This is a genomic window from Lysobacter stagni (assembly GCF_030053425.1).
Lineage (GTDB): Bacteria > Pseudomonadota > Gammaproteobacteria > Xanthomonadales > Xanthomonadaceae > Lysobacter_J > Lysobacter_J stagni.
Map to the genome: position 1 here is coordinate 2,501,761 of NZ_JASGBI010000001.1, position 230,686 is coordinate 2,732,446.

General features: G+C 67.8%; 191 protein-coding genes, 1 tRNA gene, 1 other RNA gene and 3 pseudogenes (2 of these 196 running past the window's edge). 105 read left to right on the forward strand and 91 right to left on the reverse strand.

Annotation, left to right across the window (positions count from 1 at the left end; genetic code table 11):
* The 9 genes from QLQ15_RS11670 to QLQ15_RS11710 form a co-directional block, all read left to right on the forward strand.
* Positions 1-493, forward strand: the 3' portion of a protein-coding gene (locus QLQ15_RS11670) for a M14 family metallopeptidase (protein WP_283212942.1). Its footprint begins 434 nt before the window's first position; the window shows 493 of its 927 coding nt (coding positions 435-927); its start codon lies beyond the left edge, outside the window; the stop codon is at positions 491-493.
* 104 nt (positions 494-597) lie between these two features.
* Positions 598-993, forward strand: a complete 396-nt coding sequence (locus tag QLQ15_RS11675; protein WP_283212943.1) for a GFA family protein — start codon at positions 598-600, stop codon at positions 991-993.
* Between the two features lie 22 nt (positions 994-1,015).
* Complete coding sequence (locus QLQ15_RS11680; RefSeq protein ID WP_283212944.1) at positions 1,016-2,179, forward strand: glycoside hydrolase family 18 protein; 1,164 nt, start codon at positions 1,016-1,018, stop codon at positions 2,177-2,179.
* A gap of 56 nt (positions 2,180-2,235) precedes the next feature.
* Positions 2,236-3,783 carry a tetratricopeptide repeat protein gene (locus tag QLQ15_RS11685; RefSeq protein WP_283212945.1) on the forward strand — a complete coding sequence of 516 codons (1,548 nt, stop codon included), beginning with the start codon at positions 2,236-2,238 and terminating at the stop codon, positions 3,781-3,783.
* Positions 3,784-3,907: 124 nt separating this feature from the next.
* A complete protein-coding gene (locus QLQ15_RS11690) occupies positions 3,908-4,606 on the forward strand; it encodes a hypothetical protein (protein WP_283212946.1) in 699 nt (232 codons plus the stop codon).
* A 101-nt stretch (positions 4,607-4,707) separates the two neighbouring features.
* Positions 4,708-6,228, forward strand: coding sequence for a DUF4034 domain-containing protein (locus QLQ15_RS11695; RefSeq protein ID WP_283212947.1), 1,521 nt, complete (start codon positions 4,708-4,710; stop codon positions 6,226-6,228).
* A gap of 131 nt (positions 6,229-6,359) precedes the next feature.
* The gene (locus tag QLQ15_RS11700) at positions 6,360-7,913 is read left to right on the forward strand and encodes a DUF4034 domain-containing protein (protein WP_283212948.1); all 1,554 of its coding nucleotides are present in this window, start codon (positions 6,360-6,362) and stop codon (positions 7,911-7,913) included.
* A 6-nt stretch (positions 7,914-7,919) separates the two neighbouring features.
* On the forward strand, positions 7,920-8,630 hold the full coding sequence (locus QLQ15_RS11705; protein WP_283212949.1) for a hypothetical protein: 711 nt from the start codon (positions 7,920-7,922) through the stop codon (positions 8,628-8,630).
* Positions 8,631-8,716: 86 nt separating this feature from the next.
* Positions 8,717-8,995 carry a hypothetical protein gene (locus QLQ15_RS11710; protein WP_283212950.1) on the forward strand — a complete coding sequence of 93 codons (279 nt, stop codon included), beginning with the start codon at positions 8,717-8,719 and terminating at the stop codon, positions 8,993-8,995.
* A 10-nt stretch (positions 8,996-9,005) separates the two neighbouring features.
* Here the strand turns inward: QLQ15_RS11710 and QLQ15_RS11715 are convergent, their stop codons facing one another.
* Together QLQ15_RS11715 and QLQ15_RS11720 are read right to left on the reverse strand one after the other, a co-directional pair.
* Positions 9,006-10,040 (reverse strand): sensor domain-containing diguanylate cyclase, encoded by a 1,035-nt coding sequence (locus tag QLQ15_RS11715; RefSeq protein ID WP_283212951.1) that lies wholly within the window; start codon positions 10,038-10,040, stop codon positions 9,006-9,008.
* Positions 10,041-10,159: 119 nt separating this feature from the next.
* Positions 10,160-10,789 carry a DUF4136 domain-containing protein gene (locus tag QLQ15_RS11720; RefSeq protein ID WP_283212952.1) on the reverse strand — a complete coding sequence of 210 codons (630 nt, stop codon included), beginning with the start codon at positions 10,787-10,789 and terminating at the stop codon, positions 10,160-10,162.
* 147 nt (positions 10,790-10,936) lie between these two features.
* On the opposite strand from QLQ15_RS11720, the gene QLQ15_RS11725 reads away from it, so the two are divergent.
* Positions 10,937-11,842: a dienelactone hydrolase family protein gene (locus tag QLQ15_RS11725; RefSeq protein WP_283212953.1), complete on the forward strand. Its 906-nt coding sequence runs from the start codon at positions 10,937-10,939 to the stop codon at positions 11,840-11,842.
* Positions 11,843-12,056: 214 nt separating this feature from the next.
* Here the strand turns inward: QLQ15_RS11725 and QLQ15_RS11730 are convergent, their stop codons facing one another.
* Entirely contained in the window at positions 12,057-12,605 is a 549-nt protein-coding gene (locus QLQ15_RS11730) for a peroxiredoxin (protein WP_283212954.1), read from the reverse strand.
* Between the two features lie 77 nt (positions 12,606-12,682).
* Positions 12,683-15,406 carry an N-acetylmuramidase domain-containing protein gene (locus QLQ15_RS11735; RefSeq protein ID WP_283212955.1) on the reverse strand — a complete coding sequence of 908 codons (2,724 nt, stop codon included), beginning with the start codon at positions 15,404-15,406 and terminating at the stop codon, positions 12,683-12,685.
* 276 nt (positions 15,407-15,682) lie between these two features.
* Here QLQ15_RS11735 and QLQ15_RS11740 point away from each other — a divergent pair, with 276 nt between their 5' ends.
* Both QLQ15_RS11740 and QLQ15_RS11745 read left to right on the forward strand, forming a co-directional pair.
* Complete coding sequence (locus QLQ15_RS11740) at positions 15,683-16,216, forward strand: BON domain-containing protein (RefSeq protein ID WP_283212956.1); 534 nt, start codon at positions 15,683-15,685, stop codon at positions 16,214-16,216.
* 82 nt (positions 16,217-16,298) lie between these two features.
* Positions 16,299-16,727 carry a VOC family protein gene (locus tag QLQ15_RS11745; RefSeq protein ID WP_283212957.1) on the forward strand — a complete coding sequence of 143 codons (429 nt, stop codon included), beginning with the start codon at positions 16,299-16,301 and terminating at the stop codon, positions 16,725-16,727.
* Between the two features lie 24 nt (positions 16,728-16,751).
* Here QLQ15_RS11745 and QLQ15_RS11750 read toward each other — a convergent pair whose 3' ends face one another.
* Entirely contained in the window at positions 16,752-17,954 is a 1,203-nt protein-coding gene (locus tag QLQ15_RS11750; RefSeq protein WP_283212958.1) for a serine hydrolase domain-containing protein, read from the reverse strand.
* 177 nt (positions 17,955-18,131) lie between these two features.
* Between QLQ15_RS11750 and QLQ15_RS11755 the strand changes: the two genes are divergently transcribed.
* A complete protein-coding gene (locus QLQ15_RS11755; RefSeq protein ID WP_283212959.1) occupies positions 18,132-18,485 on the forward strand; it encodes a YciI family protein in 354 nt (117 codons plus the stop codon).
* A 29-nt stretch (positions 18,486-18,514) separates the two neighbouring features.
* Here the strand turns inward: QLQ15_RS11755 and QLQ15_RS11760 are convergent, their stop codons facing one another.
* Positions 18,515-19,882 (reverse strand): cation:proton antiporter domain-containing protein, encoded by a 1,368-nt coding sequence (locus QLQ15_RS11760; RefSeq protein WP_283212960.1) that lies wholly within the window; start codon positions 19,880-19,882, stop codon positions 18,515-18,517.
* A 44-nt stretch (positions 19,883-19,926) separates the two neighbouring features.
* Positions 19,927-20,340 carry a hypothetical protein gene (locus tag QLQ15_RS11765; RefSeq protein WP_283212961.1) on the reverse strand — a complete coding sequence of 138 codons (414 nt, stop codon included), beginning with the start codon at positions 20,338-20,340 and terminating at the stop codon, positions 19,927-19,929.
* Positions 20,341-20,452: 112 nt separating this feature from the next.
* Between QLQ15_RS11765 and QLQ15_RS11770 the strand changes: the two genes are divergently transcribed.
* Positions 20,453-21,862, forward strand: a complete 1,410-nt coding sequence (locus QLQ15_RS11770; protein WP_283212962.1) for a pyridoxal phosphate-dependent decarboxylase family protein — start codon at positions 20,453-20,455, stop codon at positions 21,860-21,862.
* Positions 21,863-21,866: 4 nt separating this feature from the next.
* On the opposite strand, the gene QLQ15_RS11775 is transcribed toward QLQ15_RS11770, so the two are convergent.
* Positions 21,867-23,264 (reverse strand): GntP family permease, encoded by a 1,398-nt coding sequence (locus tag QLQ15_RS11775; RefSeq protein WP_283212963.1) that lies wholly within the window; start codon positions 23,262-23,264, stop codon positions 21,867-21,869.
* Between the two features lie 320 nt (positions 23,265-23,584).
* Between QLQ15_RS11775 and QLQ15_RS11780 the strand changes: the two genes are divergently transcribed.
* Both QLQ15_RS11780 and QLQ15_RS11785 read left to right on the forward strand, forming a co-directional pair.
* Positions 23,585-25,813 carry a TonB-dependent receptor gene (locus QLQ15_RS11780; protein WP_283212964.1) on the forward strand — a complete coding sequence of 743 codons (2,229 nt, stop codon included), beginning with the start codon at positions 23,585-23,587 and terminating at the stop codon, positions 25,811-25,813.
* Positions 25,814-26,030: 217 nt separating this feature from the next.
* A complete protein-coding gene (locus QLQ15_RS11785; protein ID WP_283214006.1) occupies positions 26,031-29,384 on the forward strand; it encodes a hybrid sensor histidine kinase/response regulator in 3,354 nt (1,117 codons plus the stop codon).
* Between the two features lie 33 nt (positions 29,385-29,417).
* Here the strand turns inward: QLQ15_RS11785 and QLQ15_RS11790 are convergent, their stop codons facing one another.
* Positions 29,418-30,083, reverse strand: coding sequence for a response regulator (locus QLQ15_RS11790; protein ID WP_283212965.1), 666 nt, complete (start codon positions 30,081-30,083; stop codon positions 29,418-29,420).
* A 95-nt stretch (positions 30,084-30,178) separates the two neighbouring features.
* Here QLQ15_RS11790 and QLQ15_RS11795 point away from each other — a divergent pair, with 95 nt between their 5' ends.
* The 8 genes from QLQ15_RS11795 to QLQ15_RS11830 all read left to right on the forward strand — a co-directional run bounded on the left by QLQ15_RS11795 (position 30,179) and on the right by QLQ15_RS11830 (position 36,921).
* Positions 30,179-31,990, forward strand: coding sequence for a 3-hydroxybutyrate oligomer hydrolase family protein (locus QLQ15_RS11795; RefSeq protein WP_283212966.1), 1,812 nt, complete (start codon positions 30,179-30,181; stop codon positions 31,988-31,990).
* Positions 31,991-32,151: 161 nt separating this feature from the next.
* Entirely contained in the window at positions 32,152-32,766 is a 615-nt protein-coding gene (locus QLQ15_RS11800; protein WP_283212967.1) for a CDP-alcohol phosphatidyltransferase family protein, read from the forward strand.
* Positions 32,767-32,828: 62 nt separating this feature from the next.
* Positions 32,829-33,902: a class III poly(R)-hydroxyalkanoic acid synthase subunit PhaE gene (gene phaE, locus QLQ15_RS11805; RefSeq protein WP_283212968.1), complete on the forward strand. Its 1,074-nt coding sequence runs from the start codon at positions 32,829-32,831 to the stop codon at positions 33,900-33,902.
* Complete coding sequence (locus QLQ15_RS11810; RefSeq protein ID WP_283212969.1) at positions 33,902-34,978, forward strand: class III poly(R)-hydroxyalkanoic acid synthase subunit PhaC; 1,077 nt, start codon at positions 33,902-33,904, stop codon at positions 34,976-34,978. The genes phaE and QLQ15_RS11810 overlap by 1 nt, the downstream gene beginning before the upstream one ends.
* 118 nt (positions 34,979-35,096) lie before the next feature.
* Positions 35,097-35,786: an SGNH/GDSL hydrolase family protein gene (locus QLQ15_RS11815; RefSeq protein ID WP_283212970.1), complete on the forward strand. Its 690-nt coding sequence runs from the start codon at positions 35,097-35,099 to the stop codon at positions 35,784-35,786.
* Between the two features lie 7 nt (positions 35,787-35,793).
* A complete protein-coding gene (locus QLQ15_RS11820) occupies positions 35,794-36,183 on the forward strand; it encodes a YfeK family protein (RefSeq protein WP_432277804.1) in 390 nt (129 codons plus the stop codon).
* A 44-nt stretch (positions 36,184-36,227) separates the two neighbouring features.
* On the forward strand, positions 36,228-36,425 hold the full coding sequence (locus QLQ15_RS11825; RefSeq protein ID WP_283212971.1) for a PspC domain-containing protein: 198 nt from the start codon (positions 36,228-36,230) through the stop codon (positions 36,423-36,425).
* A 37-nt stretch (positions 36,426-36,462) separates the two neighbouring features.
* Entirely contained in the window at positions 36,463-36,921 is a 459-nt protein-coding gene (locus tag QLQ15_RS11830; protein ID WP_283212972.1) for a hypothetical protein, read from the forward strand.
* Positions 36,922-36,928: 7 nt separating this feature from the next.
* Here QLQ15_RS11830 and QLQ15_RS11835 read toward each other — a convergent pair whose 3' ends face one another.
* Positions 36,929-37,846: a rhodanese-like domain-containing protein gene (locus tag QLQ15_RS11835; protein ID WP_283212973.1), complete on the reverse strand. Its 918-nt coding sequence runs from the start codon at positions 37,844-37,846 to the stop codon at positions 36,929-36,931.
* A gap of 194 nt (positions 37,847-38,040) precedes the next feature.
* Between QLQ15_RS11835 and QLQ15_RS11840 the strand changes: the two genes are divergently transcribed.
* Genes QLQ15_RS11840 through QLQ15_RS11850 form a run of 3 tightly spaced genes read left to right on the forward strand, consistent with a single transcriptional unit; the run spans position 38,041 to position 41,488 of the window.
* Positions 38,041-40,134: a TonB-dependent siderophore receptor gene (locus QLQ15_RS11840; RefSeq protein ID WP_283212974.1), complete on the forward strand. Its 2,094-nt coding sequence runs from the start codon at positions 38,041-38,043 to the stop codon at positions 40,132-40,134.
* Positions 40,135-40,142: 8 nt separating this feature from the next.
* A complete protein-coding gene (locus tag QLQ15_RS11845; RefSeq protein ID WP_283212975.1) occupies positions 40,143-41,297 on the forward strand; it encodes a PepSY-associated TM helix domain-containing protein in 1,155 nt (384 codons plus the stop codon).
* Positions 41,294-41,488 carry a hypothetical protein gene (locus QLQ15_RS11850; RefSeq protein ID WP_283212976.1) on the forward strand — a complete coding sequence of 65 codons (195 nt, stop codon included), beginning with the start codon at positions 41,294-41,296 and terminating at the stop codon, positions 41,486-41,488. The genes QLQ15_RS11845 and QLQ15_RS11850 overlap by 4 nt, the downstream gene beginning before the upstream one ends.
* Here QLQ15_RS11850 and QLQ15_RS11855 read toward each other — a convergent pair.
* Complete coding sequence (locus tag QLQ15_RS11855) at positions 41,479-42,273, reverse strand: NRDE family protein (RefSeq protein WP_283212977.1); 795 nt, start codon at positions 42,271-42,273, stop codon at positions 41,479-41,481. The two genes, QLQ15_RS11850 and QLQ15_RS11855, sit on opposite strands and share 10 nt — an antisense overlap.
* Positions 42,274-42,452: 179 nt before the next feature.
* Here QLQ15_RS11855 and QLQ15_RS11860 point away from each other — a divergent pair, with 179 nt between their 5' ends.
* Together QLQ15_RS11860 and QLQ15_RS11865 are read left to right on the forward strand one after the other, a co-directional pair.
* A complete protein-coding gene (locus QLQ15_RS11860) occupies positions 42,453-42,659 on the forward strand; it encodes a hypothetical protein (RefSeq protein ID WP_283212978.1) in 207 nt (68 codons plus the stop codon).
* Positions 42,660-42,713: 54 nt separating this feature from the next.
* Entirely contained in the window at positions 42,714-43,220 is a 507-nt protein-coding gene (locus QLQ15_RS11865; RefSeq protein WP_283212979.1) for a DUF1579 family protein, read from the forward strand.
* A gap of 27 nt (positions 43,221-43,247) precedes the next feature.
* Here QLQ15_RS11865 and QLQ15_RS11870 read toward each other — a convergent pair whose 3' ends face one another.
* The 15 genes from QLQ15_RS11870 to QLQ15_RS11940 form a co-directional block, all read right to left on the reverse strand.
* On the reverse strand, positions 43,248-43,475 hold the full coding sequence (locus QLQ15_RS11870) for a hypothetical protein (RefSeq protein ID WP_283212980.1): 228 nt from the start codon (positions 43,473-43,475) through the stop codon (positions 43,248-43,250).
* A 229-nt stretch (positions 43,476-43,704) separates the two neighbouring features.
* Positions 43,705-43,791, reverse strand: a tRNA-Leu gene (locus tag QLQ15_RS11875).
* A 44-nt stretch (positions 43,792-43,835) separates the two neighbouring features.
* On the reverse strand, positions 43,836-44,294 hold the full coding sequence (locus QLQ15_RS11880; RefSeq protein WP_283212981.1) for a DUF2214 family protein: 459 nt from the start codon (positions 44,292-44,294) through the stop codon (positions 43,836-43,838).
* A gap of 91 nt (positions 44,295-44,385) precedes the next feature.
* Positions 44,386-44,982, reverse strand: coding sequence for a cysteine dioxygenase family protein (locus QLQ15_RS11885; RefSeq protein ID WP_283212982.1), 597 nt, complete (start codon positions 44,980-44,982; stop codon positions 44,386-44,388).
* A gap of 90 nt (positions 44,983-45,072) precedes the next feature.
* Positions 45,073-46,212 carry a homoserine O-acetyltransferase MetX gene (gene metX, locus QLQ15_RS11890; protein ID WP_283212983.1) on the reverse strand — a complete coding sequence of 380 codons (1,140 nt, stop codon included), beginning with the start codon at positions 46,210-46,212 and terminating at the stop codon, positions 45,073-45,075.
* 168 nt (positions 46,213-46,380) lie between these two features.
* A complete protein-coding gene (locus tag QLQ15_RS11895; RefSeq protein ID WP_283212984.1) occupies positions 46,381-47,388 on the reverse strand; it encodes a tetratricopeptide repeat protein in 1,008 nt (335 codons plus the stop codon).
* Positions 47,388-47,837 (reverse strand): cytochrome c-type biogenesis protein, encoded by a 450-nt coding sequence (locus QLQ15_RS11900; protein WP_432277805.1) that lies wholly within the window; start codon positions 47,835-47,837, stop codon positions 47,388-47,390. The genes QLQ15_RS11895 and QLQ15_RS11900 overlap by 1 nt, the downstream gene beginning before the upstream one ends.
* Positions 47,834-48,406 (reverse strand): DsbE family thiol:disulfide interchange protein, encoded by a 573-nt coding sequence (locus QLQ15_RS11905; RefSeq protein ID WP_283212986.1) that lies wholly within the window; start codon positions 48,404-48,406, stop codon positions 47,834-47,836. The genes QLQ15_RS11900 and QLQ15_RS11905 overlap by 4 nt, the downstream gene beginning before the upstream one ends.
* Entirely contained in the window at positions 48,403-50,394 is a 1,992-nt protein-coding gene (locus tag QLQ15_RS11910; RefSeq protein ID WP_283212987.1) for a heme lyase CcmF/NrfE family subunit, read from the reverse strand. Before QLQ15_RS11910 ends, QLQ15_RS11905 begins: the two co-directional genes overlap by 4 nt.
* Positions 50,395-50,868 carry a cytochrome c maturation protein CcmE gene (ccmE, locus tag QLQ15_RS11915; protein ID WP_283212988.1) on the reverse strand — a complete coding sequence of 158 codons (474 nt, stop codon included), beginning with the start codon at positions 50,866-50,868 and terminating at the stop codon, positions 50,395-50,397. It lies immediately after the preceding gene.
* A gap of 21 nt (positions 50,869-50,889) precedes the next feature.
* Positions 50,890-51,063, reverse strand: a complete 174-nt coding sequence (gene ccmD, locus QLQ15_RS11920; RefSeq protein WP_283212989.1) for a heme exporter protein CcmD — start codon at positions 51,061-51,063, stop codon at positions 50,890-50,892.
* Positions 51,060-51,812 carry a heme ABC transporter permease CcmC gene (ccmC, locus tag QLQ15_RS11925; RefSeq protein ID WP_283212990.1) on the reverse strand — a complete coding sequence of 251 codons (753 nt, stop codon included), beginning with the start codon at positions 51,810-51,812 and terminating at the stop codon, positions 51,060-51,062. Before ccmC ends, ccmD begins: the two co-directional genes overlap by 4 nt.
* A gap of 111 nt (positions 51,813-51,923) precedes the next feature.
* Positions 51,924-52,616, reverse strand: a complete 693-nt coding sequence (gene ccmB / locus QLQ15_RS11930; RefSeq protein WP_283212991.1) for a heme exporter protein CcmB — start codon at positions 52,614-52,616, stop codon at positions 51,924-51,926.
* Positions 52,613-53,263 carry a heme ABC exporter ATP-binding protein CcmA gene (ccmA, locus tag QLQ15_RS11935; protein WP_283214008.1) on the reverse strand — a complete coding sequence of 217 codons (651 nt, stop codon included), beginning with the start codon at positions 53,261-53,263 and terminating at the stop codon, positions 52,613-52,615. The genes ccmB and ccmA overlap by 4 nt, the downstream gene beginning before the upstream one ends.
* Positions 53,264-53,348: 85 nt before the next feature.
* Positions 53,349-53,822, reverse strand: coding sequence for a DUF3293 domain-containing protein (locus tag QLQ15_RS11940; RefSeq protein WP_283212992.1), 474 nt, complete (start codon positions 53,820-53,822; stop codon positions 53,349-53,351).
* A 126-nt stretch (positions 53,823-53,948) separates the two neighbouring features.
* Between QLQ15_RS11940 and QLQ15_RS11945 the strand changes: the two genes are divergently transcribed.
* The 6 genes from QLQ15_RS11945 (at position 53,949) to QLQ15_RS11970 (ending at position 61,284) form a co-directional block, all read left to right on the forward strand.
* The gene (locus tag QLQ15_RS11945) at positions 53,949-55,097 is read left to right on the forward strand and encodes a pyridoxal phosphate-dependent aminotransferase (protein ID WP_283212993.1); all 1,149 of its coding nucleotides are present in this window, start codon (positions 53,949-53,951) and stop codon (positions 55,095-55,097) included.
* Positions 55,098-55,242: 145 nt separating this feature from the next.
* Positions 55,243-56,040, forward strand: a complete 798-nt coding sequence (locus QLQ15_RS11950) for an amidohydrolase (protein ID WP_283212994.1) — start codon at positions 55,243-55,245, stop codon at positions 56,038-56,040.
* Positions 56,041-56,259: 219 nt separating this feature from the next.
* Positions 56,260-56,724 (forward strand): aminoacyl-tRNA deacylase, encoded by a 465-nt coding sequence (locus QLQ15_RS11955; protein WP_283212995.1) that lies wholly within the window; start codon positions 56,260-56,262, stop codon positions 56,722-56,724.
* Positions 56,725-56,832: 108 nt separating this feature from the next.
* Positions 56,833-59,034, forward strand: coding sequence for an AsmA family protein (locus QLQ15_RS11960; protein WP_283212996.1), 2,202 nt, complete (start codon positions 56,833-56,835; stop codon positions 59,032-59,034).
* 72 nt (positions 59,035-59,106) lie between these two features.
* Positions 59,107-60,510: an NfeD family protein gene (locus tag QLQ15_RS11965; RefSeq protein ID WP_283212997.1), complete on the forward strand. Its 1,404-nt coding sequence runs from the start codon at positions 59,107-59,109 to the stop codon at positions 60,508-60,510.
* A gap of 15 nt (positions 60,511-60,525) precedes the next feature.
* On the forward strand, positions 60,526-61,284 hold the full coding sequence (locus tag QLQ15_RS11970) for a slipin family protein (protein WP_283212998.1): 759 nt from the start codon (positions 60,526-60,528) through the stop codon (positions 61,282-61,284).
* A gap of 66 nt (positions 61,285-61,350) precedes the next feature.
* Here the strand turns inward: QLQ15_RS11970 and QLQ15_RS11975 are convergent, their stop codons facing one another.
* From QLQ15_RS11975 to QLQ15_RS11985, 3 genes are all read right to left on the reverse strand, one after another.
* A complete protein-coding gene (locus QLQ15_RS11975) occupies positions 61,351-63,042 on the reverse strand; it encodes a pseudouridine synthase (protein ID WP_283212999.1) in 1,692 nt (563 codons plus the stop codon).
* The gene (gene scpB / locus QLQ15_RS11980; RefSeq protein ID WP_283213000.1) at positions 63,035-63,958 is read right to left on the reverse strand and encodes an SMC-Scp complex subunit ScpB; all 924 of its coding nucleotides are present in this window, start codon (positions 63,956-63,958) and stop codon (positions 63,035-63,037) included. The genes QLQ15_RS11975 and scpB overlap by 8 nt, the downstream gene beginning before the upstream one ends.
* Positions 63,959-64,029: 71 nt before the next feature.
* Entirely contained in the window at positions 64,030-64,944 is a 915-nt protein-coding gene (locus tag QLQ15_RS11985; RefSeq protein ID WP_283213001.1) for a segregation and condensation protein A, read from the reverse strand.
* Between the two features lie 357 nt (positions 64,945-65,301).
* Between QLQ15_RS11985 and QLQ15_RS11990 the strand changes: the two genes are divergently transcribed.
* The 10 genes from QLQ15_RS11990 (at position 65,302) to QLQ15_RS12035 (ending at position 78,869) form a co-directional block, all read left to right on the forward strand.
* Complete coding sequence (locus QLQ15_RS11990; RefSeq protein WP_283214009.1) at positions 65,302-65,601, forward strand: YciI family protein; 300 nt, start codon at positions 65,302-65,304, stop codon at positions 65,599-65,601.
* Positions 65,598-65,900 carry a BolA family protein gene (locus QLQ15_RS11995; protein WP_432277806.1) on the forward strand — a complete coding sequence of 101 codons (303 nt, stop codon included), beginning with the start codon at positions 65,598-65,600 and terminating at the stop codon, positions 65,898-65,900. The genes QLQ15_RS11990 and QLQ15_RS11995 overlap by 4 nt, the downstream gene beginning before the upstream one ends.
* Before the next feature lie 171 nt (positions 65,901-66,071).
* Positions 66,072-67,097, forward strand: a complete 1,026-nt coding sequence (locus QLQ15_RS12000) for a LacI family DNA-binding transcriptional regulator (protein ID WP_432277807.1) — start codon at positions 66,072-66,074, stop codon at positions 67,095-67,097.
* Between the two features lie 89 nt (positions 67,098-67,186).
* On the forward strand, positions 67,187-70,159 hold the full coding sequence (locus QLQ15_RS12005; protein WP_283213003.1) for a TonB-dependent receptor: 2,973 nt from the start codon (positions 67,187-67,189) through the stop codon (positions 70,157-70,159).
* A gap of 80 nt (positions 70,160-70,239) precedes the next feature.
* On the forward strand, positions 70,240-71,886 hold the full coding sequence (locus tag QLQ15_RS12010; RefSeq protein ID WP_432277808.1) for a glucoamylase family protein: 1,647 nt from the start codon (positions 70,240-70,242) through the stop codon (positions 71,884-71,886).
* A 39-nt stretch (positions 71,887-71,925) separates the two neighbouring features.
* Entirely contained in the window at positions 71,926-73,221 is a 1,296-nt protein-coding gene (locus QLQ15_RS12015) for a sugar ABC transporter substrate-binding protein (RefSeq protein ID WP_432277809.1), read from the forward strand.
* Positions 73,218-74,099, forward strand: coding sequence for a carbohydrate ABC transporter permease (locus tag QLQ15_RS12020; RefSeq protein ID WP_283213004.1), 882 nt, complete (start codon positions 73,218-73,220; stop codon positions 74,097-74,099). Before QLQ15_RS12015 ends, QLQ15_RS12020 begins: the two co-directional genes overlap by 4 nt.
* Positions 74,096-74,917: a carbohydrate ABC transporter permease gene (locus QLQ15_RS12025; protein ID WP_283213005.1), complete on the forward strand. Its 822-nt coding sequence runs from the start codon at positions 74,096-74,098 to the stop codon at positions 74,915-74,917. The genes QLQ15_RS12020 and QLQ15_RS12025 overlap by 4 nt, the downstream gene beginning before the upstream one ends.
* Positions 74,918-74,955: 38 nt before the next feature.
* Complete coding sequence (locus QLQ15_RS12030) at positions 74,956-78,084, forward strand: discoidin domain-containing protein (RefSeq protein WP_283214012.1); 3,129 nt, start codon at positions 74,956-74,958, stop codon at positions 78,082-78,084.
* Between the two features lie 113 nt (positions 78,085-78,197).
* The gene (locus QLQ15_RS12035; protein ID WP_283213006.1) at positions 78,198-78,869 is read left to right on the forward strand and encodes a MarC family protein; all 672 of its coding nucleotides are present in this window, start codon (positions 78,198-78,200) and stop codon (positions 78,867-78,869) included.
* A gap of 76 nt (positions 78,870-78,945) precedes the next feature.
* Here the strand turns inward: QLQ15_RS12035 and QLQ15_RS12040 are convergent, their stop codons facing one another.
* Complete coding sequence (locus QLQ15_RS12040; protein ID WP_283213007.1) at positions 78,946-80,076, reverse strand: efflux RND transporter periplasmic adaptor subunit; 1,131 nt, start codon at positions 80,074-80,076, stop codon at positions 78,946-78,948.
* A complete protein-coding gene (locus tag QLQ15_RS12045) occupies positions 80,073-83,282 on the reverse strand; it encodes an efflux RND transporter permease subunit (RefSeq protein ID WP_283213008.1) in 3,210 nt (1,069 codons plus the stop codon). Before QLQ15_RS12045 ends, QLQ15_RS12040 begins: the two co-directional genes overlap by 4 nt.
* Before the next feature lie 331 nt (positions 83,283-83,613).
* On the opposite strand from QLQ15_RS12045, the gene QLQ15_RS12050 reads away from it, so the two are divergent.
* Positions 83,614-84,462, forward strand: coding sequence for an AraC family transcriptional regulator (locus QLQ15_RS12050; protein WP_283213009.1), 849 nt, complete (start codon positions 83,614-83,616; stop codon positions 84,460-84,462).
* Between the two features lie 3 nt (positions 84,463-84,465).
* Here the strand turns inward: QLQ15_RS12050 and QLQ15_RS12055 are convergent, their stop codons facing one another.
* From QLQ15_RS12055 to QLQ15_RS12070, 4 genes are all read right to left on the reverse strand, one after another.
* Positions 84,466-85,230 carry a hypothetical protein gene (locus QLQ15_RS12055; RefSeq protein WP_283213010.1) on the reverse strand — a complete coding sequence of 255 codons (765 nt, stop codon included), beginning with the start codon at positions 85,228-85,230 and terminating at the stop codon, positions 84,466-84,468.
* A 108-nt stretch (positions 85,231-85,338) separates the two neighbouring features.
* Positions 85,339-86,088: a 6-phosphogluconolactonase gene (gene pgl, locus QLQ15_RS12060; protein ID WP_283213011.1), complete on the reverse strand. Its 750-nt coding sequence runs from the start codon at positions 86,086-86,088 to the stop codon at positions 85,339-85,341.
* 25 nt (positions 86,089-86,113) lie between these two features.
* Positions 86,114-87,127: a glucokinase gene (glk, locus tag QLQ15_RS12065; protein WP_283213012.1), complete on the reverse strand. Its 1,014-nt coding sequence runs from the start codon at positions 87,125-87,127 to the stop codon at positions 86,114-86,116.
* Between the two features lie 251 nt (positions 87,128-87,378).
* Positions 87,379-88,770, reverse strand: a complete 1,392-nt coding sequence (locus tag QLQ15_RS12070) for a GH1 family beta-glucosidase (protein ID WP_283213013.1) — start codon at positions 88,768-88,770, stop codon at positions 87,379-87,381.
* 178 nt (positions 88,771-88,948) lie between these two features.
* Here QLQ15_RS12070 and QLQ15_RS12075 point away from each other — a divergent pair, with 178 nt between their 5' ends.
* The 10 genes and pseudogenes from QLQ15_RS12075 (at position 88,949) to gyrA (ending at position 103,909) form a co-directional block, all read left to right on the forward strand.
* Positions 88,949-90,046, forward strand: coding sequence for an ABC transporter ATP-binding protein (locus QLQ15_RS12075; protein ID WP_283213014.1), 1,098 nt, complete (start codon positions 88,949-88,951; stop codon positions 90,044-90,046).
* Between the two features lie 192 nt (positions 90,047-90,238).
* Positions 90,239-93,742 (forward strand): chromosome segregation protein SMC, encoded by a 3,504-nt coding sequence (gene smc, locus QLQ15_RS12080; protein ID WP_283213015.1) that lies wholly within the window; start codon positions 90,239-90,241, stop codon positions 93,740-93,742.
* Between the two features lie 105 nt (positions 93,743-93,847).
* Positions 93,848-94,585 carry a cell division protein ZipA gene (gene zipA, locus QLQ15_RS12085; RefSeq protein ID WP_283213016.1) on the forward strand — a complete coding sequence of 246 codons (738 nt, stop codon included), beginning with the start codon at positions 93,848-93,850 and terminating at the stop codon, positions 94,583-94,585.
* Between the two features lie 205 nt (positions 94,586-94,790).
* Positions 94,791-96,717 (forward strand): annotated as a pseudogene (gene ligA, locus QLQ15_RS12090) (NAD-dependent DNA ligase LigA); the annotation flags it as partial.
* A 197-nt stretch (positions 96,718-96,914) separates the two neighbouring features.
* Positions 96,915-97,142 (forward strand): annotated as a pseudogene (locus QLQ15_RS18370) (BRCT domain-containing protein); the annotation flags it as partial.
* 16 nt (positions 97,143-97,158) lie between these two features.
* Positions 97,159-98,130, forward strand: coding sequence for an EF-P lysine aminoacylase EpmA (gene epmA, locus QLQ15_RS12095; protein ID WP_283213018.1), 972 nt, complete (start codon positions 97,159-97,161; stop codon positions 98,128-98,130).
* Positions 98,131-98,218: 88 nt separating this feature from the next.
* Positions 98,219-98,956, forward strand: a complete 738-nt coding sequence (locus QLQ15_RS12100) for a DUF3011 domain-containing protein (RefSeq protein WP_283213019.1) — start codon at positions 98,219-98,221, stop codon at positions 98,954-98,956.
* A 123-nt stretch (positions 98,957-99,079) separates the two neighbouring features.
* Complete coding sequence (locus tag QLQ15_RS12105; protein ID WP_283213020.1) at positions 99,080-99,820, forward strand: DUF3011 domain-containing protein; 741 nt, start codon at positions 99,080-99,082, stop codon at positions 99,818-99,820.
* Positions 99,821-99,863: 43 nt separating this feature from the next.
* Positions 99,864-100,919, forward strand: a complete 1,056-nt coding sequence (gene mtnA, locus QLQ15_RS12110; RefSeq protein ID WP_283213021.1) for an S-methyl-5-thioribose-1-phosphate isomerase — start codon at positions 99,864-99,866, stop codon at positions 100,917-100,919.
* A 326-nt stretch (positions 100,920-101,245) separates the two neighbouring features.
* A complete protein-coding gene (gyrA, locus tag QLQ15_RS12115; RefSeq protein ID WP_283213022.1) occupies positions 101,246-103,909 on the forward strand; it encodes a DNA gyrase subunit A in 2,664 nt (887 codons plus the stop codon).
* A 103-nt stretch (positions 103,910-104,012) separates the two neighbouring features.
* Here the strand turns inward: gyrA and QLQ15_RS12120 are convergent, their stop codons facing one another.
* On the reverse strand, positions 104,013-104,852 hold the full coding sequence (locus QLQ15_RS12120; protein ID WP_283213023.1) for an MOSC domain-containing protein: 840 nt from the start codon (positions 104,850-104,852) through the stop codon (positions 104,013-104,015).
* Between the two features lie 95 nt (positions 104,853-104,947).
* On the opposite strand from QLQ15_RS12120, the gene QLQ15_RS12125 reads away from it, so the two are divergent.
* Positions 104,948-109,897 (forward strand): alpha-2-macroglobulin family protein, encoded by a 4,950-nt coding sequence (locus QLQ15_RS12125; RefSeq protein ID WP_283213024.1) that lies wholly within the window; start codon positions 104,948-104,950, stop codon positions 109,895-109,897.
* A 102-nt stretch (positions 109,898-109,999) separates the two neighbouring features.
* Positions 110,000-112,393 (forward strand): penicillin-binding protein 1C, encoded by a 2,394-nt coding sequence (gene pbpC, locus QLQ15_RS12130; protein WP_283213025.1) that lies wholly within the window; start codon positions 110,000-110,002, stop codon positions 112,391-112,393.
* A gap of 12 nt (positions 112,394-112,405) precedes the next feature.
* On the opposite strand, the gene QLQ15_RS12135 is transcribed toward pbpC, so the two are convergent.
* Positions 112,406-112,891, reverse strand: coding sequence for a peroxiredoxin (locus QLQ15_RS12135; RefSeq protein ID WP_283213026.1), 486 nt, complete (start codon positions 112,889-112,891; stop codon positions 112,406-112,408).
* A gap of 149 nt (positions 112,892-113,040) precedes the next feature.
* Between QLQ15_RS12135 and QLQ15_RS12140 the strand changes: the two genes are divergently transcribed.
* Entirely contained in the window at positions 113,041-113,943 is a 903-nt protein-coding gene (locus QLQ15_RS12140) for a DnaJ C-terminal domain-containing protein (protein ID WP_283213027.1), read from the forward strand.
* 132 nt (positions 113,944-114,075) lie between these two features.
* Here the strand turns inward: QLQ15_RS12140 and pilH are convergent, their stop codons facing one another.
* The 4 genes from pilH to QLQ15_RS12160 form a co-directional block, all read right to left on the reverse strand.
* The gene (gene pilH / locus QLQ15_RS12145) at positions 114,076-114,441 is read right to left on the reverse strand and encodes a twitching motility response regulator PilH (protein WP_283213028.1); all 366 of its coding nucleotides are present in this window, start codon (positions 114,439-114,441) and stop codon (positions 114,076-114,078) included.
* A gap of 97 nt (positions 114,442-114,538) precedes the next feature.
* Positions 114,539-115,531 carry an acrylyl-CoA reductase family protein gene (locus tag QLQ15_RS12150; RefSeq protein ID WP_283213029.1) on the reverse strand — a complete coding sequence of 331 codons (993 nt, stop codon included), beginning with the start codon at positions 115,529-115,531 and terminating at the stop codon, positions 114,539-114,541.
* An 87-nt stretch (positions 115,532-115,618) separates the two neighbouring features.
* The gene (locus QLQ15_RS12155) at positions 115,619-116,428 is read right to left on the reverse strand and encodes an isocitrate lyase/PEP mutase family protein (protein ID WP_283213030.1); all 810 of its coding nucleotides are present in this window, start codon (positions 116,426-116,428) and stop codon (positions 115,619-115,621) included.
* A gap of 51 nt (positions 116,429-116,479) precedes the next feature.
* Positions 116,480-117,283: a M28 family metallopeptidase gene (locus tag QLQ15_RS12160; RefSeq protein ID WP_283213031.1), complete on the reverse strand. Its 804-nt coding sequence runs from the start codon at positions 117,281-117,283 to the stop codon at positions 116,480-116,482.
* Positions 117,284-117,515: 232 nt separating this feature from the next.
* Between QLQ15_RS12160 and QLQ15_RS12165 the strand changes: the two genes are divergently transcribed.
* Positions 117,516-118,163, forward strand: a complete 648-nt coding sequence (locus QLQ15_RS12165; RefSeq protein ID WP_283213032.1) for a response regulator — start codon at positions 117,516-117,518, stop codon at positions 118,161-118,163.
* A 132-nt stretch (positions 118,164-118,295) separates the two neighbouring features.
* Here QLQ15_RS12165 and rne read toward each other — a convergent pair whose 3' ends face one another.
* Positions 118,296-121,430, reverse strand: a complete 3,135-nt coding sequence (gene rne / locus QLQ15_RS12170) for a ribonuclease E (protein ID WP_283213033.1) — start codon at positions 121,428-121,430, stop codon at positions 118,296-118,298.
* Between the two features lie 433 nt (positions 121,431-121,863).
* On the opposite strand from rne, the gene QLQ15_RS12175 reads away from it, so the two are divergent.
* Positions 121,864-122,850 (forward strand): RluA family pseudouridine synthase, encoded by a 987-nt coding sequence (locus QLQ15_RS12175; RefSeq protein WP_283213034.1) that lies wholly within the window; start codon positions 121,864-121,866, stop codon positions 122,848-122,850.
* A 6-nt stretch (positions 122,851-122,856) separates the two neighbouring features.
* Here QLQ15_RS12175 and QLQ15_RS12180 read toward each other — a convergent pair whose 3' ends face one another.
* Both QLQ15_RS12180 and QLQ15_RS12185 read right to left on the reverse strand, forming a co-directional pair.
* Complete coding sequence (locus tag QLQ15_RS12180) at positions 122,857-123,276, reverse strand: energy transducer TonB (protein ID WP_283213035.1); 420 nt, start codon at positions 123,274-123,276, stop codon at positions 122,857-122,859.
* 31 nt (positions 123,277-123,307) lie between these two features.
* Entirely contained in the window at positions 123,308-123,649 is a 342-nt protein-coding gene (locus QLQ15_RS12185; protein ID WP_283213036.1) for a 4a-hydroxytetrahydrobiopterin dehydratase, read from the reverse strand.
* A gap of 119 nt (positions 123,650-123,768) precedes the next feature.
* Between QLQ15_RS12185 and QLQ15_RS12190 the strand changes: the two genes are divergently transcribed.
* Together QLQ15_RS12190 and QLQ15_RS12195 are read left to right on the forward strand one after the other, a co-directional pair.
* On the forward strand, positions 123,769-124,365 hold the full coding sequence (locus QLQ15_RS12190) for an NfuA family Fe-S biogenesis protein (RefSeq protein ID WP_283213037.1): 597 nt from the start codon (positions 123,769-123,771) through the stop codon (positions 124,363-124,365).
* Positions 124,366-124,384: 19 nt separating this feature from the next.
* Positions 124,385-126,130: a hypothetical protein gene (locus tag QLQ15_RS12195; RefSeq protein ID WP_283213038.1), complete on the forward strand. Its 1,746-nt coding sequence runs from the start codon at positions 124,385-124,387 to the stop codon at positions 126,128-126,130.
* Positions 126,131-126,248: 118 nt separating this feature from the next.
* On the opposite strand, the gene QLQ15_RS12200 is transcribed toward QLQ15_RS12195, so the two are convergent.
* Together QLQ15_RS12200 and QLQ15_RS12205 are read right to left on the reverse strand one after the other, a co-directional pair.
* Entirely contained in the window at positions 126,249-126,470 is a 222-nt protein-coding gene (locus tag QLQ15_RS12200; RefSeq protein WP_283213039.1) for a hypothetical protein, read from the reverse strand.
* A complete protein-coding gene (locus QLQ15_RS12205; protein ID WP_283213040.1) occupies positions 126,467-127,786 on the reverse strand; it encodes a sigma-54-dependent transcriptional regulator in 1,320 nt (439 codons plus the stop codon). Before QLQ15_RS12205 ends, QLQ15_RS12200 begins: the two co-directional genes overlap by 4 nt.
* A gap of 329 nt (positions 127,787-128,115) precedes the next feature.
* Here QLQ15_RS12205 and QLQ15_RS12210 point away from each other — a divergent pair, with 329 nt between their 5' ends.
* Positions 128,116-128,469: a hypothetical protein gene (locus QLQ15_RS12210; protein WP_283213041.1), complete on the forward strand. Its 354-nt coding sequence runs from the start codon at positions 128,116-128,118 to the stop codon at positions 128,467-128,469.
* A gap of 55 nt (positions 128,470-128,524) precedes the next feature.
* On the opposite strand, the gene QLQ15_RS12215 is transcribed toward QLQ15_RS12210, so the two are convergent.
* Positions 128,525-128,920, reverse strand: coding sequence for a CBS domain-containing protein (locus QLQ15_RS12215; RefSeq protein WP_283213042.1), 396 nt, complete (start codon positions 128,918-128,920; stop codon positions 128,525-128,527).
* Positions 128,921-129,109: 189 nt separating this feature from the next.
* Here QLQ15_RS12215 and QLQ15_RS12220 point away from each other — a divergent pair, with 189 nt between their 5' ends.
* Entirely contained in the window at positions 129,110-129,382 is a 273-nt protein-coding gene (locus tag QLQ15_RS12220) for a GlsB/YeaQ/YmgE family stress response membrane protein (RefSeq protein ID WP_283213043.1), read from the forward strand.
* Positions 129,383-129,558: 176 nt separating this feature from the next.
* Here QLQ15_RS12220 and QLQ15_RS12225 read toward each other — a convergent pair whose 3' ends face one another.
* Entirely contained in the window at positions 129,559-130,179 is a 621-nt protein-coding gene (locus QLQ15_RS12225) for a GIY-YIG nuclease family protein (RefSeq protein ID WP_283213044.1), read from the reverse strand.
* Between the two features lie 65 nt (positions 130,180-130,244).
* Here QLQ15_RS12225 and QLQ15_RS12230 point away from each other — a divergent pair, with 65 nt between their 5' ends.
* Positions 130,245-131,327 carry a DNA topoisomerase IB gene (locus tag QLQ15_RS12230; protein ID WP_283213045.1) on the forward strand — a complete coding sequence of 361 codons (1,083 nt, stop codon included), beginning with the start codon at positions 130,245-130,247 and terminating at the stop codon, positions 131,325-131,327.
* Between the two features lie 311 nt (positions 131,328-131,638).
* Positions 131,639-135,457 carry an autotransporter domain-containing protein gene (locus tag QLQ15_RS12235; RefSeq protein WP_283213046.1) on the forward strand — a complete coding sequence of 1,273 codons (3,819 nt, stop codon included), beginning with the start codon at positions 131,639-131,641 and terminating at the stop codon, positions 135,455-135,457.
* 84 nt (positions 135,458-135,541) lie between these two features.
* On the opposite strand, the gene QLQ15_RS12240 is transcribed toward QLQ15_RS12235, so the two are convergent.
* The 7 genes from QLQ15_RS12240 to QLQ15_RS12270 form a co-directional block, all read right to left on the reverse strand.
* A complete protein-coding gene (locus tag QLQ15_RS12240; RefSeq protein ID WP_283213047.1) occupies positions 135,542-135,853 on the reverse strand; it encodes a hypothetical protein in 312 nt (103 codons plus the stop codon).
* A gap of 233 nt (positions 135,854-136,086) precedes the next feature.
* Positions 136,087-138,003: a COG3014 family protein gene (locus tag QLQ15_RS12245; RefSeq protein ID WP_283213048.1), complete on the reverse strand. Its 1,917-nt coding sequence runs from the start codon at positions 138,001-138,003 to the stop codon at positions 136,087-136,089.
* 58 nt (positions 138,004-138,061) lie between these two features.
* Positions 138,062-138,904: a hypothetical protein gene (locus QLQ15_RS12250; RefSeq protein WP_283213049.1), complete on the reverse strand. Its 843-nt coding sequence runs from the start codon at positions 138,902-138,904 to the stop codon at positions 138,062-138,064.
* Entirely contained in the window at positions 138,904-139,383 is a 480-nt protein-coding gene (locus tag QLQ15_RS12255) for a putative periplasmic lipoprotein (protein ID WP_283213050.1), read from the reverse strand. The genes QLQ15_RS12250 and QLQ15_RS12255 overlap by 1 nt, the downstream gene beginning before the upstream one ends.
* 201 nt (positions 139,384-139,584) lie before the next feature.
* Positions 139,585-140,214, reverse strand: coding sequence for a penicillin-binding protein activator LpoB (locus QLQ15_RS12260; RefSeq protein WP_283213051.1), 630 nt, complete (start codon positions 140,212-140,214; stop codon positions 139,585-139,587).
* A 249-nt stretch (positions 140,215-140,463) separates the two neighbouring features.
* Positions 140,464-140,818: a transfer-messenger RNA gene (gene ssrA, locus QLQ15_RS12265) on the reverse strand.
* A gap of 100 nt (positions 140,819-140,918) precedes the next feature.
* Positions 140,919-141,287: a DNA-binding protein gene (locus QLQ15_RS12270; protein ID WP_283213052.1), complete on the reverse strand. Its 369-nt coding sequence runs from the start codon at positions 141,285-141,287 to the stop codon at positions 140,919-140,921.
* Here QLQ15_RS12270 and QLQ15_RS12275 point away from each other — a divergent pair.
* Complete coding sequence (locus tag QLQ15_RS12275) at positions 141,255-141,671, forward strand: hypothetical protein (protein WP_283213053.1); 417 nt, start codon at positions 141,255-141,257, stop codon at positions 141,669-141,671. The two genes, QLQ15_RS12270 and QLQ15_RS12275, sit on opposite strands and share 33 nt — an antisense overlap.
* 73 nt (positions 141,672-141,744) lie before the next feature.
* Positions 141,745-143,949 carry a CHASE domain-containing protein gene (locus QLQ15_RS12280; protein ID WP_283213054.1) on the forward strand — a complete coding sequence of 735 codons (2,205 nt, stop codon included), beginning with the start codon at positions 141,745-141,747 and terminating at the stop codon, positions 143,947-143,949.
* Positions 143,950-143,986: 37 nt separating this feature from the next.
* Here the strand turns inward: QLQ15_RS12280 and QLQ15_RS12285 are convergent, their stop codons facing one another.
* The 9 genes and pseudogenes from QLQ15_RS12285 to purB form a co-directional block, all read right to left on the reverse strand.
* Positions 143,987-144,580, reverse strand: a complete 594-nt coding sequence (locus QLQ15_RS12285; protein WP_283213055.1) for an LOG family protein — start codon at positions 144,578-144,580, stop codon at positions 143,987-143,989.
* Between the two features lie 30 nt (positions 144,581-144,610).
* Positions 144,611-145,465: a class I SAM-dependent methyltransferase gene (locus tag QLQ15_RS12290; protein WP_283213056.1), complete on the reverse strand. Its 855-nt coding sequence runs from the start codon at positions 145,463-145,465 to the stop codon at positions 144,611-144,613.
* A 76-nt stretch (positions 145,466-145,541) separates the two neighbouring features.
* On the reverse strand, positions 145,542-146,984 hold the full coding sequence (gene lpdA / locus QLQ15_RS12295) for a dihydrolipoyl dehydrogenase (protein WP_283213057.1): 1,443 nt from the start codon (positions 146,982-146,984) through the stop codon (positions 145,542-145,544).
* A 166-nt stretch (positions 146,985-147,150) separates the two neighbouring features.
* The gene (gene sucB, locus QLQ15_RS12300) at positions 147,151-148,365 is read right to left on the reverse strand and encodes a dihydrolipoyllysine-residue succinyltransferase (protein WP_283213058.1); all 1,215 of its coding nucleotides are present in this window, start codon (positions 148,363-148,365) and stop codon (positions 147,151-147,153) included.
* Positions 148,366-148,447: 82 nt separating this feature from the next.
* The gene (locus QLQ15_RS12305; protein WP_283213059.1) at positions 148,448-151,279 is read right to left on the reverse strand and encodes a 2-oxoglutarate dehydrogenase E1 component; all 2,832 of its coding nucleotides are present in this window, start codon (positions 151,277-151,279) and stop codon (positions 148,448-148,450) included.
* Between the two features lie 256 nt (positions 151,280-151,535).
* Positions 151,536-152,453 carry a GNAT family N-acetyltransferase gene (locus QLQ15_RS12310; protein ID WP_283213060.1) on the reverse strand — a complete coding sequence of 306 codons (918 nt, stop codon included), beginning with the start codon at positions 152,451-152,453 and terminating at the stop codon, positions 151,536-151,538.
* Positions 152,453-153,709, reverse strand: a pseudogene (locus QLQ15_RS12315) (JmjC domain-containing protein); the annotation flags it as partial. The gene QLQ15_RS12310 and the pseudogene QLQ15_RS12315, both read right to left, overlap by 1 nt.
* A 2-nt stretch (positions 153,710-153,711) precedes the next feature.
* Positions 153,712-154,110, reverse strand: a complete 399-nt coding sequence (locus QLQ15_RS12320) for a VOC family protein (RefSeq protein ID WP_283213061.1) — start codon at positions 154,108-154,110, stop codon at positions 153,712-153,714.
* 101 nt (positions 154,111-154,211) lie between these two features.
* On the reverse strand, positions 154,212-155,582 hold the full coding sequence (gene purB, locus QLQ15_RS12325; RefSeq protein ID WP_283213062.1) for an adenylosuccinate lyase: 1,371 nt from the start codon (positions 155,580-155,582) through the stop codon (positions 154,212-154,214).
* 147 nt (positions 155,583-155,729) lie between these two features.
* Here purB and QLQ15_RS12330 point away from each other — a divergent pair, with 147 nt between their 5' ends.
* A complete protein-coding gene (locus QLQ15_RS12330) occupies positions 155,730-157,163 on the forward strand; it encodes a class II fumarate hydratase (protein WP_283213063.1) in 1,434 nt (477 codons plus the stop codon).
* A 170-nt stretch (positions 157,164-157,333) separates the two neighbouring features.
* On the opposite strand, the gene QLQ15_RS12335 is transcribed toward QLQ15_RS12330, so the two are convergent.
* The 7 genes from QLQ15_RS12335 to QLQ15_RS12365 form a co-directional block, all read right to left on the reverse strand.
* On the reverse strand, positions 157,334-158,020 hold the full coding sequence (locus tag QLQ15_RS12335) for a YggN family protein (protein ID WP_283213064.1): 687 nt from the start codon (positions 158,018-158,020) through the stop codon (positions 157,334-157,336).
* A 38-nt stretch (positions 158,021-158,058) separates the two neighbouring features.
* A complete protein-coding gene (locus QLQ15_RS12340) occupies positions 158,059-158,835 on the reverse strand; it encodes a DUF4097 family beta strand repeat-containing protein (RefSeq protein ID WP_283213065.1) in 777 nt (258 codons plus the stop codon).
* A 22-nt stretch (positions 158,836-158,857) separates the two neighbouring features.
* On the reverse strand, positions 158,858-159,535 hold the full coding sequence (locus QLQ15_RS12345) for a GDSL-type esterase/lipase family protein (protein WP_283213066.1): 678 nt from the start codon (positions 159,533-159,535) through the stop codon (positions 158,858-158,860).
* 331 nt (positions 159,536-159,866) lie between these two features.
* Positions 159,867-160,925: a hypothetical protein gene (locus tag QLQ15_RS12350; protein ID WP_432277810.1), complete on the reverse strand. Its 1,059-nt coding sequence runs from the start codon at positions 160,923-160,925 to the stop codon at positions 159,867-159,869.
* Positions 160,922-161,806: an ABC transporter ATP-binding protein gene (locus QLQ15_RS12355; protein ID WP_283213067.1), complete on the reverse strand. Its 885-nt coding sequence runs from the start codon at positions 161,804-161,806 to the stop codon at positions 160,922-160,924. The genes QLQ15_RS12350 and QLQ15_RS12355 overlap by 4 nt, the downstream gene beginning before the upstream one ends.
* Positions 161,803-162,171 (reverse strand): GntR family transcriptional regulator, encoded by a 369-nt coding sequence (locus QLQ15_RS12360; protein ID WP_283213068.1) that lies wholly within the window; start codon positions 162,169-162,171, stop codon positions 161,803-161,805. The genes QLQ15_RS12355 and QLQ15_RS12360 overlap by 4 nt, the downstream gene beginning before the upstream one ends.
* Before the next feature lie 3 nt (positions 162,172-162,174).
* A complete protein-coding gene (locus tag QLQ15_RS12365; protein WP_283213069.1) occupies positions 162,175-162,591 on the reverse strand; it encodes a hypothetical protein in 417 nt (138 codons plus the stop codon).
* A 155-nt stretch (positions 162,592-162,746) separates the two neighbouring features.
* On the opposite strand from QLQ15_RS12365, the gene QLQ15_RS12370 reads away from it, so the two are divergent.
* The 7 genes from QLQ15_RS12370 (at position 162,747) to QLQ15_RS12400 (ending at position 168,679) form a co-directional block, all read left to right on the forward strand.
* Entirely contained in the window at positions 162,747-163,346 is a 600-nt protein-coding gene (locus QLQ15_RS12370) for a glutathione peroxidase (protein ID WP_283213070.1), read from the forward strand.
* Between the two features lie 131 nt (positions 163,347-163,477).
* Positions 163,478-164,413 (forward strand): FKBP-type peptidyl-prolyl cis-trans isomerase, encoded by a 936-nt coding sequence (locus QLQ15_RS12375; protein WP_283213071.1) that lies wholly within the window; start codon positions 163,478-163,480, stop codon positions 164,411-164,413.
* Between the two features lie 79 nt (positions 164,414-164,492).
* Positions 164,493-165,482 (forward strand): FKBP-type peptidyl-prolyl cis-trans isomerase, encoded by a 990-nt coding sequence (locus QLQ15_RS12380; RefSeq protein WP_283213072.1) that lies wholly within the window; start codon positions 164,493-164,495, stop codon positions 165,480-165,482.
* Between the two features lie 105 nt (positions 165,483-165,587).
* Positions 165,588-166,370: a BamJ family beta-barrel-assembly machinery protein gene (gene bamJ / locus QLQ15_RS12385; protein WP_283213073.1), complete on the forward strand. Its 783-nt coding sequence runs from the start codon at positions 165,588-165,590 to the stop codon at positions 166,368-166,370.
* A gap of 65 nt (positions 166,371-166,435) precedes the next feature.
* Positions 166,436-167,776, forward strand: coding sequence for a UDP-glucose dehydrogenase family protein (locus QLQ15_RS12390; RefSeq protein ID WP_283213074.1), 1,341 nt, complete (start codon positions 166,436-166,438; stop codon positions 167,774-167,776).
* A 1-nt stretch (position 167,777) separates the two neighbouring features.
* Positions 167,778-168,017 (forward strand): SlyX family protein, encoded by a 240-nt coding sequence (locus tag QLQ15_RS12395; protein ID WP_283213075.1) that lies wholly within the window; start codon positions 167,778-167,780, stop codon positions 168,015-168,017.
* Between the two features lie 8 nt (positions 168,018-168,025).
* Positions 168,026-168,679 (forward strand): DUF2058 domain-containing protein, encoded by a 654-nt coding sequence (locus tag QLQ15_RS12400; protein WP_283213076.1) that lies wholly within the window; start codon positions 168,026-168,028, stop codon positions 168,677-168,679.
* 77 nt (positions 168,680-168,756) lie between these two features.
* On the opposite strand, the gene QLQ15_RS12405 is transcribed toward QLQ15_RS12400, so the two are convergent.
* From QLQ15_RS12405 to QLQ15_RS12425, 5 genes are read right to left on the reverse strand one after another with little or no spacing between them, the layout of a single operon-like run.
* A complete protein-coding gene (locus tag QLQ15_RS12405) occupies positions 168,757-169,467 on the reverse strand; it encodes a hypothetical protein (protein ID WP_283213077.1) in 711 nt (236 codons plus the stop codon).
* A gap of 60 nt (positions 169,468-169,527) precedes the next feature.
* On the reverse strand, positions 169,528-170,682 hold the full coding sequence (locus tag QLQ15_RS12410; protein ID WP_283213078.1) for a prephenate dehydrogenase: 1,155 nt from the start codon (positions 170,680-170,682) through the stop codon (positions 169,528-169,530).
* On the reverse strand, positions 170,679-173,366 hold the full coding sequence (gene metH / locus QLQ15_RS12415) for a methionine synthase (RefSeq protein WP_283213079.1): 2,688 nt from the start codon (positions 173,364-173,366) through the stop codon (positions 170,679-170,681). Before metH ends, QLQ15_RS12410 begins: the two co-directional genes overlap by 4 nt.
* Positions 173,363-174,475, reverse strand: a complete 1,113-nt coding sequence (locus QLQ15_RS12420; RefSeq protein ID WP_283213080.1) for a homocysteine S-methyltransferase family protein — start codon at positions 174,473-174,475, stop codon at positions 173,363-173,365. The genes metH and QLQ15_RS12420 overlap by 4 nt, the downstream gene beginning before the upstream one ends.
* Positions 174,472-175,437 (reverse strand): ArsR/SmtB family transcription factor, encoded by a 966-nt coding sequence (locus QLQ15_RS12425; RefSeq protein ID WP_432277811.1) that lies wholly within the window; start codon positions 175,435-175,437, stop codon positions 174,472-174,474. The genes QLQ15_RS12420 and QLQ15_RS12425 overlap by 4 nt, the downstream gene beginning before the upstream one ends.
* Positions 175,438-175,653: 216 nt before the next feature.
* Between QLQ15_RS12425 and QLQ15_RS12430 the strand changes: the two genes are divergently transcribed.
* The 3 genes from QLQ15_RS12430 (at position 175,654) to QLQ15_RS12440 (ending at position 183,037) form a co-directional block, all read left to right on the forward strand.
* A complete protein-coding gene (locus QLQ15_RS12430; RefSeq protein ID WP_432277859.1) occupies positions 175,654-176,835 on the forward strand; it encodes an acyl-CoA dehydrogenase family protein in 1,182 nt (393 codons plus the stop codon).
* Positions 176,836-177,038: 203 nt separating this feature from the next.
* Positions 177,039-182,060, forward strand: coding sequence for an NAD-glutamate dehydrogenase (locus QLQ15_RS12435; RefSeq protein WP_283213082.1), 5,022 nt, complete (start codon positions 177,039-177,041; stop codon positions 182,058-182,060).
* A gap of 203 nt (positions 182,061-182,263) precedes the next feature.
* Positions 182,264-183,037: an NAD kinase gene (locus QLQ15_RS12440; RefSeq protein WP_283213083.1), complete on the forward strand. Its 774-nt coding sequence runs from the start codon at positions 182,264-182,266 to the stop codon at positions 183,035-183,037.
* 344 nt (positions 183,038-183,381) lie between these two features.
* On the opposite strand, the gene QLQ15_RS12445 is transcribed toward QLQ15_RS12440, so the two are convergent.
* A complete protein-coding gene (locus QLQ15_RS12445) occupies positions 183,382-184,827 on the reverse strand; it encodes a DUF1254 domain-containing protein (RefSeq protein WP_283213084.1) in 1,446 nt (481 codons plus the stop codon).
* Positions 184,828-184,988: 161 nt separating this feature from the next.
* Here QLQ15_RS12445 and QLQ15_RS12450 point away from each other — a divergent pair, with 161 nt between their 5' ends.
* Positions 184,989-185,903, forward strand: a complete 915-nt coding sequence (locus tag QLQ15_RS12450) for a 5'-nucleotidase (RefSeq protein WP_283213085.1) — start codon at positions 184,989-184,991, stop codon at positions 185,901-185,903.
* Positions 185,904-185,960: 57 nt separating this feature from the next.
* On the opposite strand, the gene QLQ15_RS12455 is transcribed toward QLQ15_RS12450, so the two are convergent.
* The 3 genes from QLQ15_RS12455 to QLQ15_RS12465 form a co-directional block, all read right to left on the reverse strand.
* Entirely contained in the window at positions 185,961-186,482 is a 522-nt protein-coding gene (locus tag QLQ15_RS12455) for a CHRD domain-containing protein (protein ID WP_283213086.1), read from the reverse strand.
* Positions 186,483-186,591: 109 nt separating this feature from the next.
* A complete protein-coding gene (locus tag QLQ15_RS12460; RefSeq protein ID WP_283213087.1) occupies positions 186,592-187,155 on the reverse strand; it encodes a DUF2939 domain-containing protein in 564 nt (187 codons plus the stop codon).
* 70 nt (positions 187,156-187,225) lie between these two features.
* Positions 187,226-188,395: an MFS transporter gene (locus QLQ15_RS12465; RefSeq protein WP_283213088.1), complete on the reverse strand. Its 1,170-nt coding sequence runs from the start codon at positions 188,393-188,395 to the stop codon at positions 187,226-187,228.
* A 210-nt stretch (positions 188,396-188,605) separates the two neighbouring features.
* Between QLQ15_RS12465 and QLQ15_RS12470 the strand changes: the two genes are divergently transcribed.
* Positions 188,606-190,045 (forward strand): amino acid permease, encoded by a 1,440-nt coding sequence (locus QLQ15_RS12470; protein ID WP_283213089.1) that lies wholly within the window; start codon positions 188,606-188,608, stop codon positions 190,043-190,045.
* A gap of 69 nt (positions 190,046-190,114) precedes the next feature.
* Here QLQ15_RS12470 and QLQ15_RS12475 read toward each other — a convergent pair whose 3' ends face one another.
* Positions 190,115-190,951, reverse strand: coding sequence for an NAD-dependent protein deacetylase (locus QLQ15_RS12475; protein WP_283213090.1), 837 nt, complete (start codon positions 190,949-190,951; stop codon positions 190,115-190,117).
* Between the two features lie 110 nt (positions 190,952-191,061).
* Between QLQ15_RS12475 and QLQ15_RS12480 the strand changes: the two genes are divergently transcribed.
* Complete coding sequence (locus QLQ15_RS12480; protein ID WP_283213091.1) at positions 191,062-195,597, forward strand: DEAD/DEAH box helicase; 4,536 nt, start codon at positions 191,062-191,064, stop codon at positions 195,595-195,597.
* Between the two features lie 28 nt (positions 195,598-195,625).
* On the opposite strand, the gene QLQ15_RS12485 is transcribed toward QLQ15_RS12480, so the two are convergent.
* Complete coding sequence (locus tag QLQ15_RS12485) at positions 195,626-197,464, reverse strand: DUF885 domain-containing protein (RefSeq protein ID WP_283213092.1); 1,839 nt, start codon at positions 197,462-197,464, stop codon at positions 195,626-195,628.
* Between the two features lie 163 nt (positions 197,465-197,627).
* Here QLQ15_RS12485 and QLQ15_RS12490 point away from each other — a divergent pair, with 163 nt between their 5' ends.
* The 3 genes from QLQ15_RS12490 to QLQ15_RS12500 all read left to right on the forward strand — a co-directional run bounded on the left by QLQ15_RS12490 (position 197,628) and on the right by QLQ15_RS12500 (position 200,215).
* The gene (locus QLQ15_RS12490) at positions 197,628-198,137 is read left to right on the forward strand and encodes a hypothetical protein (RefSeq protein ID WP_283213093.1); all 510 of its coding nucleotides are present in this window, start codon (positions 197,628-197,630) and stop codon (positions 198,135-198,137) included.
* 174 nt (positions 198,138-198,311) lie between these two features.
* Entirely contained in the window at positions 198,312-199,619 is a 1,308-nt protein-coding gene (locus QLQ15_RS12495) for a glycerophosphodiester phosphodiesterase family protein (protein WP_283213094.1), read from the forward strand.
* A 101-nt stretch (positions 199,620-199,720) separates the two neighbouring features.
* Positions 199,721-200,215 carry a GNAT family N-acetyltransferase gene (locus QLQ15_RS12500; protein WP_283213095.1) on the forward strand — a complete coding sequence of 165 codons (495 nt, stop codon included), beginning with the start codon at positions 199,721-199,723 and terminating at the stop codon, positions 200,213-200,215.
* A 60-nt stretch (positions 200,216-200,275) separates the two neighbouring features.
* On the opposite strand, the gene QLQ15_RS12505 is transcribed toward QLQ15_RS12500, so the two are convergent.
* A complete protein-coding gene (locus QLQ15_RS12505; protein ID WP_283213096.1) occupies positions 200,276-202,471 on the reverse strand; it encodes a M3 family metallopeptidase in 2,196 nt (731 codons plus the stop codon).
* A gap of 162 nt (positions 202,472-202,633) precedes the next feature.
* Between QLQ15_RS12505 and QLQ15_RS12510 the strand changes: the two genes are divergently transcribed.
* The 4 genes from QLQ15_RS12510 (at position 202,634) to QLQ15_RS12525 (ending at position 208,285) form a co-directional block, all read left to right on the forward strand.
* Positions 202,634-204,688, forward strand: coding sequence for an amidohydrolase family protein (locus QLQ15_RS12510; protein ID WP_283213097.1), 2,055 nt, complete (start codon positions 202,634-202,636; stop codon positions 204,686-204,688).
* 259 nt (positions 204,689-204,947) lie between these two features.
* Positions 204,948-207,248 carry a TonB-dependent receptor gene (locus tag QLQ15_RS12515; protein ID WP_283213098.1) on the forward strand — a complete coding sequence of 767 codons (2,301 nt, stop codon included), beginning with the start codon at positions 204,948-204,950 and terminating at the stop codon, positions 207,246-207,248.
* Between the two features lie 161 nt (positions 207,249-207,409).
* Positions 207,410-207,892, forward strand: a complete 483-nt coding sequence (locus QLQ15_RS12520; RefSeq protein WP_283213099.1) for a glutathione peroxidase — start codon at positions 207,410-207,412, stop codon at positions 207,890-207,892.
* 9 nt (positions 207,893-207,901) lie between these two features.
* Entirely contained in the window at positions 207,902-208,285 is a 384-nt protein-coding gene (locus QLQ15_RS12525; RefSeq protein WP_283213100.1) for a hypothetical protein, read from the forward strand.
* Positions 208,286-208,330: 45 nt separating this feature from the next.
* Here the strand turns inward: QLQ15_RS12525 and QLQ15_RS12530 are convergent, their stop codons facing one another.
* Complete coding sequence (locus QLQ15_RS12530) at positions 208,331-208,753, reverse strand: universal stress protein (protein ID WP_283213101.1); 423 nt, start codon at positions 208,751-208,753, stop codon at positions 208,331-208,333.
* A gap of 306 nt (positions 208,754-209,059) precedes the next feature.
* Here QLQ15_RS12530 and QLQ15_RS12535 point away from each other — a divergent pair, with 306 nt between their 5' ends.
* On the forward strand, positions 209,060-212,395 hold the full coding sequence (locus QLQ15_RS12535; protein ID WP_283213102.1) for a hypothetical protein: 3,336 nt from the start codon (positions 209,060-209,062) through the stop codon (positions 212,393-212,395).
* Between the two features lie 11 nt (positions 212,396-212,406).
* Here the strand turns inward: QLQ15_RS12535 and QLQ15_RS12540 are convergent, their stop codons facing one another.
* Positions 212,407-213,216: a ferredoxin--NADP reductase gene (locus QLQ15_RS12540; protein ID WP_283213103.1), complete on the reverse strand. Its 810-nt coding sequence runs from the start codon at positions 213,214-213,216 to the stop codon at positions 212,407-212,409.
* A 101-nt stretch (positions 213,217-213,317) separates the two neighbouring features.
* Between QLQ15_RS12540 and QLQ15_RS12545 the strand changes: the two genes are divergently transcribed.
* Positions 213,318-213,866 carry a DUF488 domain-containing protein gene (locus QLQ15_RS12545; RefSeq protein WP_283213104.1) on the forward strand — a complete coding sequence of 183 codons (549 nt, stop codon included), beginning with the start codon at positions 213,318-213,320 and terminating at the stop codon, positions 213,864-213,866.
* 3 nt (positions 213,867-213,869) lie between these two features.
* Here QLQ15_RS12545 and QLQ15_RS12550 read toward each other — a convergent pair whose 3' ends face one another.
* The 4 genes from QLQ15_RS12550 to xth form a co-directional block, all read right to left on the reverse strand.
* Positions 213,870-214,304 carry a nuclear transport factor 2 family protein gene (locus QLQ15_RS12550; RefSeq protein ID WP_283213105.1) on the reverse strand — a complete coding sequence of 145 codons (435 nt, stop codon included), beginning with the start codon at positions 214,302-214,304 and terminating at the stop codon, positions 213,870-213,872.
* Between the two features lie 153 nt (positions 214,305-214,457).
* On the reverse strand, positions 214,458-215,660 hold the full coding sequence (locus QLQ15_RS12555) for a PQQ-dependent sugar dehydrogenase (protein ID WP_283213106.1): 1,203 nt from the start codon (positions 215,658-215,660) through the stop codon (positions 214,458-214,460).
* Between the two features lie 40 nt (positions 215,661-215,700).
* Positions 215,701-217,569 (reverse strand): ABC transporter ATP-binding protein, encoded by a 1,869-nt coding sequence (locus QLQ15_RS12560; RefSeq protein WP_283213107.1) that lies wholly within the window; start codon positions 217,567-217,569, stop codon positions 215,701-215,703.
* Positions 217,570-217,625: 56 nt separating this feature from the next.
* Entirely contained in the window at positions 217,626-218,480 is an 855-nt protein-coding gene (xth, locus tag QLQ15_RS12565; RefSeq protein ID WP_283213108.1) for an exodeoxyribonuclease III, read from the reverse strand.
* Positions 218,481-218,770: 290 nt separating this feature from the next.
* On the opposite strand from xth, the gene rpsF reads away from it, so the two are divergent.
* The 12 genes from rpsF to QLQ15_RS12625 all read left to right on the forward strand — a co-directional run bounded on the left by rpsF (position 218,771) and on the right by QLQ15_RS12625 (position 228,490).
* Positions 218,771-219,199 (forward strand): 30S ribosomal protein S6, encoded by a 429-nt coding sequence (gene rpsF / locus QLQ15_RS12570; RefSeq protein ID WP_283213109.1) that lies wholly within the window; start codon positions 218,771-218,773, stop codon positions 219,197-219,199.
* A gap of 29 nt (positions 219,200-219,228) precedes the next feature.
* Positions 219,229-219,459 carry a 30S ribosomal protein S18 gene (gene rpsR / locus QLQ15_RS12575; protein WP_031372470.1) on the forward strand — a complete coding sequence of 77 codons (231 nt, stop codon included), beginning with the start codon at positions 219,229-219,231 and terminating at the stop codon, positions 219,457-219,459.
* A 118-nt stretch (positions 219,460-219,577) separates the two neighbouring features.
* Positions 219,578-220,030, forward strand: coding sequence for a 50S ribosomal protein L9 (rplI, locus tag QLQ15_RS12580; protein WP_283213110.1), 453 nt, complete (start codon positions 219,578-219,580; stop codon positions 220,028-220,030).
* A 179-nt stretch (positions 220,031-220,209) separates the two neighbouring features.
* On the forward strand, positions 220,210-220,524 hold the full coding sequence (locus QLQ15_RS12585; RefSeq protein ID WP_283213111.1) for a hypothetical protein: 315 nt from the start codon (positions 220,210-220,212) through the stop codon (positions 220,522-220,524).
* A gap of 237 nt (positions 220,525-220,761) precedes the next feature.
* A complete protein-coding gene (locus tag QLQ15_RS12590; protein ID WP_283213112.1) occupies positions 220,762-222,177 on the forward strand; it encodes a replicative DNA helicase in 1,416 nt (471 codons plus the stop codon).
* A gap of 57 nt (positions 222,178-222,234) precedes the next feature.
* A complete protein-coding gene (locus QLQ15_RS12595) occupies positions 222,235-222,468 on the forward strand; it encodes a KTSC domain-containing protein (RefSeq protein ID WP_283213113.1) in 234 nt (77 codons plus the stop codon).
* A 60-nt stretch (positions 222,469-222,528) separates the two neighbouring features.
* Positions 222,529-222,858: a glycine zipper 2TM domain-containing protein gene (locus QLQ15_RS12600; RefSeq protein ID WP_283213114.1), complete on the forward strand. Its 330-nt coding sequence runs from the start codon at positions 222,529-222,531 to the stop codon at positions 222,856-222,858.
* Positions 222,859-222,953: 95 nt separating this feature from the next.
* Positions 222,954-224,108 (forward strand): alanine racemase, encoded by a 1,155-nt coding sequence (gene alr, locus QLQ15_RS12605; protein WP_283213115.1) that lies wholly within the window; start codon positions 222,954-222,956, stop codon positions 224,106-224,108.
* A 58-nt stretch (positions 224,109-224,166) separates the two neighbouring features.
* Positions 224,167-225,609, forward strand: coding sequence for a cryptochrome/photolyase family protein (locus QLQ15_RS12610; protein WP_283213116.1), 1,443 nt, complete (start codon positions 224,167-224,169; stop codon positions 225,607-225,609).
* Between the two features lie 113 nt (positions 225,610-225,722).
* Positions 225,723-227,135: a WS/DGAT/MGAT family O-acyltransferase gene (locus QLQ15_RS12615; RefSeq protein WP_283213117.1), complete on the forward strand. Its 1,413-nt coding sequence runs from the start codon at positions 225,723-225,725 to the stop codon at positions 227,133-227,135.
* Between the two features lie 93 nt (positions 227,136-227,228).
* Positions 227,229-227,951 (forward strand): YiaD family glycine zipper/OmpA-like lipoprotein, encoded by a 723-nt coding sequence (locus QLQ15_RS12620; protein WP_283213118.1) that lies wholly within the window; start codon positions 227,229-227,231, stop codon positions 227,949-227,951.
* A 131-nt stretch (positions 227,952-228,082) separates the two neighbouring features.
* A complete protein-coding gene (locus tag QLQ15_RS12625; RefSeq protein ID WP_283213119.1) occupies positions 228,083-228,490 on the forward strand; it encodes a hypothetical protein in 408 nt (135 codons plus the stop codon).
* Between the two features lie 48 nt (positions 228,491-228,538).
* Here the strand turns inward: QLQ15_RS12625 and QLQ15_RS12630 are convergent, their stop codons facing one another.
* Entirely contained in the window at positions 228,539-228,973 is a 435-nt protein-coding gene (locus QLQ15_RS12630) for a c-type cytochrome (RefSeq protein ID WP_283213120.1), read from the reverse strand.
* A 14-nt stretch (positions 228,974-228,987) separates the two neighbouring features.
* Positions 228,988-229,368, reverse strand: a complete 381-nt coding sequence (locus tag QLQ15_RS12635; RefSeq protein WP_283214015.1) for a c-type cytochrome — start codon at positions 229,366-229,368, stop codon at positions 228,988-228,990.
* Positions 229,369-229,680: 312 nt separating this feature from the next.
* On the opposite strand from QLQ15_RS12635, the gene QLQ15_RS12640 reads away from it, so the two are divergent.
* A protein-coding gene (locus tag QLQ15_RS12640) for an efflux RND transporter periplasmic adaptor subunit (protein ID WP_283213121.1) crosses the window boundary here: on the forward strand, positions 229,681-230,686 show its 5' portion. It continues 131 nt past the right edge of the window; the window shows 1,006 of its 1,137 coding nt (coding positions 1-1,006); it begins with the start codon at positions 229,681-229,683; its stop codon lies beyond the right edge, outside the window.

Genomic DNA, 230,686 nt, shown 5'->3' on the forward strand with positions numbered 1-230,686 from the left:
CCGCGCCAACAGCCCGGCGGCGGAGTCGGCGGCGCTGATGCAGCTGGTCGAGCCCCTGGGCGCGCGCGTGGCGGTGCACGTGGACCTGCACGAAACCACCGACACCGACGAGACCGAGTTCCGTCCCGCGCTGGCCGCGCGCGACGGCAAGCCCTTCGAACCCGACGGCGTGCCCGACGGCTTCTACGTGGTGGACGACAGCGAGCACCCGCAGCCGGCGTTCCAGGAGGCGGTGATCAACGCGGTCGCACAGGTCACGCACATCGCGCCCTCGGATGCGAACGGACAGATCATCGGTTCGCCGGTGGTCGCGCCGGGTGTCATCCGTTATCCGCTGCGCAAGCTGGGCCTGTGCGCCGGCCTGACCGACGCGCGCTACAAGACCACCACCGAGGTCTACCCCGACAGCCCGCGCGCCACGCCGGAACAGTGCAACGCCGCGCAGGCCGCGGCGGTGTGCGCAGCGCTGGACTTCGTGCTGGATCGGCCCTGATTCCGGCGACACCCGGAAGGATGTAGCGCCTGCAGACGCAGGCGCAGCGCCCTACAATCGAATCAAGCCGAAGCGGCCCCACGGCTCCGCTCGAGTCAGGCGCGATGACCGACCGAACCGCCTCATGCAGTTGTGGGCAACTCGTCGTCCGCACACAGGGCGAGCCCACCCGCATTTCCATCTGCCATTGCCTGGAATGCCAGAAGCGCAGCGGCAGTGTGTTCGCCGCGCAGGCGCGGTTCGCGGAAGCGGACGTGATCATCGAGGGCGCGAGCCATGAGTACGCGCGCACGGGCGACGAAGGCACCACGGCGCGTTTCCATTTCTGCCCGACCTGCGCCTGCACGGTGTTCTACCGCATGGATGCCGTTGCGGGCATGATCGCCATTCCGGTCGGCGCCTTCGCCGATCCTGGATTTCCGCCGCCGCGTGTATCGGTCTATGAATCGCGCAAGCACCCCTGGGTGCATGTGCCCGATGGCGTCGAACATTTCGAATGAAGACTCGAAGGACACGGGAACCATGCTCCGACACGCAGCGACTGCAGTGCTCATCCTGTTCGGCCTGGCATCGCCGGCCGATGCCGCTGACGGGAGCCGCGTCATCGGCGCCTACTACCCCGGCGGTTCCGCCGAACGGTATCCGGTGTCGACGATTCCCGCCGATCGCTTGACGCACCTGTTCTACGCGTTCGCACGCATCGAGGACGGGCGCTGTGTTGTCGCTGCGGATGCACCGGCGCATTTCGATGCACTGGCCGAACTCAAGCGGGCCCACCCGAAGCTGCGCACGTTGATCTCCATCGGCGGCTGGGAAGCGGGCGGCTTCTCCGATGCAGCGCTCAATGTGGCGAGCCGCGAACGGCTGGTGACCTCGTGCCTGGCTCTGTTCTTCGAACGGCATCGCGGTGCGTTCGACGGCGTCGACATCGACTGGGAGTTCCCCGTATACGGCGGTCCGAAGGAGATCGCCGCGCGCCCGCAGGACCGCGCGAACATGACGAAGCTGGCGCGGGAATTCCGCCGTCAGCTGGACGCGCTGGGCCAGCAGCGCGGGCAGGCTTTTCTGCTGACGGCCGCGTTGCCGGCCGGACGCATGCAGTCGGCCGGCCCGTACGATCCCGCGCGCAGCTTCGACCTGAAGGCATTGGGCGAGACGCTCGATTTCATCAACCTGATGACCTACGACATGGGCACCGCGTTCTCCGGCGTGTCCACCTTCAACGCACCGTTGCGCGAAGTGGCGGACGATCCGCTACCGCCGGCGCTGCGCCGCACCAACAACGTCGAAGGCGCCGTGGACTTCTACCGCCAGCACGGCGTGCCCGCCAGCAAGCTGGTGCTGGGCGTGCCGTTCTATGGACGCGGTTTCCGCGTGGACAGCGACGCGGACGATGGCCTGTACCAGCGCTACCACGACACGTATGCCGCCGGCGACTGGCGCAACATCCGCGACACACTGCTGCCCGATGCGAAGTGGACGCAGCACTGGCACCCGGTCGCGCAGACGCCCTGGCTGTTCAACCGCGACGAACGCATCTTCGTCAGCTACGAGGACCCCCGGTCCATCGGCCTACGCGCGCAGCTGGCGAAGGATGCCGGCCTGCGCGGCGCCTTCATGTGGGAACTCACCGGGGACGACGCGCAGCACGAACTACTGGACGCGATGGTGAAACCGTTCGAGTAGCGGCATTGTCTGCCCGCGATGTCCGGGTTAGCGTACGCGCGGCACAGGGGAGAATCATGAAAGGAATTCGATTTGCGTTGGCCGGCCTGTTGCTGGCTGCGTCGGTGGCGCCCGTCTGCGCATATGGCAATACAGGCGTCCCGCCCCAATGGGCGAAGTATGTCGAGCAGGTGCGTGCGGCGGACGCCATCGCCGACATGGAGGCCCGCTGTCTGGCCTATCCCGATCTCCCCGGCAATCAGTGGCCAGCCGGTGCTGCGCAGGCGCAATGCGCATTGCTGCGAAAGCCCCTGTATTCGCTGGACGACATTGAACGCCTGAGCGCGACGGCCGGGGGCAGGGCCGAGCTGGAGCACGGTTTCCGCAGGCTGATGAAGCAGAGCCGGCGCAAGGGCGAGCATCGCGATCAGATGTTCGCGTCCTACGCGGCGTTCGATGCCAGCGAGCGGGCGGGACAGGTGGCGAAGCAGTGGCTGGAGCGGGCACCGGAAAGCAGCTTCGCCATGCTCGCAGGCGGCGTTCACTACGCGAAGTCCGGAGCGAAAGCGCGTGGCAGGCAGTACGCGAGCCAGACGTCCGACGAACAGTTCGATCGCATGCACGAGGCGTTCGCAGAGGCGATGCCCCTGCTGCTGCGGGCGCAGGAGCGCGAGCCGCGCCTGAGTGTGGCCTGCTATTGGCTGTCCTACATCGGCCGCAACATCTCGAAGGAACTGCAGCGACAGGCATTGGCGCATTGCGAAAAGGTCGATCCGGACTCGTACTACGTCGCTCTCGAACGCATTCGCGCGTCCGAACCCCGCTGGGGCGGATCTTCCGAGGCCCTGGATGAGGCGGTGGCACTCGCTGCGAAAGGTGTGCGACGCAATCCGGCGCTGGGCGGCCTGCTGGGCCGGTCCGTCGGGTACCGGTTCACGCTCGGTGGCGATTTTCCAGCCGATCTCATTGTTCCCCCCACGCGGATGGGGCCGAACGCCGATCTGCTCGGCAGGGCGGGACGCAGCATTTCCCACACCTCCTTTGATCCGAACTGGGAAGACATCGTCTACCTGTCGCAGGCGGTCCGCTTCGATCCGGATGATGAGCAGTCCCATTACATTCGCGCATGGGTGCTTGTGAACCGGTACCGCGATCCGTTGTGGGCGCGCGCGGATAGCGACGCGGCCTTGCGGCTCGACCCGAACGAGCTCGAGTACGTCTACCTGCGCGGAAGGATTGCCCAGAATACCGAGGGGGTCGTGGCAGCGCGCCCGTACTACCAGAAGGCGATGGCGGTGCCGAAGCATCATCGGGCCGCATTGATCGGGTGGTGTTCAAGCTTCGATCCTGCCCAGGAACCGGACATGGCGGACGACTGCTCGCGCCAGGCGGCCACCGAATTTCCGACGGCGCGTGAGGCGTTGCTGCTGCGCGCGAGGGCGTTGTACATCACCGGAAGGCCGGGGGCGCTGGAAGCCGTGAAGCAGTTCCTCATGGCAGACGAAATCCCGATGTATCTGGAAGAGGCTGCGCAGATGCGCAACGAATGGCTGCCCCGTCTCCAGGGGGACAAAGGCGTCGCGGAGCGGAGCCCGGCGGCTTCGTCCGGGCAGCGATCGCGCTGACCTTCATTCGGCTCCGGGCTGGGGCAGCCACCGTCACGCGCTTCGGCACGTCGCGCAGGCGGCTTGCACACGACGTGCGCCGACGATGCGCTACGGTTCGCCTCGAACCCACGCAGGAGGCGCCATGCGCGGCCTGGATTTCACTTCCTGGCAAACCCTGTTGTCCACGCTCATCGGTCTGGCGGTCATCACCCTGATCGGCGTGGGCATCCGCCTGCTGGTCATGCAGACGGTGCAGCAGCGACGCGAGCGCGAGAATCGCCAGATCAACGAACGCCTGCGCACGCTCATCGCGGCGTACCGGACCTTGGGTGGATCGTTCACGGGCGACCTGTCGGTCGATCCCACCCACCTGCGCGACCTGCAGCGCGGCCCCGGCGACGCAGCCGCCGACGCCGGCGACCCGGAGCTGGCCTGGCCCAGCACGGATCGCTCCCGGCGCATCCGCGACGCGGTCGAAGGCGCGCTGTCGGACATCCTGCTGCTGGGCACCGACGAGCAGGTCCGCCTGGCGGCTCGCGCTGCCGGCGAGCTGGTCGCAGGCCGGCCGGTGCACACCGCCGAGCTGGTCGTGTCGTTGCGCGATTTCATCCGCAGCGTGCTCGACCTGGATCCGGTGCCGAAGGGCCTGGACATCCCGCGTCAGGGGCCGAGTCGCCCAAGCGGCGCGAAGGGCAAGGGCGAAGGCGGTGCGCGCGAGGAGGGCAAACAGGGTGGCGGCAACCGCGGCATGGGCGGTGGCGCTGCCGCCGGTGGTGTCGGCATGGGCATGGGTTTCGGCCTTGCGCGCGACAGCGAGGACGATGCGCACGGCCGGGGTTGATCGGCGAGAAGACGAACGTTCCGAACGTATGACCGCGATCCTCATGCGTCGTGCGGGCGACCTCGCAGTGCGGTAGTGTTTCGCGCGAACAGGGGGAGATCATGATCAGGACACGGAAGTTCATCGCCGGCATTGCGTTCGGCTGCGTGGTGATCGCAACGCAGGCACAGGCGACCGAGTCGGTAACGCCACCCGCCGAATGGGCGAGCTACGTAGCGAAGGTGCGCAAAGCCGAAGCTGTCAAGAATGACGAGGCACGCTGCCTCGCGTACCCGGACCTGCCCGGAAACAAATGGCGACAGGGTGCCGCGAAGGGGCGCTGTTCGCTGTTGCGAAAGCCGATGTTGTCGCTGGATCAGGTCGACCGGTTGCTCGCCTCGGACGAGGGTGTGGTGGAGCTCGACCGCCGTTTCGCCGCCGCGCTCGATGCGCACTATCAGGACCCGGCGCAGCGCGATCAGGTTTTCGTCGCCTTCAAAGTGTTCGACGGGAGCGCCCGCGCGGGGAAGGTCGCCGAGCGCTGGCTCGAGGCGGCGCCCAGGAGCGCCTTTGCCAACGCCGCGGCGGGGACGCATTACAGCGAACGGGGTTGGAAGGCGCGCGGGCAGCGGTTCATCTCGCAGACCTCCGAAGCGGATCTCAAGCGGATGGGTGATGGCTTTTCGCGCGCGGTGCCGTTGTACCTGACGGCGCTGGACCTTGAACCCAGGCTCAGCGTGGCCTGTGTCAGTCTCGCCGCGATCGGTCGCCAGAGTTCGGACGCCCTGCAGCAGTTCGGCATGGACCGCTGTCTGAAGATGGATCCCGATTCCTACCATGTCGTGCAGGAGTGGCTGAACCAGGTGGAGCCACGCTGGGGTGGCAGCGACGCCCAGCTGGCCAAGGTGGTGGCGTACGCGGCGGCGCGGACCGAACGCAGTCCTGCGCTGGGTGTGTTTCTGGGAGCGTCGGCAGGGTACCGGCCTTCGGTGCAGGACTATGGACGCTTTGCCGAGGAGCTGGGCGCCGCTGCCCGCATGGGTCCAAGTGCCGGCATGGCCAAATATGCGGGAGAAGGGTTTTCGGCCAGGAACGATACCTGGCGTGCGTTCGCCTACCTGTCGCAGGCCATCCGCTTCCGGCCGGATGACCCGCAGCCGCGCTATTCGCGTGCCATGTTGTTCTACAACAACCTCAAGGAGTTCGCGTGGGCGCGTGCCGATATGGACGTCGCACTCAGGGCAGCGCCCAACGACCCTGACTACAACTATCAGCAGGCTCGCAATATCCAGAAGGTGAAAGACAACTTGGCGGCACGGCCGTACTTCAAGCGAGCGATGAGCCATCCAGTCATGGGGGAATGGGCCACCGCCTTCTACTGCGAGAGTTTTATCTTTCCCCAGTTCCAACGCGCCGAGGCCGACCGTTGTACGAAGGACGCGGTGGCGAAGTACCCGTACAACGGCGAAGTCTGGCGTCTGCGTGCCTGGACGCTCTATCTGTCGGACCAGCCCGGCCTGCGTGAAGCCGTGGATCAGTTCGCTCGGCATGCCGAAACCTCGGCGCATGTCATTGAACTGGACCGCATGCGCCACGAGTGGCAGCCGCGTCTCGGGCCGTTGCCGGCAGGGCCTGCGCGGTGATGTTTCGGTCTTCATTCGCCGCACGGGTTGCCGGCCTCAGATGGCGACATCCGGACGTGTGACCGCGACCCTCATGCGTCGTGCGGGCGACCTCGCAGTGCGGTAGTGTTTCGCGCGAACAGGGGGAGATCATGATCAGGACACGGAATGCCTTCATGGGCATGGTGATCGGCTGCGCGCTGATCGCATCGCAGGCCCATGCCGCGGAGCCCGCAACGCCGCCCGCCGAATGGGCGGACTACGTCGCGCAGGTGCGCAAGGCCGAGGCGATCCAGGACGACGAGGCCCGCTGCCTCGCGTACCCGGATCTGCCCGGCAACCAGTGGCGGCCGGGCGCGGCGAAGGGGCGCTGCTCGATCCTGCGCAAGCCGGCGTTGTCGCTGGACGAGATCGATGCGCTGCTCGCCTCTCCGGACGGGCTGGCCGAACTCGAGCGTCGCTTCGCCGCGCTGCTCGACGCGCATTACCAGCAAGCCGAGCAACGCGAGCAGATCTTCAACGCCTTCGAGGTGTTCAACGAAAGTGAGCGTGCGGGCAAGGTGGCCGAGCGCTGGCTCAAGGCGGCGCCGAAGAGCGCGTTCGCGAACACGGCGGTGGGCGCGCATTACAGCGAGGCAGGCTGGAAGGCGCGCGGCACGCGCTGGGCGTCCGAAACGCCGGACGACAATTTCAAGCGCATGACCGAGAACTTCGGCCGCTCGGTGCCCTTGTACCTGGAGGCGCTGAAGATCGAGCCGCGGTTGAGCGTCGCGTGCTATCGCCTGGCCGGGGTGGGACGCAACAGCTCCGATGCGCTGCAGCAGTTCGCGCTGGCGCGCTGCACGAAGGCGGATCCCGACTCGTATTTCGTGGCGCTGGAGCGCATCGATGGAGCCGAGCCGCGATGGGGCGGCAGCGACGAGCAATTGCGCAGTGCGGTTGCGTATGCGGCGGCACGAACCGAGCGCAATCCCGCACTGGGCGCGCTGCTGGGCGAAGCCGCCGGGTACCGCCCCAAGATGGCCGACGACCTCGGTCCGGTCGCCGATGACCTGGCGGCTGCAGTGAGGATGGGGCCCAGCGGTTCGCTGTTCCATTCCGCGGGCCTGGGCTACCGCAAGAAGCGGCAGACATGGGAGGCGTACGCATTCCTGTCGCAGGCGGTGCGCTTCCGTCCGGGCGATGGCGATTTCTGGTATTCGCGCTCGCTGGTGCTGAGCGACATGGTGCACGACGTGGCGGGTGCTCGGTCGGACATCCAGCGGGCGTTGGCGCTGGAGCCGGAGAACGACAGCTACCTCTACCAACTGGGAAGGATCGTCAACCAGGCGGAGGGATACGTTGCCGCCAGGCCGTACTTCAAGCGCGCAATGAAGGGCGAAAGCCGTGAGGAGGCCATGCAGCAGTACTGCCTGAGCTTCCTGATGCCGCAGGTGGAGAAGCAGGCGGATGCATGCACCCGCGAATGGGTGACCGAGTTTCCCGGCAGCGTGGGCGCCTGGCGTACGCGTGCGCTCTACCTTCTCCGGTTCGGCACCACCACCCCTGAGGAAGCGTTGCAGGCGTTCGCCCAGTTCGAACGCATGGCCGACGGCACTGCGAACGACCAGGCTGCGCTCAAGCTCATGCGCGAGGAACTGGTGCCCGCGGTCAAGGCCGCGCAGGCCAAGGGCGGCAAGGGCGCTACGAACGGGAAGGGGAAGTAAGTGGCCATGCATCGCATCTACGCCATGAACGTGGTTCGCCGCGCGATGTCGCTCGTACTGGGCATGTTGCTCGCCACACCGGCCCTCGCCGCATCGCCCACCGCCGCCGACCGCATGCTGCTCGAGCCGGATGCGAAGGTGGAAGGCGAAAGCTTCGGTGCGCTCACCGCGCGCTGGTGGCAGTGGGCCGAACGCATGCCGATCGCGCCGTACTACGATCCGGACGGTCGCCTGTGCGAGGAAGAGCAGGCGGGACCGGTCTGGTTCCTGGCGGGCACGGACGGCACGTTCAACGCCAAGCGCGAATGCGTGGTGCCCGCCGGGCGTCACATCCTGGTGCCGGTCATCAACATGCGCACCACCAATCCGCGCCGACACGGCACGGTGTTGCCGCTGCCGTGTGCGGTCCTGCAGGAAAGTGCCGCGGTGAACAACGAGCGGCTCGGTAGCGCCATCGCGCTGATCGACGGCGTGCCGGTGACCGGCGTCACGCGCTACCGCGTGCGCAGCGAAGGCTGTTTTTCGATGCAGTCCGACGCGGAGGATGGCGTGCTCGCGGCCTCGGATGGCTACTGGCTGCTCATCAAGCCGTTGCCGGCCGGACGCCACACCCTGGCCATCGGTGCCAACTACGCCAACGACGAAGACGAGTACGGCCACTTCGTCCAGAACTTCGAGTACGTCCTGCACGTGGGCGGGCGCACGGACGACCTGTGACGGCCGGCGTCGCGCCGTGAAACGGACGTGAAGTCGTGGCGCGCGGGTCGGCCGCACAATGGCGGCCGACCGCAGGAGGCGCTGCCATGGCCGATCCGACCGACGACACCGCGACGATGCAGGCGCTGCTGGACCGTTTGCTGAAGTTCCGTTTGCCGCGTGCCATGAACCTGCGCACGCGGGTCGACAACGGTGAACGCCTCACCGACAGCGACATCGCCTTCCTCAAGAGCGCGTTGCAGGATGCGCAGGACGGCCAGCATTTCGTCGCGCGCAATCCCGAGTTCCACTCGCTCGGGACGCAGATCGTCGCCCTCTACGAGCACATCGTGGAGAAGGGCATCGAGAACGAGAAGAACGCCTGAGCCGCGCGGCTCAGCGCGCAGTGGTCGTCCCGCGACGGGCGCGTTTGACCGCGTACATGGCGGCGTCCGCGCGGGCGATCAGCGTTTCCGCGTCGGCGCAGTCGTCGGCGGCCACCACCACGCCGACGCTGGCGCCGTCGTAATCCAGGGTGACCTCGCCCAGCGCGAAACGCGCGCGCGTGCAGCGTGCCAGGCGGTCGCGGAAGGCGTCGATGGCGTGCTCGCCTTCGGCGTGCGCGACCGTGCCGACCACGACGAACTCGTCTCCGCCCAGGCGCGCGGCGAAGTCGTCGGCGCGCAGCGCGCCCGACAGCGCACGGCCGATGGACGCGAGGAAGCGGTCGCCCACGTCGTGACCGTGGCGGTCGTTGATGGCCTTGAATCCGTCCAGGTCCAGGAAGGCCACCACCAGCGCTTCGTGCGCGCGTTGGCAATGCGCGATGCGGCGCGTCATTTCCTGCATCAGGGCGCGCCGGTTGGGCAGGCCGGTGACGGCGTCCGCCAGCGCGCTCGCGGCCAGCGCCGCATTGGCCTCCTGCAGGCGGCCGAGCAGGCGCTCGCGCTCGATCTGCTGGCCGATCAGGCGCGAGAACATGCGCAATGCGCGCTGTGCGTCGTCGGCCAGCGGCATCGGCTGGGCGCTGGCGGCACACAGCGTGCCGTACAGCGTGCCGTCCTCCAGCCGCACCGGTGTGCTCACGTAGGTCTGGATGCCCAGCGCCCGCGCGGCGTCCGAGTCGCCCCAGCAGCCGGCGACGTCGTCGGTGTACATGCGTTCCTCGTCCAGCGCCCGCTTGCACAGCGTGTCGTTCCACGGCACGCAGAGCCGCTCGGGGATCTGCATCTGGCGGGTGTTGCGCGCGTACACGATCCGCTGCACGCCCGCGGCTTCATCGACCGAAGTGAGGTAGGTCGATTCCATCCCGGTGACGGCTTCCAGCACTTCGAGCAATGGCCGCACCAGTTCCTCGAGCGTGCGGGCGGAGGCGACGGACTCGGCGATCAGGGCGAAGGGGACGGACGGGAGCGGGGCGACGGCATTCATGGTGCCCATTTTATCGGCGGGACGTCCGTCATATTCAGTCCCGCTCCGGGCTTTAGGACCGCGCGCACACGGACCATTTCCACTTCGACCGCGGCGCCGTGCGCGCCTGTCGCCAGGCCTCAGCGGGCGGGAGCACGCGGCAGGTCGGCGAGGGTCCGCCTGGCGATGGAGTCCAGGTCGACGCGCGATTCCCGGGTGGCCCGCACCGCGCCGCGGAACATCGCGCGCCACAGCACGCGGATGTCGGCCGGTTGCAGCACTTCCACCTGCAGGCCGCCTTCGACCGTGTCGAGGGTCACGACCTGGATCTGCGGCGTGCCGGCATGGTCCTGCGTGACGATCTGGGAGCAGCCGCCGGCGCGGCATTCCACGGCGCTCTCGCGCGCGCTGGTCAGGTTGGTCTGGCGCGTGCCGACCTGCTGCACGTTGCGCACGCCCACGCGATAGGCGACGAGGATGTCGGCATTGCGGGCACTGTCGCTGAGGCGGTAGCCCTTGGCCTGCAGGGCCCGGTCGAGCGCGGCCTTCAGGCGCGTGCGCAGGTTGGGGTCCTGCACGCGGCTGTCGAGTTCGGCCGCCAGCGAGGCGGGCATCGGAACCCACGCGTAGCGTGGGCCGGGCAGGGAGGTCGCCGGCATGGACACCTCGACGCGTGCGGCCGGCACGGTCGGTCTCTGGGCACGGGCCGCCGGCGTGGCGGCGAGCAACAGCGCGGCGCAGCAGGCCAGCGCAAGGCCGGTCGTCCTCATGGCATCGCCCCTCGTGTCGTGAATGACGGTCGCCGGTCACTCTGGCCGGCGGCACATCACGGCCGCGTGAGGCGTGCCGGCCGTCTGCACCGCGACACCGGACTGGGGTATGGTCCGCGCACTGTCCACCGCAGGCACGAGGTTCCCATGGCGACTCCTCCCCGCAAGACGGCCAACGACTTCGATCCGGAAGTACTGCGCCTGTTCGACCAATACGTGCACGGCATGATCGATCGTCGTGGCTTCCTGTCCGGTGCGGCGCGTTTCGCGGTCGGTGCCGCCGGTGCGGCCGGCCTGCTGGCCGCGCTGACCCCGCAGTTCGCCGCGGCGCAGCAGGTGAAGCCGGACGACAAGCGGCTGAAGACGAAGTACCTGGAATTCGAATCGCCCGAGGGCTACGGCAAGGCGCGTGGCTATCTGGCTCGGCCGGCCAAGGCCAAGGGCCCGCTGCCGGTGGTGCTGGTGGTGCACGAGAACCGTGGCCTCAACCCGCATATCGAGGACATCACCCGTCGGCTGGCGCTGGAGAACTTCATCGCCTTCGCACCGGACGCACTGTTCCCGCTGGGTGGCTATCCCGGCGACGAGGACAAGGCGCGTGCCGAGTTCGCCAAGCTCGACCAGGCCAAGACGCGCCAGGATTTCCTCGCCGCGGCGAAGCTGCTGCGCGGCATCGAGGGCGGCAATGGCCGGCTGGGCGTGGTGGGGTTCTGCTACGGCGGCGGCATGTCGAACTTCCTCGCCACGCAGTTGCCTGACCTCGACGCCGCCGCGCCCTTCTACGGCGCTCCGGCGGCGACGGCGGATGTGCCCAAGATCAAGGCGCGCATGCTGATCGTGCTGGCTGCCAACGATGAGCGCGTCAACGCCGGCTGGCCGGACTACGAGGCCGCGCTGAAGCAGGCCGGTGTCCGTTACGAGCTGTACCAGCCGCCCGGCACGCAGCACGGCTTCAACAACGACACCACGCCGCGCTACGACCAGACCGCCGCGAAGGAAGCCTGGGCGAAGACGCTGGCCCTGTTCGAGGCGACGCTGCGCAAGCCTGCCTGAGCTGAGGATGCCGGGCGTCGGGAAGACGCGGCATCCGAGATGGCGCATGCGTTTCCTTCTCCCCTTGCGGGAGAAGGTGCCCCGGAGGGGCGGAAGAGGGGGCGCTTTTCGCGCTGGCGCGCAACCCCTCTCCCGACGTGCTGTGCGCGCCGACCTCTCCCGCAAGGGGAGAGGTGACACCGCACGACTGGTTACGTAGTGGGCCGGAACCCGGTTACTTCTTGAGCGCCTTCACCGCGTCCAGCGTTTCCTTCACGTGCTTGTTCGGATTGAGGTCCGAGTACACGTGGGTGATCGTGCCGTTGGGGGCAATCACGTAGGAGGTGCGGTCGGACCATTCCGGCTTCTTGTCCAGGATGGCGTCGTACTGGCCCGCGATCTTCGCGCCGGTGTCGGCGGCGACGGGGAACTTGCCGCCGCAGTGTTCGGTGGACTTGGAGAACTCGGCCAGCTGGTCCACGTTGCCCGCGGTCACGCCGATGACGGTGGCGCCCTGCGCCTTGAACTGATCGATGGCCTCGGAGAACAGGTGCGCTTCCAGGTTGCAGCCCGGCGTGAATGCGGCGGGGAAGAAGTACATCACCACCGGTCCCATCTTCAGCGCATCGGCGAGCTTGAAGGTGAAGGGATTGCCGGCGAGGTAGGCCGGTGCGGAGAAATCGGGTGCCTTCGCGCCGGCCTTGAGCGCGGCGAAGGACGGCAGCGCCACCACGGCGGCGGCGACAAGGGTGCAGGCGGCAACGAGTTTCGACAGCGGCTTCATGGACGGACCCGGCAGGATGGGGCCCCTACGATACGCCGCGCGGCACCCGGCGGCGATGGCCGCCGGGGCCGCCGCCCCTAGGGCTGGCGCTGGGCGCGACGCGGGCCGTGCACGATGAATGACACGATGGCCTCGCGGATCGCCGCGTCGTTGTCCATTCCGCCGTGGCTGGTCGCGCGTGCGACACCGCAACCCGCGCCCCACGTTCCGCCCGGCGACGCGAGCTGGTCCACCAGGCCGCCCCATTCGACGGTCGGCAACGTCGGCACGAGATGGCGTTCCATGCCCATGATGGGCGTGGGTTCCTGGTCTTCGAACGAACGCGAGACCAGGTAAAGCAGCGAGTGGCCGTACGGCTTGCAGGTGTCGTCTGCGCGCTCGGCGGCGTCGGTGAGGTTGGCCACCAGCAGCGGGATGCGGTGCTGCGGCAACAGCGCGCCCAGGTTGCGCTGGAATACGTCCATGCGCACCGCCGGTGCCATCAGGCTGATCGACGCGACTTCCAGCTTCTTGGCAATCGCTCGCGGTGCCAGGTACGAATGCACGATCGCGCCGGCGGAGTGGCCGATGAGGTGCACGCGGATCCGCCGTGGCAGCACGTTGCGCGTGCCCGCATCCTCGAAGGCCTGGAACAGCTGCACCACGCCGGATTCCTCGCTGCCCGACAGCGCATCCGCGTTCTGCTTCATCTCGCCCCACAGCTTGCTGCCGGGCCAGCGCGCCAGGCCTTCCAGGCGTTCGTCGCGCCATTCGTCGATGCGTTCGCGCATGCGGCCCCATCGTCCGCCGGCGGTCTTCTCGTCGTCACCGAACACCGTGTCCTGCAGGATGTTGTTGAAGGTCTTGAGCGCGCCGGTTTCCCACATCAGGAAGATCGGGAACACGCGGTTGGAATACAGATGCGGCACCCAATAGCGCGCCGCCACGGACGCGGCGTTCTCGTCGGTGAGGCCACCGTGCGCGTAGATGGCCACGTCCAGCGTGCCGCTGCGGCCGATCTTCCACAGCTTGCAGGCTTCCACCATCTGGTGCGTCACCAGCAGCTTCACGTCGTCCGGCTGCGTGCGGAAGCGTCCGCGCGGACTGAGCCGGCCGTTGTTCTCCATGTTGATGACGTAGGGGGAGATCTCGTGGTCGGCCAGGTTCGCATCGCGCGAGATGCGCACCGAGCCGGTCGCGTCCGCGCGCAGTCCGGAACTGCGCGCCACCTCGTGGTGGTCCACCGTGACCACGCCCAGCTGCACGACCCAGCAGTCCATGGCGTTGGCCATCCAGTCGTCGTAACTGAGCACCGCCAACCCGTTGCGGCCCCACCCGGTGCCCCAGGAGTTCTGCACGATGAAACCCTGGCGCGTGTAGCCGACGATGGCGAACGCGTGGCCGAGGTCGCGCGCGCTGCGCTCCTCGGGAATCAGCGGCAGCAGGTCCACGCTGGTCGCCGCGCCGTTGTCGGGCATGTCGAGCAGGCTGTCCCAGCCGGCATGGGTGAAGGCGCTGGCATAGACCACGCCCACCTCGGCCAGGGCGATGTGGATGTCGCGGATGTTCTCCGGCTGGATGCGGTAGTAGGCGCCCATCGGACGCATCACTGCGTCCAACCACCAGTCGGTGTCGGGGCGGTTGGTCGCCGCCGGCATGTCCGGCTCGCTCCACAATGCTTCGGAGCTGGCGCCCTGCCGCGACCAGCCCTTCAGGGCGCCGCGCACGGACGACCCCTCATCGCGAAGGTCCGCCGGATCCAGGCGTTGGCCGTCCTCGCGCAGCACGTCGGTGGGCTCCACCCATTCGTCGTAGCGGCGTGCCATGTCGTAGAGCATGTAGCCGGAAATCGGCTCCACCGGCCGGTCACGCGTGGCGGCCAGCAGGTACTCGATCACTGTGGCCAGCGCGAAGCCGGTGCACGCGTTGGAATCGCCCTGGTATTTCACCGGTCGCAGGTTGTTGGGCAGCATCCATTCGCTGGGCGCGATGGCGATGTTGGGCTGGTATTGCCAGTCGCGCAGATCGACCGGATCCGGACGCACGTTGCGACGACGTTCGGGTACGCGCCGACGCGTGGATTCAAGCGGCTGGAAGTCGATCCGGCCGGTCGGCAGTGCCTGTGCGTCGTCCACGCGCACGGCACGCCGGCGCGGTCCCTTCGCCGCGCGTGCGGGCGTTTCGCCGGACTGTGCCAGCCAGTGCCGATAGGCGCTCTCCAGTTTGCCGACGTAGTTGTTCTTCTCGTGCTGCGGTCCGTTGTAGGCGCGCGCGAAGTTCGTCCATGCCTGCACGTTGGGGCCCTGCGGCTTCACCGTGCGCAGCGCGTCGAGGAAACGCTCGCGCGAGATGAACCGCGCGAACAGGTCCAGCTGCCGATCCGCGCTTTCGCATTGCGCCGCGACGAAGGCTTCGACATCGAGCATGCCGCAGTAGCCGTAGTTGAAGCCCATGATCTGGAACATGCCCCAGCTGGCCGACTGCAGCGCCGCCGGCCGGTCCAGCAGGCACGCGGCCTCCAGGCGTTTCCATTCGCCCAGCAGCGAGCCGGAGTACTTCTTCTTGTCCCACTTTGGATAACTGATGCCCGGATGGTCGCGATCGAAGCGCCCGCCGGTGAGGCGGTGGAAGGCATGGCCTTCGAAGAGGATCTTCGGCTTGCTCGGCGCGATGAAGCCGCCGCCCGCCGATTCGACCTGCGCGACCGCGCGCAGCACGGCCTCGCCGATCTGCAGCGAGCGTGCGAGCTCGGCGAATTTCCCCGTCGAAACCTGCGTGGGGTCCGGGGCCGCCGCAGCGGCCGTGCTTGAGGTGCGCGCCATGATCCCTCCTGGGGTGTGGCTCCGCGATTCATGAAAGAGGCGTCGGACATGACAACCAACGCACCCATTCATCCAGACCGGACGCCCGGCGCGAAACTGACTGGCACGGTTGTTGCTGTCTCGCGCGCCTGCGAGCGCCGCCGAGGCGGTTTGCCTACATGAACGGTCACGTCAATGCGTGCATGCGTCAGGCGAGGTCTTCGCGCGATGTTTCTGGACGCGATGGCACCATCGAAAACCCCGCTGAACCCGCTCGTTGAACCAGGAGGTGCACGCATGCGACGTCCGTCACTGTCGATGTTTTCCGATCACCACGCTCCGGCCGGAAGGAGCGCACTGAACACCGCGCTCGGTGTCGCCGCAGCGTTCGCCGCCGGCGCTCTGGTGATGTATCTGCTCGATCCCGTGGCGGGTCGCCGTCGCCGCGCGGTGATGCGGGACCGCAGCGTCGCCATGGGCTACGACGCCGGCCATTTCGTCCAGGGCAAGGGCAAACGTGCGGCCGATCGTGTGAAGGGCGCGCTGGCCCGCACACGCGATCGCCTGTCCAGCACGCCGCTGGACGACGACCTGCTGCACGACCGCATCCGTTCGAGGCTCGGTCGCCTGGTCGATCGTCCCGGCGCGGTCGAAGTGCATGTGCGGGAGGGACGCGTGCAGTTGAAGGGCACGGTTTCGGAGGCCGAATTCCACGACCTCATCCATACGGTGTCCTCGATGCGCGGCGTGACCAACCTGGAAAGCCTGTTGCGCACCGCACCGATGCACGCCTCGCCGCCGTCGCCGTTCAATGCCGGGGCGCCGCATTGATCCCAGGTCCGGGATGAAACCGGTGGCATGCCGCGCGCAGCGTGCGCTGTAATGCCCGTTCCCTCCGCCACAAGGACATGCCATGGAAACCATGGAGCTTCACCGCGGTCGTCTGATCGATCACATCCAACTGGTCGTGCGCGACCTCGATGCAAGCCGGCGCTTCTACGACGCCGCATTCCGGGTGCTGGACGTGCCGCTGGGCGGCAGCGCGGATTCGCACTTCTGGTACGACGAGCTGTTCGTCTCCACCGCCGATGGCCCGGAAGCGCAGGGCCAGCTCACTGGCCGTCACCATCTCGCGTTCCAGGCGAAGGATCGCGCCACGGTCGATGCCTTCCACAAGGCCGTGCTGGCGGCGGGCGGCGTCGACAACGGCGCGCCCGGCGAGCGCATGTACCACCCGGGCTACTACGCGGCGTTCGTGCTGGATCCGGATGGCAACAACATCGAGGCCGTGTTCCACGGCGACGCGGAACGCAGCGCGCCGTCGGTGAAGATCACGTTCTGAGCCGCTGGATGGCGGGGCGCGCGTTCAGCGCGCCTTCGCCGTCGTGCGTGCGTCCAGCACCATGCCGATGAAACGATCCAGCGCATCGCCGCGGTCGATCCAGCGCACGACGATCATCAGGTCGTTGTCCCAGTCCAGGTAGACGATGTTCTGCCCGTTGCCGCGGAAGGTGACGCTGCTTTCCGGCGCGGAGGGCAGGGCCTTGCGACCGGTGTTGAGGAACCAGTTGCAGTAGCCGTATTCGGCATTCGCCGGGCCCGGCGTGCGCGCCTTGTCGATCCACTCGCGCGAGACCAGCTGCTTGCCGTTCCATTGCCCCTGGCGCAGGAACAGATAGCCGAAACGCGCCATGTCCCAGGCATCGATGAACATGCCGCCGCCCCAATGGCCGCCGCCGGAGACGGACTGCATCTTCTGGCCGTCCAGCTCGACCCACGAGTTGCGGTAGCCATGCCAGCGCCAGCGGTTGCTTGCACCGATGGGGTCCATCACCTGTTCGCGCAGCACTTCCGGCAGCGGCCGGCGCCAGACCTGCAACGCAGCCAGCGCGAGCACGTTCACGCGCACGTCGTTGTACATGTAGAAGGTGCCCGGTACGTGGCGCTCACGATTGGGCCACTGCTCCGGCGGGCCCGAGGGACGATCGCCCCAGTCCGGCTTGCCCCACAGCGTGCCCTGCCAGTCGCTGCTCTGGCGCAGCAGGTGTTCCCAGGTGATCGGTGCGTTGTGCCCGGAATCGAACAGGTCCACGTCGCGCGGCATGTAGTCGGCGACGCGGTCGTTGGTGTCGCGGATCAACCCGCGCTGCCAGGCCAGGCCGACGACGGTGCTGAGGAAGGTCTTGGTGACGCTGTGGCTCATGTCGACGCTGCGCGTGTCGCCGAACTCGGCCACCACACGGCCGCGATGCACGATCAGCCCGTTCAGTCCGGCGCGCACGGCGGTCGGTCCGACCTGTCCGTCGAAGAAGGGCTCCTTCGCGCCGAAGCTCTGCGTCAGGGCCACGGACTGGTCGCGCGGCTCCTTGGCCTCATGCGCCTTGGCGAAGTCGATGGCCTGCTGCAGCTTCTGCGGGTCGAAACCGGCCTGTGCGGGCGCAAGGCGTTGCCAGTCGTCGCGCGGCGGAAAGTAGGCGTTGCCGGCGCCCGATGCCCAGGCGGTGGTGGCCAGCGCCAGCCAGAGCAGGGCGACGGCGTGGAGGCGGACGGTCAGGCGCGGAGCGGTCATGGAGGGCGAGCGCGGAGAGGAGGCCGGAGCATAGCCGACGCCCGCCCGTGCGGACCCGGCCACATCTGTCGGTCCACGCGTTGTCGATCCGCGTCGCGGTCGTTCGTCGATCCCACAGGAGTGCGGTTCCACGCCGGAGAGTCCGGCGGCCGCGCGCCGTCCCCCAGGAGGATGTCCATGCGCTTTCTTTCGATGGTCCGCGTCGCCGAGAACACCGGGCAGGTGCCCAGCGAGCGACTGATGAACGAGATGGGGAAACTCATCCAGGAAATGACCGCTGCCGGCGTGCTGCTCGATACCGGTGGGCTGCAGCCTTCGGCCAAGGGCGTGCGGGTGCGCCTGCGCGATGGAAAGATCTCCACCATCGACGGCCCCTTCACCGAGACCAAGGAAGTCATCGGCGGCTACGCGATGCTGAAGGCGGACTCGATGGAAGAGGCGATCGAACACACGCGCCGCTTCCTGCAGGTCCACGGCGACGAATGGAACCTGGACTGCGAAGTGCGCCAGGTCGAGGAGCCGGACTTCTGATGCCGTCGCGCGCGCGCTGGCCGTTGCGGTCAGCGTCGCGCGCGGCGTTCGAACCACTCCAGCAGCGGGCCCGTCATGGCGGTGGTGACCAGCGCCATGATGACCAGCATCGCGAACAGACGGTCGCCGATGAGCCCCAGTTCGTAGCCCAGGTTGAGCACGATCAGCTCCATCAGGCCGCGGGTGTTCATCAGTGCGCCCAGGCGCAGTGCGTCGGTGTTGGGCATGCCCGCGCTGCGTGCCGCCACCCACGTGCCCAGACCCTTGCCCAGAGTCGCCACGGCGATGATGACCAGCGCGAGCAGCAGGTCTTCGGCGCGCCATCCGTCCACGCGAAGGCGCAGGCCGGTCATGGCGAAGAACAGCGGCAGCAGCAGCGAGAGCGCGAACGGTTCCACGCGCTCCTGCAGGACCGCGCGCAGGCGCGCATGGCCCGAGACCGCGATGCCAGCGAGGAAGGCGCCGAACAAGGCATGGATGCCCAGCAGTTCCGTCGCCAGGCTGCAGGCCAGTGCGAACAGCAGCAACGCGATGAGCGCCCGGCCTTCCTGTCCCGCGTGCAGCGTGTGCCGTGAGATGCGCGGGCGCAGCACGGCCAGCACGATCACTGCGAATACCAGCGTGCCCAGCAGGCTCACGGTCGCCATGCCGAAGCCGCGGGACTGCACCATGGCGATGATCACCGCCAGCAGGCACCACGCACTGGCATCGCCCAGCGCCGCGCACGCCACGGCGATGCGGCCCAGTTTCGTGTCGATGATGCCGCGGTCGGCCAGGATGCGCAGCAGCACCGGGAAGGCGGTGATGCTCAGCGACAGGCCCATGAACAGCGCGAAGCTGCCGAAGTTCACGCCGGCCGGCACGTGCTCGCCGCGCAGCGCGAAGGCCAGCAGCACGCCGCACAGGAACGGCAACGCAATGCCCGCATGGCTCACCAGCACGGCAAGCTTGCGTTGACCGTTGAGGCTGGACAGGTCCAGTTCGGCGCCGGCGACAAACAGGAACATCAGCACGCCCAGCTGGCTGATCAACCCCAATGCCCCCAGGGTTTCGGGCGCGAACAGCCAGCCCTGCGCCTGCGGCCATACCGCACCGAACAGCAGCGGCCCCAGCAGCAGGCCCGCGGCCATCTCGCCGATCACCGCCGGCTGGCCGAAGCGGCGCAGCAGCCAGCCCGCGCCTTTGGCGGCCATCAGCACCACCAGCAACTGCATCAGGAAGCGCGACAGCGGCGAGGTCAACGCGCCGTGCGCGGCCTGCGTGCTGTTGGCGGCGACCGCCGCCCCGGGCGCCTGCAGGCGGGAGACCACCAGTGCCACCAGCAGCGGCACGACCACGAGCAACAGATAACGCCAGGGAAACGACGATGCGATGCGGCGCACGAGCGGTTGGTCCACGAGGCGGTTCCGGTCCGGTCGATCTGCGTCCGACTATAGCCGTGTCAGCCCCGGTTGGCGTCCATCCACTGCACCAGCCTTTTCGGTGCCAGGGTGCGGTAGCTGTCGGCGACATGCCGGTCCACGTCGTCCCATTCGGTGCGCGCGTCCAATGCCATGCCGACGATGTCCGGCCACCAGCGAGGCAGGAAGTAGGGCGGCCGCGCGAAGCGGGGCACTTCCGCCGCCGGTCGCGGGGTGCGGAAGGTCAGCACGCACAGTGGGCCATCGGATTCCGCCGCCTTCGCGTAGGCCGGCGGCCAGCCGTCGGCGATCATCACCACGTGTGCGAAGTTCTTCCGGGCGATGCACCAGCGCGTGCCGGTCCATGCCTGCTCCTCGACGACTTCCGGCAGGTCCAGGCAGAACAGGCGGAGCTTGTCGATGAAGACCTGGGGCGGGGAGGGATGCCGGGTCATGGCGACCTGCGAGGCTGAAGCACGGTCCAGAGCGTACGCCTGAACCCGTGGGCCGCGGCCGCCATGCCCCGCGCAGTCGCTATGCTGCGCGCATCGCCACCTGGAGCCCGCCATGGCCACCGACCGTTTCCAGTCCGCCGTCTTCGACGAGTACCTGGCGAAGGCGAACGCGCATGCGGCGAAGTACCTGCGCACCTTGCCCGACCGGCACGTGGGCGCACGCATCACGCGCGACGAACTGCTGGCTGCATTGCACACCTCCTTGCCGACGCTGGGCGACGAGGGTGGCGACGTGATCGACCTGCTGGCCTCGCAGGTGGATCGCGGCGCGGTCGCGTGCAATTCGCCGCGCTATTTCGGCTTCGTGATCGGCGGTGCGTATCCGGTGGCGCTGGCCGCGGACTGGCTGGTGTCGACGTGGGACCAGAACGCCGGCATCTACGCGATCTCGCCGCTGGTCGCGGTGCTGGAGGAAGTCGCCGCGCAGTGGCTGCTGGACCTGTTCGACCTGCCGCGCGAATCCGGCGTGGGTTTCGTCACCGGCTGCCAGATGGCCAACTTCACCTGCCTGGCGGCGGCGCGCCACGCCGTGCTCAAACGCGTGGGCTGGGACGTGGAAGCCGACGGGCTGATGGGCGCGCCGCGCATCAACGTGGTCGCGTCGGCCGAGTCGCACATCACCATCGACGTGGCGCTGCGCTACCTCGGCCTGGGCGCGCGTTCGGCACGGCGGGTCGAAAGCGATGAACAAGGCCGCATGCGTCCGGACCGGCTGCGTGAACTGCTGGCCACACTGGATGGGCCGACCATCGTCTGCGCGCAGGCCGGCAACGTGAACACCGGTGCGTTCGATCCGCTGCGCGAGATCGGTCAGGCCGCGCGCGATCACGGCGCATGGTTGCACGTGGACGGCGCGTTCGGACTGTGGGCGCGTGCCAGCGAACGGCACCGCGCACTGGCCGACGGCATCGAACTGGCCGATTCGTGGGCCACCGACGCGCACAAATGGCTCAACGTGCCCTATGACAGCGGCGTGGCGATGGTTCGCGATGCCGAGGCGCATCGCGCGGCGATGACGTCCACCGCCGCGTACCTTGTACAGACCCGAGGCGAGGAGCGGGACGCGGTGGACTGGGTGCCGGAATTCTCGCGTCGGGCCCGCGGTGTGCCGGTGTACGCGACATTGCGCGCGCTGGGTCGCGACGGCGTGCAGGACCTCATCGACCGCTGCTGCGCGCGTGCGTGGCAGATGGCCGACGCGCTGGCGCGCGAGGAGGGCGTGCGCATCCTCAACGACGTGGTCCTCAACCAGGTGCTGGTGCGCTTCGACAACGATGACGACGTCACCCGCGCGGTCATCGACGGCGTGCAGCGCGAAGGCACCTGCTGGCTGGGCGGGACGACATGGCAGGGGCAGGGCGCGATGCGCATCTCGGTGTCGAACTGGGCCACTACCGAGGACGACGCCGCGCGCAGCGTCGCGGCCATCGTCAAGGTCTTCCGGGCGATGCGGCAGCGCTAGCGCGTCACACGATGCCGAAGGCGTAGAACGCGCCGATCACCACGAATACCGCCGCGGTCTTGATCAGCGTGATCGCGAAGATGTCCTTGTAGGCCTGGCGATGGGTCAGGCCGGTGACGGCCAGCAGCGTGATCACCGCGCCGTTGTGCGGCAGGGTGTCCATGCCGCCGGAGGCCATCGCCGCCACGCGGTGCAGCACCTCCATCGGGATGCCGGATGCGTTGGCGTTGGCGATGAAGGTATCCGCCATGGCCGCTAGCGCAATGCTCATGCCGCCCGACGCCGAGCCGGTGATGCCCGCCAGCGCGGTGACAGTGACGGCCTGGTTGACCAGCGGATTGGGGATGGTGCTCAGCGCGTCGGCCACCACCAGGAAGCCCGGCAGCGCCGCGATCACCGCGCCGAACCCGTACTCGGACGCGGTGTTCATCGCCGCCAGCAACGCGCCGTTGATGGCGGACTTCGTGCCCTCGGCGAAGGAGGCCATCACGGGCTTCCACGCGAACACCAGCACGGTGGCGATGCCGATCAGCAGCGCGCCCTGCACGGCCCACAGCGCGGCGACCTTCGCCACTTCCTGCACGACCGGCGCCGCGGTGCCGATGATGGCCGGATCGAAGCTGTGGCTCTCGCCGTAGAAATGCGGGATGGCGATGGTCAGCACCTTGTTGGCCACGCCCACCAGCACCAGCGGCAGGATGGCGATGGCCGGATGCGCCAGCGATTCGCCCATGAAGGGGGCGGGTTCGTTGACCAGCGCCGTGCCGTAGCCTTCGCCGTTCGCCAGTGCGACGCGGCGGCGCCAGTCCAGATAGAACAGGCCGACAGTGAGGATGAATACACCGCCCAGCGTGCCCAGCCACGGCGCCGCCCAGGTGTTGGTGCCGAAGAACGTGGTGGGGATGATGTTCTGGATCTGCGGCGTGCCGGGCAGTGCGTCCATCGTGAAGGTGAACGCACCCAGCGCGATGGTGCCGGGAATAAGTCGCTTGGGGATGTCGCTCTGGCGGAACAGTTCCGCGGCGAACGGATACACCGCGAACACCACCACGAACAGCGACACGCCGCCGTAGGTCAGCAGTGCGCACACCGCCACGATGGAGAGCATCGCCCGGCCTGCGCCGAACAGGCGGATGGTGGCCGCCACGATCGCCCTGGAAAAACCCGACAGCTCGATCAGCTTGCCGAAGATCGCGCCCAGCAGGAACACGGGGAAGTACAGCTTCAGGAAGCCGACCATCTTGTCCATGAACAGACCGGTGAACATCGGCGCGACCAGCGTCGGGTCGGTCAATAGCACCGCGCCCAGCGCCGCGACCGGCGCGAACAGGATCACGCTGTAGCCGCGGTAGGCCACGAACATCAGGAAACACAGCGCGGCCAGCACGATCAGAAATGCCATGGACGTCCCCGGAACGAAGCGAGCGAGATCGCCATCAGGCTGTCATCCCCGCGCAGGCGGGGATCCAAGTGTCCGGCGTGTCACGCCTTACGGAGGCGGTGATGCATCGGTAAGTTGGATTCCCGCCTTCGCGGGAATGACGGCAGGGGCGATGGGGTCAGTCTCACGATGGCCGCGGCCCCCGGGCATTGTCCGAAGGTACAGCAGCGACCTTTGGACCTGGCGACCTAGTCTTGCCGCAAGACGGGGAGGGGCCCGTCGTCCATTTCGCTCCGGCCGCCGGCCGGTTCGCGGCCAACGATTGGGGGAGGAGCGTTCACATGAACCACCACAAGAGCAGGACCAGCCTCAGCATCGCCATCGCCTTCGCACTGCTGGCTCCGGCCGCGCATGCGCAGGAAGCGGCGACGCAGGACGGCAAGGCCACCAACCTCGGAGCCGTCACGGTGACCGCGCGCAAGCGCGAGGAAACCCTGCAGGAAGTGCCGGTGGCGGTGACCGCCTTCACCGCGCAGGCGCTGGACAAGCTCAACATCGAGGACCTGGGCGACCTGGACGCGCAGGTGCCCAACCTCACCATCTACGCCGCGCGCGGCTCGAGCAGCACCATCACCGCCTACATCCGCGGCGTCGGCCAGTCCGACCCGCTGTGGGGCGTGGACCCGGGTGTGGGCATCTACATGGACGACGTCTACATCGCCCGTCCGCAGGGTGCACTGCTGGACATCTTCGACGCCGAGCGCGTGGAAGTGCTGCGCGGCCCGCAGGGCACGCTCTATGGAAAGAACACCATCGGTGGCGCGATCAAGTACATCTCGCGCGGTCTGCCGGAGAAGGCCGAAGGCCAGGTGTCGGTCACCGTGGGCAGCTACAACCAGCTCGACGTGAAGGCCGCGATGGGTGGCTCGGTCGGCGACGGCGCCCTGCGCGGTCGCCTGGCCGTGGGCAGCTTCAACCGTGACGGTTTCGGCGAGAACCTCTTCAGCGAACAGGACGTCAGCGACAAGGAAATCCTGGCCATGCGTGGCCAGCTGGGTGCGTTCGTCAGCGAGAACCTGGACATCCAGTTCGCCTTCGACTGGATGGACGACCAGTCCGGCGTGCGCGGCGCCAGGATGCTCGCGCCGAACCGCTTCGCACCGGGCTTCGCACCGCTGGACGACCGCTACGACATCCGCAGCGGCATGCCCAACATCAACGACACCGAAATGAAGGGTCTGTCGGCCACGCTGAACTGGCGCGTCAACGAGGACTGGGCGGTCAAGTACATCCTGGCCAAGCGCGAGTCCGACACCGAGACCAACATCGACTTCGACACGCTGCCCAACAAGATCGCCGACGTGAAGGCGTTCTACAGCGACGAACAGGTGACCAACGAACTGCAGGTCAACTACGACGCCGGCGGCCGCAGCCGCGGCGTGGTCGGCGTGTACGCCTTCGACGGCGAAGCCGGCGGCCAGGTGCTCAACAACTTCTTCAATCTGTCGTTCGGCGACACCCAGGGCACCATCTTCACCGACCAGCTCGCGCTGTACGGCGACTGGACGTTCGACCTGACCGACAAGCTCAAGCTCGACGTCGGCGCCCGCTACACGGACGAGCGCAAGCATGCGGTGGTGCTCAACCGCTGTTACACGGATGCCACCTTCAGCACGCTGGCGGTGCGCTGCGCAGCCAACAACCCGACGCCGATCGCGGCGAACTTCGACAAGCGCATCAGCTTCGAGAACACCTCGCCGAAGGTATCGCTGGATTACCAGATCACGCCCGACATCATGGTGTACGGCCTGGCCACGCGTGGCTTCAAGTCCGGTGGCTACAACATCCGTGCGCAGGCCACCGCGGTGCCGCGTTCGGCCGAGCCGTTCGACGACGAATCGGTCGACAGCTACGAAATCGGCACGAAGATGGCGTTCCTCGACCAGATGCTGTTCCTGAACCTGGCCGCGTTCCACAACAAGTACGAAGACATCCAGCTGTCGGTGTTCACCGCCTACGACAGCAACGGCGACGGCGTGGACGACGCGTTCTTCGGCGACTTCACCAATGCCGGTGCGGGCACCGTGCAGGGCGTGGAAGTGGAATACCAGTGGATGCCGACCACGAACTGGCTGATCAGCGGCAACCTGGCCTGGCTGGACGCGAAGTACGACGAGTTCATGTACGCCGGCGTCAACATCGCCGACGAACAGGAGTTCACCAACGCACCGGACTTCTCGGGCGCGGTCAACGTCGAGTACCACACGGACCTGTCCGGCGGCGGCAACCTGTCGGCGCGCGTGGGCTACAGCTACCAGAGCGACGTGGTGGCGACGACCGAGATCGTGCGCACCGGTGCGCAGCCGATCACGCAGGATGGATACGGGCTGGTCAATGCCGGCGTGATCTGGCGCCTGGACGATGCGTGGTCCTTCTCGCTGCAGGGCACCAACCTGACCGACAAGGAATATCGCACCACCGGCTACAACCTCAACGCCGCGCTGGGCGTGCTCACCGGCTTCTACGGCCCGCCGCGCCAGTACACGCTGTCGGTGCGGTACGACTTCTGATGCATCCTGAGCCCCTCTCCCGACGGGAGAGGGGTTGGGGTGAGGGGCAACGAAGGGGACGCAACGATGCGAGGCGGTGCGGTGAGGCGCACGGAACTCCGGCGCCGTCGCTTCGTTCCCCCTCATCCGCCCTGCGGGCACCTTCTCCCGCAGGGAGAAGGAGGATGCCGCGCCATTTCATTGGCTATGCTTCCCTCATGAGCCCCACCGCATGCCCATGCTGAGCTTCACCGCCGTCGCCCTGGCCAGCCTGGCCTGGCTGGCGTTGATGTTCGGCACGGCGCTCTACGCCGAACGGCGGCCCGCGTTGTTCGCGCGGCACTGGCGCCACGTGTATGCGCTGTCGCTGGCGGTGCACTGCACCTCCTGGACGTTCTACGGCACGGTCACGCAGGCGGCGCGCTATGGCTGGCCGCTGCCGCCGACGTTCCTCGGCGCGATCCTGCTGTACGCACTGGGCATCGCCTTCATGGTGAAGCTGGTGCGCCTGTCGCGCGAGACCAACGCCACCTCGCTCGCCGACCTCATCGCCACGCGACTGGGCAAGGACGCATGGTTGGCGGCCACGGTCACGCTGGTCGCGGCGCTGGGCCTGATTCCCTACATCGCGCTGCAGCTGAAGGCCGTGGCGATGAGCGTGGCAATGCTGACCACGCGCAGCGCCGAGGGCGCGGCCGCGCCGGCATGGCAGGACAGCGCGCTGTACGTCGCGCTGGCGATGGCGTTGTTCGCGATGCTGTTCGGCACGCGCCGCGCGAGCGCCGCCGAGCACAACCGCGGACTCGTACTGGCGATGGCGTTCGAGTCGGTGTTCAAGCTGGTCGCGATGCTGACCCTGGGCGCATTCGTCTGGTTCGGGCTGGGCGACCTGCCCGATGTGGCGAGCGTGCCGCCGACCGAACGCGTCGCCGATGGCTTCGCACCGCTGGTGATGCTGGGCGCGTTGGCGATGTTCATCCTGCCGCACCAGTTCCACGTGGGCGTGGTCGAGTGCCGCGACGAGCGCGACGTGCGCACCGCGCGCTGGCAGTTCCCCTTGTACCTGGTGCTGATCGCGCTGCCGGTGCTTCCGCTGGCCACCGCGGGCCAGGCGTTGCTGGGCAATACCGATGTGCCGTCGGACCTGTACGTGCTGGCGTTGCCGCTGTCGCAGGGTCAACACGGGCTGGCGCTGTTCGCGTTCCTGGGCGGGCTCAGCGCCGCCACCGGCATGGTGGTGGTGAGCACGCTCACGCTCAGCCTGATGATCGGCAACCATTGGTTCGCGCCGGGCCTGCTGCGTGGCGCGTGGTCGCGCAACGACGGCAGCGACCTGCGCGGCAGCGTGCTGGCGCTGCGCCGCGGCGGCATCGCGGCGATCATGCTGCTGGCCTGGGCGTATAGCCGCCTGCTGGCCGGCAGCGATGCGCTGGCCGACGTGGGCGCGGTGTCGTTCTCGGCGCTGGCGACGCTGGCGCCGGTGCTCGGCTTCGCCGTATGGCGACCGCAGACGCCGCCGCGCGCGGCGGTGATCGGCGTGGTCGCCGGTTTTGCCGCATGGGCCTGGGTGCTGTTGTTGCCGATGGCACTGGAAGCGCGTGGCGCGCCGCCGTCGTGGATCGATGCCGGGCCGTTCGGCCTGCGCTGGCTTGCACCGGACGGACTGTTCGGCCTGACCGGATGGAGTCGCCTGGGACGCGCGGTGGGCGCCAGCGTGTTCGTCGGTGCGCTGGCCACGGTATTGGCCGCGCTGTGGCGGCGCGAGGCACCGCATGCGGCACGCCGCGGCCTCGACGTCCAGACGCTGCGCGACGCCGGCCTGCGCTTCCTGTCGCGCGAACGCGTGATGCAACTGCTGCACGACGTTCCTACCGTTGGCCCCGTGCCGGCGCCGGTGGAAGCGCGCATCGAACGCGAACTGGCGGCGGTGCTGGGTTCGGCGTCCGCGCGTGTGCTGCTCGATGCCGCACGCCGTGCGACCGGACGCGACCTCGACACCGTCGCGGCGATCGTCGGCGAAGCGTCGGCCGACCTGCGCTTCAACCAGCGCGTGCTGGAAGCGGCGCTGCAGAACATGAGCCAGGGCATCAGCGTGGTCGATGCGGAACTACGCCTGGTCGCATGGAACCGCCGCTACGTGGAACTGTTCGGGTTCCCCGCGGAGTTGCTGCAGGTGGGACGGCCGATCGCCGAACTCTCGCGCTGGGCCTTGCAGCGCCTGCCGCCGCACGGGCGCAGCGAGCGCGAGCTGGAGCGCGCACTGGAACGCCGCCTGGCGTTCATGCGCGCCGGCACGCTGCACCTGTCCGAGCGCGTGCTGCCCGACGGCAGCATCATCGAGATCCGTGGCAACCCGATGCCCGGCGGTGGTTTCGTCGCGACCTTCACCGACGTGACCGCGTTCCGTCGCGCCGAGGCGGGCCTGATCATGGCCAACGAAACGCTGGAGCAACGCGTCGTCGAGCGCACGACCGATCTGGAAATCGCCAAGCGCGAGGCCGAGCGCGCGAACGAAGCCAAGAGCCGCTTCCTCGCCGCCATCGGCCACGACCTGATGCAACCGCTGCACGCAGCGCAGTTGTTCGCCGATTCGCTGAGCCAGCAGCTGCACGATCCGCACCAGCGCGGGACGGTAGCGCAGATCGGCGGCGCGCTGGATTCCACGCACGATCTGCTCGCCGGCCTGCTCGATATGTCGCGACTGGAAGCCGGCGGCCTGGTACCGCAGCCGCGCGCATTCCCGCTGGCCGACGTGCTGGAGCCGCTGGCGTCGGAGTTCCGGGCGATCTCCGCCGCGCGCGGGCTGCGATTCCGCTTCGTGCCCACGCGCGCGTGGGTGCACACCGATCCTCAACTTCTGCGCCGCGTGCTGCAGAACTTCCTCGCCAACGCGGTGCGCTACACGCAGGACGGTGGCGTGCTGCTCGGTGTTCGTCGCGACGGCAGCGGCGTGCGCATCGAAGTGCACGACACCGGGCCGGGTATTCCGCATGACCAGCAGGCGACGATCTTCGAGGAATTCCGTCGAGGCGAGGATGCGCCGGGGCAGGGGCTTGGGCTGGGCCTGTCGATCGCCGAACGCATCGCGCAACTGCTGCACGCACCGCTTGCACTGCGCAGTCGCATGGGCGTGGGCACCGCGTTCTGCGTGCGCGTCGAACAGGCGCCGCGCCCGGCCAGTGCGCCGCATGCGCAATCTGTGCGCGAGGGTCAGGCGCTGCGCGTGCTGCTGGTCGACAACGACCCGCTGGCGATGGACGCGCTGGCTGGCGTGCTGCAGCGCTGGGGGTACGAGGTCGTCACCGCGCTGGACGGCATCGAGGCCGAAGCCGCGCTGCATCGCGCCGACGCCGCGCTGTGGCTGTTCGATTACCACCTCGACGACGGCGACACCGGCGTGTTGCTTGCGCAGCGACTGTCCGATCAGTTCGGCGCGCGGCCGACGCTGATCCTCAGTGCCGACCGCGGCGAAGACGTGCGCCGCGCCGTGCACGAGGCGGGCCTGTCGCTACTGGCCAAACCGGTCAAGCCGCTGGCGTTGAAGTCGGTGCTGGATCGCGTGCTTGCGGCGCGGGAACTGGAGTTGAGCTGACGCATCGCGTCGCCCGAGTGAACGGGCCGTTCGTCAGGACGCGAGTTGCCGCGCAGGATCGGCCAGTTCCAGCTCGCGCAGCACCACGCTGGCCTGCGTGCGGTTGCGCACGCCCAGGCGTTCGAAGATGGCCGACAGATGCGCCTTCACCGTGCGTTCCTGCACGTCCAGGCGGTCGGCGATCTGCTTGTTGAGCAGACCCTGCGCGACCAGCGTGAGCACGCGGAACTGCTGCGGCGACAGGCTGGCCAGGCGCGCGGCGAGGTCGGCATCGCCGCTGTCGCTCTGCGTACGCGCCACGGCGGCGCGCAACGAGGAAGGCAGCCACTGCTCGCAGCCCAGCACGGCGCGGATGGCATCGCGCAGTTCGTCCAGGCCCGCACTCTTGGGCAGATAGCCGGCGGCACCGTGGTCGAGCGCACGCCGCACCACGCGCGGATCGTCGTTGGCCGACACCACCACCACGGCGACCCCGGGAAACTGCGCGCGGATCGCGGCCAGGCCGGCCAGGCCGTGGTTGCCGGGCATGTGCAGGTCCAGCAGGACCAGGTCCACGCCCGGGTCGGCGTCCAATGCGACCAGCACCGCGTCGAGATGGCCGGCCTCGTGGATCTCCGCGTCCGCCACGGCTTCCTTCGCCGCCTGTCGCAACGCGGCGCGGAACAGCGGGTGGTCGTCGGCGATCAGCAGGGTCGGCATGCACGCAGCCTACCAAGCCGCGCCGACCGCGACACGGGGCGCGACCCGGACGAAAGTACGATGGGCGCCGCCGATGGCCTTGCTAGGCTCGCGGCATGAACCGTCCCTCGATCCGTATTGCCGCCGTCGGCGCGATGCTTGCGCTCGCCGCCTGCGCCACCACCAGCCGCACCCAGGAGCCTGCGCCGATGTTCTCCGCACCGCGCACGACCGAGCACCGCGGCGACGACGATCTGCTGACGGCTGGCCTGGGCCTGGCAGGCCTGCGCGCGATGGCGCCGCCCGCGTTCGCCGATGCGGAACATCCCACGCCGCAGGAACTGCGCCGCCGCGCGTTGTGGAGCAACTGGCGCGGCATCGCCGATCTCGCGCCGGGCGGCGGCTTCGGCGAGTTGTATGGCAGCGCGAATGCAGTGCCCGGTCGAGAGTTCAGTGCCTTCGCCACCGTGCCCGGCGCGAAGTCGGCGCACCGCGTGCTGGTGCAGGTGCCCGATGCGTTCGATGCGGGCAAGCGCTGCGTGGTGGTCACGGCCTCGTCGGGATCGCGCGGTATCTACGGGGCGATCGCCGTGGCCGGCGCGTGGGGCCTGCCGAAGGGGTGCGCGGTGGCGTACACCGACAAGGGCGCGGGCACGGACTACTTCGATCTCGATGCCGGAAAGGGCGTGCGCGCCGACGGCACCGTGGCCGCGCGCGGCGAGGGCCTGGCGTTCGAGCCGGGCACGCCGGCCGCGACGGGCGTGGCGTTCAAGCATGCGCATTCGCAGGACAACCCCGAGGCCGACTGGGGCCGGCACGTGAAGCAGGCGGCGCAGTTCGCGCTGCAGTCTCTCGACGCCGCCTTCCCGCAGGCTGCGCCCTTCACCTTCGACAACACCCGCGTCATCGCGGTGGGCATCTCCAACGGTGGCGGCGCGGTGCTGCGCGCGGCGGAGCAGGATGCGGACTGGCTGGACGCGGTGGTCGCCGGCGAGCCGAACGTGTACGGCCCGGGCGAAGGCGGCCGCGCCCTCTACGACTACACCACCGAAGCCGCGCTGCTCATGCCGTGCGCGCTGCTGCACCTGCAGAACCTGCCGCAGCCGCCGCTGACGGCGCAGTCGGCGCCGCTGTGGACGCAGCGGTGCGTGGCCTTGAAGGAAGCGGGCCTCATCGACGGCGCGGACACCGCCGCGCAGGCGCGCGCCGCGTACGAGGCATTGAAGGCCAACGGCTGGACCGATGATGCGCTGCGCGCCGGTGCGCTGTCGGTGGGTTTCGACCTGTGGCGCGCGGTGGCGGTGACCTATGCATCCGCCTACGGGCGCTACGGCTTCGGCGAGTTGCCGTGCGGCAACCGCTATTCGGCGCTGGGCGCGGATTTCGCGCCGCGGCCTGCCACGGCCGTCGAACGCGCCGCGTGGTGGTCCGACGCCAGCGGCATCCCGCCGGGCGCCGGCGTGCACATCGTAGAACCGAATCCGGCCGCGCCGCTCACCACCCTGCGTTGCCTGCGCGGGCTGTGGACGGGCGACGACACCGACGCGCGCCGCGTCAGGAGCGGTATCGCGCAGACCCGCGCCGGCCTGCCGCGCAAGGGATTGCCGGTGGTGGTGATCCACGGCACCGACGACGGCCTGATCCCGCCGGCCTTCAGCAGCATGCCCTATGTGCGCCAGGCGCAGTCGGCCGGCCGCGACGTGCGTTACTGGCAGGTGCGTCACGCGCAGCACTTCGATGCGTTCCTCGGCTTGCCGGACTACGGTGCGCGCTACGTTCCGCTGCTGCCGTACGTGTACGCGGCGCTCGACCGTGTCGACGCTCACCTCGACGGCGCCGTGGCGCTTCCGGGCGATGCGGTGATCGCCACCACGCCGCGCGGGGCGGGGCAGGCACTGAAGGCGGAAAACCTCGCGCTGCCGAAGTAATCGCGTTTCGAACCCCGGCAAGGTGCCCGAACGAGACGGTCGTTCGTTGTCCTTTCCTTCTCCCCTTGCGGGAGAAGGTGCCCGAAGGGCGGAAGAGGGGGCTCTTGCCCGCTTCACGTCCGTTTTGGCACGCTGGCGGTTTGACGGATCCGGAGTCCCGCATGAAGCGCCACTTTTCGATGCTGCGGGAGTTCCACCTCGCCGACTGGTTCACGCTGGCCAACGCCTTCTGCGGCACGGGGGCGATCTTCGCGGCCATGCGCTTCCTGCAGGACGGTGTGGTCAGGGACCTGCTCATCGGCATGGCGCTGATCCCGCTGGCCTTCATCTTCGACGCGATCGACGGGCGCGTGGCGCGCTGGCGCAACTCCGCCTCCACGCTGGGCCGCGAGCTGGATTCGCTGGCGGACGTGATCTCCTTCGGCGTCGCCCCTGCGGCACTGGCCTACGCCTGCGGCCTGCAGGGCGGTTGGGACTGGATCGTGCTCAGCTACTTCGTCGGCTGTGGCGTGAGCCGACTGGCGCGATACAACGTCACTGCCGAGGCGCTGTCCGGCGGCGGCGACAAGGTGAAGTACTTCGAGGGCACGCCGATACCGACCAGCCTGGCGCTGGTGATCGTGCTGGCGATCGCGGCATGGCAGGGGGCCATCGGGCCGGACCTGTGGCTGGGCATGCTCCAGCTGGGTCCGTGGCAGTTCCATCCGCTGGTGCTGATGTTCGCGCTGTCGGGCTCGCTGATGATCAGCAAGACGCTGCGCATCCCCAAGCCCTGAAGCCGCCGTCGCGGCACCGAAACACCGCATTGGTACCATGGCCGCCTTGACCGGAGGCGGCGATGGCGATGCAGGGCGTGGACGATTTCGAAGCGTGGACCCGGCGGTACTGGAACGCATGGGGCGAGACCCTGCGTTCGACGCAGCACGTCGACGCACCGCCCATGCCCGGATGGAACGACGCCATGAACTGGTGGTCGCACCTGGCGCGCGGCGGCGTGCCGCAGGGCGATGAGGCCGTCTCGCGGTTCAACGCGCAGGCGCAGGGCTGGTTCGGGCAGATGCAGCAATTGGCGGCGCAGTTCGCCGGCCGTCCCGCCAGCGCGGCCGATATCGCCGCGGCGTGGAAGCAGGCACTGGGTGGCGACGCGGCCAATCCGTTCGCACAGATGCTGGGCATGATGCCGGGCCAGGCGAACCTGGACGCCTCGCAATGGATCGAGTCGTTCGCGCCACTGATGCAGGCGTGGCAGCGCGACGGACGTTCGTGGCTGGGCCTGCCGGCGTTCGGTTTCGCACGCGAACACCAGGAACGCTGGCAACACCTCGCGCAGGCGCAGGTCGACGTGCAGGAACAAAGCCAGGCCTACCAGACCCTGCTGGCGGAAGCGGCGCAGGACGCCTTCGTGCGGTTCGAACGCAAGCTGGAACAGCGCAGCGCGCCGGGACGCCAGGTCGATTCCGTACGCGGCCTGTTCGACCTGTGGATCGACGCGGCCGAGGAGTCCTACGCCGACATCGCGTTGTCGCCGCGTTTCCGCGATGCCTATGCGGCGATGGTGAACGCACAGATGACCCTGCGCGGACGCCTGCAGAAGGAAGTCGAGCAGATGTGCGTGCAGTGCGGCATGCCGACGCGCACCGAAGTGGACTCGGCGCATCGCAAGATCGTCGAGCTGGAGCGCGAACTGCGCCGCCTGCGTGATCGGATGGACATGCCGGCGCACTCCGCCGCTGCGCGGGCCGAGCCGGCTGCGCCATCTCCTGCACGCGCAGCGACTCCCAGGCGCGCGGCTGCGCCCGCGACGAAGCGCGCGGCCGCAGTGCACAAACCGGCCAAGGCCACGAAGGCCACGAAGCCTACGAAGGCTACGAAGGCCACGAAGCCAGCAACGAAGAAGGCAGGGAAGCGCTGATGGACGGATTCGGCCCGCTGGGCTTCACCCCCGAATCGCTGGCGCAGGAATCCCTGCGCTTCCAATCCAAGCTGCGTGCAGGACTGGACACGCTGCACCAGGTGCACGACATCGACTACGGCGCGACCGCACGCGAGGAAGTCTGGCGCGACGGCAAGGTCGTGCTGTACCGCTTCCGCGGCGAACGGGCGCCGACGGCGAAGGTGCCGCTGCTGATCGTGTATGCGCTGGTGAACCGGCCGTACATGGTGGACCTGCAGGGCGACAAGTCGATCGTGCGCGGCCTGCTGGAGCGGGGCGAGGACGTCTATGTGCTCGATTGGGGCTACCCGGACCGCTCCGACCGCTACCTCGAACTGGAGGACTACATCCAGCGCTACATCGGCGGCGCGGTGGATCACCTGCGTCGCGAGTACCGCATGGAGGAGGTCAACCTGCTCGGCATCTGCCAGGGCGGCGCGTTCTCGCTGTGCTATGCCGCGTTGAACACCCACAAGGTGCGCAACCTGGTGACGATGGTGACGCCGGTGGATTTCCACACCGCCGACAACATGCTGGCCAACTGGACGCGCGGACTGGACGTGGACCTGTTCGTCGACACGCTGGGCAACGTGCCGGCCGATGTCATGAACTGGTGCTACCTCACGCTCAAGCCGTGGCGATTGTTCGTGCAGAAATACGTCGGGCTGGTCGACGTGCTGGACGACGCCAAGGCGCTGGAGGATTTCCTGCGCATGGAGAAATGGATCTTCGATTCGCCCGACCAGGCGGGCGAGGCGTTCCGGCAGTTCGTGAAGCAGTTCTACCAGGGCAATGGATTCATCAAGGGCGGGGTCGACATCGGCGGACGCACGGTAGACCTGCGCAACCTCGACATGCCGGTGCTCAACATCTACGCCGAACAGGATCATCTGGTACCGCCGTCCTCGTCGAAGGCACTCGCCGGGCTGGTCGGCACGGACGATTACAGTGAAGTCTCGTTCAAGGGTGGGCATATCGGAATCTACGTCTCCAGTCGCGCGCAGCGCGAGGTGCCCATGGCCATTCACGACTGGCTGTCGCAACGTTCGCGTTGATGCAAGCGCGCGATGATTCCGCGCGCAATGTGATCGCCATCGTCATCCCGTCATTCGTGGCGCGGCGTTGACGCGCGCGCGTGCGACACTTCGCGGATACCCAGGAAAAACTTCATCCGTGACCCGATTCGTCCTGCTTCTCGGCCTGGCATTGCTGGCCGCGTGTTCCACCCTTCCCGCCACTCGTGATGCCGCAGCTGCGACGGCGAACGATTCGGCGCAGTTCGAGCCCGACATCGCCGCATTCGAGCGCGTCGACAGCGGGGTGCGGCGCATGCCGGGCTCGGTGGTGTTCGTCGGCAGCTCGTCTATCCGCCTGTGGGACAGCCTGGGCGAGGATTTCCCGGGCGTGGCCGTGATCAACCGTGGCTTTGGCGGCTCGCGCGTGCGCGATTCGACGTACTACGCCGACCGCATCGTGACGCCGTACCAGCCGCGCGCCATCGTGTTCTACGCCGGCGACAACGACCTGCAGGAAGGCCGCACGCCCCGCCAGGTGCGCGACGACTTCGTGGCGTTCGTGGAGCGCGTGCGCGGCACCTTGCCGCAGGTGCCGATCGCCTTCATCGCCATCAAGCCCAGCCCCTCGCGCGTGGCGCTGTTGCCGCAGGTGCGCGAGGCGAATGCGCTGGTGCGCGCTTATGCGGCGGAAGAAGACGGCATCGACTTCCTGGACGTGTACCTGCCCATGCTGGACGGTGAAGGGCAACCGCGCGACGAGCTGTTCCTCGACGACCAGCTGCACATGAACCGCAGCGGCTATGCGATCTGGGCGGGCGTGGTGCGGCCGTGGCTGGCAGGGTTGTAATAAGCGCATGACCGCCATGGCTCCGCGCTTTCCCCGCTGGTTTCCGATGCTCGCGCTGGCGACGCTGCTGCCGGTCGTCTCCCTTGCGGCGCCGCCGGCGAAAGCGCGGCACGAGATCGACCGGTTGATCGCCCTGCTGGGCAGCTCCGGCTGCGAGTTCCAGCGCAACGGTCGCTGGTATCCGGCAGGCGAGGCCCGGGTCCACCTGCAGCGCAAGTACGACTACCTGCTCAAACGCGACCTGGTCGACAGCGCCGAAGAGTTCATCGAGCGCGCCGGCAGCCAGAGCAGCATGAGCGGCAAGGCCTATTCCGTCCGCTGCCCGGGCAAGCCGACCGTTCCGTCGGCGCAGTGGCTGGGCGCCCGGCTGTCCGAAATCCGTCACGCGGCGCCCTGATCGCCCGTTCTAGACTGCGCGCATCGCCGACGAGGACCGCGCGCATGAACGTCACGCGTACGCTTTCACGATCCCGCCACGACCGCATGATCGCCGGCGTCGTGGGCGGCATCGCACGCCGCTTCGGCTGGAATTCCACCGCGCTGCGGATCATCTACGTGCTGCTCTCGATCGCATCGGTGGCTTTCCCCGGCATCCTGGTCTACCTGATCCTCTGGTTGCTGATTCCGGAAGGCGATTGAAGCTGCACGCCGGCGCGTGAGCCCTTAGGCTGTGTCGATGCGCCAGCCTTCGCCCATGCCGCGTTTCGTGTTCCGCCTGCTGCTGCTCGTAGGCGCGCTATGGACGCTGCCGAACACGCTGTTCGGCCTGCTGCTGGGCGGGGTGGGGCTGATGTTCGGGGCGCACGCGCACTGGCGGCGCCGCGAACTGGCGCTGGTATTCCATCGCTGGCCATGGGGGCCAGGCGGCGCCATCACGTTCGGAAACGTGATCCTGCACACGGGCGATGATCTGGATTCGCCGTGCGTCACCTACGCGCATCGCGCCGGTCGCGGCGAGGAACCCTCGATCGTCCTGGCCGACCATGAGCGCGCGCATGTCTACCAGTACCTCGTGCTGGGGCCGCTGTTCCTGCCGTTGTATCTGGTGTCCGGCGGCATCAGCGTGCGCAACCGCTTCGAACGCGCGGCCGACCGCTACGCCAGCACGGGCCGCGGCTGGTGGCCGTGGGCCTGAGGGGCGTTCACTCGAACGCCACGTCCTGGCCGTCCTTCTTCCATGCGTCGAAGCCGCCGGCCAATGGACGCACGCGCTTGAAGCCGCGCTTGTTGAGCGCGCGCGCCAGCACGGCGGCGGAGGCCTCGTTGGGACAATCGCAGTAGACGATCACCTCGTCGTGCGGCATCAGCACGGCCTCGGCGACGGTCTTGACGAAAACGGCACCGGGAATCCACCCCGTGATGGCGCGCTGCGGTTCCGGGCGCACGTCGAGGATCAGCGGTGACGCGCCACCGTCGATCAGCTGGCGAAGTTCTGCCGGCGTGATGCGCGCCATGCGCAGCTGGCGCAGGAAGCGCTGGCGTCGCCACAGCTTCCACACGACGAACACCACGATCAGCGCCGCGATGACAGGCAGCGCAAGGCGGCCCAGTTCTTCCAGGCGGTCCAGCACGCTGTTCACCGCCTCGTGGAAGATCGCACCAAGCGCGACCGCAAGGCCAGCCCACAACAATGCACCGATGCCGTCGAACAGCAGGAAACGCCCCGGACGCGTGCCGGTTTCGCCGGCCAGGGTCGTGGCGACGGCGGCGAAACCCGGAATGAACTTGGCGACGATCAACGACGGCGCGCCCCATCGGCCATAGATGCCACGCGTCATCAGCACGCATGAATCCGGCGACAGCGAAAGCCGGCACATCAGCCGCAGCAGTTTCGCGCCGAGCCGGCGACCACCCACGTACCAGAGCCAGTCGGCGATCACCGCAGCGGTCGCGGCGACGATCAGGATCGGCCACAGGCTCTTGCCCTGATCCACGGCCAGCGCGGCGGTGACGATCATCGGTGGATACGCAGGCACGGGCAGCCCGCCCTGGTCCAGGAACACGCTGACGAATACGACCAGCAGGCCGTAGACGGCAATCAGGTGGATGAGGGTTTCCATGGGGCCGGGGGAGGGCGGGAATGGCGTCATGGTAGGGCTTCCCGCGCCTTCGACATCGCACGCCTTTGCATTGGTGTGTCCCGACGCAGGCAACGACCGCCGGTGGCTACCGCGTTTATGCATGTGAGAATCATTTGCATTTGATTGGGTCCCTGTTCATACTCCGCCCTTCATTCACACACGGGGTGCGGAAGATGTCCGGTTTCAAGCGTGGCAAGGCGGCATGGATCCTGTCGGTGATGGTGCCCACCGCACTGGCTTCGGCGATCGCCCAGGCCCAGGAGGCCGACACCGCGCGCACCCTCGACGGCGTCACCGTCATCGCTGAGCGCGCGACCACCGCCACCAAGACCGACACGCCGCTTACCGAAACGCCGCAGGCGATCAGCGTCGTCACCTCGGCGCTGTTCACCGATCGTGGCGCGCGCAACCTGCAGGAAACGCTGCGCTACAGCGCCGGTGTGACCGCCGATGCCTGGGGCCTGGACACGCGTGGCGACGCCAGCACCATCCGCGGGCTGGACCCGGTGCAGTACGTCGATGGCATGCGCCGCCTGTACAACTTCAGCCCCATGGCGCGCCCGGAGGTCTACGGACTGGAGCGCGTGGAAGTGCTGCGCGGGCCGTCGTCCGTGCTGTACGGAGCGGGTGCCACCGGCGGCATCATCAACGCGATGAGCAAGCGCCCGAACTTCCAGAGCGCGGGCGAGGTCGGCCTGCAGCTGGGCAACTTCGACCGCCGGCAGTTGCAGGGCGACATCACGGGTGAGCTCGGCGATTCGGGCAACGTGGCGGGGCGACTGGTCGGCGTGGTGCGCGACTCGGGCATGCAGACCGATGAAGTCGACGACGACCGCATCTACATCGCGCCGTCCATCACCTGGCGTGGCGAGCGCAGCAACCTCACCGTGCTGGCGAGCTACCAGCACGACGAGACCGCGTCGAGCCAGCAGTTCCTGCCAGTAGCGGCGACGCTGAAGGCGCCCCCCGGGCGCAGGCTCGACCCGTCGACGTTCCTGGGCGACAAGGATTTCGACACGCTCGACGCACGCGTCGCCAGCGCGACCGTACTGTTCGACCATGCCTTCAACGACGTGGTGACGTGGCGCTCGAACCTGCGCTACATCGATTCAAAGACCGACTTCCGCGAGATCTTCCCGGACACCTACAGCAATCCGGAATTTCCGTTCATCGATGCCGACGGCCGCGTGCTGAACCGCCTGACCTACGGCGTGAAGCCCGACAACCGCATCCTCACCGCGGACAATTCGCTGCAGTTCGACTTCGCCACCGGTTCGTTCCAGCACCTGCTGCTGGCGGGTCTGGACTACACGGACTTCCGTGAGGAGTCCTCCACGTTCTCCGGTGTCACCACGCCCATCGACATCTACGATCCGGTCTCGACCGGCGGGACGATCCCGGAATACACGCCGCTTCCGGACCAGCGCAACACGCAGACCGGCCTGTACGTGCAGGATCAGATCCGCTACGCCGACCGCGTGTCGTTCGTCCTGGGTGCGCGCCGCGACCACGTCCGCTCGGAAACGCAGGGGATGGACGACCAGACCGACAACGAAACCACCTATCGCTTGGGCGTGATCGGCGACATCGGCGCCAATTTCTCGCCGTACATCAGCTACACCGAATCCTTCCTGCCGGTGCTGGGCCAGGACGTGTACGGAAACCCGTTCCAGCCGATGCGCGGCCATCAGGTCGAGACCGGCGTGAAGTGGCAGCCGTCGCGCAACGCGCTGTTCACCGCAGCGATCTACAAGATCACCGAAACCAACCGCCAGACCAACGACCCGGACAACGTGCTCAACGTCGTCCAGACCGGCGAGATCCAGTCCAAGGGCATCGAGCTGGAAGGTGCATACGTCTTCGACAACGACTTCACCGTCACCGCCAGCATCAGCCACAGCGAAGCCGAAGTGACCCGCAGCAACCTGGACTGGGAAGTGGGCCGTCGCCTCAACGACACGCCGCAGGACCTGGCTTCGGTGTGGCTGGCCAAGGGGTTCCAGGTGGGCGACGACATGACGCTGCGCGCGGGACTGGGCGGACGCTACGTGGGATCGACGGTATCCGCCGGCCCGACGACGTCGCTGCGCACGCCCAGCTACACGCTGGCGGACGCGCTGCTGGAGCTGCAGATGACGGACTGGGTGTTGTCGTTGAACGTGACCAACCTGTTCGACAAGGAATACTTCGCGCCGTGCCGCTACTTCGGCGATTGCTTCAGCGGCAACACGCGCACGGTCGTTGGGACCGTCACGTACCGCTTCTGAGGCCGGCAATGCAGCGCGGCACGCTCAAGGCCTGGTTCCTGGTCCACAAGTGGACCAGCCTGGTGTGCACGCTGTTCCTGCTGTTGCTGTGCATCACCGGCTTGCCACTGGTGTTCTGGGAAGAGATCAGCCACCTGACCGGCGCGGACCCCGAGGTCGCGCCGGCTGCACCCGGCGCGCAACGCGCGAACGTGGACGATCTGGTGAAGAAGGCGCTGGCGCAGTACCCGGGTGACGTGCCGCTGTTCTTCGGTTGGGACGATCATTCGCCCAGCGTGTACGTGAACACCGGTGCACGGCCCGACACGCCGCCGCCGGAGATGCACACCGCGATCCTGCACGAATACACCGGTGACGTGCTGCCGGCCGCGCAGTTCAACGAAGGCGTGATGTACTTCCTCTATCGCCTGCACACCGATGTGTTCGTCGGATTGCCGGGCATGCTATTCCTGGGCGCGATGGCGCTGCTGTTCGTCGTGGCCATCGTCTCCGGCCTGGTGTTGTACGGCCCGTTCATGCGCAAGCTGCCATTCGGCACGTTGCGCACCGGACGCAGTCGTCGCCTGGCGTGGCTGGACCTGCACAACGTGCTGGGCATCGTGACGCTGGCGTGGGCGCTGGTGGTCGGCTTGACCGGTGCGATCAACACGCTGGCACAACCACTGGAGTCCGCCTGGCAGGATCACCAGTTGCGCGAGTTCGCCGCGCAGTACGAAAGCCGTCCGAAGCCGACATCGTTCGCCTCGCTCGACGCTGCCATCGCCAGGGCGCGCGCCGCGGAACCGGCGATGAAGCCGGCGTTCGTGAGCTTCCCCGGTACGGGCTACAGCGGCAATCACCACTACGGCATCTTCATGCACGGCAACACGCCGCTGACCGAGCGTCTGTATCGGCCGGTGCTGATCGACGTGGAAACCGGCGAGGTCACGGCGCAGCCCCGTCTGCCGGCCTACATGACCGTGCTCTTGCTGTCGCAGCCGCTCCACTTCGGCGATTACGGCGGTCTGCCGCTGAAGGTGCTGTGGGGATTGCTGGACGTGCTGACCATCGTCGTGCTGGTGAGCGGCCTGTACCTGTGGCTCAAGCGCGGCAGTACCGACGCGCGCGTTGCCGAGATCGAACGCGCAGGGCTCGTTGGCAATGGCGAGGTGACCTCGCCATGAGCCGCGGCCCGATCCCACGCAGTCCGTTCGTGGCGCCGATGTGGATCGCGCTGGCCAGCGTGATCGCGCTCGTCAGTGCGCTGATCGGCGATGGGCCATTCGATGTGCTGTCGTGGCTGCTGTTCGGGGGCGTGCTGGGGCTGGTCGTCCGCGCATGGTGGAAGCGCGATCGCAGCAGCCGTCAGCGCTGATCGAGGGGCAGTCGCGCGCGCGTGCGGCCGAGGCGTTGTCCGTTCGGACCGAAGCTCTGCTCCACGAACACGATGTGTGCGTCGTCGATGAGCACGACGGTGCTGCAGCGCGTGCCGTAACGCTCGCCTGTCACGAAGGGCGGTGAAAGCCTGCGCTCGAGTTCCAGGCCGACGCCGGTGTCAGGCAGGGTCGCGTCGGGGGCGGGCTGGGTGTCGGCGAGTGCGGCGAACAGTGGCGCCAGGTCGTCGTCGGCGACGGTACCGTCGTGCGCGGGCGCATGGGTCAGCCAATCCTTCAACGCCGCCATCGCATGGCCACTCTTGGGCCAGGGCGCATCGAAGTCCCCATTGGACATCGCGTGGAAGCCGGGCTCGACACGTTGAGTGCGAAACGCCGGATGATTGCTGGCGAAGCCGAGTTCGGCGCCGTCCCAGGCCAGCATGTTGAAGCGGCCATAGTCGGCCGCGTGCGGCGCGAGCTCGCCGAGGAATTCCGGCGATGGATCACGGCCGGCGACGAAGCCGCGCACCAGGGCCCCGCGCGATCGCGGCATCGTGCCTTCGGCGGCTCCCGCTCGCACGTTGGTCACGGCTGCCAGTCGCGCATGCGTGGAGGCCAGCAGCCAGCTGCCTCCGGCGAGCAGGTCGCGTCCACCGTAGAGCGTGTCGTCGTCGGGATCGACACCCGCGGGTGCGGCCGGGCGTGCATGCGCCTCGTCGCGGTTCGCGATCAACGCCAGTCGATAGCGCGGATGGCATTGCCATGCAATTGCAATCAGGCACATAGGTGTCGTTCTGTAAGCACAATGGCGTGAGCGTTCAGCTAAATGGCCGGGATTCGACGTAGGAAAAACCTTACAGCCCTGCGCGTCCGGCGCCGACTGCGCATCCCTGCCGTCGCGGGCAATCTTTGAGTCCTGATCCGTCCGTCCACGCCGTGGACCGCCCCCCGCAGGAAGGACCAATGTACCGCGTCGAACTCTCCCGCCACGACGGTGGCATGCTCGGTCAGCACATCGCCGAGGCCACGGTCGATTACAACAGCGCCGAAGCGGCGCTCGAGGCCGTGCTGCCGCAAGCCAAGCGCTGCGCCGAATCTTCCCATCATGCCCTGTGGCTGCGCATCTACGACGAGCGCTCGCGCGTCGTGTTCGGTACGCTGCTGCCCTGACCGGCGCCTCAATGCGCCGCATCGCGATCTCCGAACCAACTGCAGGAGAGCGTCATGGGCAAGAAGCAGTTCGAGGCATCCATCGCCGACGGCGGGCATCATCGCCTGGCGCAGATGATCGGCGAGTGGGAGGGCACGTTCCGGCTGTGGTTCCAGTCCGATCAGCTGGCGTGTGAATCCCCGCAGCGCGGCACCATCCGCGGCATCCTCGACGGGCGTTTCCTGCTGCACGAGTACCGCACGCGATACCGCGACGATCCCATCGAAGGCGTGGCGATCTACGGCCTGCACCTGGGCGAGAACGCCTTCGAATCGGCGTGGGTGGAAAGCTTCGGCACCGGCACCAGCATCATGTTCTCCGCCGGGCCGGCGAGTACGCCGCACTTCAACGTGCTGGGCAGCTACGGCGATGGAAAAGGTGGGCCGCGATGGGACTGGCGCACCGAGATCGAGCAGCCCGACCGCGACCAGCTCATCATCACCATGACCAACATCTCGCCGCAGGGTGAAGCGGCCAGGGCAGTGGAAGTGCGTTACCGCCGCGTCGCGACCGGGGTGTAACGCGCCGTGCCGCCTGGCGGCGCCGGGTCAGGCCGCCACGCTCCGCGTGCGTCGCAGTTCGCGTCCCGTCGCCACGACCGAGAAACGCTCCTCGTCGAGCTGGTCCACCGCGCCGCCATCGCCAAGGTGGTACGAGCGCAACCCTTCCACCCGCACGCTTCCACCGCCGCCGCGCGCGTCGATGTAGGTGCGGCGCACGTAGACCGTGTAGCGGTTGCCGTCATCATCGTAGGCGCAGAACGTGTCGAACGACATGGTGTGCTCCGGGGAAACGTGGCGCGCCAGCATCGACGCTTCGTGTCTCGCAGATTGAGATGGAAGGGAGTGAAGGAGCGTGAAGGCCACCCTGACGACCGCACGCCGGCGAATCCTCCGGCCGATGCGGCCTGGGCGAAATAGGGGCGCGCCTGACAGGGCGCGACGCGCTGTCCGCTCGGGCGGCAAAACAAAAGGGCCAGGCTGCGAAGCCTGACCCTGATGTTCTTGGTGCCGGAAGTGGGACTCGAACCCACACGCTTTTAAGGGCGGCGGATTTTGAGTCCGCTGCGTCTACCGATTCCGCCATTCCGGCGCGGGCGCGCAGTATAGCCGAGGGCGTGGGCTGGCGGCAGGCGCTTACAGGCTCAGGCCGCCGTGGCGGGCCATCGCGGCGGCGAGCACGAAGATCACGGCCACCAGGATGAGTTCGAAACGGACGATGCCGCGCAGGCGGGCGACTTCGGCCGGGGCGGGCAGCCAGCTGGGGTTCGCGGCCAGTGCCTTGCGCCAGCGCAGGAAGCGCACGGTCGGAAGGATCGAGAGCAGACCCACCAGCACGAACGCGCCCATCTTCGCGTGGAACCACGGGTTGTGCAGGTAGAAGTCGTGGCCCTTGATGCCGAACACGATGCGCGAGATGCCCGCGGCGATCAGCAGCATCGCGCATAGGCCGTAGCCCATGTCGAGGCCGGCCAGGCGCCGCACTACGGGCGGGTCGATCGTGCCGCGCAGCAGCGTGGATTCGGCCACGAGCATCGACACCAGGCCAAGCACCAGCAGGTGGTGCAGGGAAGCGAGCAGGAAATCGGTCAGCATGGGGGGCTTCCGGTCGGAAAGCGCCACCCTAAACGGCGCCCGTGACGACGCCAAGGTGCCGAAGGTCAGAACCTGCGGTTGCCGAGCGCGGTCAGGCCGCTTCGTCGGTCTTGAGTTCCTTGGCCACGCGCGCGAACCATTCGCCCTCGTTGGGGACGAACATCGAACACGATTCCATCGGCGCCTTGTAGATGTGCAGCGAGACGGCGACGGCGTTGGAACTGGCGTTGCGGATGGTGTGGTACTCGTGCGGCGGGATCAGGCTGCCGGCGCTGCCGGGGCCGGCATGCATGCCGCCGGCGGCGCGGAAACGGAAACGGTCGCCGTCGCGTTCGAGCAGTTCGTACTGGGTGATTTCCAGCTCGCCGTCCCACACGCCTTCCACGCACCACAGGCCGCAGTGGTCGTGCACCGGCGTGCCCTGGCCGGGGCCCCAGGTCATGGCGACCACGCTGTAGCCAAGGCGTGGGCTGCGGTAGAGCTCGCGACGGGCGTAGTGATCGTCGATGGGATCGTGCACACACGCCGGCAGTTGCACGTCGCGGTCGCGGATCATGCCGCACAGCGTGCTGCGCAGCGCGGCGGTGACCGCGTGTTCATCGCCGACGGAGACGGCGGCGTCGATCGCGGCGACCAGCTTGTCGTGGCCAGGGAAATCGAGGTCGGGCGTGGAATCGGCAATGCTCATGGGGCGATTCTACCGCGCCGCCCGCGTCCGCCTTCTTGCGTCGCACCAATCCGTGACCGTATGCCGCCAAGCCCCGCGAGGCGGCGAACGTCAGCCGCCTTGCAGGCCGTTCAGGAATTCCCCGACGGCGGGCCCGAAACGAGCGATATCGACCAGGAAGGCGTCATGTCCCTGCGGTGAGGGAAGGGGCAGGAAGCGCGCGTCGGCGCCGCCGGCACGCAGGCCTTCTGCGATTTCTTCCTGCTGCTGCAACGGAAACAGGATGTCGGTCTGCACGCCGATGGCCAGCGCCTTCTCCACCCGGATGCTGGCAAGGCCCGCGCGCGTATCGGCTTCGTCGTTGCCGCGCGTGGCGCAGTATTCGCCGATGTCGAACCAGTCCATCGAGCGGCTGAGGTACAGGTAGCAGTTCGGATCGAAGCGTCGCACGAAGCGGCGCGCGTGGCCTTCCAGATAACTTTCGACTTCGAACTCCAGTCCGAACGGTTCTTCGTCAGTGCGGTCCGAATCCAGGCGCACGCGCCCGAAACGGCCGTCCCATTCCAGCGCGGAGCGGTATGTGATGACGCCCAGCTTGCGCGCCATGCGCATGCCCGATTCGGGGTAATGGTCGTCGTCGTAGAGGCCGTGGTTCCAGTTGGGGTCCAGGCGGATCGCTTCGCGCTGCAACGAGCGGATGGCGATGGAGAACGGCAACGCCTTGGCCGCGCCGGAGATGTTGATGTGATTGCGCGCCAGTCCCGGATGGCGCAGCAGGAAAGCCAGCGCCGTCATGCCGCCCATCGAGTTGCCGATGATGCAGGCGAGATGGTCGATGCCCAGGCCACGTACCAGATGCGCGGACGCATCGGCGCCGTCCTCGACGGACAGCTCGGGGAAATCCAGCCGGTACAGCTCACCCGTGGCCGGGTCGGTCGAAGCGGGGCCGGTGGAGCCCTTGCAACTGCCCAGTGAGTTCACGCAGATCACGAACCAGCGGTCGCTGTCGATGGGCTTGCCGGGGCCGAGCATCTGTTCCCACCAGCCCGGTTCCGGATTGCCTTCGTTCGAAGCCGCGTGCGCGTCGGGCGACAGGCCGGTGACGATGAGGATCGCGTTGTCGCGCTGCGCGTTGAGCGTGCCCCAGGTTTCGTACGCCACGCGCGCGCCCTGCAGGGCGCCGCCGCGTTTCATCGGAAAAGGTGAGGGCAGGTCGAACCAGCGCGTGCCGGGCGGGATGAATTCGGTCATGCGGCAAGCTTAACGAGGGCCGGTGAAATCGGCACGGGCATTCGCGGATGCGCAGTGTTCTGCGGCCGCGATCGGGAAGGGACTTGCCGCTGCGGGGACGGTGTCGTCGTCCGTCGAGCGTGATGCCTGCGGGCCCGGATCCCCGCATTCGCGGGGATGTCCGCCTTGTCAGGGGCGAACGGAATCGATCACCAATTCGATCGCGCCGGTCGGGCCCGAAGGCTTTGCCGTCGCCTCCAGATCGCCGCTCTGCGGCATGGCGTTACCCGAGGCGGACACGCGCGCCAGCACTTCCACGCGTTCCAGCTGCGACAGCTTCATCGTCGGCATCGGGCTGTCGCCGTCGTCCAGCGTGACTTCGACCGGCAACTTCGTCGCGGCCAGTTTCTCCACCGCCACGGGCATCGGCGGGCCGCCGGCCTGGCGTGCGATGACGAACAACGTGGCGTCGGCCGGAAGCTTCGAAGCCAGCGCGGGCGCCAGCGACACCTTCACCTTCAGGCCGCCTTCGGCTGCGGAAGGTGCAGCCGCCGCGGGTAGCGGCGGCAGGCCGGCTTCGGCGCGGGCAGCGTCGATCTGCGCGCGCAGCGGTTGTGCCGCGTTCGCATCGACCACGGCAAGGAGGGGCTCCCACGTGCGGGCCGCTTCCGCCGGCTGCTTCGCCTGTCGCTGGGCGATACCGAGGAACCAGCGCGCACGCTGGTGCATCGGCTGGATCTCGATGGCACGCTTCAGCAGCTCCACGCCCTGCGCATCGAACACGCGCTGCGGCGCGGCGAGTGCACGCATCTCCGCGGCCTCGGCCAGAAGGTCCGGGTCATCGGGCGCCAGTTTCAGCGCACGATCGAGCGCCTGCGCGGCCTTGGCGACATTGCCGTCGGCCACGTACGCGCGGCCCAGCAGACGCCAGCCTTCAACCTGGTTCGGGTCGCGCTGCAGCTCCGTTTCGAGCTTGGAGATCGCTTCCTCCAGCGTCTTGGGCATTTCGCGCTGCGTCGAATCCAGTGCGGCCGGCGCGCCGATGGCGAAGTACATCAGGCCCGTCGCAAGGGTCAGCCCAGCCACCACGCCCAGTCCCGCCGCGCGACGCGTGCGCCACAACGGGCGCAGCACGTATGCCAGCGTCAGCACGGCCAGCAGCAGGCCGGCGATCACGAAGGCCACCATCGAACTCATCACCACTCCTGCTCTTCATTGCGCTCATCGGCGGCGGGTGCAGCACCACGCGAACGCCGACGCACCGCGCCGATCACGATCAGACCGCCGCCCAGCAGCACCACGGCCGGTCCGAACCAGAGCAGCCACGTCTTGGATTCCACCTGTGGGCGGTACAGCACGAATTCGCCGTAGCGCGCGACCAGGAAATCCTTGATCTGCGCATCGTTCTTGCCCTGGCGCATCAGCTCCAGCACTTCGCGGCGCAGGTCCACCGCGATCTGCGCATTCGAATCGGCCAGCGACTGGTTCTGGCACATCACGCAACGCAGTTCGCTCACCAGCGCATGGAAGCGCTTTTCCTCGGCGGGACTGTTGAACGTGAGCGGATTGGCATCCGTGGCCACCTGTGCGAAAGCGGCGCCACTGGACAACACCAGCGCGAAGGCGAGCAGCAACGCGCGCATCACAGCGGCTTGTCCGCGTTGAGCTGTACCAGCTTCGGCAGCAACTCGCTTTCGATGACCGCATCGGTCAGCGGGCCGACGTACTTCCAGCGGATCGTGCCGCCGGCGTCCACGAGGAAGGTCTCCGGCGCGCCGTAGATGCCCCAGTCGATGGCCGCCTTGCCTTCGTAGTCCGTGAGGACCATGAAGTACGGGTTGCCGAACTGCTCCAGCCAGCGCATCGCGTCGCCGTGCTCGTCCTTCCAGTTGAAGCCGACCACGCGCAGGCGCTTGGTCTCGGCGAAGCGCGTCAGCACCGGATGCTCGTCGCGGCAGGCCGGGCACCAGCTGCCCCAGACGTTGAGCAGGTACGGCGCGCCACGCAGGTCCTTGTCCGTGACCAGTCGACCCGGCTCGTGCAGGACCGGCAGGCGGAATGCCGGCGCCGGCTTGCCGATCAGCGGCGAGGGCAGCGCTTCGCGGTTGGGATTGCGACTGAGCATGACGCCGGCGAAGAGCAGTGCGCCCAATGCGGCGACCACCACCAGCGGCAACCACCGCATCGAGGACTTGCGCGGCATCGATTCGCTCATCGTGCGGGCTCCGGGCTCGCGTTCGTTGCGGGGGGCGAGACGGGGTCCGCGGCCGGTCGCGGATCGGTCGCTGCCACGCGGCGGAAACGACGATCGGTCGCCGTCACCAGTCCGCCCAGCATCATCAGGATCGCGCCGGCCCAGATCCAGCGCACGAACGGCTTGATGTGCACGCGCAGCGCCCACGAGCCACCGCCTAGCGGTTCGCCCAGCGCGACATAGAGATCACGCGTGAGGCCGCGCGAGATCGCCGCTTCGGTCATCACCTGGCCGCCGCTGACGTACGCGCGCTTTTCCGGGTGCATCACGGTCAGCGGCTTGTCGTTCTGGAACACGGTGACGGTGCCGCGGTCGGCCTCGTAGTTCGGGCCCTGCGAATGCGTGGCGCCGTCGAAGCGGAAGGCGTAGCGGCCCAGTTCGACCGTCTGGCCCGGCGCGACGGCGAGTTCGCGCTGCACGCTCAGTCCTTCCACCAGCAGCGCGCCCACCAGGAACACCGCGATGCCCGTATGCGCCAGCGTCATGCCGAGCATTTCGGGGGTGAAGCGCGAGCCGGCCGTCGGGCTGCGCAGGCGCGACCAGACGAAGCGCGCGGTGCCGAACAGCACCCACGCGGCGCCGAACACGCCGGCTGCGACCTTCACCGGCCCCTGCGGCGCGAAGAAGTACGCGATCACGCCCAGCGCGAGCGCCAGGCCGGCCCACGGTGCGAGCATCGCCACCGGCTTCGATACCTGCTCGCGCTGCCAGCGTGTGAGCGGGCCGAACGGCAGCAGCGCGACCAGCGGCGCCATCAGCAGCACGAACATCAGCGCGAAGTAGGGCGGGCCGACCGAGATCTTGCCCAGGTCCAGTGCATCGGCAAGCAGCGGGTACAGCGTGCCCAGCAGCACCATCGCGCAGGCGGTGGAGAGCAGCAGGTTGTTGGCCAGCAGCAGCGTTTCACGCGACGCGGCCTCGAACGGCTTGCCGGCGTCCTCCGTCGAAGGCGCCTTCAGCGCGTACAGCAGCAGCGAACCGCCGACCACGATGCCCAGGAAGATCAGGATGAAGAGGCCGCGTGCCGGATCCGCCGCGAACGCATGCACGCTGGTCAGCACGCCCGAACGCACCAGGAAGGTACCCAGCAGCGACAGCGAGAACGTGGCGATGGCCAGCAGCAGCGTCCAGCCGCGGAAGCTGCCGCGCTTCTCGGTCACGGCCTGCGAATGCAGCAACGCGGCGCCGGCGAGCCACGGCATGAAGCTGGCGTTCTCGACGGGATCCCAGAACCACCAGCCGCCCCAACCCAGTTCGTAGTACGCCCACCACGAACCCAGTGCGATGCCCAGCGTGAGGAACGCCCACGCGACATTGGTCCACGGACGCGTCCAGCGCAGCCAGCGTGCGTCGATCTTTCCGTCCAGCAGCGCGGCGATCGCGAACGCGAACGGCACCGAGAAACCCACGTAGCCGAGGTACAGCATCGGCGGGTGGATGATCATGCCCGGATCCTGCAGCAGTGGGTTGAGGTCGCGGCCTTCAGCGACAGCGGGAAGCAGGCGCAGGAACGGGTTGCTGGTGAAGATGAGGAAGGCGAGGAAGCCCGCGCTGACCAGGCCCATCACGCCGAGTACGCGCGCGATGACGGTATCGGGCAGGCTGCGCGAGAAGCGCGCAACCGCTGCCGTCCACAGCGCCAGGATCAGCGCCCACAACAGCAGCGAGCCTTCGTGCGCGCCCCACACCGCGGTGTAGCGGTACATCAGCGGCAGCAGCGAGTTGCTGTTCTCGGCGACGTAGCGCAGCGAGAAATCCTGCGTCACGAATCCGTGCGTGAGGACGGCGAAGGCCAGGCCGACCAGCCCCAGCTGTGCGTATGCGGCCGGGCGGGCGACCGCCATCCACGGAGCCACGCCGCGCTGCGCGCCGGCCAGCGGCAGCGCCGCCTGCAGCACCGATACCAGCAGCGCCAGGATCAGCGCGATCTGTCCGAGTTCGCCGAGCATTTAGGGCGCTTCCTGCGCGGTGCCGGCGGCCGGCGCCTGCACGTCGTGCTTCTTGTGCGCCATGCCCATCTTGTCGGCGACTTCCTTCGGCATGTAGGTCTCGTCGTGCTTGGCGAGGATCTGTTCGGCGACGAACACGTCGCCTTCCATGCGGCCGGTGGCGACCACCGCCTGCTTCTCGCGGAACAGGTCCGGCAGGATGCCGGTGTAGCGCACCGGCATCTGCGCGTCGCCGTCGGTGACGCGGAACGTGGCTTCCAGCGAACCGGGCGCGCGCTTGAACGAATCGGCCGCGACCATGCCGCCGAGGCGGAAGCGGGCATGCTCGCCGGCTTCGCCGCGCAGCACTTCGCTGGGCGTGTATAGGTAGGCGATGTTGCGTTGCAGGGCCATCGCGACCAGCGCGGTGGCAAGGCCGGCGGCTACCACGAGGGCAATCACCCAGAGCAGGCGGCGGCGACGTACGGGATTCATCGGATCGGGCTCATCAATGCGTTATCGGGTCAGCGGGTTGGCGGCGTCCTTGCCCGGACGCGCGGCCTCGCGCGCGGCCCGCAGGCGCGCGCCGCGCAGTTCACGGCGGATCTGCAGGCGGGTGCTGACGAAGTCCCAGCCCAGCACGATCGCGAACACCGCATAGGCGGCGATGACGTAGTTCTGGTAGCTCACGGTTGCTTCCCCTGCGCGAGTGCGGCGACCCAGCCCTTGCCGCTTTCGCGACGCAGGTTGTCGGCGCGCGCGCGTGCGAGCAGCGCGCCCACGAACCACAGCTTGGTGCCGATGATCATCCAGATCAGCGGGCCGTACATGCTTTCGTCCATCTTCGAGTCGCCGAAGAGGCTGATGGTCTGGCCCTGGTGCAGCGAGTTCCACCACACCACCGAGTAGCGGATCACCGGCAGCAATGCCACGCCGACGATGGCCAGCAGGCCGGCCGCACGCGCCGCTGCGCGACGGTCGTCGATGGCGTTGTACAGGCCGATCACGCCCAGATAGAGGAACAGCAGGATCAGCTCGGTGGTCAGGCGCGGGTCCCAGTCCCACCACGTGCCCCACATCGGCTTGCCCCAGATCGAACCGGTCACCAGCGTGATGAGGGTGAAGGCGGCGCCGATGGGGGCGCAGGCCATCGCCAGGATCTCGCACAGCTTGATGCGCCAGACCAGCGCGATGGCGGCATACAGCGCCATCAGCCCGAACACGGCCATGCTCATCCAGGCGCTGGGCACATGGATGTAGAGGATGCGGAAGCTGTCGCCCTGCTGGTAGTCGGCCGGCACCTGGAACAGCGCGCCGTACAGGGCCCAGGCCATGATCAGCAGGCCAAGCCCATACGCCCACGGTGCCCAGCGCGCGGCAAAGCGGTCGAAGTAGGGGGGCGAACCGAGTTGGTGAAACCAGCGGATGATCGGATTCATCGTTCCTCGCTCCGCGCCCGGACCATCGGCCCGGGCAGCGGCAGGTTGCGGCGGATTGTCGCGGCCGGGGCGGCCCCGGGCTTGATCCGGCTCAATTGATGCCGACGCGCGTCAGCTCAGGGCGATCCGGATCGCGGCGGCGGCAGCCAGTGGGGCCAGCACCAGCGCGACCGCCAACCCCGCGCCCAGCAGCAGCAGCGCTCCGATCGGATCCAGCCCCTGCGCCGAGGCAGCCACGCTGCCCGCGCCGAACACCAGCACCGGCACGTACAACGGCAGCGCCAGCAAGGCCACGAGTATACCGGAGCGCCGCATTCCGACCGTCAGAGCAGCCACCACGGCGCCCAACAGACTCAGCAAAGGCGTGCCCAGTGCGAGGGATGCCATCAGCACCGGCAACTGCGCGCGTGGCAGGTACAGGAGCTCGCCCAGGAACGGCGCGGCGATCAGCAACGGCAGCGCGGTCGTCGCCCAGTGCATGAACGTGCGCACACCGACCAGCCACGCCAGCGGCACCGGCGCCAGCATCCACTGCTCCAGCGAGCCGTCCTCGGCGTCGCCGCGGAACAGCGTGTCCAGCGAGAGCAGGCCGGCCAGCAGGATGGCCACCCACAGCACGCCGGCCGCGACGCGGGCCAGTGCCTCTTTCTCGCCGCCCAGGGCCAGCGCAAACAGCACTACCACCAGCAGCGCGAACAGCGCCGGCTGCAGGGCATCGCCGCGGCGGCGCCAGAGCAGGCGCAGGTCGCGGGTCAGCAAGGCGCGGGCGGCACCGGTGAGGCTTGGAGTGGTCGTCGGGTTCATGCTGCACCCGCCCGCGAGAGCACCAGCATCCGCGTCCGTACCGGCGGCGCGGCGTAGGCGCCGTGCGTGGTCACCAGGGCGGCGCCGCCCTCGCGAAGGTGGGCCTGGACCATGCGGTTCACCAGTTCGATGCCTTCCAGGTCCAGGTTTGCGTAGGGCTCGTCCAGCAGCCACAGCGGCGCAGGCGACATCCACAGCCGGGCCAGCGACAGCCGCTTCTTCTGGCCGGCGGACAGCTGCCGGGCCAGGGTGTCCTCGTAGCCGGCCAGGCCGACGATGCCCAGCGCGTTCTCCGGCAGCTGCGCACGGCGACGGCCCTGCAGCCCGCAGAGGAAATTCAGGTTTTCCAGCGACGTGAGATCCGCCTTCAGGCCGGGCAGGTGGCTGAGGTAGGCGATGGCGCGGGCGCGCCGGGCGATGCCGGCGGGCTCGCCGTCCAGGTCGATATGCCCGTCATCGGCGCGCAGCAGGCCGGCCAGCACGCGCAGCAGGGTGGTCTTGCCGGCGCCGTTGTCGCCCTGGACCAGCAGCGCTTCGCCGGCATCGACGCTGAAGTCCAGCGGGCCGAACACCGACTCGTCGTTGCGCGCGAAACGGAGGCCGCGGGCTGCGAGCAGCGGCGGGGCGGGGCGGTCGTTGGGTGTCATCGGACGGGCGTGGACGGCCGGTCGGCCGCGGGCGGCCATTCTATTCGGTTCCCGGAATGGGCCGCTTGGCGGGGTCGGGCGACGCTCAGCCGGCCACCCACTCCGTATTGGCGACTCCGAAGGCCGCCGACGGGCGGGGCATCAGCATTCGCAGGCGTACCGGCTCGCCCGCGTGCCAGTCCAGCACGCCCGCCTGGCCGAACTCCAGGCCCAGCCGGAGCAGGTCGTCCTCGCCCAGTCCCACCACCAGCCAGCCCGGTTCGCGCCAGCCGCCGTCCGGGTCCTGGGCCCAGGCCGGATGGCGCACCGCGCCGATGGCGTCCAGTTGCGCCACCAACAGTGCATCGGCGGCCTCGTTGGCGCTGTCCGACCGCGGCTGCGAAGCCGGGTTCCAGGCTGTGATGAAGGCGTAGCGTGCCGCGGGGGCATACGCTTCCAGATCGGTGGCCGGCAGGCCCACGCGCAACGGCAGGGAATCGCCGTCGAGCACCACCACGTAATCCGCGGCAGCGTAGGCGGTGGCCAGCTCGGCGGCGTCGACGATCTGCAGCTCGCGCATGGGCGGAGTGTGCGGACCTTGCCTGCAGCGCGCAATCGCCTGCACGGGATCGCCAGATGAGCTTTCGTCATGACACCGCTTCACCGGCATCCTTACACTTCCCCGTTTCGAATTTCCTGTAAGCCAATGACCCTGCCAACCAAGCTGCCGAAGGTCGGAACGACCATCTTCACCGTGATGTCGCAGCTCGCGATCGAGCACGACGCGGTCAATCTCGGCCAGGGCTTTCCCGACTTCAACGTCCCCGAACGCCTGATCGAAGCCCTCGACCGCGCCATGCGCGAAGGCAAGAACCAGTACGCGCCGATGACGGGCATTCCCGCATTGCGCCAGGCCATCGCCGACAAAACCCAGCGCTGTTACGGCCACCGCCCCGATCCCGACAGCGAGATCACCGTGGCGTCCGGCGCCAGCGAGGCGATCTTCGACGCCGTCGCCGCCGTGGTGCGCGCCGGCGAGGAAGTGATCGTGCTCGATCCCTGCTACGACTCCTACGAGCCGGCGATCGACCTGGCCGGCGGCCGCGCCGTGCATGTGCCGCTGGATCCGGCGACCTTCGCGCCGGACTGGAACCTCATCCGCGCCGCGATCACGCCGAAAACGCGCCTGCTGATGATCAACTCACCGCACAACCCGTCGGGCGCGATGTTCACCGCCGACGACATCGCCCAGCTCACCGCACTGCTGCGCGACACGGGTATCTGGTTGCTGTCGGACGAGGTGTACGAACACATCGTGTTCGACGGTCGCCAGCACGAGTCGGTGCTGCGCTATCCCGAACTGCGCGAGCGCGCGTTCGTGGTGTCCAGCTTCGGCAAGACCTATCACTGCACCGGTTGGAAGGTCGGCTACTGCATCGCGCCGCCGGCGCTGTCGCTGGAACTGCGCAAGGTTCACCAGTACAACACCTTCTGCACGTTCGCCCCGGCGCAGTGGGCGTTCGCGGAGATGATCCAGGCCGAGCCGGAGCATTACGAGCAGCTCGGCGCGTTCTACCAGGGCAAGCGCGACCGCTTCCGCGAGCAGCTGCTCACCACGCGCCTGAAGCCGCTGCCGGTCCCCGGCGGCTACTTCCAGCTGGTCGACTACTCCGCGGTCAGCGATCTGGACGACGCTGCGTTCTGCCGCTGGCTGACGGTGGAGAAGGGCGTCGCCGCGATCCCGCTTTCTCCGTTCTACGAAACGCCGCCCGCCGGCCAACGCCTGGCGCGCCTGTGTTTCGCCAAGAACGAGGCGACGCTGGACAAGGCCATCGAGCGGTTGCAGAAGCTGTAGTTTTCGCATGCAAGCTGTCGTTCCCGCGAAGGCGGGAACCCAACTTGCAGACGCAGCATGCTGTCCGGCGAGCATGATGCGTCGGACAGTCCCCGCCTTCGCGGGGATGACGGCGTTAATAGAACTCATCACTTCGCGAGCACCCATGAACGACCTGCGCGTCACCCTCGTCCAAGGCGACACCCGCTGGCACGACCCGGCCGGCAACCGTGAGTATTACGGCCGCCTGATCGCGCCGCTGCACGGTACGACCGATCTGGTCATCCTGCCGGAGACGTTCACCAGCGGCTTCTCCAACGAGGCCATCGGCAATGCCGAGACGATGGACGGCCCCACGGTGGAATGGATTCGCGAGCAGTCGGCGAAGCTGGGAGCGGCCATCACCGGCAGCGTGCAGCTGCGCACGCAGGAGGGCGTGTTCAACCGCCTGCTGTTCGCCACGCCCGATGGCGCGCTCAGCACCTACGACAAGCGCCACCTGTTCCGCTATGCGCGGGAACACGAACGCTATGCGGCCGGGCGCGATCGCCTGACGCTGGACTGGAAAGGCTGGCGCATCTGTCCGCAGGTCTGCTACGACCTGCGCTTCCCGGTGTTCTCGCGCAACCGCTACGACGTCGAACGCCCGCAGCAGCTCGATTACGACCTGTTGATCTATGTGGCCAACTGGCCGTCGGCGCGCAGCTACCCGTGGAAGACGCTGCTACGTGCGCGGGCCATCGAGAACCTGTGTTTCGTCGCTGCGGTGAACCGCGTCGGCACGGACGGCAACGGTCTGCATTACTCGGGCGACAGCGCCGTCATCGACTTCCTCGGACATCCGGTCAGTGAGTGCGCCGACGAGGAGGTGGTGGTCACCACCACGCTTCAGGCGGCGGAGCTGGCCGCGCATCGCGAACGCTTCCCGGCCATGCTCGACGGCGACGCCTTCGAGCTGAGGTAAAACCGCGCGGCCTGCAGCGCCGCGCTCATTCCGCAAGACCCCGTGCACCGCCGTCGAAACCATGAACGGCGGCGATATGTCGCGCGGCGCAACAACGGGATTACACTGCCAGGGCCGCTTCGTGCGGCCCCGTGTTTCATGTGCAGACAAGGACGCCGTCGCGCCGTCCGCTGCTCCGCCCGACGCGACCGGCATCCGAGGTTTCCTGAGGAGCCCGTCATGTCGTCTCCACGTCTCGAAGAATTTCTGCATTCCAACCGCGTCGCCTACGACACGGTCACCCATCCGCACGCGTTCACCGCGCAGGAAACCGCCGAACGTGCCCACATCCGCGGACACGCGATGGCCAAGACCGTGATGGTGAAACTCGATGGCCGGCTGGCGATGGCCGTGCTGCCGTCGGACGAATGGCTGGATGTCGCGCGGTTGCGCCAGGTGAGCGGTGCGCGCGAGGTCGCGCTGGCTAACGAATCCGATTTCAAGGACCGTTTCCCGGAATGCGAGGTCGGCGCGATGCCACCGTTCGGAAACCTCTATCACATGGACGTCTACGCCGCCGAAAGCCTGGCCGACGATGGGAACATCGCGTTCAACGCCGGCAACCATCGCGAGCTCATGCGCATGGACTGGAGCGATTTCGAGCGTCTCGTGCATCCGCGCGTGGTCCAGCTCAGTCGCCACTAGTGCGATGCACCCCGGCGGTCTTCACGTGGCATTCGCGATGGAGCATTCATGAAGTAGCGGCCCTGCTGAGGAAGCCGCTCGATGGATCGCCAGCGCATCAGGCAATTCGTGTCACGCATTCCCCCACGCTGGCGCCTGTGGGGTCGGCGAATCGCGCTTGGAGTGGTCGGGCTGTATGCGGTCTACCTGATCGCCGGAAACCTGTTCCTCAACACGCCGATCGGCGAGTGGACGGCCAATCGCAAGCCGGAGAAGTTCCACATCGAATGGGGGCCGGGCGTGACCTGGTGGCCCGGGCGCGTAACGGTGTGGGACGTGAAGTTGGGCGGGCAGGCCGGGCGCACGCGCTGGGCGGTCCAGGCCGACAAGGCATCCGGTCGCGTGGCGATCCTGCCGTTGCTGCACAAGGAAGTCCGCGTGCCGGACGTGACGGCCAGCGGTGTCACCGGTGACGTCGATACGGTAGGCGCGCGCAGGCCGCCGCCGGTCGCGCGGCCCGGGGGCTGGATCCTCAACTTCCAGCGCATCCGCAGCGATTCGATCCGCGGTGGTCGTTATGCGGGGCTGGTCCTGGAAGGCGACGGGCGCGCCGAAGTCGGTTTCTACAAGCAGCTGCGTGGCGGCGCACTGGAGCTGATGCCATCCACCGCACACTTCGACCGTGCGCGCCTGAGCGTGGGCAAGCAGGAGTTGCTGAGCGAGGGGCGCATCGATGCGCACTTCGCGATCGCGCGACATACCCGTGCGCAGGCGTCCGGCATCCGCAAGCTGGTGCTTACCGACGCGAGCCTGGAACTGCAGGGCAAGGTCGCGGCACTGAGGACCGGCGTGGATGCGGCGGGGAAGATGTCGTTTGCGACCGTTCCAGGGCAGGGCACCGCGAATGCGAAGATCGGCTTCGCACGCGGCACGATCACGCCGGGGAGCACGTTGCGCTGGCACATGCCGATCACAGGCAAGGACGTGTCCGGCCACGCACGCGCCGGCGCGCTCGACGTGGGTCTGGATGCCGGCCGCGATCTGCATGTCACCGCACGTTCGCCGGCGCAGGCCGACAACCCGCTGTCGCTGGATGCCGATCTGGTCGTGCGCGGCACGCAGATTCCGCTGCAGGATCCACGCAGTCTGTTGCCGCGCAGCTCCGGCCACGTGGTCGGGCGTTGGCAGTTCTCGTCGCTGCGATGGCTGGGCGCCTTCTTCACCGACGCCACCTGGCTGTCGCTGGACGGTGCGGGTCTGGTCGATGCGGATTTGCGCGTCGTGGACGGTCGCGTTGCGGTCGGCAGCCGGGTGAGCGTGCCGGAGGTCGAGGCCACCGCCCACGTGATGGGCAACCGGATCCGCGGCCGCGCGCGTGCGGAAGGACGGTTGGATGGCGGCAAGGACGGCGAGCCACTGCCGAGCCTGGAACTGGTGATGGAGCGCTTCAACATCGCCGCCGACGATGCGCCCGACCGGCCGTACGTCGATGGTCGCGATCTGCGCCTGTCGATGCAGACGGTGAAGCCCTTCCGCCGCGAACAGCTGAAGCAGGCCGATGCGATGCAACGCGTCCGCGAAGCACTGAAGGCGCGACTGACGTTTTCCAATGCGCACGTGCCCGACCTGCGCGCCCACAACCGTTACCTGCCGCAGCAGCATCTGCGCTTCGACGGTGGCTCGGGCACCCTGAGCGGGGACCTCACACTGGATGGGGCCGGCGATGTGGGCACCGGCAGCGTGCGCATCGGCGCGAGCAATGCACGGATGCACGTGGCCGGGCTCGCACTGCGGGGCAACATCGACGTGGACACGCCGTTGCGACGGGCGGACCTGACCGGCCACAGCTTCAACATCGACGGCACGCGCGTGGGCCTGACCGGCATCAGCTTCACCGAGCCTTCGGGCGAGTCGCGCAGCGGCTGGTGGGCGCGCATCCAGCTGGAGCGCGCGCGCATGGACTGGGACCGGCCCATCAGCATCGATGCGCGCGCGAACGTGACCATGAAGGACGTGGGCTTCCTGCTGTCGCTGTTCTCGAAACAGCGCGAGTACCCGAAGTGGGTCTACAAGATGATCGATTCGGGGCAGGCGCAGGTGGGCGCCAACATCCGGTGGAAAGGCGAAACCCTGGTGCTGGATCGGGTCGTGGCGAGTAACCAGCGCTACGACCTGAAGGCGCGCCTCAAGCTGCGTGGCAAGAGCCGCACCGGCAGCCTGTACGCCAAGTGGGGCCTGTTGAGCTGCGCGGTGGGCGTGAACAACGGCCAGCGCGATTTCCATCTGGTTCGCGCGCAGCAGTGGTACGACTCGCAACCCGACCTGCGCTGACGCTGCTGCGTTTCCTTAACAGCCGGTGGTGTTAACTGTTTGCAGGGATCTCCGCGGGAGATCGCCGCAGCCATGAGCATGCACCTGCACGCATGGCTGCTGGCCTGCGCGATGCTGGTCGCGCCGGTGCCCGCAGCCGTTTCGCAAGCGCCCCCCAGTGCGCAGGGTGGCGTTGTGTTGCTCGACATCAAGGGCGGCATCGGGCCGGCCACACGCGATTACGTGCGCAGCGGCCTGCATCGCGCGGCGCAGGCGAATGCCGCCGCCGTGGTGCTTCGCATCGACACGCCGGGTGGCCTGGATGCGGCCACCCGGGATATCAACCAGGCGATCCTCGCCTCCGACGTGCCCGTCATCGGCTGGGTGGCGCCCTCGGGTGCGCGGGCGGCGAGTGCTGGCACCTACATCCTCTATGCCTGCCATCTGGCCGCGATGGCTCCGGCGACGTCCCTGGGCGCGGCGACGCCGGTGTCGATGGGTGGCTCCGGCTTCGGCCCCGAAGAGCCTCAGCGCGGGCCCGACGACGCGCGCCAACCGGGTCAGGAGGCGCAGAAGAAGGAGGAGGGTGCCGGCGAACCGCACAGTGCGATGGAACGCAAGGCCATCAACGACGCAGGTGCCTACCTTCGCAGCCTTGCCGAACTGCGCGGCCGCAACGCGCGTTTCGCCGACGCCGCCGTGCACGACGCAGCCACGCTCACCGCAATGCAGGCGCACGCGCAGGGTGTGGTGGAAATCGTCGCGGACGATATCGGCAGTCTGCTGAAACAGGCAGACGGACGAACCGTGCGGCTCGCGCGAGGCGATGTCGTGCTCCATGTCGAGAGGCGCGCCGTGACCGTGCAGGCGCCCGACTGGCGCGCACGGTTGCTGGCCGTGCTGACCGAGCCGACCGTCGCCTACCTGCTCCTGCTGATCGGCCTGTATGGGCTGGTGTTCGAGGGCTACAACCCCGGCGCGATCCTGCCCGGCATGGTCGGCGTGATCTGCCTGCTGCTGGCCGCGTACGGCTTGCAGGTGCTGCCGGTGAATTACGCCGGCGTCGCGCTGATCGTGATCGGCGTGGCGCTGATCGCGCTGGAGGTTGCGATGCCCAGCATCGGTGCGGCCGGCATCGGAGGCGTGGTGTCGTTGCTGGCGGGTTCGCTGATCCTGTTCGACACCGACGTGCCGGGATTCGGCGTGCCCGGTGCACTGATTGCCGGCATCGGCGTGACGAGCGCACTGGCTTTCATGGGAATGCTGTGGCTGGCCGCGCGTGCGCGACGGCGTCCGGTGGTTACCGGGGTGGAGGAACTGGTCGGCAACCTGGCGGTGGCGACGCGCGATTTCGCCGGGCGCGGGCAGGTGCGTATCCGCGGTGAGGAATGGCAGGCGCAGTCCGACCGGCCCGTGCACCGCGGCGAGTCCGTGCGCGTGCTGGCGATCGACGGGCTGGTGCTGCGCGTGGTGCCGGAACGGGGCGATCTGACCTGAGTGAAGGAGAGGGTGATGTACCTGGCCATGTACTTACCGCTGATCGTGCTGCTGGCCGTGCTGATGGTCAGCGCGATCAAGGTGCTGCGCGAGTACGAGCGCGGTGTGGTGTTCCAGCTCGGGCGCTTCTGGAAGGTGAAGGGCCCCGGCCTGATCCTGCTGATCCCGATGGTGCAGCAGATGGTGCGCGTGGATCTGCGCACGGTGGTCATGGACGTGCCGCCGCAGGACGTGATCTCGCGCGACAACGTCTCGGTGCAGGTCAACGCGGTGGTGTACTTCCGCGTGGTCGATCCGCAGAAGGCCATCATCAACGTCGAGCACTTCTACGAGGCCACCAGCCAGCTCGCGCAGACCACACTGCGCTCGGTGCTGGGCCAGCACGAACTGGACGAGATGCTCGCCGAGCGGGAGAAGCTCAACGACGACATCCGCAACATCCTCGATGCGCAGACCGACCCGTGGGGGATCAAGGTGGCCAACGTCGAGATCAAGCGAGTGGATCTCAACGAGACGATGGTGCGTGCCATCGCACGACAGGCCGAAGCCGAACGTGTGCGGCGTGCCAAGATCATCCATGCCGAAGGCGAGCGCCAGGCGGCGGAGATGCTGGTCCAGGCCGCGCGCCTGCTCGGCGGTGATCCGCGCGCTATCCAGCTGCGCTATCTGCAGACACTGACGGAGATCGCCGGCGAGAAGAGTTCGACGATCGTGTTCCCGTTGCCGATGGAACTGATCCAGTCGGTGCTCGACGCACGCAGGGACCCGTCCTGACGGGAAGGGCTGATGAAAACGACGAAGGGCGCCGGAGCGCCCTTCGTCATTCCACTGGCAATGCGTTTACGCGCCGCGCGGACCGCGACCGCCGCCGGGACGCCCACCGCCGCGCGGGCCGCCCGGACGCGGGCCGCCGCCGGGGCGGTTGCCACCCGGACGGTTTCCGCCGGGGCGATCGCCACCCGGGCGATTGCCGCCGGGACGCGGGCCGCCAGCGGGGCGGTTGCCACCTGGACGCGGGCTGCGCGGCTTGTCGCCGTACGGGTTGAAGCTGCCGGGGTTGGCGTGGTCGGACGGGAAGCTCGGCGCGCCGCCGGGGTGTCCATAGGGACGCGGGCTGCGCTGACCTTGGCCACCGCCACCACCGCCACCACGACGCTGCTCGCCAAAGCCGCCACCGCGGTTCTCACCGCCGAAGCCGCCGCGGTTTTCACCGCCGAAACCGCCACCACGGTTCTCGCCGCCGAAGCCGCCTTCGCGACGCGGGCCGCCGGCGCCCGGACGACCACCGCCCGGACCACCACGTCCGCCGCCGCCCGGCTTGCGCGGACCACGGGCACCATCGGGATTGCGGTGACCGCTCGGTCCCGTCTCGACGCCTTCGGGCACGTACCACGTGCGGAAGGCGGCCGGATTGCCTTCGGGCAGAGGCTTGGGCCCCTTTTCCTTGCGCTGCTTGAACGGCCGGTTGCCGGCCTTGGCCGCGGCTTCGCCGCTGACCGTCAGGCCGCCGTGCTTGCGCGGGCCGCCGCGACCGCGGCCGCCGCGGTCTTCGCGCACGTGATCGAAGCGGCGCAGCTCGCGGCCTTCATCGGCCGTGTTGTGGCCGCCGACGTAACCGTGCGAACGGCTCTTGCCGGTGAGGTCGATGGTCGACTTGGCGGCCTTGCGCTGGCCGATCACCGGCTGCAGCGTGAGCGCGGACGGAGCGCCGTCCTCCAGGCCCAGCTTGCCGCGCAGGCCTTCGACGGCCTCGGTCGCCAGTTCGCGCGACTGGCCGCGCAGCAGCTCGCGCGGAAGCGCGACCTCGCCGTAACGGATGCGCTTGAGGCGGCTCACCTGGCAGCCCTGCGATTCCCACAGGCGGCGCACTTCGCGGTTGCGGCCTTCCTTCACGACCACGCGGAACCAGTCGTGCGAGTCGGTGCCGCCGATGCGTTCGATCTCGTCGAACTTGGCCGGGCCGTCTTCCAGCGAGACACCGCGGGCGAGGCGGTCGACGATGTTGTCCGGCACCACGTCCTGGCCTTCCGGCGCGCGCACGCGGCAGACGTACTCGCGCTCGACTTCGAAGGACGGGTGCATCAGCGCATTGGCCAGCTCACCGTCGGTGGTGAGCAGCAGCAGGCCGGTCGTGTTGATGTCGAGGCGGCCGATCGCGATCCAGCGCGCGCCCTTGAGGGCCGGCAACGCTTCGAACACCGTCGGACGGCCTTCGGGATCTTCGCGCGTGGTCACTTCGCCTTCGGGCTTGTTGTACATCAGCACGCGCGAGGGATCGGTCAGCGCGCTGGCGACGAACTGGCGTCCGTCGAGCTCGATCTTGTCGCCGCTCTTGACGCTCATGCCGACCTGCGCGGTCTCGCCGTTGACCTTCACCAGGCCGTCGGCGATGCGCTGTTCCAGCGCACGGCGCGAGCCCAGTCCGGCCTGTGCCAACACTTTGTGCAGGCGTTCTTCCAGGCGCGGTGCATCGGTGGTTTCCGGAGTGGCGGCGCGCTTGAGGGTGAGCTTGCGGCTCTTTTCTTCAGTCATTTTTGTGTTGCTCCGACGAAACCAGTTCGGCCTCGTCATCGATGGGAACGGTCGTCGTCTCGACGGCGTTGTCTTGCTCGTGATCGTTCTCGTCCGCCGCGCGCTCTCCCGGCGCGGCTTCGGGGTCGCCCTCGGGGGCGTATTCGTTCTCGTCGATGTCGAGGTCGGCGACCTCGTCTTCGGCGGATTCGGTATTCGCTTCGGCGTTGGCCTCGTCGGCATCGCCATCGTCGCCGGCGATGTGCGCCGCAGCCTCGACGGGGGCTGCATCGCCTTCGTCGCCTGCGATGTCCTGCGCGTCGTCGTTTCCGGACGCTTCACCGGCACCGTCGGCGATGCCGCCGGCGGCGATCGGTGCGTTGTCGAACTGCAGCTGCGGCTCCAGTTCGCCGATGTCCTTCAGCTCCGACAGCGGCGGCAGCTCGTCCAGGCGCTTGAGGCCGAAGTAGTCGAGGAAGCCGCGCGTGGTGCCGAACAGAGCCGGCTTGCCGGGGACGTCGCGGTGCCCGACGACGCGGATCCACTCGCGTTCTTCCAGCGCCTTGATGATGTTGCTGCTGACCGCGACGCCGCGGACCTGCTCGATCTCGCCGCGCGTGATCGGCTGGCGATAGGCGATCAGGGCCAGTGTTTCCAGCGTGGCGCGCGTGTACTTGGTCTGGCGTTCCGTCCACAGACGCGCGACCCAGGGGTGCACGTCGGCCTTGACCTGGTAGCGGAACCCGGAGGACACCTCGACCAGTTCCACGCCACGGTCGGCGCAGGCTTCGCGCAGCGCTTCCAGCGCCTGTTCGACGCTGTCCGGCGGCGCGGGCTGGTCCTCGGGGAACAGCGCGTGCAGTTGCGCCAGGGTCAGCGGCTGGTTGGCCGCGAGCAGGGTCGCTTCAACGATGCGTGTGACTAGCTGTTGATCCATGGATTGGCAGATCTCGTGTAGCTCATGCCCGACGATGCGGGCGCCCCAATGATTCCGGCCGCGCGGGCCGCTCAGTCATCGTTCGCTGCCGGCTCGTCGAACTCGTTGCTCAGCTCGATGTCTTCCGCGTCCTTGAGCAGCGCCAGCGACTTGACGTAGATCGGCTGCAGGGGTCCTTCCTGCACGATCTCCAGCAGTTGCTCCTTGGCCAGCGTGAGCATGCCCAGGAACGTCACCACCACGCCCAGCTTGCCTTCCTCGGCGGTGAACAAGGATTCGAAACGGTGGAAGGAGCCGTCCTTCAACCGTTCCAGCAGCTCGCCCATGCGCTGGCGGACACTGAGGGCGTCGCGCTTGATCGCGTGCTGGGTGAACAGCTCGGCGCGCTTGAGCACGTCGTGCAGCGCCATCAGCATTTCCTTCAGGTCCACCGGCGGGGGCAGGCGGACCGATGCGCGGTCGGGCACGAATGCCTGCACCGGCGCGGTGTCGCGGTCCTGGCGGGGCAGGGAGTCGATGTCCTCCGCCGCCTTCTTGAAGCGCTCGTACTCCTGCAGGCGGCGGACGAGTTCCGCACGCGGATCCTCTTCCTCGCCTTCCTCGTTGACCGCACGCGGCAGCAACATGCGCGACTTGATCTCGGCCAGCATCGCGGCCATGACCAGGTAGTCGGCGGCCAGCTCGAAACGCATCTCGTGCATGGCCTGGATGTACTCGACGTACTGGCGGGTGATGTCCGCCACCGGGATGTCGAGGATGTCCAGATTCTGCCGGCGGATCAGGTACAGCAGCAGGTCGAGCGGTCCTTCGAACGCCTCGAGGATGACCTCCAGCGCGTCCGGCGGGATGTACAGGTCCTGCGGAATCTGCAGCACCGGCTGGCCATGCACCACCGCCAGCGGCATTTCCTGCTGCTGAGGCGAGGTGGAGGCCGGGGCGGCCACGGATTGCGGATCGCTCGCGTCGGCTGCGCGTTCTTCGGTCATTCGGAGCCGGCCCCTCCGGGCCGTGGGCACTGCTGTATCGCTTCGATGCGGGCGGCCCTTGGGGGCACGGGATGCAACGGACTGCTTGAAGGTCGTGCTGGGCCCGAACGGCTACGGCCTGCGCGTCACACGGGGGTGTGGCGGCGAACGACGTAGGGTTGCGGGCGCGTTGACCGTCGGGGGCAGCGGCGCACCAGAAGGGTGCGTGCGTGGCGACGGTGTGGGGAGCCGGTCGCGACGGGCCGCTGCAGCCGGCCTTGGGCGTGAAAGCTAGGGTACGGCCTCGTCCGGGCCGTGTCCAGCCGCGCCCCGTCTACAATTCACGTTATCGAGAGCTCCGAAGGAATGGTTGGCCGCATGTGGTACGTGATCGAAGGCTATGACGGCAATGACGTGCTGCCCCGCCGCCTGCAGGCGAGGCCGGAGCACCTGGCCCGGCTGACGGCGCTGCGCGACGAGGGCCGGCTCCTGCTGGCCGGTCCGTGCCCGGCGATCGATTCGGAAGACCCGGGTCCGGCCGGTTTCAGCGGCAGCGTGGTGATTGCCGAGTTCGAATCGCTGGACGCGGCGCGCGCGTGGGCCCAGGCCGATCCGTACGTGGCCGCGGGCGTCTACGAGCGCGTGGAGGTCCGGCCGTTCCGCAAGGTGCTGCCGTGACGACGGGACCGCTGCCGCGCGAGCAGCGGGTGGAGGCGATCCGCGCCGCGCTGGTGGCCGCGCTGGCGCCGGACTCGGTGGACGTCGAGGACGAGAGCCACCGCCATGCCGGCCACGCCGGCGCCGCCGATGGGCGGGGGCACTTCCGGGTGGACATCGTCAGCAGGGCGTTCGAGGCCATGAGCCCGATCGCCCGGCACCGCGCCGTCTACGCCGCCATGGGGGAGCTGATGACCACCGACATCCACGCCCTGGCGATCCGTGCGCGGACGCCCGACGAGGTCGCCCGCGCGGGCTGAGCGGTGTGCAGCCAGCGTCGTGTAGCGTGTCGCGACGCAGCAATCGCGGGGCGTGTTCGCGGAGGTTCACGCGAGTTGGCTGCGCGTTCGAGGTGAGATAACGTCTGCTTTACATCTGGCCCTGTAAACGTTTACAGTCCGCGCGCATCGGCTGCCGAGGGTGCTGCAAGCGTGGCAAGCGTGACCATCAAAGACGTCGCACGCGTGGCCCAGGTGTCGGTGGCCACCGTATCCCGGGCGCTCAACGGGCACGGCAACGTGGCCGAAGAGGTCCGCAACCGCGTCTTCGCGGCCGCGCAGGAACTGCGCTACACCCCTCACGCCGCCGCGCGCAGCCTGAGCAGCCGGCGCACCCAGACGCTCGGCGTGGTCCTGCCGGACCTGCACGGCGAATTCTTCTCCGAACTCATGCGCGGCATCGACCAGGTCGCGCGTTCGCAGCATTTGCACCTCCTGGTGTCGAGCTACCACGGCAACCCGCAGGAGCAGGGTGCGGCCCTGCGCGCCATGCGTGGGCGCGTCGATGGCCTGCTGGTGATGTCGCCCTTCGTGGCCGCGCCGACCCTGCTGAGCGAACACCTCGAGCCCTCGCTGCCGGCCGTGCTGATCAACAGCCAGGCCGGGCTGGACGGCACCGCGGTGCTGGGCGTGGACAACCATGGCGGTGCCGTGGCGATGGTCGAACACCTGGTCGCCAGCGGACACCGCCGCATCGCGTTCATCGCCGGGCCCGAAGACAACTTCGACGCGCACGAGCGCCTGCGCGGTTACCGCGACGCGCTGCGCCGCCTGCTGCCGGACGCGCGCGAGTGGGTGCTGCCGGGCGACTTCGACGAGGCGTCCGGCCATCGTGCCGGCCACGAACTGCTGGCCGCATCGCCGCGGCCGGACGCGGTCTTCGCCGCCAACGACATGATGGCCCTGGGCTGTCTGTTCGCCTTCGCCCAGGCGGGCGTCAAGGTGCCCGGCGACATCGCGCTCGCCGGTTTCGACGACATCCCGCTGGCGCGTTACGTCCATCCGGCGCTGACCACCATCCGCGTCAACATCGCAGAACTCGGCGCGCGCGCGGCGCGCCAGCTGATCGCTCAGGTCGCCGGAGAAGCGGCCGGCGATACCTCTGTCCTGGCCACGCAGCTGATCGTTCGCGAGTCCAGCGGCACCGCGCACACGCCCCCCGGCACGCCGCATTCGTGACGCCGGTACGCCCGGCGATCACGGTGCGTTGTGGCCGCCCGCTGTAAACGGTTCCACACATTTCGCATGCTTTTGGAGAGAGGAAGCATATGAATTCGCAGTTGAAGTTCCCCCGACGCCCCGCGCCCAGGTTGCTCGCCTGCGCGCTCGCCAGCTGTCTTGCCATGGCCGCCCCCGTTGCCATGGCCCAGAGCACTTCCGCCACGATCCGCGGTCAGATCACGGTCGATTCCGCCCCCGCGACCGAGGCACAGGTGACCGCCACCAATACCGCGACGGGTCTGACGCGTCGCGTGCAGGCCATCAACGGCACGTACAACCTCGGTGGCCTGCCGCCGGGCACGTACCGCATCGACGCCGTCGCCAACGGCCAGACCACCACCAAGACGGTGACCCTGCAGGTCGGCCAGACGGCAACGCTCAACCTGGCTGCCGGCGGCGTCACCGAGACCGGCCCCGTCGAAGGCGCGACCACCGTCGAAACGGTCACCGTCACCGGTGAGGCGCTGCCCGAGGTGAAGACCTCCGAGATCGCGACCTACGTGACCAGCAAGCAGATCGACATGCTGCCGCAGGGATCGCGCAACTTCCTGTCGTTCGCCGACCTCGCACCTGGCGTGGACTTCCAGCGCGGCAGCGAAGGTTCGACCCGCATCCGCTCCGGTGCGGGCGCGCCCAATGGCATCAACGTCTACATCGACGGCGTGGGCCAGAAGGACTACGTGCTGCGCGGCGGCATCAGCGGCCAGGATTCGACCAGCGGCAACCCGTTCCCGCAGTCGGCGATCGGCGAGTACAAGGTCATTACGCAGAACTACAAGGCCGAATACGACCAGCTCAATAGCGCCGCCATCGTCGCGACCACGCGCTCGGGCACCAACGACTTCGAAGGGAGCTTCTTCTGGGACCGCACCATGAAGGACTGGCGCACCCGCACGCTGTTCGAGGAGCGCCTGGACACGAAGTCGGAAACCGGCGAGACGCAGTACGGCGCGACCTTCGGAGGTCCGATCCTGCGCGACGTGGCGCATTTCTTCGTTGCATACGAGGCCAAGGAGTTCGACAGGCCGCGTTCGCTCGCGCTCGGTGAAGGTTTCCAGATCGACCAGTTGCCGCCGGACCTGCAGGAAGAGGCGGGTACCGGCCTGTTCGTGGCGCCGTTCAAGGAGGATCTGTACTTCGCCAAGATCGATTGGCTGATCGGCGAGGACCACTACTTCGAATTCACCACGAAGTACCGCGACGAGAGCGAGCTCACCAACATCGGCGGCACCACGTTGCCGAGCTACGGTACGGACAAGCTCAACGAAGAAACCCGCGTCGACCTGCGCTACCAGTACACGAACGGCCCCTGGCTCAACGACGCGCACCTCACCTACGAGGACGCGAGCTTCAATCCCAGCCCCGCGACCGACGGGCTGGGCTACAACCTGATCAACTTCAACGGCACCAACGTCAACGACCGCCTGATCGTGCGCAGCGGCGCCGGCTCCGACTTCCAGGACAAGGGCCAGAAAGGGTGGGGCTTCCAGGACGACCTGACCTTCACCGGCCTGCAAGGTCACACCATGAAGATGGGCGTGAAGTTCAAGGACGTCGACGTCAACGCGATCGAGCGCCAGCCGTACAACCCGCAGTTCACCTATGACGTCAACGGCAGCCTGACCCAGCCGATCCACGTGCGCTTCGGCTCGGCGTTGCCGGGTGTCGGCGACGGCAGCGCCAAGTCGAGCAACAAGCAGTACGGCATCTACTTCCAGGACGACTGGGAGGTCAACGACAAGCTGATCGTGAACCTCGGCCTGCGTTACGACTACGAGGAAAGCCCCAGCTACACCGACTTCGTCACGCCCGCCGACGCCGTCGCCGCGCTGCGCGCATCCACCGCGATCAACGCGCCCAATTCCGGCGTGGATATCGACAAGTTCATCAGCACGGGCAACAACCGCGATTCGTTCAAGGACGGCTGGCAGCCGCGCGTGGGCTTCTCGTACGACCTCAACGCCGACCAGCGCCACGTGATCTACGGCGGCGCGGGACGCGCCTACGACCGCAATCTGTTCGACTGGCTGCAGCTGGAGATCACCAAGGCCACGTTCCCGGCGACGAATGTCTACTTCCGCCGCGCCGACGGTACGTGCCCGATCGCATCGCAGCCGTGCATCGACTTCAACCCGGCGTTCTTCGATCCGGCGACGCTGGCCTCCCTTGCGGCACCGAATGGCGAGGGTCGCGAGGTGTTCCTGCTGAGCAACGACCTCAAGGTTCCGTACTCGGACCAGTTCAGCCTGGGCATGCGTAACACCGTGGGGCAATGGCAGACCGACGCCACCCTCTCCTACGTCGAAAGCCATGACGGTTTCGCCTGGCTGCTGGGTAACCGCCGCCCGGATGGCAGCTTCTTCGCGCCGGGCTTCCAATGGGGTTCGCCGTTCAACCAGGGGCTGGCGGGGTTCAGCAACCTGATTCTCGGCGTCAACGGCCTGAAGACGCGCACCAGCTCGCTGTACCTGAAGGCGGAGAAGCCGTACACGGTCGAGTCGGGCTGGGGCGTCACCTTCGCGTACACCTTCCAGCACGCGCGTGAGATGCGCGAATCGCCGGAAGTGTTTGCGCTGGATTTCCCGACGCTGGGCCAGTACGGCTGGAACGACGCCGAAGTGCCCGACCATCGACTGGTGGTGACGGGCCTCTACGACGGTCCGTGGGGAATGACGTTCTCCGGCAAGCTTTCGGTGTCCTCGAAGATCCCGCGCTACTACGTCAACTGCTTCAATGTCGACAAGGCGAACAACTGCTTCATCGACCAGTACAAACCAGACGGCACGTACGGCTTCAGGCAGGTCGATCTGGCGATGCAGAAGGAGTTCGACACCGGCGCCGGTTTCCGGATGTGGGTACGCGGCGACATCCTCAATGTGTTCGACTGGAACAACTTCGACGGTTACAACGATTTCCCGGGGAACTTCGGCTCGCCCGCGAACCCTAACTTCGGCGAGCCGACGGCCCAGAACGCGTACCCGACCCGTACCTTCAAGCTGTCCATGGGCTTCAACTTCTGACCCGGACCGCCGGTCGCCCACTCGTCGTGGCGGCCGGCGGTTTCGCGGTGTGTGTTCACTCGACGATCAATGGCGTGGTGATGTTCGATTCGTTCCGACGCAGTGGGGGGGCTGCATCGCTGATGGCGGTGCTCGTGTTCGCTGTTGGTTGCAGCCAGCAGAACGAGCCGGCCTCGACGACCTATCCGATCTCATCGGCGCCGCCGGTGGAGGTGGAGGCGTTGAAGCCGACCAAGCTCGAATTGCCGCCGTTGTTCCGCGACATCGAGAAGCGGACGTTCCAGTTCTTCTGGGACACGACCAACGAAGTGAACGGCCTCACGCCGGACCGCTATCCCTCGCGGCCCTTCGCCAGCATCGCTTCGGTGGGGTTCTCGCTGACGGCGTATCCCATCGGCATCGAGAACGGCTGGGTGTCGCGTCGCCAGGCGGTGGATCGCACGCTCACCACGCTCAAGTTCTTCCGCGACATTCCCACGGGGGCGGAAGCGGAAGGAAAGGGGGCCTACAAGGGCTTCTACTACCACTTCCTGCACATGGACACCGGAACGCGCTACCAGAGCTGGGTCGAGCTCTCCAGCGTGGATACGGCGCTGCTCATGATGGGCGTGCTGTTCGCCCAGAGCTACTACGATCGCGACGACCCGCGCGAGAAGCAGATCCGCGACATCGCCGACGAACTCTACAAGCGCGTCGACTGGACCTGGCTGCAACGCAACAAGCCGCTGATCTCGATGGGCTGGTTCCCGGAGAGCGGCATCATCCAGCACGACTGGACCGGCTACAACGAAGCCATGATGCTCTACGTGCTGGCGCTGGCCTCGCCGACGCATCCGGTCGGCCCGGAAGCATGGGAAGTGTGGACGCGCACGTACAACGATTCCTGGGGCGTCTACCAGGGCGAGGAATACCTCGCGTTCGGCCCGATGTTCGGCCACCAGTACAGCCACGTCTGGATCGACTTCCGCGGCATCCAGGACAACTACATGCGCGAGCGCGGCATCGATTACTTCGAGAACAGCCGCCGCGCCGCCTACGCACAACGCGCCTACGCGATCGCCAACCCGATGAAGTGGGAGGAATACGGTCCGGAGGTGTGGGGCCTCACCGCCAGCGACGGTCCGCAGCAGACGCTGCAGGAATACCGCGGCGAACAGCGCCAGTTCCGCCACTATTCCGCGCGCGGCGCCGGCCTGCGCGACACCTTCGACGACGGCACCATCGCGCCGACCGCGGCGATCGCTTCGCTGCCGTTCGCGCCGGAAATCGTCATCCCCAGCACCGTGGCCCTGCACGAGCGCTACGGCGAATTCCTGTATTCCAGCTACGGTTTCCTGGATTCGTTCAATCCCAGCTTCAGCTTCGACATTCCACTCAAGACCGGTCGCCTGGTGCCCGGCTCGGGTTGGGTCGCCAGCGATTACATCGGCATCGATCAGGGCCCCATCCTGGCGATGATCAGCAACTACCGGAACGAGTTCGTCTGGAACGTGATGAAGCGGAACAAGTACATCCGCGACGGCCTGTCGAAGGCCGGCTTCAGCGGCGGCTGGCTGGAACCGGTGAAGGAGGGCGAGACCGCGCCCACCCAGCCCAAGCCGCAGACGCAGGATGAGAAGGACGCTGCCAGTGCACGCTCGCTGGGCGAGGCCGAATCGCGCGCGATCCGCGCATCGCAGTCGCCCAAGCCTTCGCCGTCGCCAGATTCGCAATCCAAGACGAAGTGAGGGTAGGGTGGCCGGCACGCGCGAGACGACGGTGGAGTGATGCGGCGGACCCCGGCATGGCGATGGGCAGGCTTCGCGGCGGCGCTGCTGGTGGCGATGCTGCTGGCGGCCTGTGGTCGCCAGGACGATACGCGCCAGGTCGTACGCTTCTGGGCGATGGGCTCGGAAGGAGAAGTCGTACGCCGGCTGATTCCCGAATTCGAACGCCGTCATCCCGACATCCGCGTTGATGTGCAGCAGCTGCCGTGGACCGCGGCGCACGAGAAGCTGCTCACCGCCTTCGCCGGCAATGCGTTGCCTGACGTATGCGCGCTGGGCAACACATGGATTCCCGAATTCGCGCTGCTCGGCGCGCTGACGCCGCTGGATGCCCACCTCGCGGCAACGCCCGGCGTCGATCCGGCCGACTATTTCCACGGCGCCTGGGAATCGGGCGAGCTGGGCAAGCACGTGTATGCGGTGCCCTGGTACGTCGAGACGCGCCTGCCGTTCTATCGCACCGATCTGCTGCGCGAGGCCGGCATCGCGCGGCCGCCCCGCGACTGGGACGAGTGGCGCACGGCGATGGCCGCGATCAAGCAGCACGTCGGCCCGCAGCGTTACGCCATCCTGCTGCCACTCAACGAGTTCGAGCCGCTGTTGAACCTGGCGATCCAGCAGCCCGATCCACTGCTTCGCGACGACGGACGCCGTGGCAACTTCCGCAGCGCGGGGTTCCGGCGCGCGCTGTCGTTCTACAAGGAAATGTTCGAACGCGGCTGGGCGCCACCGGTCAGCAACAACCAGATCTCCAACGTCTGGGACGAGTTCGGTCGCGGCTACTTCAGCTTCTACATCAGTGGCCCCTGGAACATCGCCGAGTTCCGCAAGCGCCTGCCGCCGAACGTGGCCAACGCCTGGATGACCACGCCGTTGCCCGGCCCGAACGGCCCCGGCGCGTCCATCGCGGGTGGCACCAGTTTCGTCATCTTCCAGTCCTCGCGGCGCAAGGACGCGGCATGGAAGCTGGTTGCGTATCTGTCCGAGCCGCAGGTGCAGACGCAGTTCCATGGCCTCACCGGGGACCTGCCGCCACGGCGCAGTGCGTGGACCAGCCCGGCGCTCACGCGCGATCCGTACGCGCGCGCGTTCCGCGACCAGCTCGAACGGGCCCGCGCTGCGCCGAAGGTGCCCGAGTGGGAGCGCATCGCGCAGGAAATGCGCATCGTCGGTGAGGAGATGATTGGCGGACGCTACGACGTGGACGGTGCCGCCGCCGAACTGGACCGACGCACCGACGCCATCCTCGAGAAGCGGCGCTGGATGCTCGACCATGCCGCCGGGGCCGCGCCATGATCCGTGCGTCCACCGCCGGCTGGATCTTCGCCGCGCCCGCGCTGACGGTGATCGCGCTGTTCTTCGGCCTGCCCGTGCTGGCCGCGTTCGCACTCAGCCTGACCGACTTCGACATCTACGCCCTGGCCGACCTGAACAACCTGCGCTTCGTCGGGTTCGACAACTACCTCGGCCTGCTCCAGGACCGCCTGTTCTGGACGGCGCTGGGCAACACGCTGTACTTCGTGCTGGTAGGCGTTCCGTTGTCGATCGCGGTGTCGCTCGGTGCCGCGCTGCTGCTGCATTCACGGCTGGGTTCGTTCAAGCCGTTCTTCCGCACGGCCTATTTCGCGCCGGTGGTCACCACGGTGGTCGCGGTGGCGGTGATCTGGCGCTACCTGTTCCACACGCGCTACGGCCTGGTGAACTGGGGGCTGTCGTGGGTGGGCATCGATCCGATCGACTGGCTCGGCGATCCGACCTGGGCGATGCCGACGATCATCCTCTTCGCGGTGTGGAAGAACTTCGGCTACAACATGATCATCTTCCTGGCCGGCCTTCAGTCGATCCCGGAAGACCTCTACGAAGCCGCGCGCATCGACGGCGCGTCTGCGGTCCGCCAGTTCCGCCACGTCACGCTGCCGATGCTCGGGCCCGTGCTGTTCCTGGTCAGCATCATCACGCTGTCGGGCTACTTCCAGCTGTTCGCCGAACCGTACGTGATGACGCGCGGCGGTCCCATGCAGAGCACTGTCAGCGTGCTGTACCTGATGTATGAACAGGGCTTCATGTGGTGGAACCTTGGCAACGCGTCGGCGGTCGCCTTCCTGCTGTTCGTGCTGATGATCGCGACGACCAGCGCTCTGATGTGGTTCGCGCGCAGGCGGGGGGCGGAATGAATCCGCGCCTGGCCAAGGCCATCGTCAACGGCCTGCTGATCGCGCTTGCGGTGATCAGCATCGCACCGCTGCTGTGGATGCTGTCGGTGTCGTTCATGCAGGCGGGCGAGGCCAGCCACTTTCCGCCGCCGTTGCTGCCGTCGGCGCCAACGCTCGACAACTACCACGAGCTGTTCGCGCGTGCCGGCATGGGGCGTTACCTGCTCAACAGTTTCCTCATCGCCAGCCTGAGCACGCTGATCGCGCTGCTGCTGAACACCATGGCCGGATATGCCTTCGCGAAACTGCAGTTCGCAGGGCGCGAACGCATCTTCCGTATCCTGCTGGCCGCGCTGGTGATCCCCGCGCAGGTCACGATGATGCCGTTGTTCCTGATGCTCAAGCAGATGGGCCTGGTCAACAGCTATGCCGGCGCCATCGTGCCGTTGATGGCCAGCGTGTTCGGCATATTCCTGGTGCGCCAGTACGCGCGTTCGATTCCCGATGAGTTGCTGGAGGCCGCGCGCATCGACGGCGCCAGCGAGACGCGCATCTTCTTCCAGATCGTGTTGCCCGTGCTCAGGCCGGTGCTGGTGACACTGGCGATCTTCGTCTTCCTGGGCGCATGGAACGATTTCATGTGGCCGCTGATCGTGCTCAGCGACAGCAGTCGTTTCACCTTGCCCGTGGCGCTGGCATCGCTGTCGCGCGAGCACGTGCAGGACAACGAGCTGATGATGGCCGGCTCGGTGGTGACCGTGCTGCCGGTGCTGCTGCTGTTCCTGGTGCTGCAGCGTCACTATCTGCAGGGCCTGCTGGTCGGGAGCGTGAAAGGGTGAGTGTGCGCGGAGGCGGTGCGGGGTGCGTGTGGTTGGCGATGGCGCTGGCCGGATGTGCGCAGGTGACGGACGAGCCCCGGGTGATCGATGCATTCGAGACCTCGACGCCGTGGCAGGTCGTCACCTCCGACCAGGTCAGCGGCACGCTGCGAACGGTGAAGGGCGCGACGGGCAATGCGGTGTGCCTGGACTACGACTTCAACGGCGTGTCCGGCTACGCGGGCCTGCAGCGCGAGCTGCCCATCGACTATCCCGGCAACTATGCGTTCTCTTTCCGGTTGCGCGGCGATTCGCCGCCCAACGACCTGCAGTTCAAGCTGGTCGACGACAGTGGCGACAACGTCTGGTGGGTGAACAAGCCGCGCTTCGATTTCCCGAAGGAATGGACGGCGGTCACCTACAAGGCCCGCCACATCAGCCGTGCCTGGGGCCCGGCACCCGACCCCACGTTGCGCCACAGCCGCAGGATCGAGTTCACGATCTACAACAGCGTCGGCGGCAAGGGCACGGTGTGCTTCGACGAACTCAGCTTCCAGCCACTGCCGCCTCCGGACGACTCACCTCTGACCGGCCAGGCCACGGCAAGCGCGGGCGACGCCAGGGCTGCCGTCGACGGCAGTACGGAAACGGCCTGGCACATGCCGTTCGACGCGGCGCATCCGCCGATGTTCGAACTCGACCTGGGCAAGCCACGCGAGCTCGGTGGTCTGGTGCTGCATTGGCTGCCGGGCCAGCACGCCACTGACTACCGGATCGAGCTGTCCGACGAGGCGCGCGTGTGGCGCACCGTGCGCGAAGTGACGGGCGCAGACGGCGATACCGACTACATCGCCTTGCCCGAATCCGAAGCCCGTCATCTGCGCCTGACCGTCACGAAGGCAGCAGGCTCGCAGGTCGGGCTGGCACGGTTCGAAGTCCAACCGCTGGCATTCGCGACAACACCCAACGACTTCGTCCGCTCCATCGCCAAGGACGCGCCGCGAGGGACGTATCCGCGTGGATTCAGCGGCGAGCAGCCGTACTGGACCATCCTCGGCATCGACGGCGGCACCGAGCAGGGGCTGATCGGCGAGGATGGTGCGATCGAACTGCGCAAGGGCGGGGCGAGCATCGAGCCGTTCGTGGTCAGCGAGGGCGAGCTGATTGGTTGGGCCGATGTGAAGGCCACGCAATCGCTGCAGGACGGCTACCTGCCGATTCCCTCGGTGCACTGGCAGCATCCGCGCTTCACGCTGGACGTGACCGCGTTTGCGAAAGGCACATCCGACGATGCTTCGCTGCACGCACGCTATGTGCTTCGCAACACGACCGACCGACCTCGTCGCTACGTCCTGGCGCTGGCCGTGCGACCGCTGCAGGTGAACCCGCCCACGCAGTTCCTCAATACCGTCGGTGGCGTCAGTGCGATCCATTCGACGCGGTTGCGGGAGGGCATTGTCGAGATCGGCGGAAAGCCCGTCGCGCGCACCACTCAGCTGCCGGCGAAGTCCTTCGCGAGCCGCTTCGACGAAGGCGACGTGGTCTCGCGCCTGCGGCGTGCGGACTGGTCGGGTTTTCCGCGGTCTTTCGGCTCGCACCCGGATGAAGTCGAACATGACGTGACGGGTCTGGCGTCCGGCGCGATGATGTTCGTCGCGGACCTGGCGCCCGGCGAGTCCCGTGAGGTGGGTTGGTCCAGTCCGCTGATCGGAACGGCCTCGCCTGTGGCGACGTCGAACCTGCAACACGCGCAGGACGAGGTGGCCGGGCAGTGGCGCGACAAACTCGATCGCGTGCAGATCCGCGTGCCGCCGCAGGGTCAGCACGTGGTCGACACGCTGCGCACCGCGCTGGCGCACATGCTCATCAGCCGCATCGGGCCGCGTCTGCAACCGGGCACGCGCTCGTACTCGCGCGCGTGGATCCGCGACGGCGCGATGATCGGCGAAGGCCTGCTGCGCATGGGGCGCGATGACGTCGCCTCGGAATTCCTGCGCTGGTATGCGCCGTACCAGTTCGACAACGGAAAGGTGCCGTGCTGCGTGGACGACCGGGGCAGCGATCCTGTCCCGGAGAACGACAGCCACGGCGAGCTCATCTTCACCATCGCCGAGGTCTACCGCTACACGCGCGACCGCGAATTGCTGGAAGCGATGTGGCCGCACGTGACCGGCGCCTTCGACTACATGGAGAAATTGCGCCTGAGCGAGCGCACGCCGGAGAACCGCGCGCGCAACCCAGCGTTCTTCGGAATGATGCCGGCCTCGATCAGTCACGAAGGGTACTCGGCCAAGCCGATGCATTCGTACTGGGACAACTTCTGGGCGTTGCGCGGGTGCAAGGATGCGGTGGAGATCGCGCAGTGGCTGGGTCGCGACGACGACGCCAGGCGCTTCGCGGCGTCGCGCGACCAGTTTCGCGACGACCTGTACGCCTCGTTGCGGTCGGCCACGCAGCAGCACGGCATCGACTTCCTGCCGGGCGCCGCGGAGCTGGGCGATTTCGATGCCACCTCCACCACCATCGCACTGGCCCCGGGCGGCGAGCAGGGGCGCTTGCCGCAGGACCTGCTGGACAACACCTTCGAACGCTACTGGCGCGAGTTCGTCGCGAGGCGAGACGGCACGCGCGAGTGGAAGGACTACACCCCCTACGAACTGCGCACCATCGGCAGCTTCGTGCGCCTGGGCTGGCGCGATCGCGCGCACGAGGCGCTGGCGTTCTTCTTCGCCGACCAGCAACCGCGCGGCTGGAACCAGTGGGCCGAGGTGGTCTCGCGCACGCCGCGCACGCCGTTCTTCGTCGGCGACCTGCCGCATGCGTGGGTGGCTTCGGACTATGTGCGTTCGGCGCTGGACATGTTCGCCTACACGCGCGACGTGGACGACGCGCTGGTGATCGCCGCCGGCATTCCGGCCGACTGGCTCGCAGGCGAGGGCGTCCATGTCGCGAACCTGCGCACGCCGCTCGGACCGTTGGGGTACACGCTGCGCGAAGCCGATGGCCAGGTGACGCTCGAACTCGCCAGGGGCGTGGAGGTGCCGCCGGGCGGGGTGGTGGTGTCGTGGCCGTACGCGGACCCGCCGGGCCCCACGACGGTGGACGGTCTGCCCGCGCAATGGAAGAACGGCGAGCTGCGCCTGACGCGCGCACCGGCGAAGGTGGAAGTCCGGCTGGCTCACCAGTGAGGCGACCGGTTCACCCCGATTTCACGACCTCGGGTGCGCAGTAGCGCGGCGGTTTACATGCCTGCGTGCGCTATCCGCGACGCGTGGGTCGTCGTGGTCGAGGGAGGTCGGGTATGGAGATGCTGGCCCTGTTGCAGGCCGCGGCGCCCCCGCATGCGTATCGCATGTCGCAGTCCGGCGTGTTCCTGTTCTTCTTCATCATGCTCGGCCCGCTCAAGCTGATCGGGCCGTATTTCATGCAGACGCGGATGCTGCCGCCGGTACAGGCGCGGAGGATGGCGTGGAAGGTGTTCGCGCTGGCGGTCGTTGCGATCCTCGTCGCTGGCCTGCTGGGCAGCGTGCTGCTGCGCAACTGGAAGATCGATCCGCCGGTGATGCAACTTGCCGCGGGCCTGGTGTTCCTGCTGGTCGCCTTGCAGATGGTGCTCGCGCAGTACGAGCCACCCGGCCCCACCGCCGATACCCCGGTCGAACCGCAACTGATGCAGCTGGTGTTTCCCATCACGGTGACCCCGTACGGCGTGGCCACCGTGATCGTGCTGATGGCGCTGAGCGCCGACCTTGGGCGCTCGCTGTCGGTGCTGGGCATGGCGATCGGCGTGATGGCGCTGAACCTGCTGGCGATGCTGTTCGTGCGCCCGTTGATGCGTGGGATCGGCATGCTGCCGCTGCAGATCCTCGGTGCGGTGCTGGGCATCCTGCAGGTGGGGCTGGCAATGCAGCTGATGGTGACCTCGCTGGCGGACCTTGGACTGGGATTCAAGGTGAACGTGGTCGGCCCTTGAGGCGAGCGGATGCCGTCGTCCCCTGACGAGGCGGAGTCGCGCGGTTCTCAGGCCGCGACCCCGCGAAATCGCTGGGTTACTTCTTCTCCGCCGCCGGCATCGCGCGCGCCTTCACCTGGCTGCCCGTGCTGAGCAGTGCGTTGGGTGCCAGAACAACGGGCTCGCTTGCCGCGATGCCCGAGGTCACTTCGATCTCGTTACCCAGGTTGCGCCCGAGGGTGACGTCGCGGAACTCCAGCGTGCTGCCCTTCAACGTTGCCACCTGCGCGCCGGTGGCGCGCTGCACCACGCTCGACACGGGCAGGACCACGGCGGGCGCGGCGCGCGGCAGGCGCAGGCTGACGGTGCCGACCATGCCGGCGGGGATGTGGCCGTCGGGATTGGGCAGGCGCAGCTCGGTGCGCATCACGCCGGCCTCGCGCGAGATCGCCTGCGCGCTGCGCACGACCTGGGCCTTGAACGCCTGGCCGGGCAGTTCGGGGAAACTCACTTCGCCTTCCACGCCCGGACGGATCTGCAGCGCGACGTTCTGCGGCACGTCGACGACGACCCGCAATGGATCCAGCGCGTTGACTTCGAACATCGGCTCGGCGCTGGCGGCATCGCCGACCACGCGGTCGCCGCGTTCGACATTGCGCGCCACGATCACGCCCGAGAACGGTGCACGCACGGTCTGGAAGCCCTGCCGTTCGCGCGCCGCGGCCAGGCGCGCCTCGGCCGCGCCGTGTGCGGCGACGGCGACGTCGTAGTTGGCCTTGCGGTCGCTGAAGAGCTCCTTCGAGATCGCGCCCGAGCCGATCAGCACCTGCGCACGGTCGTAGTTGACCTTCGCCAGTTCCTCGTCGGCCCTGGCCTGGGCGAGCACCGCAGTGGCTTCGCGCACGGCCTGGTCGGATTCAGGCGCGGAGATCACCGCCAGCACCTGGCCCGCGGTGACCTTGTCGCCCAGGTCTGCGCGGCGTTCGCTCACGAAGCCCGTGGCACGCGGGAACAACTGCGCCGATTCACCGGCCAGTGCGCGCGCGGGCAGGCGCAGGTCGAAGACGGGATCGGCGGCCCGGGCCTGCACGGTGAGCACTTCCGGAATCGTCTGCGCCGGCGTGGTTTCGGCCGCGCTGCGCCCGCAGGCGGCCAGCGCCACGGCAATCGCGATGGCGACAGCGCTGGAAGCGCCGACACGCGCGAAGTGGGGAAGGGACGTGGTCATGGCGTGGCTCCTGCTTCGACGCCGGCAGCGTCGGGGGCATCGTCGGGATGGGCAGCATGGCGGACCGCGGCCGGCATGCGCCGGCCCAGCACCGCGAGGATGGAGGGAACGAGGATCAGCGTGGCGGGCGTGCCGAACAGCAGGCCGCCGATGACGGCGCGGCCGAGCGGTGCGTTCTGTTCGCCGCCTTCGCCCAGGCCGATGGCCATCGGAATGATGCCCAGCACCATCGCGCTGGCCGTCATCAGCACCGGACGCAGGCGCACCGCGGCGGATTCGTACGCGGCCAGCTCGGGGTCGTGGCCCTGCGCGACCAGCCCGCGCGCGAAGCTGGTCACCAGCACGCTGTTGGCGGTGGAAACGCCGATCACCATCATCACGCCCATCAGCGCCGGCACGCTCAGCGGCGTACCGGTGACGAACAGGCCGATGGCCGCGCCGGCGATGGCGACGGGCAGGCCGGACATCGCCACCAGTGGCTGGATCCACGACTGGAAGTTCACCACCAGCACCAGGAACACCAGCGTGGCCGACATCAGCAGGCCCGCGGCCAGTTCGCTGTAGGCGCTCTGCATCTCACCGGCCTGGCCGACGATCTCGATGCGGTTGCCCGGCTTGAGCTTGCCTTCCAGCTCCCTGGTGATCTTCGTCAGCCGGTTGTAGACCGAGCCCAGATCGGTGCCGTCCACGTTCGCCAGCACGCTGATGGTCGGCGCGAGCGTGGTGCGCGCCAGGCTGGCCGGCACGCGCCGCGGGGTGACCGTGGCGATGTTGCGCAGGAGCACGGCTTCGCCGTTGCTGCCGATGCGCAGCGGTGCGTTGAGCAGCTCGTCGATGTTGGTCATGTTCGGCGGCGGCGCCTGCACCTGCACCGTATACGCGAGCGCGTTGACGGTGTCGGTCCAGTACACCGGCGAGACCGTGCCGGACGAACCCAGCACCGCCAGCACCGCGCGTGCGGCCTGCTGCGCATCCAGCCCCAGCTGTGCGGCGCGCGTGCGGTCGATGTGCACCTGGTACTCGGGCAGGTCCAGCACCTGCCGCAGTGCGACGTCCACCGCACCCGGGACCTGGCCCAGGCGTTGCTCGATCTCGCGCGCGAGGGCGAGGTTACCGGCGGAGTCGCGACCGATGATGCGCACTTCGAACGCCGCCGCCGCGGAGCCGGCCAGCGTGCGGCTGGTGGCATCCGGCGGGCGCTCGAACATCTTCACGTCGGGGAATTTCTCCGCGATCGCGTGGCGGATGCGCGTGAGGTATTCATGGCTGGGTCCGTGCGGCGTCTTCAACTGCAGCATGATCTCCGCTTCGAACGAGCCCACAACGGCGCTGTCCACCAGCGAGAGGTTCACCGCATCGGGCACGCCGATCTGTTCGTAGACCGTCTGCAACTCTTCCGGCGGGACGATGCGGCGGATCTCCTGCTGGATCTGCGTCACGCGCGCGGCGGTTTCCTCCAGGCGCGTGCCCGACGGGAAGCGCACCTGAAAGCGAAGCTGGCCGGCGTCCACCTGCGGGAAGTACTCGCGGCCCAGCATCGCCGCCGACACACCGCCCAGCGCGATCACCAGCAGCGCGCTGATGGCCAGCACGCCGCCGTGGTGCCCCAGCTTCACCAGCAGCGCATGATGCTTGTCGCGCAGTGCGTCCAGACGGTGTTCGACCGTCTGGCTCACCTTGAGCAGCAGCTTCTCCGGCGCCCAGCGCGGGTTCTCGCGGCTGGTGATGTCGGCCGGCAACAGCAGATAGCACAGCACCGGGATCAGCGTGCGCGAGAGCAGGAACGAGGCCAGCATCGCGAAGATCACCGCCAGCGCCAGCGGCGTGAACACCCACGCCGACAGGCCCGTCATCAGCAGGATGGGCGTGAGCACGATGCAGATGGAGATGGTCGAGACCATCTCCGGGAACACCACTTCCTTCGCGCTGTCCAGGATCGCGGTGCGCACGTCCTTGCCCATGGCGATGTTGCGGTTGGTGTTCTCCACGTCCACCACCGCGTTGTCCACCAGGATGCCGATGGCCAACGCCAGTCCGCCCAGCGTCATCACGTTGAAGGTGTAGCCCAGCAGGCTGAGCATGGCGACGGAGGCCAGCAGCGCCAGCGGAATGGCCGACAGCACGATCAGGCTGGAGCGCCACGAGCCAATGAACACCAGCACCACCAGCGCCACCAGCAGGCCGACGAGGATGGCCTCATGGCGGATCGAACCGATCGCGTTGTCGACGAAGACCGACTGGTCGAAGATCGGCTGGATGCGCGTACCCGGCGGTGCCGAGGCTTCGATTTCCGGCAGGCGCTGACGCACCGAGTGCACCAGTTCCACGGCCGAGGCATTACCCAGCTTGATCAGCGCCACCGCAACCGCGCTGGAACCGTCCATGCGCGCCACGTTGGTCTGCAGCGCGCCGCCATCGCGCACGGAAGCGACGTCGCGCACGTACACCAGCGTGCCGTTGCGCGAGGCGACGGGGATCTCGAGGAAGTCCGCCGCCGTTGCGGGGCTGGTGTCGAGCGAGATCTGCATCTCGCGCGCGTTCTCGCGGATCGCACCGGAGGGCAGGGTGGGGCTGCCACGCTCCAGCGCACCGGTGACGTCCGCCGGCGTCAGGCCGTAGGTCTGCAGCGCGGCGGGATTGAGGTCGACCATGATCTGTCGCGCCGCGCCGCCGTAGGGCAACGACATGCGGATGCCGGGGATGGTCTGGATCTGCGAACGCAGCTGCAGTCGCGCGTAGTCGTACAGCTGCGCCTCGGTCAGCGAGTCGGACGACAGCACCAGCATGAGCACCGGTGTGCTGGACACGTTGTTGCGGATCACCAGCGGCGGCGACGTGCCCGGCGGCATGCGCCGCAGGATGGTCTGCGAGACGGAGGTGATCTGCCCGAGCGCGCGGTCCAGGCTCACGTTGGGCTGGAAATCGATGCGGACGATGCTGGCGCCGTTGATCGTGTCCGACCGCACTTCCTTGAGGTCGTCCACGGTGTTGAGGATGGCCGCCTCGGAGAACGAGGTCAGCTTGGCGGCCATGTCCGCCGCCGGCAGTCCGTTGTAGGTCCACACCAGGTTGATCGAGGGAATCCCGACCTCAGGCAGGATGTCCGTCGGCATGCGGCGGGCCGCCAGCGTACCGAACAGCAGGATCAGGATGGCGAGCACGCCGATGGTGTATCGGCGGCTCAGGGCGTACTGGACAATCCACATCGTGTGCGTCCACTGGGGGGCGGTGGCGGGGACATTTCGCGTGCGTCGTGGCCGGCTTCGCGACCGGCCCGACACCCGTCCGGGCGCGGTGCCGGAACATGTCGATCACGTTAGGCCCGAAGGCCTTCAGGGTGATAGTCCATTGCTGCTGGATTATTGCCCGATCCTGCAATTCGACCGGATCGGCAACATGACCTTCGGCACAGCGGCCATAATCGAAGCGTCCCCAGGCCGTCCCGGAAAGCCAATGAATCCCAGCGCTTCCATGACCTTGCGCGAACACCACAGCGGCTGTGCCGCATTGGGCGAATTGGCCCTTCGGATTGCCCGATTGGCTCCATCGGACGGCGTGCACGGTACCGCGTTCGGGCCGTTGAGCGTGGTGCGGATCAGCCAGCCCACCGAGTGCATGCCGGCCGTGTACGAGCCGCGTCTGGTGATCGTGGCGCAGGGCTCCAAGACCGCGACGCTGGCCGGGCAGACCTATCACTACAACGCGCTCAATTACCTGGTGGTGTCGGTGACGTTGCCGGTGTCGGGACAGGTGATCGAAGCCACGCCGGAAGAGCCGTATCTGTCCGTGCGCCTGGACATCGACCCGGATGACGTGGCCAGCCTGCTGGCGGATGCCGGGCAGGCGTCCGCACCGGTGGGCATCGACACCGGCCTGTACGCGGCGCGCGTCAACGCCCCGCTGATGGACGCCGTGCTGCGGTTGATGCGCCTGCTCGATGCGCCCGACGACCTGGCCGTACTGGCGCCGATGGCGCGGCGCGAGATCCTCTACCGCGTGCTTACCGGCGAGCTGGGCCATCGCCTGCGCGCACTGGCGATGACCGATACGCGCTCCAGCCGCATCGCACGCGCGGTGTCGATGCTGCGCGAGAACTATCTGGAAGCGTTGAGCATCGACGACCTCGCGCGCACCGTGCACATGAGCACGTCGTCGTTCCATCACCAGTTCAAGGCGGTGACGACGATGTCGCCGTTGCAGTTCCAGAAACACCTGCGTCTGCACGAAGCGCGCCGGCTGATGATGGCCGGCGGCATGGAGGCGATGTCTGCCGCGCGCCACGTCGGCTACGAGAGCCCGTCGCAGTTCAGTCGCGAGTACAAGCGTCTGTTCGGCGCGCCGCCGCGCTCGGAGGTGGGGCGCTCGCGCAGCCTGCCGCAGGTGTGAGGATCAGGACAGGCTGACCCACAGCGCGAGCAGGAGCCAGCCTCCGATCAGCACGCCCAGCAGGACATAGGCCCTGCGGCCGATTCTTCTGCGCAGCTCCATCTGGTCCCGAACGCGATCGCGCCGTAGCGCGGACAGGCGTGCGAATTCCTTCAGGTGCTCCTCGCTTTCCTGCATGTACGCATCGTGGACCTTCGCACGCAGCTCCGGCGCGAGCGTGGGCACGAACGCGTCGAGGAAGGCCCGTTGTGCGAGATCCGCCTGGGACGGATCGCCGTTGGAGGCGAGGGCGTGATTGAGTTCCTGCCAGTGGCGGCGCGCCAGCTCGCGCACCATCTCGGGATCGTGCACATCGATCGCCTTGAAATCGCCCCCGCGCGAGCGGACCTCGGGCGGTGGCCGACCCGGCACAAACGTTGGAAGCAGGCCGAGCCTGCGCTGCAGGCTGCGTTCGCGCCGCTGGCCCGCGCGCATCATCCTCGTCGCGCCCAGATAGAACAGCACCGCCAATGGCATGGGGCCAAGCAGCAGCACGAGTTCGGGCATCGACGCCTCCCCGCGCTCGAACTCGAAGAACGCACCGTAGATCGCGGGCGAGATGAAGCACGACAGCAGGTTGCAGAAGCCGTAGGTGAAGAACCGGCAGGTATACCGCCAGGCCGGCGATGGGCTGTCGATGCCGTTCTTCAGCGCGCCTGCGCGAAACAGGAACAGGCCAAGGAGGCCCATGACCAGATAGATCCCCATGATCCACATCGACAGGTCCATGTCGCGCCCCCTTGCATCCCCGCATGGATCATAGCCCGTCGTCGATGCGCGCCACATCTCCTCGACGATGTCGCAGGGCAGCAACGCGAGCCGGCGTGAAGCGATCCCTCAGGCGTGCCAGTGCACCTGCAGCGGCATGGCCGGGTTGCCTTCCAGCGCGGCGAGAATCGGCCAGCGGTGTGGGTCGCCCGATTCCAGGGCCTGTTCGAACACCGCGCGCTTGCGCTCGCCCTGCAACAGCAGCAGGCGATGAGGGATGCGCGCCATGCCGTGCGGCGTGAGGCTGATGCGGCGCGGCCATTCGCGCGCGCCGGCGCAACCGTGCGCATCGACCGCGGCGTAATCGCGCGGACTGTGCATCACGCGTTCCAGGTCCGCCATGCCGGGAAACAGTGATGCGGTGTGGCCGTCCTCGCCCATGCCCAGCACGGCGACGGTGGCTTGCCGGCGCGCATGTGCGTTGGCGGTGGCCACGGCCCCTTCGATGTGGCGGCCGGCCTGCGTCATCGGTTCGAAGTGCGCGGTCGCGGCGCGGTCCTGCAGCAGTTCGGTGCGAACGAGGTGTGCGTTGCTGTCGGGGTCGTCCGGAAGCAGCCAGCGTTCGTCCACCAGACCCACGTCGACGCGGTCCCAGTCGAGCGGCGCCTGCGAGAGTGCGTGATAGACCGGGCCCGGTGTGGTGCCCCCGGAAAGCAGCAGGCGCGCGCGCGGTTGCAGGACCAGTTCGCGGCGCAGGTCCGCGGCGATGGCGACCGCGACCGCCCAAGTCCATACCTCGTGGTTGGGATGCACGTGCAGCACATGTCGCGCCACGGGCGCTTCGACATGGGCAGAACCCGTGGCGCGATCATCGACCATGGGGCCGATCCTCGCACAGGGCGCTTCAACTTTGGGTGTGCCGGGGGTCCTGGGCCAGCGCGGCCGCGCCGAGCAGGCCCGACTGCGGGTGGACGACCGCGAGCGTCGGCACGCGGCCCATCACGGCCGCGAATCGGCCCTTGTACTCGAAGCGCTGGCGGAAGCCGGAATGCGCGATCGAATTGAGCAGCTTGGGCACCAGACCGCCAGTCAGGAACACGCCGTCCCACGCGCCCAGGGTCAGCACCAGGTCGCCGGCGGCGGCGCCGAAGACCGCACAGAAGATGTCGATGGTGCGCAGTGCGCGCGCGTCGCCGTCCTTCGCCCGTCCGGTGACGTCGGCGGGGTGGATCGGGCCGGGATCGTCGCCGGCCATCGCGCTGAGCGTGCGGTACAGATTGACCAGCCCCATGCCGCTCACCAGCCGCTCGTTCGACACACGGCCGAACTCGCCCGACATGCGCTGCAGGATCTCGATCTCTTCCGGTGAGTTCGGCGCGAAGCTGACGTGTCCGCCTTCGGTCTGCAGCGGGTAATGGCGCCCGTCGCGGCGCAGCAGGCCGCCGACGCCCAGGCCCGTGCCGGCGCCGATGATGGCGAAGGTGCGGTCCTCGCGGTCATGGCCGCGCCATGCGGTCCCGCCGATGGGCACCACGTCGCGTGGCGTCAGCAGCGAGGCGCCCATGGCCTGTGCCGCGAAATCGTTGACCAGTCGCACCGACTCCAGCCCCAGCGCATCGCGCGTGCGCGCACCGGAGATCACCCACGGATGGTTGGTGATGCGCGCCTCGTCGCCATCCACGCGCCCGGCCACGGCGAACACGCCCGTGCGTGCGCTGGCGCCGGTGGTGTCGAGGTAGTGCTGCGCGGCGTCGGCCAGCGAGGGAAAGTCGGCGACGGCGAACTCGCGCACGCTGTCCATCAGCAGCGGTGAGATCTCGTCCTGCCGCGCGAGCGCGAAGCGCGCGTTGGTGCCGCCGATGTCGGCCAGCAGGGCGTCGGCGGGACGCGGGTCGATCTGGGAAGCGGGAGCGCTCAAGGAATCACCACCACGGTCGCACGAGGGTCATGGGAGGCGGCGGGTCGCCGCGGTGCCGTCGGCAGGGTAAACGCTTGTCAGCCGTCTGTGTTCGATCGTGGCCGTCGAAGCGGCGCCGCGGCGATTGAATACGAAATCAGTCGCCGATGAAACCAATTAAAGAGACGGAGGGGGCCCGTTGCCGAGGGAGGGGATGGCAACGGGACCCGTCCGTAAAAAAGCCGGTCCGCGAAAAGACGGACGAGCCGCGATCAATACGGCAGCGGATCGGCGAGCTTGCGGCCATGCGTGCGGATGACCTCCGAATACCAGCGCGCACTGTCCTTGGGGGTGCGCTCCTGGGTGGCGTAATTCACGTGCACCATGCCGAAGCGCTTGGAATAGCCCAGAGACCATTCCAGGTTGTCCAGCAGCGACCACAGCATGTAGCCACGGATGTCCACGCCGGCGGCGATGGCCTCGTGGATCGCGGACAGGTGCTTGCGCAGGTAGTCCATGCGCAGCGGGTCGCGCACGCGACGGTTGCCGTTCTCGTCGACGGAGGCGGTCGGCGGATCGAAGAACGCCGCGCCGTTCTCGGTGATGTACACCGGCAGGTCGCCGTAGGTCTGCTTGAACCACAGCAGCAGGTCGATCAGGCCCTGCGGGAACACTTCCCAGCCGGTCTCGGTGTACGTGCCCAGCGGCTGGCGCACCACGCCGGTGTTGAGCGGGTAGCTCTCGGCCGCCTTGGTGACGCTGCGTGTGTAGTAGTTGATGCCGACGAAATCGAGCTTCTGCTTGATCAGCTCGAAATCCTCCGCCGGCCATTCGGGCCAGGCGTTGCCGAAGATCTCCTTCAGCTCCGGCGGGTAGTGGCCGAGCAGGGCGGGATGCAGGTACTGCTCGTTCATGTACGCGTGCGCGCGGCGCACCGCGGCGGCGTCCTCGGCCGAATCCGTTGCGGCGTACTTCGGTTCGATGTTCACCACCAGGCCGATCTCGTGCTTGCCCAGTTCGCGGTACGCCTTCACCGCCGCGCCGTGCGCGCGCATCAGGTTGTGCGAGGCGATGGGGGCCTCGAACTTGCTGCGATGGCCCGGCGCCAGCGCGCCGTGCAGGTAGCCGCCATCGGTCACCACCCACGGCTCGTTGTGGGTGACCCACTTCTTCACCCGGCCGTCGAGTTCGCGGTACATCACGCTGGCGTATTCGGCGAACCAGTCGGCGATGTCGCGGTTGAGCCAGCCGCCGCGGTCGTCCAGCGCCGCCGGCAGGTCCCAGTGGTACAGCGTGAGCAGCGGTTCGATGCCGTGGTTGAGCAGTTCGTCGACCAGGCGCGAATAGAAATCCAGTCCCTTCTGGTTCACCCGGCCCGTGCCGTCGGGCAGGATGCGCGACCACGAGACGCTGAAGCGGTAGGCCTGCAGGCCCAGCTCGCTCATCAGCTTCACGTCGCTCTTCCAGCGGTTGTAGTGATCGCAGGCCACATCGCCCGTGTCGCCGTTGAGCATCATCCCCGGGGTGTGCGCGAAGCGCGTCCAGATGCTGGGGCCGGCGCCGTCGGCCAGTGGCGAACCTTCGATCTGGTGCGCGGCGGTGGCGGCACCCCACAGGAAGCCCTTGGGGAATGCGAACGTATCGGAACCGGCGGGTTGACTCATCAGTGGCTCTGCCTGGAGGGTCGGCCGCGCCGCGGCAGACCATGGACGGGTGGGGCGATAGGCATGAAAACGGTTACATGGCAGGATAGCCGACGCTGGCGGTAAATGCATCGCCGACAATCGAAAACGCCGAAGGCGATCACTTCGGCCACGCCATCAGGGGCCACCCGGAGAATTCATGGCCAACGTCACGCTGGACCGCCTGCGCAAGGTGTACCCCAATGGGTTCGTGGGCGTGGACGATGCGACGTTCGAGATCGGCGATGGCGAGCTGCTGGTGCTGGTGGGGCCGTCGGGCTGCGGCAAGTCGACGTTGCTGCGCATGATCGCGGGGCTGGAGGCAATCACCTCCGGCGAGCTGCGCATCGGCGAGCGGCGCGTGAACGATGTCGCGCCGAAAGACCGCGACATCGCGATGGTCTTCCAGAGCTACGCGCTGTATCCGCACATGACGGTGGCCGAGAACCTGGGCTTCGGCCTGACGTTGCGTGGCACGGACAAGGCCGAGGTCGCCCGTCGCGTGCGCGAGTCGGCGGCCATGCTGGAACTGGAGCCGCTGCTGGACCGCAAACCCGCCGCGCTGTCGGGCGGGCAGCGTCAGCGCGTGGCGCTGGGCCGTGCGCTGGTGCGCAAGCCGCAGGTGTTCCTGCTGGACGAGCCGCTGTCGAACCTGGACGCCAAGCTGCGTGCGTCCACGCGCGTGGAGATCGCGCGCCTGCATCGGCAGCTGGGCACCACGATGGTCTATGTCACCCACGACCAGGTCGAGGCGATGACGCTGGGCCAGCGCATCGTGGTGCTGGACAAGGGCCGCATCCAGCAGATCGATACGCCGATGGCGCTGTACAACCGGCCGGCGAACCTGTTCGTGGCGACGTTCCTGGGCAGCCCCCGCATGAACCTGCTGCAGGGCGAGGTGGCCGCGCGCGGTGAAGGCCTGGAGCTTCGCGTCGGCGACGGCGTCGCATTGCCCCTGCATCCCGAGGGCGGACTTGCCGCCACGGTGCGCGGTTACCTGGGTCGGCGCCTGACCGTCGGCCTGCGCCCCGAAGACCTGCACCTCACCTCCGCAGCGGCCGACTTCAGCGGGCGGGTGGAGACGGTCGAGCCGGTCGGCAACGAGGCCTTCCTCAACCTGGACTGCGGCGGCTCCGAGCTCATCGTCCGCCTGTCGCCGCGCCATCTGCCGCAGGTCGGGCAGACCGTCCACCTGGGGCACGATCCGGCGCACCTGCATTATTTCGACCCCGAAAGCGGCCGCCGCCTCGACGGCTGACGCCCCGCGCCAAACTTGCGTCATCCGGTTCCGTGCGGCCCGGAACGGCGGCCCCGCAGCGGCTATACTCGCGGGAATCCGCACCCGAAAACGGGCGCGTCTTCCAGCAGAATCAGCAGGTTGGAAGCTAAATCTGATCCTTCAAGGTAACCACGGCCGCCCCACGCGGCGTGCCAGAGGCCACCCCGCCGCATGCGTCTGTCCACGATCAAGCTCTCCGGTTTCAAATCCTTCGTCGATCCGACCACGCTGCATTTGCCGACCAACATGACCGGCATCGTCGGTCCCAACGGCTGCGGCAAGTCGAACATCATCGACGCCGTGCGCTGGGTGATGGGCGAGAGCTCGGCCAGCCGCCTGCGCGGCGACTCGCTGACCGACGTGATCTTCGCCGGCTCGTCCGCGCGCAAGCCGGTGTCGCAGGCGATGGTCGAACTGATCTTCGACAACGCCGACCACACCATCACCGGCGAGTACGCCGCGTTCAACGAGATCTCGGTCAAGCGCACGGTCAGCCGCGACGGTACCAGCCAGTACTACCTCAACGGCGCCAAGTGCCGCCGCCGCGACATCACCGACCTGTTCCTCGGGACAGGCCTGGGCCCGCGCAGCTACTCGATCATCGAGCAGGGCATGATCTCGCAGGTCATCGAGGCCAAGCCCGAAGAACTGCGCATCTACCTGGAAGAAGCCGCCGGCATCTCCAAGTACAAGGAACGCCGCAAGGAAACCGAAACGCGCATCCGCCACACGCGCGAGAACCTGGATCGCCTCAGCGACCTGCGCGAGGAAGTCGGCAAGCAGCTCGAGCACCTCAAGCGCCAGGCGCGCCAGGCCGAGCAGTACCAGACCATCCAGGCCGAGCGTAAGGTCAAGGACGCGGAGTGGAAGGCGCTGGAACACCGTGCGCTGGACCAGAAACTGCAGGCCCAGCGCGAGAAGCTCAACACGCAGGAAACCCGCCTGCAGCAGTTGATCGCCGAACAGCGCGAGGCCGAGCGCGAGATCGAAGTCGGCCGCGTCAAGCGCGAGGAAGCCGCCGAAGGCCTCAACAAGGCGCAGGCCGCCAGCTATGAGGTCAGCGGCACGCTGGCCCGCGTCGAACAGCAGATCCAGCACCAGCGTGAAATGGCCACGCGCCTGCAGAAGGCGCGCGACGAAGCCATGGCCGCACTGGCCGAACTGGGCGAGCACATCGGCAGCGACCAGACCAAGCTCGACGTGCTGCGCACGGCGATGGCCGAGACCGAACCGAAGCTGGAACAGCTGCGCGACGAGGACGGTATGCGCCAGGAGGCGCTGCGCGAGGCCGAGGCCGCGCTCAACGACTGGCAGCAGCGTTGGGACCAGCACAGCCGGGCACAGTCCGAAGCGGCGCGCGCCGCCGACGTCGAGCGCACCCGCATCGAACACCTGGACCGCCAGGTCCTGGAAGCCGACCGTCGCCGCGAGACGCTGAACAACGAACGTTCCGGCCTGGACCTGACCGCGCTGAGCGAGTCCTTCGCCGCGCTGCAGGAACAGCACGAAACGCAGAAGTTCTCGATCGACAACCTCAGCGAGGAGCTGGAAACCCGCAAGTCGGCCCTGGGCGACCTGCAGGAGCAGCAGCGTGCCTCGCAGTCCGAACAGGCCGAAGTGCGCAAGCAGGCGCAGGCCGCACGTGGCCGTCTGTCGTCCCTGGAAGCCCTGCAGCACGCCGCGCTGGGGCAGGAACAGGGCGCCGCGCTGAGCTGGCTGAAGGCGCGCGGCCTGGATTCGGCCACACGCGTGGGCGAAGCGCTGCAGGTCGAGGCCGGCTGGGAAAACGCCGTCGAAAGCGCGCTGGGCCAGATGATCGAAGGCGTGCTGGTGGAATCGCCCGAGTCGCTGGTGGACGCCATCGGCGAACTGGGCGACGGCCGCCTGGCACTGGTCGATCCACACAACGATGCGGTCGAATTCGCGTCCACCTCGCTGGCCTCGAAGGTGCGCGGCCCGATCGCGATCCGCCGCATCCTCGCCCGCCTGCACGCGGCCGACACGCTGTCCGATGCCCGTGCGCTGCTGCCGCGCCTGGGCGAGGGCGAGTCCGTCATCACCCGCAGCGGCGAGCGCATCGGCGCGGGCTGGGTGCGGGTGCTGCGTTCCGGCGCAGCCCAGCAGGGCGCCCTGCTGCGCGAGCGCGAGATCCAGTCGCTGCGCGGCGAGATCGATGCGCTGCAGTCCCGCGAGCGCGAACTCGACTCCATCCTGGTGCAGCTGCGCGATCGCACGCTGGCGGCCGAGCAGCTTCGCGAGGACGCCCAGCGCGCGCTGTACATGGCGCATCGCAGCGTGTCCGAAATCGCCGGCCAGCTGCAGAGCCAGCAGGGTCGGCTGGACAGCGCGCGCTCGCGCATCGAGAAGATCGACGCCGAACTGGCGCAACTGTCGCAGAACCTGGAAGCCGCGCAGGACCAGGCACGCGAGGCACGCAACCGCCAGGAAGAGGCGGTCGTGCGCATGACCGAACTGGAAGACGCGCGCCTGTCGCTGGAAACCCAGCGTCGCACGCTGGGCGAAGCCCGCGACCAGGCGCGCAACGTCGCCCGCGAATCGCGCGACACCGCGCACGCGCTGGCACTGACGCTGGAATCGCAGCGCACCCAGATCGCCGCGTTGGAGCAGGCGCTCTCGCGCATGGGTGGCCAGCGCGGCCAGCTCGACACGCGGCTGGGCGAACTGTCCGCGCAGCTGCACGAAGGCGACGATCCGGTCGCCGTGCTCGAGGAGCAGCGTCAGGTCGCGCTGGAGCAGCGCGTGCTGACCGAGCAGAACCTCACCATCGCGCGATCCACGCTGGACGGCATCGACAACGACCTGCGCCGGTTCGAACAGGTCCGCCACCAGCGCGACGACCAGGCCATCCAGCAGCGCGAGGCCATCGGCCAGCGCCGTCTGGAGCAGCAGGCGCTGGTGCTCAAGGCCGAGCAGCTGTCGGCGGCGGTGATCGAGGCGGGCTTCGTGCTGGAGGACGTGGTCAACACGCTCACCGACGACATGGACGCGCAGGTCTGGGAACGTGCCGTCTCCGACCTGGACGGCAAGCTGCGCCGACTGGAGCCGGTCAACCTGGCCGCCATCCAGGAACACGCCGAGGCCGCGCAGCGCAAGGACTATCTCGACGCGCAGAACACGGACCTGACGACCGCGCTCGAAACGCTGGAAGAGGCCATCCGCAAGATCGACCGCGAGACCCGCGGCCGCTTCAAGGACACCTTCGACCGCGTCAACAGCGGCGTGCAGCAGCTGTACCCGCGTCTGTTCGGCGGCGGCCACGCGTACCTGGAACTCACCGGCGAGGACCTGCTGGACACCGGCGTGTCGATCATGGCGCGCCCGCCGGGCAAGCGCGTGTCGAGCATCTCGCTGCTGTCCGGTGGCGAGAAGGCGATGACCGCGGTGGCGCTGGTGTTCGCCATCTTCCAGCTCAACCCGGCGCCGTTCTGCCTGCTCGACGAGGTGGACGCACCGCTGGACGAAGCGAACGTGGGTCGTCTGGCGCAGATGGTCAGCGAGATGAGCGAGCAGGTACAGTTCCTGTTCGTCACCCACAACAAGGCGACGATGGAAGCCGCGCAACAGCTCTCGGGCGTGACCATGCGCGAGCCGGGCGTCAGTCGCCTGGTGTCGGTGGATCTGGCCGAGGCCTCGCGTCTGGCTGGCGTGGCGTAAGGACAGGCAAGGGGGAACGACCGCTGCGCGTGCGTTCGCGTTCGTTCCCTTCCGTGCGCTGCCGTTCTACATTTGTGAATCCGTGAATCCGTAAGGAGCTCATCGATGTCCGACATGACCCTGCTGCGGATCGGCATCCTGATCGCCGGCCTGGTGCTGATTGCCGCGATCGTGTTCTTCGGTCGCCCCCGCAAGCCCGGACAGGGCAAGCGCGTGCCGCGCGAGACCGGCGAGAGCGTCCGCCACGAGCCCACGCTGGGCGAGCAGATCGAGCGCGACCTCGCGCAGGGCCGCAGTGCCGGGGAATCCACCACGCAGGCCGAGCTGGAACTGTTCGACCGCACGCTGGAAGGCGGCGCCAACAGCGAGCTGGGCCGTCGCACGACCGAAGAGTTCGACAAGATCGTCACCCTGTACCTGGCCGCCAGAGCGGGCGCCAAGCTGCATGGCCCGGACATCGTCGTCGCGGCAGAGAAGGCGGGCCTGGTCTACGGCCACATGGGCGTGTTCCATCGTCTGGTCGAGAACCATCCGGAACGCGGCCCGGTCTTCAGCGTGGCCAACATCATGAAGCCGGGCAGCTTCGACATGGCGAACATCCAGGCGCTCGAAACGCCCGCCATCGCCTTCTTCCTCACGCTGCCGGCGCCAGTCAACGCGCTGGATGCATGGGAAACCATGCTGCCCACCGCGCAGCGCATGGCCGAACTGCTGGACGGCGTGGTGCTGGACGAGCAGCGCAACGCGCTCGGCCGCCAGCGCATCGCCCACATCCGCGACGAACTGCGCGCCTACGACCGCCAGCGCGAAGCACCGCCGCTGACCAAGCCGGCGCGGTGGTGAGTTCCTCGAACGGCAGCGAGCCATCCGCAGCTGTCATCCCCGCGAAGGCGGGGATCCAGGCTTGCATGCGCCAACACCTGCGAAGAGCGGAGTCGTTCCGGACCCTTGGATTCCCGCCTTCGCGGGAATGACGAACTCCGGCGCTTTCGCCATCACGTCGGCGCCCGCAGAATAATTGCGCTCTCCGCCGCATACCGGACCGCACGTGGCCAAGACTTCCGCTCCCGCCGACCGCATCGCCGAGCTGCGCCAGCGCATCGACGACGCCAACCATCGCTACTACGTCCTCGACGACCCATCGATTCCCGACGCGGAATGGGACGCGATGCTGCGCGAACTGCAGGAACTGGAAGCCGCCAATCCCACGCTGGTCGCGCCCGATTCGCCCACGCAGCGTGTGGGCATTGCACCCAGCGGCACCTTCCAGGAGGTGCGCCACGTCATTCCCATGCTGTCGTTGGGCAATGCGTTCACCGATGAGGAAGTGGCCGATTTCGAACGCCGGATCGAAGAGAAGCTGGGCCGCCGCGCACCGGAATTCTCGGTCGAGCCCAAGCTGGACGGACTGGCCATCAGCCTTCGCTACGAGAACGGCCGCTTCGTCCAGGGCGCCACGCGCGGCGATGGCGCCACCGGCGAGGACGTGACCGCCAACCTGCGCACCATCAAGGCCATTCCGCTCCAGATGCGCGGCCAGGGTTGGCCGGACGTGCTGGAAGTGCGCGGCGAGGTGTTCATGCCCTTGGCCGCGTTCAAGGCCTACAACGAGCGCGCGGTGAAGGAGGGCGGCAAGGTGCTGGCCAATCCGCGCAATGGCGCGGCCGGTTCGCTGCGCCAGCTCGATCCGCGCATCACCGCGCAGCGGCCGTTGTCGTTCTACGCCTATGCCATCGGCGTGGTGGAAGGCTTCGACCTGCCACCGACGCATTCGCAAACGCTGGCCCGTCTGCGCGACTGGGGTTTCCCGGTCAGCGCGCTCAATGACGTGGTGGCCGGCAAGGACGGCCTGCTCGGCTACTACCGCGCGATGGGCGACAAGCGCGACGGCCTTCCGTTCGACATCGATGGCGTGGTCTACAAGCTGGACGACTACGACGGCCAGCGCGAGATGGGCTTCGTTTCGCGCGCGCCGCGCTGGGCCATCGCGCACAAGTTCCCGGCGCAGGAACAGTCCACCGTGCTGGAAGGCATCGACATCCAGATCGGCCGCACCGGCGCGGCGACGCCCGTGGCGCGCCTGAAGCCGGTGCAGGTGGCGGGCGTCGTCGTCACCAATGCCACGCTGCACAACGCCGACCAGATCGCGCGTCTGGACGTGCGCATCGGCGACACGGTGATCGTGCGTCGTGCCGGCGACGTGATTCCCGAGATCGTGCGCGTGGTGCCCGAGTACCGCGACCCGCACGCACCGCAATGGCAGATGCCCACGCAGTGCCCGGTGTGCGGTTCGGAGATCGTGCGCGAGGAAGGCGAGGCGGTGTGGCGCTGCTCGGGCGAACTGACCTGCGCCGCGCAACGCAAGGAGGCCATCCGCCACTTCGCCTCGCGTCGCGCGATGGACATCGAAGGTCTGGGCGAACGCTTCATCGAGGACCTGTCGGACCTGGGCTACCTGCAGTCGGTCGCGGACCTGTACAAGCTGGACCTGGACGACCTGCTGGAGATGAAGCGCCGCGCCGACGAGCGCGACGGGACGACGCCGGAAACGGTGAAGTCCGGCAAGGTCGCCACCAAGTGGGCCGAGAACCTGATCGAAGCCATCGACCACAGCCGCAACACCACGCTGGAGCGCTTCCTCTACGCGCTGGGCATCCAGCACGTGGGCGAGAGCACCGCGAAGGCGCTGGCGGCCTGGTTCGGCGACATCGACCTGATCCGCCGCCTCCCATGGCCGCTGTTCAAGCGAGTGCCCGACGTGGGCGGTGAAGTCGCGCGCGCGATCGGTCACTTCTTCGACCAGCCGGGCAACCAGCAGGTCATCGACGACCTGCTCGCGCGCAAGGTGACCGTCACCGACACGCATGCGCCCAGCGCGAAGTTGCGCGATGGGCTGGACCTTGCCTCGTTGCTGGTGGATCTGGAGATCCCGAAGGTCACGAAGATCCGTGCCGAACAGCTGGCCACGGCGTTCCCGTCCGCACAGTCGGTGCTCGATGCGCCGCAGCACAATTACGTCGCCGCCGGCCTGCCGAACGACACCGCGCAAGCGCTGGCGGAATGGCTGGAAAATCCCGGCAACGCCGCGCTGCTCGACGCCGGCGGCCAAGCGCTGGCGAAGCTTGAAGCGTTGACGCCAGCGGTGGAGGTCACGTCAGCCGGGCCGCTCGATGGCCAGACGGCCGTGCTCACCGGCACGTTGTCGGGTCTGAGTCGCGATGAGGCCAAGGCGAAGCTCGAGGCGCTGGGCGCGAAGGTTGCGGGCAGCGTGTCGAAGAAGACCAGCTTCGTCGTTGCCGGTGAAGCTGCCGGTTCCAAGCTCGACAAGGCGCAGGAACTGGGCGTGGAGATCTGGGACGAGGAACGGCTGCTGGCATTCCTCGCCAAACACGGCCAATGACGGTCCGCATCGACGAATGAACGACTGGCAGCCCACCGCAAGCTTCGACGCACTGCGCCTGCGCGCGCGCCTCAACGCCGCCGTGCGCGCCTTCTTCGCGCAGCGCGGCGTGACCGAGGTCGAAACGCCGGTCATGTCGATGGCCGGCAATACCGATCCCAACATCGCCTCGTTCCATCTGGAATTCAGCGGTCGCACCGACGGCGGGCCGCGTACCCGCTGGCTGCGTACCTCGCCGGAATACCCGTTGAAGCGGTTGCTCGCGGCGGGCTTCGGCGATTGCTACGAGCTGGGCCGCGTGTTCCGCGATGGCGAAGCCGGCGGACGGCACAACCCGGAATTCACCATGCTCGAGTGGTACCGGCTGGGCTGGGATCACCACCGGCTGATCGAGGAAACCGCGGAACTGGTGCAGGTCGCCTTGGCGCTGGTCGGGCGCACCGCCACGCTGGTGCGCGTGGACTACCACACCTTGTACCGCGAAGGCCTGGGCATCGACCCGGCCAGCGCAAGCGTGGACGTGCTGCGTCGCGCGCTGGGCGATGTCGTCATCGATCCGGCAGGGCTGACCCGCGACGACTGGCTGGACCTGCTGATGACGCACCGCCTGCAGCCGGCGTTCCCGCCCGACCAGTTGCTGGCCGTGTACGACTACCCGGCATCCCAGTGCGCGCTGGCGCGGGTGCGCGCCGATGCGGTGCCGGTCGCGGAGCGCTTCGAGCTGTACCTGGGCCCGCTCGAGCTGGCCAACGGCTATCACGAACTGGCCGACGCCGCGGAGCAGGGCGCGCGTTTCGATCGCGACCTGCAAGTGCGACGCGAGCGCGACAATGCGTTGCCCCCGCGCGACGAGCGCCTGCTGCAGGGCCTGGCGGCCGGCTTCCCCCAGTGCGCCGGCGTCGCGCTGGGCATGGACCGGCTGATGATGGCCCTGGCGGGGACGGGGCGGATTGCCGATGTGCTCGCGTTCGACTTCGCCCGTGCCTGACGTCGCGGTTTCGCCCGGGGCGACGGTGTTGATGTCGGTTTTCGCAGGGACCGTTTAGAGTGGTTGCGTGGAATGCAGGGGTGCATTGATGCGCGGCTGGTTGGCTTCGGCGTTGCTTGCGGCACTGGGTGTACTGGGCGCACCGGACGCGGTCGCGCAGGAGTCGGGCGGGCGTTTCTACGGTGATCGCGTCCTGCGCTGCGAATCCAAGGGCGGGGAACCCAATCTGTGTCCGGTCGACGTGCGTGGCGGCGTCCGTCTGTTGCGCACGCTGTCGCGGTCGAACTGCGACGAAGGCAAGAGCTGGGGCGTCAACGCGTCCGGCGTGTGGGTGAGCGAGGGCTGCCGCGCCGATTTCGTGCTCGGTTATGGCGGCAGCGTCGGCACGGGGTACGGCACCAAGCTGCTGCGCTGCGAATCGCGTGGCAACCGTTGGCAGCATTGCCCGGCCGAGACGCGCGCAGGCGTGGAGCTGGTGCGCCAGTTGTCGAAGAATCCCTGCATCCGCGGCCAGCACTGGGGCGCCGACGCGCGCGGCGTGTGGGTGTCCGGTGGCTGCCGGGCCGAGTTCCGCATGATGGTCGACGTGGCCAACGAGGCGCCGCGCGGCGAGATCGTCCGCTGCGATTCCAACGACAGCCTGCCGCGCCATTGCCCCGCCGATACCCGTCACGGCGTGCGCCTGTTCCGCCAACTGTCGCGATCGGCCTGCGTGGAAGGACGCAGCTGGGGCGTGGACGAGGGCGGCATCTGGGTGGAAGAGGGCTGCCGTGCCGAATTCGAACTGGGCGCCAACGGCACGGCCCAGGAACAAAGCGGCGGCTGAATCGCTTCACGCCCCGTCCGCTCGGTGGGGTTGGCGTTAAGTTTTCGTCGCTAGAGTGGCGCGAAAGACTGGCATGGAAAAGGACGCACTATGTTGCAGGGGATCCGGGGTTTCTTTCTGTTGATGGCCATTCCCGCGGCGCTGTGGATGCAGCCCGCATCGGCGCAGTACGGCGGTGGACAGGACACCGTGCGTTGCGATTCAAACGACAACCGTTACCGCGAATGCGCCGCCGACACGCGCGGCGGCGTGCGCCTGTCCCGTCAGATTTCCAAGTCGGCCTGCAGCGAGGGGCGCGACTGGGGGTACGACCGCCGCGGTGTGTGGGTGAACAACGGGTGCCGCGCGGAATTCTCCCTGGGCCGCGGCAACGCGGGCGGCGGATGGAATGGCGGCAACGGTAACGGTAACGGTAACGACACCGTGCGCTGCGACTCCAACGACAGCCGTTACCGCCAGTGCCCCATCGACGGACGCCGCATCGTGCTGGTGCGCCAGTACTCGAAGACGGCGTGCGTGGAAGGCCGAACCTGGGGTACGGGTCGCGGTTACGTCTGGGTCAACGGCGGCTGCCGCGCCGAATTCGCCAGCGGGTACGGCGGCGGTGGCTGGGGCGGCGGCAACGGAGGCGGCAATGGTGGTGGCAACGGCGGCGGTCATGGGGGCGGCTGGGGTTCGGGCCAGACCCTGTACTGCGGCTCCGACGATCACCGCCAGCAGCGCTGCAATGCCACCGTGCGCCGCGATGCGCGCCTGGTGCGCCAGGCCTCCAAGGCCGCCTGCGTCGAAGGCCGCAGCTGGGGCTGGGACCGCAACGGCGTGTGGGTGAGCAACGGCTGCCGGGGCGAATTCCAGGTGTTCTGAACCCGCGGGCGACGCGGCCGGCGTCGCCCGTTAAAATCGACGGATGAGCACTCCGATCGATTTCGACCGTTACGACCGCATCCGTCCGATCCGCTGGACGGGCGAGGCCCTGGAACTGCTGGACCAGCGCAAGCTGCCGTTCGTGGTCGAGTACGTCACCTGCGCCGACAGCGACGCCGTGGCGGCCGCCATCCACGCCCTGACCGTGCGCGGCGCGCCGGCCATCGGCATCGCCGCCGCCTGGGGCGTGGTGCTGGCGTCGCGTGCGGTCGACGCGACCGATGGCGCGGATGCCGCGGCGAAACTCGAGCCGGCGATGCAGCGCCTCAACGCCGCCCGTCCCACGGCCGTCAACCTGGCCTGGGCGCTGGCGCGCATGCGTCGCGTGCTGGCCCCGGCGGGCGCGGACTGGCGCGATGTGCTGGCACGCGAGGCGCAGGCCATCGCCGACGAAGACCTGGCGGCGAACCGTCGCATGGGCGCGCTGGGTGCCGCGCTGATCGCCCCCGGCAGCGGCGTGCTCACGCACTGCAACACCGGCTCGCTGGCGACCGCGGGCTTCGGCACTGCGTTGGGCGTGATCCGTGCAGGCGTCGCCGAAGGCCGCATCGACAAGGTCTTCGCCGGCGAAACCCGCCCCTGGCTGCAGGGCGCACGGCTGACCGTATGGGAGCTGCAGCAGGATGGCATCTCGCCGACCCTGATCGCCGACGCGGCGGCCTCCCACCTGATGAAGTCCGGCGACGTGCAATGGGTGGTGGTCGGCGCCGACCGCATCTGCGCCAACGGCGACACCGCCAACAAGATCGGCACCTACCAGCTGGCGATCGCCGCGCGCCACCACGGCCTGAAGTTCATGGTGGTGGCGCCGTCCTCCACGGTCGACATGGAAACGCCCTCCGGCGATGCCATCCACATCGAAGAACGCGACCCGGGCGAGCTGTTCGCCGTCGGCGGCGTGCGCACGGCGGCGGAGGACGTCGGCGCCTGGAACCCGGTATTCGACGTCACCCCGCACGCGCTGATCGACGCGATCGTGACCGAACGTGGCGTCATTGAACGCCCCGATGCAGCTGCGATGAAGTCCGCCTTCGGCTGAGTCTCAAGGCCCTCGGAGCGCGCCCGCGGAGGTGCGCGGGGCCATGCACGTCCGCGCCGTCCGCGCGCTGTTCGACCGGATGCGTCGCTGCGCCCGAAAATGTCCTCGAAAGCTCCCGCAAGTGATTGTTTTGGTGCGGGTTAAGGCTGCAGTGAAGGGCGCGTCCGTGCTACTATTTCCTGTCCTTTTGAAGCCGCCGCAGGCGGGCTGCAGCACGGGCCCGCAGGGGCTGTCGTCGCGGTTGTTCCGAGCCGGGGTTCCGGTCGTTCGCTTCAGCGGGAATCCCGCCCGCAGCCGCTGCGGGCAACCAATCGAACGGAAACCTGATGGCCGAACTCGCCAAGGAAATCATCCCGGTCAACCTCGAAGACGAGATGCGCCGCAGTTACCTCGATTACGCCATGAGCGTGATCGTGGGGCGCGCGCTCCCGGATGCGCGAGACGGCCTCAAGCCGGTGCACCGTCGCGTGCTGTTCGCGATGAACGAACTGGGCACGCATGCGAACAAGCCGTACGTGAAGTCGGCGCGCATCGTCGGTGACGTCATCGGTAAGTACCACCCGCACGGCGACGCGTCCGTGTACGACACCCTGGTGCGCATGGCGCAGCCGTTCTCGCTGCGCTACATGCTGGTGGACGGGCAGGGCAACTTCGGTTCGATCGACGGCGACGCCGCCGCGGCGATGCGATACACCGAAGCGCGCATGGCGCGCCTCACGCACGAACTGCTGGCCGACATCGACAAGGAAACCGTCGATTTCCAGCCCAACTACGACGAGAAGGAATTCGAGCCCACCGTCCTGCCGACGCGCGTGCCGAACCTGCTGGTCAACGGCTCGGCGGGCATCGCCGTGGGCATGGCGACCAACATCCCGCCGCACAACCTGTCGGAGGTGATCGACGCGACCATCGCGCTGATCGACGACCCGACGATCGACATCGACGGCCTGATCCATTACATCCCGGGTCCGGATTTCCCCACTGCCGGCATCATCAACGGCACCGCCGGCATCGTCACCGCCTACCGGACCGGCCGCGGCCGCGTGCGCATGCGTGCGCGCGCCGAGGTGGAAGTGGCCGACAACGGCCGCGAGGCGATCGTCGTCACCGAAATCCCGTACCAGGTCAACAAGGCGCGTCTGATCGAGAAGATCGCCGAGCTGGTCAAGGAGAAGAAGCTCGAAGGCATCAGCGAGCTGCGCGATGAGTCCGACAAGGACGGCATGCGCATCTACATCGAGGTCAAGCGCGGCGAATCGGCGGAGGTCGTGCTCAACAACCTCTACCAGCAGACCCAGATGGAGTCGGTGTTCGGCATCAACATGGTCGCCATCGTCGATGGCCGCCCGAAGCTGCTGAACATCAAGGAGCTGCTGGAAGTCTTCGTCAGGCATCGCCGCGAAGTCGTCACCCGCCGCACCATCTTCGAGCTGCGCAAGGCACGCCAGCGCGCCCACATTTTGGAAGGCCTGACGGTCGCGCTGGCGAACATCGACGAGATGATCGAGCTGATCAAGACGTCGGCGAACCCCAACGAAGCGCGCGAACGCATGCTCGCCCGCACGTGGGAAGCGGGCCTGGTCGGCGCACTGCTGGCCGCGGCCGGCAGCGATGCCTCGCGCCCGGAAGACCTGCCGGCCGGCGTCGGCCTGATCGACGGCCGCTACCAGCTGACCGAGACCCAGGCGCAGCAGATCCTGGAAATGCGCCTGCACCGCCTCACCGGCCTGGAGCAGGACAAGCTCACCGAGGAATACAAGCTGCTGCTGGAAACCATCCGCGGCCTGATCGAGATCCTCGAGGATCCCAGCGTGCTGCTGGAGGTGATCCGCACGGAACTGCGCAACATCAAGGAAGAGTTCGGCGACGCGCGCCGCAGCGAGATCCGCGCCAGCGAGGAAGACCTCGACATCCTCGACCTCATCGCGCCGGAAGACGTGGTGGTGACGCTGTCGCACTCCGGCTATGCCAAGCGTCAGCCGGTCAGCACCTACCGCGCGCAGAAGCGCGGCGGCAAGGGGCGCAACGCGGCGTCGACCAAGGACGAGGATTTCATCGACCACCTGTGGCTGGTCAACACGCACGACACGCTGCTCACCTTCACCAGCGCCGGCCGCGTGTTCTGGCTGCCGGTGCACCAGCTGCCCGATGCCGGTCCGAACGCGCGCGGCCGTCCGATCATCAACTGGATTCCGCTGGAAGCCGGTGAGCAGGTACAGGCCGTGCTGCCCGTGCGCGAGTACGAGGAAGGCCGGTACGTCTTCTTCGCCACGCGCAACGGCACCGTCAAGAAGACGCCGCTCACCGAATTCGCTTTCCGCCTGCAGCGCGGCAAGATCGCCATCAACCTCGATGACGGCGACGCGCTGGTCGATGTCGCGCTGACCGATGGCGAGCGCGACGTCATGCTGTTCGCCAGCAACGGCAAGGCCGTGCGCTTCGCCGAGGACGCGGTCCGCTCGATGGGACGCACCGCCACCGGCGTGCGCGGCATCCGCCTGGCCGAAGGCGAGGAGGGCGAGGAGGGCGACGAGGTCGGCAAGGACACCGGCGGCGCGTACGTCGTCAGCCTGATCGTGGTCGAAGGCGATGGCGACATCCTCACCGCCAGCGAACGCGGCTACGGCAAGCGCACCGCGCTGGAGGAGTACCCGCGCAAGGGTCGCGGTGGCCAGGGCGTGATCGCGCTCAAGACCACCGAGCGCAACGGCAAGCTGATCGGTGCGGTGCAGCTGTCCGATCATCACGACGTGCTGCTGATCTCCGATGGCGGCACCCTGGTCCGCACGCGCGCGGCGGAGATCTCGCAGGTCGGCCGCAACACGCAGGGCGTGACGCTGATGCGCATGGCGCCGGAGGAAAGCCTGCAGACGATCGAACGCGTCGATGCCTCGCTGGACGAGGACGAAGGCGACGCCGAGGGCACGCTTGGAAGCGCGGCCGAAGGCACGCAGGAGCCGACGTCGACCGGGCCGGATCTGTCGCCCTGACCTAACGCACCATCGCAGTACACGGACGCCGCCTTCGGGCGGCGTCTGCGTTTCAGCGGTGCCGATTCAACGGCATGCCTGGGCTTCGCGCCCGGGAATGGGTTCAGCGCGTTTCAAGCACCGTCAGGCGGTCGCCGCGATGCAGCATGCCGGGCGAGCGGGGAATCAGGTGCACGCCGAAATTCACGCCCGCCTCGAACCGGCGGTAGGTGGTCAGGGTCTTCAGCGGCTGGCCGTCGGCCGACTTCTCGCCCGTCGCCGGATCGATGTTGACGAAGTTGCACCGCGTGCACGCTTTCGCCACATCGAACTCGACCTCGCCGATTCGAATGCGGGTCCAGTCGTCTTCCGCATGCGCGAGGGCCGTGCCGACCACGAGGTTCGGACGGAAACGGGTCATCCCGACCGGTGCATCCAGCCGGGTGTTGAGCAGGTCCAGCGATGCGCTGCCGATGAGCATCAGCGGGCAGCTGTCGGCGAAGGACACGATGTCCCCCTCGCGCGAGCAGGCCGGGTCCATAAGGCGGACCATGGAGTCGTCCATGTGCACCAGTCGCGCGTCGGTGCCCAGGTACTCGCTCAACCAGCGGGCGGCCTCCGGGGCGGCCTCGGCGGCCGGTACCGGCTCCTTCCAGACTTCCACGAACCTGTGGGCTGCGTTGCGCGGCGGCTCGACTTGGAGCGACGGCATCCCGGGCGCATCCAGTACCAGGCCGCGTTCGTCCGGCCGGGCCCGGATGAGGGTGATCCGCGGGAACTGGCGACCGGTGATGAAGCGGTCCGTTGCGTCCACGATCATCCAGCGCCGGTCGCCGGCCAGGCCGCGCGGCTCGACCGCCGCCTGTTCGACCGCCAGCGGTGCGCAGGACTTGAGCGGGTACAGATAGAGGTCGGTCAGCGTCATGGCGTGCGGGGTGTCGGGCGCGGGCGGTCGGCGCGCCATGATGTCACGCGCCTGCTGCAGCCGAGTGCGAAAAAAATCTTGATTACGGCTTTCAACGCGGACTCCTATACTCGTTGCGACACTGGGGAGCCCGCATGAAGCGCACGTCCGGACCGGAAGGAATCGTCAACGCCCGCCTGCTGTTCCGGCTGGCCGTCATCGCACTGTTGGCGTTGTCGGGCGTTGCCTGCAAACGCGACGCCGACGGCCAGCTGCCCAAGGTCAGCGGAGAGGCCATCAGCACGCCCAGGGAAACGGTGCAGGGCTTCGCGCTGGTTGCCGCATATCCCGACCAGAAGGGCGACGACGCGCTCGCCATCGCACTGGAATTCAGCCGTCCACTGGTCGACACCCAGTCCTTCGACGACCTCATCGCCGTCAGCGTCAAGGACGGGGGCGCGGTGAAGGGCGGCTGGGTGTTGTCGGACGACGCCAAGGTGTTGCGCTTCCCGCACGTGGAGGCCAGCAAGGACTATGTAGTCACGATCAAGGCGGGCCTGACGGCGGCATCCGGCGAGCGCCTCCCTCGCGAGATCCGCAAGGACGTCTACACCGGCCCGCTCGACCCGGTGGTCGGCTTCGCCTCGCAGGGCAGCGTGTTGCCCGCACGGGAAAGCCGCGGCTTGCCGGTGGTGTCGGTCAACGTGCCCGAAGTCGACGTCGAGTTCCTGCGCGTGCGCGAGAAGGAACTATCGCGCTTCTTCACGCAGTACCAGCGCGGCGGACGTCGCGGCAGCTGGGAACTGGGCAGCGACTACAGCGACAAGACACCGCTGGAACGGCTGGCCGAGCCCGCCTATGTCAACCGCTTCGTGCTGGGCGGAAAGCCCAACGAACGCGTGCTGACCTATCTGCCCGTGCAGGATGTCCGCGAATTGCAGGAACCGGGCCTGTACTTCGCGGTGATGAAGCGCGCAGGCCAGTTCCAGGACGAGTACGAAACCGCGTTCTTCACCGTCAGCGACCTGGGCCTGCATGCGCGCGCCTACAAGGACACGCTGTTCGTGCACGTGGCATCGCTGCAGTCGGGCGCCTCGGTATCGGGTGTCGAACTGAGGGTGCTCGACGCCAAGGGCGAGGTCGTGCTCAAGGGTGAGACGGACGGTAACGGCAACGCGCTGCTTCGGTATCGCCTGGACGCCGACCACGTGCTGGTCGCGCAGAAGGGCCGCGATGTTTCGATGCTGCCGTTCAACCAGCCTGCGCTGGACCTGTCCGAGTTCGCCGTGAGCGGGCGCGAACAGGCCTGGTTCGACGTCTTCGCCTGGTCCGGCCGCGACCTCTATCGTCCCGGCGAAACCGTCCGTGTGTCGGCGCTGCTGCGCGACCAGGACGGACAGCCCATCGTGCCCAAGGCCGGCAAGGCGCAGCAGCCGGTGTTCCTGCGCTATGTGCAGCCCGACGGCAAAACCTTCCTGGAAACGCGCCTGCAGCCCGACGCGCAGGGTTACGTGCGCCATGCGCAGGCGATTCCCGCCGATGCCGCGACTGGCCGTTGGCGCGTGGAGTTCCGCACCGATCCGTCCAGCAAGGACGCCGTGCAGGGCATGACCCTGCGTATCGAGGAGTTCCTTCCGGAACGGCTCAAGCTCGACCTCGATGCGCCGGCGCTGCTCGCGCCCGGCGAGCCGTTGAAGCTGAGCGTCGACGGTGCCTATCTCTATGGCGCGCCGGCCGCGGGCAACCGCTTCACCGCCAAGCTTGCCGTGGCGGTGGAACAGCATCCACTGGACTCGCTGCCCGGCTATTTCTTCGGCGATCCCACGCTCACGTTGCCCAAGGAAGCCAACGACGTCATCGACGACAAGCTCGATGCGCAGGGCAAGCTGCAGCAGGACATCGCGCTGCCGAGCGAGGCCAAGCCGGTCAGTCCCATCGCGGCCATCGTCACCGGCAGCGTGTACGAAACCGGCGGCCGCAGCGTCAATCGCAGCCTCAAGCGCGTGCTGTGGCCCGCGGGAGCGCTGGTGGGCGTGCGCCCGCTGTTCGACGACAAGGAAGGCACGGACGCCGACGCCAACGCCGGTTTCGAGATCCTGCGCGTGGGCAGCGACGGCAAGCCCCGTCCTGCGAAGGGTCTGCGTGTCACGCTCGTGCGCGAGCACCGCGACTATCACTGGAGCCACGGCGACGACGGCTGGGACTACGAGTTCACCCGTCGCTACGAGGACATCGAAACGCGCACGCTGGATGCCGGCAGCGCGCCCGCGCGCCTGCATTTCCCGGTGGAGTGGGGCGATTACCGCCTCGACGTCTTCGACCCCGCCACGAAGCTGACGACGCGTTATCCGTTCACCGCCGGCTGGAGCTGGAGCGACGAGAACCGCGGTCTCGACGCGCGACCGGACAAGGTCAAGCTCGCGCTCGACAAGACCGCCTATCGCGCGGGCGACACGCTCAAGGTGACGCTCACGCCGCCGCACGCAGGCAAGGGCCTGCTGATGGTGGAGAGCGACCGCATGTTGTTCGTGCAGGACATCGAGGCGAAGGCCGGCAGCACGTTCGAGATCCCGGTGACGAAGGACTGGGAACGCCACGACGTGTATGTCACCGCGCTGGTGTTCCGTGGTGGCAGCGCGCCCAGCAGGATCACGCCGGCGCGCGCCGTCGGCGTGGCGCATGTTCCGATGGACCGTCGCGACCGCAAGGTGGCGGTGGGCCTGTCGCTGCCCGGTTCGATGCAGCCGGAACGCGCGCTCCCCGTCACCGTCAGCGTGCCGCAGCTGGCCGGACGCGATGCCTGGGTCACCGTGTCCGCGGTCGACGTGGGCATCCTCAACATCACGCGCTTCCCCGTGCCCGACGCGGCCGCGCATTTCTTCGCGCAGCGACGCCTGGGCGTGGACGCGTACGACGTCTACGGCCGCGTGATCGAAAGCTTCGAGGGCGATGTGGCGAAGATCCGCTTCGGCGGCGACATGGCACTGGACGCCCTGCCGCAGGCGCGCCGTCCGACCGCGAAGGTGCAGACGGTGGACCTGTTCGCCGGCCCGGTGAAACTGGATGCGAAGGGCAACGCACGCGTGCGCCTGGACGTGCCGGACTTCAACGGCACGTTGCGTGTCTCGGCGCTGGTGTATGCCGGGGGCACGTACGGCATCCGTGATCGCGAAACGATCGTGCGCGCGCCGGTGCTGGCCGAGGCCAGCGTCCCGCGCGTGCTGGCCCCCGGCGACCGCAGCAACGTGACCCTGGACGTGCAGAACTTCACCGGTCGCGCCGGATCGTTCAAGGTGCAGGTGTCGGGCGAAGGGCCGGTGTCGGTGGGCGAGGGCACGCGCACGGCATCGCTCGGCGTGGATGCCAAGACCACCTACACCTTCCCGCTGCAGGCGCGCGAAGGGTATTCGACCGCGCAGGTGCGCGTGCGCGTGGAAGGCAACGGCTACCAGGTCGATCGCCGCTACGACGTACCGGTGCGCCCGGCATGGCCCTCGGTGATGCGTGCGCGGACGCGCGTGCTGGATTCGCTGGGCGCGATCGCGCTGGATGCGGATCTGGCCGACGGGTTGATGGCCGACTCGGTCAACGCACGGCTGTCGGTCAGCGCATTGCCGCCGATTCCGTTCGCCTCCGCGCTGCAGGGCGCGCTGGAATACCCGTACGGCTGCGCGGAGCAGACCACCAGCAAGGGGTTCGCGGCGCTCGAACTCGACGACGCCACCGCGAAGATGCTCGGCACGACCGGCCTGGACACCGGCAAGCGCCGCGCACGCATGGAAGGCGCGTTCGGTCGCCTGGCGGCGATGCAGATCGGATCCGGCCATTTCTCGATGTGGGGCGATGGCGATTACGTCAACCCGCTGATCACCCCGTATGTCGTCGAGTTCCTGCTCGATGCGCGTGAGGCGGGTTTCGCGGTGCCGGAGTCGATGCTGCAGAAGGCGCTGAAGGTGCTCAACGAGGACCTGCTGTCCGGCGGCGCACCCTTCTTCGGCTACGACCGGCGCGAACACATGAAGTTCGCCTATCAGGCCTACGCCGGCTATGCGCTGGCGCGGGTGAACCGCGCACCGCTGGGCACGCTGCGTGCGCTCTACGACAACGAACGCAAGAACAGCCTGACCGGCTTGCCGCTGGTTCACCTGGGCATCGCGCTGTCGTTGCAGGGCGACAAGGCGCGCGGTCGCAAGGCCATCGCCGAAGGGTTCGCACGCGACACGGCCGACCGCCCCGAGTACCTCGGCGATTACGGCAGCCGTCTGCGCGACGATGCGCTGATGATCGCGCTGGTGCACGAGCACCACCTGGCCACGCCGGAATTCGATGCGCGTGCGGTCTCGCTGGGCCGTGAACTCGATGCGCGTCGCAATCGCGGCTGGCTGTGGCTGAGCACGCAGGAGCAGGTTGCGCTGGCACGCCTGGGCAAGGCGTTGATGGCCGACCAGGGCAAGGAGCTGTCGGGACAGTGGAAGGTGGGCGACGCCACCACCGAGGCGACATCCGCACGATTCATCGGCCGCCTGTTCGACCACGCGGCGATGGCGCGCGGCGTCAGCTTCACGCCCAAGGGCGAGCCGCCGCTGTACGCCTCCCTTGAGGTCGCCGGCGTGCCGCGCACGGCGCCGCCTGCGGATGAATCGGTCATCAAGGTCGTGCGCCGCTACTTCACCACCGACGGAAAAGCGTGGACGGGCGGCACGCTGGAGGAGGGCGACGCGCTGATCGTGCAGGTCAGCGTGCAGGCCAGCCGACCGATGCCCGATGCGCTGCTCACCGACCTGCTGCCGGCGGGCCTGGAGATCGAGAACTTCAACCTCGGCGACGGCAAGCAGTGGGCCGGCGTGGTCATCGATGGCATCGAGATCAGCGACCGCGACGAAGCCGCCGACGTGCGCCACGAAGAGTTCCGCGACGACCGTTATGTCGCTGCGCTCAAGCTGGAGGTCGGCGACACGGCGCGCGTGTTCTACCTGGTCCGCGCTGTGACGCCCGGCACCTACACGGTGCCGCCGTCGCTGGTGGAGGACATGTACCGCCCCGACCTGCGCGGCGTCGGCAAGGCGACTCCGGCCACGTTGACGGTGACGCAGCCGGGCAGGTGAGGCAGCGAGCGCGGCGTGCATTCCAACGCATGTCGCGCGCGTGGGCATGGACTGCGTTCCCGGCAAATCGAATCGAGTAACGACTGTGTTGGCGTTGGCGACATGAGCAAGGCAAGCCAGAGCACGAAGCAGCGCACGCCGCACGGGCGGTATCGGCGCACGCTCAAGGTCTGCCTGTTCGTGCTGTTGTCGCTCAACGTCGCGATGCTGGCCGACCTTGCCTTCCCGTTGCCGCTGCCGACGCAGCAGGACGCCGGCGCGGTGGTGGTCTCGGCCGACGGCGTTCCATTGCGCGCCTTCGCCGATGCCGGCGGGATCTGGCGCTATCCCGTCACGCCGGAGCAGGTGTCGCCGCTGTACCTGCACGCGTTGCTGAACTACGAGGACCGCTGGTTCTGGCGGCATCCGGGCATCAACCCGGTGGCGCTGCTGCGCGCTGCCGGACAGTGGGCGCGCAGCGGGCGGGTCGTCTCGGGCGGGTCCACGCTCACCATGCAGGTCGGGCGCATCCTCGATGCGCCGGGCCGCCCGGCTGCGCGTTCGCCGCTTCGCAAGCTGCGCCAGTTGCTGCGCGCCATCCAGCTGGAAGTGCATCTGTCCAAGCGCGAGATCCTGTCGCTGTACCTCAACCGCGCGCCGTTCGGCGGCACCGTCGAAGGAGTCGAAGCGGCGAGCTGGGCCTACCTGGGCAAGCCCGCGTCGCGGCTGTCGCATGCCGAAGCCGCACTGCTGGCCGTGTTGCCGCAATCGCCCAGCCGCCTGCGGCCGGATCGCGAACCCGAGCGCGCCCGCGTCGCACGCGACAAGGTGCTGGCACGCATGCAACGCCTTGGCGTGTGGACGCCGGAACAGGTGCGCGATGCCCGCATCGAACCGGTGGTGGCGCGTTCGCTGCAGCCGCCGCGCCACGCACCGTTGCTTGCGCAGCGGTTGAGATCGGAACACCCGCGCGCCGTACGCGTGACCTCCACCGTGGACCTGGAACTGCAGCGCACGCTCGAAGAACGCGTCGCCGCGTATTTCTCAGGGCTGCCCGAACGCACCTCCGCCGCCTTGCTCGTGGTCGACAACGAAACGCTGGAGGCCCGTGCCTATGTGGGCTCGGTGGTGTTCGGCGACACCGCGCGCCTTGGGCACGTGGACATGGTGCGCGCCTGGCGTTCGCCCGGCTCCACCTTGAAGCCCTTCCTGTATGGATTGGCGCTGGACGACGGCTTGATCCACTCCGAAAGCCTGCTGGTGGATGCGCCGCAATCCTTTGGCGATTACCGCCCCGGGAATTTCGACATGGCGTTCAACGGGCCGGTGGGCGCGGCCGAGGCGTTGCGGCTGTCGCTCAACGTCCCCGCGGTGGACCTGCTCGATCGCGTCGGGCCCGCACGCTTCTCGGCGCGTCTGGCGCACGCTGGCATCCGACTGCGCTGGCCCGATGGCGCGACGCCCAACCTGTCGATGATCCTGGGTGGCACCGGTGCGCGCCTGGAAGACCTGGTTGGTGCGTACGCGGCGCTCAACCGCAATGGCGTCGCCGGACGCGTGCGTTACACGCCGGATGCACCGCGCGTGGACCGTCGATTGCTCTCGCCAGGGGCGGCGTGGATCGTGCGCGAGATGCTCGAAGCCAACCCGCGCCCCGGCACCGCCGCCGACACGTTCGATCCGAGCGGGCGGCCCCGCGTGGCCTGGAAGACCGGAACCAGCTACGGCTACCGCGACGCATGGGCGCTGGGCAGCACGCGCCGGTACACGGTCGGCGTGTGGGTCGGGCGCCCGGACGGCACGCCGTTGCCCGGGCAGTACGGCGCGGTCACCGCGCTGCCGCTGCTGTTCGAAGTGATCGACAGCCTGCCGCGCGCGCGCGGCGATGCCGTGCCCGCCACACCGCCGCCGAACGTGACGCGCGTGGAGGTGTGCTGGCCGCTGGGACTGCCGCCGGACCCGCAGGCGCCGCAGCTGTGCCGCAAGCGGCGGCAAGCCTGGACGCTCGACGACGTCGTGCCGCCCACGTTCGCCGAACGCGATGCACGTCTGTGGAACGTGGGCATCGAGCGTTTCGAAGTGGATCGGCGCAGCGGCCTGCGTCTGTCGGCCGAGTGTTCGCGCCCGCACGAACGCGAATGGCGCGAGCTGGCGCGCTGGCCGGCATTGGCCTCACCTTGGCTGGCGGTCGATGCGCGCCGCGCCTCGCGACTGCCGGCGTTGTCGCCCGACTGCTCCGCCGACGGGCGCGATGCCGCCGAGGAACTGCGAATCGAAGGCCTGGCCGATCGCGCGACGCTCGCACCCGCACCGGGCAGCGCGCATGCCGTGCGCCTGTCGCTGCGCGCGCTCGGCAGCGAGGCGCGCATCCGCTGGTTGCTCGATGGCAGGCAGATCGGCGAATCCGCAGGGCAGACGCCGTTCGTGCACGACTTCGGCGAGGCGGGCGAGCATACGCTCACCGCGCTCGCCGACAGCGGTGCGTGGTCGAGCCTGGGGTTCAGCGTGTTGCGCTGACCCGTGCGTGCGTTACAGGTGCTTGAGCTGCTCGAGGATGTGCTCGGCGGACGACACGCGGAACTCGCCCGGCGCTTCGATGTTGAGCAGTTTCACCACGCCGTCCTGCGCGTACAGCGCGAAGCGCTTGGCGCGGCGGCCCATGCCGTAGGCGCTGGCGTCCAGTTCCAGGCCAAGCGCGCGGGCGAAGTCGCCGTTGCCGTCGGCCAGCATCATCAGGCCGTCGGGCACGTGCTGGCTCTGGCCCCAGGCCTGCATGACGAAGGGGTCGTTCACCGCCATGCACGCGACCTCGATGCCGCGGCTGCGGAACTCGTCGAAATGCTGCACGAAGCCGGGCAGGTGCTTTTCCGAACAGGTCGGCGTGAACGCGCCAGGCACGGCGAACAGCACGATGTTGCGGCCCTCGAACAGCGCGTTGGTGTCGATGGTCTCGACGCCCTCACGAATGCGCTGCAGCGGGACTTCGGGAATGCGTTCGCCGATCTGGATGGTCATGGGGGCGTCCTGTGGAAGGGTTCCGACGATTCTAGACGTCGGCCGCTGCGATGGCGTCAAAGCTCGCATCGCGGTGTCGTCGCCGCCGATGCGTTAACCTCCCGTGCCTGCGGCCATGACGGGGCCGGCACCTCCGGACGGGACGATTCATGCAGTTCAAGGATTACTACGAAACCCTGGGCGTGGAGTCCAGCGCGGGTGAAGCCGAGATCAAGACGGCGTACCGGCGCCTTGCGCGCAAGTACCACCCCGATGTCAGCAAGGAAGCCGGTGCGGAGGAAAAGTTCAAGGCCATCAACGAGGCGTACGAAGCGCTGCGCGATCCGCAGAAGCGCGCCGCCTACGATCAGCTGCGCGCGCGCGGCTACCGTCCCGGCGACGAGGTGCAGCCTCCGCCGGGCGGCTTCGGTGGCAACGGCTACGGCGGCGGCGTGGATTTCGAGGAGATCTTCGCCGGTGGCGGTGCAGGCGGTGGGTTCAGCGACTTCTTCGAAAGCCTGTTCGGCCGAAGTGGTGGTTTCAGTGGACAACGCGGTCCGCAGCCGCGCGGCGATTCCCGCGCCAAGCTCGCCGTCGCGCTGGAGACGGTTTACGAGGGCGGCAGCGTGCGCATCTCGGTCAACAACCGGACATTGGACGTGCGCGTGCCCAAGGGCATCCGCCCCGGTCAGGTGATCCGGCTGGCCGGGCAGGGCGCACATGGCGACCTGCTGCTGGAAATCGAGTACGCCGCCAATCCCCAGTTCGAGGTGGACGGCCGCAACGTGATCCACGTGTTGCCCATCGCGCCGTGGGAAGCCGCACTGGGCGCGACGGTGAGCGTGCCCACGCTGGGCGGTGCGGTGGAGTTGAAGATTCCCGCCAACTCGGAGGCGGGCCGCAAGCTGCGCCTGCGCGGACGCGGTCTGCCCAACGATCCGTCGGGCAAGCACCCGCCGGGCGATCAGATCGTCGAACTGGAAGTGCTGGCGCCGCGCGCCCACAACGATGCGCAGCGCGAGGCCTACGAACGCATGCGCGAGGCCTTCGGCAACGACTGGCGTCGCGCCTGAGACGGGTGGTTCCGTAAGGCCCGAACGCGTCGCGCGCGATACGCGACGCCATCTGCTTCCTCTGGGTTACCGGACGTGACAGCCTTCGCGATCGTCGTCGAGGCCGTCAGTCGCGTACTGCGGTAGCCCCGGTCAGACCTTCATGACCTGGCCGATCACGTCGGACAGGTCGGTCTCGCTGAAGGGCTTGGTGATGTAGGCCTTCGCGCCCTGGCGCATGCCCCACACACGGTCGGTGTCCTGGTCCTTGGTGGTGACCAGCACGACCGGGATGTGCGAGGTGGTCGGGTCGCGCGTGATCGAGCGCGTAGCCTGGAAACCGTTGAGGTTGGGCATGACCACGTCCATCAGGATCATGTCCGGAAGTTCGCGCTTGGCCGCTTCCACCCCGGCCGCACCATCCTCGGCGGTGAGTGCTTCGTGGCCGAGTTTCTCGACAATGCGCCGGATGCCCATCAACTGCGACGGCGAGTCGTCGACGATCAGAATGCGCGCCATATGTTTCCCCCTGGACCTGGCGCGATTGTAGCCAGCGGCATGGCGGTAGCAACAGTCGGCACGCGCCCCGGTCGTATCCGGCGATGCAGGACGTGCGTCAGATCACGACCAGAGTGCGGCCGAAGGATCCGCCGGCCAGCATCGTGGCGAAGACCTCGGGCAACTGGGACAGGCCGACCTCCCGCGTGCAGATGCGATCGAGGTGGCGGGGTTTCCAGTCGTCGGCCAGGTGTTGCCAGACCGCTTCGCGTACGTCGCGGGCGGTACCGGCGGAGGCCACGCCCAGCAGCGACACGCCGCGGATGATGAAGGGCATGACCGTGGTGCCCAGGTCCGCCGATGCGGCCAGGCCGGCGCTGGCGACGTTGCCATAGGGCGTGGTCTGCGCCAGCAGGCTGGCGAGCATGGCCCCGCCCACGTTGTCCAGGCCGCCGCCGAAGCGCGCCGATTCCATCGGACGGGTGGTGGCGAGTGCGTCGCGCCCCAGCACCTGCGTGGCGCCCAGTGCCTTCAGGTAGTCGGCATGCTCGGCTTTGCCACTGATCGCATGCACTTCGAAACCCGCGCGGCTGAAGATGTCGACCGCCAGCGAGCCCACGCCGCCCGTGGCGCCGGTGACAGCCAGCGGACCGAGGTCGGGCGTCTGGCGGTTCTCGCGCATGCGGAACAGCGCGAGCGCGGCGGTGAAGCCCGCGGTGCCCAGGATCATGCTCTCGCGCAGGCCCAGCCCCTTCGGCAGCGGGATGACCCACTTCGATTCCAGTCGCGCGTACTGGCTGTAGCCACCGTCGCGGGTTTCGCTGAGGCCGCAGCCGGTGACGAGGACTTCATCGCCTTCGCGGAAGGACGCATCGGTGGACGCGACCACATGTCCGGCCACGTCGATGCCGCCGACCAGCGGGAAACGCCGCAGGATCTTGCCCTGGCCGGTGCCGGCCAGCGCGTCCTTGAAGTTGACGGACGAAAAGGCCACGCGGATGACGACTTCGCCCGGCGCGAGGTCGTCCAGTGCGATCGCTTCGACGCCGCTGCGGTAGCCGTCGGCGTCGTTGTGGATGCGGAAGGCGTCGAAGGTGGGAGAGGCGTGCATGGGAACTCCGTGTTCCGGATCGGCGCTGCAAGGATAGCCCGTCGATCGCGCGCGCATCCGCCGCACGCGGCAAAGCCACCGATGGTGTCAGTCGCGCGGAGTGAACAGCGCGTTGAGTTCGCCGTATGCCGAGCGCGGGCCGGGGCCGGCGCGACCGTCGGCGAGGAAAGCGGCGGCCAGTGCGCGCGTCTGCCCGAACGCGGCCTCGGCCAGGTCCGAACCGGCACTCAGGCGAGCCACGCCCAGGGCTTCCAGTGCTTCGATCGGCGGCAATGCGGCACGCAACAGGACATTGAGCGGCAGACCCGCACCATTGGCGATGCCGCGGATGTCGTCGGCCTCGGTCACGCCCGGCACGAACAGGCCATCGGCGCCCGCCTCGCGATAGCGCGCGGCGCGTTCGAGCACGGTCGCCACGCGCTGCTCCGGCGGTGCGAGTCCGCGCAGGTATACGTCGGTGCGCGCGTTGACGAACACATCGAAACCGTTGCGCGCGGCGATCTCGCGGATCGCGACGATCTTCGCGCACAGCGCCTCCGGTGTGCCCGCGCCATCTTCCAGGTTGATGCCGACCACGCCCAGGCCGACCAGTCGTTCGACGTGATCGGCGACGGCGGCCGGCTCGTCCGAATAGCCACCTTCCATGTCGACGGTGAGCGGCACGCGCACGACGCGCGCAATCTCCGCCACCGCCGTCTGCAGATGCGCGAAGGGCAGGGTGTCGCCGTCGGAATAACCGCGGCTCCAGGCCAGGCCCGCGCTCGTGGTGGCGATGGCCTTCGCGCCGAGGGTTTCGATCAGGCGCGCGGAGCCGGCGTCCCACGCGTTGGCCAGACGCAGCACGCCTTCGGTGTGCAGTCGACGGAAGAGGGCGGCGTGCTCGGCGTTGGAACTCATGGTCGCTCCGGTGTCGGTGAGGGACGCGATGCTGTCACTCGCCGCGAAACCTTACTCGCCGTTTCCGGACGCGGACGTGACCGCCCCGCCCGCACCGGCCTGCGCGTCCCACTCGCGCAGCGCCTGCTCGACGGCGTCCACGCCGCGTGCGACCGCGGCGGCATCGATCTGGTCGACGCGGTCGCGGTCGGAATGGATCACCTGCATCACCTTCGGCGGCTGCGCGAGCTTCTTGCCGGCATACGCATCCAGCACCAGCGCGGCTTCATCACGGCCCACCAGTGAGTACGACACGGCCGGCCAGCCTGCGGCGAGGAACGGAAGGTGATCGGTCGGCGGGTACTGCTCGCCACTCACCAGTTGCAGGCGATTGCCCTGCGACGCGGTGCGACTGCCCTGGACCAGCGTCGCCTGCGCATCGGTGGGCGCCATCATCCACAGCGTGTCGCCCCAGCCGAAGACGTCGAAATTGACGTACAGGGCAGGGCGCGTCTTGCCGTCGGCGACGAAGGCCTTGGAGCCGAGCAGACCGGCTTCCTCCAGGTCCCAGAAGGCGACTGCGACGCGATGGTGCTGCAGGGGGCGCTGCTTGAAGCGCTGTGCGAGCGCGAGCACGGTCGCGCTGCCCGATGCGTTGTCGGTGGCGCCATCGCCCACGGCGACGCGATCCGAATGCGCGCCGATCAGCAGAAGTGGCGCACCGGCGGGGCCGGCGACCTCGGCATACAGGTTCTCGCCCGGGCGCTGTTTTGCGTCGAAGGCCAGCGTTTTCCATTCCAGGCCCAGCGTGTCCAGGCGTGCGGTGATCGCGGCACGGCGCCCGACGTCGTCCCCGGCCGCGGCGATGGACTGCACGTCGCCCAGCCATTGGGCGGCGGGGATTTGAGCCCGGGCGGCGTCCCGCGCAAGGACCGGCGCGGAAGGCGAGGCGAGAAAAAGGATCGTGAAGACGGCACTGGCAACTCGGCGCATCGCGAACACCCCCATTAGAATCGGTTCAGTTTGTACCCCAATTCAGGGTTGGGCATGGGCCGAAAGCCCTGTCGGGTACCGGCGCCCAGTGCGGCGCGATGGAAGGGAGAAAGGGATGACGATCCGGGTGTTCATCGTGGACGACCATTCGCTGGTGCGGACCGGCATGCGCATGATCCTGTCGGGCGAGACCGACATCGAAGTCGTGGGCGATGTGGAAAGCGGCGAAGAGGCCATGCCGCTGATCCGCAGGCTCAAGCCCGACGTCGTCCTGTGCGATCTGCATCTGCCCGGATTGAGTGGTCTGGAAGTCACCGAGCGCGTGGTCAAGGGCGACCACGGTACGCGCGTCATCATCGTCTCGGTGCTGCAGGACGGTCCGATGCCCAAACGCCTGCTGGAAGCGGGCGCATCGGGTTACGTGGGCAAGGGCGGGGATGCCGGCGAGCTGCTGCGTGCGATACGCGAGGTCGCGCGCGGCCGGCGTTTCCTGGCCAGTGGCATCGCGCAGAGCATGGCGCTCGCGGGCATCGATGGCGACGGCTCGCCGTTCGATCTGCTTTCGCCGCGCGAGATGGAGATCGCCCTGCTGCTGGTCCAGGGGCTGCGCCAGGACGATATCGCCAAGCGCCTGAGCCTGAGCGCCAAGACCGTGAACACGCACAAGACGCGCCTGTTCGAGAAGCTGGAGATCCACGACACCATCGCGCTTGCGCGACTGGCCAGTCGTTACGGCGTGATCGATCCGACCCAGGCGATCTGACGAAGCGGCACATCCGCGGGAACCGCGACGCACCCGCGCACCCAGCGATGGCGCTCGATCGCATCACCAGCCTGAAAACACACTGGCCGCCCGAAGGCGGCCAGTGATTCATCGCATCGCGACGGCGGGAACTCAGGCGTGGCCCTGTTCCTGCTTGTGCTCCTGCTCACGCTGCTCGGCGAGGTGCGCGTGCTCGAGGGCGGCGGCATCGGCCGGCGTGGATTCGTCGGTGTCGCTCTCCACGGCGGCATCCGCATTGCCCTCCGACTGGCCGATCACCGCCGCTTCCGCCGGCGTCGCTTCGACGACGGGGCTGGGCGAGGGCAGCGAATCGAACAGGCCCGGCGTGCGCGGCGCTTCCGTCACCGCCGCTGCCGAGGCAACGGTCGGGCGCGAATCGGCCGATTCGACCGCATCGCGAGCGGGTTCCGCATCTTCCTGCGGTGCCGGCTCGATCACTTCCGGGGCCTGCACCTTTTCCGGTGCGGGCACCGGTTCCGGCAGCACGACCGGCGGCTCGACGACCACGGCCGGCTCCGGCGTGATTTCCGCCGACATCTCGGCCGGCGCGGTCACTGCGGGCGCCGGGACGTCCGGCGTGCTCTCGACGGCAGCCGCGGCAGCAGGGGCGATCACGCTGGCGGCCACGGCCGCAACGGCGGCGTGCGCCGGCGTGACGGTGGGTGCGGCCGGGGTCACGACAGGCGCCGGAGAAGCAGGGGCGCTCGGCGCCGACGCGCGAACGGGCTCCACTTCGTCGTCGAAGTCGAACTCCGGCTGCGAGCGCGGCGTGGCCGACGTCGCGGCCATCGGCTCGACGTCGTCGTGCTGGTCGTCGTCGTCGTCCAGGCCCAGGGCGTCGTCGTGCAGCGTTGCATCTTCCGAACCTGCAGCCGCTTCACCACCGCCGCCACGACGGCGGCGGCGTCCACCCCGACGACCACGACGGCGACGGCTTCCACCCTCACCGGTCTCGGCATGCGGCGTATCGCCCGGGGGTGTGCCCGCACCCGGTGCGGTTTCGGCCGCGGGTTCGGCGACTGGCGTTGCGGCGGGCGTGGCAGCCGCGGCGACCACGGCCGGTGCGACCATCGCGATCGCTGCGGCATCGGTGGCCGGCGTCACGTCCGGCTTGGGCTCGTTGCGAGGCGGACGCGGCGCGTTCTCTACCGCGTTCTGCGGCTGCGGCTGCGACTGCGGCGCACGCGGCTCGGCCTGGGCCTGCTGCGGTTGCTGTTGCGGTTGCTTCTGCTGCTGGGGCTGCTTCTGCTGCCGCTGCGATTCCTGCTGCTGCTTGCCCTGCTGCTTCTGCTGTTCCTGCGGCTTGGGCTGCTTTTGCTGCTGTGGCTGCTGCTGACCCTTCTCGCGACGCTGTTCCTCGCGACGCGGCTGATCGTCACGGCGGCCATCGCGGCCCTGCTTGCCGTTGCGGTTGTCGCGACCCTCGCGACGCTGTGCGTTGCGATCGCCACGCTCGCCGCGGCCACCGCGCTGGTCCTGCGGTCGGCCGGTCGGCGCCGGTTCGACGGCGATCGGCGCACTGCCGCCACGGAAGAAGCGCAGGATGCGCTCGACCACACCGACCGAATGCGTCGGCGTCGCCACGACGGGGGCGGGCGCAAGTGCCGGAGCGGCGGCCTGCTCGCGCGGCTCGCGCATCGGCGCGGGCTGGGCCGGCTTGACGTTGGTCACCGCCGGCAGCGCCGGGATGTTGAGGTTGGCCTTGGTCAGCGCATGCGTGGGCAGCTTGCGCGGGGTGCCGCGCTGGTAGCTGGGCTTGTTGGATTCCTCGCCCAGCTCGTTCTCGCGGATGCGCGTGACGTCGTAGTGCGGGGTGTGCAGCTGCTCGTCGGCGACGATGACGATGGGCGCGTCGTGGCGCTTCTCGATTTCGCTGAGCGCGCGGCGCTTTTCGTTGAGCAGGTAATTGGCGATCTCGGTCGGAGCCTGCACCAGCACCTGGCCGGTGTTCTCCTTCATCGCGTGCTCTTCGGCCAGTCGCAGGATCGACAGCGACAGCGACTCGACGCTGCGCATGCGGCCGTGGCCTTCGCAGCGCGGGCAGACGATCTGGCTGGATTCGCCCAGCGACGGACGCAGGCGCTGGCGGCTCAGTTCGAGCAGGCCGAAGCGCGAGATGCGACCGATCTGCACGCGTGCACGGTCCTGCTTGAGCGCATGCGCCAGGCGGTTCTCGACATCGCGCTGGTGCTTGTTGCTGGCCATGTCGATGAAGTCGATCACCACCAGGCCGCCCAGGTCGCGCAGGCGCATCTGGCGGGCCACTTCCTCGGCCGCTTCCAGGTTGGTGTTGAACGCCGTTTCCTCGATGTCGCCGCCCTTGGTGGCGCGCGCCGAGTTCACGTCGATGGCGGTCAGCGCCTCGGTCTGGTCGATCACCAGCGCGCCGCCGGAGGGCAGGCGCACTTCGCGCTCGTACGCGTTCTCGATCTGCGATTCGATCTGGAAGCGGTTGAACAGCGGCGTGTCGTCGGTGTAGTGCTTGAGCTTGCGCAGGTTGTGCGGCATCACCTGCTCGACGAAGTCGCGCGCCTCGGCGTACATCTCCGGCGTATCGACGAGGATCTCGCCGATGTCGGGGCGCATGTAGTCGCGCAGCGCACGGATGATCAGGCGCGATTCCTGGTAGATCAGGAACGGGCCGGGCTTGGTCAGCGCGGCTTCGGCGACGGACTTCCAGACCTGGAGCAGGTAGTCCAGGTCCCACTGCAGTTCTTCCGCATCGCGGCCGACGCCGGCGGTGCGGATGATCACGCCCATGTCGTCGGGGATGTTCAGCGCGTCCATGGCGCGCTTGAGCTCTGCGCGGTCTTCGCCCTCGATGCGACGCGACACGCCACCGGCAGTGGGCGAGTTGGGCATCAGCACCATGTAGCGGCCAGCCAGCGAGATGAACGTGGTCAGGGCAGCGCCCTTGTTGCCGCGTTCTTCCTTGTCCACCTGGACGACGATTTCCTGGCCTTCACGCAGCAGTTCGCGGATCGTCGCCTTGTTGTGGTCGACGCCGGCCTGGAAGTAATCGCGGGAGATCTCCTTCAGCGGCAGGAAGCCGTGACGCTCGCCGCCGTACTCGACGAAGGCTGCTTCGAGCGAGGGCTCGAGGCGGGTGATCTTGCCTTTGTAGATGTTGGACTTCTTCTGTTCCTTCGACGGCTGTTCGATGTCGATGTCGTACAGGGTCTGGCCGTCGACGATGGCGACGCGCAGTTCTTCCGCCTGCGTCGCGTTGATCAGCATTCGCTTCATTGTTGCGTTCCTCGCGCGCTCCTGCGCGTGGTCGGCGCAGAACGCAACGCGTCCTGCAGCCGCGGAACGCCGTGGGCGTTTCGCTTCTGGATACCGCAAGCCGGCCAGCGCCCGGAAAGCCCTGGCGCGCCGGCTTCAAGTTTTCCAGCGCTACGACACCACGGCACGCCGCGGGAGCGCTTTAATTGTTTCTTTCCTGACAGCTAGGGGCCGGCGGCGCGGACGCCGCACGGGACGTTGTTCATCGCAGCGGTTTGACCCGCTGGGCGAGGTCCGGTTCCGCCGGGCCATCGCTGCTAACATGGCTACCCCGGGGGCAGTGGTTAGACGCGGACCGGAATCGCAGGAAAGGGCTTTCGGCCACTGGTGTGCAACTTCCTGCGAAATCAAAACCTTATCTCGCGTCGCGAGTGTAACAGATAACCCCCGCCGGATGACCCATTCAGCCCCACCCAAGACCGGCCAGGCCCCCCGGCCCGGCGCCGACGACCGTCAGGTCCGTACCGTCCGCGTGCCTGACGAACGGGCCGGCCAACGGCTGGACAACTTCCTGCTGGGCCAGCTCAAGGGCGCCCCGCGTTCGCTGGTCTACAAGCTGGTCCGGTCCGGACAGGTCCGCGTGAACGGGGGCCGGGCCAAGGCCGAGCGCAAGCTGGAAGGCGGGGACGAGGTACGGATCCCGCCGGTGCGCGTTGCCGAGGCCGGCGACCGGCCCACGCCGCCCAAGGGGCTGCTGGACGCCCTGGAAGCTGCGATCGTGTTCGAGGACGCACGCCTGCTGGTGCTGAACAAGCCCTCGGGGCTGGCCAGCCATGGCGGCAGTGGCATCAGCCATGGGGCCATCGAATCCCTGCGTGCGCTGCGTCCGAACCAGACGCTGGAGCTCGTCCACCGGCTCGACCGGGACACCTCGGGTCTGCTGGTGGTCGCCAAGAAGCGTTCGGCCCTGACCGAGCTGCAGGCGCTGATGCGCGAGGACGGCGGCATTGCCAAGCGTTACCTGGCCCTGCTGACCGGCCGCATGCCGGACGGCGTGATGACCGTGGACGCGCCGCTGCACATCGGCCTGCGCCAGGGCGGCGAACGCCACGTCCAGGTGAACCCGGCCGGCAAGCCGTCGCTCAGCCATTTCCGCGTGCTTGAGCGCCGCGGCGGGCAGTCGTACTGCGAAGTGCGCATCGAGACCGGCCGCACCCACCAGATCCGCGTGCATGCGCAGCACATCGGCCACCCCATCGCCGGGGACGACAAGTACGGCGATGTCGACGCCAACAAGCGGCTGCGCGATCAGGCCGGGCTGAAGCGCCTGTTCCTGCACGCCTCGACGCTGGAATTCGCGCTGGACGGCGGCAAGGCGCCGTACCTGCTCAACGCGCCGCTGGCACCGGAGCTGATCGACGTGCTCGACCGCCTGGCCTGACGCGCATCAACCGCCGCTGCGGCGGCGCTGCTCGTCCAGCGCGAAGCACGACTGCGGCCGCACCTGCGGTGGATGGAAGTTCACCGGAACCTGCAGTTTGCTCGTCAGCGGCTGGCCGTCGCGTGTGGCCGGCTTGAAGCGCCAACCGCGTACGCCTTCCAGTGCGGCCTTGTCCAGGGCCGCCACGCCACTGCCACGGAACACTTCGACCGATGCCGGCCGTCCATCCGTTCCGATGCTCAACTGCAGAACGACCTGTCCACCGACGTTGTCGCAGAGCAGTTCCTCCGGGTACGACGGCGGCGGCGTGTCCACGGCGAGCAGTTCGGTGGTCGGTACCGGCGGGGCGGGCGGTTGCGCCGGCTGGCACGCCGCCAGCGCCAGGACGATGGCAGTGAAGGGGGCGATGCGGGGAAGCGTGCTCATGCGTGCGGCCTCGCGTATGCGGATGCGGGAATCAGGACAACAGGCTTTCGGCCTTGGCGGCGCATATGAAGTCGTTCTCGCTCAGCCCGCCGACGTCATGGGTGGAATAGCGCACGACGCAGCGGTTGTAGTGGACGCCCAGGTCCGGATGGTGGTCTTCGCGATGGGCCATGAATGCCAGCGCGTTGACGAATGCCATGGTTTCGTAATAGTTGGCGAAGTGGAACGTCTTGGAGATCGCATGGCCGTCCTCCACCACTTCCCAGCCGGGAACCTCGGGCAACAGCTCGCGCACGCGCGCTTCGCTGAGGCGATGCTCGCTGCCGCGGCGGGCCAGGCAGTGGGCCTGGGCGAGGGGAATCAGGTCGTTCACGGGTCAAGGCTCCTTGCTGCGATACCGGTCGTGCGTCCCGGACTGAACGGAACGCATCGTCGGCGATCGCGGGTGACGGGCGCGCCATCAGGCTGCGCGGACACCGGTAGAATAGCCCCATGATCAACATTTCCGAATCCGCCCAGAGCCACTTCCGCAGGCTGATCGAGCGCGAAGCCCTGCCGGGGCTGGGTGTCCGGCTGTCGGCGGTCCATCCCGGTACGCCGCGCGCCGACGTGCGCCTGGAGTTCGCCGAACCCGGTGATCTGCAGGGCGACGAATGGGCGATCGATTGCGAAGGCTTCACGCTGTGGCTGGACGCCGCCAGCGTGACGTTCCTGGACGGCGCGGAGATCGACTACGAAACCCAGGCCACCGGCGGCCAGCTGCAGATCCGCGCGCCGCGCATCAAGGGCGAAGCGCCGGCCGATTCGGCTTCGCTGGTGGAGCGCGTGCACTGGATCGTCGAGCAGGAGATCAATCCCCAGCTGGCCTCGCACCGCGGTCACGTGTCGGTGCAGGAAGTCACCGCCGATGGTGTCGTGCTGCTGCGTTTCGGCGGTGGTTGCCACGGTTGCGGCATGGCCGACGTGACGCTGAAGCAGGGCATCGAGAAGACCCTGCTCAGCAAGGTACCCGGCGTGACGGCGGTGCGCGATGCGACCGACCATGCGACCGGTGATGCACCTTACATCCCACGCGATTCGGCGGCCTGAGCCGGATCCGGCGACGTAGATGTTCTCCGCCGCCGACCTGATCCACGCACTGCAGCGACGGCTGCAGCTGATCGCGCCGCACCTGCGGCGTCCACCGGGCGAATTCCCGTCGGGCTGGCAGGCCTGGTTCGACAGCATGCGCGAACGCGTCGGCGCGGTGCGCGGCGCCACGTCGGATGCGATCGTCGCTGTGTTCCTGCAGCGGCCGCTCGCGACGCGCCCGCTGCGCATGGCCGAACTCACGCGCTGGCAGGCATTCCGCACGCTGCTGCGGCAGGACTGGCACGAAACCTCCCCCGACAAGGCCGACCGTCGCACGCATTGGTTCGCGATGGTGTTCACCGTGCTGTGGCACCTGTTCTTCAGCGCCATGCTGCTGTACCTGATGTACCTGCGCTTCATGGCGCTCAGTGCTCCGCCGCCGCAGGGCGAGGAAGTGGTGATGGTGGAGTACATCGGGCGAGGCACGCCGAAGGAGCCGGGCGGTGGCGCGACCGAACCCACCCAGCAGCCGCGTCCCGCACAACCCGCGCCGAGTCCGCAGCCGCCGCAACCGTCCACGCAGGAAGAAACCGCGCAGCTCTCCACGCCGGCAGCGCCTTCGGTTCCGGCGCCGCCCGCGCCGTCAGTCGATGCCCCGTTGCCCGATGTCGCCCAACGCGACGTGCCCGAGCCGCAGGTGCCGCCACAACCGGCGCCGCCGGTGGAACAGGCGGTCACCGTGAGCGAACCGACGCCGGACGCGCCGAACGTGTTCGTGCTGCCGCCCACGCGACGACGCCCGCCGGAACCAAGGCTCGCCGTACCCGAACTGAGCACCACCGCCCCCACGGTGCAGCAGGCCGAAGTGGCCGAACCGGTGCAGCCGATCCATCGCGAGATGACACCGCGTGAGATGGCCGTGCCCACCATTCAACCGCGCGAGCGCGAGATCACGGCGCGCGAAGTCACCGCGCCGTTGCCGCGTGTGCAGGCACCCGTCGTGCGCACGCCGACCGTGACCGCGCCGCAGGTGCAATCGACCGCGCCGACCGTGCGTACGCGCGACGTTCCCACACCGGCCGCTCCTGCGGCAGCGCCGATATCGGCACCGCCCGCCACCACTGCTGCGACTGCCCCCTCGTCTGCGCCTTCCACGGCACCCAGCGCTGCACCGTCCGCCACAGCGGCGCCGGGACCTGCTGCGACCGCGCCCGCGGCGGCCGCAACCGCGCCGGGCGCGCCGTCGCAACCGGCGGCCACCGCCGGTGCGGGACCGAGTCCGACGCCCGCGCCCGGAACCTGGTCCACGCCGCGACGCGGCGACGACTGGGGCGAGAGCACGCGCAATGTTCCGGGTGGGCAACGGGGCGTCACACCCGGCCTGTACAACAGCGACGGCACCGTGCGCCTTCCCGAAGCGACCGGTTCCGCCTCACCGGGCGAGCCGCCGGGCGCGCTCACCCAGGAAATCCGCGACCTCGACCGTTCCGGCACGTGGCTCAAGCGCAAGCCGATCGATTTCGAGCCGACGTCGTTCGACAAATACTGGGTGCCCAATGAAACGCTGTTGGCCGAATGGGTGCGCAAGGGCATCCAGAAGGTCGCCATTCCCATCCCGGGCACCAACAAGCGCATCGAATGCGTCGTGTCGCTGCTCGCATTGGGCGGTGGCTGCGGCTTGAACGATCCCAACCTCAACGATCAGCCGGCAGGCGCGCGTCCGCCACCCGATATTCCGTTCAAGCCTGAATTGCAGGAAGACAACGGCAGCGTGCGTCCCTGACGTAGCGTCCACGTCGTGGGCGGAAGCAATTTCGCGTCCGGAAAGTTGGACACACGCCGCGCCCCGCGCGTCGCAGGCCTTCCTTTCGAAGTGGCCGGTGACGCGCGCGATCCTGCGCTCACACCTCTTCGGCGTCGTCGCGCAGCAGGTCCTGACAGCGACGACATGCGGCCTCGGCGCGGCTGAGGTGTTCGCGTACGCGCTCGATCGGCTCGCCATGGTCGATCAGGCTCATGGCGGCCGCATTCGCCATCGTGATGGTGTTGAGCTCATTGCGAAGCCGGTGCATCCATTGGCGTCCCTGCCCGGTGTCGTGTGCATGCGTGGAGGGCACGGTCACCGCGAATCCTTGGCGCGCTTCAGCCGCGCCAGCTGGTTGTGGATGGTGCGCACGCTGACGCCAAGCGCCTGCGCCGTGCGGGTGCGGTCGTTGTCGAAGTGTTCCAGCGTTCGCGCCAGCATCTCGCGTTCGATCTCCGCATAGCTGGTGCCGATGGTGAAGACCACGCCATCGGTATCGACACCGCCGATGCCGGTCCGTCGCGGCGTCGGCCACACGCGCACGATGGCGCCATCGCTGCCCAGGTACGCGCGCTGGATCGCGCTGCGCAACTCGCGCACGTTGCCGGGCCAGGCATGGCGCTGCAGCAGGCGTTCGCTGTCATCGGCCAGACGTTTTTCCGTGCCATGGCGCGCATTGAGAGCGTCGAGGAAGTGCTGCGCCAACATCAGGATGTCGTCGCCGCGCTCGCGCAGCGACGGCAGCACGATGGGGTAATCGGCCAGACGATAGAACAGGTCCTCCCGCAGACGTCCCTCGGCCATCGTCGCGTGCGGGTCGCGGTTGGTGGCGGCGATCACGCGCACGTCGATCGGCACCGTCTCGGTGCCGCCCACGCGCACCAGCGAGCCGCTCTCGAGCACGCGCAGCAGGTAGATCTGCGCAGACGGCGACATCTCGGTGATCTCGTCGAGGAACAGCGTGCCGCCCTGCGCCTGTTCGAAGTGGCCGGGATGGCGGTGGGTGGCGCCGGTGAAGCTGCCGCGTTCATGTCCGAACAGGTGGCTTGCGAGCAGTTCAGGCGAGATCGCTCCCGCATTCACCGGCACGAACGGGCCACGTCGCCCGCTGCGTTCGTGCAGGGCGCGCGCGACGAGCTCCTTGCCCGTGCCGCTGTCGCCCCAGATCAGTACCGACGCATCCGATGGCGCGACGCGTTCGATGTCGGCGTACACCCGTTGCATCGCATCGCAACGGCCCACCATTCCGTAATGGTGCGCCGCCTGCGCGCGCGCATGCGCGGCGGCGGACTGGGCGAGCAGTGCATCGAACTGCTCCGGGCACAGCGGCTTGAGCAGGTAGTCGTAGACCGGGCGCGACACCGCCTGGATCGCCGATTCCACCGTGGGCTGGCCGGTGACGATCACCGCGTGCTCGTGCTCCGGCATCGCCGGATCGTCCAGCAGCTCCAGGCCGCTGCCATCGGGCAGGTCCAGGTCGAGCAGCAGCAGATCCAGCGGAGGCAGGTGTCCCATCTGGCGCGACTGCTCCAGCGAATGGGCCACATACGGTTGGAAACCGCGCATACGGGCGAAATCGGCGGCGGACGCGGTGAAGTCGCGATCGTCATCGACGATCAACAAGGATGCGGGCACGGCTGCGTCCCTCCGGGGCGGGCCGTCAGCCTATGTCGCCTCAGGTTAAGACGTCTTGAAGAAGCTTCACGGTCGATGGAAACAATTTCCGTCCATGCGCCATCGCATCGTGCCGATTCACCGTGAATGCGTGCAGATGAGTCGTGCGCAGGCGCGCGTGCGGAAGGATTTTCACGTCGCGTTCGCGGCGTTCCGACGCGCCGATGCGTTGGCACGCGTGTTGCGTGTGGCTTCAGTGTCCGCGGGGTATGAGGAGAGTTCCTGCGGGACTTTGCGGGCATTGAAACGGCGCAACACGGCCCCTTTTCAGGGAGAGAGGAGCGATGACGATGAATACCAAACTGTTCTACGCAGAGAGCTCGATCGCCGTGGAAGCGGTGGACATGGACGAGGAGATTGCGCACTGGATGCACCACTACCGCAATTACGTCCCCGGCTTTCGTACCCAGGACTACCTGCCCGCGCTCAAGCTGGGTCTCGACGCCTATCTGCGCGGCCACGGCCAGGATTTCGAAGCGATGACAGAAAGCCTGCAAACCAGCTACGAGCGCGTGCGTGGTCCATCGCGGTTGGACTGGAACGAGGCGCTGCCCGTGGCGATGGCCGCGTGGACGCGATTGGCCGAACGCAACGCGGTGCGTCGGCTGGGCGACGGCGCATTCGGTTTCGCCGCGCTTAGCTGAAGATTGAAGGGGAACCGGGCAGGGAAGCCCGATCCCCGTCCCACGCATGTCGTGCTCAGTGGGGGCGTGCGACACCCTTGAGCAGTTCCTCCGAGGAGTGATCGTCGCCGCTGTAGGCGAAGTCGGAAAGCGAGACGAATCCCACCAGCCGCTTCTCGCGGTTGATCACCGGCAGACGCCGTACCTGAAGATCGGCCATGTTGCGGGCCACATCGTCCAGCTCGTCGTCGTCGAAGCAATAGCGGATCCGCTCGGTCATCACCTCGCGAACGGGTGTGTCGGCGCTCATGCCCCTGGCGACCGCGCGGATGGCGATGTCGCGATCGGTGACCATGCCGACCAGCCGGTCGCCATCGCCGACCGGCAGGCTGCCGACATCCATGCGCTGCATGGTCTCCGCCGCCTCGCGTATGGTGCGGTGGGGCGCCGTAAGGAAGACGTCGGTGTTCATGATTTCAGCCACTTTCACGGCAGTCGCTCCAGTCAGTCGGACGGAACATCGACGATTGCACAGCGACGATTGCGCGTGCGTGAAGCGCGCGCGCCGCCCGTGCAGGTCGTGTCACGACGCCCATTCACACACGCTCGCGTCACGGGGTGCTGCCTAGCATCCGCCGCTCATGGCACAGGAGGGCTGGGCATGGGCATCATCATCTGGTTGGTCGTGGGTGGCGTCGTGGGTTGGCTGGCAAGCCTGATCATGCGGCGCGACGCGCAGCAGGGCATCCTGCTCAACATCGTCGTCGGCATCGTGGGTGCATTCATCGGCGGATGGCTGGGCGGCATGCTCGGCATCGGCGGCGGCGACATCAATGACGGCAACTTCAGCGTGAGCGGACTGCTGCTGTCGCTAGTCGGTGCGGTGGTGCTGCTGGCCATCGTCAACCTGTTCACGCGCGGGCGCGCCCGCTGATCGCATTCGCCGGGGACGGTGATGGCGGTTCCGACCACCGCCATTCGTGGTGCGGGTATGGTTGTAAAGTGGTGTCGGGTACCGGCGTCGCCCTCGTCGAAGGGCGACGCCAGACGCTGGCGGCGGGAGCCTGTTGGTGATCTGACGCGACGAGTCGCAGGCGACTGCCCGGACGATCAGCCCCGTCGTTGCGCACGCCAGTGCGCGAGTGCGGCCGGCAGGAAGTCGCCGACCGCGATTCCCAGCGCTTCATACGCATCGAGTCGATCGAGCACCCGTTGACGCAGGTCCGCCAACGCGGGCGCGTCCAGATGCGCGGGTTCGCCCTGTACGGCGTCCAGCACCGCCGCGCCCCAGTCGAACAGTGCGTCCGCACCGCGCAGCAGTTCCGCGCGCAGCCAGGGACGCAGCGGAGCGTGGACGGTATGGCCGATGCCGCGCAGGCGTTCGGCCTCGTCGGTCAGCAGCGCCTGCGCGCCGCGATACCACTCGGTGTGTCCGGCGGCCTCACGGCGGACGGTGAGCGGCGAGGGCGCGCCGTGTTCGGCGAGCCGATGGCCCAGGTCCAGTTCCAGCCGGCGTGCATCGCGCACGGTTTCGGTTTCCACCAGCACCGCGCGGTCGAGGTCGAAGAACTCGAAGTAGCGCGTGTGCAGCGCTTGCATGCGCTGCAGCGGATGACGCGAGAAGCCCAGCTTGAGCAGGTCCTCGTACGCACACGGAAGCACGTACAGATAGCACGCGCCTTCGCTGGGGCCGTGCGTGACTTCGGGGGCGGAACTGCGCAGGAAGGGCATGCGCGCATCATCGCGCAGGCGGCGTCACCACGTGGCGTTGATGCGCGGGTCGCAATGCTGCGCGCATGGCACGTTCCAGACCCGCCGCAGCGCCGGCGCCGGACAACGGCGCCGCCGAATCGGCGTCGCACGGCGGACTGGTGTACGTCAGCGACGACCAGCCCGGACTGCGCCGTATCCGCGCGGGCCGCGGCTTCCGCTATGTCGATCCGCAAGGCCGCACCGTGCGCGATGCCGGCACGCTGGCGCGCATCCGTGCGCTGGCCATTCCGCCGGCCTACCGTGATGTGTGGATCTGCCTGCGGCCCAATGGGCATCTCCAGGCATCGGGTCGCGACGCACGCGGACGCAAGCAGTATCGATATCACCCGCGCTGGAAGCAGGTGCGCGATGCGCGCAAGTTCGACCGCATCGTCGCCTTCGCCGCGGCGCTTCCTCGCCTGCGACGCGTGCTGCGCCGCGACCTGGCCCGCGAAGGCGTCGGCCGCGAGAAGGTGGTGGCGCTGGTGGTGGCCGTGCTGGCCGACACGCGGGTGCGCGTGGGCAATGCCGAATACCAGCGCGACAACCGCTCCTACGGCCTGACCACGTTGCGCAACCGACATGTCGAATTCCTGCGCGGCGGACGGGCGCACCTGCGCTTCCGGGGCAAGGGCGGGCAGGAACACGACGCCGTGCTCGACGATGCTCGCCTCACACGCCTGGTGCGCCGCTGCCAGCAACTGCCGGGGCAGTTGCTGTTCCAGTACGTCGACGATGCGGGGAACGTGCAACCGGTGGACTCCGGCCTGGTCAACGACTACCTGCGCGAGTCGATGGGCGATGACTTCACCGCCAAGGATTTCCGCACCTGGGGCGGCACGCTGGACGCGATCCAGCGCCTCGCGCGGTGCGAGGTGCCCATGAAGGACGACGGCACGCCCCACGTGGCCGAGGTGACCTCGCTGCGCAATGGCGTGATCGCCGAGGTGGCCGCGGGCCTGGGCAACACGCCGGCCGTGTGCCGTGCCTCGTACATCGACCCCCTGGTGTTCGAGTGCTGGGAAGACGGCCGGCTGCAACGTGCCGTGGCCAATGCGCGCGGGGAGCGGCAGTGGGAACAGGCGGCGCTGCGCCTGTTGCGACGGGGGCGGAGAAGGGCGCGATGAGGGGATGCGTGATGCGCGCGCCCTGATGTCGGCGCTTCGCGACCTCCGCAACCCCGCATAGCGCGCCTCGCGATGCCAACTTTGCCGAATCTGGCGCGTCGTGCCAGAAAAATGTGATCGGGTTCAAGAATGTCGGCCCGTTGACGATAAACCTCATCGAGCGGGGCTCCTCACACCGGACCCCGCCCATTTCGCGCTGGCACGCCCATTGCACGACAGTCGCCGCAACGCATCGCCGTTGCCGATCGGCTGTGCGCGTGCGTGCCCGCCCGTTCTGCATTTCTTTTACTTCAGCGGGGGAGCCGCATCTGATGAATCATGTATTTCGCGTTGTATGGAACCGTGCCCTGAACCAATGGGTCGTGGCCTCAGAACTGGTCCGCGGCCGCGTCAAGGGGGCGCGCTCCGTCAGCGCAGGTGTCGCCGATGCCACGATGACGCGGCTGGGCGCGGGCATCCTCACCGTGCTGCTCGGCATGCCCATGGCGCATGCGCACACCATCTCGATCGGTTACGAAAACTCCGGCGACCGGTCGCTGACCTTCTGGTACGGCACCTACCATCCGGCTTCGCAGACGACCTACACCGAAGGTTCGCTGCGCCTGCAGGGCCCCAACGGCATGGACGTCACGCTGCCGTTCGCGCTGCTGTCGCATGGCAAACCCGGTGGACTGGTCGATGGCGACACCAACTTCTACAACAACGGGCTAGGCGCGCTGGGCGGCATCAACCTGGACCCGCGCGGTGAACCCGCGAACTGGCAGGGCCTGCAGTTCACCAACCTGTTCGCCGGCACGTACACCTTCACCTACGTGCCCATCGCCAACCCGACGCAGGTCTGGGCGCCGGAAAGCCCGGTGATTCTGAGCAGCACGATCACCATCATCACCGCCGACCTGAGCACCGCGCCGCGCATCGAGACCGGCCAGGTCGTGAACGAAACGCAGGTCGGCGACCCGCTGCTGTTCGACGGCGGCACGCTGCGCATCGAACACGACACCACGCTGCCGCAGGATGTTTCGTTCACCAATGCCGGCGGCACGCTGGACACCAACGGTCATGAGCTGTGGCTCAACGGCGACATCGACGGCCGCGGCGACATGACCAAGGAAGGCGACGGCACGCTGTTCCTGCGCGGCAACAACACCAACACGGGCGACATCGTCATCAACGACGGCATCGTCAACGTGATCGCGGACAGCAACCTGGGCTCGCCCGACTCGAACGTGATCTTCAACGGCGGCACGCTGCAGTGGGGCGACGATTTCGACCTGGGCAACCAGCGCGACCTCGTCCTCAACGCCGGCGGCGGCACGCTGGACGTCCAGACGCACGACACGCACATCGACCAGGCCATCACCGGCACGGGCGATCTGACCAAGACCGGCACCGGCACGCTGGAACTGGCCGGCAACAACACCTACACCGGCGGCACCACCATCGACGAGGGAACGCTGGCGCTGGTCGGCAACGGCTCGCTGGCGAACTCCGACGGCGTCGCGATCGGCAGCGATGGCACGCTCGACATCTCCGGCGCCAACGGCGACGCGACGCTGACCGGCCTCACCGGCGACGGTGACGTGGCGTTGGGCGGCAACAGCCTGACGCTGACCGGCGGCAATGGCAGCTTCGACGGTCGCATCGACGGCACCGGTTCGGTGATCGTCACCGGCGGCACGCAGGCGCTGACCGGCAACAACGGCTTCAGCGGTGGCCTGGTCGTCGCGGGCGGCACCGTGCAGGTGTCCAGCGATGCCAGCTTCGGCACCGGTGTCGTCACCATCGGCGACGGCGTGCTGCAGACCACTGGCGGCTTCACCAGCGACAACGATTTCGTGCTGTCCTCGACGCACGCCGTCGTCGATACGGCCGGCCACGACGTCACCTTCAACGGCGACCTGTCCGGCAGCGGCAGCCTCAACAAGATCGGCGACGGCACGCTCACGCTGAAGGGCGAGAACTCGCAGGACGGCCTGAACGTGAAGGGTGGCACGGTCGAGTTCGCGTCCGACGCTTCGCTCGGCCGCGCCGGAAGCGTGGTCACCATCGCCGACAACACCACGTTGCGTTCGCTGGACTCGATGACGATCACGCATGAGATCTTCGTCGACAACACGCGTTCGGCCGTGTTCGACACCAACGGTTTCGACATCACCGTGGCCGGCGACATCGGCGGCTCGGGCATCGTGCAGAAGCTCGGCGGCGGCGTGCTGACGCTGTCGGGCAACAACAGCCAGGTGCTGATGCAGGTGCAGGGCGGTTCCATCGCCGTGACCTCGCAGGAAGCGGCGGGCGCTGCCGGCGGCGACATCTATATCGGGCAGGACGGCAACTTCACCGCACTGTCGGGCATGAACGTGACGCAGAACGTGCACGTCACCGGTGACAACGCGCGCTTCGAAACGCGCGGTGCGCCGGTCTCGCTGACCGGTTCGCTGGACGGCAGCCACTGCCTGATCAAGTCCGGCTCGGGCCGCCTGGACATGCGCGCCGGCGGTTCCAACGCCATCGGCGCGTGCATCGAGCAGGGCGACCTGGCCTTCAACAGCACCTTCGCGGGCAACGTGTGGGTGTACGCCGACGGCACCGCCAGCGGCAGCGGCCGCGTGGAAGGTTCGATGGACGTGAAGGGCGTGCTGTCGCCGGGCAATTCGCCGGGCACGCTGGTGGTGGCGGGCAATGTCGTGCAGAACGCGGGCAGCGTGCTCGTGGCCGACATCGATGGCCGCACCGCGGGCAACGGTGCGGGTCACTTCGACACGCTGCGCGTGGTTGGCGCCGGCCACACGTACACGGCCGGCGGTGAGCTGCAGCCGATCCTGCGTGGCATCACCGGCGACGCCACCAACACCTTCGTGCCGAACGTGGGCGACAGCTTCGCCATCGTCCAGGCCGAAGGTGGCGTGACCGGTTCCTACGACAGCCTGCTGCAGCCGCAGTCGGGCCTGGCCGCCAACACCCGCTTCGACGTGCGCTACGACGCCAACGCGGTGGTGCTGATGGTGACGCCGGACCGCTACGAGCTGGCCATGTCCACCCGCAACACCGCCGCCGTCGGCGCCGCCATCGACGCGGTCCGTACCGCTGCGGGCGCGCGTGGCACGGATGGTACCGCTCGCGTGGAATCGAGCCTGATGGGCCTGCGACTGGCGGACATGGCGTCGGCGTTCGACCAGCTCGACGGCGAGTTCCACGCCACCACGCGCGGCGTGCTGGCCGACGATGCCCGTCGCGTGCGCGAGGCCGCGCTGGACCGCATGAGCGGTGGTCGTTCGCCGCTGGCGAAGACGCAGCAGCCGGGCGATGCGGTGTGGGCGCAGGTGCTCATGGCGGGCGGTTCGCTCGACAGCGACGGCAATGCCGGCGCCGCCGAGTACAACGGCAGCGGCCTGCTGGTCGGCGCGGAACACCGCTTCGAGAACGGCTGGCAACTCGGCGTGATGGGTGGCAGTGAACGCACCGACATGGAAGTCGCCTCGCGCGCCTCCAGCGGCGATGCCGACACGCTGCACCTGGGCCTGTACGCCGACCAAAGCTGGGGCGCGTTCGCCGTGCGCGGTGGCGTGGGCGTGGCGCAGCATTCGATCGACAGCGAGCGTTTCGTCAACCTGCCAGGCCTCAGCCAGCGTCTGGTGGCCGACTACGATGCGCAGACCCGCCAGGCGTACGTGGAAGGCGGCTACGCCATCGAAGGCGAGCACGGTTCGCTGGAGCCGTACGTGCAGTTCGCCCGCGTGGAGACGAAGAACGACGCGTTCGCCGAAACCGGTGGCAGCGTTGCGTTGAACGTGGACGGTGAAACGACCACGCTGGACGTGTCGACGGTCGGCGTCCGCGGTGAGCTGTCGCTGACCAGCGGCGGCACCGGCGAGGGCTGGTTCAACCTGCGCGGCGGCCTGGGCTGGCGTCATGCGTCGGGCGATCTGTCGTCGCAGACCCGCCTGGGCTGGAACGGCGGCGCCGACTTCAGCGTTGCCGGCACTCCGCTGGCCGAAGACGCCGCGGTGGCAGAACTGGGTGTGTCGGCCTGGCTGAGCCCGCGCACGCTGCTGGAAGTGGGCTACGAAGGCCAGTACGCCGATGAAGGACGCGACCACCAGGCCATGGCACGCCTGTCGATCCGCTTCTGATCGCGGCGTTCGTCAGGAAAGCTCGCGACGAAGAAATGCGTTCGCGAGAACAGGGAAGGGGCGGCGAAAGCCGCCCCTTCTTCGTTACGGAACGTTGCGTGCGACGACGTGCGCGTCGCCTTCGTCGTGCCCGGCAGTCGCCGACGCATCGCGCATGGCGATGGAGCCGAGATCCTGGCCACTCAGGCGCGCGATGAGTTCGATGCCCCGGGCGGTTGGATCCCAGCGGCCGCCATCCTGTGTGGCCAGGCCCAACGCCGCCAGGCGGTGCATGGTCGGCGCCGCCATGAGCGCGCGTTCCCACGCGAACAGCTGCGCGCGGTTGCGCAGCGCCAGCAGGGCGAAGCGTTCGGTCTGGGTGAGTTCCGCGCCGGCGAGTCGATGGGCTTTGTACATGTGTCGTGTCGTAAGCGAGGGAACCGTCAGAATCCACACCCGCGGTCATCGCGAACCATCGGACGGCTCCGAATGAAGGGAGCGTGGATGCGAGTGCGCGTGAAAGGGGCTGCGAAGGATCGTCGTGGTGGTTGGATGGCCGAAGGGCAGGGAATGCCTTCCGGGTGTTCGTGGCAGATCGGAAAGGCCCGCACGCGGCGGGCCTTTCTGGAACGATGGAAGCGCAGCGGCGCTTACTGCGCCCCGGTCGCGTCGGCTCCCGCCGCACCGCCGTGTTGCGCGAGCATCTGGCGGAATGACGCGTCCAATGCCTGCGCTTCCTTGTTCTTGTCGCGCGCCTTGACGATGTCCGCGTCGTTGCCCGGCGCACCGGTTGGCGCGCCGACTGCGGACCGCGATCGGCTCCAGGCGATGCCGCATTGGCCGTGGTGTGCGCGCATCACCGGCGTCGCGGCGATGCTGGCGTTGCCTTCGGCGCTGAAACGGTAGCTCACCTGCTGCGTCGGCTTGGCGCTGAGCAGGCCCACCGACACGTGGTTGGGCAGCGTGTCCCACCGGCGCACGTCGGCATCGGGCTTGACCTTGGTGCTGATGCCGCCGGACACGGCCAGGATGGCCAGGCCCGCGAGCTGCAGCGGCGGAAGCCCAGACTGTGTGAGCACGTAACCCACGCCGGCGCCGCCCTGCAATCCATTGCGCAGCTGCGCCTTGCCGTTGAGGATGGAATCGAACGCGCGGCCGCCGCGCGTGGTCGCCTGGAAATAGACGTTGCTGTATTCGTCCAGTGCGAGTGCTGGCGCCTTGCCCGCGGCGACGCTCGCGCGCTCGTCGCGTCCGGCGTCGAGCGCATCGGCGAAGGTCAGCAGCTTGTTCTCGCTGCCACGCGCCATCTTGACCGGGCCGCGCCCGATGTCGGCGATCAGCAGCGTGTTCTCCTTGCCGGGAAGCCTCACCGCCGGATTGACCTGCTTCGCGACGGCGAAGGCATCCGACGCCTGCGTCGTGTCGCCCATGCAGTACGACGCCCAGCCCGACAGGTAGTTCATCAGCGCGAAATCGCCCTGGAACTCTTCGGCTTCCGACAGCGTGTCCTGGAACTCGCCGGCCATGAACGAGGCTCGGGCGTTCTGGTAATCGCCTTCGCGAAGGTACAGCAGGCCACGGTAGTAGTAGGCCATCACGCGTTCATAGGGCTCGCCCTTGAAGTCCTTGATGCCTTCGCCCGTCCACTTGCTGCGCGCCTGCCGGGCCACTTCCGTCTTGCCGTAGAAGGACTCGATGCGTTGCAGCGCCTCATCGAACGCCCATTCGGCCTCGTCGTAGGCACCAAGCTCCATCGCGGCAAGGCCAAGACGTTCGAAATTGAGGACGGCGTTGTGCTCGCCGTCGAGGTAGAGCGTCTTGTAGAACGGACGCAAGGCCTCGCGCTTGGATTGCGCGTACACATCGGCATCGGCGCTGTCGGGGCGTACGAAGGCGGGCAGGGGCTCGAACACAGGCCGGCGCTCGCGACCCTCCCACGACTTCGCGATCGCCAGCGACGCCGGCTTGGCCGGCCCGGCCATGTAGTCGATCTCGCGCTGCTCACGCTTCTTGCCGCATGCGCTGTCCACGCGCATGGCTCCGGGGATGAAGACGAGCTTGTAGGACGCCACCACATCCGGTGCGTTTGTGGTGAGGCGGACCCGGTACTTGCCGTTGTCCGGCGAGTGCACGTAGCCGATGCATTCGTTGCTTCGGGTATCGAACCAGCCGCCCATGGCGCTCATCCACTTCCACGAAGTGACGCCCTTCTTGTCGGTCACCTCGCGGAAGAACGTGACCGTGACCTGCTGGTCGGTGATGACGCCGAAGTTGAACCACTCGTCGTCGTACATCTGGATGTCGAAGTAGGCGACGTTGAACAGCCGCGGCTCCACCTTGAAGAACGACGGCGAGTGCATCTGGCGGATCGCGCCGTTCTCGGGCGACAGCGTTCCCTCGTAGCGGTCGCCGAAGAAGATCGGGATGGAGGGAATCGTGTGCTGCGCGTCCTGGTCCATGGTCGTGTCGACGACCAGGTTGGCTTCCTGCGCCCATGCGCCGGTCGAAGTCGCCGCGAGGGCCAGGCAGAGCGCCGTGGTGAGCGCGGTGCGTGCGGAAATCTGCATCGTTGTATTCCGGTGTGCGGTGGTGCGGGCGCCCGGTCGCGAGCGCCCGGTGTGGCGGTTATTGCCAGTGACGCGTCAGCGCCGTCATCGTGGCGTTGGCGACGACGTCGCCGGCCTGCGCCAGGGTCTGCTCCGGTGCGGCTTCGCGCACATAGCCCTTGCCGCCGGCCACGAAACGACCCGGCGCGGGTTTCGGCGCCTTGCCGTCGCTGACCAGGCTGGCGAGCAGTTCGCCGGTGGCCACGCGCTTCACCTCGACGCGGAACATCACGCCGAAGGGGCTGGAGGCATCGTGCGTCTGCAGCACTTCCACCAGCAGCTCGGCCTTGCCCTGCAGTGCCTTCAGTTCGAGAGTCTGCGTGTCCTTGCGCTGCTCGGCGGACTGGTCGGCCGCGTGGGCCCGCAGGGCCACGGTGCGGTCCACCAGCTGCGCGCCGGCGCCTTGCAGGCGCGCGTTGAATGCGGTCATCAGCGGCCAGTCCGTATGTTCGGGCAGCTGCTGGCGAGAGCCGTTGTCGTCGATGCGACGCTCGCCCGAGCGCAAGGTGGTGACCGAGGCCGCGCCAGCGTCCTGCGTCAGCGTGCGTCCATCGTCGCTGAGCTGCGCGACCGCTGCGCCCCCCTCGACATGGGTGGCCTGCGCCACATGGTCGTATTGCGTGGTGACCGCGTCGCTCAGGTCGCGGTTCCAGTACACCACCATGCGCGGGCTGCCGGCCTTGCGATACGCCGCGCGGAAGGCATCGGCATCGGCGGCGGTCGTGTCGTTCGAGGCGCGCGCCGGTTGCGGCAGCACCTCCGGCATGCCCTGGCGATACTGCGCCGTGGCGTCACGCGGGCACAGCATCGCCAACGCGATGCCGGCCATCAGTCCGGCATTGCGCACTGCATGGCCCGGCATCACGGAGCGGCCGTCAGTTCGACGAGGTAGTACTGCACCTCGTCGCGGCCCATCGAGCGCTCGCGGTACACGCCGGTGCCGTAGGCGGGAATCGCCACGCGCGACCACACCGACGTCGGTTCGGTCGGGTTCTGCGTTTCGTCCATGAACGACGAGCGCGCCTGCACCTGCAGCGGTTCGCCGGTGCAGTTGATGAAGCGCGCGGTGACCTCGACGGTGTCGGTCTCGGTACGGCGCGCGAACAGTCCTTCCACCACGACCTGGCGCGCCAGCGCCTTGTCGGTGAACTGCACGGCGTTGAGGTCGATCGGTGTCATCGAACGCGGCACGTTGGCCACCAGTGCGGGACCGGCATACGGCGCGGACTTGCGCGCCTTGGCCGTCTTGCACTTGACCACCTGGTTCTCGGCGGCAGAAGCGGAACCGGCCGCGAAACCGGCGGCCAGGATCAGGATCGAGGCGATGCGCAGGCTCTTCATGGGCGCCCTCAATGCGTACCTGCCGGCGCGGAGGCCTCGGCAGGCGGCACCTGCGCCTGCGGATCCACCGCACGTGGCGTGCGTGCGGCGCACGCGCAAAGCATCACGACGGCGCACAGCAGCACCAGCCGAAGACCATTCGATCCCATACGTATTCCCCCTGTTTTCATTGATCGCCGGCGCGGTGCGCCGCCGACCGGATCATCGATAGATGACGTCGTCCGTCGCCGCGCGTTCGATGTCGTAGCTGTTGGACCACTCGATCATTCCCGACTCGAGGTCGACCATCTCGAACACGATCTGCGTGAAGCGCTGCATCTGCCCGGTACGCGGATCGCGCGCTTCGGTCGAGGCGATGTTGCCGGTCAGGCGGTAGTCGGCGCCGGCGACGGCGCGCGTCATGCCGGTGGTGCCGACATCGGTGACGCCTTCGCGCTTCAACGCGCGCTCTTCCTCGACCATGGCCGCGTTCTGGCGCGCGATGAACGTCATCCGGCCCTGGCTGGCGCGGTTGAGCTGCACGCGCAGGCGGTCGGTGATGATGTTCTTGTTGATGCGCTGCGAACTTTCGTTGGTGAAGTACGCGCTGTCGATGATGATGCGCGGCGCCTTGGCGCGTCCGGCGAGCGTGGCGTTGCCGAGCATGTCGCGGACCATGCGGTCGGCCATGGCGGCAATGTCGTGGGCTTCGATTCCCAGGCCCGACACCGGACCCTTCTGGGTCGGATCGACGTCGACGGCACCCTGGTTGCGATCGCGCGCACCGGCCGCCGTGGCGAAGGCGAGCGCGCAGACAGCCGCGAAGGCGCGGCCGGTTCGTTTCAATTGCATGGATTGTTCCCCGCCTTCCGGTTGGAAGGCCCCCTGTGGATCTGAACTTATCATGTGATCGGCCAGATCGGGCAATACTGGAGGGCAGGGGCGTCGGGCTCACCGGAACCTGGTCCGCATCGCCGCCCGGTGCCGCGCGGCATCGACGCTGGAACGCGTTGCAGGGCGGAAGGCGTTGCCTCTGTGTGCCGTGCGGCCCTCCGTGGAGCGGCCAAAAAAAAGCCCGCCTTTCGGCGGGCTTTCAGGTGTTGGTGGAGGTGGGGGGAATTGAACCCCCGTCCGAAGGCACTCCATCCCCGGCACTACATGCTTAGCGTTCCGTTAGGTCTCGTTCCCGGGCAGCACGGCTCGCAAAGCGCACCCGGAAACCAGCCTGTTTTGGGTTAACCAGGGACTGACAGGCAACCGTCCCCGGCGATTCCGTGATGATGACCCTACGCTGCGAGCACGGACACAAGCAGTTTCGGGGCTTAGGCCTTAAGCGGCCAGAGCGTAGTTGTCGTCGTTGGCAACTATGAGTTTTGCCGCTGGATTTACGAGGAAAGCTGCCCCCTCGGCATGCGCCAGGCGATTTCGCAACCCCCGTCGAAGCCAGTGCACCCCCGGGGACAGCTCTCGCTGACGTGGTCAGTATAGGGGCGATGCGGCCACGCACAAGGACCGGGCGGCCCGGCGTGGTGGCGCCGTTCAACCGGCGCGAAGGGTCAGTCTTCCAGCAGTTGGATCAGGGCGCGGCGGCGCTTGCGAGGTAGCTTGCGCACCAGGCCGATCAGGCGCAGTTCCTCGGCGTCATCGTACTTGCTGGGGTGTTCGCGCACGTGCAGGCCGCGACCTTCCAGCGTGCCGCGGCCGGTGGCCAGCCATTCGAAGCTCACGCGCTGCTGCACGGCCAGTTCCAGCATCCGTTCCAGCTCGGGCAGGGCCAGGCCCACCAGCCATTTGCGCGCCGTTTCTCGGCTGACGTCGTAGTGTTCGGCGACCGCGCCCGTGCGTTGGCGACCGGCCGGAAACCCGGCGTAGTCGAGCGCCTGGTGCAGGCGATGGGCGAAATCCTTGTGCGGAAACTGGGGCATGTCCGTGTGCTCGTCGTTGCGTCGGTGCGCAAGGAGCGCTGCGCGACCGCAACTTATTGTTGCGTACACGGCCTGGGAAAAAGACACATTCAGATTGTCGATTGGCGCAATATCTGGTGGGATGGATGCACCATGAACATCGATACGGACATCCTGACCAATCCGGTGGCGCGTTATGTCGCGTGTTTCGACAGCGCATACGCTGCCGCCGCCGCCGCGGGCATCAGCACCGAAATGCTGCGACGAATGCGAAAACGCGGCTACGTCACCACGCGCAAGCGGGCGCTGGTGATGGCGCAGGCATGCGGATTCCGGGTGGGCGCGACGCAGCTGATGGCCCTGCCACCGCCGGGCGGATCGATGGTGCAGACCTCGGGCGACTGACCGGTCGCACGGGGCCGCCGGGTGGTCCGCTGGCCTGAATGCGATAAATTCGCGGCAGGGTATGCTTGGGCACATGAGTGCCGAAGCCGTCCGCGAAGCCCGCACGCCGGAACTGGCAGAGCTGTCGCCGCGTCGCGGCTATCTGCTCGCGCTCATCGTGCTGGTCGGTTCGCTGGTGCTGGTGTTCACCGCATGGCGCGCGGCGCGCGAGCGCGAGCTGCGTTCCGCCGAAACCGAGTTCATCGCCAAGACGGCCGAAATCACCGAACTGCTGCGCCAGGGCATGACCCGTTACGAGCTGGTCGCGCGCGGTGGCGTGTCGATGTTCGTCTCGGTCACGCGCCCACGACCGACGCCGATGCAGTGGCAGGCGTACGTGGACGGCATGGACATCCAGCGCCGCTTTCCGGGCATGGTCGGACTGGGCTTTGGCGGGTTCGTCTCGGCCATGCGCCTGCCGGAGCTGCAACTGGAGTGGCGCGAGGCCGGGCACGGCATGCTGGAAATCTGGCCGCGCGGGCAGCGGCGCGATTACGGGCCCATCCTGTTCCTGGAGCCCAAGACGCCGGCCAATGTCGGCGCGATCGGCTTCGACATGTATTCCGAACCGGTGCGCCGGGCGGCGATGACGGTGGCGATGGAAACGGGCGATGCGACGCTGTCCGGTCCCGTGCACCTGATCCAGGATGGCCAGCTGCGCAACACGGGATTGCTGCTGTATCTGCCGGTGTACCGCGGCGGCGCGCGTCCCGGCACGGCGAGCGCGCGGCGCGCGGAACTGCAGGGTTGGGTGTATGCGCCGTTGCGCGTGGACGGATTCGTGCGCAACGCACTGGGGCCGGTGCGCAACGACACCACGTTCCGCATCTTCGACGAATCCGGCGGCGAATCGCGCCTGCTGTTTTCGACCTACGCGCCGGACGATCGGCAGTCGCCGGCCTTCCGGCACTCGACGACGTTCGATCTGTACGGTCGCCGCTGGCGCGCGGAGTTCGAATCGCCGCCGTTGGCGGTGGCCGCGCCGCGCCTGCAGGGCCTGCAGAACCTGTTGGCGCTGGGGTTGTTCTCATCGTTGCTGCTGTACGCGATCGCGTGGATGCTCGCGCGCACCGAGGCGCAGGCCTACCGCATCGCCGTGCGCATGACCGAGGACTTCCGCCGCAGCGAGCAGCGGTTCCGCAGCGCGATGCGCTATTCGGCGATCGGCAAGGCGCTGCTCGACAGCGAAGGGCAGATCGTCGAGGCCAATCCCGCGTTGTCCACCATCGTCGGCCTGACGCCGGAAGCGATGGTGGGGATGCGTTTCGACGCGCTGTTCGAAAGCGACGAACCGGAGATGATCGCGCACGCGCGCGGTGCGACGGATTCGCTGGGCGTGCATCGCGCCACGCGTCGCCTGCATCGTGAAGGCGGCGAACCGCGCCAGGCGCAGCTGACGTATTCGCCCGTGCCGGGCAACGTGGGTCAGGACATCGCCGGCCTGGTGCAGGTGGAAGACGTCACCGAACGCCTGCGCGCGGAAGCGCGCGTGCACGCGCTCAACCGCACACTGGAGGCACGCGTGGCCCTGCGCACGCGCGAGCTGAGCCAGGCCAACCAGGAGCTGGAGGCGTTCGCCTACAGCGTGTCGCACGACCTGCGCGCGCCACTGCGCGCCATCGACGGTTTCAGCCGGATCCTGATCGAGCGCCACACCGGCGGCATGGACGATGCCGGGCGCTCGTACCTGGTGCGCGTGCGCCGTGCCGCGGGGCGCATGGGCGAGCTGATAGACGCGCTGCTGAAGATGTCGCGCGTCAGTCGCGGCGAGCTGCGGCTGGAACGCGTCGACCTTAGCCGCCTGGCGAGCGAGGTGATCGAGGAGTTGAAGGTCGGCGACAGCAAGCGCCAGGTGGACGTGCGCGTGGAGCCGGACCTGTTCGTCATCGGCGACGCGGCGCTGCTGCGCAACCTGCTGGGCAACCTGCTCGGGAACGCGTGGAAGTTCACGCGCGACCGGCTGGACGCGCGCATCGAGTTCGGTGCGCAGTCGCGGGAGTCCGGGACGGAGTACTTCGTGCGCGACAACGGCGCGGGGTTCTCGCAGGACTATGTCGACAAGCTGTTCCGGCCGTTCCAGCGCCTGCACCAGAACGAGGACTTCGCCGGGCACGGCATCGGTCTGGCATCGGTGAAGCGCATCGTCGAGCGCCACGGCGGCAGCATCCGCGCCGAGGGCGAAGTGGGGAAGGGCGCGACGTTCTGGTTCACGCTGCCGCGCGAGAAGCTGGGCGACTGATCCGCCGCGCGCGTCACGCGCGAGGCGGAATGCGAGATCAACGCAGCGACTTGCGCCGCTTCTCGTCCATCCACTTGTCGGCCTGGGCCGGCCGGTACGCACGCATCCACGCGAGCATCGCGTCGAGGTCGTCCCCGTGCCACAGGTCCTCGCGCTGCTCGGGGTGCAGGAAGCGCTCGTCCACCATGCGGTCGAGCATGCCCATCAGCGGCGAGTAGAAGCCGTCGACATCGAGGAATGCGCAGGGCTTGTCGCCGATGCCGAGCTGGCGCCAGGTGAGCATCTCGAACATCTCGTCCAGCGTGCCGAAGCCGCCGGGCAGGGCAGCAAACCCGTCGGACAGGTCGAACATGCGCGCCTTGCGTTCGTGCATGGAGCCGACCACTTCCAGGCGCGTGAGGCCCTTGTGCGCGACTTCCCAGTTGACCAGCTGTTCGGGAATCACGCCGATCGCCTCGCCACCGGCGGCGAGCACCGAATCGGCCACCACACCCATCAGGCCGACGTTGCCGCCGCCGTAGACCAGCGCGATGCCTTCCTTCGCCATGCGCGTGCCCAGCGCCATGGCGCGCTCGGTGTAGATGGGCTTGGAGCCGGAGTTGGAGCCGCAGTAGACGCAGAGTGAACGCATGAATGAACTCGCTGGAACGAAAGTGGGTGGTCAGTTGGATTGCATCAGGACGATGCCGGACATGCGGCGCATCTGTTCGCGCTGGTGCGCGCTCTGGAGCCGGTTCAGCAGCTTCCACAGCCAGAGGTTGGGAATGGTGCGCTGCAGGCGGAGCGATTCATCCCAGGTGGAGCGGAACTCGCGCTCCTGCCAGACGTAGGGCGCGAAGAACGCCGTGCCTTCCGCCGGACCGAAGCGGAACGGCGCGTTGCCGGCCTTCAGTTGCGGCTGCCAGCGGCGCTCCAGCATCTTCAGCAGGCGCGGCGAGGCGAGGTCGGTCAGCCACCACCGGGCGCGGGCGATGTCGTGCAGGTCCGCCGCCAGGTCGGACACCTGTCCTGCTTCGAGATACACCAGCAGCCCCTCGGTGATCGCCAGGACCGGGCCGTTCGCTGCGGCCCGGGCGAACACATCGCGGCGAGCCTGTGCATCACGCAGGTCGGCGCCGATGAACTCGACCGCGCAGCGCGGCGTTTCGCCGGCCATCTGATCGCGGAAGTCGTCGACCGACCCGGGCAGATCGACGTGCATCCAGCGCAGGGTGGGCGGCAATGGCAAGCGGTAGGCGCGCGCATCCAGGCCTGCAGCGAGGTTGAGGACCGTCGCCGCGCCTTCGCGCACGCACCGCATGAGGATTTCGTCCATCACCGCGGTGCGCACGACCATCGGCCAGCTCATCGCCGCGCCGCGTGGCATCGCGCGGACGATGGCTTCGCCGCGTGCGCCGCCCAAGCGGCGGGCATAGGGATCATGGAAGAGGGCATCCGGGCGTTCGCTTTCCATCGCGCGATAGATCGCGACCCAGGCGGCGGTGTCGGAGACGTTGCGGATCGGAGTGCCGTTCACGGTAGCCCCCTAAAGCAAAAGGCCGCCAACACCGGGGAGGTGATGGCGGCCTGTGTCGGCGCGCGGCCGTTCGCGATCAGTTCGCCTTGTGGATCGAGCGCTTCGCCACGGCCATGGCCGCGTCGTGGACTGCTTCAGACAGCGTCGGGTGCGCGTGGCAGATGCGGGCCAGGTCGTCGGCGGAGCCCTTGAACTCCATCGCCAGCACGCCCTCGTGGACGAGTTCGGACACGCCCACGCCCACCAGGTGCATGCCGAGGATGAGGTCGGTTTCCGCGTGCGCGATGACCTTCACGAAGCCGGCCGGCTCGCCCATGGCGACGGCGCGCGCGATGGCCGCGAACGGGAAGGTGCCGACCTTGTACGGCGTGCCTTCGGCCTTGAGCTGCTGCTCGGTCTTGCCGACCCAGGCGATCTCCGGCTCGGTGTAGATGACCCACGGGATCGTGTCGAGGTTGACGTGACCCGGCAGGCCGGCGATCAGTTCGGCCACGGCGATGCCTTCCTCGAAGCCCTTGTGCGCGAGCATCGGGCCGCGCACGCAGTCGCCGACCGCCCACACGCCATTCACGCCGGTGTGGCAGTGCGCGTCCACTTCGATCATGCCGCGCGCGTCCAGCTTCACGCCGGTGCCATCGGCCAGCAGGCCCTTCGTCGCAGCGCGGCGGCCGACCGAGACCAGCAGCTTGTCGACGGTCAGCGTCTTCTCGCCTTCGCTGTCGGTGTAGGTGACGACGACTTCCTTCGTCTTGCCCTTCCCCTTGATCTCGGTGTTGCTCACCTTCGCGCCGAGCTTGATCTCCAGGCCCTGCTTCTTGAATTCCTTCGCGGCGGTCTTGGCCACTTCGGCGTCGGCGGCGGCGAGGAAGTCCGGCAGCGCTTCGAGGATGGTGACATCGCTACCCAGGCGCTTCCACACGCTGCCCAGTTCCAGGCCGATCACGCCGGCGCCGATCACGCCCAGGCGCTTCGGCGTCTCGGTGAAGTCGAGCGCGCCGACGTTGTCGACGATGTTCTCGCCGTCGAACTTGGCGAACGGCAGTTCGATCGAATCCGAGCCGGCGGCCAGGATCACGTTGGTGCCCTTGAGTTCGACGGTGCTGCCGTCGTGCTGCTTCACCGTGACGACATTGCCCGGCTGCAGCTGGCCGAAACCGTAGAACGGCGTGATCTTGTTCGCCTTGAACAGCATCGCGATGCCGCCGGTGAACTGCTTCACGATCTTGTCCTTGCGGCCGATCATCGTGGCGACGTCGATCTTCGCGTCCTTCGTCGTGATGCCGTGCTCGCCGAACAGGTGCTGCAGGTTGTGGAACTGGCGCGAGCTGTCCAGCAGCGCCTTCGACGGAACGCAGCCCACGCGCAGGCAGGTGCCGCCGAGCGCCGGCTTGCCGTCCTTGCCGAGCGCCGCGTCGATGCACGCGGTCTTCAGGCCGAGCTGGGCCGCGCGGATGGCGGCGTGGTAACCGGCCGGGCCGGCGCCGATGACGATGACGTCGAAGTTCTGCTGTTCGCTCATTTCTTGATCCTTTGCCTTTCACTTCTCCCGCGGGAGAAGGCGGCGCGTAGCGGATGAGGTTTGCGGCGGAGCGGGGCGGCCGATCGTTGCACTCGGCGGGTCGGCGTCGTTACTTCGCCGACCCTCACCCCAACCCCTCTCCCGGTGGGAGAGGGGCTCAAGGGCATTACATGCCCAGCAGCATGCGGTGCGGGTTCTCGAGCTGGTTCTTGATGTCGACCAGGAACAGCACCGCTTCCTTGCCGTCGATGATGCGGTGGTCGTAGGACAGCGCGATGTACATCATCGGCGCGGCGATGACCTGGCCGTTCTCGACGATCGCGCGCTCCTTGATGGCATGCATGCCCAGGATGGCGCTCTGCGGCGGGTTGACGATCGGCGTGGACATCAGCGAACCGAAGGTGCCGCCGTTGGTGATGGTGAAGGTGCCGCCCTGCAGGTCGTCCAGGCCCAGCTTGCCGTCGCGCGCCTTCTTGGCGTAGTCGGCGATGCCCTTCTCGATGTCGGCGAAGCCCATGCGTTCGACGTTGCGCAGCACCGGCGTGACCAGGCCCTTCTCGGTCGACACGGCGATCGAGATGTCGGCGTAGCCGTGGTAGATGATGTCGCTGCCATCGACCGAGGCGTTGACCACCGGGTACTTCTGCAGCGCGTTGGCGGCGGCCTTGGCGAAGAAGCTCATGAAGCCCAGCTTGATGCCGTTGGTCTTCTCGAACTGCTCGCCCAGCTCCTTGCGCATGGCCATGACCTTGCCCAGGTTGACCTCGTTGAACGAGGTGAGCATGGCGATGGAGTTCTTCGACTGCATCAGGCGCTCGGCGATGCGCGCGCGGATGCGGGTCATCGGCACGCGCTCTTCCGGACGCGCGCCACCGGCGACGCCGCCGGTCTTGCCCGAGGCGTAGTTGACCAGGTCTTCCTTGGTCACCGCGCCGCGACGGCCGGTGCCTTCGACCTGCGACGGATCGATGCCCTGGGTGACGGCGGTGAAGCGCGCACCTGGCGGCAGCTGTTCGACACTGCCGGCGGCCTTCGGCGCTTCGGCGGCGGCCTTGGGCTGCACCGGTGCGGCGACGTCCTTGGCGGCGGCGTCGTTCTTGGCGTCGATCTTCGCGGCGGTCGGCGCCGCTGCGGCGGCGGCAGCGCCTTCCTCGACGACGGCGATCAGCTGCTGGCTGGTGACGGTGTCGCCTTCCTTGAACTTGATTTCCTTGATCACGCCGTCGACGGGCGAGGGCACCTCGAGCACGACCTTGTCGGTCTCCAGGTCGACGATGTTCTCGTCGCGCTTGACGGCGTCGCCGACCTTCTTGTGCCAGGTCGCGATGGTGGCGTCGGAGACGGACTCGGGCAGAACGGGGACTTTGATCTCGGTGCTCATGGGGCGGGCATCCTGGATGACGTGATTCGTATCGTGTGTGAGGTTCCACGGCCGGCGGTTAGCCGGCCGTGAGGTACGCAACTTATTCGGCAGTGATCTCGCCGCGCAGCGGGTTCTTCAGAGCGTCGGCGACCAGCGCGGTCTGCTCGGCGACGTGGTCGGCGAGGTGACCGGCGGCCGGCGACGGCGAACGCGCGCGACCGGCGTAGTGCAGCGTCTGGCCGGACTGCAGGCAGGCTGCCAGGTGGTGGCGGATCTGGTACCACGCGCCCTGGTTCTGCGGCTCTTCCTGGCACCACACGACGTCGGTGGCGTTCTTGAAGCGCTTCAGTTCGGCCGTCAGCAGTGCGCGCGGGAACGGATACAGCTGTTCGATGCGCACGATGGCGACGTTGTCCAGGCCCTGCTTCTGCTGTTCTTCCAGCAGGTCGTAGTAGACCTTGCCGCCGCAGAAGACGACGCGCTTGACCTTCTTCACGTCGGCCGACGCATCCGGGATCAGGTGCTGGAATTCGCCCTTGGCCAGGTCGTCCAGCGTGGACACCGCGAGCTTGTGGCGCAGCAGCGACTTGGGCGTCATCACCACCAGCGGCTTGCGCGTGGTCATGCGCATCTGGCGGCGGATCATGTGGTAGGCCTGCGCCGGCGTGGTCGGCGTGCAGACGATCATGTTCTCCAGTGCGCACAGCTGCAGGAAGCGTTCAAGGCGCGCGGAGCTGTGCTCCGGACCCTGGCCTTCGTAGCCATGCGGCAGGAACAGCGCCAGTCCGCACAGGCGACCCCACTTGGCTTCGCCCGAGGACAGGAACTGGTCGATCACCACCTGCGCGCCGTTGGCGAAGTCGCCGAACTGCGCTTCCCAGATGTCCAGCGTCATGGGATCGGCGGTGGCGTAGCCGTACTCGAAGCCCATCACCGCTTCCTCGCTGAGCAGCGAGTCGATGATGGTGACATCACTCGGGTTCTTGACCAGACGACGCAGCGGCAACACGTACTCGTCGTTGGTCTGCTCGTGCAGGATCGCGTGGCGGTGGAAGAACGTGCCGCGGCCGCAGTCCTGGCCGACCAGACGCAGCTTGTAGCCTTCGTCGAGCAGCGTCGCGTAGGCGAGGTTCTCGGCAAAGCCCCAGTCGCCGCCGAGTTCGCCGGCGGCCATCTTGCGGCGGTCCTCGTAGATCTTGGCCACGCGCGGATGCAGCTTGAGGTCGGCCGGCACGTCGTTGATGACGGTGGCGAGCTTGTCCAGCTTCTTGCGATCGAACGTGGTGTCGACCGGATCGGTGAGCTTGCCCGACAGGTACTTCGACCAGTCGATGGTGAACTCGTCCGGCTTCACTTCCACCACTTCGGTGGTGACCGCGCCGTCGTCGAGCTTCTGGCGGTAGCCGTCGACCAGCGCCTGGGCGGCGTCGGCGGTGAGCGTGCCTTCGGCCACCAGCTTGGCGGCGTACAGTTCGCGCGGCGTCTTGTGCTTGCGGATGACCTGGTACATCACCGGCTGGGTGGCTGCCGGCTCGTCGGCCTCGTTGTGGCCGTGGCGGCGGTAGCAGACCAGGTCGATGACCACGTCCTTGCCGAACTTGTTGCGGAAATCCAGCGCCAGTTCGGCGCAGAACACCACCGCTTCCGGGTCGTCGCCGTTCACGTGCAGCACCGGCGCGCCGACCATCTTGGCCACGTCGGTGCAGTACAGCGTGGAGCGCGCGTCCTGCATGGCGCTGGTGGTGAAGCCCACCTGGTTGTTGATGACGATGTGCACCGTGCCGCCGACGCGGAAACCGCGCGCCTGCGACATCTGGAACAGCTCCATCACCACGCCCTGGCCGGCGAACGCGGCGTCGCCGTGGATCAGGATCGGCAGCACCTGCTGCGTGGCGTTCTCGCCGCGGCGGGTCTGGCGCGAACGGACGGAACCGACGACCACCGGGTCGACGATTTCCAGGTGCGACGGGTTGAACGCCAGCGCCAGGTGCACCGGGCCGCCAGGGGTGGCGACGTCGGCGGAGAAGCCCATGTGGTACTTCACGTCACCCTGGTGGGCCAGGTCGCTGTGGACGTGCTCGAACTTGCCTTCGAACTCGTCGAACAGATGGCGCGGCGGCTTGCCGAGCGTGTTGATGAGCACGTTGAGGCGGCCGCGGTGGGCCATGCCGATGACCACGTCCTTGGCGCCGTTTTCGCCGGCGCGGCGGATGGTGGTGTCCATCAGCGGAATCAGGGCGTCGCCGCCTTCCAGCGAGAAGCGCTTCTGGCCGACGTACTTCGTGCCCAGGTAGCGTTCCAGGCCATCGGCCGCGGTGAGGCGCTCGAGGATGCGCTTCTTGTCGTCGGCGCTGCGGCCGAACTTGCCGCCGGCCTTTTCGAGGCGGTCGTAGAGCCAGCGACGCTGCTCGGCGTCGGCGATGTGCATGAACTCCGCGCCGATCGGGCCGGTGTAGGTGGCCTTGAGCAGGCCGAGCAGGTCGCCCAGCTTCATGCGGTCGAAGCCGCCCACGCCGCCGGTGCTGAACTCGGCGTTGAGGTCGTTGTTGGTGAGCTGATGGAACGCCAGCTCCAGGTCCGGCGCCTCCGGCTTCTGCCACAGGCCCAGCGGGTCGATGTTGGCGCCCAGGTGGCCGCGCGAACGGTAGGCGGTGATCAGGCGTCCGACCTGGCGCTCGCGTTCGTCGCCGGCACCGGCGGCCACGGCGACCACGCCGCGCGCGGCCAGGCGACCGGCTTCGGCGATCTGGTCGATGACCGCGGAGTGGGGAACGTCACCGGCTTCGCGACCCTTGAAGCCATCGAAGTAGGCCTTCCATTTGGGGTCGACACTGTCGGGAGAAACCAGGTACTGCTCGTACAGGTCTTCGACGAAAGCGGCATTGGCGCCGAGCTGGGAGGACTGGGAGAACTGCTTCAGGAGACTGTCCACGATGGCGATCGGGAAAACTCGGTGGGAGAAGGCGGATGAAGCCTGGATTGCGCGCGCGTGCGGCTATTCAGGCGGCAAGATTCGGAATTATAGCCCTTGAGCGGCGGCAAAGGCCTAACACTTATGTCGAAACGCCGATGCCGGCCGATCCCGAAAACGATTCCGGTTCGGCATCGCGAAATCGCGCCGCGCACACGGGCAGAAATAGCGTTGGGACGCACGGGCGCGCTTCAAGAGCGGGTTTGGACTGCGGCCTTCACAGCCCCAGCGCGCGGTATTCGGTGCAGGGGCGGGCGCGCTCCCAGACGGGCTCGAAATGCATGCGCAGTTGGCGTGCACGCGATTCGCCGTCCAGGCGCGTCTCGCCGTCGAAACGGTGGCCCAACGGGCGGAAATACCAGCCGCCCCGGTCGTTGACCGCGTAGGCGGAGGGGTAGTCGGCGTCCACCGGCTCCTCGATCGCACGCAGCGTGAAGGCCGTGGTCAGGCGCTGGGCCAGTCCGAGCAGGGGCGCGACGGCCCGCTGTGGCGCGGCCGGGTCCTGCAGCAGGATCCGGACCTCGCCGCCGCCCACCGCGAACCGGCGCAGCGCCTTCAGCGCTTCGGGCTGGTCGAGCAGGCCCGGGTCCAGGTCGCGGCTGTAGAGCAGGACCTGCCGGCGGGCGCCGTCGATCACCCCCAACAGGGCCGCCAGGCCGGCCTCGCGGCTGGGCACGGGGTTGATCGCGTCCAGGGCCAGCCGCATCGACTGATGGTCCAGGCCCGCCTCGACGAAGCGCTCGCCATACGGCAGGAAGCCCTGCCGGGCATAGAACGCCATCGCCGGGACCTGGGCGTGCAGGGTGACTTCGGGCCAGCCCAGGGCGCGTGCCTGTGCCAGCAGCGCCTTGAGCAGCCCCTCGCCGACACCACGGTTGCGCCACTCGCCCAGCACCGCCATCCGGCCGATGCGCCGGTCCGGGGTCAGCCGGCCGGTGCCGATGGGGCGGCCCTGGTCGTCGCGGGCGATGACGTGATGGCACAGCGGGTCGAGCGCGTCGCGCTCCAGTTCCACCGGCACGCCCTGTTCCTGCACGAAGACCACGTCGCGTACGGCGCGCAGGTCGGACAGCCCATCGGCGAAAGCGATGGCTTCGACCTGGAACGGAAGCGGCGTGTCGGGTGCGGCGCTCATTCTTCCTCGTCTCCCAGGTCCAGCCGGTAGTGGCCGGCCTGCATCAGGCCGTAGACGCAGTCGCGACCGGCTTCCGAAAGGCGGGCGTAGGTCGTGCCGTCCAGGATGGGGCGATTGGCGATGAGCGAAGCGTCGTCGGCCGGCAGCGGATATTCCTGGCCGCTCACGTACAGGCGCGAGGGCTGGCCCTTGGCGTGGGCGCGACGCCAGGCCATGCGCGACCAGGGGTGGCGCTGCAGGACGGCGCCGTGTTCCAGGTCCCATTCGATCTCGATGCGCGAACGCGTTTCCTCGCCCGGATGCACTTCGCCCGCGGCGCGGTACACGGTCATGAAGCGGCCGAACCAGTCGCCCAGACGGTCCGGGTCGTTCATGCGCAGCAGGTTGAGCGCCTCGACGGCGCGGTTCATCGCGGCCACGTCGATCTCGGCGCTGTCTTGCGCCGGAGCCAGGTCCGGGTCGGCGTAGCGCAGGGCTTCGTCCGCGTCGGCGGCCAGGGTGTCGACGAAATCGCCCAGCAGTTCCGCTGCCGCCGGTGCACGCGTGCCGACGGAGAAGGTCAGGCAGGCATCTTCGGCGACGCCGTTGTGGGGCACGCTCGGCGGCAGGTACAGCATGTCGCCCGGGCCCAGCACCCAGTCGTGGGTCGGGGTGAACTCCCGCAGCAGCTTGAGTTCGACATCGGGGCGGAAGTCCTGCGAGGGATTCGGGCTGGCGTCGATCTGCCAGCGGCGATGGCCCTGCGCCTGCAGCAGGAACACGTCGTAGTGGTCCGTGTGCGGGCCGACCGAGCCGCCCGGCGCGGCGAAGGAAATCATGATGTCGTCGATGCGCCAGCGCGGCAGGAAGGTGAAGTGTTCCAGCAACGCGCCGACGTCCGCGTCCCACTTGTCCATGTCCTGGACGAGCAGGGTCCAGTCCTGGTGCGGCATGCCGGGAAATTCGTCTTCCTCGAACGGGCCATGGCGCAGCGTCCAGCGGTCGTTGGCGCGGTCGTGCATGACGATGCGCGACAGCGCGCCTTCCTCGCAGGCCAGCCCGGCCAGGTCTTCCGGCTCCAGGGGCGATTCGAAATCCGGGAAGGCATTGCGGATCAGCAGCGGGCGCTTGTGCCAGTAGTCGCGCAGGAACGCCTCGGGCGTCATGCCCAGCGGCGGCAGGTGGCGCGCGTCGATCTCGATCGGCAGCGACGCGGGCTTCGCGGCGGCCTTCTTCGGGGCGACGGCCTTGGAGGTCTTCTTCGTGGTCTTCTTCATGCTCATGTGGCGATCTCGTCGTAGCCGCGTCCGAGGAACTGCAGCAGGCACCAGCCGTGACCGAACGGATCGGCAACGGTGACGATCCGGCCCCAGCTGGCTTCGCGGATGGCGCCTTCCTGCCGCGCGCCGGCGGCGAGTGCCCGGGCCAGTGCGGCGTCCAGGTCCTCGACGACGACATCACAGTGGATCGGCGTCCAGTGTCGTGCGTAATCGCGCAGGGAATCGGCGGCACCGGCAGTGCCGGAGTCCTTGCGCAGGAGGTAGAGGGGAGCATCGGCGCCCAGCAGCTCGACGACGGCATCGCCGAAACGGCGTGCCGGCCGCAGGCCGAAGGCGTTCGTGTAGAACGCTTCGGCGCGGGCGAGATCGTCGACGTCGATGTTGACCAGCAGCTTCATGGGCACCTCTGTTCCGACGCGCATTGCGCGCCGGGCGACCATTCTGCCTGTCCGACCCGGAGGGTTTCCTGACAGCGATCAAGCCGCCCGCGGGCGGGCGGTCAGATCTCGCGCGCCAACCGCTCGGCCAGGCCCACGTAGCTGCCGGGCGTCATTTCGAGCAGGCGTCGCTTGTCGGCGGCGGGCAGATCGAGCGATCCGATGAACTCGCGCATCGAGGTTTCATTGATGCCCTGGCCGCGGGTGAGTGCCTTGAGCTGTTCGTACGGATTGGGCAGGCCGTGGCGGCGCATGACCGTCTGCACGGCCTCGGCCAGCACTTCCCATGCGGCGTCCAGGTCGTCGGCCAGGCGCTGCGGATTGGCGCTGAGCTTGCCCAGGCCGCGCTGCAGGGCGTCGAAGCCGATCAGCGCGTGGCCGAACGCGGTGCCCAGTGCGCGCAGCACGGTGGAGTCGGTGAGGTCGCGCTGCCAGCGGCTGATCGGCAGCTTCGCGGCGAAGTGCTCGAACAACGCGTTGGCGATGCCGAAGTTGCCTTCGGCATTCTCGAAGTCGATCGGGTTGACCTTGTGTGGCATGGTCGAGGAGCCGACTTCGCCTGCCTTCACGGCCTGTTTGAAATAGCCCAGCGAGATGTAGCCCCACACGTCGCGGCACAGGTCGATGGCGATGGTGTCGATGCGGCGCTGGGCATCGCAGATCTCGGCGATCCCGTCGTGCGGCTCGATCTGCGTGGTGTACGGCTGCCAGTTCAGGCCCAGCGAATGCACGAAACGCTCGGAGAACGCCGGCCAGTCCACGTCCGGGTACGACACCACGTGCGCGTTGTAGTTGCCCACCGCGCCGTTGATCTTGCCCGGCATGCGCGCGGCGGCCAGCGTCTCGCCCTGGCGCTGCAGGCGTGCGACGACGTTGGCCAGTTCCTTGCCGACCGTGGTCGGCGAAGCGGTCTGGCCGTGCGTGCGCGAGAGCATGGGCAGCGCGGCGTACTCGTGCGCCATCGCGCGCAGTTTCTGGATCAGCTCGTCCAGCTTCGGCAGCAGCACGTACTGGCGCGCCTGGTTGAGCATCAGGGCGTAGCTGAGGTTGTTGATGTCCTCGGAGGTGCAGGCGAAGTGCACGAACTCCAGCGCCGGGCCGAGTTCGGCGTCGTCCTTCAGGCGCTCCTTGATGAGGTACTCCACGGCCTTGACGTCGTGGTTGGTGGTGCGCTCGATCTCCTTCACGCGTGCCGCATCGGCCGGCGAAAGGTCGTCGGCCAGGGCACGCAGGCGCGCGGCGGCCGCGGCGGAGAAGGGCTTGAGTTCGACGATGCCCGGCTCGTCGGCCAGCGCCAGCAGCCATTCCACTTCCACTTTCACGCGCGCCTTGATCAGGCCGTACTCGGAAAAGATGGGGCGGAGCGCGTCGACCTTGCCGGCGTAACGGCCGTCGAGCGGAGAGAGGGCGAGCAGCTGGGCTTCTACGGACATGTCGGTCTGCAAGGCGCGAAGGCAAACCGCGATTCTACTACTCCCGCCCGACGGGACCGGTCACGACCGCCCACCCGCCCGGCCGGGGCACGCGGGCGCCACGGTGCGGGCGTAAGCTCGGCGTCGTCTCCCCACAGGACAAGCACCATGGCGAAGCAGGCCAGCCGCCGCGTCAGCGGCTTCCGTACCGAGCGCGACAGCATGGGCGAGTTGCAGGTCCCCGCTCAGGCGCTCTGGGGCGCGCAGACCCAGCGCGCCGTGCAGAACTTCCCGATTTCCGGACGGCCCATGCCGCGGGAATTCATCCGCGCGCTCGGCTTGATCAAGGCCGCCGCCGCCGAGGTCAACGGCGGGCTGGGTCTGCTCGGCAAAGGCACCTCGCAGGCGATCCGCGCCGCCGCGCTGGCCGTGGCCGGCGGTGAGCACGACGCGCAGTTTCCGATCGACGTCTTCCAGACCGGGTCGGGCACCTCCAGCAACATGAACGCCAACGAGGTGATCGCCGCGCTGGCCAATGCGAGCGGCAAGGTCGCCAAGGCCATCCATCCCAACGATCACGTGAACCTGGGGCAGAGCTCCAACGACGTGATCCCGACCGCGATCCGCGTCGGCGCGCTGATCGCCACTACCGAACAACTGCTCCCGGCCCTCAAGCACCTGCGCCGCGCCATCGAGAAGCAGGCCAGGGCGTTGGGCAAGGTCACCAAGACCGGCCGCACCCATCTGATGGACGCGATGCCACTGACGTTCGCGCAGGAATTCGGCGCGTGGGCCGCGCAACTGGCCTCGGCCCAGGCGCGCATCGAGGACGCACTCAAGCGGGTGCGGCGCCTGCCCATCGGCGGCACTGCCATCGGTACCGGCATCAACGCCGATCCGCGCTTCGGCAAGGGCATGGCCAGGGTCCTGTCGTCGCTGGCCGGGACGAAGTTCGAATCGGCCGCGGACAAGTTCGAGGGCATCGCCGCACAGGACGATGCTGTGGAGCTGTCGGGCCAGCTCAATGCACTGGCGGTGGCGCTGATGAAGATCGCCAACGACCTGCGCTGGATGAACTCCGGTCCGCTGGCGGGACTGGGCGAGATCGAATTGCCCGCGCTGCAACCGGGCAGTTCGATCATGCCGGGCAAGGTGAATCCGGTGATCCCGGAAGCGACCTGCATGGTGTGCGCGCAGGTGATGGGCCACCACACCGCGATCACCGTGGCGGGGCAAAGCGGCAACTTCCAGCTCAACGTAATGCTGCCGTTGATCGCCTACGACCTGCTGGACTCGATCGGCCTGCTGTCCAACGTGATGCGCCTGCTCGCCGACCGGGCCATCGACGGACTGAAGGCGCGGCCGGAGCGCGTACGCGAGGCGCTGGACCGCAACCCGATCCTGGTCACGGCGCTCAATCCCCTCATCGGCTACGAGAAGGCCGCGGCGATCGCCAAGCAGGCCTACAAGGAAGGACGTCCGGTGCTGGACGTGGCGGTGGAAGTGAGCGGGCTGTCGGCGAAGGAACTGCGCCGACTGCTGGACCCGACGGCGCTGACGCGTGGTGGCATCCACGAAGGGGCAGGTGGCGGAGGTGGGTGAAGCGATGGCGCAATAGAACGCGTCCCGCTGCTTCCTTCTCCCCTCGCGGGAGAAGGTGCCCGAAGGGCGAAAGAGGGGCGCGCGAAGCGCGATGCAGGCTCACCCCTCTCCCTGGCCGCTTCGCGGCCTGTCCCTCTCCCGCAAGGGGAGAGGGATGCGTGCACGTTCACTTACTGCTTCGTCGCGTCCTTCGTAGCCTGGGCCGCTTCGGCTGCCTCCGACGCGGCGGACACCGTCGTTTCGTGGCTCTTGTGCTTCGCCTCGTCGCGGCAGTCGTCGATGTCCGATGCCTCGAGGTTGGCGTAGGGCTTGAACTCCGGCATCGCCGCGACCAGCCGGTTCTGCGATTCCATCATCGCCGGCAGGTGGTCGCAGAGTTTCAGGGCGGCCACGCGCACCTTGTCGGCCTGCGCCTCGACGCGCCGCTCGATGTCGTTGCTATCGCGGCCGGTGAAGATGCCGGTGATCGATTCGGCCACCGCCTTGGTGGCCAGGTCCGCGCCCTGCAGGCCGATGTCCACGCCGGCGTTGGCCACTTCCACCACATGGCTGCGGTACTCGATCAGCAACTTGCGCTGCTCCGGCGTCACCGGCTGCGGCTTTCCATCGATGATCAGATCGCCTTGGGGGCTCAGTTCGACGCGCTTGCCGGACTTGCCGTTCTGGATGTTGATGTTGCCCTCGGCGATCTCCTTGCGCGCCTGGGCGACCGCGCCCGCCACGGTGCTGGAGATGGCGGACGACGATGCGGCCGGAGCGGTGCTGTTCGACGAGGACGGATTCGCACCGCAGGCCGACAGCATGGAGCTGCCGGCCAGCGCGGCGACGAGTACGAGAGTTCGCTTGGAAGACGTCATTGCACGGATTCCTGCGGAGTGGATGGAAGAGAAGAGCCTTAATCGTCCTGCGGCACGTCGACGCGGCCGCGCACATCGCTGTGGTCGACCGATCCGCTGCCGACCTTGCGAACGGTCAGGTTGCCGGCGACGTTGTTCGCGTCCAGATCGCCAGAGCCGATCTTGTCGGCGCTGACGTCGCCACCGATGTCGCGCAGTTTCGCCGCGCCCGACCCGATGGAGCCGATCACGGCACCGCCCTTGACGCGACGTGCCTTGAGATCGCCGGAACCGACCGACAGTACGTGCAGCGATCCGATCGTATCCAGTTCGATCTCGCCCGAGTTGACCTCGGCGGTGACCTGGCCGCGGATGTTGCGCGCCTCGACCTCGCCCGAACCCACGTCGGCGCTCAGCGCGGAAGCACCGGTGACGCGGGCATCGCCGGAACCCACCTTCAGGTGCACCAGCAGGTTGTCGGGCACGGACGCGTTGAGTACGAGGTAGCCATAGTGCGATCCGCCAAAGCTGATCTGCAGCACGCTCTCGCGTTCAGCGGTGACGACCAGACGGTCGCCTTCGCGGCGCTGCGTGACCGTGAGCCCTTTCAGGCGGTCGGGATCGGACGCACAGGCCTTGCCCTGGATGGCGCCCTTCGCGCCGGGCGCGGCGTTCACCACCAGTTCGTGCGGACCGATGTCGAACAGGACCGACTTGATGCCGGTCAGGTCGAGCTGCAGGTTGCGCGGTTCGGAATGGAGGCATTCGTCGGCCAGGGCCTGCCCGGCGAACAAGGCGAGCGGCAGCAGGGCGAGGGCGGGAAGCATCTTGCGCATGGGTGACTCTCCGTGGAAGGCCCTACTTGGATGCGTGCGGGACGACGACGGTTGCGTTGTCTTCCAGCACCGCATGGAGCGTGGGCCAGGCGTTGTCCAGTACGCGCGGCTGGGCGCTGGCATTGGGATGGATGCCGTCGTCCTGCAACAGCGTGGGGTCGCCGGAGATGCCGGCCAGCAGAGACGGAAGCAGGATCACCTGCTTCTCCTTCGCCACGGCGGTGTAGGCGTCGCGCAGGAGGTCGGCCGAGCCGTCCTTGTCGAAGGCGGGCGGAACCTCGAAACCGAGCACCGCGACGCGAGCGCCCTGTGCCTGTGCCATCTCGATCAGGCGCGTGAGATCGCGGCGGATCTGCGGACCGGTGGCGCCCATGATGGCGTCGTTGCCACCCAGTTCCAGCACGACCACACGCGGATGATGCTGCGAGAGAAGCGGCGGCAGTTCCTGCAGTGCGTCGGTGAGCGTCTTGCCGCCGCGGCTGGCGTTGACGATCGCGGGCGGCGTGTTGCCGTTCGCGGCGAGCTTGCGGGAGAGCAGGGCCACCCAGCCATCCGACTCCGCCATGCGGTGCGCCGAGCTGAGGCTGTCTCCCACGATCAGCATCGTGTCGGGCGTCGCGTGGACGGAATCGGCGGCCGATGCGGGCAGCGATGCGCCGATCAGAAGGGCGAATGAGAAGAGGGCAGATGCGAAACGCATTGGACGTCCTGTATGGAGTTTCGGTTCCGCGCGCAGGTTGGTGCGCTGCGGGGAATGCCTTGCCTGGCGTGCTGCTTCGACGAATTGCGTGGTGCTTGGATCAGATCGGGAGGTCGCTTCGCGCGGATGATCTTCGGTTTGTGTCGGATGCCATCCCTGGCGATGCGCTACTTGCTTCGGGTTCGCGCCGCGCGGCAGTGCCGCGTTGTTGCTTCGATTACGCTGGAATGCCGTCCGTGGCGTCACGTGGCTGGCTTCGGGTTGCCCGGCCCAGCCATCCATGGCTGGGCGTTCGCCGCGCTGCGGACCAGTGGTCCGCAAGCAGCGCGGCTCACCCCTCATCCCGCCAGCGGCGCAGGCGGATGGCGCCGAAGATCATCGCCGCGCCAGCCAGTGCGCCCACCCACAGCTGTGGCGTCAGCAGCACCGAGTACATCGTGCGCAGGTTGACCACCGAATGGATCGCCTGCGGGCCGTCGACGTCGATGTCGCCGATGTTCGCCACGTCCAGCCACGCACCCGGCACCACGCTGAAGAGGCTGCGGGCCACGACGTTCTTCCAGAACCACAGCGTTTCCAGGTCGAACAGGTGCATCAGATCGAACCAGCTGACGAAGATGCCGGCGAACACCGGGATCATGATCGCCCACAGGAACGGTTTGCTCTTGGCCCAGGACGAGCACAGCATCAGCCAGCCCACCGTCGGCAGCGCCCACAGCGCATACACCGGGATGGAGGCGATCAGGTGCGCGGCGACCTTCAGCGGGCTGGCCGGCCCCCACACGATGTGGATGGGGTTGCCGCCGTGCAGCAGCACCACGAGGCTGTAGAGGATCATCGAGCCGAACACCGTAAGCACCGCGGCGACGGCGGCGATGGCCGGTGCCATCAGCGTGGCGCTGATGACCTTGGACAGCACCGTGTCGCGGTCGGAGATCGGCAACGATTTCCAGAACAGCACGCTGCGGTCGCGGCGGTCGTCGTACAGGCTGCCCAGGCAGTAGAAGAACACCACGAAGGCCAGCACGATGAAGGGCCATGTGGCGCTCATGTACAGGCTGGCGTCGATGGCGCCACCGACCTCGCGCAGTTCGTCCGGGCTCATGCTGGCGGTGAGCTTTGCCAGGTTGAGGCCGTTGACCGAGAAGCTGCCGCCTTCGACGTTGATCGTCGCCTGGTTGGGCACCTTGCGCAGCAGCACTTCACCCGCGCCGATCCCCATCAGCGTGAGCAGCAGCAGGATGCCGCCCGCCACCAGCGGCGCCCAGAAGAAGCCGCCCTTGTGCTCCCAGAACTCGCGCTTGAGCAGCATCTTGTAGGTGTGCGTGGGGTGCGGCGTCGTCACTGCGGTGGAGCGGGGAAGCTCCTGGGATTCATGGATCGCGTTCATGCGTAGGTCCCCTTCATGGTGGCGACGAACAGGTCGGCCAGGCCCGGCGTGCGGGTTTCCCCCAGGCCGGCGAGCTGCTCGCGCGGTATGCCGTCGAACAGCATCACGGTCTTGCCGAAGGGCAGGGCGCGTTCGTCGATCGGCTTGAGCGCGCGGGCATCGGCGGACTTCTCTCCGTTGACCAGCACTTCGGTGAAGCGCTCGCCCAGCGTTTCCATGTCGTTGTCCAGCACGACCTTGCCGTCGCGGATGAACATCACGTCGGTGAGGATGTGTTCGATCTCCTCGACCTGGTGCGTGGTGACCAGGATGGTCTTTTCCTCGTCGAAGTAGTCCTCCAGCAGGCGCTGGTAGAACTGCTTGCGGTAGAGGATGTCCAGGCCCAGCGTGGGTTCGTCCAGCACCAGCAGGCGGGCGTCGATGGCCATCACCAGCGCCAGGTGCAGCTGCACGATCATGCCCTTGGACAGTTCGCGCACGCGCATCTGCGGCTTGAGCTGTGTGTGGGCGAGGAAGCGTTCGCACTTGGCGCGGTCGAAGCGCGGGTGCACGCCGGCGACGAACTCGATGGCTTCCTTCACGCGGATCCAGCGCGGCAGCACCGCGACGTCGGCGATGAAGCAGACATCGCGCATCAGCGCGTCGCGTTCGGTACGCGGGTCGCGACCCAGCACGCGCAGCTCGCCTTCGAACGGAATCAGCCCGAGGATGGCCTTGAGCGCGGTGGTCTTGCCGGCACCGTTGGGCCCGATCAGGCCGACGATGCGGCCGGCGGGGATCTCGAACGCGGTGTCGTCCAGCGCGAGCTTGTTCTTGTAGGCCTTGCGCAGGTGGCGCGCGCTGACCACCGAGGTGGATGACTGGAGGACGGGGGCGTTCATGGCGAACCTGCCTTGGCGGGAGCGAGCAGTTCGTCCGCGGTGAGGCCCAGACGCATGATGCGTTCCAGCACCAGCGGCCACTCTTCACGCAGGAAACGTTCGCGTTCGTTGAACAGCAGCTTCTTTGCGGCCTCTTCGGTCACGTACATGCCAAGACCCCTGCGTTTCTCGACGAGAGCCTCGTCCGCCAGTTCCTGATAGGCGCGCGAGACAGTGATGGGATTGAGCTGGTATTCGGCGGCAACCTGGCGAACCGAAGGAAGCGCATCGCCGGGCTTGAGAACCCCGTCGAGCATCATCGCGATGACGCGCTCCTTGAGCTGGCGGTAGATTGGAGCGCCGTCGCTCCATTGGATAGCGGTCATGGTTCAGCCCCGCGGCGCGAATGAGAAATAAGGCATGACGAGGGTTTGCCGGCGGTGCCGGGCAGCCTTCCTGGCCTGTTTCGTTTCGGTGTCGATGGCGGAGGTCTCCCCGGCTTCGTGGAGGGTGCGGGCCAATACCGCCGCGGTGGCGATTTCCGCCGCCAGCGTGGCCGCATCAGCGACGGAATCGACCCGGTCGTAGCGCGTTTCGATGCTGCGGACCAGGTTGTCGACCTGCTTCTCGCGCGAGGCGGAGGCATCGGTCGGCGTGAAGGTGAATTCGAGCGGTCCCATGTGGAGGGCGACGGGTTCGGCCGTGCGCGCCTTCTGCTGGGCCGGCATCGCCACGGACAGGCACAGCGCAAGCGCCGACGCGGAGGCCATGAGGGCGGTGAACGTGTTCTGGAGCCTGCGGTTCATGGTGAACGTCCTGCTCGTTGGTCAGCCGGTGTTGTAGGTAACTATAACACCAGAAAACGGCCGGTCAAGTCCCGGCTACCCAACTAAAGACATAGGCCCGCCCCGGCGGGGCCATAATCGGGGCTTACGCCCAACGGCCCGGCCCGGAAGCCCGCATGAGTCCGATTCAGCAAACCCGCAAACCCTTCCGTTTCCAGCATTCCGTGCGGTGGGCCGTCGTGTCTTTGCTCTGGGTGTCGGCTTGCGCGTTCGCGGCCACCGGATTGCTGGAGCACAGCTTCCGGCCGCTGGCGGGCAAGGAACCGGTGAGCCTGGCCTCCACCTACAGCGGCGACGTGCTGCTGGTGGTCAACACGGCCAGCAAGTGCGGATACACGCCGCAATTCGAAGCATTGGAAGCGCTGCACGCGAAGTACCGAGACAAGGGTTTTGCCGTGCTGGGCTTTCCCTCCGGCGACTTCAAGGCGCAGGAATTCGACGACGAGAAGCAGATCCAGGCGTTCTGCACGCTCACCTACGGCGTGAAATTCCCCATGTTCGAGAAGGTGCACGTGGTCGGCGCGGATGCCACGCCGCTGTATCGCGATCTGGCCAAGGCGGCCGGAGAGGCGCCGAAATGGAACTTCCACAAGTACCTGCTCGGCCGCGATGGCCGCCTGATCGCCAGCTACGGCAGCAAGGTCGCTCCGGACGATCCGCAGATCGTGGCCGCCATCGAGCGGGCGCTGGCCACACCAGAAGGCAAGGCCAGGTGAAGGGCATCGCGGGCAATTGCCGATGTGGCGCCGTGCCGCGACAATGCACGGCTTGCGTCGTGGCACGATCGCACGACGTCGCAGCCGGCCCCCTGGCCGAACGACATTCCCCCTTACGGAGTAGCTCCCCGATGAAGCGTTTCGTGCGCAGCGCCGCTGTGTTGCTCACCACCGCGGCCACGCTGATCGGCGCGGCAGCCTCTGCCCAGGACAAGACCATGTTGACCACCGAACGCGAGAAGATCAGTTACATGGTCGGCAGCGACGTCGCCCAGTCCATCGGACCGGTCGCACCCGACATCGACGTGGCCGCCTTCGAGCGCGCCCTGAAGAACGCCTTCGAAGGCAACAAGCCGCTGATCACCGAAGAGGAAGCGCAGCAGGTCGGTCCGGCGCTGATGCAGCGCATCGCCTCGCGCGCGGGCCAGGCGCCGGCGGGCACCAAGGTCCCCGATGTGCCCAAGGACAAGGTCGCCTACCTGGTCGGTGCCGACGTCGGCCACCGCCTGGCGCCGATCAAGGACGAACTGGACCTGCCCGTGTTCGTGCAGGCCGTGCGCACCACCTTCGCCAAGGGCAAGCCGTTGCTGAGCGAGGCCGAGAGCGACCAGCTGCGCCAGTCGTTCCAGCAGAAGTTGGAAGCCAAGCTGCAGGCGCAGGTCTCGCAGATCGGCGCGAAGAACGAGGCCGAAGGCGCCAAGTTCCTCGCCCAGAACAAGACAGTGAAGGGCGTGTTCACCACCGGCTCGGGCCTGCAGTACATGGTGCTCAAACAGGGCACCGGCCCGCGTCCGAAGCCCACCGACAAGGTGCGCGTGCAGTACCACGGCACGCTGCTCGACGGCACCGTGTTCGACAGCACGGTCGAGCGCGGCCAGCCGGCCGAGTTCGCGCTGAACCAGGTCATCGCGGGTTGGACGGAAGGCGTGGCGATGATGCCGGTCGGCAGCAAGTTCCGTTTCTGGATCCCGGGCGACCTGGCCTACGGTCCGCGCGGCACGCCGGGCGGCCCGATCGGCCCGAACGCCACGCTCGTGTTCGACGTGGAGCTCGAGGCGATCCTGTAATCCGCAGTCCGCGCCCGGCCAAAGGCCGGAGCGGCGCTGCCGTTCCGGCGATCCCTTCCGTTTTCGAGTTGTCCATCCGATGAAGCTTTCCCCGCGCCACACCGGCCTCGCCCTGTCCATCGCCCTGCTTGCCGCCCTCACGGCCGCGTGCAGCAAGCCCGCCGACACGGACGAGTCCGCCAAGACCGAGACCGCGACGGATGCACCCTCCCGTCCCGTGACGGAGCTGACCACCGAACGCCAGAAGATCAGCTACCTGATTGGCGGCGACGTCGCCAAGTCCATCGAACCGGCCGCGCCCGACATGGACCTGGCCGCATTCGAGCGCGCACTGAAGAACGCCTTCGCTGGTCGCAAGCCGCTGCTTACCGAGGCGGAAGCGCAGGAGATCGTGCCGGCGCTGATGCATCGCATCGCCTCGCGCGCGGGACAGGCGCCGGCTGGTGCGGTCCCCGAGGTGCCGAAGGACAAGGTCGCCTACCTCGTCGGCGCCGATGTCGGCCGCTCGCTGGTGCCGCTGAAGGACGAGCTGGACCTGCCGGTGCTCGTGCAGGCCGTGCGCACCGCCTTCGACAAGGGCCCGTCGCTGCTGAGCGATGCTGAGCGCGATGAGCTGCGTGCCTCGTTCCCGCAGAAGATGCAGGAGCGGATGCAGGCGCGCGCGCTGGAGCAGGGCAGGAAGAACCAGGCCGAGGGCGCCACGTTTCTCGCCCAGAACAAGACGGTGAAGGGCGTGGTCACCACCGCCTCGGGCCTGCAGTACCTGGTGCTGCGACAGGGCTCGGGCGCGCGTCCGGCAGCCACCGACAAGGTGCGTGTGAACTACCGTGGCACGCTGCTCGACGGCACCGTGTTCGACAGCTCCTACCAGAGCGGCCAGCCGGCCGAGTTCGCCCTGAACGAGGTGATCCCGGGCTGGGCGGAGGGTGTCGCGAAGATGCCCGTCGGCAGCAAGTACCGTTTCTGGATCCCGGGCGATCTGGCCTATGGTCCGCAGGGCTCGCCCAACGGCGGAATCGGTCCGAACGCCACGCTCGTGTTCGACGTGGAACTGATGGGTATCCAGTAACACCGTACGCCGCACGTTCAGTTCCGCGCTGGCAGTTTGTCAGGCCGCATGCCGGGGCCGTGCTTGAATCGTCCCGGCCTTTCCTTCCGTCTGGAGCACCATCCGATGAACCTTTCCCCGCGCCACACCGGCCTCGCCCTTGCCGTCGCTTCGCTCGCCGCACTGACCGCCGCGTGCAACAAGCCTGCCGACAAGGCCGATGCCGCCAAGGCCGAATCCGCAGACGCGACCAAGCCCGGCGCCGCCGGCACGATCCCCGGCCTTGCGACGGAGAAGGAGCAGGTCAGCTACATGATCGGCATGGACATGGCGCGTTCGCTGGAGCCGGTCAAGGACGAGATCGACCTGGACACGCTGGCCAAGGCGCTCAAGAGTTCGCTGGCCGGCGAGAAGCTGCTGCTGGATGAGAAGCAGGCCGCGCAGATCCGCGACACGTTCGCGCAGAAGGTGCAGGCGCAGCGCATCGCCAAGATGATGGCCGATGCCAAGAAGAACCTGGCCGACGGCCAGCAGTTCCTCGCGCAGAACAGCAAGAAGCCTGGCGTGGTCACCACGCCGTCCGGCCTGCAGTACCAGGTGCTCACCGAAGGCAAGGGTCCCAAGCCCACGCCGACCGACACCGTCAGCGTGCACTACAAGGGAACGCTGCTCGACGGCACGTCCTTCGACAGTTCCTATGATCGCGGCGAGCCCGCGACGTTCCTGCTCGGTCGCCTGATGCCGGGCTGGCAGGAAGGCATCACGCTGATGCCGGTGGGCAGCAAGTACCGTCTGTGGATTCCGAGCAAGCTCGCCTACGGCGAACAGGGCGCCGGTCCGATCGGGCCGAACCAGACCCTGGTGTTCGAAGTCGAACTGCTCGACATCGCCAAACCGAACGCCAAGTAATCCCGTCCTGCGGGCGGTCGGCGCACGGTCGCCGCCCGCATCCCCCAGCAGCGAAAAGGATACCCATGCGCGTCACCATCTTCGGCACCGGCTATGTCGGCCTGGTCACCGGAACCTGCCTCGCGGACGTGGGGCACGACGTCGTCTGCGTGGACATCGACCAGGCCAAGGTCGATGGCCTCAACCGCGGCGTCATTCCGATCTACGAGCCCGGCCTTGAACCGATGGTCAAGGCGAACCACGCTGCGGGGCGCCTCACGTTCACCACCGATGCGCCCAGCGCGATCGCTCACGGCGACATCATCTTCATCGCCGTGGGCACGCCGCCCGACGAGGACGGCAGCGCCGACCTGAAGTACGTGTTGGCCGTGGCGCGCACCATCGGTGGGCACCTCGAGCGCGGCGTCGTGGTGGTCAACAAGTCCACCGTTCCGGTGGGCACCGCCGACAAGGTGCGCCAGACCATCGCGGGCGAACTCGCCGCGCGTGGTGTCGATGTCGCGTTCGACGTCGTTTCCAATCCCGAATTCCTGAAGGAAGGCGACGCGGTCAACGACTGCATGCGCCCGGATCGCATCATCGTCGGCGCCTCCAGCCAGCAGGCCATCGATCGCCTCAAGCGTCTGTACGCACCGTTCAATCGCAACCACGAGCGCATCGTGGTGATGGACGTGCGTTCGGCCGAGCTGACCAAGTACGCCGCCAATGCGATGCTGGCCACCAAGATCTCCTTCATGAACGAGATCGCCAACATCGCCGAACGCGTCGGCGCCGACGTGGAGATGGTGCGCCAGGGCATCGGTTCGGACCCGCGCATCGGCTGGCACTTCATCTATCCGGGCGCCGGCTACGGCGGTTCGTGCTTCCCCAAGGACGTGCAGGCGCTGGCGCGTACCTCGCAACAGCACGGCTACCGTGCCGAGCTGCTGGGCGCGGTGGAATCGGTCAACGAACGCCAGAAGGGTCATCTGTTCGAGCTGATCGAGCGCCACTACGGCGGGTCGATCGCGGGCAGGACGTTCGCCGTGTGGGGTCTGGCGTTCAAGCCCAACACCGACGATATGCGTGAGGCCTCCAGCCGCCGCCTGCTGCAACAGCTCTGGGACGCCGGCGCGCGGGTGCGGGCCTACGACCCGGAGGCCACCGAGGAAGCCCAGCGCATCTTCGGCGAGCGCGAGGACCTGGTGCTGTGCGATTCGGCCCGTGCCGCCCTGGCCGATGCCGACGCGCTGGTGGTGGTGACCGAGTGGAAGCAGTTCCGCAGCCCGGACTTCCAGCGCCTGCGCCAGTCCCTGACGGATGCCGTGATCTTCGACGGCCGCAACCTGTACCATCCGGACGAGGTCGAAGCCGCCGGCCTGGCCTACTACGGGATCGGGCGCGGCCGTTCGATCCAGTCGCACTGAGATGGGCGGAGAACGCAGCGAACTCGAACAGCGTCTGGTGGATCTGGAAACGCGGATCGCGTTCCAGGAGCAGGCGCTGTCCGACCTGAGCGACGCGCTGGCACAGGCGCGCAGCGAGGAAGGGCGCAATGCGCTGCTGATGCATCGGATGCTTGAGGAACTCAAGCAGATGCGCAGCGCGCTGGCGTCCAACCCGTTCTCCGCCGATCCGTCGCAGGAACCGCCGCCGCCGCACTATTGAACAAGGCAATGAGCAACAGTCTTCGCGATCAACTGATGGGCCTGGGCTTCAAGCCCGCGCCCAAGCCCGAACGTCCCGCACCGGCCAAGCAGGGCGCAAAGCCGTCCGGCAAGCACGAAGCGCGCGGTCCCGGCGGCAAGCCGCAGGGCGGTAGGCCCGACGGCCGCAAGCCCGATGCCCGCAAGCCCGACGCACGCAGGCACGGCCAGCGTCCGCCCGGGAAGCCGCAGTCGCGCGAGGACATCGACCTGGCCAAGGCGTACGCCATCCGCGCCCAGCGCGAGAAGGACGAGCGCATCGCCGCCGAGGCGGCGAAGCAGGAAGAAGCGCGCAAGCGTCGCGAAGCGCGCGCGAAGCTGGCCGAACTCGTCAAGGACAAGGCGCTCAACGACCCTGCCGCCGAGATCGCGCGCCACTTCCCGTACGGCGAGAAGATCAAGCGCGTCTACGTCAACGAAGGCCAGCTCAAGCAGCTCAACGCCGGCGAGCTGGGCGTGATCCAGATCGACGGTCGCTACCTTCTGGTCACGGCCGAACTGCTGGCACAGGCCGAAGCCATCTTCGCCCCGGCCATCGCGCTCAAGATCGATCCCAACGCACCGGCGGGAGACGACCCGTACGCCGATCCGCAGTACCAGGTTCCCGACGACCTGGTCTGGTAAGCGCGTCGCGCTCAAGCGCCGTAGTCTTCAACGATCCCCGGTGCGCGAGGTCGTGGCGGTAACGCAGCGCGCCGCGACTACCGTTCGCCCAGCAGCCACGCACTGGATTCGTGCGCGAACTCGCGCAGGTTCGACACGCCCAGGTCGCGGAGGATGCGATGGGTCTGGTGCGGCAGCGGTGATTCGTCGATGTCGTGCGGCGCGATGTTCTTGCCCGGGACGCCGGGCAGGAATTCCACGCCGGCGGCCGCGTAGCAGTGCTGCACCAGCGCCGAACAGTACAGCGCGCCTTCCTTCGCCAGCAGGTTCTCGCGCCGGCGAAGGCGACGGCTGTGCATGGCGAACAGTGTGCCGACCAGTTCGCTGAGGGAGTAGCTGCCCAGGCCCGACAACAGGTCCAGCGCGGCGCTCTGCACCTGTCGGACCTGGGTGTCGTCCAGTCCGAAGTCGAGGATCGCGATGTTCGGGAATGCCTCGGCATCGAAGTAACGGTCGACACGGTTTTCCTGTACGCCCAGGCGGATCTGGCGGTAACGCAGGTCCAGGTCGGACTCGATCACCCACCAGTGGCCATCGACGCGGCGCTCGCTGAAGACGAACGCGTGCGACCACAGACTGCGGTGTCCGTCGGCGGTCAGCGGCGCCTGCGCCTTGCGGATCAGCTTGTTGATCCAGTCGCGCCCGCCGCACAGCCCGATCCGGCCGGGGGCCGCGTGTTTCGCGATGAAGGCGGCGTTGTCGAGCTCGCGTGGTGCCGGTGGTACTGCCTGCTCATCGTTGAACGTCACGCCGGAACCCCCCTGTGGATGGCGCGATGATAGGGGCGATGGCAGCCCGATGTCCGCGACTCATTCGCGCCGCAGGTGGCAGCCCGACAGGACCCGGCCGATGCCTTCGGCCTCGATGCTGGCGCCCAGCATCGACAGTTCGTCCGCCGACATGGCCGCCACCTGTGCCGCGTCCAGGCCGATGCGGAAGTGCAGCTCGCCGTCGGGCGTCCGCGAGGAATGGATCGAAGCCAGGTTGACGCCGAGGCGTTCGAACACGGCCAGCAGTGCCCGCAACGAGCCGGGCCGGTCCTCAGGCAGGAAAACGCTCAGGTAGTCCGGACTTTCGAGGTCCACGAGCAGGTAACCGAGCCGCTCGAAACCATGGCTTCCGCCGACCAGAGTGGGGGTGCCGAAGAAGTCCGCGCTCCTCGCCAGCAGGCGTGAACGCACCTGGTGGCGCGCTTCGTCGCCACCGCGGCGCACGTTCGTGCGCAGGAACTCGATCGCTTCGGCGAAGCGGTCCAGCGCGGGCAATACGTGCGGATTCTCGAACTGGATGTCCTCGTAGATCGCAGGATTGCCCGAAAGGATGCGTTCGGTGACGGTCAGGTCGAGCTCGTAACCCACCGTGCGCAGCGGACGCAGGCGGTCCAGGCCGCCCAGCGAGGGCGCCAGCTCGCGCAGCACGTCGGCCTGCGCCATGTGCGCGGCGTGCACCAGCCCCTGGATCAGCGCCATCGCGCGATCGTGCTCGGACGGCTCCACGCTCACGCATTCGGCCTCGATCCGCGCAAGGAAATCGGCCAGCCAGTCGCGCCACGCATCGAGCCGGGCAGGGCACACCGCCATCACGCGTCCCTTCAGCGTCGGCGTCTTCGGCGGAGCGCACATCGGATGCAGCCCGACCACCTCCGCCTGCGAATGCAGCAGTTCAGTCACGGGCGTGTGCTTGGTGGACGTGAGGTCCATCCACAGGCGTCCGCGTTCGACGCCATCGGCCAGCGCCACGTACTGGCGGATCACCGCCGGCGTGTGGCGGATGGGCGTGCTGAAGATGAGCACATCGGCGCGACGGACCAGTTCGTGCGGCGGCAGCGTGTCTTCGCCGGCCGGATCGTGCCCGACGACCTGCAGGCCCATGCGATCTTCGAAGAACGCACGCAGCCAGCGGCCGTAGGCACCGTGGATTCCGACGATGCCGACGACCGGCGACGGGTCGCGCGCCGCACTCATTCCGGGTCGTAATCGAGGTTCGACGCCAGCCAGCGCTCCCCCTGGGCCAGGCTCACGCCCTTGCGGCGCGCGTAGTCCTCGACCTGTTCCTTCGACACGCGGCCGACCACGAAGTACTGGCTCTTCGGATGGCTGAAGTAGTAGCCGGACACCGCCGCGGCCGGGTACATCGCGAAGCTTTCCGTGAGCTGCACGCCGGCATTGCGCGGCGCATCAAGCAGGCGGAACAGCGTGGCCTTCTCGCTGTGCTCGGGGCAGGCCGGATAGCCCGGGGCAGGGCGGATGCCTTCGTACTTCTCATGGATGAGGGCGTCGTTGTCGAGTGATTCGGCCGAGGCGTAACCCCAGAAATCCTTGCGCACGCGCTCGTGCAGGCGCTCGGCCAGCGCTTCGGCGAAGCGGTCGGCCAGCGCCTTGAGCAGGATCGCGTTGTAGTCGTCGTGGTCGGCTTCGAAACGCGCGACGTGTTCCTCGATGCCGATGCCGGCGGTCACGGCGAACGCGCCGATCCAATCCTGCTTGCCGGAATCCTGCGGCGCGATGAAATCGGCCAGGCAGAAGTCGGGGCGGTCGACGGGCTTGTCGACCTGCTGGCGCAGGAAGTGCAAGGTCGTCGGCGTGCCGTCGACCCGTGCGACCACATCGTCGCCAACGCTGTTCGCCGGCCACAGGCCGAACACCGCCTTCGCGGTCAGCCATTTCTCGTCGACGATGCGCTTGAGCATCGCCCGGGCGTCGCGGTACAGCTCGCTGGCCTGCGCGCCGACCACTTCGTCGGTGAGGATCGCCGGGAACTTGCCCGCCAGTTCCCACGTGTTGAAGAACGGCGTCCAGTCGATGTACTCGACCAGCTCCGCCAGCGGGTAGTCGTCGAACACGTGCAGGCCGGGCTGCTTCGGCGCGATCGGCGTGTGCGTGTCCCAGCCACCGTCGAACCGCTGTCCGCGCGCCTTCTCCAGCGACACCAGGCGCTTGCCGTCGCCGCGGTGCTTGTGGCGCTCGCGGATCTCCGCGTAGTCGGCGTCGTTGGCGGCGACGAAGTTGCCGCGCAGTTCCTGGCTGATCAGCGACTGCGCCACGCCGACGGCGCGCGATGCGTCCTTCACCCAGACGGTGGGCGACTTGTAGTGCGGGTCGATCTTCAGCGCGGTGTGCGCGCGCGAGGTGGTCGCGCCGCCGATCAGCAGCGGCATCTGGAAGCCCTGGCGCTGCATTTCGCGGGCCACGTGGCTCATTTCCTCCAGCGACGGCGTGATCAGGCCCGACAGGCCGATCAGGTCCGCGTTCTCGGCCTTCGCTCGGTCGAGGATGGTCTGCGCCGGCACCATCACGCCAAGGTCGATCACTTCGAAGTTGTTGCACGCCAGCACCACGCCGACGATGTTCTTGCCGATGTCGTGCACGTCGCCCTTCACCGTCGCCATGACGATCTTGCCGTTGGACTTGCCCGCATCGCCGGTGCGCAGCTTCTCGGCCTCGATGTAGGGGAGCAGATAGGCCACGGCCTTCTTCATCACGCGTGCGGACTTCACCACCTGCGGCAGGAACATCTTGCCGGCGCCGAACAGATCGCCGACGACGTTCATGCCGTCCATCAGCGGGCCTTCGATCACGTCCAGCGGACGCGTGGACTGCGCACGCGCTTCCTCGGTGTCGGCCTCGATGTACTGGTCGATGCCGTGCACCAGCGAGTGGCTCAGGCGCTCGCGCACGGGCTTCTCGCGCCAGCGCAGGTCCTCGACCTTCTTCTCGCCCTTCTTGCCCTTGTAGCGGTCGGCGATCTCGAGCAGGCGCTCGGTCGCGTCGCTGCGGCGGTTGAGCACCACATCCTCGACGCGCTCGCGCAGGTCGGTGTCGAGATCGTCGTAGAGGGGCAGGGCGCCGGCGTTGACGATGCCCATGTCCATGCCCGCGCGGATCGCGTGGTACAGGAACACGACGTGGATGGCCTGGCGCACCGGCTCGTTGCCGCGGAACGAGAACGACACGTTCGACACGCCGCCGGAAATGTGGCTGAAGGGAAAGCGGCGCTTGAGTTCGCGCGTGGCTTCGATGAAGGCCACGGCGTAGTCGTTGTGCTCCTCGATGCCCGTGGCGATGGCGAACACGTTGGGATCGAAGATGATGTCTTCCGGCGGAAAACCGATCTCCTGCGTGAGCAGGCGGTAGGCGCGCGAGCAGATCTCGATCTTGCGCTCGACGGTGTCGGCCTGTCCGGACTCATCGAAGGCCATGACGACGACGGCGGCGCCGTAGCGGCGCACCAGCCGCGCCTGGCGCAGGAATTCGGCCTCGCCTTCCTTCATCGAGATGGAGTTGACGATGCCCTTGCCCTGAAGGCACTTCAGGCCGGCCTCGATGACGCTGAACTTCGAGCTGTCCACCATCACCGGCACGCGCGCGATGTCCGGCTCGGCGGCGATCAGGTTGAGGAACTCCACCATGGCGCGCTCGGAATCGAGCAGGCCCTCGTCCATGTTGACGTCGATGACCTGCGCGCCGTTCTCGACCTGCTGGCGCGCGACGACGACGGCCTCGTCCAGGCGGCCTTCGAGGATCAGCTTCTTGAACTGCGCGCTGCCGGTGACGTTGGTGCGCTCACCGACGTTGATGAAGTTGCTTTCGGGCGTGATCTGCAGCGGTTCCAGGCCACTGAGGCGCGTCTGCCGGGGCAGGGCGCTCATGCAGCCTGCTCCGCGATGGCGCTCTGCACATCGGGCAGGGCGCGAGGCGCATGCGCCGACACCGCCTTCGCGATCGCCGCGATGTGCGCCGGCGTCGTGCCGCAGCATCCACCGACCAGGTTGAGCAGGCCGGCACGGGCGAAATCGCCCAGTACGGCGGCCATGTCCTCGGGCGTTTCGTCGTAGCCGCCGAACGCGTTGGGCAGGCCGGCGTTGGGATGCGTGCTGACGTACGCGTCGGCGACCTGCGCCAGCACGTCCACGTGCACGCGCAGGTCCTTCGCACCGAGTGCGCAGTTCAGGCCGATCGCCATCGGCTGCGAATGGCGCAGCGAATACCAGAACGCTTCGGCGGTCTGTCCCGACAGCGTGCGGCCGGAGGCGTCGGTGATCGTGCCGGACACCATCACCGGCAGGCGCGTGCCGCGCGCCTCGAAGGCTTCCTCGATGGCGAACAGCGCGGCTTTCGCGTTGAGCGTGTCGAACACCGTTTCCACCATCAGTACATCGCTTCCGCCGTCGATCAGTCCGTCGGCGGCTTCGCGGTAGGCCACGCGCAGCTCGTCGAAGGAGATGGCGCGGAAGCCGGGGCGGTTCACGTCCGGGCTCAGGGAGGCCGTGCGGCTGGTCGGGCCCAGTACGCCGATGACGAAGCGCGGACGCGACGGATCCTTCGCCTCGGCTTCGTCGCAGGCGGTCCGCGCCAGGCGGGCGCCGGCTTCGTTGAGCTCGCGTGCCAGATGTTCCAGGCCGTAGTCGGCAAGAGAAACGGTGGTCGAGTTGAAGGTGTTCGTTTCGATCAGGTCCGCGCCGGCATCCAGATACTGCGAGTGGATGTCGTGGATGATCTGCGGCTGGGTCAGGCTGAGCAGGTCGTTGTTGCCGCGCTGGTCGCGCGCGCAACCGCAGCCGTCGCCGTGCGCGTGGTCGACGAGGTCGTAGGCGTGGTCGTAACCGTGCGCGAAGCGCTCGCCGCGGTATGCGGCCTCGTCCAGACCGTGCTGCTGGATCATGGTGCCCATCGCGCCATCGATGATCAGGATGCGTTCGCTCAGCAACTTCTGCAGCGCCTGCGCGCGCGAAGGATTGAGCCAGGGCAGGGTGTTCATGCGGACTTCCTCGTGTTCTTGCGTGCGGCTTCGCCTGCCTTGCGGCCAATCAGGGCGATGACTTCGAAATGCGGCGGGCGACGCTCGCGCGTGACCGTTTCACAGCTGGTGACCTCGATGCCCGCCTTGCTGGCGAAGCGGAGCAGTTCCTTCTCGGAGAAGCCGAGGTTCACGTGACCGTAGGCCTCCACCACGTTGCGGTGTTCATGGCGCGCCAGGCTGGTGAGCAGCAGGCGGCCGCCGGGGCGCAGCACGCGTGCCGCCTCGGCCACGGCCTGGGCCGGGTGTTCGGCGTAGGTCAGCGAGTGCATCAGCACGACCAGGTCGAAATGCGCGTCGTCGAACGGCAGCGCGTGCATGTCGCCTTCGCGCACCTCGACGTTCTTCAGCTTGCGGAGGCGTTCGGAGGCCGCCAGCACCACCTTTGTGCTGGCGTCCAGGCAGACATAGCGATGCGAATGCGGGGCCAGCAGCTCGGCGAGCACGCCGTCGCCCGAGGCGATGTCCAGGACGTCGCCGGGCTCCAGCAGCGGCAGCGCCGAGCGCGCCATCGCCTCCCACGTGCGGCCGGGGGAGTAATGGCGCTCCATGTCGCCGGCGACAGTGTCGGCCCAGTTCTGGTCGGCGGCCCGCGAGGCCAGCACGTCGGACACGCGCTCGGCGTCCTGGCGCAGGAGCGGGTCGTCGCTGCCTTCGCGCAGGGTCTGCCACAGGGCGCGCTGCGCCCCGTCCAGCGCGGCGTCGTCGAACCGGTAATAGGCCGACACGCCCGCGCGGCGGTCGCGGACCAGGCCGGCCTCCTTCAGCTTGGCCAGGTGCGTGGAGACGCGGGGCTGGGCCAGTCGGGTGATCGCCGAGAGCTCGGCGACCGTCAGTTCTTCACGCTCCAGCAGTGCGAGCAGGCGCACGCGCGTGGCGTCGGCGAATACCTTCAGCCGTGACGACCAGCCTTCCAGATCCATGTTTCATCAACCTATCGCGATATAGCGATAAGTTTGTTCTGCAAGGCGCGCAGGGTCAAGGGTGATGTGAAGGTAGCGCTAACACTCGTGGTCGTGCCAAGTCACCTGGAGCGTTCCGCAACGGGCGGAACGGGGCGTTTGCCGCGCTGCGCGATGGCCTCGTCCGACATCGGCCAGTTACAATTCGCCGGCTCGCAAGTTCAAACGCATTCGAATATTCCAGCACGAGGTATCGACGTGGATTTCAGCTTCACCGAAGAGCAGTTGATGATCCAGGATGTGGCCCGCCGCATCGCCCAGGAAAAGATTGCTCCCAGCGCCGAGCACCACGACAGGACCGGTGAGTTCCCGCTCGAGAACATCCGCACCCTGGGCGAGAACGGCCTGATGGGCATCGAGGTGCCGGCCGAGTACGGCGGCGCGGGCATGGACCCGATCAGCTACGTGCTGGCCATGATCGAGATCGCCGCGGGCGATGCCGCGCATTCGACCATCATGTCGGTCAACAACTCGCTGTTCTGCAACGGCATCCTGAAGTTCGGCACCGAGGCGCAGAAGCAGACGTACGTGCGTGCCATTGCCGAAGGCCGCGAGATCGGCGCCTTCGCGCTGACCGAGCCGCAGTCGGGCTCCGATGCCACCGCCATGCGCTGCAAGGCCACCAAGCAGGCCGACGGCACCTACGTCATCAGCGGCAAGAAGAGCTGGATCACGTCCGGCCCGGTCGCCAAGTATTTCGTGCTGTTCGCGATGACCGACCCGGACAAGGGCGCGCGCGGCATCACCGCGTTCCTGGTCGACGGCGATCGCGCCGGCTTCCACCGCGGCAAGACCGAACCGAAGCTGGGCATCCGCGCCTCCGCCACGTGCGAGATCGAGTTCGACGGGTACGTCGCACAGCCCGAGGACGTGCTGGGCGATGAAGGCCACGGCTTCAAGATCGCGATGAGCGTGCTGGACGCCGGTCGCATCGGCATCGCCAGCCAGGCCATCGGCATCGCGCGCGCGGCGTACGAGAGGACGCTGGAATACGTGAAGGAGCGCAAGGCCTTCGGCGCTGCCATCGGCACGTTCCAGATGACCCAGGCCAAGATCGCCGACATGAAGTGCAAGCTCGATGCAGCCACGCTGCTGACGCTGCGTGCGGCCTGGCAGAAGGGCGAGTACGACAAGGGCGGCGCGCGCTTCAGCAACGAGGCGGCCATCGCCAAGCTCACCGCATCGGAAGCGGCGATGTGGATCACCCACCAGGCCGTGCAGATCCACGGCGGCATGGGCTATTCCAAGGAAATGCCGCTGGAGCGCTATTTCCGCGACGCCAAGATCACCGAGATCTACGAAGGCACCAGCGAGATCCAGCGCCTGGTGATCGCACGCAACGAAACCGGAATGCGCTGACCCCCGGCACGCCATGAAACGTTTCGGATCGTCGCGCCCCACCGCCTGTCCTGTCGACCGCGGCCGCGAAGGGCGCAAACCACATCCCGCTGCGCACGCAGCGGTATCGCGCCAAGTCGTGTCCGCGAACTGCCCGTACTGAACCGTATCCCCCGGCCCGCGCGAATAGCGTGGGCCTCTTTCCATTGGAACTTCGAGTTGCCATGAGCACCAAACGTACTGCCGCCAAAACCGCCGCGCCGTCGAAGAACCTGCCGTCGAAGGCCGCCTCGTCCAAGAGCACGGGCAAGACCGTCGCGAAGGACGACACCGTCTCGCTCGCTCCCATCATCGAGGCGATGCGCAAGCAGCTGCCCAAGGCGCGCCACGCCGAGGCCGAGGCCTTCATCCACGCGTTCTACAAGCGCATGAGCAGCGACGAGCTGCCGCAGCACAACGCGCAGGGCTGGGCCGAGCTGGCCGTCGACTTCCTCGACTTCGCGCGCGCGCGCAAGCCGGGCAAGGCGCTGGTTCGCCTGTTCAACCCCACCGTGAAGAACGAGGGTTGGGAATCCACCCACACCGTCGTCCAGATCGCCAACGACGACATGCCGTTCCTGGTCGACTCGGTGACGATGGCGCTCGCCGAACAGGGCGTCGGCGTGCACGTGCTGGGCCATCCTGTGGTGAAGTTCCAGCGCGACAAGGCCGGCAAGCTGCTGTCGGTGGGCGAGGGACAACCCGAATCGCTGATGCACCTGGAGATCGACCGCCAGCCCGCCGAGGCGATGCCGAAGATCCAGAAGGCACTGGAAGCGGTGCTGGGCGACGTGCGCGCCTCGGTGCGCGACTGGCCGCAGATGAAGGCCAAGATGGGCCATGTCGCGGACGAACTGGGCCAGCGCAACCTTCCGGTCAGCGAAGCGGGCAAGCACGAGGCGCAGGAGTTCCTGCGCTGGGCGGCCGACAATCACTTCACCTTCCTGGGCTACCGCGAGTACGAAGTCGTCAAGAAGGGCGACCAGGAAGTCCTCAGCGCCATCCAGTCCAGCGGCATGGGCCTGCTGCGCGACAAGGACGTGGGCAAGCCGCGCCTGCTGACCTCGCTGGCGGCGCACTACATGCCGCAATCCGGTTCGGTGGATGCGCTGATCCTCACCAAGACCAACTCGCGCGCCACCGTGCACCGTCCGGGCTACATGGACTACATCGGTGTGCTCAGCTTCGATGCGAAGGGCAAGCCGGTGCGCGAGGAGCGCTTCCTCGGCCTGTACACCTCCAGCGCCTACAACCGCCGCCCGTGGGACATCCCGCTGGTGCGCGAGCGCCACAACTACGTGATGCAGCATTCCGGGCTGGCGCCGGACAGCCACAGCGGCAAGGCGCTGCGCCACATCCTGGAATCGCTGCCGCGCGACGAGATGTTCCAGGCCAGCGAAGAGGAGTTGCTGCGCACCGCGTCCGGCATCCTCGGCCTGCAGGAACGCGTGCGCAGCAAGCTGTTCCTGCGCCGCGACCGTTATGGCCGCTTCTTCTCGGTGCTGGTCTACATCCCGCGTGACCGCTTCAACACCGACGTGCGCCTGCGCATCGAGTCGATGCTCAAGCGCGAGCTGCACGGCGAGCACGTGGATTCGTCCGTGACGCTGGGCGGTGAATCGCCGCTCGCGCAGGTGCACCTGATCGTGCGTCCGAAGTCGGGCGAGGCGATCGAGACCGACAGCGCGAAGATCGAGAGCGAGCTGTCGAAGATCGTGCGCAACTGGCAGGACGACCTGCGTGAGAAGCTGGTGGCGCGCCACGGCGAACAGCGCGGCCTCACGCTCACCAACACCTACGGACGTGCCTTGCCGGCGGGCTACATCGAGGACGTCAGCGCCGCCGTGGCCGCCGACGACGTCGAGCACCTGGCCGCGCTGACCGGTCCGGACGACCTGCGCCTGAGCCTGTACCGCACGCACGGTGGCGAAGGCGGCCTGCGCTTCAAGTTCTACCGCCAGAACGACGACATCCCGCTGTCCGATGCGCTGCCGATGATGGAGAACATGGGCCTTCGGGTGATCTCCGAGCACCCGTACCGCCTCAACGTCAACGGACAGACGCTGTTCGTGCAGGACTTCGAGGTCGAGGCCGCCGATCCCAACCTGGATGTATCCAACCTCGACGAGAACTTCGAGCAGGCCTTCGCGCAGATCTGGCGCGGCAATGCCGAGAACGACGGCTTCAACCGCCTGATCCTCACCGCCAACCTGTCCTGGCGCCAGGTCTCGATGCTGCGCGGCTACTGCAAGTACCTGCTGCAGGTGGGCGTGCCGTTCTCGCAGAGCTACGTGGAAGAGACGCTCAACCGCTACCCGCTGTTGGCGCGCCTGTTGGTCGAACTGTTCGAAGCCAAGTTCGATCCGGTCACCGGCAACGAGAGCAAGGCCGAGATCAAGGCCGGCATGGAGCAGTTCCGTGCGCAGCTGCACGCGCTCGCGCACGGCGACGACGCCACGCTCGCCACGCTGGCACCGGCCATCGAGGCGCGCGCCGGCAAGCGCGAGGCGCAGGTCGAGGCCACGCGCGAGTCGCTGAAGGGCCTGTTCGACCGCGTCGCCAGCCTGGACGAGGACCGCATCCTGCGCAGCTTCATCGGCGTGATCGATGCCACGCTGCGCACCAGCTACTACATCCAGTACAAGGACGGCCTGCGCGCCGACGGCGGTCCGGCCGACTACATCAGCTTCAAGTTCGATTCGTCGAAGGTGCCGGATCTGCCGAAGCCGCGTCCGTACCGCGAGATCTTCGTCTACGGTCCGCGTGTGGAAGGCGTGCACCTGCGCTTCGGCCCGGTCGCGCGTGGCGGCCTGCGCTGGTCGGATCGCCGCGAGGACTTCCGTACCGAAGTGCTGGGCCTGGTGAAGGCGCAGATGGTGAAGAACACCGTCATCGTGCCGGTGGGTTCGAAGGGCGGCTTCTTCGCCAAGCAGCTGCCGGACCCGGCGGTTGATCGCGATGCGTGGTTCAACGAAGGCGTGGCCTGCTACAAGCGCTTCATCAACGGCCTGCTCGACATCACCGACAACCTGGTCAACGGCAAGGTCGTGCCGCCGGGCAACGTGGTGCGCCACGACAACGACGACCCGTACCTGGTCGTCGCCGCGGACAAGGGCACCGCGACGTTCTCCGACATCGCCAACGGCATCGCCCGCGCGCACGGCTTCTGGCTGGACGACGCGTTCGCCTCGGGCGGTTCGGTCGGTTACGACCACAAGGGTATGGGCATCACCGCGCGCGGCGCGTGGGAGTCGGTCAAGCGCCACTTCCGCGCCATGGGACGCGACAGCCAGAAGCAGGAGTTCACGGTCGTCGGCATCGGCGACATGTCGGGCGACGTGTTCGGCAACGGCATGCTGCTGAGCAAGCAGATCCGTCTGCTGGCCGCGTTCGATCACCGCCACATCTTCCTGGACCCGAACCCGGACGCGGCGAAGACGTTCAAGGAACGCGAGCGCATGTTCAAGCTGCCGCGCTCGAGCTGGGACGACTACGACAAGTCGCTCATCAGCAAGGGCGGCGGCGTGTTCCCGCGCTCGGCCAAGTCGATTCCGCTGTCGCCGGAAATCAAGGCCGCGCTGGGCATCGACAACGGCGTGACCGCGATGAGCCCGGTGGAACTGCTCAGCGCGATCCTGAAGGCGCCGGTGGACCTGCTGTGGAACGGCGGCATCGGCACCTACGTGAAGGCCTCCACGGAAAGCAACGCCGATGTCGGCGACCGCGCCAACAACGCGCTGCGCGTCAACGGCCGCGACCTGCGCTGCAAGGTGGTGGGCGAGGGCGGCAACCTGGGCATGACCCAGCTGGGCCGCATCGAGGCCGCGCAGCACGGCGTGCTGCTCAACACCGACTTCATCGACAACTCCGCCGGCGTGGACACCTCCGACCATGAGGTGAACATCAAGATCCTGCTCAACGGCGAAGTGCAGAAGAAGAAGCTGACGCTGCCCGAGCGCAACAAGCTGCTGGCGAAGATGACCGACGAGGTCGCGCAGCTGGTGCTCAACGACAACTACCGCCAGAACCAGGCCATCAGCCTGATGGAGCGGATGAGCGTGCACCGCCTGGGCTCCAAGCAGCACTTCATCCGAACGCTGGAATCGCAGGGCCTGCTCGATCGCCAGATCGAGTTCCTGCCGTCGGATGCCGAGATCGCCGAGCGCAAGGCGCGCGGCCAGGGCCTGACCCGTCCGGAACTGGCGGTGCTGCTGTCGTACAGCAAGATCGTGCTGTTCCAGCAGTTGCTGGAATCGGACGTGCCGGAAGATCCGTACTTGTCGAAGGAACTGGTGCGCTACTTCCCGCAGCCGCTGCAGGCCACCTACGCCAAGGCGATGGAAGGCCACCGCCTGAAGCGCGAGATCATCGCCACCGCGGTGACCAACTCGATGGTCAACCGCATGGGCGCGACGTTCACGCTGCGCATGACCGAGGACACCGGCCGCACGCCGGCCGAAGTCGCCGAGGCCTACACCATCGCCCGCGAGGCGGTGGATGCGCGTGGCCTGTGGGCGCAGATCGATGCGCTCGACGGCAAGGTGCCGGAGGCCGTGCAGGTCGACGCGCTGCAGGTCATCTGGCACCTGCTGCGCTCGATGTCGCGCTGGCTGTTGTCGCGTCCGGGCAAGGTGCCGGAGATCACCGCTGCGATGGCGCGTTACGGCGACGGCATCAATGCCGTGCGCGCTGCGCTGCCGCAGGTGCTGTCGGGCGTGCGTCGTGATGCGTACGACGCGCGCACGGCCGAGTGGAAGGGCAAGGGCCTGCCGGCCGTGCTAGCCGAACAGCTGGCTGCGTTGCCGCTGCTGGAGTTCGGTTGCGACATCGTCGAGATCTCGCTGGCGCGCAAGCTGTCGCCGGTCGAGGTGGCCAAGGCCTACTTCGCCCTGGGCGCCGCGCTGAGCCTGCCCTGGCTGTACGAGCAGGTCGAGCAGCTGTCGGTGGATGGTCGCTGGCAGGCGCTCGCCCGCGGCGCGTTGCGCGACGAACTGGCCTCGCAGGCGCGTTCGCTGGTGTCGCAGATCCTGGCCGAGGGCGGCAAGAAGCCGGTGGAGCAGAAGGTCGACGCGTGGATCAAGCGCGATGACGCCTCGCTGCGCTTCACCCTGGCGATGTTCGCCGACCTGCACAGCCAGAAGGCGCTGGACTACCCGACGCTGTCGGTCGCGGTGCGTCGCCTGGCACAGGTAGCCTCCGCGGGGTAAGGCAGGCCGCTCGCGCCGCATCGCGCCGCGCGTTTGCACCTCTGTGTTGAAAAGCCCGGCTTCGGCCGGGCTTTTTCTTTGGTCCGTAGCGTTTGGCCGACGCGTCCTTGCCCCGGGTCGCTGGGCGCATCGACCTGATCTGCGGGCACCGATGACAGTCATCGCCGGTCGGTTATCCTGACGGCCTCACTCCGGAGCCGCCGATGACCGCGACGCCACGCATCGCCTTCCTCGCCAGTCCCGCCGAAGAGGCGCAGCGCGCACTCCAGGCGCTCATTGCACGCCATGGACAGCACGCCCCGGAAGACGCCGACGTGCTGGTCGCTCTCGGCGGCGACGGCTTCATGCTTTCCACGCTGCACCGTCACGGCGGCCTGGGCAGACCGGTGTACGGCATGAAGCTGGGTACGGTGGGCTTCCTGATGAACCACCACGAAGGCGACGACCTGCTCGCGCGCCTGCATGCCGCCGAGCCCGCGGTGTTGCGTCCGCTGGAGATGGTGGCGATGACCGAGTCCGGTGCCACCGTCGGTTCGCTGGCCTACAACGAAGTCTCGCTGCTGCGGCAGACCCGACAGGCCGCTCACCTGCGCATCGACCTCAATGGCGAGACGCGGCTGGATGAACTCATCTGCGACGGCGTGCTCGTTGCCACGCCGGCCGGCAGTACCGCCTACAACTTTTCCGCGCTCGGCCCGATCCTGCCGCTGGGCGCGAACGTGGTCGCGCTGACTCCCATCGCCGCGTTCCGTCCCCGCCGCTGGCGCGGGGCGGTGCTCAAGGCCGATACGGAAGTGTGTTTCCGCGTGCTTGATCCTTACAAGCGACCCGTCAGCGCCACCGCCGACTCGCATGAAGTGCGCGACGTGGTGGAAGTCACCATCCGCGAATCGCACGACCGCACCGTCACGCTGCTGTTCGATCCGGAGCACAACCTCGAAGAACGGATGCTGGCCGAGCAGTTCATTTCCGGGTGAGGCCACGCGCTTGCGAACCATTGGTTCGCGCGTGGCCGAACGCCCGGCCATGGATGGCCGGGCCGGGCGATCCGGAGCCGGCGGTGCCGCGCCATGGATGGCGACGCGACGTCGACCGATGCAACCACCTGCGCGGCATGGTCGCGCGGAAAACCGAACGCACGACCCCGAAAGCCGTCATCCCCGCGAAGGCGGGGATCCAGCTTTGTACGTATCACACTCGCCGGAAGAGGTGAGCCTGCAGCCCGTTGGATTCCCGCCTACGCGGGAATGACGAGCTGGGGGCAACGTCCAGGGATCCCGCTCACGCGGGAATGACGGCATGGGAGGGCACGCGGATCGCCTCATTCCTTCCCGCGCACCCGCTCCACCTTCGGCGACGACCACTCGTACTCCAGTAGCGCGTCCTTCGGCCAGTAATAGCGCGCGACGAGCATGAACCGGCCGTCCGGCGCGGGCAGCCAGTTCGCCTCGCGACCGGGTCCCGGCGAATCCTTCTGGATGTGGATGGTGATGCCGCCGTCCGCGTCGGTCTTCAGTTGCGGCAGCATCGCGGAGTTGATCGTGTAGCGGTTGATCGGATTCGGTACCAGGTGCTGCTGCGGCATGGTGTAGGCCGTGAGCGACCAGAATGCGTTGACCGGTGGCAGCCGGTCCTTCTCGAAGCGGAATCTGTAGGCGCGCTGGCTGCCATCGAGCAGTTCATCGTGGTCGTCCATTTCGTAGGTGCGGTAGATCGCTTCCACGCGCGAGTTGCCGCCCAGGCCGATCTGCGCCGCAGCGGCGCGCGCGATGTAGTCGTTGTTGAGTTCCTCACGCGTGCCGAACAACTGATCGGCGCGGCCCGTCACGGCGGCTCGACGCGATTCGATCTCCTTCTGCCCGTCGGCCATGCCGTCCACGAGGGCCTGGCGTTGCGCCGGCGACAACGCGGCGACATCGAGCTTCCCGCCCGGAACCACGCCGATGCGTGCGAAGCGGTCGCGCAGGTGCTTCTCGGACGGATGCACGGGCGCGAACTGCAGCAGGAAGGCGAGCTGGTTGAAGAACTCCGGCGACGTGCGCGACTGGTCTGGCGGCAACGATGGAATCCAGTCGACCTTCCGCGCGGGCGGCGGCGTCGGCGTGCCGGCGAAGGCCGACAGCGGTTGCAGCCGGTAGCCCGCCTGTACCTGCTTCACGTTCTCCATGTCGTCCGGGCCGAACAGCTGCGTGCGGCCGGCGAGGGTGACCAGATGCGTCTCGGCGCGGATCACCTTGTCGATGCCGGGAGGCATCGGTCCGTCCCAGTCGGGTCCGGCGATGAGGTAGTTGCCGCCGTTGCTGCCGGTCGCGCGGCTGCCGATGTAGTCGAAGTTGAACGTGTACAGATCGATCAGCTGGAACACGAAGTAGCGCTTGGGGTCGATCTTCGGAATGCTCAGCACCATCGGTTCGCGACGCAGGTCGAGGTTGGCCAGGCTGTACGGCGTATCGGCATTGGGCGTCACGACGGCGGTATCGTCGGGCGTGAACACGCGGTCGAAGTTGATCAACGTATTGAAGGGCGCGCGATAGAGGGGATCGCGTCGATCGATGTTGTAGGCATGGATCTGCCGGTACTGGTCGACCATCGGCACGCCGAACACGTAGGCATCGCGCGCGATGGCGCGCGCTTCCTCGGGTGTGGCGGTGAACGTGGCGTTGGCGTGCGACGTGGATGGCGGCTGCGCCGCCTCGCGACGGCATGCGGCCAGCATGAGCGCCGGGACGAGCAACGCGGTCAGCATCAGGATCGGCCGGGGGGACATGGCGTTCTCCTTGCGGTTCGGCCTGAGGGAGGCCACCGGCTGCGTGCTCGGGCGGATGCGGGCCACGAAGCCGTTCGCGCGGACAGTACACCCCGGAACGCTCAGGAAAGATCAAGATGGCCGACCCGGCGCCCGGGGCCGGGCTCGGGCACAATAGGGCCATGCCCGACCGTGATGCCGATCCACTGATCGTCGCGATTTCCTCGCGCACCCTGTTCGACATGGAAGAAAGCCACGCGCTGTTCGAGCGCGAGGGCATCGATGCGTACGCCGATTTCCAGCGCTCGCACGAGGACGACCTGCTCACGCCGGGCATCGCCTTCCCGCTGGTGCGCAAGCTGCTGGCGCTGAACGAGGGCGCGGCGCCGGAAGCGCCGCGTGTCGAGGTGATCCTGATTTCGCGCAATTCCGCCGACAGCGGGCTGCGCATCTTCAATTCGATCGCGCATCACAACCTGGCGATCAAGCGCGCGGCTTTCAGCAACGGCGCGCCGCCGTATCCCTACATCCGGCCCTTCGGCGCGGACCTGTTCCTGTCGGCCAACGCCGAGGACGTCCGCAACGCGCTGGCCGCCGGCGTGGCCGCAGCGACGCTGCTGCCGTCCAAGGCGCCGCAGAAGCGCCACGACCAGCTGCGCATCGCTTTCGACGGCGACGCGGTGATCTTCGACGACGAGGGCGAGCGCGTTTCGCGCGAAGGCGGCCTGGCGGCCTTCACCGAGCACGAGCGCAGCCATGCCGGCGAGCCGCTGTCGGGCGGACCGTTTCGCGGTTTCCTCGATGCACTGCATCGCCTGCAGCAGGCATTCCCGACGGGGCAGGCATCGCCGATCCGCACCGCGCTGGTGACGGCGCGCTCGATTCCCGCGCACGAACGCGTGATCCGCACGTTGCGTGAGTGGGACATCCGCCTGGATGAAGCGCTGTTCCTCGGCGGACGCGCCAAGGGGCCGTTCCTCGACGCGTTCGGCGCGGACATCTTCTTCGACGATTCCGAGCACAACATCCTGTCCGCGCGCGATCACGTCGCCGCCGGCCACGTGCCGCACGGCATCGCGAACCGCGGCAAGCCGTAAGACGCGATTGCCGCGAGGCCTCTCTCCCACGGGGAGAGGTGCCGACCAACGCCAGCATCAATCGTGATCGTGCCCCAGCTGGCTGCGGATCTCGCCGCCGGGCCATAGCGTGCTGTGCACGTTGGCATAGGCGATGCCTTCGCGCAGCGCGCGGATCACCTCGTCCAGTTCGCCGGCGGCAACACCCTGCGCGGCCGGACCGATCACGTTGGCGGCGGTGATGACGCCGGTGATGCGCGCCGGCGGTGCCGGGCAGCTCTGCGTGCCAGCCGGGCCGTTGCCCAGGTTGGTGCACAGGAACACCGCGATGCCACCGTTCACGCTCTTCTGGCCGATATGGATGTGGGCCTGGGTGACGGTGCCTTCGAGAGCGGCGTAGGCCAGCTCGTAGTAGATCGCGTCGCCGTTCGGGCTGATGCGTGCGCGGAAACTGCCACTTCCATCCGTGGACAGCGCCGGCACTTCCTGCGCGCCTTCCAGCACGGCGCGGAACTGGCGGTCTTCCGCACGACTGTCCTGGACATGGAGCGCCGTCGCGGCCGTCAGTGCGGCCATGACGGACACGGCAAGGCGTGTCATGACGTTCTCCTCGCATGGTCGGCGCCAGTCGCGCCGAGCGGACGGTGGTACGGCCGCCGTTATCCCGGAGTCAAAAGCGCGCGGTCGCCGTCGTGCAGGCGACGAGCGGTCACGCGGAGCCGGCGAGGAGCGCCTCGAGCGGCAGCCGGATGTCGGCGAGTTTCCAGCGCAGCCCTTCGCGCTTGAGAACGAACACCACCGGGTCGCCGTCGGCGGTCAGCACCGTTGCGGTGAAGCGCGAGGGTGATTCGAAACGGTACTTCGCGTCGCGCAGCGGATCCGGCGGAGGCTGGTGTGCATAGCTGTCGTCGGTGCGGATGCCTCCGCCGCTGATCCTGTGCAGCAGCCCGCGTCCCTGCAGCACCGCACCGATGCCGGCCGGTGTGGCGAGCGTATCGACGATGCCGCCTGCGGCAGTGTTCGCCAGGCCGAGCGCGATGGCACCCAACGGATTGCGCTGCACGTCGACCCCCGCCTTGCGCGCGATGGCGTCCTCGACCTGGGCGCGCAGGCTGCTGCGCACCGCGGGGAAATCGACATGCGCCTGCAATGCGGCGGTGTCTTCGGCGGCGATCGCCTCGCGAATCGCGTTGACGGTCATGAAAGGTCCGGCGGCAATCCAGCCCACCAGGGCGATTGCCACCACGACCAGCAAGGCGATCCATTTCTTCATGCGCGTGTCCGCGGGAAACCGGCGCACAGAGTAGAGGGCGGGCGTCGCACCGGAGATGAAGGCACTGCGCTCAGCCTTCCAGCGCGGGCGAGGGGCGTGCCGCGCGAACCGGCAGCACATGGGCGGCCAGGGCGATACAGGCGATCGCGGAACCCGTGAGGAAGGCCCAGGTGCCGCCGCCCATCTGCCACGCCACGGCCGCGACACCGGCACCGGCGACGCCGCCAATGCCGCCGCTGAAACCGTACAACAGGCCCTGCGCGGCGCTCATGTCACGACGCTGCGGGAACAGTTCGGCCATGCGGCGCATGCAGCCGGCGTGGAACGCAGCAAAGCTGAAGGCATGCCCGGTCTGCGCGATGGCCATCCATGCGAATGACGGTCCGAACAGCGCCACGATCGCCCAGCGGGCAATCGTGGAAACCAGGCACGCGGTCATCAGGCGGTGCGCGCCAAAGCGCTGCACCAGTCGCGGCGCCAGCCAGAACATGCCGATCTCGCACAGCACGCCGATCGCCCACAGCACGCCCACGGCAAGCCCGCCGTGCCCCTGCGCCTGCAGGTGCAACGTGTAGAACACGTAGAACGGGCCGAAACCCAGCTGCATCAGCAATGCCGTGACCAGCAGGTGCCGCACGCCCGGACGGCGCCAGAGCTGCCCATTCGCCGTGCCGTCATCCGACGCGTGCGGCGCGGGGCGATCATCGCGGTGCAGCCAGGCAGCGGCCACCGTCAGTGCCAACCAGGGCAGGGTGAGCCACACGAACGCATCGTTGCCCAGTCGATCGAGCAGCCAGCCATACGTGCCGGCGACGACGAGAAAGCCGACCGAGCCCCACATCCGGATGCGCCCGTAATCGTGATTGCGCGGGCCGAGCGCCGACAGTGTCATCGCCTCGAACTGCGGCATGACGGCGTTGAAGAAGACCCCGAACCACGCCATGACCACGAACAGCATCACGCCCCGGTCGAAGCCGGCAAATGCCGCAAAGCCGAGCAGGGCCAGTGCGCATCCGGCGACGAGCCAGTGTCCCGGCGTCGCGCTGCGTCCGCTCAGGCGGGCCCAGGTTGGCGGCGCGACGATGCGTCCGCCGTACCACAGAGCCAGCATCGCCCCGACCACGTAACCACCGTGACCGTTGGCCGCGACCCAGCGACCGATATAGGGCGTGTAGGCGCCCAGCGCCCCGTAGTAGCCCAGGTAGAACAGCGCGTATCGGCGGAAATCGGCGGGAGACACAACGCGGTACCGGGCAGGGCGCCAGAGTATGGCCCGAAAGCATGGGCGCGCAGCGTCGACCTGCTCACACCGGAGGCGGTCGCGCAGGGCTTGCGTGGACGTACGGCCCCGTACCCTGCGATGCGTGCTCCGGCAAGCTGCACCGCACATCGCATCCGGTCCCGGGATGCTGCACCATGGCGCCTTTCCATCGGCTCGAACGAGGGTTCCATGCGGACATGGCTCCGGCGCAAGAACATCGACCAGATCACGCAACATGAGGAAGGCCGGCGCCTGGTTCCCACGTTGAGCTGGCCACATCTGGTCGCGCTGGGCATCGGCGCCATCGTCGGCACCGGCATCTACACCCTCATCGGCGTGGGCGCGGACAAGGCCGGCCCGGCCGTGCTGCTGTCCTTCATCGTCGCCGGCGTGGTCTGCGCCTGTGCGGCGCTGGCCTACGCCGAGATGTCGACGATGATGCCGGCCGCCGGCAGCGCCTACACCTACAGCTACACCGTGCTCGGCGAGGCCATCGCCTGGGTCGTGGGCTGGAGCCTGATCCTGGAGTACTCGCTGGTCGTCAGCACCGTGGCGGTGGGCTGGTCGGGCTACTTCGTCGGCTTCCTGGAATGGGTGCACACACAAACAGGATGGGACGTAGTCCTGCCTGCCGCGCTGGCCGCCGGTCCGCACGCCGGTGGCGTGCTCAACGTGCCGGCCATCGTCATCACCTTCCTGGTCGCCGGCATGCTGATCGCGGGCACGCGCGAGAGCGCCACGCTCAACGCGGTGCTGGTGGTGTTCAAGCTGATCGCGCTGGCGGTGTTCATCGCCGTCGCGCTGCCGGCGTTCGACAGCCAGAACCTGCACCCGTTCATGCCGTACGGCTTCCCCAAGTCGGTCGACGCACAGGGCGTGGAGCGCGGCGTGATGGCCGCGGCAGCGATCATCTTCTTCGCCTTCTACGGATTCGATGCGATCTCCACCGCGGCGGAGGAAACCAAGAACCCCGGCCGCGACCTGTCGATCGGCATCGTCGGTTCGATGGTCGGCTGCACGCTGATCTACGTGCTGGTGGCGATGGCGGCGGTGGGCGCGATGAACTACACCGTGTTCGGCAAGAGCGCCGAACCGCTGGCACTGATCATGCGTGAGCTGGGCCACGGCACGGCGGCGCTGGTGATCGGCATCGTCGCGGTGATCGCGCTGCCGACCGTGCTGCTGGCCTTCTTCTACGGCCAGAGCCGCATCTTCTTCGTGATGTCGCGCGACGGCCTGCTGCCCCGCAGCCTGTCGAAGGTGAACCCGCGCACCGGCACGCCGGTGGCCATCACGGTGTTCACGGCCATCCTCGTGGCCGCGCTGGCCGGCGTGGCGCGCCTGGACGAGATCGCCGCGCTCGCCAATGCCGGCACGCTGGTCGCGTTCATCGCGGTGGCGGTGTGCCTGCTGGTGCTGCGCAAGCGCGACCCGGCGCGTCCGCGCGTGTTCCGCACGCCGATGGCGTGGGTGGTGGGCCCGCTCGCGATCTTCGGCTGTCTGTACCTGTTCTGGAGCCTGCCGCATCGCACGCAGCTGTGGTTCCTCGTGTGGAACGTGGTCGGCGTGATCGTGTACGTCGCCTACAGCCGTCGCACGAGCCTGCTGGCGAAGGGTCAGGAGGCATAGTCGTCGGCAACACGCTTGCGCAGGACGAAGAAAGGGCGCCGCGAGGCGCCCTTTCGCGTGATGGGCCGATCAGGCCAGTGCCGCTTCCAGCACCGTGCCGGCGTCTTCCTCGATCTTCAGCCCCGCCAGATCATCCGCACGCGTGCGCCCGCGGTTGAGGATCGCGATCGGAAGCCCGGCCTCGTTCGCCATGCGCGCGAAGCGGAAGCCCGAGTACACCATCAACGACGATCCGATCACCAGCAACGCATCGGACGCCTGCAATGCCTCCGTTGCCCGCCGGCTGCGTTCGCGCGGCACGTTCTCGCCGAAGAACACCACGTCGGGCTTGAGCATGCCGCCGCAGTGCGCGCACGGTGGAACACGGAAGGAACGGAAGTCGCGCCCTTCCAGATCGGCGTCGCCGTCCGGTGCGGTGGCGGCGTCGAGGCCGGCCCATTCCGGATTCAGGTCGGCAAGACGCTCCTGCAGCGCAGCGCGTTGCGATGGGACACCGCACCCCAGGCAGACGACGCCGTCCAGCCGGCCGTGCAGGTCGATCACCGACCGGCTGCCGGCGCGCTGGTGCAGGCCGTCGACGTTCTGCGTGAGCAGCACCGACTGGCGCCCCTGCGTTTCCCACAGGGCGAGGGCGCGGTGCACGGCGTTGGGCTGCGCCTGCGCTATCCGCGGCCAGCCGATGAAGCTGCGCGCCCAGTAGCGGGCGTTGGTCAGCGGGTCGCCGGTGAAGACCTGGTAGGTGACCGGCGGCGTGCGCTTCCACTGGCCGTCGGCATCGCGATAGTCCGGAATGCCTGAACCGGTGCTGCAGCCGGCCCCGGTGAGGACGAACACGCGTTCGCGCGGCGCCAGCCATTCGCGCAGGCGTTCGGCCGAAGGAGCGACGGAGTTGGGTGCGGCGGACATGACCCCCAGTATTGGGACGTGGCCGGGCGTTGCAACACGACGCCTGGCCCGTCGAGCCCTGTCCCAATCCCGTCTCACGGACTGAGACCGCCACCCGGCACCATCCGACCATGCCCCTGGACGCCTTCCACCCTGCGGTTGCTGCCTGGTTCGCCAAGGCTTTCCCGGCGCCCACGCCGGCGCAGGCGCGCGCGTGGCCGGCCATCCGCAGCGGCCGCAACACGCTGGTGGCCGCGCCGACGGGTTCGGGCAAGACGCTCACCGCCTTCATGACGGCCATCGACATGCTGGTGCGCCAGGGGCTGGAGAACGCCGGTTCGGCGGGTTTGTTCGCCGGCGAGGCCGCGTTACTGCCGGACGAGACCTTCGTCGTCTACATCTCACCGCTGAAGGCGCTGTCCAACGACATCCGCATCAACCTGGAGGCACCGCTGGCCGGCATCCGCGAGGAGCTGGCGGCGATGGGCCTGCCCGACGTGGACGTCCGCACCGCGGTGCGCACCGGCGATACGCCGCAGGCCGAACGTGCGCTAACGCGTCGCAAACCGCCGCACATCCTGGTCACCACGCCCGAATCCCTTTATGTGCTGCTGGGTTCCGAATCCGGCCGCGCGATGCTGTCCACGGTACGCAGCGTCATCGTCGACGAAATCCATGCCGTCGCCGCCAGCAAACGCGGCAGCCACCTGGCGCTGTCGCTGGAACGTCTGGAAGCACTGTGCGGCCATCGCCTCACGCGCGTGGGCCTGTCGGCCACGCAGAAGCCCATCGCGGAGGTCGCGCGTTACCTCGTCGGCACGGCCCATGTCGCCGCCGACGGGACGCCCGATTGCGAGATCGTCGACATCGGCTACACGCGCCAGCGCGACCTCGCGCTGGAACTGCCGCCCACGCCGCTCAGCGCGGTGATGTCGACCGACCAGTGGGAGCAGGTGTATTCGCGCCTGGTCGAACTGGTGGAGCAGCACCGCACCACGCTGGTGTTCGTGAACACACGACGCATGGCCGAGCGCGCCGCGCACAACCTGGCGCAGAAACTGGGCAAGGACGCCGTGGCCGCGCATCACGGCAGTCTGTCCAAGGAGTTGCGCCTGGATGCGGAGCAACGCCTCAAGCGCGGTGAGCTGCGCGTGCTGGTGTCGACGGCGTCGCTGGAACTGGGTATCGACATCGGCGACGTCGACCTGGTATGCCAGCTCGGATCGCCGCGTTCGATCGCCGCGTTCCTGCAGCGCGTGGGGCGTTCGGGCCACCATGTCGGCGGCACGCCGAAAGGGCGCCTGTTCCCGCAGACGCGCGATGAACTGATCGAGTGCGCGGCGCTGCTCGACGGCGTGCGGCGCGGTGAGCTCGATGCACTGGCCATGCCCGATGCGCCGCTGGACGTGCTTTCGCAGCAGATCGTCGCCGAGGCCTCGTGTCGCGAGTGGGAAGAGGATGCCCTCTACGAGTGGGTATGCCGTGCCTGGCCGTATGCGGCGCTCAAACGCGAGGATTTCGACGCCATCGTGCGCATGCTCGCAGAGGGCTTCACCACGCGCCGTGGCATCCGTGCCGGCTATCTGCATCGCGATGCGGTCAACCGCGTGGTGCGCGGGCGCAAGGGCGGTCGCACCACGGCGCTGATGTCGGGCGGCACCATTCCCGACACCGCCGATTACTCCGTCGTGGTGGAGCCCGAGTCGGTCTTCATCGGCACCGTCAACGAAGACTTCGCCATCGAGAGCATGGCCGGCGACATCTTCCAGCTGGGCAATGCCAGCTACCGCATCCTGCGCGTGGAGCCGGGCAAGGTGCGCGTGGAGGATGCGCAGGGCGCACCGCCCAGCATTCCGTTCTGGCTGGGCGAAGCGCCGGGTCGCACGGACGAACTGTCGTACGCCGTGTCGCGCCTGCGCGAAGACGTCACCGCGCGTCTGCAACCCATGCTTGAGCCCCTCTTCTCCCGGGAGAGGGGTGAGGGCAGGGACGAGCGATGCGATGACGTGACCGAGGCGAACGGAACGCTCGGAGTGGGAAGCGAAACCCACCTCATCCGCGTCGAAGACAGCGACGCTTTTCGCTGGCTCACCGGCGAGCTGCAGCTGTCCGACGAAGCGGCGCGCCAGATCATCGAATACCTCGCCAGCACCGCCGCGTCGCTGGGCGCCATGCCGACGCAGAACACGCTGGTCCTGGAGCGCTTCTTCGATGAGTCCGGCGGCACGCAGCTGGTCATCCACACGCCGTATGGCAGCCGCATCAATCGCGCCTGGGGCCTGGCGTTGCGCAAGCGCTTCTGCCGCAAGTTCAACTTCGAACTGCAGGCGGCCGCGACGGAGGACGCGATCATCCTGTCGCTGTCGACCGCGCACAGCTTCCCGCTGATCGAGGTCGCCAACTACCTGCATTCCTCATCGGCCGAGCACGTGCTGGTGCAGGCGCTGCTCGACGCGCCGCTGTTCGGCGTGCGCTGGCGCTGGGCGGCGACTACCGCACTGGCGCTCCCGCGGTTCGTCGGCGGCAAGAAAGTGCCGCCGCAGCTGCAGCGCATGAAGTCCGAGGACCTGCTGGCGACGGTGTTCCCGGATCAGGTCGCCTGTGCGGAGAACCTCGTCGGCGAGCGCGAGGTGCCCGACCATCCGCTGGTCGAGCAGACCCTGCACGATTGCCTGCACGAAGCGATGGACCTGGACGGTTGGCTCGACGTGCTTCGCGCGATGGAAGCGGGCGAGGTGCAGGTGGTCGCGCGCGACCTGAGTGCGCCGTCGCCCTTCGCGGCGGAGGTCCTCAACGCGCGGCCGTACGCCTTCCTCGATGATGCGCCGTTGGAGGAGCGTCGCACGCAGGCCGTGCAGAGCCGTCGCTACAGCGACGCCCGCAGCGCCGATGACCTGGGCCGCCTCGACGCCGACGCCATCGACGCAGTGCGCGAGGAATGCTGGCCGCAGGTGCGCAGTGCCGACGAAATGCACGAAGCGCTGATGGGGCTGGGCGCGATCACCGCGCGCGAAGTGCGCGAGAACGGCTGGGCCGACTGGCTTGCGCGACTGGTGAAGGCGCATCGCGCGACGAAGATCGAACCGCCGGAACTGGACAGGCCTGTCGGGTCGCGCAGTCCCGACGGTTACGGCCTGTGGGTCGCCGCCGAGCGCCTGCCGCAGATGCAGGCGGTGTTCGCCGAGGTGGCGATGCATCCGTCGATCGAAGCGCCGGCCGAGTACGCGGCCCAGGCTTGGGATCGCGAGGAAGCGCTGGTCGAACTCCTGCGTTCGCGCCTCACCGGGCTAGGGCCCACGCCCATGCAGGCGATTGCCGATGACCTGTCGCTGCCACGCGGCGATGTCGAGCTTGCCCTGCTGCGACTGCAGAACGAAGGCTACGTGATGCAGGGACGCTTCACGCCGGGTATCGCCCTGGACGAATGGTGCGAACGGCATCTGCTGGCGCGCATCCACCGCTACACGCTCAAGCGCCTGCGGCGGGAGATCGAACCGGTCGCGCCGCGCGACTTCATGCGCTTCCTGTTCGACTGGCAGCGCGTGACGCCTTCGGCGCGCGTCAACGGGCCCGAAGCGCTGGCGGGCGTGCTGGCGCAGCTGGAGGGCTTCGAAGCGCCTGCGTCTGCGTGGGAATCGGAACTCCTGCCGGCGCGTGTCAACGACTACTCCATCACCTGGCTGGACGATCTGTGCACCGCGGGTCGCACGTTGTGGACGCGCCTGCGTGCGGGCAGCAGCGAAGGCGGCGCCGCACGCGGCGCCGCACGCGGCAGCACGCCGGTGCGCTCCACGCCGGTGGTGCTGTTGCCCCGTCGTGACGCGGGCGTCTGGACGCGCCTGGCGCCGCCGCCGGCCGCGGATGACGCGCTGTCTTCGCGTGCGCAGAAGGTGGTGGACTACCTGGGCGAACACGGTGCCTCGTTCTTCGACGAACTCGTCACCGGCGCGCACCTGCTGCGCACCGAGCTGGAGGACGTGCTGGCCGAGCTGGTCGCGCGCGGCCGCGTGCACTGCGACAGTTATGCGGGCCTGCGTGCGCTGCTCGTGCCGGCGTCGAAGCGCGCGAGCGCACATTCCGGCCGGCGTCGCCGCGCCGCGCTGTTCGGGATCGAGGACGCAGGACGCTGGGCGCTGATCCGCCGGCCGTCAACGGACACCGCGCGGTCGCCGGAGGACATCGAACACGTCGCGCGCACGCTGCTGCGCCGGTATGGCGTGGTGTGCTGGCGCCTGCTCGAACGCGAGGCGCAATGGTTGCCGCCATGGCGCGAACTGGTGCGCGTCTACCACCGCCTGGAAGCGCGCGGAGAGATCCGTGGCGGCCGCTTCATCTCCGGGCTGTCGGGCGAGCAGTTCGCGCTGCCCGAAGCCATTGGATTGATGCGGCAGGTGCGCCAGAAACCCGAGGAAGGTGTGGTGGTCACCGTGTCGGCGGTCGATCCACTCAACCTGGTGGGCACCATCGTCAGCGGCGACAAGGTGCCGCGCCTGGCCGGCTCGCGCGTGCTGTACCGCGATGGCGTGCCGCTGGCCACGCTGGTGTCGGGCGAGGTGACGCTCCTGGTCGAGCTTCCGCACGACGAAGAGGCCGCCATCCGGCGCACGCTGTTGCGTGAGCCGGAGCGCTCCATCGCCGGATTCCTGGCGCCGGTGACCTCACCGTAGTCAGCGCCGGACTGGTGGCCGCACGCGTTCAGCCATCCTCGCGCTTGAGGGTGGCGATCCAGTCGTCCACGGAAGCTTCCAGGACGGCCAGCGGAAGCGCGCCGTTGCCGAGCACCAGGTCGTGGAAGGCACGGATGTCGAAGCGCGGGCCGAGTTCGCGTCGCGCGCGTTCGCGCAGTTCGACGAACTTCAGGTGGCCGATCTTGTACGAACACGCCTGGCCCGGTTGCACCAGATAGCGGTAGACCTCGGTGCGCACTTCCGACTCGGGCATGCCCGTCTTGGCGCGCATGTAGTCGATGGCCCGTTCGGGCGTCCAGCGCTTGCGGTGCAGACCGGTGTCCACCACCAGTCGCACCGAGCGGAACATCTCGGCGCGCAGCCGCCCCAGGTCGCCCCACGGGTCGTCGCGGTACAGGCCCATCTCATACGCCAGTTGTTCGGCGTACAGCGCCCAGCCTTCGCTGAAGGCGCTGGGATTGAGACTGCGCCGCAGCATCGGCAGGCCGGTCAGTGTCTGGCCGATGGAAATCTGGAAGTGATGACCGGGCGAGCCTTCGTGATAGGTGAGCGTGGGCAGGCTCCAGCGCGTGTTCGCCTCCCGGTTGCCCAGATTGATGAAGTAGATGCCGGGACGCGAGCCGTCCATCGCCGGTTGCACGTACCACGCACCCGGCGCGGTCGCCTGTGACTGTTCCGGCACTGCACGCACTTCCAGCGGCTGTGGTGGCACGCGGCCGAAGTACTGCGGCACGTGCGGCTCCAGCGCGGTGAGGCGGCGACGGATGTCGCCCATCAGTTCTTCGCGGCCGGCTTCGGAGTCGGCGTACTGGAAGCGCGGGTCCTTCACCAGCGCCGCCATGCGCTCGCCGACCGTGCCCCGGCTCAGGCCCTGGCGACGGAGCAGCGCGTCCATTTCCTTTTCGATGCGCGCCACTTCATCCACGCCGATGCGATGGATCTGGTCGGCGTCGAGGTTCGTGCTGGTGTTCCAGCGCAGCGCGGCGTCGTAGTAGGCATCGCCATCCGGGAGCGCCCAGAGACCGTGGTTGCCCGGCTTGCGCGCAATGGCTCCGTCCAGCCGCGCGAGCAGGCGCTGATAGGCGGGGTTGGTGTAGTCGCGCACCGCTTCGACGGCACTGGCCAGCAACGCGTCGCGACGCTCACTGGTCAGCGCGGGCACCTTGTCGAGCTTGCGCTTGAACGACAGCACGAAGGGACTGGCGTCCGGCGCCGGCTGCAGCAGGCTGCGGACCTGTGCGGCCGCACCTTCCAGCGCGACCTGCGGCGGCAACACGCCGTGGCTGGCCTGCAGATCGAAGTTGGCGCGGATCTGTTCCAGCTTCGTCGCGATGGCCTGAAGACGGGCGATGTACGCACGCGCACTGGCTTCGTCGCGGACGGCGTGCTGGTTCTCCATGAACTGCGGCAGCGTCACCGGCACGCTGAACAACTGGTCCACCGCATAGGTGGACGCGCCTGCGGGCAGCCACGCGGGTGCCCAGTCAAAGCGCATCAGGTCCAGTTGCGTCCGGTAGAGCCACACCGTCAGGCCGTAGCTCCATCGGTCCTGTCCGGTCGGCGGCGCGCGTTCGGCCTGCTGCTGCAGCGCGTCCAGATTGCGTTGCATCTGTTCCCGCAACGCGGCGCGGCGTGGCAGCGACACGTCGGTGAGCTGGCCGGACAGATCGATCCCGTCGCCGGCGATGCCCAGCAGCGTGCGCAGCTCCGGGTCGTGGCGCACGGTGTCCATCGTCTGCGCGTCGATCAGTTCGCCGATGGATTGCGGCTGTGTCTGGGCAGCGAAGGTGGGCGGAACGTGGGACAGCGCGGCAAGGCAGAGCAGCGCGAGGACGGCACGACGCATCGGGACTCCTGTCGATTCGACGATGCATGGACGCCTCGCCGGGCCGCGCATGATACGGCGCGATGCGCGGGCACCACTGTGCGCTGGTGTGGTGTTCGCCGGGTTGCCCCCTTCGCCCGATGCTGACGCCGGATGTGGCAAACCATCAGCGAGGAGTCCGAACATGCGCGCCTTACCGCTGTTGTTGTGTCTGGTCGTCGTGCTGGCGGGCTGCCGGACGCGCGGCGAGCCATCGGTGCGGGAACCGGCCGTGCCGGCGCCGCCCATCGTCGCCGCGCCGCCCACGGCCACGCGCGGCGAGTTCACCATCGAAGCCGACAAGCTCGACACGTGGAACGCCATCGGGCAGATCGCCGTGCGCACGCCCGGTGTGGACTATCAGGGCCGCGCGCAGATGCTCGACCTGTATTCGCTTCGCTATCGCGGGCTGGATTTCTTCGTCCTTACCAAGGCGTTGCCTGCGGCGCAGACGGGCAATCGCATCACCACGAAAGTCACAGCGACCACGCTCGCCGGGAAGCCGCTCGAGGATGAACGGGTTGCGCACCTGCTGGCCCACTTCCAGCGCGAACTGCCGGCGGAGATCGCCAGCGTGCGTGCGCGTCAGGCGGCCGAGCGGCACGCGAAACCGAAGGCGAAGGCGAAAGCGAAGAAGGCCAGGACCAGTCCTTGAGTCCGGATGCCGGTGACGTCGGGCTTCAAGCCGACCACGGCCGGGGGCAGTTCGACGCGGCGCACGTCACGCTTGTCTTGGCACGGTCAACGCGGCGCAATCTCGGGCCGCGAGCATGGCCGCGCCGGTTGCACGGGGGAGCCGGCGCATCCCCTGATCGCAAGGAGCGAGACCATGCACCGCCGTCCCACGCTTGCCCGCGGCCTGTTCGCCGCCGCATTGCTGTTCGCCGCCGTCGCCAGTCCCGCCGCTTTCGCCGATGATGCGAAGGTGAGCCACGACCGTCCCCGTCCTTCCGACCCGCCCGGCCGCCACGGCCTGATCGTGATTGGCCACCGCGGCGCCAGCGGATACCGCCCGGAACACACGCTGGAGTCCTACCGCCTGGCGATCCGCCAGGGCGCGGATTTCATCGAGCCCGACCTGGTCGCCACGAAAGACGGCGTGCTGGTGGCGCGCCACGAGAACGAGATCTCCGGCACCACCGACGTTGCCGCGCATCCGGAATTCGCCTCGCGCCGGGCCACCAAGACCATCGACGGCGTGACGCTGACCGGCTGGTTCACCGAGGATTTCACGCTCGCCGAGTTGAAGACGTTGCGTGCGAAGGAGCGCATCCCGGCGATCCGTCCGGACAACACCCGCTTCGATGGCCTGTACCCGATCCCGACGCTGGCGGAGGTCATCGCGCTGGTGAAGCGCGAGAGCCGCAACGGCCGTCGCATCGGCATCTACCCCGAGACCAAGCACCCCACGTACTTCGCCCGCGAAGGGCGTCGCATCGATGGCAAACCCATCGCCACGTCGCTGGGCGCGAAGCTGGTCGAAACGCTGGTCGCCGAAGGATTCACCGATCCGCAACGCGTGTACGTGCAGAGCTTCGAGATCGAGAACCTGATCGAGCTGAAGAAGAAGCTCATGCCCGCCGCCGGCATCGATCTGCCGCTGGTGCAGCTGTACGACGATCTGCAAAGTGCGGCGCCTTACGACGTGGCGTACCACGTCGCGCACGGTTCGAACCTGCCCACGCTCTACGGCGGCCTGCTGCAGCAGGTGGACGGTGGCCTCACCGCATCCACGCGCTATGGCGCCTTCGCCACCGAGCCCGTGCTGGCGTGGATGAAGGCGAACTACGCCAGCGGCATCGGCCCATGGAAGGGCAGCCTGTTGCCGCGACAGGCGTTGCCCGCACCGGTGGACGCGAACGGCGATGGCAAGGCGGAGTTGGCCGGGCAGGGCACGGGGCTGGTGCATCCGATGCTGGCGTTCGCACTCAAGGCCGGATTGCAGGTGCATCCGTACACCCTGCGCGCGGAGGAAACGTATCTGGCCCAGACGCCCGGCGGTATCGCGCAGTCGGTCGTGGCCGAGGCCGTGCAGCTGTACGGACTGGGCGTGCAGGGTTTCTTCATCGACCAGCCCGACCAGGGCGTGCTGGCGCGCGAGATCTTCCTGGAGATCAACCGCCTGCGCGAACGCTGAGCGATATCAAGCCACCCGGCCGCGAGACGGCCGGGTGGCTTGAGCGTCGTGGCGATCCGTTACACAGTGGGCATCGCAGGCCGCAGCCACGCGGAGTTCCGATGCCCGACGTCGTCATCGCATTGCAGCAGGTCGAAACCACGGTGCACGTGGACATCGCGCGCGAGTTGTTCCGCGAATACGCGCACGCCATCGGCACCGATCTGGAATACCAGGGCTTCTCGTCGGAGCTGGACGCGCTGCCTTCACCGTACGTGCCGCCCAATGGCGCGCTGTTGATCGCACGGGTCGATGGCGATGTCGCGGGCTGCGTGGCGATGCGTCCGCTCGGGGCTGGCATCGGCGAAATGAAGCGGTTGTACGTGCGGCCCGCGTTCCGCGCGTACGGACTGGGGCGCCGACTGGTGGAAGCGGTGATCGACGCCGCGCGCCGTGCCGGTTGCAGCGAACTGCGTCTGGATACGCTGGCGACGATGACCGCGGCGCAGGCGCTGTACGAACGCCTCGGCTTCGTCGAGATCGCGCCCTACAACACGACGCACCTGCCGGGCACACGGTTCTACGCGTTGCGCCTGGGAGTCGATGCGGGGGAGTAGATGAAGAAAAAGCCGCCCGGTTTCCCGGGCGGCTCTTTTTGCTTCCGGCGATGACGCCGCTTACTTCTTCTTCGCGGCGCTTCCAGCGGCAGCGGCCGGCGTTGCCGTCAGGCCACGCTTCTCCAGCAGCGGCTCGATCTGCGGATCGTGGCCGGCGAAGTTGCGGAACAGCTGCAGCGCGTCTTCGCTGCCGCCCTGCGAGAGCAGGGTCTGGCGGAAGTGGTCGCCGTTGGCGCGGGTCAGGCCGCCGTTCTGCTTGAACCACTGCACCGAGTTCGCGTCCAGCACTTCCGACCAGATGTAGGCGTAGTAACCGGCTGCGTAGCCACCCATGATGTGGCTGAAGTACGGCGTCTTGTAACGCGGCGGCACCGCGTAGAAGTCCACGCCGTCCTTCTTCAGCGCGCTGGCTTCGAAGCCCATCACGCCGCCGGCGGCCGGCAGCTGGTCGGCCGTGGCCTGGTGCCAGTTCTGGTCGAGCATGGCCGCGCCCAGGTACTCGGTCGTGGCGAAGCCCTGGTTGAACTTCGAGCTGGCCAGAACCTTGTCCAGCAGTTCCTTCGGCATGGCCGCGCCGGTCTGGTAGTGCTTGGCGTAGTTGGCCAGGATCGCCGGCCAGTCGGCCCACATCTCGTTGACCTGCGAGGGGTACTCGACGAAGTCGCGCGGGACGCTGGTGCCGCTGAAGTACGGGTACTGCACGTTCGAGAACATGCCGTGCAGCGCGTGGCCGAACTCGTGGAACGCGGTGGTCACTTCATCCCACGTCAGCAGCGTCGGCTTGCCTTCGCTGGGCTTGGGGATGTTGAGGTGGTTGGCGACCACCGGCTTGAAGCCGGTCATGCCCGACTGGTCGACGTACGAGTTCATCCACGCACCGCCGCGCTTGGACGCACGTGCGTACGGGTCGAAGATGAAGATCGCCAGCTGCGAGCCGTCCTCGTTGAACACGTCGTACACGAAGGTGTCGGCGTGGTACTTCGGCAGGTCGGTGCGCTCCTTGAACTTCAGGCCGTACAGCTGGCCGGCGGCGTAGAACACGCCGTTCTCCAGCACGTTCTTCATCTCGAAGTACGGCTTGAGCTGCGATTCGTCGAAGCTGTATTTCGCCTGGCGCACCTTCTCGGTGTAGAAGGACCAGTCCCACGGCTCGAGCTTGAACGTCGGTTGGCCCTTGGCCTTCTGCTCGGCGTCGATCATGGCCTGCAGGTCGGCGGCTTCGCGCTTGGCGTTGGCGACGGCCGGCGGGGCGAGCTTGCCGAGCATCGCGTTGACGGCTTCCGGCGTCTTCGCGGTCTCGTCCTCGAGCACGTACGCGGCGTAGTTCGGGTAGCCCATCATCTTCGCGCGCTCGGCGCGCAGCTTGGTCACCTGGGCGACGATCGCGGTGTTGTCGTAGGCGCCGCCGTGGCTGCCGCGCGCGACCGAGGCCTTGTGCAGGCGCTCGCGCAGGGCGCGGTTGGTCAGCGAGGACTCCGGCGGCTGGCCGGTGGTGTTGAGCAGGGCGATGACGTACTTGCCTTCGAGCTTGCGGGCCTTCGCGGCCTCGGCAGCGGCGGCGATCTGCTCGTCGGACAGGCCGTCGAGCTCTTCCTTCGTGTCGACCACGATCGCCGAGGCGTTCACTTCGGCCAGCACGTTCTGGCTGAACTTGGTGCCCAGCGCGGCCAGCTCGGAGTTGATCTGCTTCAGGCGGGCCTTGTCGGCGTCGGACAGGTTGGCGCCGGCGCGGACGAAATCGGTGTAGTAGCGCTCGATCAGGCGCACGCCCTGCGCGTCCAGACCCAGCGACTGGCGGGTGTCGTACAGCGCCTTCACGCGGCCGAACAGCTTGCCGTTGAGGTTGATCGCGTCGCGGTGCGCGGAGAACTTCGGCGCGTACTCGGCCTGCAGCTTCTCGCGGGCCGGGTTGGTGTCGGTGCCGACCAGGTTGAAGAACACGGTGGTCGCGCGGGTCACGGTGCGGCCGGACTTCTCAAGCTCGAGGATGGTGTTCTCGAAGGTCGGCTTGGCCGGGTTGTTGGCGATCGCGTCGATCTCCTTCAGCTGCTCGGCCATGCCGGCGTCGAAGGCGGGAGCGAAATCGCTGTCCTTGATCTTGTCGAACTGCGGGTAGTGGAGCGACAGCGGGCTGTCGGCGAAGAACGGGTTCGCGGCTTGCGCACTCACGGCGGTGTCTGCCTTGGGGGTTTTCGCATAAGTGGGGGCGGTTGCGGCCAAAGCCACGGCCAGCGCCAGCGCGAGAGGGTGCTTCATGGGTACTCAAACCTCGTCAAAGGGAGCCCGAAGCCTACCCGATGGGCCCGGGTCGGACCTATGACGAAAGGCATGGAGGGGTGAACAGGCCCGGAACGGCATGGGGTGGCTACACTCCCGGGACACCGGGCCGCACCGGCCCGCCTCCCGGGAAGGAGTCTCATGAGCTCGAAGACACGCGCAGTGCTCGCCGGTTCGTTCGCCCTGGGCCTGATGGGCCTGTCCTCCACCGCGTTGGCGGACGAAACCGTGCGCTACGTCGCACTGGTGGACAACGGCAAGCAGGCCGGCCACCAGGTCGTCACCCACCGCGACGACGGCACAACGACCGTGGACTTCATCTTCAAGGACAACGGCCGCGGGCCTGAGCTGAAGGAGGAGTACGCGCTGGCTCCGGACGGAACGTTCCGTACCTACAAGGTGCAGGGCACTTCCACGTTCGGGGCGAAGATCGACGAGACCTTCCGCCGCGATGGCGACCAGGTGCAGTGGAAGTCGACCTCGGACGAAGGCAAGCAGACGATGCCGGGCATGGCGCTGTATTCCCCGCTGGGCGGTTCGCCGCAGTCGTTCTCGGTGGCCTATGCCGCCCTGTCGAAGCGGCCCGACGGCAAGCTGCCGCTGATCCCCAGCGGCACGCTGACTTCGCGCACGGTCGCCACGGCACAGGCGCAGTGCGGCGCCGCACCGCGTGACGTGCAACTGGTGGCCGTGACCGGCGTCGGCCTGACGCCCACCTTCGCCTGGACCACGACCGACGCGAATCCGCGCCTGTTCGCCTATATCTACCCGGGCTTCCTGCAGCTGATCGAGCAGGGTTGCGAGGCCTCGGCCAATGCCCTGGAAGCCCGCCAGAAGCAGGCCGAAGGCGAGGCACTGGTGGAACTGGCCAAGCGCCTGGGCCATCCGCTGGCGGGCACCACGCTGATCCGCAACGCGCGCGTGTTCGACAGCGAAAAAGCGCAGCTGGGCGCCGCCAGCGACGTGCTGGTGAAGGACGGTCGCATCGTTTCGGTATCGCCTGCCTCGAAGAAGGCCGCCCCGGCCGACCACGTCATCGACGCCGACGGCAAGGTGCTGCTGCCGGGCCTGTTCGACATGCACGGACATGTCGGTCGCTGGGATGGCGGGCTCAACCTCGCTGCCGGCGTAACGACCGTGCGCGACATGGGCAACGACAACGCCACGCTCCAGCAGATCCTGGGCGAGATCAAGGGCGGCACGCTGATGTCGCCGGACATCGTCCCGGCCGGTTTCATCGAGGGCGAGAGCAAGTTCTCCGCGCGCAACGGCTTCGTCATCAAGAACCTGGACGAGGCGAAGAAGGCGGTGGACTGGTACGCCGAGCACGGCTACCCGCAGATCAAGATCTACAACTCGTTCCCGAAGGACCTGTTGAAGGACACGGTGGCCTACGCGCACTCCAAGGGCATGCGCGTGAGCGGCCACGTGCCGGCGTTCATGCGCGCGCAGGACGTGGTGGACGACGGATTCGACGAGATCCAGCACATCAACCAGCTGATGCTGAACTTCTTCGTCGACGACAAGACCGATACCCGCACGCTGGCGCGCTTCTACCTGCCCGCCGAGAAGACCGACGGCCTGGACCTGGACAGCAAGCCGGTGCAGGACTTCATCCATACGCTGGCGAGCAAGCAGGTAGTGATCGACCCGACGCTGGCCACGTTCGAGTTCCTGCACCAGCGCGAGGGCGAGATGTCGCCGATCGTGGCCGACGTGGCCGACCACCTGCCGCCGGACGTGCAGCGCGGCCGCCGCGCGGCGGAGATGAACATCCCCGACGACGCCACGGCGGCCAAGTACAACCGCTCCTACGCCAAGATGGTCGAGTTCGTCGGTCGCGCCTACAAGGCCGGCGTGCCGATGGTGGCCGGCACCGACGAGATGGTCGGCTTCACCCTGCAGCGGGAGCTGGAGCTGTACGTCAAGGCAGGGCTGACGCCCGCCCAGGCGCTGCAGGTGGCGACCTGGAACGGCGCCAAGTACAGCCGCACGCTGCCGGAGCGGGGTTCGATCACCCCCGGCAAGCGTTCCTATCTTGTGCTGATCGACGGCGATCCGACCGCCAACATCGCCGATATCCGCAAGGTCGCGCTGGTGCTGAAGGGCGACACGGTGTATTACCCGGCCGAGATCCACGAGGCGCTGGGCATCAAGCCCTTCGCGGTGCCGGTCAAGGTGCGCACGGCTCGCTGACGCGGGCCGCTCCCGGTTCCGTACGCCTGTCGGCGGCAGGCGTACGGCCCGGTACGGCGTTTTAACCTTCTGGTAACATTCGCGCACTACGTCACGCTCGCAGGGCGCGGGACCGGGTCCGCGCAAGGCCGTCAGGGGACGGCTTGAGTCCTATGCATTCGCCGCGTCGCATGTCGGAGAGGGGCACGTGACGCGTCGGCCTTCGAACCCTTGGCGTCCCATCTTTGACGCCGCCCATCGAGACCGTTCAATGCCTTCCATGCCGCTTGCCCGCAAGCTTCCCCGCCACGCCCTGACCGCCGCCATCGTCCTGATGCTGCCGGTGCAGGTCGCACTCGCGCAGGACGCGCAGCCCGCCACCCCGGCCGAGAAGGAAGCGGCCACCCTCGACACGGTGCAGGTCACCGCGCAGCGCAAGATCGAGAACCTGCAGGACGTGCCGGTGTCGGTGACCACGATCAACCCCGAGACGCTCAACGTGCTCGGTTCCGGCGGCGCCGACGTGCGTTTCATGTCCGGTCGCGTGCCCAGCCTCAACATCGAGTCGTCGTTCGGCCGCGCGTTCCCGCGCTTCTACATCCGCGGCTACGGCAACACCGACTTCCGCCTCAACACCTCGCAGCCGGTGTCGCTGGTGTACGACGACATCGTGCAGGAGAACCCGATCCTCAAGGGCTTCCCGGTGTTCGATCTGGATCGCGTGGAAGTGCTGCGCGGCCCGCAGGGTTCGCTGTTCGGCCGTAACAGCCCGGCCGGCGTGGTCAAGTTCGAGTCGGTGCGCCCGTCGCAGGAATTCAGCGGCTACGGCAAGGTCGGTGCCGGCAGCGACAACATGTGGAACCTGGAAGGCGCCGTCGGCGGCGGCCTGACCGAGAACTGGTCGGCCCGCGCCTCGGCCATGTTCCAGCGTCGCGACGACTGGGTCACCAACACCTTCGCGGGCCCGAACGACGGCTTCGAAGGCTATGACGAATCCGCCGGCCGCGTGCAGTTCCTGTACGAAGGCGGGGACTGGGACCTGCTGCTCAACGCGCACGCGCGCCGCCTCAACGGCACCGCGCGACTGTTCCGCGCCAACATCATCAAGCCCTTCACCAACGACCTGGTCGACGGCTTCGACGAGGACAAGGTCTCGCTGGACGGCTTCAACCACTCCGAGCTGGACAGCCAGGGTGCCAATGCGCGCCTGAGCTGGAACCTGAGCGAGGAGTACACCCTGTACGCGATCACCGGCTACGAGTCGGTCGAGACCTACAGCCGCGGCGACATCGACGGCGGCACGCCGGCGGGCCCGGGCATCATCCCGTTCCAGTCGGAAACCGCCGACGGCATTCCCAAGCACGCGCAGTGGACGCAGGAATTCCGCATCGAGTCGGACTTCGACGGCGCCTGGAACTGGCAGGCCGGCGTGTTCTATTTCAATGAAGACTACGACGTCGAAAGCTTCAGCTACGACTCCACCAACGGCGGCGCGCAGGACGGCTACGAGCGCGTGAACCAGACCAACGATTCGTGGGCCGTGTTCGGCGCCGCGACGTGGCAGGCCACCGACAAGCTGGAACTGCGTGCCGGCGCCCGCTACACCTGGGACGAGAAGGAACTGAACGTCCGCGACTACTGGAACACCGGTTTCGCGCCGTGCATCGGTCCGACGCTGGGGTTCATCCCGGGCCCGGTGCTGTGCACCAAGGATGACCTGCTGGCCGCCGAAGGCCCGGGCGGCACGCTGTCGGCCGCGCCGGAAGACAAGCAGTTCAGCTGGGACCTGTCGGCCACGTACGAGATCAACGACGACGTGAACCTCTACGGCCGCGTCGCCACCGGCTATCGCGGCAGCAGCATCCAGGCCGCGGGCGCGTTCAACCGCATGTCGGTCGCCGAACCGGAAACGTCCATCTCCTACGAAATGGGCATCAAGGCCGACCTGTGGGGTAACCGTGCGCGCATCAACGCCGGCATCTTCTACTACGAAGTCGACGACCAGCAGCTGACGGCGGTGGGCGGTTCGTCCAACGCCAACGTCCTGCTCAATGCCGACAAGTCGGTGGGCCAGGGCGTCGAGCTGGACTTCCAGGCGTACCTGACCGACAACCTGCTGGTGACCCTGGGCAGCAGCTACAACGACACCGAGATCAAGGACAGCGATCTGGCCGTGTCGGTGTGCGCGCAGTGCCATCCGACCGATCCGCTCGACGCCAGCGGCAAGGCGCTGATCGACGGCAACCCGCTGCCGCAGGCGCCGGAATGGACGCACAACCTCACCGCGCGCTGGGGTCTGCCGATGGACAACGGCAACGAGTTCTACGTCTTCACCGACTGGGTGTACCGCAGCGAGCTGAACTTCTTCCTGTACGAGTCGCCCGAGTTCAAGGCACAGTCCCTGCTCGAGGGCGGCCTGCGCGTGGGTTACAGCTGGAACTACGGCAAGTACGACCTGGCCGTGTTCGGCCGCAACATCACCGACGAGGTCAAGGTGGTCGGCGCGATCGACTTCAACAACCTCACCGGCATGATCAACGAGCCGCGTACGCTGGGCGTGGAGTTCCGGGCCACGTTCTGACGGCCGGACCCAACCCGGGTTTCACCGCAACGCCGGGCATGTCCCGGCGTTGCTGTTTCCGGGGGCGGGCGATGGGCGGTTGCCGGTTGTGGCGCCAGACCCTCCACGGCGCACCCCGCCAGCGCTATGCTCGGTGCGAACGCCGACCGGAGCCTCCCCCGATGCCCACCGTCTACGACTTCTCGGCACCCGACATCGACGGCCAGTCGCGTTCGCTCGGCGACTTCCGTGGCCAGGCCCTGCTGATCGTCAACGTCGCCTCGCAGTGCGGCTTCACGCCGCAGTACACCGGGCTGGAACAGCTGTACCGGGACTTCCACTCGCGTGGGTTCTCCGTGCTGGGCTTCCCGTGCGACCAGTTCGGCCACCAGGAGCCGGGCGACGAAGCCGAGATCAAGAATTTCTGCTCGCTCAACTACGACGTCACCTTTCCGCTGTTCGCCAAGATCGACGTCAACGGCGATCGCGCGCACCCGCTGTGGAAGTGGTTGAAGGACGAGAAGGGCGGACTGCTCGGCATCGACGCGATCAAGTGGAACTTCACCAAGTTCCTGGTCGCGCGCGACGGCCGCGTCCTCAAACGTTACGCACCCACCGACAAGCCCGAATCGATCGCCAAGGACATCGAGGCCGCATTGGCCTGAGAGGTCGCCATGGTCGCCAACACGACCGCGTCACCGTTGCAGGTGGAGATCGCACCGCATCCGCAGGGTCTGCGCGTGCGCGTGCAGGGTGAGGAAACCCTGGCCAATACCATCGCCTACTGGCGCGACATCCTGGCCGCCGCGAAGAGTGCCGAGGGCAACGGCCTGCTGCTGCTGGACGAGCTGCAGGGCGAGCCGCTGACCGAGGAGCAGTGGCTGGAACTGGTGGTGCACACCGACTCGGAACAGCTGCGCCGGATGAAGATCGCGCACGTGAAGCCGCGCGGGCTCCAGGAAATCGAGTACTGCGAAATCTACGCGCGCGCCAACGGCGTCAACGCGCGCGTGTTCGTGAACGAAGCCGTCGCGGAGCTGTGGCTGCGCGAGGGCTGACGTCCAGACCCCATCGACGCGGATGCGTCGATGAGCGCCATCGCATCAGCGCACGATTGTGACCGGGACAGTCGACCCGGCGATCACCTTGGCCGACACCGATCCCAGGAACATGCCGCGGATCGCACCGTTGCCGTGCGAGCCCATGACGATCTGGTCGGCGCGGTGCTTCTTCGACAGGGCGAGCAGGGTGTCGGGCACATCGCCGACGTGGATCGCCTCCAGGAAATCGATCCGCGCGCGGCGCAGCATGCGACGGGCCGCATTGCACATCGCATCAGCATTCTCCGCGTGGTAACGCGCCACGGCCTGCGCCCCCATCGTCACGGCCACGCGCTGTAGAAGCGGTTGGTCGACGTTGGCCAGGATCACGGTAGGTGGCTTCGCCAGTTCCTTCCGGAGGGCGAGGACGTACTTGACGGCGCGCAGGCTGATGTCGCTGCCGTCCACGGCAAGCAGGATCTTCATGCAGGGTTCTCCGCGGGAGTCTGGAAAGGATCCTAGCGCGCCGCGCGTGAGTTCCCTTGATCCGCGTCAATCCGCCGATGGAGGGCGTTGGAGCGGCGGTTCTCCGGCCGTCAGGACGCGGGCGCAGGCCGCAGCGGCTGGCCGGTCGCCGGGAAGCGCGGCGTTGGCAACCACGGAGGTGGTGCAATGAGCAGGGACGTGCGCTTCGACCGGTGGCCCGCGGGCCCGACCGGGCGGGCACCCATTGGCCGAAGCGTCTGCGAGGGCGTGCAGAATCGGTGGTTGGGCCGGTACCTCGGCAGGCTGATGGCACTGCTGATTCTGTTCCAGGGGCCCATCGGCGCCGTCCTGGCGCAGGACGCCGATGCAGGTGCCTCCGACGACGCAGCCGGGTACTTCGCTACGACGCCGCAGCTGGATGATGCACTCACCCCTTTGAAGCACCTTCCGCCCGAAGGGCGGGTGTCGGTGCGCACGCTGGTGGCGATCGTGCCGGACGCGCGCGAAACACGCATGGGCAAGTCGTTCGACATGATGGTGGCTTCGCTGCTCACCGCGTATCAGTCACGTGGCTATGCGCTGGATGGCTTCGCGTTCTCATGGACGCCCAGGGGGCCTGATCAGGATGACAACGCAACCGCGCGGGCGACGAGTGGCTATCGCGACACGCATCGCAGCAAGCCCAGCCTGCTCCTGTTCCGAAGGGAAGACTGGAGAAGTCCGGGAAGCGGCGCGGCTGACGCGTCCCGCCCTGCGAATGTTTCGGCTCCCGTCGATGTGGTGTACGAACTGGTATTCCTGGTCGGGGATTCGCCAAGCTTCGGAGTCCAGCCGCGCGCGTTCGAAGTAGCCGCCCGCTGCGCGCTCGCGCTCAATGGCACGCGCGTGCAGGTGAAACAGTTGTCGCCCGCGACATCCTGCGATCGAAAGTCCGACGTGCGCGGCAGGGTCCTGAACGTGATGGGTCCGACGTTCTCCGGTTCCATGCAGTCGCTGGCCGTGGCGATCGGGCGCCTGGTCTGCGATGGGGAAAGCGATTGCGTGATCCCGGAAACGAACCGGCTACAGGTGAACCTGGTCAGTCCTTCTGCGTCCGTGCCAAGCAACCGGTTCATCGGTCGCCACTCCTTCGTTCGCGGCGCGACGGTGACCTACCGGCCGCTGTCGTGGACACTGCGGGAGCAGATGCTGGCGCTGACGAAGTATCTGTGCGGACACGCCCTCCTGCCGGACCGCAGGATCGTCTTCCTCGTCGAGGAATCCACCTTCGGCGGTTCGGCGAAAGACATGGCGGTCAGGCTCGAGAATGAACTGGTGCGTGCGAGGCTTCAGGCGCCCGCAGACCGCGAGGCACTGCAAATGGAGCTCGATCGTCTGCAGGCCGCTGGCGACAAGAAGCGGGCGGCGGGCATTCGCAAGCGAATCAATGTCGCCGACCGCGACGACTGGGACGCTATCCAGTCGAACTGCCCGGACCAGAAGATTTCCGTGCGCATCAAATCGTTCTCTCCGAACATCGCGTCGATTCGCGCCGAGCACTCGCGCCTGCGCAAGGCCGCGATGAACGCGCGCCAGCGCGGGGTCAACGGCACCAGTCGCCTGCTTGAGCTGGACATGACCAGCGCGGAGTCGGGCAACGACCTGCCGCCCGTGTTCCAGCCGAGCCTGACGTCGCGCTCCGACGAACTCATGCTGTACCGCCTCTTCGACACGCTGCGCATCCGGGGCGAGCCGAACGTGGTCGTCATCGTGGCGACCGATGTCCGCGACCGCCTGTTCCTGCTCAGCGAAGTGCGCAAGGAGCTGCCATCCGCACTGCCCGTGATGCTGGAAGCCGACTACCTGATGGTGCATCCCGATTACCGGGCGACCAGTCGCGGTGCAATCGTAGTGCCCGCGCAAGATCCGCTCGTCTGCGTGTTGGGGCCCGCCGTCGTACCGTGCCCGGCGAGGGATCTTCGGGAGCTTGCTGAAACAAAGTGCGTGCAGGCGTCTTGGCGGCAGCTGTGTGTGTTGCGTCGCCTGCTCCTTCGCAACCGCAACGATGCGAACAGGGACCCGGCCCGGAATCTGCGCAATGACGTTGAGCGCTATTCCTTCTCGACCGATCTGGCGGCCAACACGTTCCGCGCGGTGTACCTGCTCGCGGGCTATCAGACCGGCGGTCCGCGTCCCGACGCATTCATGCTCGACCTTCCGATGGAGACGCCTGGTTACGCTCCGACGCTGCTGGTGGCCACGATGGCCGGGTTCGAGAGCCTCGACGATGAGCGGCGCAGCACGATGGTGGCCGCCGATGCGCGACTTGGCATGCAGCGTGTGTGGTATCTCGCCACGCTGCTGCTGGCCATCTTCTTCCTGCTGGTCGGCGTGTGGCTGCTCAAGGTCGCCAGAAGTGGCGGCGTGATGTCCAACTTCGTGCAGCGGGTGATCCTGGATTCCCGCTGGTTGACGCGGCTGTTCACCCGGGAAGGCACACAGCGGCGCGCTGCCCGCGCGTCCGCATCCGCGAGCGCCAACGACGATGCGATCGCCTCGTTGGCGCCGCCCAGATGGGGTCTGCAGGTGTCTCTGGTCGCCATCGCGGGAATCGTGGTCATCCTGTCCGGCCTGCGGTTGTTGCAGGTCACGTCCTGGGGAGGCGGCGGCGAGCATTTCGATCCGTGCCTGGGCGAGCAGTCCTGTCGCTTCAGCCTTGCGCATGGGCGCGACATCTTTGCGGTGCTCTGCATTGGTGGTCTGTACGCGTGCATGGCGTTGATCGGCATCATCCGGCTGTGCGTCGCCGGCCGCCGCTACGACGTCTACGGGCAGGAACTGGGTTGGCCCGGCGCTGGCGAAAGCGAGCGTCCCTGGCTGATCCCGGTCAGCCTCATGCTGCTGGTGGTCGGCGTGTTCTTCCTGACCGATGCAAAGCCCATCAGCATCGATGGATGGGAGCCCTGGTTGTTCGCGATGGTCGTCCTCATCTGTGGAGCGACCTTCCTGGTCACGCTCGGATGGCACATGAGGAACCTCGGCCGGCTTACGCTTCGCCTGTCCCGGTGCATCCCGTCGGTACAGAAGCGCAAGGGCCTGTCCGATTGGCCTTCGCCGCAGACCGTCCAGCAACCCACGCAGACGGCCTTCAACCTGTCGCTGAGCCGGAACGACGTCCGCGCCCTGCGGAACCAGACGCCACGCGAATGGCTGCGCGAGACGCAACGTGTGATCGGATCGAGCGGGCTGTATCCCCCGACGGGCAGCGCCTTCGACAGTTGGCAGAGTCAGCTGGTGGCGGAGCTGAAGCTTCTCGTAGTGGCGATCCGTCTCTCCGCCTGGTGTGCGATGGCAGCACCACTGGCGGTGCTGCTGATGATGTCGGCCTATCCGCCGGTGTACACGCGTTGGCTGAAGGCGATGTCGATCGCGCTACTGCTGGTCGGCTTTCTGAGTACCACGATCGTGGTGCTGCGCCTGGAGAAGGACACGATGCTCGGCCCGATGTTCACCCGGCATGGCGATGACCTGAGCTTTGGCGGTGCGCTTCGCGCGCTCTGGCCCAAGTTCGTGGCCATGGCCGCAGTACTGATTCCGCTGGTGTTGCCCGATGCGATGGACTGGTTGAACGCGCTGATCCGGTCGATCAACTCGCTGGGCTGAGCGCCGCGGCCTTACTTCTCGACGAACGCGCGCTCGAAGACGTACTGCCCCGGCGTTCCGATGCGCGGCGCGGCGGTGAAGCCACGTCCGTCCAGGATGGCGCGGAAGTCCGCCAGCATCTGCGGGCTGCCGCAGATCATTGCGCGGTCGTGTTCCGGATCCAGTGCCTCGATACCCAGCTGTTCCATCATCCGCCCGCTGTCGAGCAGATCGGTGAGGCGGCCGCGGTGGTCGTTGCCGTTGAACTCGAACGCCTCGCGCGTGACGGCGGGGTAGTACTTCAGCTTCGCAGCGATCTGCTCGCCGAGGAACTCGTGATGCGGCAGTTCGTTGACGAAGTAATCGCGGTAGGCCAGGTCCTGCGCGTTGCGCACGCCGTGGGTCAGGATGATGTTGTCGAAGCGCTCGTACGTTTCCGGATCCTTGATGACCGCCAGCCACGGCGCCAACCCCGTGCCGGTGCCCAGCAGGTACAGGTTGCGGCCCGGATGCAGGTCGTGGATCAGCAGCGTGCCGGTGGGCTTGCGGCCGACGAGGATCTGGTCGCCCGGCTGGATCGACTTCAGGCGCGAGGTCAGCGGGCCGCCCGGCACCTTGATGCTGAAGAATTCCAGCTGCTCTTCCCAGTTCGCGCTGGCGATGGAATACGCACGCAGCAGCGGCTTGGTCGTGCCGTCGTCCTGCGCAACCTGCAGGCCGATCATCACGAACTGGCCGTTGTCGAAGCGGAAGCCGTCGTCGCGGGTCGTGGTGAAGCTGAAGTAGTCGTCCGTCCAGTGACGGACATCCAGCACCGTCTCGGTGCCAAACGCGGAGGACATTGCCGTGGCGGGGGAGGGAAGCGGGCCGGCATTGTAGCCGACCGCTCCAGGCGCGGTTTGATTCGCGTCGTGGCGACGGCGAGCGTCCTATGCTCCGGGCCATGCAGACGGTCTGGACGGTGGGCCATTCCACACGTGAATGGCAGGACTTCGTGGACCTGCTGGCCCAGGCCGGTGTCGAAGCGCTCGCCGATGTGCGCCGCTATCCCGCCTCGCGCCGGCACCCGCAGTTCACGGCGGCGAACATGGCACAGGCGCTGCCGCGTGCCGGTCTGGAGTACCGGCCGATGCCGGCACTGGGCGGCCGTCGCCGAGCGCGGGCGGATTCGCCGCATACGGCGTGGCGCAATGCCGCCTTCCGCGGTTATGCCGACTACATGGACACCGGCGAATACCACGCCGCACGCGACGCACTGGAGGCGCTGGCCGAACATCGCCGTACCGCGATCCTGTGCGCCGAAGCGCATTGGACCCAATGCCACCGCGCGCTGATCAGCGACGACCTCAAGGCGCGCGGCTGGCGCGTGATCCACCTCATCGCGCCGGGTCGGAGCGAGGAGCATCCGTATACGAAAGCGGCACGCATCGTCGACGGCGCGCTCGACTACTCCGGGCCCGGCGACGGGCCCGACCAGCGTGCGCTGTTCTGAGGATTACTGCGGCGGCGTGACGCGGGAGGAGTGCGAGGACACCATCGTCCATGCACCGTCGCGCTTCACCCACACGCGCGTGAAGCGGAAGCGTCCGCTCCACGGTTGGCCGTTGCTTATGCCCGACTGCACGCTGGTGCCGGTGACCACCATGGTGTCGCCATAGCGGCGCACGCGCACGTCCTCGTTGCCGATGCCCTGGTTGCGGCGCGTGCTGGTGCGAAGCTCGTCGAGGTAGTCGGCCTTGTGCTGCACGCGGCCGTCGGAATGCGTGAGCATCCAGTCGTCGGCGAGGATGCGCTCAAGGCCCTGGACGTCGGGCTTCAGGCGCAGTTCGTTCCACGAGGCATCCAGCGCCAGCAGGTCGGCATCGGTGTCGGCGGCGAATGCGGGCGCCGAAACCAGCAGGGCAAGGCAGAGGGCGATCGTCCGGATCATGGTGTTGTCCGTGAAGTGTCCGAAGGGCGGATGTGGGAAAGAGCAGGGTGATATCCGTGCGCGGAGCACTACGTTCCGGGTAGTTCGAAGCAGTGACTGCGTTGCCCCTCACCCCAACCCCTCTCCCGGGGGAGAGGGGCTTTCGAGCGGTGTTTACTTCGGCGGATCCAGTCGCAGCAGTTTGCCGTCGGTCTCGTCGGTGACGACATACACCTTGCCATCGGCGCCGACGCGCACATCGCGGATGCGTGCGCCGACTTCCTTCAGCAGGCGCTCTTCACCGGTGATCTTGTCGCCGTCCAGCGTGAGGCGGATGAGGCTGCCGTCGGCAAGCGCGCCGAGGAACAGGCTGTTGTTCCACTTGGAATCCGGGTGCGCGGTATAGAACGCCATGCCCGACAAACCCGGCGATTTCTCCCACACGTGGTACGGCTGCTCCATGCCCGGCGCCGACGTGCCCACGGCTTCGGGAATCTTCAGGCCGGAATAGTTGATGCCGTGCGTGATGATGGGCCAGCCGTAGTTCTTGCCCGCCTCGGGAATGTTGATCTCGTCGCCGCCCTTCGGGCCGTGCTCGGCTTCCCACACCTTGCCGGTGCGCGGATCCAGCGCCAGCGACTGCATGTTGCGATGGCCGTAGCTCCAGATCTCCGGACGCGCGTCCTTGCGACCCACGAACGGATTGTCGGCCGGCACGCTGCCGTCGACGTTCAGGCGCACCAGCTTGCCCTGCAGCATGTCGAGCTTCTGCGCGGTCGGGCGATCGTTGCGTTCGCCCTGCGTGATGAAGACGTGGCCCTTGCCATCGAAGACGATGCGCGAACCGAAGTGGTTCGGGCCGACCAGCTTGGGCTCCTGGCGGTAGAAGACCTTCACGTCGGACAAGGCGTTCTGGCCCAGCGTGGCGGTCGCGACGGCGGTGCCGGCGCTGCCCTCCGGGCCGGGTTCGGCGAAGCTCAGGAAGATGCGCTTGCTGGTGGCGAAGTCCGGCGCCAGCACGACGTCGAGCAGACCGCCCTGGCCTTCGGCCCACACCGCGGGCACGCCGCCGAGCGGCGCGGACAGGGTGCCGTCCGCCGATACGTGGCGCAGTCGGCCCGGACGTTCGGTGACCAGGAAGCCGCCGTCCGGCAGCAAGGCGACGCTCCAGGGATGCTCCAATCCGGCCACGAGGGTCGTGACCGTGACGCTGCCGTTCTGGCTGGCGACGGTCTGTGTGGGCAATGCCTTCGGCGCGGCAGCGGTCGCCGTCGTCGCGGAGGTGGCAGCGGCTTCCTCGCCCTGGCGCGCCTGACAGGCGACCAGCGTCAGCGAGAGGGCGAGGGCGAGCGTGGTGCAATGCACGGCATGGCGCATGGGCAGGGCTCCTGTCCGTCTGTGTGGGGTTGGGGTGGGCTCAACGATAACCGGCGGCCTGCAGTTCGAACAATTCCGCATAGCGGCCGCCCTGTGCCAACAGTTGTTCGTGCGTGCCACTCGCTTCCAGCCGGCCTTCGGCCAGCACAAGGATGCGGTCGGCCATGCGCACGCTGCTGAAGCGGTGCGAGATCAACACCGCGGTCTTTCCTTCGGACAGCTCCTTGAAACGCTGGAACACTTCGAACTCGCTGCGCGCATCGAGCGCCGCGGTGGGTTCGTCGAGGATCATCACCTGCGCATCGCGCATGTAGGCCCGGGCGATGGCGATCTTCTGCCACTGGCCGCCGGAGAGGTCCACGCCCGTCTTGAAGCGTCGTCCGATCAGTTGTTCGTAGCCGCGAGGCAGGCCCTCGATGACTTCGTCGGCCATTGCGCGACGTGCGGCATCGCGGATGCGCTGGGCATCGTCCATCGCGTCGATCTGTCCCACGCCGATGTTCTCGCCGGCGGTGAGGTGGTAGCGCACGAAGTCCTGGAAGATCACGCCGACGTTGCCGCGCAGGTCATCGAGGTCGTACTCGCGCAGATCGCGACCATCGAGCAGGATGCGGCCTTCGTCCGGGTCGTACAGGCGTGCCAGCAGTTTCACCAGCGTGGTTTTTCCGGCGCCGTTCTCACCGACCAGTGCCAGCACTTCGCCCGCGCGCAGCTCGAAATCCAGTCCGCGCAGCGCCCAGTTCTCCGCGTCGGGATAGCGGAAGCCCACGTTCTCGAAGGCGAAACCGCGCGCGATGGGGCGCGGTATCGGCAACGCGTCCGGCGGCGAGACGATCTCGGGCCGGATCTCGAAGAACGAGAACAGATCGTCCAGGTACAGCGCCTGTCCCGCGACCTGCGAGAAACCCACCAGCAGCCCTTCGAGCAACTGGCGCAGGCGGCGGAAGCTGCCGGCGAGGAAGGTGAGGTCGCCGATGCTGAAATCGCCCTTCACCGTGCGCCACGCGATGTAGGCGTAGGCGATGTAATACCCCAGCGTGCCCAGGGCGGCGAGCAGCGTGCCCCAGAACGCGCGGCGGCGGGCCAGGGCGCGGTTGGCACGGAAGAAACCGTCGGCCAGCTCGCGGTACTTGGCGATGAGAAAGCGATGGAGGTTGAAGATCTTCACCTCCTTCGCCGTTTCCACGCTCGCGCCCATCTGGCGCACGTACTCCAGCTGGCGGCGTTCCGGCGTCCAGGCGAAGTTGAGCGAATAGCCCAGCGCGTTGAAGTGCGCCTCGCCGATGAACGCAGGCAGCAGTGCAACGGCCAGCAGCACGATCAGCCACGGTGCGAAGACCAGCAGGCCGGCCGCGAAACTGATGACGGTGATGGCGTCCTGCACCTGGCCGAACAACTGGCTCATCAGGTTCATGCGCCCCATCGTCTGCCGACGCGCACGATCGAGCTTGTCCTGCAGGTCGGGGTCTTCGAAGTCCTCCAGGTCCAGCGTGGCCGCATGCTCCATCAGGCGCACGCTGGTGACGTTGGTGAACAGCTCCGACAGCAGCCCGTCGCCGTAGCTGACCATGCGGCCGAACAGATCGGACGCGATGGCCAGTGCGAACTCCATCAGCAGCAGGGTCGCCAGCGTGTCCAGCTGGCCGCTGTGCCATGCATCCAGTGCCGAGGTGAAGCCGTGGCCGGCGGAGATCAGACGCACGGCTTCGTCGATGATCAGCTTGCCGACGTACAACGTGGCAATCGGCAGGAACGCGCGGACCACGCGCAGGCCGAGCGTGGTGAGCGTCAGGCCGGGACTGGTCGCCCAGATCTGCCGCAGGAACGGAGGCAGGTTGCGCAGCGCATTGAAGCGCTCGCGCAGGCTGGGCTTGGAGGCGGGCGGTGAGGCCGTCGCATGTGGAGGCATGCGGCGATTGTGCCCGTTGCGTGCGGCGCGGCGGTGAAGCGGTTCGTCCGCGGCACTCAGGTGGCGCTGCGCGCACGCCGCGTGGTGGTCTGTCGCGCCGGCGTTTTCGGGGGCGCTGCCTTGCGTGCGACGCGCTTTGCGGGGCCGAGCTCAATCCACGTCGGCGCGTGGTCACTGGGCTTGGGTTCGCCGCGTACCCAGCGGTCCACTCCGGCGGCGCGCAGGCGAGGGGCGAGCTCCGCGTTGAGCAACAGGTGGTCGATACGCAGGCCGGCATCGCGTTCCCAGTGCTGACGGAAGTAGTCCCAGAACGTGTACACGCGCTCCTCTCCGAAGACATGCCGCAGCGCATCCAGCCAACCCTGGTCGAGCAGTTGCTGGTAGCGTTCGCGGCTCTCGGGCTGCAGCAGGGCGTCCTTGCGCCAGGACTTCGGGTTGTAGATGTCCTCGTCGGTGGGCACCACGTTGTAGTCGCCGGCCATCACCACCGGCTGGCCGCTGTCGATCCAATGGCGCGCGCGCACGAGCAGCCGGTCCATCCAGGCCAGTTTGTAGTCGAACTTGGGACCCGGCTGCGGGTTGCCGTTGGGCAGGTACAGGCAGATCACGATCACCCCGTGCGCCGCGGCTTCGATGTAACGGCTCTGGGTGTCGTCCGGGTCGCCGGGCAGTCCGCGGCCGATCTCCACCGGGTCGGCGTCGCGGGCCAGGATGGCCACCCCGTTCCACGACTTCTGCCCATGCCAGATCGCCCCGTAGCCGGCCCCGGCGATGGCCTCGACCGGGAAGGCCTCCTCCGGCGCCTTCAGCTCCTGGAGGCACACCACTTCCGGCTGTTCGCGGCGCAGCCATTCCAGCAGGGCGCCCAGCCGGGTATTGATGCCGTTGATGTTGAAGGTGGCGATCTTCACCGGACACGGTCCACGCGGGCACAGGCCGGTCACGCTATTCGGCGGGACGTGAACGCGGCGGCGTACGGGCGCGGGGCGGTTTTTTTGGGCGGCAGGCGGGACCTCGGTCCCTGGTCTGGGGCAAAGGCGGGCCTGGTTGTCTTAACCCATTGAATCGGCCATAATTTCCGGCTCCCGCGGCTCCGGCTGCCGGGAGACCTTGCTCCACCACGCCCAGTCCGGGCGTCGGGGGGCTGATACGGACGTGCGGCGGGCTTCCGCGCACGGCCATCATCCACAAGGAAACATCCATGCGTCATTACGAAGTCGTGTTCCTGGTCCATCCGGACCAGAGCGAGCAGGTGCCGGCCATGATCGAGCGCTACAAGGGCTTGATCGAAGGCGGCGAAGGCAAGATCCACCGTCTCGAGGACTGGGGCCGCCGTCAGCTGGCCTACCCGATCGAGAACCTGGTCAAGGCCCACTACGTCCTGCTCAACATCGAGTGCACCCAGAACGTGCTGAACGAGCTGGTCGACGGTTTCCGTTTCAACGATGCCGTCCTGCGCCACCTGGTGATCAAGCGTGACGGCCCGGATACCGAGCAGTCGCTGATCATGAAGTACAAGGACGAGAAGGGCGACAAGCCCGAGCGTGGCGAGCGCCGCCGCCGTGACGAGGATGGCGAGGGCGTCGGCACGGCCGATGACAACGCCGATGACAGCGCAGAAGCCGCGTGAAAAAGAAGCCCTCCAGGAGCAGCGCACCCATGTCCAAGTTCTTCCGTCGCCGTAAGTTCTGCAAGTTCACTGCCGAAGGTGTGAAGGAGATCGACTACAAGGATCTCAACACCCTGCGTCAGTACCTCACCGAGACCGGCAAGATCGTGCCGAGCCGCGTGACCGGTACCAAGTCGAAGTACCAGCGCCAGCTGGCAACGGCCGTCAAGCGCGCCCGTTTCCTGGCCCTGATCCCGTACACCGACAACCACAACGCGTAAGGCGTTCCGGAGCCTCGTGCCGCACGGCGCGAGGCTTCGCCGCATATCGCATTCCACTGTCATTCGGACAGCCATCGCTGCGGGGCGCCTGCCTCGCTAACGAATACGGAGCAACACCATGCAACTGATCCTCCTGCAGAACGTGCAGAACCTCGGCAAGCTGGGCGACAAGGTCACCGTCAAGCCGGGCTTCGGCCGCAACTACCTGATCCCGTACGGCAAGGCCGCGCCGGCGACCCCGGCCAACCTGGCCGAGTTCGAGGCCCGCCGCGCCGAGTACGAAGCCAAGGCCAAGGCCTCGCTGGAAGGCGCCGAAGGCCGCAAGGCCGCGCTCGACGGCGTCGAGGTGACCATCAGCGCCAATGCTTCGACCGAAGGCAAGCTGTACGGCTCGATCAGCCCGCGCGACATCGCCGAGGCGCTGACCAAGCTGGGCCACAAGGTCGAGAAGTCGGAAGTCGTGCTGGGCGAAGGCCCGCTGCGCCGCACCGGCGAGCACGAAGTCGTCGTGCACCTGCACGCCGACATCGAAGCCACCGTCAAGGTCATCGTGGTCGGCGAAGTCGCCTGATCCGCGAAACCGGACTGCTTCAACGAAGGGCGCCGCAAGGCGCCTTTCGTCTTTCTGGGCCAGGCCAAATGGCAGGTGTGGTGTGGGGGAGACCCCAGCGTCGATTAGGAGGTTTCCCATGGAGGCCATCCCCCTGGCATGGGAGTGTGGCACCGCCCTCCCGCAACCCCGACCGCGCCATGGCCCCGCAGCGCTCCTCCCTGTCAGTTCCCGCCGTCGATACGGTCCTCCGCGTCGCGCAGCCACCTCGCGATCCCCAGGCGGTATACCTGGACCTGCTCACGCAGAGCCTTCGCGATGCCTGCGACACGCAGGGCGATCGAGTCTTCCCGCTGATCGCGCAGATGATCGACCACCACATCGCCGGCAGTCTGCAGACGCCGCGCATCGGCCGCTGGCGCAACGAGGCACTCGACTGCCTGCTGGCGCTCATCTCTCCACGCATGCCGGGACAGGTGCGCCACCTGCTGGCAGACACGGTGCAGGACGACTGACCGGTCGTCGGCGCGACGCCCGGTGTTCCACGGTCGTGCGTTTGATCCACGGCCCTGATGTGCCCGTGCCGCAATGGTCTCAGGCCATGAGACGGATGCATGCCTCCATGCGGGCATGAGTATCCACGCGATATCCACAGACTTATCTGCAACGGCCCGGACGCTTCCGCGTCTACGATGCCCGACCCGCGACACACAATTGGCCGCCTTGGCGCAGGGAAGGGGATAGCAACGTCAATGAGCGTACGACCGGGGTTCCGCGGGGAAAAACGTTTCGAGACGCGCAGCGACCAGCGCATCGACCAGCTGCGCGTTCCGCCGCAGTCGATCGAGGCCGAGCAGGCCGTGCTCGGTGGCCTGATGCTGGCCCCGGATTCCTACGACCGGGTCGCCGATCAGCTCCACGACAGCGACTTCTACCGTCGCGACCACCAGCTCATCTATCGCGCGATCCGCGAACTGGCGGAGAAGAACCGCCCGTTCGACGCCGTGACCCTGGGTGAGTGGTTCGAATCGCAGGGACTGGCCGAGCAGGTCGCAGGTGGCGCCTACCTGATCGAACTGGCCAGCACCACGCCCTCGGCCGCCAACATCACCGCGTACGCGGAGATCGTCCGCGACAAGGCGATCCTGCGCCAGCTGATCGATGTCGGCACCGGCATCGTCAACGACGGCTTCCAGCCGGACGGGCGCGACAGCAGCGAGATCCTGGAGGAAGCCGAGCGCCAGGTGCTCGCCATCGCGCAGGCCAACTCCACCGGCAAGACCGACTTCACCCCGGTCACCAAGGCGCTGTCCGAAGCCTTCGACGTGCTGCAGACGCGCTACACCAACGGCAGCGGCGTCACCGGCCTGTCGACCGGCTACACCGAGCTCGACATGATGACGGCCGGCCTGCAGAAGACCGACCTGATCATCCTCGCGGCGCGTCCGGCGATGGGCAAGACCACGCTCGCGCTGAACATGGCCGAGACCGCCGCCTTCCGCAGCAAGCTGCCGGTGGCCGTGTTCTCGATGGAAATGTCGGCCAGCCAGTTGGCGATGCGACTGATCTCCTCGGTCGGCCGCGTCAATGCGCAGCGCCTGCGCACCGGCCAGTTGGAGGACGAGGACTGGAGCCGTGTCACCGGCGCGATCCGCCAGCTGCGTGAAGTGAAGATCTTCATCGACGACGAGCCGGGCCTGTCGCCGGTGAAGCTGGCCGCCAAGGCGCGCCGCCTCAAGCGCGAACACGGTGGCCTGGGCCTGATCGTCATCGACTACCTGCAGCTGATGTCCGTGCCCGGCAACAGCGAGAACCGCGCGACGGAAATCTCCGAGATCTCGCGCTCGCTCAAGGGCCTGGCGAAGGAACTGCAGGTGCCGGTCATCGCGCTGTCGCAGCTCAACCGCTCGCTGGAAACGCGTACCGACAAGCGACCGGTGATGGCCGACCTGCGCGAATCGGGCGCCATCGAGCAGGACGCGGACATGATCATGTTCATCTACCGCGACGACTACTACAACAAGGAGAACTCGCCGGACAAGGGACTGGCCGAGGTCATCATCGGCAAGCAGCGTTCGGGCCCGACGGGCTCGTGCAAGCTCAAGTTCTTCGGCGAGTACACGCGCTTCGACAACCTCTCGCACGATTCGGTCGGCAGTTTCGAGTAACCACGCCGCTACAGGCCCTTGTCGCCGGCTGCACGCACGCCGGTGCATGCTGACGGCATGGACCGCGAACCCGTGCAATCCCAGGCGCTGGTCAGCGTGGGTTACGACCCAGACCGCCGCATGCTCGAGGTCGAATTCGAGGGCGGCGCGGTCTATCGCTACTACGACATTCCGCCCGAGCTGCATGCCGGGCTGATGGCCGCGCCGTCGCGCGGCGAGTTCTTCGCCACGCACATCCGCAACGAAGGTTTCGACTACGTACGCATGGACGAGGACGTAGCACCGGATTGACGCGTCCCTAACGTCGCCCGGTGCAGCGTGACCGTATCGCCCATCCCTGCGGAGCGAGTCATGCGCAATCGTGTTCTTCCCATGCTGATGCTGGGCCTGACGGCTTCGTGCTTAAGCGTCGCTGCGTTCGCGCAGAAATCGTCGACCCGGCAGCCGCACTGCTACGACGTCGAGGTCCAGAAGCCCAAGGAGGTCAAGGACCAGCACAAGATCGCCGGCACTGCGCTGGGCGCGGTGGCGGGCGGCCTGCTCGGCAACCAGGTCGGCGGCGGCAGCGGCAAGAAGATCGCCACCGCCGCGGGAGCGGTCGGCGGTGCCGTGGCCGGTCGCAAGATCCAGGAAAACCAGCAGAACAAGACCGAGACGGTGGTCGAGCGCCGCTGCGACTGACGATGCGTTCGCCATCGGGCGATGCCGCGCGCAAGGCGCAGCGGGCCTCCATGCGCGCTTAGAATGGACGTCCACGCGATCACCCGCCGCGAAACGTGCCCGCCATCTCTTCCGGAAATCCGCCTGCCGTCAGCGAGCGGCCCACCCGCATCGTCGTCGACCTCGACCATCTGGCGTTCAACCTGCGCAGCATCCGCGCGCATGTGGGCGTGCCGGTCATGGGCATCGTCAAGGCCAACGCGTACGGGCACGGCCTGGTGCCCGTCGCCCTGCACCTGCAGGCGCAGGGCGTCGAGCAACTGGGCGTGGCGTTCGTGGAGGAGGGCATCGCCCTGCGCCAGGCCGGCGTGACCGCACCAGTGCTGGTGATGGGCGGCATCTTCGGGCCGCAGGTCGCGCAGTTCATCGCGCACGATCTGGAGATCACCGTGTCCTCGCTCGACAAGCTGCGGCAGGTCGAGGCCGCCGCGGAGGCGATGGGACGCAAGGCGGTGATCCATCTGAAGATCGATACCGGCATGGAACGCGTCGGCGTGCACAGCTATTCGGCGCGCCCCTTCATCGAGGCGGCGGTGGCTTCGAAATGGTGCGTGCTCAAGGGCATCTATTCGCATCTGGCGTGCTCGGACGATCCGTCCTCGCCGATGACAGGGCAGCAGACGGAGCGCTTCCTCGAAGCCTGCGCGCACATCGAACGCATGGGCGCGCCGATGCCCATCCGCCACCTCGCCAACTCCGGTGGCGTGCTGCATTTCCCGGAGACGTGGCTGGACATGGTGCGCCCCGGCATCGTGCTGTACGGCGTCCAGCCCGATCCCGCATCGCATCGCACCGTGGCCGTGAAACCGGTGATGTCGCTGGCTTCGCAGGTGGTGTATTTCAAGGTGGTGAAGGCCGGCAATACGGTCAGTTATGGCGCGACCTGGAAGGCCGACCACGACACGCGCGTGGTGACGGTGCCCATCGGCTACGGCGACGGCTATCCGCGCGCGTTGTCCTCGCGCGGCGACGTGCTGATCCGCGGCGCACGCCATCCCATCGTGGGGCGGGTGTGCATGGACCAGTTCATGGTCGACATCGGTCAGGGCAGCGCCTGGAACGAAGACGAGGTGGTGCTCATCGGCGCCCAGGGCGATCAGGCCATCACCGTCGAGGATCTTGCGCAGCTGGCGGGGGTGATTCCGTACGAGATCCTCGTCGGCCTCAACGACCGCATTCCGCGCGAGTACCGGGGCGGCGTTTCCGCCTGAGCGCACGTCCGCGTGCAGTGACGGCATACTGAGGCCATCGACCCCCAGGGGCATGGCGATGTCCGGAACCGACGCAAACGCGGCTGCGCTGGCGCTGGTGTGGTTCCGCAACGACCTGCGGCTGGACGACAACCCTGCGCTGCAGGCCGCCCTCGACGCCGGCTACGTGCCGGTCCCGGTCTACATCCACGCGCCGGACGAGGCAGGCGACTGGCGCCCCGGTGCGGCATCGGACGCATGGCGGCATCGCTCGCTGGCCGCGCTGGATGCCCGGCTGCGGCAGCGCGGTTCGCACCTGCGCCATTTCTTCGGCCCCAGCCTGGCGACGCTGCAATCGCTGATCGCGATGTCCGGCGCCGAGGCGGTGTTCTGGAACCGCCGTTACGAACCCGCCTTCGAACGGCGCGATGCCCACATCAAGCAGACCCTGCGCGCGCAGGGCGTGCGGGCGGAAAGCTTCAACTCCGCCTTGCTGTTCGAGCCATGGACGGTCCGCACGCGTCAGGGCGGACCGTTCAAGGTGTTCACGCCGTTCTGGAAGGCCGTGCTGGCGCAATGGCAGCACGCGCCGTGCGGCGACGCGCCCGCGCGCCTGCCGTATCGGGATGACGGCCCCGCGGGCGTGCCGCTGGTGGCCCTCAAGCTGGCGCCGCGCCGCGACTGGGACCGCGGCTTCTGGAACGAATGGACGCCGGGCGAGGAGGGCGCGCGTGCCGCGCTGGATACCTTCGTCGACGGCGCCCTGCGCGGCTATGCCACGCAGCGCGACCGTCCCGACCGTGCCGGAACCTCGCGCCTGTCGCCACACCTGCATTTCGGCGAACTCTCCCCATGGCGCATTGCGTCGGCGCTGGAGCGCGAGCGCAACGCCCGTAACGCGGCCGACATCGACGCGTTCCTGCGCGAACTGGGGTGGCGCGAATTCGCCCACCACCTGCTGCATCACTTTCCCGACACGCCCTCGCAGAACTTCGATCCAAGGTTCAACGATTTCGATTGGGCGCCGGCCACGGAGGCGCGGCTGGCGGAATGGCGCGACGGACGTACCGGCGTGCCCATCGTCGATGCGGGGTTGCGCGAGCTGTGGGCCACCGGCTGGATGCACAACCGCGTGCGCATGATCGTCGCCAGCTTCCTGACCAAGCACCTGCGCCAGCACTGGCGGCACGGTGCGCGCTGGTTCTGGGACACGCTGGTCGATGCGGACCTGGCCAACAACACACTGGGCTGGCAATGGGTGGCGGGCACCGGCGCGGACGCGGCGCCGTATTTCCGAGTGTTCAACCCGCTGCTGCAGGCCCAGAAGTTCGACCCCGACGGGCGCTACATCGCCCGTTGGCTGCCGGAGCTGGCGTCGTTGCCGCTGCCGTTGCGCTTTGCGCCCTGGCAGGACCCGCAGGCCCTGCAACGCGCAGCGCCCGAGTATCCGCCGCAGCCGAACGTGGAACTGGCGGCGGGGCGCGATCGGGCCCTGGCTGCCTACCGCAAGCTGCGGGATTGAACGTGCGTTGACGCTGCTCTCGGCGGCGTGATTCACTCGCCCGAGGCTGCCTCGGAGGGCGCATGGCCACAGCGCGGACACGAGCACGCACGCGGCGGGGACGTCGCGCGCCGATGTCGAAGGTGGATACCGCCTGGCTGCGCATGGAGCGGCCGACCAATCCGATGATGATCACCGGCGTGCTGATGTTCGCCCAGCCGATGTCGCTGGAGCGCCTCAAGCGCGTGGTGAAGGAGCGCTTCCTGTCCTATAAGCGCTTCCGCCAGAAGGCGGTGGTAACGCCCGCCGGCGCGCACTGGGAAACCGACCTGGACTTCAAGCTCGACTGGCACGTGCAGCACGCGGCCTTGCCGGGACGCGCGGACAAGCGGGCGCTGGAACGCTTCGTCAGCCAGCTCGCGTCCTCGCCGCTCAGTCACGACCGCCCTCTCTGGCAGTTCCATCTGGTCGAGCGCTACGACGGCGGCGGTTCGGCGCTGGTGGCGCGCATCCACCACAGCTACGCGGACGGCATCGCGCTGGTGCAGGTGCTGCTCTCGCTCACCGACACCGAACCCGACGACGGCAGCACGCTGCCGCGCACATGGCTCAAGAAGGATCACGCCGGCGTCGCGCGACGCGTGGGCGCAGTGGATCGCTATGTGCAGCTGGGCAGCAAGGTGGTCGAGAAAGGGTTGGAGATGTACCGCGACCCCAGCCTCGCCGCCGTGCTGGCGAAGGAGGGTGGCGAGATCGCGCGCGAGCTGCTCAACGCGCTGGCGTTGTCCGACGACCCGCCTTCGCTGCTGCGCGGACGACTGGGTGTGAGCAAGCGCGTCGCGTGGGCGGAGCCGCTGGATCTGGAAGAGGTGAAGGCCGTCGGGCGCGCGTGCGACTGCACCGTCAACGACGTGCTCATGGCGACGGCCGCCGGTGCGCTGCGCAGCTACATGATCGAGCGCGGCGACCATGTCGAAGGCATGACGCTGCGGGCCACGGTGCCGGTCAACCTGCGCCCGCTCGAGCATGCGCGCCAGCTGGGCAACCACTTCGGACTGGTGTTCCTGGATCTGCCGGTGGGCGAGGAGAACCCGATCCGTCGCCTCGAGCGCGTCGCGCAATGCATGCAGTCGCTCAAGGGGTCGCGCCAGGCCATCGTCGCCTACGGCCTGCTGGCCGCGCTTGGCATGGCGCCGGCCGCCGTGCAGGGACTGGCGCTGGAGCTGTTCAGTCGCAAGGCGACCGCCGTGGCGACCAACGTGCCCGGGCCGCAGCAACCGTTGTATCTGGCCGGCTGCCAGCTGCGCGAGATGATGTTCTGGGTGCCACAGACCGGTTCGATCGGCGTGGGTATCTCCATCCTCAGCTACAACGGTCGCGTGCACTTCGGCCTCATCGCCGACGGCCGGCTCATTCCCGATCCGGACGCGGTGATCCGTCGCTTCGGTGCGGAGTTCGAGAAGCTGTTGTATCTGTCCTTGATGGGAAACTGGGACGTGACGCTCGATGCGGACTCTGCGCAAGCACTGATTTCTACCGCAGACTGAACGGGGCTCCGAGCCCCTCACCCGTTTGGGCACATCCCCGTGTTTAGCTTGTGCCGTCACTCGGCACACGCCGATCTTTCAGCAAGGACCGACATGAAGAATTCGATCAAGACCGCCATCCTCGGCCTGACTGCCGCCGCGCTGCTCGCCGGTTGCGCCACCAGCGGTGGCGGCTACTACGGCCAGCCGTATCCGCAGCAGCCGCAGCAACAGGGCCAGCCGCAGGGCCAGCAGCAGGGCATGAGCAAGACCAGCAAGGGCGCGATCATCGGCGCGCTTGCGGGTGTCGCGGCCGGCCTGCTCAGCGGCGACGATGCGACCGAGCGTCGTCAGCGTGCGCTCGTCGGCGCTGGCGTGGGCGGCCTTGCCGGCGCAGCCATCGGCAACTACCAGGACCGCCAGGAACGTGCGCTGCGCGAGCAGATGGCGGGCACCGGCGTCGAAGTGGTGCGCCAGGGCAACAACATCACCCTCAACATGCCCAGCGGCATCACGTTCGATTTCGACAAGTCGAACCTGAAGCCCGAGTTCTACCCGGTGCTGGACAACGTGGCGCGGACGCTGCAGGAGTACAACCAGACGGTCGTGGAAGTTGCCGGCCACACCGACAGCGTCGGCAGCGATGCCTACAACCAGAAGCTGTCCGAACAGCGCGCCAACACGGTGGCCTCCCACCTGATGAGCCGCGGCCTCAACCGCGAGCGCTTCATCGTGGTCGGCGCCGGCGAGACGCGCCCGGTCGCCAGCAACGACACCGAGGCCGGCCGTGCGCAGAACCGCCGCGTCGAGATCACGCTGGTGCCGATCGAGTCGTGATCTGACGCGTTCTGTAGAAGTGGTGCTGAAACGGGCCGCGCATGCGGCCCGTTTTGTTGGGCGACCATTTCTCGTTGCCGCTTCCGGCTGCCGGATCGGATATTCGGTGGAAATCGACCGGAGAAGTGGTGATGCATCGCGTGTTCAAGATCGGGATCGTATTGATCGTCCTGCTTTGCCTCGCTTCGCTCGGCATCCACGATGTGCCGAAGGACATGGCAGGCATCGTCGCCCCCGCGTCACTGGTGCTGATGGCGATCTCGATTGCCCAGCAGACCTCGACTCACGAGCAGATGAAGGCGGACAACCTCCTGGTCGTGCAGGTGCAGGCCCTGATCGCGCTGATCGAGGACGATCGCGTGAAGCTTGACGGCATGCAGCAGGCGTTCGTGAGCACCGGTTCGTGGAATCCCAGGTTCCATTCCGTCCGGAAGCGCCACGCGCGGCGGGTGGCCGAACTGAATCTGCTGGTCGGGCGTCAGCTCAGGCTCGAGGGCCTGGCGATGTCGGATTCCGACCCGGCGGAAAATGCGGAATAAAAAAGGCCCGCCATTGGCGGGCCTTTTCGTCGATCGGAGCCGGATGGCTCAGTGCGCGCCGTGCAGGTCGCGCAGGTTGCTCTGGCGCGAATAGAAGTACGCGGCCAGGTCGGCGATCTGCTGGTCGGTCAGCTCTTTGGCCTGGCTCGACATCAGCGGATGCTCGCGGTCGCCATCGCGGTACGCCTGCAGCGAATGGGCGATGTAGTCGTAGTACTGGCCGGCGAGCTTCGGGTAGGTCTCGTCGATCGGTGCGTTGCCTTCGGCGCCGTGGCAGTCGAAGCAGGACTGGCCGGTGGCCTTGCCCTTGGTCTGGGCCAGCTTCTCGCCGGCGGCGATGTGGCCGGCCGGCAGGCCCGCGGACGACGAGGTGTGGCCCGAAGCGCGATCGGCAGCCGAATGCTCGGCCGGCGTGTCGGAGCTGGAGCAGCCGGCGACAGCGACGGCCGCGAGCAGGGCAATGGCGAGGAACTTGTTCGTCATGGTCGTGCGCTCACTCACTTCAGGGACGAAAGGAAAGCCGCGATGTCGGCGATGTCCTGGTCGGAGAAGCTCTGCGACTGGGCCTGCATCGTCGGGTGCTTGCGCGTGCCCTTCTTGTATTCGTTGAGCGCGTTGGTCAGATACACCGCCGACTGCCCGCCGATCTTCGGCACGTGGTAGTTCGGGTAGGCGTTCTTGTAACCAGTGACGCCGTGGCAGCCCTGGCAGGTGTAGGTCAGCTGGCGACCCCTGTCGGCATTGCCCGTGACAGCGGCGGGAGCCGGCGTCGCGGCGGCAGCGGCCGGGGCGGCGGCGGGGGCCTGGGTTTCCTGGGCCGACGCGCTGAACGCGGCGGTGGTCAGGACGAAGCAGGCGGCGATCATCAGCGGTCGCATCATGTCGTAGTCCGCAATCTCGAATGGCTAGCGAAGGTTCTGGAGCTGGCTGCGCGTGGTCGCCCGATTCATCGAACACCTGACTGGGGCGCGCACAAGTCGGCAAGTATAGCTTGCGATGTCGATGCAACGAAGTCGTGCCATTTTGCATCGATGGTTGTTGCGGGTCCTGATCGCCGATCCAGGGCGGTCCGGCAGCGCAGTGGCTCCAGTCACCATGACCTTCGGCGGATGCGGTGAATTGGGGCGGTGATATACCTATATACAACACCGGCATACAGCCCGGTAAATAGCCATCTGGGGTCCAATTCAATGCGTCACTTCGCCCGAAATCGCAGCCGTGGTTTTGCCCGCGCCGCTGTCGTCCTGTTGCCGTGCCTGTTGCTCCTGAGCGCCTGCAAGGGCGGGGGCGGGGCCGGCGAAGCCCAGGCCAAGCCGGGGGAGCAGAAGGGCCCGGACGCCGTCCCGGTCGAGGTCGCCAAGGCCTCCCGTCGCGCCGTCGCCGCCAGCTATACCGGCACCGCCCCGCTGGAGCCGGTGGCCGAGTCGCAGGTGGTCGCCAAGACCTCGGGCGTGGCGCTGAACGTGATGGTCGAGGAAGGCCAGCAGGTGCGCGCCGGGCAGACCCTGGTGCGCCTGGACTCCGCCCGTTCGGAGCTGCAGGCCGCCCAGACCGCCGCGCAGATGCGCAAGCTGGAGGCGAACTACGCGCGCGCTAAGCAGATGGCCGACCAGAAGCTGCTCAGCGCGAACGACAACGACCAGCTGCGCTTCGACCTTGAGGAAGCGCGCGCGGCCAACCGCATGGCCACGCTGGAGCTGTCGTACGCCAACGTCGAGGCGCCGATCAACGGCGTGATCGCTTCGCGCTCGATCAAGACCGGCAACTTCGTCCAGATCAACACGCCGATCTTCCGCATCGTCGACACCTCGCGCCTGGAGGCCACGCTGAACGTGCCCGAGCGCGAGCTGGCCACGCTGAAGTCCGGCCTGCCGGTGCTGCTGCAGGTCGATGCGCTGCCGGGCAAGACCTTCACCGGCACCGTCGACCGCGTCTCACCGGTGGTGGACTCGGGCAGCGGTACCTTCCGCGTCGTGTGCGCGTTCAAGGGCGACGGCGTGCTGCAGCCGGGCATGTTCGGCCGCCTCAAGATCGACTACGACCAGCGCGCCGACGCGCTCGTCGTGCCGCGCGTGGCCCTGCTGGAAGACGACGGCGATCCGGCCGTGTTCGTCGTCACCGGCGACAAGACCAAGCGCGTGCCGGTCAAGCTGGGTTACATGGACGGCTCCTGGGCCGAAATCCGCGACGGCGTGA

Coding starts and splice junctions, on each gene's coding strand:
- QLQ15_RS11675 (WP_283212943.1), top strand. CDS start 598: ATGACCGACCGAACCGCCTCATGCAGTTGTGGGCAACTCGTCGTCCGC.
- QLQ15_RS11680 (WP_283212944.1), top strand. CDS start 1,016: ATGCTCCGACACGCAGCGACTGCAGTGCTCATCCTGTTCGGCCTGGCA.
- QLQ15_RS11685 (WP_283212945.1), top strand. CDS start 2,236: ATGAAAGGAATTCGATTTGCGTTGGCCGGCCTGTTGCTGGCTGCGTCG.
- QLQ15_RS11690 (WP_283212946.1), top strand. CDS start 3,908: ATGCGCGGCCTGGATTTCACTTCCTGGCAAACCCTGTTGTCCACGCTC.
- QLQ15_RS11695 (WP_283212947.1), top strand. CDS start 4,708: ATGATCAGGACACGGAAGTTCATCGCCGGCATTGCGTTCGGCTGCGTG.
- QLQ15_RS11700 (WP_283212948.1), top strand. CDS start 6,360: ATGATCAGGACACGGAATGCCTTCATGGGCATGGTGATCGGCTGCGCG.
- QLQ15_RS11705 (WP_283212949.1), top strand. CDS start 7,920: ATGCATCGCATCTACGCCATGAACGTGGTTCGCCGCGCGATGTCGCTC.
- QLQ15_RS11710 (WP_283212950.1), top strand. CDS start 8,717: ATGGCCGATCCGACCGACGACACCGCGACGATGCAGGCGCTGCTGGAC.
- QLQ15_RS11715 (WP_283212951.1), bottom strand. CDS start 10,040: ATGAATGCCGTCGCCCCGCTCCCGTCCGTCCCCTTCGCCCTGATCGCC.
- QLQ15_RS11720 (WP_283212952.1), bottom strand. CDS start 10,789: ATGAGGACGACCGGCCTTGCGCTGGCCTGCTGCGCCGCGCTGTTGCTC.
- QLQ15_RS11725 (WP_283212953.1), top strand. CDS start 10,937: ATGGCGACTCCTCCCCGCAAGACGGCCAACGACTTCGATCCGGAAGTA.
- QLQ15_RS11730 (WP_283212954.1), bottom strand. CDS start 12,605: ATGAAGCCGCTGTCGAAACTCGTTGCCGCCTGCACCCTTGTCGCCGCC.
- QLQ15_RS11735 (WP_283212955.1), bottom strand. CDS start 15,406: ATGGCGCGCACCTCAAGCACGGCCGCTGCGGCGGCCCCGGACCCCACG.
- QLQ15_RS11740 (WP_283212956.1), top strand. CDS start 15,683: ATGCGACGTCCGTCACTGTCGATGTTTTCCGATCACCACGCTCCGGCC.
- QLQ15_RS11745 (WP_283212957.1), top strand. CDS start 16,299: ATGGAAACCATGGAGCTTCACCGCGGTCGTCTGATCGATCACATCCAA.
- QLQ15_RS11750 (WP_283212958.1), bottom strand. CDS start 17,954: ATGACCGCTCCGCGCCTGACCGTCCGCCTCCACGCCGTCGCCCTGCTC.
- QLQ15_RS11755 (WP_283212959.1), top strand. CDS start 18,132: ATGCGCTTTCTTTCGATGGTCCGCGTCGCCGAGAACACCGGGCAGGTG.
- QLQ15_RS11765 (WP_283212961.1), bottom strand. CDS start 20,340: ATGACCCGGCATCCCTCCCCGCCCCAGGTCTTCATCGACAAGCTCCGC.
- QLQ15_RS11770 (WP_283212962.1), top strand. CDS start 20,453: ATGGCCACCGACCGTTTCCAGTCCGCCGTCTTCGACGAGTACCTGGCG.
- QLQ15_RS11775 (WP_283212963.1), bottom strand. CDS start 23,264: ATGGCATTTCTGATCGTGCTGGCCGCGCTGTGTTTCCTGATGTTCGTG.
- QLQ15_RS11780 (WP_283212964.1), top strand. CDS start 23,585: ATGAACCACCACAAGAGCAGGACCAGCCTCAGCATCGCCATCGCCTTC.
- QLQ15_RS11785 (WP_283214006.1), top strand. CDS start 26,031: ATGCTGAGCTTCACCGCCGTCGCCCTGGCCAGCCTGGCCTGGCTGGCG.
- QLQ15_RS11790 (WP_283212965.1), bottom strand. CDS start 30,083: ATGCCGACCCTGCTGATCGCCGACGACCACCCGCTGTTCCGCGCCGCG.
- QLQ15_RS11795 (WP_283212966.1), top strand. CDS start 30,179: ATGAACCGTCCCTCGATCCGTATTGCCGCCGTCGGCGCGATGCTTGCG.
- QLQ15_RS11800 (WP_283212967.1), top strand. CDS start 32,152: ATGAAGCGCCACTTTTCGATGCTGCGGGAGTTCCACCTCGCCGACTGG.
- phaE (WP_283212968.1), top strand. CDS start 32,829: ATGGCGATGCAGGGCGTGGACGATTTCGAAGCGTGGACCCGGCGGTAC.
- QLQ15_RS11810 (WP_283212969.1), top strand. CDS start 33,902: ATGGACGGATTCGGCCCGCTGGGCTTCACCCCCGAATCGCTGGCGCAG.
- QLQ15_RS11820 (WP_432277804.1), top strand. CDS start 35,794: ATGACCGCCATGGCTCCGCGCTTTCCCCGCTGGTTTCCGATGCTCGCG.
- QLQ15_RS11825 (WP_283212971.1), top strand. CDS start 36,228: ATGAACGTCACGCGTACGCTTTCACGATCCCGCCACGACCGCATGATC.
- QLQ15_RS11830 (WP_283212972.1), top strand. CDS start 36,463: ATGCGCCAGCCTTCGCCCATGCCGCGTTTCGTGTTCCGCCTGCTGCTG.
- QLQ15_RS11835 (WP_283212973.1), bottom strand. CDS start 37,846: ATGGAAACCCTCATCCACCTGATTGCCGTCTACGGCCTGCTGGTCGTA.
- QLQ15_RS11840 (WP_283212974.1), top strand. CDS start 38,041: ATGTCCGGTTTCAAGCGTGGCAAGGCGGCATGGATCCTGTCGGTGATG.
- QLQ15_RS11845 (WP_283212975.1), top strand. CDS start 40,143: ATGCAGCGCGGCACGCTCAAGGCCTGGTTCCTGGTCCACAAGTGGACC.
- QLQ15_RS11850 (WP_283212976.1), top strand. CDS start 41,294: ATGAGCCGCGGCCCGATCCCACGCAGTCCGTTCGTGGCGCCGATGTGG.
- QLQ15_RS11855 (WP_283212977.1), bottom strand. CDS start 42,273: ATGTGCCTGATTGCAATTGCATGGCAATGCCATCCGCGCTATCGACTG.
- QLQ15_RS11860 (WP_283212978.1), top strand. CDS start 42,453: ATGTACCGCGTCGAACTCTCCCGCCACGACGGTGGCATGCTCGGTCAG.
- QLQ15_RS11865 (WP_283212979.1), top strand. CDS start 42,714: ATGGGCAAGAAGCAGTTCGAGGCATCCATCGCCGACGGCGGGCATCAT.
- QLQ15_RS11870 (WP_283212980.1), bottom strand. CDS start 43,475: ATGTCGTTCGACACGTTCTGCGCCTACGATGATGACGGCAACCGCTAC.
- QLQ15_RS11880 (WP_283212981.1), bottom strand. CDS start 44,294: ATGCTGACCGATTTCCTGCTCGCTTCCCTGCACCACCTGCTGGTGCTT.
- QLQ15_RS11885 (WP_283212982.1), bottom strand. CDS start 44,982: ATGAGCATTGCCGATTCCACGCCCGACCTCGATTTCCCTGGCCACGAC.
- metX (WP_283212983.1), bottom strand. CDS start 46,212: ATGACCGAATTCATCCCGCCCGGCACGCGCTGGTTCGACCTGCCCTCA.
- QLQ15_RS11895 (WP_283212984.1), bottom strand. CDS start 47,388: ATGAGTTCGATGGTGGCCTTCGTGATCGCCGGCCTGCTGCTGGCCGTG.
- QLQ15_RS11905 (WP_283212986.1), bottom strand. CDS start 48,406: ATGAGCGAATCGATGCCGCGCAAGTCCTCGATGCGGTGGTTGCCGCTG.
- QLQ15_RS11910 (WP_283212987.1), bottom strand. CDS start 50,394: ATGCTCGGCGAACTCGGACAGATCGCGCTGATCCTGGCGCTGCTGGTA.
- ccmE (WP_283212988.1), bottom strand. CDS start 50,868: ATGAATCCCGTACGTCGCCGCCGCCTGCTCTGGGTGATTGCCCTCGTG.
- ccmC (WP_283212990.1), bottom strand. CDS start 51,812: ATGAATCCGATCATCCGCTGGTTTCACCAACTCGGTTCGCCCCCCTAC.
- ccmB (WP_283212991.1), bottom strand. CDS start 52,616: ATGAACCCGACGACCACTCCAAGCCTCACCGGTGCCGCCCGCGCCTTG.
- ccmA (WP_283214008.1), bottom strand. CDS start 53,263: ATGACACCCAACGACCGCCCCGCCCCGCCGCTGCTCGCAGCCCGCGGC.
- QLQ15_RS11940 (WP_283212992.1), bottom strand. CDS start 53,822: ATGCGCGAGCTGCAGATCGTCGACGCCGCCGAGCTGGCCACCGCCTAC.
- QLQ15_RS11945 (WP_283212993.1), top strand. CDS start 53,949: ATGACCCTGCCAACCAAGCTGCCGAAGGTCGGAACGACCATCTTCACC.
- QLQ15_RS11950 (WP_283212994.1), top strand. CDS start 55,243: ATGAACGACCTGCGCGTCACCCTCGTCCAAGGCGACACCCGCTGGCAC.
- QLQ15_RS11955 (WP_283212995.1), top strand. CDS start 56,260: ATGTCGTCTCCACGTCTCGAAGAATTTCTGCATTCCAACCGCGTCGCC.
- QLQ15_RS11965 (WP_283212997.1), top strand. CDS start 59,107: ATGAGCATGCACCTGCACGCATGGCTGCTGGCCTGCGCGATGCTGGTC.
- QLQ15_RS11970 (WP_283212998.1), top strand. CDS start 60,526: ATGTACCTGGCCATGTACTTACCGCTGATCGTGCTGCTGGCCGTGCTG.
- QLQ15_RS11975 (WP_283212999.1), bottom strand. CDS start 63,042: ATGACTGAAGAAAAGAGCCGCAAGCTCACCCTCAAGCGCGCCGCCACT.
- scpB (WP_283213000.1), bottom strand. CDS start 63,958: ATGGATCAACAGCTAGTCACACGCATCGTTGAAGCGACCCTGCTCGCG.
- QLQ15_RS11985 (WP_283213001.1), bottom strand. CDS start 64,944: ATGACCGAAGAACGCGCAGCCGACGCGAGCGATCCGCAATCCGTGGCC.
- QLQ15_RS11990 (WP_283214009.1), top strand. CDS start 65,302: ATGTGGTACGTGATCGAAGGCTATGACGGCAATGACGTGCTGCCCCGC.
- QLQ15_RS12005 (WP_283213003.1), top strand. CDS start 67,187: ATGAATTCGCAGTTGAAGTTCCCCCGACGCCCCGCGCCCAGGTTGCTC.
- QLQ15_RS12010 (WP_432277808.1), top strand. CDS start 70,240: ATGTTCGATTCGTTCCGACGCAGTGGGGGGGCTGCATCGCTGATGGCG.
- QLQ15_RS12015 (WP_432277809.1), top strand. CDS start 71,926: ATGCGGCGGACCCCGGCATGGCGATGGGCAGGCTTCGCGGCGGCGCTG.
- QLQ15_RS12020 (WP_283213004.1), top strand. CDS start 73,218: ATGATCCGTGCGTCCACCGCCGGCTGGATCTTCGCCGCGCCCGCGCTG.
- QLQ15_RS12025 (WP_283213005.1), top strand. CDS start 74,096: ATGAATCCGCGCCTGGCCAAGGCCATCGTCAACGGCCTGCTGATCGCG.
- QLQ15_RS12030 (WP_283214012.1), top strand. CDS start 74,956: ATGGCGCTGGCCGGATGTGCGCAGGTGACGGACGAGCCCCGGGTGATC.
- QLQ15_RS12035 (WP_283213006.1), top strand. CDS start 78,198: ATGGAGATGCTGGCCCTGTTGCAGGCCGCGGCGCCCCCGCATGCGTAT.
- QLQ15_RS12040 (WP_283213007.1), bottom strand. CDS start 80,076: ATGACCACGTCCCTTCCCCACTTCGCGCGTGTCGGCGCTTCCAGCGCT.
- QLQ15_RS12045 (WP_283213008.1), bottom strand. CDS start 83,282: ATGTGGATTGTCCAGTACGCCCTGAGCCGCCGATACACCATCGGCGTG.
- QLQ15_RS12055 (WP_283213010.1), bottom strand. CDS start 85,230: ATGGACCTGTCGATGTGGATCATGGGGATCTATCTGGTCATGGGCCTC.
- pgl (WP_283213011.1), bottom strand. CDS start 86,088: ATGGTCGATGATCGCGCCACGGGTTCTGCCCATGTCGAAGCGCCCGTG.
- QLQ15_RS12070 (WP_283213013.1), bottom strand. CDS start 88,770: ATGAGTCAACCCGCCGGTTCCGATACGTTCGCATTCCCCAAGGGCTTC.
- QLQ15_RS12075 (WP_283213014.1), top strand. CDS start 88,949: ATGGCCAACGTCACGCTGGACCGCCTGCGCAAGGTGTACCCCAATGGG.
- smc (WP_283213015.1), top strand. CDS start 90,239: ATGCGTCTGTCCACGATCAAGCTCTCCGGTTTCAAATCCTTCGTCGAT.
- zipA (WP_283213016.1), top strand. CDS start 93,848: ATGTCCGACATGACCCTGCTGCGGATCGGCATCCTGATCGCCGGCCTG.
- epmA (WP_283213018.1), top strand. CDS start 97,159: ATGAACGACTGGCAGCCCACCGCAAGCTTCGACGCACTGCGCCTGCGC.
- QLQ15_RS12100 (WP_283213019.1), top strand. CDS start 98,219: ATGCGCGGCTGGTTGGCTTCGGCGTTGCTTGCGGCACTGGGTGTACTG.
- QLQ15_RS12105 (WP_283213020.1), top strand. CDS start 99,080: ATGGCCATTCCCGCGGCGCTGTGGATGCAGCCCGCATCGGCGCAGTAC.
- mtnA (WP_283213021.1), top strand. CDS start 99,864: ATGAGCACTCCGATCGATTTCGACCGTTACGACCGCATCCGTCCGATC.
- gyrA (WP_283213022.1), top strand. CDS start 101,246: ATGGCCGAACTCGCCAAGGAAATCATCCCGGTCAACCTCGAAGACGAG.
- QLQ15_RS12120 (WP_283213023.1), bottom strand. CDS start 104,852: ATGGCGCGCCGACCGCCCGCGCCCGACACCCCGCACGCCATGACGCTG.
- QLQ15_RS12125 (WP_283213024.1), top strand. CDS start 104,948: ATGAAGCGCACGTCCGGACCGGAAGGAATCGTCAACGCCCGCCTGCTG.
- pbpC (WP_283213025.1), top strand. CDS start 110,000: ATGAGCAAGGCAAGCCAGAGCACGAAGCAGCGCACGCCGCACGGGCGG.
- QLQ15_RS12135 (WP_283213026.1), bottom strand. CDS start 112,891: ATGACCATCCAGATCGGCGAACGCATTCCCGAAGTCCCGCTGCAGCGC.
- QLQ15_RS12140 (WP_283213027.1), top strand. CDS start 113,041: ATGCAGTTCAAGGATTACTACGAAACCCTGGGCGTGGAGTCCAGCGCG.
- pilH (WP_283213028.1), bottom strand. CDS start 114,441: ATGGCGCGCATTCTGATCGTCGACGACTCGCCGTCGCAGTTGATGGGC.
- QLQ15_RS12150 (WP_283213029.1), bottom strand. CDS start 115,531: ATGCACGCCTCTCCCACCTTCGACGCCTTCCGCATCCACAACGACGCC.
- QLQ15_RS12155 (WP_283213030.1), bottom strand. CDS start 116,428: ATGAGTTCCAACGCCGAGCACGCCGCCCTCTTCCGTCGACTGCACACC.
- QLQ15_RS12165 (WP_283213032.1), top strand. CDS start 117,516: ATGACGATCCGGGTGTTCATCGTGGACGACCATTCGCTGGTGCGGACC.
- rne (WP_283213033.1), bottom strand. CDS start 121,430: ATGAAGCGAATGCTGATCAACGCGACGCAGGCGGAAGAACTGCGCGTC.
- QLQ15_RS12175 (WP_283213034.1), top strand. CDS start 121,864: ATGACCCATTCAGCCCCACCCAAGACCGGCCAGGCCCCCCGGCCCGGC.
- QLQ15_RS12180 (WP_283213035.1), bottom strand. CDS start 123,276: ATGAGCACGCTTCCCCGCATCGCCCCCTTCACTGCCATCGTCCTGGCG.
- QLQ15_RS12190 (WP_283213037.1), top strand. CDS start 123,769: ATGATCAACATTTCCGAATCCGCCCAGAGCCACTTCCGCAGGCTGATC.
- QLQ15_RS12195 (WP_283213038.1), top strand. CDS start 124,385: ATGTTCTCCGCCGCCGACCTGATCCACGCACTGCAGCGACGGCTGCAG.
- QLQ15_RS12210 (WP_283213041.1), top strand. CDS start 128,116: ATGAATACCAAACTGTTCTACGCAGAGAGCTCGATCGCCGTGGAAGCG.
- QLQ15_RS12215 (WP_283213042.1), bottom strand. CDS start 128,920: ATGAACACCGACGTCTTCCTTACGGCGCCCCACCGCACCATACGCGAG.
- QLQ15_RS12220 (WP_283213043.1), top strand. CDS start 129,110: ATGGGCATCATCATCTGGTTGGTCGTGGGTGGCGTCGTGGGTTGGCTG.
- QLQ15_RS12225 (WP_283213044.1), bottom strand. CDS start 130,179: ATGCCCTTCCTGCGCAGTTCCGCCCCCGAAGTCACGCACGGCCCCAGC.
- QLQ15_RS12230 (WP_283213045.1), top strand. CDS start 130,245: ATGGCACGTTCCAGACCCGCCGCAGCGCCGGCGCCGGACAACGGCGCC.
- QLQ15_RS12235 (WP_283213046.1), top strand. CDS start 131,639: ATGAATCATGTATTTCGCGTTGTATGGAACCGTGCCCTGAACCAATGG.
- QLQ15_RS12240 (WP_283213047.1), bottom strand. CDS start 135,853: ATGTACAAAGCCCATCGACTCGCCGGCGCGGAACTCACCCAGACCGAA.
- QLQ15_RS12245 (WP_283213048.1), bottom strand. CDS start 138,003: ATGCAGATTTCCGCACGCACCGCGCTCACCACGGCGCTCTGCCTGGCC.
- QLQ15_RS12250 (WP_283213049.1), bottom strand. CDS start 138,904: ATGCCGGGCCATGCAGTGCGCAATGCCGGACTGATGGCCGGCATCGCG.
- QLQ15_RS12255 (WP_283213050.1), bottom strand. CDS start 139,383: ATGAAGAGCCTGCGCATCGCCTCGATCCTGATCCTGGCCGCCGGTTTC.
- QLQ15_RS12260 (WP_283213051.1), bottom strand. CDS start 140,214: ATGCAATTGAAACGAACCGGCCGCGCCTTCGCGGCTGTCTGCGCGCTC.
- QLQ15_RS12275 (WP_283213053.1), top strand. CDS start 141,255: ATGGGCGAAATCCTTGTGCGGAAACTGGGGCATGTCCGTGTGCTCGTC.
- QLQ15_RS12270 (WP_283213052.1), bottom strand. CDS start 141,287: ATGCCCCAGTTTCCGCACAAGGATTTCGCCCATCGCCTGCACCAGGCG.
- QLQ15_RS12280 (WP_283213054.1), top strand. CDS start 141,745: ATGAGTGCCGAAGCCGTCCGCGAAGCCCGCACGCCGGAACTGGCAGAG.
- QLQ15_RS12285 (WP_283213055.1), bottom strand. CDS start 144,580: ATGCGTTCACTCTGCGTCTACTGCGGCTCCAACTCCGGCTCCAAGCCC.
- lpdA (WP_283213057.1), bottom strand. CDS start 146,984: ATGAGCGAACAGCAGAACTTCGACGTCATCGTCATCGGCGCCGGCCCG.
- sucB (WP_283213058.1), bottom strand. CDS start 148,365: ATGAGCACCGAGATCAAAGTCCCCGTTCTGCCCGAGTCCGTCTCCGAC.
- QLQ15_RS12310 (WP_283213060.1), bottom strand. CDS start 152,453: ATGAGCGCCGCACCCGACACGCCGCTTCCGTTCCAGGTCGAAGCCATC.
- QLQ15_RS12320 (WP_283213061.1), bottom strand. CDS start 154,110: ATGAAGCTGCTGGTCAACATCGACGTCGACGATCTCGCCCGCGCCGAA.
- purB (WP_283213062.1), bottom strand. CDS start 155,582: ATGTCCGTAGAAGCCCAGCTGCTCGCCCTCTCTCCGCTCGACGGCCGT.
- QLQ15_RS12330 (WP_283213063.1), top strand. CDS start 155,730: ATGGCGAAGCAGGCCAGCCGCCGCGTCAGCGGCTTCCGTACCGAGCGC.
- QLQ15_RS12335 (WP_283213064.1), bottom strand. CDS start 158,020: ATGACGTCTTCCAAGCGAACTCTCGTACTCGTCGCCGCGCTGGCCGGC.
- QLQ15_RS12340 (WP_283213065.1), bottom strand. CDS start 158,835: ATGCGCAAGATGCTTCCCGCCCTCGCCCTGCTGCCGCTCGCCTTGTTC.
- QLQ15_RS12345 (WP_283213066.1), bottom strand. CDS start 159,535: ATGCGTTTCGCATCTGCCCTCTTCTCATTCGCCCTTCTGATCGGCGCA.
- QLQ15_RS12350 (WP_432277810.1), bottom strand. CDS start 160,925: ATGAACGCGATCCATGAATCCCAGGAGCTTCCCCGCTCCACCGCAGTG.
- QLQ15_RS12355 (WP_283213067.1), bottom strand. CDS start 161,806: ATGAACGCCCCCGTCCTCCAGTCATCCACCTCGGTGGTCAGCGCGCGC.
- QLQ15_RS12360 (WP_283213068.1), bottom strand. CDS start 162,171: ATGACCGCTATCCAATGGAGCGACGGCGCTCCAATCTACCGCCAGCTC.
- QLQ15_RS12365 (WP_283213069.1), bottom strand. CDS start 162,591: ATGAACCGCAGGCTCCAGAACACGTTCACCGCCCTCATGGCCTCCGCG.
- QLQ15_RS12370 (WP_283213070.1), top strand. CDS start 162,747: ATGAGTCCGATTCAGCAAACCCGCAAACCCTTCCGTTTCCAGCATTCC.
- QLQ15_RS12375 (WP_283213071.1), top strand. CDS start 163,478: ATGAAGCGTTTCGTGCGCAGCGCCGCTGTGTTGCTCACCACCGCGGCC.
- QLQ15_RS12380 (WP_283213072.1), top strand. CDS start 164,493: ATGAAGCTTTCCCCGCGCCACACCGGCCTCGCCCTGTCCATCGCCCTG.
- bamJ (WP_283213073.1), top strand. CDS start 165,588: ATGAACCTTTCCCCGCGCCACACCGGCCTCGCCCTTGCCGTCGCTTCG.
- QLQ15_RS12390 (WP_283213074.1), top strand. CDS start 166,436: ATGCGCGTCACCATCTTCGGCACCGGCTATGTCGGCCTGGTCACCGGA.
- QLQ15_RS12395 (WP_283213075.1), top strand. CDS start 167,778: ATGGGCGGAGAACGCAGCGAACTCGAACAGCGTCTGGTGGATCTGGAA.
- QLQ15_RS12400 (WP_283213076.1), top strand. CDS start 168,026: ATGAGCAACAGTCTTCGCGATCAACTGATGGGCCTGGGCTTCAAGCCC.
- QLQ15_RS12410 (WP_283213078.1), bottom strand. CDS start 170,682: ATGAGTGCGGCGCGCGACCCGTCGCCGGTCGTCGGCATCGTCGGAATC.
- metH (WP_283213079.1), bottom strand. CDS start 173,366: ATGAGCGCCCTGCCCCGGCAGACGCGCCTCAGTGGCCTGGAACCGCTG.
- QLQ15_RS12420 (WP_283213080.1), bottom strand. CDS start 174,475: ATGAACACCCTGCCCTGGCTCAATCCTTCGCGCGCGCAGGCGCTGCAG.
- QLQ15_RS12425 (WP_432277811.1), bottom strand. CDS start 175,437: ATGGATCTGGAAGGCTGGTCGTCACGGCTGAAGGTATTCGCCGACGCC.
- QLQ15_RS12435 (WP_283213082.1), top strand. CDS start 177,039: ATGAGCACCAAACGTACTGCCGCCAAAACCGCCGCGCCGTCGAAGAAC.
- QLQ15_RS12440 (WP_283213083.1), top strand. CDS start 182,264: ATGACCGCGACGCCACGCATCGCCTTCCTCGCCAGTCCCGCCGAAGAG.
- QLQ15_RS12445 (WP_283213084.1), bottom strand. CDS start 184,827: ATGTCCCCCCGGCCGATCCTGATGCTGACCGCGTTGCTCGTCCCGGCG.
- QLQ15_RS12450 (WP_283213085.1), top strand. CDS start 184,989: ATGCCCGACCGTGATGCCGATCCACTGATCGTCGCGATTTCCTCGCGC.
- QLQ15_RS12455 (WP_283213086.1), bottom strand. CDS start 186,482: ATGACACGCCTTGCCGTGTCCGTCATGGCCGCACTGACGGCCGCGACG.
- QLQ15_RS12460 (WP_283213087.1), bottom strand. CDS start 187,155: ATGAAGAAATGGATCGCCTTGCTGGTCGTGGTGGCAATCGCCCTGGTG.
- QLQ15_RS12470 (WP_283213089.1), top strand. CDS start 188,606: ATGCGGACATGGCTCCGGCGCAAGAACATCGACCAGATCACGCAACAT.
- QLQ15_RS12475 (WP_283213090.1), bottom strand. CDS start 190,951: ATGTCCGCCGCACCCAACTCCGTCGCTCCTTCGGCCGAACGCCTGCGC.
- QLQ15_RS12480 (WP_283213091.1), top strand. CDS start 191,062: ATGCCCCTGGACGCCTTCCACCCTGCGGTTGCTGCCTGGTTCGCCAAG.
- QLQ15_RS12485 (WP_283213092.1), bottom strand. CDS start 197,464: ATGCGTCGTGCCGTCCTCGCGCTGCTCTGCCTTGCCGCGCTGTCCCAC.
- QLQ15_RS12490 (WP_283213093.1), top strand. CDS start 197,628: ATGCGCGCCTTACCGCTGTTGTTGTGTCTGGTCGTCGTGCTGGCGGGC.
- QLQ15_RS12495 (WP_283213094.1), top strand. CDS start 198,312: ATGCACCGCCGTCCCACGCTTGCCCGCGGCCTGTTCGCCGCCGCATTG.
- QLQ15_RS12500 (WP_283213095.1), top strand. CDS start 199,721: ATGCCCGACGTCGTCATCGCATTGCAGCAGGTCGAAACCACGGTGCAC.
- QLQ15_RS12505 (WP_283213096.1), bottom strand. CDS start 202,471: ATGAAGCACCCTCTCGCGCTGGCGCTGGCCGTGGCTTTGGCCGCAACC.
- QLQ15_RS12510 (WP_283213097.1), top strand. CDS start 202,634: ATGAGCTCGAAGACACGCGCAGTGCTCGCCGGTTCGTTCGCCCTGGGC.
- QLQ15_RS12515 (WP_283213098.1), top strand. CDS start 204,948: ATGCCGCTTGCCCGCAAGCTTCCCCGCCACGCCCTGACCGCCGCCATC.
- QLQ15_RS12520 (WP_283213099.1), top strand. CDS start 207,410: ATGCCCACCGTCTACGACTTCTCGGCACCCGACATCGACGGCCAGTCG.
- QLQ15_RS12525 (WP_283213100.1), top strand. CDS start 207,902: ATGGTCGCCAACACGACCGCGTCACCGTTGCAGGTGGAGATCGCACCG.
- QLQ15_RS12530 (WP_283213101.1), bottom strand. CDS start 208,753: ATGAAGATCCTGCTTGCCGTGGACGGCAGCGACATCAGCCTGCGCGCC.
- QLQ15_RS12535 (WP_283213102.1), top strand. CDS start 209,060: ATGGCACTGCTGATTCTGTTCCAGGGGCCCATCGGCGCCGTCCTGGCG.
- QLQ15_RS12540 (WP_283213103.1), bottom strand. CDS start 213,216: ATGTCCTCCGCGTTTGGCACCGAGACGGTGCTGGATGTCCGTCACTGG.
- QLQ15_RS12545 (WP_283213104.1), top strand. CDS start 213,318: ATGCAGACGGTCTGGACGGTGGGCCATTCCACACGTGAATGGCAGGAC.
- QLQ15_RS12550 (WP_283213105.1), bottom strand. CDS start 214,304: ATGATCCGGACGATCGCCCTCTGCCTTGCCCTGCTGGTTTCGGCGCCC.
- QLQ15_RS12555 (WP_283213106.1), bottom strand. CDS start 215,660: ATGCGCCATGCCGTGCATTGCACCACGCTCGCCCTCGCCCTCTCGCTG.
- QLQ15_RS12560 (WP_283213107.1), bottom strand. CDS start 217,569: ATGCCTCCACATGCGACGGCCTCACCGCCCGCCTCCAAGCCCAGCCTG.
- rpsF (WP_283213109.1), top strand. CDS start 218,771: ATGCGTCATTACGAAGTCGTGTTCCTGGTCCATCCGGACCAGAGCGAG.
- rpsR (WP_031372470.1), top strand. CDS start 219,229: ATGTCCAAGTTCTTCCGTCGCCGTAAGTTCTGCAAGTTCACTGCCGAA.
- rplI (WP_283213110.1), top strand. CDS start 219,578: ATGCAACTGATCCTCCTGCAGAACGTGCAGAACCTCGGCAAGCTGGGC.
- QLQ15_RS12585 (WP_283213111.1), top strand. CDS start 220,210: ATGGCCCCGCAGCGCTCCTCCCTGTCAGTTCCCGCCGTCGATACGGTC.
- QLQ15_RS12590 (WP_283213112.1), top strand. CDS start 220,762: ATGAGCGTACGACCGGGGTTCCGCGGGGAAAAACGTTTCGAGACGCGC.
- QLQ15_RS12595 (WP_283213113.1), top strand. CDS start 222,235: ATGGACCGCGAACCCGTGCAATCCCAGGCGCTGGTCAGCGTGGGTTAC.
- QLQ15_RS12600 (WP_283213114.1), top strand. CDS start 222,529: ATGCGCAATCGTGTTCTTCCCATGCTGATGCTGGGCCTGACGGCTTCG.
- QLQ15_RS12610 (WP_283213116.1), top strand. CDS start 224,167: ATGTCCGGAACCGACGCAAACGCGGCTGCGCTGGCGCTGGTGTGGTTC.
- QLQ15_RS12615 (WP_283213117.1), top strand. CDS start 225,723: ATGTCGAAGGTGGATACCGCCTGGCTGCGCATGGAGCGGCCGACCAAT.
- QLQ15_RS12620 (WP_283213118.1), top strand. CDS start 227,229: ATGAAGAATTCGATCAAGACCGCCATCCTCGGCCTGACTGCCGCCGCG.
- QLQ15_RS12625 (WP_283213119.1), top strand. CDS start 228,083: ATGCATCGCGTGTTCAAGATCGGGATCGTATTGATCGTCCTGCTTTGC.
- QLQ15_RS12630 (WP_283213120.1), bottom strand. CDS start 228,973: ATGACGAACAAGTTCCTCGCCATTGCCCTGCTCGCGGCCGTCGCTGTC.
- QLQ15_RS12635 (WP_283214015.1), bottom strand. CDS start 229,368: ATGCGACCGCTGATGATCGCCGCCTGCTTCGTCCTGACCACCGCCGCG.